Source organism: Exiguobacterium sp. MH3 (genome assembly GCF_000496635.1).
GTDB classification, from domain to species: Bacteria; Bacillota; Bacilli; order Exiguobacteriales; family Exiguobacteriaceae; genus Exiguobacterium_A; species Exiguobacterium_A indicum.
In genome coordinates, this window is record NC_022794.1 from 1 (window position 1) to 230,686 (window position 230,686).

At 48.6% G+C, this 230,686-nt stretch carries 228 protein-coding genes, 16 tRNA genes, 12 rRNA genes, 1 pseudogene, 2 riboswitches and 2 other annotated features (1 of these 261 cut by a window edge); of the genes and pseudogenes, 217 read left to right on the plus strand and 40 right to left on the minus strand.

The window, feature by feature from the left end; all coding sequences use genetic code 11:
* Positions 1–60: 60 nt before the first annotated feature.
* The 13 genes from U719_RS00005 to rsmI all read left to right on the plus strand — a co-directional run bounded on the left by U719_RS00005 (position 61) and on the right by rsmI (position 11,604).
* A tRNA-Pro gene (locus U719_RS00005) sits at positions 61–137 on the plus strand.
* Positions 138–273: 136 nt separating this feature from the next.
* Positions 274–1,835: ribosomal RNA gene (locus U719_RS00010) — 16S ribosomal RNA — on the plus strand.
* A gap of 166 nt (positions 1,836–2,001) precedes the next feature.
* Positions 2,002–4,915, plus strand: a 23S ribosomal RNA gene (locus U719_RS00015).
* 46 nt (positions 4,916–4,961) lie between these two features.
* Positions 4,962–5,077 (plus strand): 5S ribosomal RNA (gene rrf / locus U719_RS00020).
* The 16S, 23S and 5S rRNA genes sit together here with 1 tRNA gene alongside, the layout of an rRNA operon.
* A gap of 69 nt (positions 5,078–5,146) precedes the next feature.
* Entirely contained in the window at positions 5,147–6,565 is a 1,419-nt protein-coding gene (locus U719_RS00025; RefSeq protein ID WP_023466516.1) for an aminotransferase class I/II-fold pyridoxal phosphate-dependent enzyme, read from the plus strand.
* A complete protein-coding gene (tmk, locus tag U719_RS00030; RefSeq protein WP_023466518.1) occupies positions 6,562–7,200 on the plus strand; it encodes a dTMP kinase in 639 nt (212 codons plus the stop codon). Before U719_RS00025 ends, tmk begins: the two co-directional genes overlap by 4 nt.
* The gene (locus U719_RS00035) at positions 7,197–7,526 is read left to right on the plus strand and encodes a cyclic-di-AMP receptor (protein ID WP_023466519.1); all 330 of its coding nucleotides are present in this window, start codon (positions 7,197–7,199) and stop codon (positions 7,524–7,526) included. Before tmk ends, U719_RS00035 begins: the two co-directional genes overlap by 4 nt.
* Positions 7,526–8,518: a DNA-directed DNA polymerase gene (locus U719_RS00040; protein ID WP_023466521.1), complete on the plus strand. Its 993-nt coding sequence runs from the start codon at positions 7,526–7,528 to the stop codon at positions 8,516–8,518. The genes U719_RS00035 and U719_RS00040 overlap by 1 nt, the downstream gene beginning before the upstream one ends.
* A 6-nt stretch (positions 8,519–8,524) precedes the next feature.
* Positions 8,525–9,355, plus strand: a complete 831-nt coding sequence (locus U719_RS00045; protein ID WP_023466523.1) for a stage 0 sporulation family protein — start codon at positions 8,525–8,527, stop codon at positions 9,353–9,355.
* Positions 9,356–9,363: 8 nt separating this feature from the next.
* Positions 9,364–9,714, plus strand: coding sequence for a DNA replication initiation control protein YabA (gene yabA, locus U719_RS00050; RefSeq protein ID WP_119182633.1), 351 nt, complete (start codon positions 9,364–9,366; stop codon positions 9,712–9,714).
* Between the two features lie 51 nt (positions 9,715–9,765).
* Complete coding sequence (locus tag U719_RS00055) at positions 9,766–10,503, plus strand: tRNA1(Val) (adenine(37)-N6)-methyltransferase (RefSeq protein ID WP_023466526.1); 738 nt, start codon at positions 9,766–9,768, stop codon at positions 10,501–10,503.
* Entirely contained in the window at positions 10,496–10,750 is a 255-nt protein-coding gene (locus tag U719_RS00060; RefSeq protein WP_023466528.1) for a GIY-YIG nuclease family protein, read from the plus strand. Before U719_RS00055 ends, U719_RS00060 begins: the two co-directional genes overlap by 8 nt.
* Positions 10,747–11,604, plus strand: coding sequence for a 16S rRNA (cytidine(1402)-2'-O)-methyltransferase (gene rsmI, locus U719_RS00065; RefSeq protein WP_023466530.1), 858 nt, complete (start codon positions 10,747–10,749; stop codon positions 11,602–11,604). The genes U719_RS00060 and rsmI overlap by 4 nt, the downstream gene beginning before the upstream one ends.
* Before the next feature lie 35 nt (positions 11,605–11,639).
* On the opposite strand, the gene U719_RS00070 is transcribed toward rsmI, so the two are convergent.
* The gene (locus U719_RS00070; protein WP_023466531.1) at positions 11,640–11,936 is read right to left on the minus strand and encodes an AbrB/MazE/SpoVT family DNA-binding domain-containing protein; all 297 of its coding nucleotides are present in this window, start codon (positions 11,934–11,936) and stop codon (positions 11,640–11,642) included.
* A gap of 324 nt (positions 11,937–12,260) precedes the next feature.
* On the opposite strand from U719_RS00070, the gene metG reads away from it, so the two are divergent.
* The 117 genes and pseudogenes from metG to rpsI all read left to right on the plus strand — a co-directional run bounded on the left by metG (position 12,261) and on the right by rpsI (position 110,760).
* Positions 12,261–14,240 (plus strand): methionine--tRNA ligase, encoded by a 1,980-nt coding sequence (metG, locus tag U719_RS00075; RefSeq protein WP_255343760.1) that lies wholly within the window; start codon positions 12,261–12,263, stop codon positions 14,238–14,240.
* A 59-nt stretch (positions 14,241–14,299) separates the two neighbouring features.
* Positions 14,300–15,067, plus strand: a complete 768-nt coding sequence (locus U719_RS00080) for a TatD family hydrolase (protein WP_023466535.1) — start codon at positions 14,300–14,302, stop codon at positions 15,065–15,067.
* Positions 15,064–16,335: a 3D domain-containing protein gene (locus tag U719_RS17095; protein WP_023466537.1), complete on the plus strand. Its 1,272-nt coding sequence runs from the start codon at positions 15,064–15,066 to the stop codon at positions 16,333–16,335. The genes U719_RS00080 and U719_RS17095 overlap by 4 nt, the downstream gene beginning before the upstream one ends.
* Positions 16,336–16,401: 66 nt before the next feature.
* Positions 16,402–16,959: a ribonuclease M5 gene (rnmV, locus tag U719_RS00090; protein ID WP_023466539.1), complete on the plus strand. Its 558-nt coding sequence runs from the start codon at positions 16,402–16,404 to the stop codon at positions 16,957–16,959.
* Positions 16,956–17,834, plus strand: a complete 879-nt coding sequence (rsmA, locus tag U719_RS00095; RefSeq protein WP_023466540.1) for a 16S rRNA (adenine(1518)-N(6)/adenine(1519)-N(6))-dimethyltransferase RsmA — start codon at positions 16,956–16,958, stop codon at positions 17,832–17,834. Before rnmV ends, rsmA begins: the two co-directional genes overlap by 4 nt.
* 84 nt (positions 17,835–17,918) lie before the next feature.
* Positions 17,919–18,158 carry a Veg family protein gene (locus tag U719_RS00100; RefSeq protein ID WP_012368950.1) on the plus strand — a complete coding sequence of 80 codons (240 nt, stop codon included), beginning with the start codon at positions 17,919–17,921 and terminating at the stop codon, positions 18,156–18,158.
* 95 nt (positions 18,159–18,253) lie between these two features.
* Entirely contained in the window at positions 18,254–19,114 is an 861-nt protein-coding gene (gene ispE / locus U719_RS00105; protein ID WP_023466542.1) for a 4-(cytidine 5'-diphospho)-2-C-methyl-D-erythritol kinase, read from the plus strand.
* Between the two features lie 69 nt (positions 19,115–19,183).
* Positions 19,184–20,023 (plus strand): pur operon repressor, encoded by an 840-nt coding sequence (gene purR / locus U719_RS00110; RefSeq protein ID WP_023466544.1) that lies wholly within the window; start codon positions 19,184–19,186, stop codon positions 20,021–20,023.
* 158 nt (positions 20,024–20,181) lie between these two features.
* The gene (gene spoVG, locus U719_RS00115; protein ID WP_023466546.1) at positions 20,182–20,493 is read left to right on the plus strand and encodes a septation regulator SpoVG; all 312 of its coding nucleotides are present in this window, start codon (positions 20,182–20,184) and stop codon (positions 20,491–20,493) included.
* A gap of 168 nt (positions 20,494–20,661) precedes the next feature.
* Positions 20,662–22,011 (plus strand): bifunctional UDP-N-acetylglucosamine diphosphorylase/glucosamine-1-phosphate N-acetyltransferase GlmU, encoded by a 1,350-nt coding sequence (gene glmU / locus U719_RS00120; RefSeq protein WP_023466548.1) that lies wholly within the window; start codon positions 20,662–20,664, stop codon positions 22,009–22,011.
* A gap of 55 nt (positions 22,012–22,066) precedes the next feature.
* Positions 22,067–23,023: a ribose-phosphate diphosphokinase gene (locus tag U719_RS00125; RefSeq protein WP_012368955.1), complete on the plus strand. Its 957-nt coding sequence runs from the start codon at positions 22,067–22,069 to the stop codon at positions 23,021–23,023.
* 88 nt (positions 23,024–23,111) lie between these two features.
* The gene (gene pth / locus U719_RS00130; RefSeq protein ID WP_023466549.1) at positions 23,112–23,669 is read left to right on the plus strand and encodes an aminoacyl-tRNA hydrolase; all 558 of its coding nucleotides are present in this window, start codon (positions 23,112–23,114) and stop codon (positions 23,667–23,669) included.
* A gap of 56 nt (positions 23,670–23,725) precedes the next feature.
* A complete protein-coding gene (gene mfd / locus U719_RS00135) occupies positions 23,726–27,241 on the plus strand; it encodes a transcription-repair coupling factor (RefSeq protein ID WP_023466550.1) in 3,516 nt (1,171 codons plus the stop codon).
* On the plus strand, positions 27,238–28,785 hold the full coding sequence (locus U719_RS00140) for a polysaccharide biosynthesis protein (RefSeq protein ID WP_023466552.1): 1,548 nt from the start codon (positions 27,238–27,240) through the stop codon (positions 28,783–28,785). Before mfd ends, U719_RS00140 begins: the two co-directional genes overlap by 4 nt.
* Entirely contained in the window at positions 28,782–30,212 is a 1,431-nt protein-coding gene (gene mazG, locus U719_RS00145) for a nucleoside triphosphate pyrophosphohydrolase (RefSeq protein WP_023466554.1), read from the plus strand. The genes U719_RS00140 and mazG overlap by 4 nt, the downstream gene beginning before the upstream one ends.
* Positions 30,209–30,481 carry an RNA-binding S4 domain-containing protein gene (locus tag U719_RS00150; RefSeq protein ID WP_023466556.1) on the plus strand — a complete coding sequence of 91 codons (273 nt, stop codon included), beginning with the start codon at positions 30,209–30,211 and terminating at the stop codon, positions 30,479–30,481. Before mazG ends, U719_RS00150 begins: the two co-directional genes overlap by 4 nt.
* Before the next feature lie 66 nt (positions 30,482–30,547).
* Positions 30,548–30,925, plus strand: a complete 378-nt coding sequence (locus U719_RS00155) for a septum formation initiator family protein (RefSeq protein WP_023466557.1) — start codon at positions 30,548–30,550, stop codon at positions 30,923–30,925.
* A gap of 83 nt (positions 30,926–31,008) precedes the next feature.
* Complete coding sequence (locus tag U719_RS00160) at positions 31,009–31,524, plus strand: S1 domain-containing RNA-binding protein (protein WP_023466558.1); 516 nt, start codon at positions 31,009–31,011, stop codon at positions 31,522–31,524.
* Between the two features lie 153 nt (positions 31,525–31,677).
* Positions 31,678–31,754: transfer RNA gene (locus U719_RS00165), tRNA-Met, on the plus strand.
* A 9-nt stretch (positions 31,755–31,763) separates the two neighbouring features.
* Positions 31,764–31,835: transfer RNA gene (locus U719_RS00170), tRNA-Glu, on the plus strand.
* Between the two features lie 69 nt (positions 31,836–31,904).
* A complete protein-coding gene (tilS, locus tag U719_RS00175) occupies positions 31,905–33,137 on the plus strand; it encodes a tRNA lysidine(34) synthetase TilS (protein WP_023466559.1) in 1,233 nt (410 codons plus the stop codon).
* A 33-nt stretch (positions 33,138–33,170) separates the two neighbouring features.
* Positions 33,171–33,716, plus strand: a complete 546-nt coding sequence (hpt, locus tag U719_RS00180) for a hypoxanthine phosphoribosyltransferase (RefSeq protein ID WP_023466560.1) — start codon at positions 33,171–33,173, stop codon at positions 33,714–33,716.
* A gap of 120 nt (positions 33,717–33,836) precedes the next feature.
* Positions 33,837–35,840 (plus strand): ATP-dependent zinc metalloprotease FtsH, encoded by a 2,004-nt coding sequence (gene ftsH / locus U719_RS00185; protein WP_023466561.1) that lies wholly within the window; start codon positions 33,837–33,839, stop codon positions 35,838–35,840.
* A 178-nt stretch (positions 35,841–36,018) separates the two neighbouring features.
* Complete coding sequence (locus tag U719_RS00190) at positions 36,019–36,780, plus strand: type III pantothenate kinase (protein WP_029343061.1); 762 nt, start codon at positions 36,019–36,021, stop codon at positions 36,778–36,780.
* A 10-nt stretch (positions 36,781–36,790) separates the two neighbouring features.
* Positions 36,791–37,714, plus strand: a complete 924-nt coding sequence (gene hslO, locus U719_RS00195; RefSeq protein ID WP_023466563.1) for an Hsp33 family molecular chaperone HslO — start codon at positions 36,791–36,793, stop codon at positions 37,712–37,714.
* Between the two features lie 12 nt (positions 37,715–37,726).
* Complete coding sequence (locus tag U719_RS00200) at positions 37,727–38,038, plus strand: hypothetical protein (RefSeq protein WP_023466564.1); 312 nt, start codon at positions 37,727–37,729, stop codon at positions 38,036–38,038.
* 80 nt (positions 38,039–38,118) lie between these two features.
* On the plus strand, positions 38,119–39,063 hold the full coding sequence (cysK, locus tag U719_RS00205) for a cysteine synthase A (RefSeq protein ID WP_023466565.1): 945 nt from the start codon (positions 38,119–38,121) through the stop codon (positions 39,061–39,063).
* A gap of 87 nt (positions 39,064–39,150) precedes the next feature.
* The gene (locus U719_RS00210; protein WP_023466566.1) at positions 39,151–40,536 is read left to right on the plus strand and encodes an anthranilate synthase component I family protein; all 1,386 of its coding nucleotides are present in this window, start codon (positions 39,151–39,153) and stop codon (positions 40,534–40,536) included.
* On the plus strand, positions 40,533–41,114 hold the full coding sequence (locus U719_RS00215) for an aminodeoxychorismate/anthranilate synthase component II (protein WP_023466567.1): 582 nt from the start codon (positions 40,533–40,535) through the stop codon (positions 41,112–41,114). Before U719_RS00210 ends, U719_RS00215 begins: the two co-directional genes overlap by 4 nt.
* On the plus strand, positions 41,098–41,937 hold the full coding sequence (locus U719_RS00220; protein WP_023466569.1) for an aminotransferase class IV: 840 nt from the start codon (positions 41,098–41,100) through the stop codon (positions 41,935–41,937). The genes U719_RS00215 and U719_RS00220 overlap by 17 nt, the downstream gene beginning before the upstream one ends.
* Positions 41,934–42,719, plus strand: a complete 786-nt coding sequence (gene folP, locus U719_RS00225; protein ID WP_023466570.1) for a dihydropteroate synthase — start codon at positions 41,934–41,936, stop codon at positions 42,717–42,719. Before U719_RS00220 ends, folP begins: the two co-directional genes overlap by 4 nt.
* A gap of 2 nt (positions 42,720–42,721) precedes the next feature.
* Complete coding sequence (folB, locus tag U719_RS00230) at positions 42,722–43,093, plus strand: dihydroneopterin aldolase (protein ID WP_023466572.1); 372 nt, start codon at positions 42,722–42,724, stop codon at positions 43,091–43,093.
* Entirely contained in the window at positions 43,090–43,605 is a 516-nt protein-coding gene (gene folK / locus U719_RS00235; protein WP_023466573.1) for a 2-amino-4-hydroxy-6-hydroxymethyldihydropteridine diphosphokinase, read from the plus strand. The genes folB and folK overlap by 4 nt, the downstream gene beginning before the upstream one ends.
* Positions 43,605–44,597: a tRNA dihydrouridine synthase DusB gene (gene dusB / locus U719_RS00240; protein WP_023466575.1), complete on the plus strand. Its 993-nt coding sequence runs from the start codon at positions 43,605–43,607 to the stop codon at positions 44,595–44,597. The genes folK and dusB overlap by 1 nt, the downstream gene beginning before the upstream one ends.
* Positions 44,598–44,758: 161 nt before the next feature.
* Positions 44,759–46,240: a lysine--tRNA ligase gene (gene lysS / locus U719_RS00245; protein ID WP_087682563.1), complete on the plus strand. Its 1,482-nt coding sequence runs from the start codon at positions 44,759–44,761 to the stop codon at positions 46,238–46,240.
* 381 nt (positions 46,241–46,621) lie between these two features.
* Positions 46,622–48,183, plus strand: a 16S ribosomal RNA gene (locus U719_RS00250).
* 165 nt (positions 48,184–48,348) lie between these two features.
* Positions 48,349–51,262: ribosomal RNA gene (locus U719_RS00255) — 23S ribosomal RNA — on the plus strand.
* Between the two features lie 102 nt (positions 51,263–51,364).
* Positions 51,365–51,480: ribosomal RNA gene (gene rrf / locus U719_RS00260) — 5S ribosomal RNA — on the plus strand.
* A 9-nt stretch (positions 51,481–51,489) separates the two neighbouring features.
* A tRNA-Val gene (locus U719_RS00265) sits at positions 51,490–51,565 on the plus strand.
* Positions 51,566–51,580: 15 nt separating this feature from the next.
* Positions 51,581–51,656: transfer RNA gene (locus tag U719_RS00270), tRNA-Thr, on the plus strand.
* Between the two features lie 62 nt (positions 51,657–51,718).
* Positions 51,719–51,805: transfer RNA gene (locus tag U719_RS00275), tRNA-Leu, on the plus strand.
* A gap of 40 nt (positions 51,806–51,845) precedes the next feature.
* Positions 51,846–51,919 (plus strand) — tRNA-Arg (locus tag U719_RS00280).
* Positions 51,920–51,923: 4 nt separating this feature from the next.
* A tRNA-Pro gene (locus tag U719_RS00285) sits at positions 51,924–52,000 on the plus strand.
* Positions 52,001–52,022: 22 nt separating this feature from the next.
* A tRNA-Ala gene (locus U719_RS00290) sits at positions 52,023–52,098 on the plus strand.
* Between the two features lie 124 nt (positions 52,099–52,222).
* A 16S ribosomal RNA gene (locus U719_RS00295) occupies positions 52,223–53,784 on the plus strand.
* A gap of 165 nt (positions 53,785–53,949) precedes the next feature.
* Positions 53,950–56,863 (plus strand): 23S ribosomal RNA (locus U719_RS00300).
* Between the two features lie 46 nt (positions 56,864–56,909).
* Positions 56,910–57,025 (plus strand): 5S ribosomal RNA (rrf, locus tag U719_RS00305).
* Between the two features lie 131 nt (positions 57,026–57,156).
* Positions 57,157–57,612 carry a CtsR family transcriptional regulator gene (locus U719_RS00310; protein ID WP_023466578.1) on the plus strand — a complete coding sequence of 152 codons (456 nt, stop codon included), beginning with the start codon at positions 57,157–57,159 and terminating at the stop codon, positions 57,610–57,612.
* 25 nt (positions 57,613–57,637) lie between these two features.
* Positions 57,638–58,066 carry a hypothetical protein gene (locus U719_RS00315; RefSeq protein WP_023466580.1) on the plus strand — a complete coding sequence of 143 codons (429 nt, stop codon included), beginning with the start codon at positions 57,638–57,640 and terminating at the stop codon, positions 58,064–58,066.
* Positions 58,059–59,087: an ATP--guanido phosphotransferase gene (locus U719_RS00320; RefSeq protein ID WP_023466582.1), complete on the plus strand. Its 1,029-nt coding sequence runs from the start codon at positions 58,059–58,061 to the stop codon at positions 59,085–59,087. Before U719_RS00315 ends, U719_RS00320 begins: the two co-directional genes overlap by 8 nt.
* Positions 59,078–59,656 (plus strand): annotated as a pseudogene (locus U719_RS00325) (aminotransferase class V-fold PLP-dependent enzyme); the annotation flags it as partial. The gene U719_RS00320 and the pseudogene U719_RS00325, both read left to right, overlap by 10 nt.
* Before the next feature lie 106 nt (positions 59,657–59,762).
* Complete coding sequence (locus U719_RS00330; RefSeq protein ID WP_023466578.1) at positions 59,763–60,218, plus strand: CtsR family transcriptional regulator; 456 nt, start codon at positions 59,763–59,765, stop codon at positions 60,216–60,218.
* A 25-nt stretch (positions 60,219–60,243) separates the two neighbouring features.
* Positions 60,244–60,672, plus strand: a complete 429-nt coding sequence (locus U719_RS00335) for a hypothetical protein (RefSeq protein WP_023466580.1) — start codon at positions 60,244–60,246, stop codon at positions 60,670–60,672.
* On the plus strand, positions 60,665–61,738 hold the full coding sequence (locus tag U719_RS00340; RefSeq protein WP_023466586.1) for an ATP--guanido phosphotransferase: 1,074 nt from the start codon (positions 60,665–60,667) through the stop codon (positions 61,736–61,738). The genes U719_RS00335 and U719_RS00340 overlap by 8 nt, the downstream gene beginning before the upstream one ends.
* A complete protein-coding gene (clpC, locus tag U719_RS00345; protein WP_023466588.1) occupies positions 61,738–64,185 on the plus strand; it encodes an ATP-dependent protease ATP-binding subunit ClpC in 2,448 nt (815 codons plus the stop codon). The genes U719_RS00340 and clpC overlap by 1 nt, the downstream gene beginning before the upstream one ends.
* A 76-nt stretch (positions 64,186–64,261) precedes the next feature.
* Complete coding sequence (gene radA / locus U719_RS00350) at positions 64,262–65,638, plus strand: DNA repair protein RadA (protein ID WP_029343076.1); 1,377 nt, start codon at positions 64,262–64,264, stop codon at positions 65,636–65,638.
* A gap of 127 nt (positions 65,639–65,765) precedes the next feature.
* Positions 65,766–66,851, plus strand: coding sequence for a PIN/TRAM domain-containing protein (locus U719_RS00355; RefSeq protein WP_023466590.1), 1,086 nt, complete (start codon positions 65,766–65,768; stop codon positions 66,849–66,851).
* Between the two features lie 132 nt (positions 66,852–66,983).
* Entirely contained in the window at positions 66,984–67,667 is a 684-nt protein-coding gene (gene ispD / locus U719_RS00360) for a 2-C-methyl-D-erythritol 4-phosphate cytidylyltransferase (RefSeq protein ID WP_023466592.1), read from the plus strand.
* A 2-nt stretch (positions 67,668–67,669) separates the two neighbouring features.
* Positions 67,670–68,152, plus strand: a complete 483-nt coding sequence (gene ispF / locus U719_RS00365) for a 2-C-methyl-D-erythritol 2,4-cyclodiphosphate synthase (RefSeq protein ID WP_029343079.1) — start codon at positions 67,670–67,672, stop codon at positions 68,150–68,152.
* 43 nt (positions 68,153–68,195) lie between these two features.
* Entirely contained in the window at positions 68,196–69,644 is a 1,449-nt protein-coding gene (gltX, locus tag U719_RS00370) for a glutamate--tRNA ligase (protein ID WP_023466595.1), read from the plus strand.
* Positions 69,644–69,862 (plus strand) — a binding site (T-box leader). It overlaps the preceding gene by 1 nt.
* Before the next feature lie 9 nt (positions 69,863–69,871).
* Positions 69,872–70,591 (plus strand): serine O-acetyltransferase EpsC, encoded by a 720-nt coding sequence (gene epsC / locus U719_RS00375; protein WP_255343794.1) that lies wholly within the window; start codon positions 69,872–69,874, stop codon positions 70,589–70,591.
* Positions 70,545–71,942, plus strand: a complete 1,398-nt coding sequence (gene cysS / locus U719_RS00380; protein WP_023466599.1) for a cysteine--tRNA ligase — start codon at positions 70,545–70,547, stop codon at positions 71,940–71,942. Before epsC ends, cysS begins: the two co-directional genes overlap by 47 nt.
* Entirely contained in the window at positions 71,939–72,343 is a 405-nt protein-coding gene (locus tag U719_RS00385) for a Mini-ribonuclease 3 (protein WP_023466600.1), read from the plus strand. Before cysS ends, U719_RS00385 begins: the two co-directional genes overlap by 4 nt.
* Before the next feature lie 85 nt (positions 72,344–72,428).
* A complete protein-coding gene (gene rlmB / locus U719_RS00390; RefSeq protein WP_035399377.1) occupies positions 72,429–73,193 on the plus strand; it encodes a 23S rRNA (guanosine(2251)-2'-O)-methyltransferase RlmB in 765 nt (254 codons plus the stop codon).
* Complete coding sequence (locus U719_RS00395; RefSeq protein WP_035399363.1) at positions 73,190–73,720, plus strand: NYN domain-containing protein; 531 nt, start codon at positions 73,190–73,192, stop codon at positions 73,718–73,720. Before rlmB ends, U719_RS00395 begins: the two co-directional genes overlap by 4 nt.
* A 187-nt stretch (positions 73,721–73,907) precedes the next feature.
* Positions 73,908–74,549 (plus strand): RNA polymerase sporulation sigma factor SigH, encoded by a 642-nt coding sequence (gene sigH / locus U719_RS00400; RefSeq protein WP_023469884.1) that lies wholly within the window; start codon positions 73,908–73,910, stop codon positions 74,547–74,549.
* A 156-nt stretch (positions 74,550–74,705) separates the two neighbouring features.
* Positions 74,706–74,852: a 50S ribosomal protein L33 gene (rpmG, locus tag U719_RS00405; RefSeq protein WP_023466603.1), complete on the plus strand. Its 147-nt coding sequence runs from the start codon at positions 74,706–74,708 to the stop codon at positions 74,850–74,852.
* Between the two features lie 44 nt (positions 74,853–74,896).
* Positions 74,897–75,067, plus strand: a complete 171-nt coding sequence (gene secE / locus U719_RS00410) for a preprotein translocase subunit SecE (protein ID WP_023466605.1) — start codon at positions 74,897–74,899, stop codon at positions 75,065–75,067.
* Between the two features lie 19 nt (positions 75,068–75,086).
* Positions 75,087–75,638, plus strand: a complete 552-nt coding sequence (gene nusG, locus U719_RS00415) for a transcription termination/antitermination protein NusG (RefSeq protein WP_023466607.1) — start codon at positions 75,087–75,089, stop codon at positions 75,636–75,638.
* A gap of 149 nt (positions 75,639–75,787) precedes the next feature.
* Complete coding sequence (gene rplK / locus U719_RS00420; RefSeq protein ID WP_023466609.1) at positions 75,788–76,213, plus strand: 50S ribosomal protein L11; 426 nt, start codon at positions 75,788–75,790, stop codon at positions 76,211–76,213.
* Between the two features lie 117 nt (positions 76,214–76,330).
* The gene (gene rplA, locus U719_RS00425) at positions 76,331–77,017 is read left to right on the plus strand and encodes a 50S ribosomal protein L1 (RefSeq protein WP_023466610.1); all 687 of its coding nucleotides are present in this window, start codon (positions 76,331–76,333) and stop codon (positions 77,015–77,017) included.
* Between the two features lie 55 nt (positions 77,018–77,072).
* Positions 77,073–77,224, plus strand: a sequence feature (ribosomal protein L10 leader region).
* Between the two features lie 50 nt (positions 77,225–77,274).
* Positions 77,275–77,781: a 50S ribosomal protein L10 gene (gene rplJ, locus U719_RS00430; protein WP_023466611.1), complete on the plus strand. Its 507-nt coding sequence runs from the start codon at positions 77,275–77,277 to the stop codon at positions 77,779–77,781.
* A 76-nt stretch (positions 77,782–77,857) separates the two neighbouring features.
* Positions 77,858–78,226 carry a 50S ribosomal protein L7/L12 gene (gene rplL / locus U719_RS00435; protein WP_023466613.1) on the plus strand — a complete coding sequence of 123 codons (369 nt, stop codon included), beginning with the start codon at positions 77,858–77,860 and terminating at the stop codon, positions 78,224–78,226.
* Between the two features lie 82 nt (positions 78,227–78,308).
* Entirely contained in the window at positions 78,309–78,905 is a 597-nt protein-coding gene (locus U719_RS00440; RefSeq protein ID WP_023466614.1) for a class I SAM-dependent methyltransferase, read from the plus strand.
* A gap of 231 nt (positions 78,906–79,136) precedes the next feature.
* Positions 79,137–82,694, plus strand: coding sequence for a DNA-directed RNA polymerase subunit beta (rpoB, locus tag U719_RS00445; RefSeq protein ID WP_041255243.1), 3,558 nt, complete (start codon positions 79,137–79,139; stop codon positions 82,692–82,694).
* Positions 82,695–82,714: 20 nt separating this feature from the next.
* Positions 82,715–86,314 (plus strand): DNA-directed RNA polymerase subunit beta', encoded by a 3,600-nt coding sequence (rpoC, locus tag U719_RS00450; RefSeq protein WP_023466618.1) that lies wholly within the window; start codon positions 82,715–82,717, stop codon positions 86,312–86,314.
* An 80-nt stretch (positions 86,315–86,394) separates the two neighbouring features.
* Positions 86,395–86,646 (plus strand): ribosomal L7Ae/L30e/S12e/Gadd45 family protein, encoded by a 252-nt coding sequence (locus U719_RS00455; RefSeq protein ID WP_023466620.1) that lies wholly within the window; start codon positions 86,395–86,397, stop codon positions 86,644–86,646.
* A 125-nt stretch (positions 86,647–86,771) separates the two neighbouring features.
* Positions 86,772–87,191 carry a 30S ribosomal protein S12 gene (gene rpsL / locus U719_RS00460; RefSeq protein ID WP_023466621.1) on the plus strand — a complete coding sequence of 140 codons (420 nt, stop codon included), beginning with the start codon at positions 86,772–86,774 and terminating at the stop codon, positions 87,189–87,191.
* A 49-nt stretch (positions 87,192–87,240) separates the two neighbouring features.
* Positions 87,241–87,711: a 30S ribosomal protein S7 gene (gene rpsG, locus U719_RS00465; protein WP_023466623.1), complete on the plus strand. Its 471-nt coding sequence runs from the start codon at positions 87,241–87,243 to the stop codon at positions 87,709–87,711.
* A gap of 124 nt (positions 87,712–87,835) precedes the next feature.
* Positions 87,836–89,914: an elongation factor G gene (fusA, locus tag U719_RS00470; RefSeq protein ID WP_023466625.1), complete on the plus strand. Its 2,079-nt coding sequence runs from the start codon at positions 87,836–87,838 to the stop codon at positions 89,912–89,914.
* Between the two features lie 117 nt (positions 89,915–90,031).
* Positions 90,032–91,219 (plus strand): elongation factor Tu, encoded by a 1,188-nt coding sequence (tuf, locus tag U719_RS00475; RefSeq protein WP_023466627.1) that lies wholly within the window; start codon positions 90,032–90,034, stop codon positions 91,217–91,219.
* Positions 91,220–91,535: 316 nt separating this feature from the next.
* The gene (rpsJ, locus tag U719_RS00485) at positions 91,536–91,844 is read left to right on the plus strand and encodes a 30S ribosomal protein S10 (RefSeq protein WP_029343090.1); all 309 of its coding nucleotides are present in this window, start codon (positions 91,536–91,538) and stop codon (positions 91,842–91,844) included.
* Positions 91,845–91,912: 68 nt separating this feature from the next.
* Positions 91,913–92,539: a 50S ribosomal protein L3 gene (rplC, locus tag U719_RS00490; protein WP_023466629.1), complete on the plus strand. Its 627-nt coding sequence runs from the start codon at positions 91,913–91,915 to the stop codon at positions 92,537–92,539.
* Between the two features lie 29 nt (positions 92,540–92,568).
* Positions 92,569–93,192 (plus strand): 50S ribosomal protein L4, encoded by a 624-nt coding sequence (gene rplD, locus U719_RS00495; RefSeq protein ID WP_023466630.1) that lies wholly within the window; start codon positions 92,569–92,571, stop codon positions 93,190–93,192.
* Positions 93,192–93,476, plus strand: coding sequence for a 50S ribosomal protein L23 (rplW, locus tag U719_RS00500; protein WP_023466631.1), 285 nt, complete (start codon positions 93,192–93,194; stop codon positions 93,474–93,476). Before rplD ends, rplW begins: the two co-directional genes overlap by 1 nt.
* Positions 93,477–93,508: 32 nt before the next feature.
* Positions 93,509–94,339: a 50S ribosomal protein L2 gene (gene rplB, locus U719_RS00505; protein ID WP_023466632.1), complete on the plus strand. Its 831-nt coding sequence runs from the start codon at positions 93,509–93,511 to the stop codon at positions 94,337–94,339.
* Between the two features lie 63 nt (positions 94,340–94,402).
* On the plus strand, positions 94,403–94,681 hold the full coding sequence (gene rpsS, locus U719_RS00510) for a 30S ribosomal protein S19 (RefSeq protein ID WP_012369013.1): 279 nt from the start codon (positions 94,403–94,405) through the stop codon (positions 94,679–94,681).
* A gap of 20 nt (positions 94,682–94,701) precedes the next feature.
* Positions 94,702–95,034, plus strand: coding sequence for a 50S ribosomal protein L22 (rplV, locus tag U719_RS00515; protein WP_012369014.1), 333 nt, complete (start codon positions 94,702–94,704; stop codon positions 95,032–95,034).
* 12 nt (positions 95,035–95,046) lie between these two features.
* On the plus strand, positions 95,047–95,703 hold the full coding sequence (gene rpsC / locus U719_RS00520; RefSeq protein WP_023466633.1) for a 30S ribosomal protein S3: 657 nt from the start codon (positions 95,047–95,049) through the stop codon (positions 95,701–95,703).
* Positions 95,704–95,736: 33 nt separating this feature from the next.
* Positions 95,737–96,174 (plus strand): 50S ribosomal protein L16, encoded by a 438-nt coding sequence (gene rplP, locus U719_RS00525; protein ID WP_012369016.1) that lies wholly within the window; start codon positions 95,737–95,739, stop codon positions 96,172–96,174.
* The gene (gene rpmC, locus U719_RS00530) at positions 96,161–96,364 is read left to right on the plus strand and encodes a 50S ribosomal protein L29 (protein ID WP_012369017.1); all 204 of its coding nucleotides are present in this window, start codon (positions 96,161–96,163) and stop codon (positions 96,362–96,364) included. The genes rplP and rpmC overlap by 14 nt, the downstream gene beginning before the upstream one ends.
* A 31-nt stretch (positions 96,365–96,395) precedes the next feature.
* The gene (rpsQ, locus tag U719_RS00535) at positions 96,396–96,659 is read left to right on the plus strand and encodes a 30S ribosomal protein S17 (protein ID WP_023466634.1); all 264 of its coding nucleotides are present in this window, start codon (positions 96,396–96,398) and stop codon (positions 96,657–96,659) included.
* Between the two features lie 48 nt (positions 96,660–96,707).
* The gene (rplN, locus tag U719_RS00540) at positions 96,708–97,076 is read left to right on the plus strand and encodes a 50S ribosomal protein L14 (RefSeq protein WP_012369019.1); all 369 of its coding nucleotides are present in this window, start codon (positions 96,708–96,710) and stop codon (positions 97,074–97,076) included.
* A 34-nt stretch (positions 97,077–97,110) separates the two neighbouring features.
* Entirely contained in the window at positions 97,111–97,422 is a 312-nt protein-coding gene (gene rplX / locus U719_RS00545; RefSeq protein WP_012369020.1) for a 50S ribosomal protein L24, read from the plus strand.
* Positions 97,423–97,453: 31 nt separating this feature from the next.
* Positions 97,454–97,993: a 50S ribosomal protein L5 gene (rplE, locus tag U719_RS00550; protein ID WP_023466635.1), complete on the plus strand. Its 540-nt coding sequence runs from the start codon at positions 97,454–97,456 to the stop codon at positions 97,991–97,993.
* Between the two features lie 14 nt (positions 97,994–98,007).
* Positions 98,008–98,277: a 30S ribosomal protein S14 gene (gene rpsN / locus U719_RS00555; protein ID WP_023466636.1), complete on the plus strand. Its 270-nt coding sequence runs from the start codon at positions 98,008–98,010 to the stop codon at positions 98,275–98,277.
* Positions 98,278–98,308: 31 nt separating this feature from the next.
* Positions 98,309–98,707, plus strand: a complete 399-nt coding sequence (rpsH, locus tag U719_RS00560) for a 30S ribosomal protein S8 (RefSeq protein ID WP_012369023.1) — start codon at positions 98,309–98,311, stop codon at positions 98,705–98,707.
* 31 nt (positions 98,708–98,738) lie between these two features.
* Complete coding sequence (gene rplF, locus U719_RS00565; RefSeq protein ID WP_023466637.1) at positions 98,739–99,275, plus strand: 50S ribosomal protein L6; 537 nt, start codon at positions 98,739–98,741, stop codon at positions 99,273–99,275.
* 37 nt (positions 99,276–99,312) lie between these two features.
* Positions 99,313–99,663: a 50S ribosomal protein L18 gene (gene rplR / locus U719_RS00570; RefSeq protein WP_023466638.1), complete on the plus strand. Its 351-nt coding sequence runs from the start codon at positions 99,313–99,315 to the stop codon at positions 99,661–99,663.
* 22 nt (positions 99,664–99,685) lie between these two features.
* Positions 99,686–100,186, plus strand: a complete 501-nt coding sequence (gene rpsE, locus U719_RS00575; protein ID WP_023466639.1) for a 30S ribosomal protein S5 — start codon at positions 99,686–99,688, stop codon at positions 100,184–100,186.
* An 18-nt stretch (positions 100,187–100,204) separates the two neighbouring features.
* Entirely contained in the window at positions 100,205–100,390 is a 186-nt protein-coding gene (gene rpmD / locus U719_RS00580; RefSeq protein WP_023466640.1) for a 50S ribosomal protein L30, read from the plus strand.
* A gap of 35 nt (positions 100,391–100,425) precedes the next feature.
* Positions 100,426–100,884 (plus strand): 50S ribosomal protein L15, encoded by a 459-nt coding sequence (gene rplO / locus U719_RS00585; RefSeq protein WP_023466641.1) that lies wholly within the window; start codon positions 100,426–100,428, stop codon positions 100,882–100,884.
* Positions 100,884–102,173: a preprotein translocase subunit SecY gene (secY, locus tag U719_RS00590; protein WP_023466642.1), complete on the plus strand. Its 1,290-nt coding sequence runs from the start codon at positions 100,884–100,886 to the stop codon at positions 102,171–102,173. Before rplO ends, secY begins: the two co-directional genes overlap by 1 nt.
* Before the next feature lie 71 nt (positions 102,174–102,244).
* Positions 102,245–102,892 carry an adenylate kinase gene (locus tag U719_RS00595; RefSeq protein ID WP_023466643.1) on the plus strand — a complete coding sequence of 216 codons (648 nt, stop codon included), beginning with the start codon at positions 102,245–102,247 and terminating at the stop codon, positions 102,890–102,892.
* Positions 102,892–103,644, plus strand: coding sequence for a type I methionyl aminopeptidase (gene map / locus U719_RS00600; RefSeq protein WP_023466644.1), 753 nt, complete (start codon positions 102,892–102,894; stop codon positions 103,642–103,644). Before U719_RS00595 ends, map begins: the two co-directional genes overlap by 1 nt.
* A 149-nt stretch (positions 103,645–103,793) precedes the next feature.
* A complete protein-coding gene (gene infA, locus U719_RS00605) occupies positions 103,794–104,012 on the plus strand; it encodes a translation initiation factor IF-1 (protein ID WP_012369032.1) in 219 nt (72 codons plus the stop codon).
* A 33-nt stretch (positions 104,013–104,045) separates the two neighbouring features.
* A complete protein-coding gene (rpmJ, locus tag U719_RS00610) occupies positions 104,046–104,159 on the plus strand; it encodes a 50S ribosomal protein L36 (RefSeq protein WP_003156543.1) in 114 nt (37 codons plus the stop codon).
* Positions 104,160–104,179: 20 nt separating this feature from the next.
* A complete protein-coding gene (rpsM, locus tag U719_RS00615) occupies positions 104,180–104,545 on the plus strand; it encodes a 30S ribosomal protein S13 (RefSeq protein WP_023466646.1) in 366 nt (121 codons plus the stop codon).
* A gap of 16 nt (positions 104,546–104,561) precedes the next feature.
* Positions 104,562–104,957, plus strand: a complete 396-nt coding sequence (gene rpsK / locus U719_RS00620; RefSeq protein ID WP_023466647.1) for a 30S ribosomal protein S11 — start codon at positions 104,562–104,564, stop codon at positions 104,955–104,957.
* A 137-nt stretch (positions 104,958–105,094) separates the two neighbouring features.
* On the plus strand, positions 105,095–106,039 hold the full coding sequence (locus U719_RS00625) for a DNA-directed RNA polymerase subunit alpha (protein ID WP_023466648.1): 945 nt from the start codon (positions 105,095–105,097) through the stop codon (positions 106,037–106,039).
* Between the two features lie 33 nt (positions 106,040–106,072).
* Entirely contained in the window at positions 106,073–106,444 is a 372-nt protein-coding gene (rplQ, locus tag U719_RS00630) for a 50S ribosomal protein L17 (protein WP_023466649.1), read from the plus strand.
* 98 nt (positions 106,445–106,542) lie between these two features.
* On the plus strand, positions 106,543–107,373 hold the full coding sequence (locus U719_RS00635; RefSeq protein WP_023466650.1) for an energy-coupling factor ABC transporter ATP-binding protein: 831 nt from the start codon (positions 106,543–106,545) through the stop codon (positions 107,371–107,373).
* Entirely contained in the window at positions 107,361–108,215 is an 855-nt protein-coding gene (locus U719_RS00640; RefSeq protein WP_023466651.1) for an energy-coupling factor transporter ATPase, read from the plus strand. Before U719_RS00635 ends, U719_RS00640 begins: the two co-directional genes overlap by 13 nt.
* Positions 108,212–109,003, plus strand: coding sequence for an energy-coupling factor transporter transmembrane protein EcfT (locus U719_RS00645; protein WP_023466652.1), 792 nt, complete (start codon positions 108,212–108,214; stop codon positions 109,001–109,003). Before U719_RS00640 ends, U719_RS00645 begins: the two co-directional genes overlap by 4 nt.
* Positions 109,003–109,737 carry a tRNA pseudouridine(38-40) synthase TruA gene (gene truA, locus U719_RS00650; protein WP_023466653.1) on the plus strand — a complete coding sequence of 245 codons (735 nt, stop codon included), beginning with the start codon at positions 109,003–109,005 and terminating at the stop codon, positions 109,735–109,737. The genes U719_RS00645 and truA overlap by 1 nt, the downstream gene beginning before the upstream one ends.
* 168 nt (positions 109,738–109,905) lie before the next feature.
* Positions 109,906–110,343: a 50S ribosomal protein L13 gene (gene rplM / locus U719_RS00655; protein ID WP_023466654.1), complete on the plus strand. Its 438-nt coding sequence runs from the start codon at positions 109,906–109,908 to the stop codon at positions 110,341–110,343.
* A 24-nt stretch (positions 110,344–110,367) separates the two neighbouring features.
* Positions 110,368–110,760: a 30S ribosomal protein S9 gene (gene rpsI, locus U719_RS00660; protein ID WP_023466655.1), complete on the plus strand. Its 393-nt coding sequence runs from the start codon at positions 110,368–110,370 to the stop codon at positions 110,758–110,760.
* A gap of 171 nt (positions 110,761–110,931) precedes the next feature.
* Here the strand turns inward: rpsI and U719_RS00665 are convergent, their stop codons facing one another.
* Entirely contained in the window at positions 110,932–111,141 is a 210-nt protein-coding gene (locus tag U719_RS00665; RefSeq protein ID WP_041254961.1) for a hypothetical protein, read from the minus strand.
* Between the two features lie 95 nt (positions 111,142–111,236).
* Between U719_RS00665 and U719_RS00670 the strand changes: the two genes are divergently transcribed.
* From U719_RS00670 to U719_RS00780, 23 genes are all read left to right on the plus strand, one after another.
* Positions 111,237–111,887, plus strand: a complete 651-nt coding sequence (locus U719_RS00670; protein WP_023466656.1) for a M15 family metallopeptidase — start codon at positions 111,237–111,239, stop codon at positions 111,885–111,887.
* Positions 111,888–112,031: 144 nt separating this feature from the next.
* A complete protein-coding gene (locus U719_RS00675) occupies positions 112,032–113,063 on the plus strand; it encodes an Mrp/NBP35 family ATP-binding protein (protein WP_023466657.1) in 1,032 nt (343 codons plus the stop codon).
* Between the two features lie 2 nt (positions 113,064–113,065).
* Positions 113,066–113,668 (plus strand): KinB-signaling pathway activation protein, encoded by a 603-nt coding sequence (locus U719_RS00680; protein ID WP_023466658.1) that lies wholly within the window; start codon positions 113,066–113,068, stop codon positions 113,666–113,668.
* Between the two features lie 344 nt (positions 113,669–114,012).
* Positions 114,013–115,574, plus strand: a 16S ribosomal RNA gene (locus U719_RS00685).
* A 165-nt stretch (positions 115,575–115,739) separates the two neighbouring features.
* Positions 115,740–118,653 (plus strand): 23S ribosomal RNA (locus U719_RS00690).
* Positions 118,654–118,700: 47 nt separating this feature from the next.
* Positions 118,701–118,816: ribosomal RNA gene (gene rrf / locus U719_RS00695) — 5S ribosomal RNA — on the plus strand.
* An 11-nt stretch (positions 118,817–118,827) separates the two neighbouring features.
* Positions 118,828–118,902: transfer RNA gene (locus U719_RS00700), tRNA-Asn, on the plus strand.
* 2 nt (positions 118,903–118,904) lie between these two features.
* Positions 118,905–118,979, plus strand: a tRNA-Glu gene (locus tag U719_RS00705).
* A gap of 13 nt (positions 118,980–118,992) precedes the next feature.
* Positions 118,993–119,065, plus strand: a tRNA-Thr gene (locus U719_RS00710).
* 38 nt (positions 119,066–119,103) lie between these two features.
* Positions 119,104–119,187 (plus strand) — tRNA-Tyr (locus tag U719_RS00715).
* Between the two features lie 4 nt (positions 119,188–119,191).
* Positions 119,192–119,264: transfer RNA gene (locus tag U719_RS00720), tRNA-Lys, on the plus strand.
* 6 nt (positions 119,265–119,270) lie between these two features.
* Positions 119,271–119,342 (plus strand) — tRNA-Gly (locus U719_RS00725).
* A 9-nt stretch (positions 119,343–119,351) separates the two neighbouring features.
* A tRNA-Ala gene (locus U719_RS00730) sits at positions 119,352–119,427 on the plus strand.
* A gap of 211 nt (positions 119,428–119,638) precedes the next feature.
* Positions 119,639–120,547: an arginase gene (gene rocF, locus U719_RS00735; protein WP_023466659.1), complete on the plus strand. Its 909-nt coding sequence runs from the start codon at positions 119,639–119,641 to the stop codon at positions 120,545–120,547.
* Positions 120,548–120,672: 125 nt separating this feature from the next.
* Positions 120,673–121,236, plus strand: a complete 564-nt coding sequence (sigW, locus tag U719_RS00740) for an RNA polymerase sigma factor SigW (RefSeq protein WP_023466660.1) — start codon at positions 120,673–120,675, stop codon at positions 121,234–121,236.
* A gap of 16 nt (positions 121,237–121,252) precedes the next feature.
* Positions 121,253–121,873 carry an anti-sigma factor gene (locus U719_RS00745; RefSeq protein WP_023466661.1) on the plus strand — a complete coding sequence of 207 codons (621 nt, stop codon included), beginning with the start codon at positions 121,253–121,255 and terminating at the stop codon, positions 121,871–121,873.
* Positions 121,874–121,952: 79 nt separating this feature from the next.
* Complete coding sequence (gene cdaA, locus U719_RS00750; protein ID WP_023466663.1) at positions 121,953–122,813, plus strand: diadenylate cyclase CdaA; 861 nt, start codon at positions 121,953–121,955, stop codon at positions 122,811–122,813.
* Complete coding sequence (locus U719_RS00755; protein ID WP_023466665.1) at positions 122,813–124,099, plus strand: YbbR-like domain-containing protein; 1,287 nt, start codon at positions 122,813–122,815, stop codon at positions 124,097–124,099. The genes cdaA and U719_RS00755 overlap by 1 nt, the downstream gene beginning before the upstream one ends.
* A gap of 29 nt (positions 124,100–124,128) precedes the next feature.
* On the plus strand, positions 124,129–125,484 hold the full coding sequence (gene glmM, locus U719_RS00760) for a phosphoglucosamine mutase (protein WP_023466667.1): 1,356 nt from the start codon (positions 124,129–124,131) through the stop codon (positions 125,482–125,484).
* Positions 125,485–125,896: 412 nt separating this feature from the next.
* Positions 125,897–127,693, plus strand: a complete 1,797-nt coding sequence (glmS, locus tag U719_RS00765; protein WP_023466669.1) for a glutamine--fructose-6-phosphate transaminase (isomerizing) — start codon at positions 125,897–125,899, stop codon at positions 127,691–127,693.
* Positions 127,694–127,768: 75 nt separating this feature from the next.
* Positions 127,769–128,335 (plus strand): hypothetical protein, encoded by a 567-nt coding sequence (locus U719_RS00770; protein ID WP_023466671.1) that lies wholly within the window; start codon positions 127,769–127,771, stop codon positions 128,333–128,335.
* A 23-nt stretch (positions 128,336–128,358) separates the two neighbouring features.
* Positions 128,359–129,126 carry a carboxylesterase gene (locus U719_RS00775; RefSeq protein WP_023466673.1) on the plus strand — a complete coding sequence of 256 codons (768 nt, stop codon included), beginning with the start codon at positions 128,359–128,361 and terminating at the stop codon, positions 129,124–129,126.
* Positions 129,127–129,164: 38 nt separating this feature from the next.
* Positions 129,165–129,764: a short chain dehydrogenase gene (locus U719_RS00780; RefSeq protein ID WP_023466675.1), complete on the plus strand. Its 600-nt coding sequence runs from the start codon at positions 129,165–129,167 to the stop codon at positions 129,762–129,764.
* A 37-nt stretch (positions 129,765–129,801) separates the two neighbouring features.
* On the opposite strand, the gene U719_RS16790 is transcribed toward U719_RS00780, so the two are convergent.
* The gene (locus U719_RS16790; protein ID WP_023466676.1) at positions 129,802–129,975 is read right to left on the minus strand and encodes a hypothetical protein; all 174 of its coding nucleotides are present in this window, start codon (positions 129,973–129,975) and stop codon (positions 129,802–129,804) included.
* A 129-nt stretch (positions 129,976–130,104) separates the two neighbouring features.
* Here U719_RS16790 and U719_RS00785 point away from each other — a divergent pair, with 129 nt between their 5' ends.
* From U719_RS00785 to U719_RS00800, 4 genes are all read left to right on the plus strand, one after another.
* Positions 130,105–130,665: an isochorismatase family protein gene (locus U719_RS00785; RefSeq protein ID WP_023466677.1), complete on the plus strand. Its 561-nt coding sequence runs from the start codon at positions 130,105–130,107 to the stop codon at positions 130,663–130,665.
* A 13-nt stretch (positions 130,666–130,678) separates the two neighbouring features.
* Positions 130,679–131,161 (plus strand): GNAT family N-acetyltransferase, encoded by a 483-nt coding sequence (locus U719_RS00790; protein WP_023466678.1) that lies wholly within the window; start codon positions 130,679–130,681, stop codon positions 131,159–131,161.
* Positions 131,158–132,051, plus strand: a complete 894-nt coding sequence (locus tag U719_RS16365; protein WP_023466679.1) for a phosphotransferase family protein — start codon at positions 131,158–131,160, stop codon at positions 132,049–132,051. Before U719_RS00790 ends, U719_RS16365 begins: the two co-directional genes overlap by 4 nt.
* Positions 132,052–132,115: 64 nt before the next feature.
* A complete protein-coding gene (locus U719_RS00800) occupies positions 132,116–133,108 on the plus strand; it encodes an NAD(P)/FAD-dependent oxidoreductase (protein WP_023466680.1) in 993 nt (330 codons plus the stop codon).
* 61 nt (positions 133,109–133,169) lie between these two features.
* On the opposite strand, the gene U719_RS00805 is transcribed toward U719_RS00800, so the two are convergent.
* Positions 133,170–133,502: a helix-turn-helix domain-containing protein gene (locus U719_RS00805; protein ID WP_023466681.1), complete on the minus strand. Its 333-nt coding sequence runs from the start codon at positions 133,500–133,502 to the stop codon at positions 133,170–133,172.
* Positions 133,503–133,624: 122 nt separating this feature from the next.
* Between U719_RS00805 and U719_RS00810 the strand changes: the two genes are divergently transcribed.
* The 11 genes from U719_RS00810 (at position 133,625) to manA (ending at position 141,925) form a co-directional block, all read left to right on the plus strand.
* On the plus strand, positions 133,625–134,479 hold the full coding sequence (locus tag U719_RS00810; RefSeq protein ID WP_023466682.1) for an NAD(P)H-binding protein: 855 nt from the start codon (positions 133,625–133,627) through the stop codon (positions 134,477–134,479).
* Positions 134,480–134,553: 74 nt separating this feature from the next.
* Positions 134,554–135,408, plus strand: a complete 855-nt coding sequence (locus U719_RS00815; RefSeq protein ID WP_023466684.1) for a polyphosphate--nucleotide phosphotransferase — start codon at positions 134,554–134,556, stop codon at positions 135,406–135,408.
* A 190-nt stretch (positions 135,409–135,598) separates the two neighbouring features.
* A complete protein-coding gene (locus U719_RS00820; protein WP_023466686.1) occupies positions 135,599–136,024 on the plus strand; it encodes a DMT family transporter in 426 nt (141 codons plus the stop codon).
* Between the two features lie 12 nt (positions 136,025–136,036).
* Entirely contained in the window at positions 136,037–136,699 is a 663-nt protein-coding gene (locus tag U719_RS00825) for a Crp/Fnr family transcriptional regulator (protein ID WP_023466688.1), read from the plus strand.
* Between the two features lie 12 nt (positions 136,700–136,711).
* Complete coding sequence (locus U719_RS00830; RefSeq protein WP_023466690.1) at positions 136,712–137,182, plus strand: DMT family transporter; 471 nt, start codon at positions 136,712–136,714, stop codon at positions 137,180–137,182.
* A gap of 2 nt (positions 137,183–137,184) precedes the next feature.
* Positions 137,185–137,886, plus strand: a complete 702-nt coding sequence (locus tag U719_RS00835; RefSeq protein ID WP_023466691.1) for a YjjG family noncanonical pyrimidine nucleotidase — start codon at positions 137,185–137,187, stop codon at positions 137,884–137,886.
* Positions 137,887–137,993: 107 nt separating this feature from the next.
* Positions 137,994–138,431 carry a GNAT family N-acetyltransferase gene (locus U719_RS00840; RefSeq protein ID WP_023466692.1) on the plus strand — a complete coding sequence of 146 codons (438 nt, stop codon included), beginning with the start codon at positions 137,994–137,996 and terminating at the stop codon, positions 138,429–138,431.
* Positions 138,432–138,467: 36 nt separating this feature from the next.
* A complete protein-coding gene (locus U719_RS00845) occupies positions 138,468–138,950 on the plus strand; it encodes a GNAT family N-acetyltransferase (RefSeq protein WP_023466693.1) in 483 nt (160 codons plus the stop codon).
* Between the two features lie 98 nt (positions 138,951–139,048).
* Positions 139,049–140,116 carry a YcjF family protein gene (locus U719_RS00850; RefSeq protein ID WP_023466694.1) on the plus strand — a complete coding sequence of 356 codons (1,068 nt, stop codon included), beginning with the start codon at positions 139,049–139,051 and terminating at the stop codon, positions 140,114–140,116.
* A gap of 40 nt (positions 140,117–140,156) precedes the next feature.
* A complete protein-coding gene (locus tag U719_RS00855; RefSeq protein WP_023466695.1) occupies positions 140,157–140,798 on the plus strand; it encodes a peroxiredoxin-like family protein in 642 nt (213 codons plus the stop codon).
* 176 nt (positions 140,799–140,974) lie between these two features.
* Positions 140,975–141,925: a mannose-6-phosphate isomerase, class I gene (manA, locus tag U719_RS00860; RefSeq protein ID WP_023466696.1), complete on the plus strand. Its 951-nt coding sequence runs from the start codon at positions 140,975–140,977 to the stop codon at positions 141,923–141,925.
* Between the two features lie 41 nt (positions 141,926–141,966).
* Here manA and U719_RS00865 read toward each other — a convergent pair whose 3' ends face one another.
* On the minus strand, positions 141,967–143,301 hold the full coding sequence (locus U719_RS00865) for a sugar phosphate nucleotidyltransferase (RefSeq protein ID WP_023466697.1): 1,335 nt from the start codon (positions 143,299–143,301) through the stop codon (positions 141,967–141,969).
* Positions 143,302–143,341: 40 nt separating this feature from the next.
* Between U719_RS00865 and U719_RS16370 the strand changes: the two genes are divergently transcribed.
* Entirely contained in the window at positions 143,342–143,953 is a 612-nt protein-coding gene (locus U719_RS16370; RefSeq protein ID WP_023466698.1) for a response regulator, read from the plus strand.
* On the opposite strand, the gene U719_RS00875 is transcribed toward U719_RS16370, so the two are convergent.
* The 3 genes from U719_RS00875 to U719_RS00885 are packed head-to-tail and all read right to left on the minus strand — an operon-like array spanning position 143,937 to position 147,119.
* Positions 143,937–144,803, minus strand: coding sequence for a glycosyltransferase family 2 protein (locus U719_RS00875; RefSeq protein WP_023466699.1), 867 nt, complete (start codon positions 144,801–144,803; stop codon positions 143,937–143,939). The two genes, U719_RS16370 and U719_RS00875, sit on opposite strands and share 17 nt — an antisense overlap.
* Entirely contained in the window at positions 144,800–145,939 is a 1,140-nt protein-coding gene (locus tag U719_RS00880; protein WP_023466700.1) for a glycosyltransferase family 4 protein, read from the minus strand. The genes U719_RS00875 and U719_RS00880 overlap by 4 nt, the downstream gene beginning before the upstream one ends.
* Before the next feature lies 1 nt (position 145,940).
* A complete protein-coding gene (locus U719_RS00885; protein ID WP_023466702.1) occupies positions 145,941–147,119 on the minus strand; it encodes a hypothetical protein in 1,179 nt (392 codons plus the stop codon).
* Positions 147,120–147,168: 49 nt separating this feature from the next.
* Here U719_RS00885 and U719_RS00890 point away from each other — a divergent pair, with 49 nt between their 5' ends.
* Positions 147,169–148,341: a glycosyltransferase gene (locus tag U719_RS00890; RefSeq protein WP_023466704.1), complete on the plus strand. Its 1,173-nt coding sequence runs from the start codon at positions 147,169–147,171 to the stop codon at positions 148,339–148,341.
* Between the two features lie 48 nt (positions 148,342–148,389).
* On the opposite strand, the gene U719_RS00895 is transcribed toward U719_RS00890, so the two are convergent.
* Positions 148,390–152,835, minus strand: a complete 4,446-nt coding sequence (locus U719_RS00895; protein WP_023466705.1) for an MFS transporter — start codon at positions 152,833–152,835, stop codon at positions 148,390–148,392.
* Between the two features lie 183 nt (positions 152,836–153,018).
* On the opposite strand from U719_RS00895, the gene U719_RS00900 reads away from it, so the two are divergent.
* On the plus strand, positions 153,019–153,861 hold the full coding sequence (locus tag U719_RS00900; RefSeq protein ID WP_023466707.1) for a neutral zinc metallopeptidase: 843 nt from the start codon (positions 153,019–153,021) through the stop codon (positions 153,859–153,861).
* 82 nt (positions 153,862–153,943) lie between these two features.
* Positions 153,944–154,111, plus strand: coding sequence for a hypothetical protein (locus tag U719_RS16795; RefSeq protein WP_023466709.1), 168 nt, complete (start codon positions 153,944–153,946; stop codon positions 154,109–154,111).
* Positions 154,112–154,172: 61 nt separating this feature from the next.
* Here U719_RS16795 and U719_RS00905 read toward each other — a convergent pair whose 3' ends face one another.
* Together U719_RS00905 and U719_RS00910 are read right to left on the minus strand one after the other, a co-directional pair.
* Positions 154,173–154,541, minus strand: coding sequence for a nuclear transport factor 2 family protein (locus U719_RS00905; protein WP_023466710.1), 369 nt, complete (start codon positions 154,539–154,541; stop codon positions 154,173–154,175).
* Between the two features lie 22 nt (positions 154,542–154,563).
* The gene (locus tag U719_RS00910) at positions 154,564–155,046 is read right to left on the minus strand and encodes an Rrf2 family transcriptional regulator (protein ID WP_023466711.1); all 483 of its coding nucleotides are present in this window, start codon (positions 155,044–155,046) and stop codon (positions 154,564–154,566) included.
* A 208-nt stretch (positions 155,047–155,254) separates the two neighbouring features.
* On the opposite strand from U719_RS00910, the gene cydD reads away from it, so the two are divergent.
* From cydD to U719_RS00925, 3 genes are all read left to right on the plus strand, one after another.
* The gene (gene cydD, locus U719_RS00915; protein ID WP_023466712.1) at positions 155,255–156,985 is read left to right on the plus strand and encodes a thiol reductant ABC exporter subunit CydD; all 1,731 of its coding nucleotides are present in this window, start codon (positions 155,255–155,257) and stop codon (positions 156,983–156,985) included.
* Positions 156,982–158,691, plus strand: coding sequence for a thiol reductant ABC exporter subunit CydC (gene cydC, locus U719_RS00920; RefSeq protein WP_023466713.1), 1,710 nt, complete (start codon positions 156,982–156,984; stop codon positions 158,689–158,691). The genes cydD and cydC overlap by 4 nt, the downstream gene beginning before the upstream one ends.
* Before the next feature lie 355 nt (positions 158,692–159,046).
* Positions 159,047–159,688, plus strand: coding sequence for a cyclase (locus U719_RS00925; RefSeq protein ID WP_023466715.1), 642 nt, complete (start codon positions 159,047–159,049; stop codon positions 159,686–159,688).
* Between the two features lie 40 nt (positions 159,689–159,728).
* On the opposite strand, the gene kynB is transcribed toward U719_RS00925, so the two are convergent.
* Genes kynB through kynU form a run of 4 tightly spaced genes read right to left on the minus strand, consistent with a single transcriptional unit; the run spans position 159,729 to position 163,896 of the window.
* On the minus strand, positions 159,729–160,352 hold the full coding sequence (kynB, locus tag U719_RS00930) for an arylformamidase (protein ID WP_023466716.1): 624 nt from the start codon (positions 160,350–160,352) through the stop codon (positions 159,729–159,731).
* 13 nt (positions 160,353–160,365) lie between these two features.
* Positions 160,366–161,205 carry a tryptophan 2,3-dioxygenase gene (gene kynA / locus U719_RS00935; protein ID WP_023466717.1) on the minus strand — a complete coding sequence of 280 codons (840 nt, stop codon included), beginning with the start codon at positions 161,203–161,205 and terminating at the stop codon, positions 160,366–160,368.
* Between the two features lie 23 nt (positions 161,206–161,228).
* Complete coding sequence (locus tag U719_RS00940; protein WP_023466718.1) at positions 161,229–162,608, minus strand: amino acid permease; 1,380 nt, start codon at positions 162,606–162,608, stop codon at positions 161,229–161,231.
* 10 nt (positions 162,609–162,618) lie between these two features.
* The gene (gene kynU / locus U719_RS00945) at positions 162,619–163,896 is read right to left on the minus strand and encodes a kynureninase (RefSeq protein ID WP_023466720.1); all 1,278 of its coding nucleotides are present in this window, start codon (positions 163,894–163,896) and stop codon (positions 162,619–162,621) included.
* 108 nt (positions 163,897–164,004) lie between these two features.
* Here kynU and U719_RS00950 point away from each other — a divergent pair, with 108 nt between their 5' ends.
* From U719_RS00950 to U719_RS00960, 3 genes are read left to right on the plus strand one after another with little or no spacing between them, the layout of a single operon-like run.
* On the plus strand, positions 164,005–164,634 hold the full coding sequence (locus U719_RS00950) for a TetR/AcrR family transcriptional regulator (protein WP_023466722.1): 630 nt from the start codon (positions 164,005–164,007) through the stop codon (positions 164,632–164,634).
* A 49-nt stretch (positions 164,635–164,683) separates the two neighbouring features.
* Positions 164,684–165,136 carry a DUF4385 domain-containing protein gene (locus tag U719_RS00955; protein WP_023466724.1) on the plus strand — a complete coding sequence of 151 codons (453 nt, stop codon included), beginning with the start codon at positions 164,684–164,686 and terminating at the stop codon, positions 165,134–165,136.
* Between the two features lie 44 nt (positions 165,137–165,180).
* Positions 165,181–165,699: a DM13 domain-containing protein gene (locus tag U719_RS00960; protein WP_235147611.1), complete on the plus strand. Its 519-nt coding sequence runs from the start codon at positions 165,181–165,183 to the stop codon at positions 165,697–165,699.
* A gap of 52 nt (positions 165,700–165,751) precedes the next feature.
* On the opposite strand, the gene U719_RS00965 is transcribed toward U719_RS00960, so the two are convergent.
* The 5 genes from U719_RS00965 to U719_RS00985 form a co-directional block, all read right to left on the minus strand.
* On the minus strand, positions 165,752–166,948 hold the full coding sequence (locus U719_RS00965; protein WP_023466726.1) for a tetracycline resistance MFS efflux pump: 1,197 nt from the start codon (positions 166,946–166,948) through the stop codon (positions 165,752–165,754).
* 222 nt (positions 166,949–167,170) lie between these two features.
* Positions 167,171–167,728: a nitroreductase gene (locus tag U719_RS00970; protein WP_023466727.1), complete on the minus strand. Its 558-nt coding sequence runs from the start codon at positions 167,726–167,728 to the stop codon at positions 167,171–167,173.
* Positions 167,729–167,849: 121 nt separating this feature from the next.
* Positions 167,850–168,407, minus strand: coding sequence for a hypothetical protein (locus tag U719_RS00975; RefSeq protein ID WP_023466728.1), 558 nt, complete (start codon positions 168,405–168,407; stop codon positions 167,850–167,852).
* A 130-nt stretch (positions 168,408–168,537) separates the two neighbouring features.
* Complete coding sequence (locus U719_RS00980; RefSeq protein WP_023466729.1) at positions 168,538–170,229, minus strand: DHA2 family efflux MFS transporter permease subunit; 1,692 nt, start codon at positions 170,227–170,229, stop codon at positions 168,538–168,540.
* A gap of 12 nt (positions 170,230–170,241) precedes the next feature.
* The gene (locus U719_RS00985) at positions 170,242–170,898 is read right to left on the minus strand and encodes an HlyD family secretion protein (protein ID WP_023466730.1); all 657 of its coding nucleotides are present in this window, start codon (positions 170,896–170,898) and stop codon (positions 170,242–170,244) included.
* A 192-nt stretch (positions 170,899–171,090) separates the two neighbouring features.
* On the opposite strand from U719_RS00985, the gene U719_RS00990 reads away from it, so the two are divergent.
* Positions 171,091–171,696 (plus strand): TetR/AcrR family transcriptional regulator, encoded by a 606-nt coding sequence (locus U719_RS00990; RefSeq protein ID WP_023466731.1) that lies wholly within the window; start codon positions 171,091–171,093, stop codon positions 171,694–171,696.
* A gap of 45 nt (positions 171,697–171,741) precedes the next feature.
* Here the strand turns inward: U719_RS00990 and U719_RS00995 are convergent, their stop codons facing one another.
* Positions 171,742–172,833: a diguanylate cyclase gene (locus U719_RS00995; protein ID WP_235147612.1), complete on the minus strand. Its 1,092-nt coding sequence runs from the start codon at positions 172,831–172,833 to the stop codon at positions 171,742–171,744.
* A gap of 137 nt (positions 172,834–172,970) precedes the next feature.
* Positions 172,971–173,426 (minus strand): MarR family winged helix-turn-helix transcriptional regulator, encoded by a 456-nt coding sequence (locus U719_RS01000; RefSeq protein ID WP_023466733.1) that lies wholly within the window; start codon positions 173,424–173,426, stop codon positions 172,971–172,973.
* Between the two features lie 165 nt (positions 173,427–173,591).
* Positions 173,592–173,780, plus strand: a riboswitch (Lysine riboswitch).
* Positions 173,781–173,912: 132 nt separating this feature from the next.
* Here U719_RS01000 and U719_RS01005 point away from each other — a divergent pair.
* From U719_RS01005 to U719_RS01025, 5 genes are all read left to right on the plus strand, one after another.
* Positions 173,913–175,394 carry an amino acid permease gene (locus tag U719_RS01005; RefSeq protein ID WP_023466735.1) on the plus strand — a complete coding sequence of 494 codons (1,482 nt, stop codon included), beginning with the start codon at positions 173,913–173,915 and terminating at the stop codon, positions 175,392–175,394.
* Between the two features lie 80 nt (positions 175,395–175,474).
* Positions 175,475–175,657: a hypothetical protein gene (locus tag U719_RS01010; protein ID WP_035399267.1), complete on the plus strand. Its 183-nt coding sequence runs from the start codon at positions 175,475–175,477 to the stop codon at positions 175,655–175,657.
* 69 nt (positions 175,658–175,726) lie between these two features.
* Positions 175,727–176,674 (plus strand): peptide-methionine (S)-S-oxide reductase MsrA, encoded by a 948-nt coding sequence (gene msrA / locus U719_RS01015; RefSeq protein ID WP_023466739.1) that lies wholly within the window; start codon positions 175,727–175,729, stop codon positions 176,672–176,674.
* 68 nt (positions 176,675–176,742) lie between these two features.
* Positions 176,743–178,056 (plus strand): DUF2252 domain-containing protein, encoded by a 1,314-nt coding sequence (locus U719_RS01020; protein WP_023466741.1) that lies wholly within the window; start codon positions 176,743–176,745, stop codon positions 178,054–178,056.
* Between the two features lie 208 nt (positions 178,057–178,264).
* Positions 178,265–179,701 (plus strand): amino acid permease, encoded by a 1,437-nt coding sequence (locus U719_RS01025; RefSeq protein WP_023466742.1) that lies wholly within the window; start codon positions 178,265–178,267, stop codon positions 179,699–179,701.
* Positions 179,702–179,747: 46 nt separating this feature from the next.
* Here the strand turns inward: U719_RS01025 and U719_RS01030 are convergent, their stop codons facing one another.
* Positions 179,748–181,409 carry a glycerol-3-phosphate dehydrogenase/oxidase gene (locus U719_RS01030; protein ID WP_023466743.1) on the minus strand — a complete coding sequence of 554 codons (1,662 nt, stop codon included), beginning with the start codon at positions 181,407–181,409 and terminating at the stop codon, positions 179,748–179,750.
* A 32-nt stretch (positions 181,410–181,441) separates the two neighbouring features.
* Positions 181,442–182,410: a Gfo/Idh/MocA family oxidoreductase gene (locus U719_RS01035; protein WP_023466744.1), complete on the minus strand. Its 969-nt coding sequence runs from the start codon at positions 182,408–182,410 to the stop codon at positions 181,442–181,444.
* A 57-nt stretch (positions 182,411–182,467) separates the two neighbouring features.
* Between U719_RS01035 and U719_RS01040 the strand changes: the two genes are divergently transcribed.
* The 3 genes from U719_RS01040 to U719_RS01050 all read left to right on the plus strand — a co-directional run bounded on the left by U719_RS01040 (position 182,468) and on the right by U719_RS01050 (position 184,231).
* Positions 182,468–182,734, plus strand: a complete 267-nt coding sequence (locus U719_RS01040; protein ID WP_023466745.1) for a DUF5327 family protein — start codon at positions 182,468–182,470, stop codon at positions 182,732–182,734.
* A 60-nt stretch (positions 182,735–182,794) separates the two neighbouring features.
* Positions 182,795–183,445, plus strand: coding sequence for an SDR family oxidoreductase (locus U719_RS01045; RefSeq protein ID WP_023466746.1), 651 nt, complete (start codon positions 182,795–182,797; stop codon positions 183,443–183,445).
* Between the two features lie 90 nt (positions 183,446–183,535).
* The gene (locus U719_RS01050) at positions 183,536–184,231 is read left to right on the plus strand and encodes a thermonuclease family protein (protein ID WP_023466747.1); all 696 of its coding nucleotides are present in this window, start codon (positions 183,536–183,538) and stop codon (positions 184,229–184,231) included.
* Between the two features lie 41 nt (positions 184,232–184,272).
* Here the strand turns inward: U719_RS01050 and U719_RS01055 are convergent, their stop codons facing one another.
* From U719_RS01055 to U719_RS01070, 4 genes are all read right to left on the minus strand, one after another.
* Complete coding sequence (locus tag U719_RS01055) at positions 184,273–185,250, minus strand: cation diffusion facilitator family transporter (RefSeq protein ID WP_023466748.1); 978 nt, start codon at positions 185,248–185,250, stop codon at positions 184,273–184,275.
* A gap of 32 nt (positions 185,251–185,282) precedes the next feature.
* On the minus strand, positions 185,283–186,068 hold the full coding sequence (locus U719_RS01060; RefSeq protein WP_023466749.1) for an SDR family oxidoreductase: 786 nt from the start codon (positions 186,066–186,068) through the stop codon (positions 185,283–185,285).
* 17 nt (positions 186,069–186,085) lie between these two features.
* Positions 186,086–186,937 carry a GRP family sugar transporter gene (locus tag U719_RS01065; RefSeq protein ID WP_200864053.1) on the minus strand — a complete coding sequence of 284 codons (852 nt, stop codon included), beginning with the start codon at positions 186,935–186,937 and terminating at the stop codon, positions 186,086–186,088.
* A gap of 142 nt (positions 186,938–187,079) precedes the next feature.
* Positions 187,080–188,708 (minus strand): AarF/ABC1/UbiB kinase family protein, encoded by a 1,629-nt coding sequence (locus tag U719_RS01070; protein ID WP_023466751.1) that lies wholly within the window; start codon positions 188,706–188,708, stop codon positions 187,080–187,082.
* A gap of 165 nt (positions 188,709–188,873) precedes the next feature.
* Here U719_RS01070 and U719_RS01075 point away from each other — a divergent pair, with 165 nt between their 5' ends.
* On the plus strand, positions 188,874–189,479 hold the full coding sequence (locus U719_RS01075) for a trimeric intracellular cation channel family protein (RefSeq protein WP_023466752.1): 606 nt from the start codon (positions 188,874–188,876) through the stop codon (positions 189,477–189,479).
* A 2-nt stretch (positions 189,480–189,481) separates the two neighbouring features.
* The gene (locus U719_RS01080) at positions 189,482–189,850 is read left to right on the plus strand and encodes a DUF423 domain-containing protein (protein ID WP_023466753.1); all 369 of its coding nucleotides are present in this window, start codon (positions 189,482–189,484) and stop codon (positions 189,848–189,850) included.
* A gap of 97 nt (positions 189,851–189,947) precedes the next feature.
* Here U719_RS01080 and U719_RS16895 read toward each other — a convergent pair whose 3' ends face one another.
* Both U719_RS16895 and hemQ read right to left on the minus strand, forming a co-directional pair.
* Entirely contained in the window at positions 189,948–190,097 is a 150-nt protein-coding gene (locus U719_RS16895) for a hypothetical protein (protein ID WP_023466754.1), read from the minus strand.
* A 103-nt stretch (positions 190,098–190,200) separates the two neighbouring features.
* A complete protein-coding gene (hemQ, locus tag U719_RS01085; RefSeq protein WP_023466755.1) occupies positions 190,201–190,977 on the minus strand; it encodes a hydrogen peroxide-dependent heme synthase in 777 nt (258 codons plus the stop codon).
* 345 nt (positions 190,978–191,322) lie between these two features.
* Between hemQ and pta the strand changes: the two genes are divergently transcribed.
* From pta to U719_RS01145, 12 genes are all read left to right on the plus strand, one after another.
* Positions 191,323–192,309 carry a phosphate acetyltransferase gene (gene pta / locus U719_RS01090; protein ID WP_023466756.1) on the plus strand — a complete coding sequence of 329 codons (987 nt, stop codon included), beginning with the start codon at positions 191,323–191,325 and terminating at the stop codon, positions 192,307–192,309.
* 70 nt (positions 192,310–192,379) lie between these two features.
* Positions 192,380–192,479, plus strand: a riboswitch (purine riboswitch).
* Between the two features lie 75 nt (positions 192,480–192,554).
* Positions 192,555–193,139 carry a xanthine phosphoribosyltransferase gene (locus tag U719_RS01095; RefSeq protein ID WP_023466757.1) on the plus strand — a complete coding sequence of 195 codons (585 nt, stop codon included), beginning with the start codon at positions 192,555–192,557 and terminating at the stop codon, positions 193,137–193,139.
* Positions 193,136–194,437 carry a nucleobase:cation symporter-2 family protein gene (locus U719_RS01100; RefSeq protein WP_023466758.1) on the plus strand — a complete coding sequence of 434 codons (1,302 nt, stop codon included), beginning with the start codon at positions 193,136–193,138 and terminating at the stop codon, positions 194,435–194,437. Before U719_RS01095 ends, U719_RS01100 begins: the two co-directional genes overlap by 4 nt.
* A gap of 220 nt (positions 194,438–194,657) precedes the next feature.
* Entirely contained in the window at positions 194,658–196,034 is a 1,377-nt protein-coding gene (locus tag U719_RS01105) for an amino acid permease (RefSeq protein ID WP_023466759.1), read from the plus strand.
* A gap of 120 nt (positions 196,035–196,154) precedes the next feature.
* Positions 196,155–196,454 carry a rhodanese-like domain-containing protein gene (locus U719_RS01110; protein WP_023466762.1) on the plus strand — a complete coding sequence of 100 codons (300 nt, stop codon included), beginning with the start codon at positions 196,155–196,157 and terminating at the stop codon, positions 196,452–196,454.
* 179 nt (positions 196,455–196,633) lie between these two features.
* Positions 196,634–198,589 (plus strand): methyl-accepting chemotaxis protein, encoded by a 1,956-nt coding sequence (locus tag U719_RS01115; RefSeq protein ID WP_235147613.1) that lies wholly within the window; start codon positions 196,634–196,636, stop codon positions 198,587–198,589.
* 168 nt (positions 198,590–198,757) lie between these two features.
* Positions 198,758–199,945 (plus strand): DUF2157 domain-containing protein, encoded by a 1,188-nt coding sequence (locus U719_RS01120; protein WP_023466765.1) that lies wholly within the window; start codon positions 198,758–198,760, stop codon positions 199,943–199,945.
* Positions 199,942–200,385 (plus strand): GDYXXLXY domain-containing protein, encoded by a 444-nt coding sequence (locus tag U719_RS01125; RefSeq protein WP_023466766.1) that lies wholly within the window; start codon positions 199,942–199,944, stop codon positions 200,383–200,385. Before U719_RS01120 ends, U719_RS01125 begins: the two co-directional genes overlap by 4 nt.
* A gap of 372 nt (positions 200,386–200,757) precedes the next feature.
* The gene (locus U719_RS01130) at positions 200,758–201,615 is read left to right on the plus strand and encodes an S-adenosyl-l-methionine hydroxide adenosyltransferase family protein (RefSeq protein ID WP_023466767.1); all 858 of its coding nucleotides are present in this window, start codon (positions 200,758–200,760) and stop codon (positions 201,613–201,615) included.
* A complete protein-coding gene (locus U719_RS01135) occupies positions 201,612–202,163 on the plus strand; it encodes an ECF-type riboflavin transporter substrate-binding protein (RefSeq protein ID WP_023466768.1) in 552 nt (183 codons plus the stop codon). The genes U719_RS01130 and U719_RS01135 overlap by 4 nt, the downstream gene beginning before the upstream one ends.
* Positions 202,164–202,233: 70 nt before the next feature.
* Positions 202,234–203,937 carry a DUF3744 domain-containing protein gene (locus tag U719_RS01140; RefSeq protein ID WP_023466769.1) on the plus strand — a complete coding sequence of 568 codons (1,704 nt, stop codon included), beginning with the start codon at positions 202,234–202,236 and terminating at the stop codon, positions 203,935–203,937.
* A complete protein-coding gene (locus U719_RS01145) occupies positions 203,928–204,752 on the plus strand; it encodes an energy-coupling factor transporter transmembrane protein EcfT (RefSeq protein ID WP_023466770.1) in 825 nt (274 codons plus the stop codon). The genes U719_RS01140 and U719_RS01145 overlap by 10 nt, the downstream gene beginning before the upstream one ends.
* 61 nt (positions 204,753–204,813) lie before the next feature.
* Here the strand turns inward: U719_RS01145 and U719_RS01150 are convergent, their stop codons facing one another.
* The 4 genes from U719_RS01150 to folE2 form a co-directional block, all read right to left on the minus strand.
* Positions 204,814–206,607 (minus strand): carbon starvation protein A, encoded by a 1,794-nt coding sequence (locus U719_RS01150; RefSeq protein ID WP_023466771.1) that lies wholly within the window; start codon positions 206,605–206,607, stop codon positions 204,814–204,816.
* A gap of 139 nt (positions 206,608–206,746) precedes the next feature.
* Positions 206,747–207,442, minus strand: a complete 696-nt coding sequence (locus U719_RS01155) for a LytTR family DNA-binding domain-containing protein (RefSeq protein ID WP_023466772.1) — start codon at positions 207,440–207,442, stop codon at positions 206,747–206,749.
* Complete coding sequence (locus U719_RS01160) at positions 207,423–209,189, minus strand: LytS/YhcK type 5TM receptor domain-containing protein (RefSeq protein WP_023466773.1); 1,767 nt, start codon at positions 209,187–209,189, stop codon at positions 207,423–207,425. Before U719_RS01160 ends, U719_RS01155 begins: the two co-directional genes overlap by 20 nt.
* 110 nt (positions 209,190–209,299) lie before the next feature.
* Entirely contained in the window at positions 209,300–210,205 is a 906-nt protein-coding gene (gene folE2 / locus U719_RS01165) for a GTP cyclohydrolase FolE2 (RefSeq protein ID WP_023466774.1), read from the minus strand.
* Between the two features lie 331 nt (positions 210,206–210,536).
* Between folE2 and U719_RS01170 the strand changes: the two genes are divergently transcribed.
* The 8 genes from U719_RS01170 (at position 210,537) to U719_RS01205 (ending at position 217,380) form a co-directional block, all read left to right on the plus strand.
* Positions 210,537–211,394, plus strand: coding sequence for a TerC family protein (locus tag U719_RS01170; protein ID WP_041255251.1), 858 nt, complete (start codon positions 210,537–210,539; stop codon positions 211,392–211,394).
* A 165-nt stretch (positions 211,395–211,559) separates the two neighbouring features.
* Complete coding sequence (locus U719_RS01175) at positions 211,560–212,324, plus strand: TerC family protein (protein ID WP_023466776.1); 765 nt, start codon at positions 211,560–211,562, stop codon at positions 212,322–212,324.
* 51 nt (positions 212,325–212,375) lie between these two features.
* Entirely contained in the window at positions 212,376–213,509 is a 1,134-nt protein-coding gene (locus tag U719_RS01180) for a YfbR-like 5'-deoxynucleotidase (protein ID WP_023466777.1), read from the plus strand.
* On the plus strand, positions 213,506–214,708 hold the full coding sequence (locus U719_RS01185; protein ID WP_023466778.1) for a multidrug effflux MFS transporter: 1,203 nt from the start codon (positions 213,506–213,508) through the stop codon (positions 214,706–214,708). The genes U719_RS01180 and U719_RS01185 overlap by 4 nt, the downstream gene beginning before the upstream one ends.
* A gap of 151 nt (positions 214,709–214,859) precedes the next feature.
* On the plus strand, positions 214,860–215,087 hold the full coding sequence (locus U719_RS01190) for a hypothetical protein (protein WP_023466779.1): 228 nt from the start codon (positions 214,860–214,862) through the stop codon (positions 215,085–215,087).
* Entirely contained in the window at positions 215,077–215,598 is a 522-nt protein-coding gene (locus U719_RS01195; RefSeq protein ID WP_023466781.1) for an NfeD family protein, read from the plus strand. The genes U719_RS01190 and U719_RS01195 overlap by 11 nt, the downstream gene beginning before the upstream one ends.
* Positions 215,595–217,115 (plus strand): flotillin family protein, encoded by a 1,521-nt coding sequence (locus tag U719_RS01200; protein WP_023466783.1) that lies wholly within the window; start codon positions 215,595–215,597, stop codon positions 217,113–217,115. Before U719_RS01195 ends, U719_RS01200 begins: the two co-directional genes overlap by 4 nt.
* Before the next feature lie 49 nt (positions 217,116–217,164).
* Positions 217,165–217,380: a hypothetical protein gene (locus U719_RS01205; RefSeq protein WP_023466784.1), complete on the plus strand. Its 216-nt coding sequence runs from the start codon at positions 217,165–217,167 to the stop codon at positions 217,378–217,380.
* A gap of 274 nt (positions 217,381–217,654) precedes the next feature.
* On the opposite strand, the gene U719_RS01210 is transcribed toward U719_RS01205, so the two are convergent.
* Together U719_RS01210 and U719_RS01215 are read right to left on the minus strand one after the other, a co-directional pair.
* On the minus strand, positions 217,655–218,503 hold the full coding sequence (locus U719_RS01210; RefSeq protein WP_023466785.1) for a DegV family protein: 849 nt from the start codon (positions 218,501–218,503) through the stop codon (positions 217,655–217,657).
* 16 nt (positions 218,504–218,519) lie between these two features.
* Positions 218,520–219,341, minus strand: coding sequence for a biotin/lipoate A/B protein ligase family protein (locus U719_RS01215; RefSeq protein WP_023466786.1), 822 nt, complete (start codon positions 219,339–219,341; stop codon positions 218,520–218,522).
* Between the two features lie 145 nt (positions 219,342–219,486).
* Between U719_RS01215 and U719_RS01220 the strand changes: the two genes are divergently transcribed.
* From U719_RS01220 to U719_RS01230, 3 genes are all read left to right on the plus strand, one after another.
* A complete protein-coding gene (locus tag U719_RS01220; protein ID WP_023466787.1) occupies positions 219,487–220,794 on the plus strand; it encodes an HD domain-containing protein in 1,308 nt (435 codons plus the stop codon).
* Positions 220,791–221,648 carry a phosphotransferase family protein gene (locus tag U719_RS01225; protein ID WP_023466788.1) on the plus strand — a complete coding sequence of 286 codons (858 nt, stop codon included), beginning with the start codon at positions 220,791–220,793 and terminating at the stop codon, positions 221,646–221,648. Before U719_RS01220 ends, U719_RS01225 begins: the two co-directional genes overlap by 4 nt.
* A 122-nt stretch (positions 221,649–221,770) precedes the next feature.
* Positions 221,771–222,949 carry a NupC/NupG family nucleoside CNT transporter gene (locus tag U719_RS01230; RefSeq protein ID WP_023466789.1) on the plus strand — a complete coding sequence of 393 codons (1,179 nt, stop codon included), beginning with the start codon at positions 221,771–221,773 and terminating at the stop codon, positions 222,947–222,949.
* Between the two features lie 54 nt (positions 222,950–223,003).
* On the opposite strand, the gene U719_RS01235 is transcribed toward U719_RS01230, so the two are convergent.
* Together U719_RS01235 and U719_RS01240 are read right to left on the minus strand one after the other, a co-directional pair.
* Positions 223,004–223,648, minus strand: a complete 645-nt coding sequence (locus tag U719_RS01235) for an NAD(P)-dependent oxidoreductase (RefSeq protein ID WP_023466790.1) — start codon at positions 223,646–223,648, stop codon at positions 223,004–223,006.
* A 72-nt stretch (positions 223,649–223,720) separates the two neighbouring features.
* Positions 223,721–223,906 (minus strand): 2-hydroxymuconate tautomerase, encoded by a 186-nt coding sequence (locus tag U719_RS01240; RefSeq protein WP_023466792.1) that lies wholly within the window; start codon positions 223,904–223,906, stop codon positions 223,721–223,723.
* A gap of 168 nt (positions 223,907–224,074) precedes the next feature.
* On the opposite strand from U719_RS01240, the gene U719_RS01245 reads away from it, so the two are divergent.
* Together U719_RS01245 and U719_RS01250 are read left to right on the plus strand one after the other, a co-directional pair.
* Positions 224,075–224,599: a hypothetical protein gene (locus U719_RS01245; RefSeq protein WP_023466793.1), complete on the plus strand. Its 525-nt coding sequence runs from the start codon at positions 224,075–224,077 to the stop codon at positions 224,597–224,599.
* Between the two features lie 65 nt (positions 224,600–224,664).
* Positions 224,665–225,159, plus strand: a complete 495-nt coding sequence (locus U719_RS01250; protein ID WP_023466794.1) for a YwhD family protein — start codon at positions 224,665–224,667, stop codon at positions 225,157–225,159.
* 35 nt (positions 225,160–225,194) lie between these two features.
* On the opposite strand, the gene U719_RS01255 is transcribed toward U719_RS01250, so the two are convergent.
* Together U719_RS01255 and U719_RS01260 are read right to left on the minus strand one after the other, a co-directional pair.
* Positions 225,195–226,040, minus strand: coding sequence for a metallophosphoesterase (locus U719_RS01255; RefSeq protein WP_023466795.1), 846 nt, complete (start codon positions 226,038–226,040; stop codon positions 225,195–225,197).
* 90 nt (positions 226,041–226,130) lie between these two features.
* The gene (locus U719_RS01260; protein ID WP_035399263.1) at positions 226,131–227,687 is read right to left on the minus strand and encodes a BCCT family transporter; all 1,557 of its coding nucleotides are present in this window, start codon (positions 227,685–227,687) and stop codon (positions 226,131–226,133) included.
* Between the two features lie 377 nt (positions 227,688–228,064).
* Here U719_RS01260 and U719_RS01265 point away from each other — a divergent pair, with 377 nt between their 5' ends.
* The 3 genes from U719_RS01265 to speB form a co-directional block, all read left to right on the plus strand.
* Positions 228,065–228,736 (plus strand): NAD(P)H-dependent oxidoreductase, encoded by a 672-nt coding sequence (locus tag U719_RS01265; protein WP_023466797.1) that lies wholly within the window; start codon positions 228,065–228,067, stop codon positions 228,734–228,736.
* Between the two features lie 144 nt (positions 228,737–228,880).
* Positions 228,881–229,723: a polyamine aminopropyltransferase gene (speE, locus tag U719_RS01270; RefSeq protein WP_023466799.1), complete on the plus strand. Its 843-nt coding sequence runs from the start codon at positions 228,881–228,883 to the stop codon at positions 229,721–229,723.
* Between the two features lie 114 nt (positions 229,724–229,837).
* On the plus strand, positions 229,838–230,686 hold the 5' portion of the coding sequence (speB, locus tag U719_RS01275; protein WP_023466800.1) for an agmatinase. Its footprint extends 24 nt past the window's final position; only the first 849 of its 873 coding nucleotides appear in the window; its start codon is at positions 229,838–229,840; its stop codon lies beyond the right edge, outside the window.

Below are 230,686 nucleotides of genomic sequence, written 5' to 3' on the forward strand. Positions count from 1 at the left end.
ATAGAGTACTTGACTACGAATCAAGGGGTCGGGAGTTCGAATCTCTCAGGGTGCACTTTTCGGGAAGTAGCTCAGCTTGGTAGAGCACTTGGTTTGGGACCAAGGGGTCGCAGGTTCGAATCCTGTCTTCCCGACCATTATTTTCATACGAAATACATTGGACTTTGAAAACTGAACGATGAGGCAAAAATCGTATTCTACGGAATACAAACATGAATGAAGCGCAAGCTTCGTCAATCGTGACTTCGGTCACACAACGAGCAAGTCAAACACTTCATGGAGAGTTTGATCCTGGCTCAGGACGAACGCTGGCGGCGTGCCTAATACATGCAAGTCGAGCGCAGGAAACTGACGGAACTCTTCGGAGGGAAGGCAGCGGAATGAGCGGCGGACGGGTGAGTAACACGTAAGGAACCTGCCTCAAGGATTGGGATAACTCCGAGAAATCGGAGCTAATACCGGATAGTTCATCGGACCGCATGGTCCGTTGATGAAAGGCGCTTCGGCGTCACCTTGAGATGGCCTTGCGGTGCATTAGCTAGTTGGTGGGGTAACGGCCCACCAAGGCGACGATGCATAGCCGACCTGAGAGGGTGATCGGCCACACTGGGACTGAGACACGGCCCAGACTCCTACGGGAGGCAGCAGTAGGGAATCTTCCACAATGGACGAAAGTCTGATGGAGCAACGCCGCGTGAGTGATGAAGGTTTTCGGATCGTAAAACTCTGTTGTAAGGGAAGAACACGTACGAGAGGAAATGCTCGTACCTTGACGGTACCTTACGAGAAAGCCACGGCTAACTACGTGCCAGCAGCCGCGGTAATACGTAGGTGGCAAGCGTTGTCCGGAATTATTGGGCGTAAAGCGCGCGCAGGCGGCCTTTTAAGTCTGATGTGAAAGCCCCCGGCTCAACCGGGGAGGGCCATTGGAAACTGGAAGGCTTGAGTACAGAAGAGAAGAGTGGAATTCCACGTGTAGCGGTGAAATGCGTAGAGATGTGGAGGAACACCAGTGGCGAAGGCGACTCTTTGGTCTGTAACTGACGCTGAGGCGCGAAAGCGTGGGGAGCAAACAGGATTAGATACCCTGGTAGTCCACGCCGTAAACGATGAGTGCTAGGTGTTGGGGGGTTTCCGCCCCTCAGTGCTGAAGCTAACGCATTAAGCACTCCGCCTGGGGAGTACGGCCGCAAGGCTGAAACTCAAAGGAATTGACGGGGACCCGCACAAGCGGTGGAGCATGTGGTTTAATTCGAAGCAACGCGAAGAACCTTACCAACTCTTGACATCCCATTGACCGCTTGAGAGATCAAGTTTTCCCTTCGGGGACAATGGTGACAGGTGGTGCATGGTTGTCGTCAGCTCGTGTCGTGAGATGTTGGGTTAAGTCCCGCAACGAGCGCAACCCCTATCCTTAGTTGCCAGCATTCAGTTGGGCACTCTAGGGAGACTGCCGGTGACAAACCGGAGGAAGGTGGGGATGACGTCAAATCATCATGCCCCTTATGAGTTGGGCTACACACGTGCTACAATGGACGGTACAAAGGGCAGCGAGACCGCGAGGTGGAGCCAATCCCATAAAGCCGTTCCCAGTTCGGATTGCAGGCTGCAACTCGCCTGCATGAAGTCGGAATCGCTAGTAATCGCAGGTCAGCATACTGCGGTGAATACGTTCCCGGGTCTTGTACACACCGCCCGTCACACCACGAGAGTTTGCAACACCCGAAGCCGGTGAGGTAACCGCAAGGAGCCAGCCGTCGAAGGTGGGGTAGATGATTGGGGTGAAGTCGTAACAAGGTAGCCGTATCGGAAGGTGCGGCTGGATCACCTCCTTTCTAAGGAAAACGTCCCTTACGGGACATGCCCATCGTTCAGTTTTGAGAGCTCGTCTCTCAGTCTCGAAAGAGACACTCGCACCTTGAAAACTGAAGACATCAACAAGACATCAAAACTTTTAATTAACCATGTCATTAGACGTGTGTTCTTAGAATACCAACGCTAGATCAAGGTATGAAGGGCGTACGGTGGATGCCTTGGCACTAGGAGCCGATGAAGGACGCGACGAACAGCGATATGCTTCGGGGAGCAGTAAGTATGCTTTGATCCGAAGATTTCCGAATGGGGGAACCCACCATCCGTAATGGGATGGGACATGTTACATGAATACATAGTGTAGCGTGAGGCAGACCCGGGGAACTGAAACATCTAAGTACCCGGAGGAAGAGAAAGCAAATGCGATTCCCTGAGTAGCGGCGAGCGAAACGGGAACAGCCCAAACCGAAGAGCATGCTCTTCGGGGTTGTAGGACACTCTACACGGAGTCAAAAAGGAAGACAGTAGGTGAAGGACCTGGAAAGGTCGGCCGAAGAAGGTGACAGCCCTGTAGCTGAAACTGTTTTCCCTCCAGAGTGGATCCTGAGTACGGCGGGACACGTGAAACCCCGTCGGAATCCGGGAGGACCATCTCCCAAGGCTAAATACTCCCTAGTGACCGATAGTGAACCAGTACCGTGAGGGAAAGGTGAAAAGCACCCCGGAAGGGGAGTGAAATAGATCCTGAAACCGTATGCCTACAAGTAGTCAGAGCCCGTTAACGGGTGATGGCGTGCCTTTTGTAGAATGAACCGGCGAGTTACGATAACGCGCGAGGTTAAGCCGATGAGGCGGAGCCGTAGCGAAAGCGAGTCTGAACAGGGCGTTCAGTGCGTTGTCGTAGACCCGAAACCAGGTGATCTACCCATGTCCAGGATGAAGGTCAGGTAACACTGACTGGAGGTCCGAACCCACGCACGTTGAAAAGTGCGGGGATGAGGTGTGGGTAGCGGTGAAATGCCAATCGAACCTGGAGATAGCTGGTTCTCCCCGAAATAGCTTTAGGGCTAGCCTCGAGGTTGAGAGTTCTGGAGGTAGAGCACTGATTGGACTAGGGGCCCCCACAGGGTTACCGAATTCAGTTAAACTCCGAATGCCAGCAACTTATACTCGGGAGTCAGACTGCGAGTGATAAGATCCGTAGTCAAGAGGGAAACAGCCCAGACCGCCAGCTAAGGTCCCAAAGTGTATGTTAAGTGGAAAAGGATGTGGCGCTGCCTAGACAGCTAGGATGTTGGCTTAGAAGCAGCCACCATTCAAAGAGTGCGTAATAGCTCACTAGTCGAGTGGCGCCGCGCCGAAAATGTAACGGGGCTAAACATACCACCGAAGCTGCGGATTCCGTAAGGAATGGTAGGGGAGCGTTCCAAACCGCTGTGAAGCTGTACCGGAAGGAGCAGTGGAGCGTTTGGAAGTGAGAATGCCGGTGTGAGTAGCGAAAAGAGGGGTGAGAATCCCCTCCGTCGAAAGCCCAAGGTTTCCTGAGGAAGGCTCGTCCGCTCAGGGTTAGTCTGGACCTAAGCCGAGGCCGAAAGGCGTAGGCGATGGATAACAGGTTGATATTCCTGTACCGCCGATCCACCGTTTGAACAATGGGGGGACGCAGGAGGATAGTGACGCATGCGGATGGAAGTGCATGTGCAAGTTTCAAGACCGTCTGATTGGCAAATCCGTCAGGCATCAAAGTCAAGGAACGATGCGGAGTCCCGTAGGGACGTAGGTCACGATTTCACACTGCCAAGAAAAGCCTCTAGTGAGGGGGAAGGCGCCAGTACCGTAAACCGACACAGGTAGGCGAGATGAGAATTCTAAGACGCGCGGGATAACTCTCGTTAAGGAACTCGGCAAAATGGTCCCGTAACTTCGGGAGAAGGGACGCTCTACATGAGTAGAGCCGCAGTGAATAGGCCCAAACGACTGTTTAGCAAAAACACAGGTCTCTGCTAAATCGCAAGATGACGTATAGGGGCTGACGCCTGCCCGGTGCTGGAAGGTTAAGGGGATGGGTTAGCGCAAGCGAAGCTTTGAACCGAAGCCCCAGTAAACGGCGGCCGTAACTATAACGGTCCTAAGGTAGCGAAATTCCTTGTCGGGTAAGTTCCGACCCGCACGAAAGGCGTAACGATTTGGGCACTGTCTCAACGAGAGACCCGGTGAAATCATAGTACCTGTGAAGATGCAGGTTACCCGCGACAGGACGGAAAGACCCCATGGAGCTTTACTACAGCCTGATATTGAGGCTTTGTGCATGATGTACAGGATAGGCGGGAGACGTCGAGCCCGGAGCGCCAGCTTCGGAGGAGTCACCCTTGGGATACCGCCCTTCATGCATAGAGTCTCTAACTCGCAGCCGTGATCCGGCTGGAGGACCGTGTCAGGCGGGTAGTTTGACTGGGGCGGTCGCCTCCTAAACAGTAACGGAGGCGCCCAAAGGTTCCCTCAGAATGGTTGGAAATCATTCGTAGAGCGCAAAGGCAGAAGGGAGCTTGACTGCGAGACCTACAAGTCGAGCAGGGACGAAAGTCGGGCTTAGTGATCCGGTGGTTCCGCATGGAAGGGCCATCGCTCAACGGATAAAAGCTACCCTGGGGATAACAGGCTGATCTCCCCCAAGAGTCCACATCGACGGGGAGGTTTGGCACCTCGATGTCGGCTCATCGCATCCTGGGGCTGGAGTAGGTCCCAAGGGTTGGGCTGTTCGCCCATTAAAGCGGTACGCGAGCTGGGTTCAGAACGTCGTGAGACAGTTCGGTCCCTATCCGTCGTGGGCGCAGGAAATTTGAGGAGAGCTGTCCTTAGTACGAGAGGACCGGGATGGACGCACCGCTGGTGTACCAGTTGTTCCGCCAGGAGCATCGCTGGGTAGCTACGTGCGGACGGGATAAATGCTGAAAGCATCTAAGCATGAAGCCCCCTCCAAGATGAGATTTCCCTTTGAGTAATCAAGAAAGACCCCTCAGAGACGATGAGGTAGATAGGTCACGGGTGGAAGCATGGCGACATGTGGAGCTGAGTGATACTAATCGGTCGAGGCCTTGTTCTAGCAGATGCTTGTTGATGACTTCAGTTTTGAGGGCGCGAGCCCGTCGTCTGGTGACGATAGCCAAGTGGTCACACCCGTTCCCATGCCGAACACGGAAGTTAAGCACTTGAACGCCGAAAGTAGTTGGGGGCTTCCCCCTGTGAGGATAGGACGTTGCCAGGCACTTGACCGATCTGCAGATTGCAGGTCGGTCTTTTTGTGTAATCATTTTAGAGGAAAAGGAGTTTTTTCATGAAACACGAACTTCCTATTGTACATGCACTTCAACGTCATTTAGATCGATCGCCCATCTCATGGCATGTTCCTGGTCATAAGAATGGGACATTGACGCCTCTTCCTGACTTCTTTAAATGGGACGTCACAGAATTACCTGGTCTAGATGATTTTCATCATCCGGAAGAGGCTATTGCTGACGCGATAGCTTTGTTGCAAAAAGTCTACGGTGCAAAAGCGAGTCATTTCCTTGTGAATGGTTCGACCGTTGGAAACTGGGCGATGCTTGCCGCTACAGCATCAAGAGGAGAGCGTGTTTATGTACAGCGTAATTCGCATAAATCCGTGTTTAATGCACTAGAATGGTTAGGAATCGAACCGATCTTTCTTGAACCAGACATCCATAAGGAAACGGGAATCAGTGGACATGTTTCACGTGAAACATTAAAGGAAGCGTTTACGAAATATCCAGGAGGAGTCGGCGTGTTTATCACTTCACCGACCTATTACGGGGAAGCAGCTGATATCACGTCACTCGTTCAGCTCACAGCGTCGCACGGGCTCCCTTTATTAGTGGATGAAGCACATGGCGCACACTTCGGTGAAGCATTTGGTGTACGCTCTGCATTTGAATTAGGAGCAACCGCTGTTGTTCAGTCTGCTCATAAAACACTTCCAGCACTGACAATGGGAGCATGGATGCATGAGCGATTTTCAGAAAAGATGAGAAGGAAGTTACAGCGAGCGCTTCAAGCGTTTCAGACTTCGAGTCCTTCATATTTACTCCTGGCTTCATTAGATTACGCCCGTTCCTATCGTGAACAATGGACAGTTAAAGGGATGTCAGATGTTCAAGCTAGTCATGATGCATTCATCGAAGCACTTCAACGGTTCGATCATATGACGGTTCTGCGATTCGATGATTGGTCGCGGATGACATTAACGTATGAGGGATATTCAGGAGATGCGTTGTTGCACGCGTTACGAGCTGTTCAACTCGATGCGGAATTTGCTCTAGGAGATCACGTCGTCTGTATTTTGCCACTTCGTCCGCTAACAAAGTCTGAGCAGAATGACTGGGTCCACCGTGTCGAACGAGCCATTCAAATGATGAAATCAGAAGGAATTCCTTTGAAAAGGTATATCGAGCAACCAATTATGGGTAAAATACAGGTATCTGCTTTAGCTTGTTCTTATGAACAGTTAGAACAAGCAACAGGTATGTTCCGTCAGCTGGATGAGTGTATCGGTCATGTTTCACTCGAAACGATTATTCCATACCCGCCAGGCATTCCGTTGATCGTCAGAGGCGAACGCATTACGGCGGAACAGGTACTACGTTTACGATATTATCAAACCGTAGCCGTTCATTTGCAAGGAGGCGAACAATTGCAACGAGGAGCGTTACGCGTCATACAGGAAGGGTTTGAAGAATGAAAGGTACGTTCATTACTGTCGAAGGACCGGATGGTGCCGGTAAAACGACACAACTACAATTGCTTGGCGATGTGTTAAAAGAAAAGGGTTATAACGTCATGACGACCCGCGAGCCAGGTGGCACACGCGTTGGGAACGAAATTCGTTCGTTGATTTTGAATCCTGATTTTGAAGAGATGAAAGAGATGACAGAAATTCTGTTGTATGCAGCGTCTCGTGCCCAGCATGTCGAGGAATTGATTCGACCGTCGTTAGAGGCAGGAATAATCGTCTTATGTGACCGATTCGTTGATGCGTCACTTGCGTATCAAGGGTATGGTCTCGGACATCCGATTGATCTCGTGCGTCAAATCAATGATTCTGCAACAGGTGGGTTAGCGCCAGACCGAACGTATTTATTTGATTTAACGGTAACGGATTCTAAAAAACGAATGATGGACCGGGGAGCACTTGATCGAATCGAGCAGCGAGATGATGCGTTTCGTGCCCGCGTCTATGAAGGTTTCCAACAGATTGCAGCATCGGATCCGGAACGGGTGAAGATCGTACAAGCCAATCGATCGATTGAAGCGATTCATCAGGACTTAGTGGAAGATGTCATTACCTATTTAGAAGAAAAGGAGAGATTTTCATGAAAATGGTCATTACGATCGTTCAAGATAAAGATAGCTTACGTTTGGCGGAAGCACTTGTCGAGCATGATTTCCGAGCAACGAAACTGGCAACGACAGGTGGTTTTCTTAAAGAAGGGAACACGACGTTCATGATTGGTGTACAGAGTGAGCGTCTCGATGATTTGTTGCGATTGATCAAAAAGAACTGTTCAAGCCGCGAACAGATGGTTTCTCCAATCTCACCAATGGGTGGTCATGCCGATTCTTATATCCCTTACCCTGTTGAAGTCCAGGTAGGCGGGGCAACGGTCTTCGTCTTGCCAATCGAAGGGTTTCATCAATTCTGATGCAGACGTTTCATGAACTGGAACAGACACAATCGGTCATTTCGACGATTCTTCAAAATTCGTTACGAAACGATCGAATCAATCACGCTTATATCTTCACTGGAGACTATGAGCCGCTTCTACTTGAAGCGGCTCACTTGTTCGCGAAAAGCCTTTTTTGTGAGGACCCGGTCGATGTAGAACCGTGTGGTGTCTGTCGTAGCTGTCGGCGGATGGAAAGTGGCAACTTGGTCGATTATTATGAAATCGAACCAGATGGCGCGACCATCAAAAAAGAACAGATTCAACAATTGATGCATGATCTCTCACTCCGAGGACTTGAAGGCGATCGTCAGATTTATGTCATTACCCAGTCCCATAAGATGACTCCCCAGGCAGCAAACAGTTTGCTGAAGTTCTTTGAGGAACCAGGAGAAGGAAAAGTGGCTTTATTGTTGACGAATCAACCCCAGCTCCTTTTACCGACGATTCGATCGCGGGGACAGTTATTAAGTTTTCGTCCGGCGGATCGTCAAATGATTGGCGAGGTTTTATCTGAAAAAACGGGACGGGACCACGAGTTGACGCAATTGGCAGCGCGTGTCTATCCAAAAGTCGAGGATGCAGAAGAAGCATTACTCGAAGACTGGTTTGTAAATGCGCGAGCGTCAGTGTTACAATTGATGGAGGAATTAGCGAATCGTCCGGCTGATTTACCACTGTTCGTACAAGAGAAATGGATGGGACAATTCAAAAACCGTCAGGATGTCCGAATCGGTCTTGAACTCGTCACTTGTTTCTTCGAGGATGTCTTACGTCTGAAACTGAATCCGGCGTGGGAAGGTATGACCTATACGAATAGTAAACCCCAACTTGAACAGATGGGGTCCAAGAGCCAGACGACGATCACCCGCTGGTTGCAAGCTGTGCTTGCCGCAGTAAGACGGGTCGAAGCGAATGTTAATCCCCAATTAACAGTTGAGCGTCTCATGTTTGACTTACAGAAAGGGTAGAGCGACATGCTAGAAGTAGTAGGCGTTCGCTTTAAAGAAGCGGGCAAAATTTATTATTTTGCACCTGGACAAAAGTCATTATCACGAGGACAAGCAGTCATCGTTGAGACGGTACGGGGCATTGAATATGGCGAAGTGGTCATCGCCGATAAACAAATGGACGAAGAAGATGTGGTGTTGCCACTGAAATCCATTCTTCGGATTGCTGACGATAAGGATGCAATGATCGTCCGCGAAAATAAAGTCGCAGCGCTTGATGCGCATGCGGTATGTGTCGAAAAAATCCGTGAACATAAACTCGATATGAAATTGGTCGATGTCGAGTACACGTTTGATCGCAATAAGGTCATCTTCTACTTCACGGCAGAAGGACGTGTTGACTTCCGTGAGCTCGTCAAAGATTTAGCGGCGGTCTTCCGGACGCGTATCGAACTCCGTCAAATCGGTGTTCGGGATGAAGCGAAGTTACTGGGAGGCATCGGTCCGTGTGGTCGTGTCTTATGTTGTTCATCTTTCCTCGGTGAGTTCGAACCGGTTTCGATCAAGATGGCAAAAGATCAAAACCTGTCGTTGAATCCGACGAAGATTTCAGGAGTATGTGGTCGTTTGATGTGCTGCCTGAAATACGAGAACGATACGTATGAAGAAATGCGCCGTGATTTGCCGGACTACGGAAAACGTTTGACAGTACCTGAAGGCGAAGGACGCGTCGTTGGTTTGAACATCCTCGATCAAGTCGTTCAAATCGAACTGAAGGATCGTTCCCGCGTCTTGACGTATTCAATGGAAGAACTATTATCCGTTGGTGCCGTAAAACCAAAACGACCAAAAGAATAACGGGGTGCATACGCGTGGAGAGAGTCGATAAAAAAGAAATCATTACGCGTGTCGATGCGATTGAGCAACAGATTCATTTGCTGACTGAGCATCTGAGCGTGTTAAAGGATCAGCTGGCTTACATGATGGAAGAGAACCAACATCTGTACCTGGAGAATCATCATCTTCGAGAAAAAGTCGAACGCGATGAACAACAGCCGGTCACGGAAGCGGAAGAAGCGGAAGCAGGCGTCGGTGCGGGCTACGATAATCTCGGGCGATTGTACCAGGAAGGGTTCCACATCTGTAACTTGCATTATGGACAAGTACGAAAAGACGGCGATTGTCTCTTTTGCTTATCCATGTTAACGAAACATTGAGAGGCTGACTTCTACATGAGTCAGTCTTTTTTTCGGAAAGGAAGGCACGACATGTTTGAACTATTACCAGACGAACGACTTGATTATCTCTTAGGACAGGAAGGGAAAATCATTCAAAGTCCATCCGTCTTCTCGTATTCACTTGACGCGGCACTGCTCGCACGATTTGCGTGGGTCCCGATTCAACAGGGACGGATTGCCGATCTCTGTTCAGGAAACGGTGCAATTCCACTCTTTTTATCCTACCGGACGAAAGGGCAGATCACGGGTCTTGAAATCCAGCCACGACTAGCGGAGATGGCACGACGGAGCGTCACCTTGAATGAACTGAACGACCGGATTGAGATGATTGAAGGGGACGTCAAAGAGGCGGGAGCGCGTCTTGGATACGGCATCTATGATGCTGTCACCTGCAATCCGCCATATTTTTTAGCAAATGAGACATCGAACCAAAACCAAAGTGAACATTATACGATTGCAAGGCACGAAGTCCTCTGTACCCTTGAAGACTGTATTCGAGGTGCATCTGATTTGTTGAAACAAGGCGGAAAAGCAGCGTTCGTTCATCGACCGGAACGACTGCTCGATATCGTCACCTTGATGCGGACGTATCGCTTGGAACCGAAACGGATGCAGCTGATTTATCCGAAAGCAGGGAAGGAAGCAAACATGCTCTTGATCGAGGGGATCAAGGATGCAAAACCTGGACTGAAGGTGCTTCCCCCATTCATCGTCTATGAAGCGGACAACTCGTATGCGGCTCAGATGAAAGAACTGTTCGATGTCTGAGCATGCAGTCTATATCGTTCGGTGCCAAGATGATACGTATTATACGGGTTACGCCGTAGACGTCACACAACGCATTGCGACACATAACGCAGGTAAGGGTGCGAAGTATACACGTGCCCGTCTGCCGGTCGTCCTCGTTCATCAGGAAGTTTTCGCGACGAAGTCAGAGGCAATGAAGCGGGAATATGCGATTAAACAATTAACCCGTTCACAAAAAGAACGGTTGATTCAAGGAGGAACCTCATGAAAGCGACGAGTAGCTATCAACAGCAAGGAGCCGGTCTCTATATCGTCCCGACACCAATCGGCAATTTAGAAGACATGACGTATCGGGCCGTACGGATTTTACAGGAATCCGATATCGTCGCAGCAGAAGATACGCGGCAGACGATGAAACTGTTTCGACACTTTTCGATTGAGTCGAAGCTTGTCAGTTACCATGAACACAATAAACAAACAAGCGGCGAACGACTCCTCGCTGATTTAGAGGCAGGAAAACAAATTGCCCTCGTCTCCGACGCTGGTATGCCTGGCATCTCGGACCCGGGAAGCGATCTGATTCGCCAAGCGATTGCAACAGACATCCCTGTCATCGTTCTTCCGGGTGCGAACGCTGCATTGACCGCTCTTGTCGCGTCCGGATTATCGACGGAACGCTTTTTATATTACGGCTTTTTGCCACGGAAGAAAAAAGAGCGTCGCGAAGCGTTGGAGCAATTGAAATACGAAACCGGAACGCTCGTCTTTTATGAAGCACCGCATCGTTTGAAAGAGATGTTGCAAGGGATCGAGGAAGTACTCGGTGATCGTCAGGTGACGTTAGCCCGGGAACTAACGAAACGGTATGAGGAATACATTCGGGGGAGCGTGAGTGAATTACGCGCTTGGGCAGCAGAAGACGTTCGGGGCGAGTTCGTCGTCCTCGTTGAAGGATCAAACGAAGAACGACCGGAAGCGGTCATCCAAGACAGTGATCCGCTCGAGCAAATCCGTCGGTATATCGAAGAAGGCGAAAAGCCGAATGCAGCGTTGAAGCGTGTCGCCAAGGAACGGGGACTGGATCGTCAGGAGCTGTATCTTGCGTTTCACGAAGCAGATTAAAAAAAGGAAGCCCCGTCAGGAGCTTCCTTTTTTGTTTACTCGTTGCTTGCGTAATGACGATCGAGGAAATCTTTTAATTCAACGAGAACGCGTTGTGCGCCATCTGGTGAAAGAATCAATTTACCATCAGCCAATTTGAAGTTATCTTCTGATACTTCTCCTGTTACTTGGCAAGTCATGTTTGGTTTATATTTTTTAAGGATGATCTGTTCGTTGTCGACATAGATCTCGAGGGCATCCTTTTCTGCAATTTGAAGTGTACGGCGTAATTCGATTGGAATTACGACACGACCGAGCTCGTCTACCTTACGTACAATACCTGTTGATTTCATTTTGTTGTTCCTCCTTTGATGTCATGGATCTCTTTTTCTTTTGAAAAATCGTCAAAATTCGACATCGTTTCTATAGAATGTAGAATACTAGACTTTCCAAAAGTAGTCAACCAATCTGAATAGCTTGAAATCAAAATGTCATTTATTTCTCAAAAACACCATATTTGAAACGATTTATTAATACATTTTCCCTTTTTAAAGGAAATGAAACTATAGAGTGTGTTTTTTTGTAATTTGATGTCTGATGTCAAAAAATGTTTCGATTCGACAAAAAGTGAGTTTCGACATCAGTCCCGTAACAGCGTATAATAGCCTATAATGAAGATGGAAATCAGAGAACGGAGGAATAACATGGCAAAGACATTTTATATCACGACCCCGATTTATTATCCAAGTGCAAAACTACATATCGGTCACGCGTACACGACGGTGGCTGGAGATGCGATGGCACGATACAAACGACTTCAAGGATTTGATGTCCGGTATTTGACAGGTAGCGATGAGCACGGTCAAAAGATCCAGGAAAAAGCAGCAGAAGCAGGGATTTCGGAACAGGCATTCGTCGACGGTGTCGTCGAACAGATTAAAGTCTTATGGGATCGTCTCGACATCTCGTACGATGATTATATCCGGACGACAGAACCACGTCACAAGAAAGTCGTCGAAAAAGTGTTCGAGACACTTCTTGAATCAGGCGATATCTATTTAGGTGAATACGAAGGTTGGTATTCGATTCCGGATGAGACGTACTATACGGAATCACAACTCGTCGACGGGAAGAGCCCTGACAGTGGACACCCGGTCGAGCTCGTTCGCGAAGAATGTTACTTCTTCCGGATCAGTAAGTACGCGGACCGTCTGCTTGAGTACTTTGAAGCGAATCCGTCATTCATCTTGCCAGAATCACGTAAACACGAAATGATCAATAACTTCATTAAACCAGGTCTTCAAGACTTAGCGGTCTCACGGACGACATTCAACTGGGGTGTACAAGTCCCGTCGAATCCAAAACACGTCGTCTACGTCTGGATCGATGCGTTGACGAACTACATCTCGTCACTTGGTTATGGTACGGACGATCACGGTAACTTCGATAAGTACTGGCCAGCAGATGTCCATCTCGTCGGAAAAGAAATCGTTCGTTTCCACACGATCATCTGGCCTGCACTCTTGATGGCGCTTGACCTCCCATTACCGAAGAAAGTCTTCGCACATGGTTGGTTGTTGATGAAAGACGGAAAAATGTCGAAATCAAAAGGAAACGTCGTCGATCCGATTCCGTTGACGGATCGCTACGGTCTCGACGCCCTTCGTTACTACCTCTTACGGGAAGTGCCATTCGGTTCGGACGGTATGTTCACACCTGAAGCATTCGTTGAGCGGATGAACTATGATTTGGCGAACGATCTCGGGAACTTACTCAACCGGACGATCGCGATGGTCACGAAATACTTTGATGGTGAGATCCCAGCCTATACAGGTAACGTGACACCGTTTGATGCGACACTGTCGGATCTTGCAAAAGAAACGGTCACGAAAGTCGAAGCATCGATGGAACACATGGAATTCTCTGTCGTACTGTCGAACATTTGGCAATTGATCAGCCGTGCCAATAAATACATCGATGAGACACAACCGTGGGTGCTTGCAAAAGACGAATCCAAAACGGCGGAACTCGGTTCTGTCATGGTGCATCTCGTTGGCGTCTTGCGTCACGTGGCGATCATGTTGCAACCGTTCATGACGCGTTCACCAAAAGAGATCTTCGCGCAACTGGGTCTCTCTGGACAAGCGATGGACTGGGCAGCGCTCGAGAAATTCGCAGACATCGCACCAGGAACAAAAGTCGGTACAGCGACACCAATCTTCCCACGTCTCGACGTCAAAGAAGAAGTCGAAGCAATCGTCGACATGATGCGCCAAGCTTCTGCAGCACGTGTTGAGGAAGAGGAAGTTGAAGAAGAAGACGAAGATATTCGTCCAGAAACGACAATCGATGTCTTTGACCAAATCGAACTCCGTGTCGGTGAAGTCGTGACGGCTGAAAAGATCAAAAAGGCGAAAAAACTATTGAAGTTACAAGTCGATATGGGCAAAGAAACACGCCAAATCGTCTCTGGTATCGCTCAGTGGTATGAGCCGGAAGATTTAGTCGGACGAAAAGTCATCGTCGTGGCGAACTTAAAACCGGTCACGTTACGTGGCGAACTCTCACAAGGAATGGTCCTTGCTGCTGAAAAAGCAGGAAAACTTGAACTGGCGACGGTTCCGTCAACGATGGCGAACGGCGCAAGCGTAAAATAAAACCGATGCCTGTGGACTCCATGTCACAGGCATTTTTTTAAAGAAGGAGTCGAACAGCTATGTTAATCGATACACACACTCACTTAAATGCAGACCAATTCGCGGACGACGTCCACGAGACGATTGAGCGGGCACGCGCGAACGGTGTCTCACCGATGATCGTCGTCGGATTTGATCATAAGACGATTGATCGTGCGATGGAACTCGTCGAAGCGTACGATGATCTTTATGCGGTCATCGGGTGGCATCCCGTCGACTCGATTGATTTTGATGAGGAAGCGTACCAAAAGGTCGAACGATTGATGGATCACGAAAAAGTCGTTGCGCTTGGAGAAATTGGGCTCGACTATCACTGGGATACGTCACCGAAAGATGTGCAGCAGGAAGCTTTTCGTAAACAAATCCGGCTTGCGAAGCAGAAAAAGAAGCCGATCGTCATCCACAACCGGGAAGCGACAGAAGATACATTACGGATTCTTGAAGAAGAAGATGCGAAAGAAGTCGGTGGGATTCTGCATAGCTACAGCATGAGTGCTGAATTATTACCACGCTGCCTGGCGATGAACTTCTATATTTCACTCGGAGGTCCCGTCACGTTCAAGAATGCGAAGATGCCGAAGCGTGTTGCGCAGGAAGTCCCGCTCGATCGTCTACTCGTCGAGACGGATTGTCCGTATCTGACACCGACGCCACACCGCGGGAAACGCAACGAACCCGCTTATGTCCGGTTCGTCGCTGAAGAGATTGCGCAGCTCCGTGGCATGATGTATGCCGACGTCGAAGCAGCAACGACCGAAAATGCCAAACGGGTCTTCCGCTTGCCATGATGCGTTCGTTGACGTTTACTACGATTGGATTCAGCCTCTTACTTGTTGCTGCACTCATCTATGGAATGATGGATCATCCACAAACCGTGACCGTCTTGATTGATGGACAAGAGCAGCAAATTGAAACGACAGCCGATTCCGTTTATGGCGTACTTAAAGAAGCAGGCATCACGACGCGAACGAATGACATCATCGAACCAGCGCTCAGTGCTGATTTACCAGAAAAACGGTTGATCGTCATTCAGCGTGCGAAAGAGATCACACTGATCATGGGCTATGGTGAATCCCGTCGTGTTCGGACGCAGGCGCGCCAAGTGAAGGATTTGCTGGCAGAACGTGGTATCAAGAAAGCGGAGACGGATGATATCTATCCGTCCTCTGACGCTGTTCTGAAGAGTGGCATGACGGTGCGATACCGAGAAGCTTTTCCTGTTGATCTTGTCGTCGGTGGAAAAGCCCGACAACTCTACACATATGAGACGTCGGTCCGGGAATTGTTAGCGCGAGAAGGGATTCGCTTGCAAAAAGAAGATCGGGTCGCTCCAGATCCCGACACCCGCGTGACGGAAGGGACGTTGATTACGGTCAACACGACACGTCGTGCAACGTTGACGCAGGAACAGCTCGTTCCGTTTGAGATCGAAGAAGTCGAGGACCCAACTTTACCGGAAGGCGAACAACTCGTGACGGCATCTGGTCGTCCAGGTGTCCGAACGAAAAAGTATCAATTGACGCTTGCTAACGGTTTGAGCAAAGAGAAAAAACTGATTGGTGATCAAGTGACGCAGACACCCGTCAAACAAGTCGTCAAAGTCGGAACCAAACCGGTCGAGACACCCGTCGAAGCGCCTGTCTTCAACGAAGAACAGGCGACGAATCCGTTAGCTGAAACACCGAAGGCCGATACGGATCTTGATTTTGCAAGTGCGAAGAGCTTGATGGTCGAAGCGACGGCGTATACGAACGATCCAGCTTCAAACGGCAGTCGTTTGTATAACGGTCGCGCCTTGACCGCGACCGGGTATGACGTGACGGATACGATCACCTATCAAGGGATGCCAATTATCGCGGTTGATCCGAAGGTCATTCCGCTTGGTACGAAGGTCTACGTCGAAGGAGTGGGGCTTGCGATCGCCCTCGATACCGGTGGCGCCATCAAAGGCAATAAGATTGATGTCTTGGTCGACGGAGAACAAAAAGCGAAGACGTTCGGTCGAAAACAACTGCAAGTCTGGGTCATTCCTAGTGCAACGGAAGCGGACACGTGACGCTTCCTTGTTTTTTTCGTGGAAACAGGTACAATTACGAGAGTGTTTGAAGAAGGTGGAGAGATCATGCGGAAACGCTTAAAAGAAGTCATCGTCGTCGAAGGACGGGATGATACGACACGATTACAAGAAGTCTTTGATGTCGATACAATTGAAACGAACGGCTCAGCCGTCAACGAACAAACGATGCAACGCATCGAGAAGGCGCTGGAACGGCGCGGTGTCATCATTTTCACGGATCCTGATTTTCCAGGAGATCGTATCCGTGCTCGAATCAATGAACGCGTACCAGGCTGTAAACATGCTTATCTTCCGCGTGCTCAAGCAAAAGACAAGCGAGGCAAAATCGGTGTGGAGCATGCCTCACCTGCCGCAATCGAAGAAGCGCTCGCTGCTGTCTATGAGACGGAAGAAGCACCGGTTGCTGAAGTGACACGTGAGATGATTCTGGCAGCTGATTTGATTGGTGGACCAGCAGCCTCGATCCGCCGTCGTCGTCTCGGTCAGATTCTTGCGATTGGTGAACCAAATGCCAAACAACTTGTCAAACGCGTCGCATCAATCCGGATCACGCGGGCAGAATGGGAAGCGGCTTTGAAACAATTAGAGGAGGAAGAAGTTTGAAAGACATTGCTACATTGCACCGGACGAAGGAAATTTTAGCGAAACATGGCTTTTCGTTTAAAAAATCGTTAGGACAAAATTTTTTAATCGATTTAAACGTATTAGGAAACATCGTCGGAGCAGCTGGATTAACGCCGGAGAGCGGCGTACTCGAGATCGGACCAGGAATCGGCTCATTGACGGAACAATCGGCGAAACAGGCGAAAAAAGTCGTCGCTCTTGAAATCGATCAGCGTCTATTACCGATTCTTGACGATACACTTTCACCGTATCCTCATACGAAGGTCATTCACGGTGATGCCCTTGAACTGGATCTTTCGACGATCGTCGCAGAAGAGTTCACGCAAGAAGGCATCACTGACATTGCCGTCGTCGCGAACCTCCCGTATTACGTCACGACACCGATCATCATGCGGATTCTCGAAGCGAAAGCACCGTTTCGGACGCTCGTCATGATGATTCAAAAGGAAGTCGCTGAACGAATCGGTGCAAAACCGGGCACGAAAGCATACGGTTCTCTATCGATCGCGATTCAGTATTATGCGGAAGCTGAAGTCTGCTTCACGGTTCCAAAACAAGTCTTCATCCCAGCACCAAACGTTGATTCAGCTGTCATCCGTTTGAACATTCGAAAAGAGCCAGCGGTACAGACGCAAGATGAGGCCCTCTTCTTCGAAATCGTCCGAGCAAGTTTTGCACAACGTCGGAAAACGATTCTGAACAACTTGACGACACACTTTGGGAAGACAGAAAAGGCGGCGGTCGAAGCGGCATTGTTAGAAGCTGGAATCGAACCACGTCGTCGCGGAGAAACGCTCAGCCTGCAGGAATTCGCACAGTTAGCGGATGCACTTTTGCCAATTAAAAAACGTTGACGGATACGATTAGAACAGATATAATATTTCCCCTTTCTAATATTTATTTAATATGCTATAATAAATATTAGTGAGGTGAAGCGTATGCCAAAGACGTTGAACGAAATCAGACATGTTTTCGAAACACATGTTGGTGAAAGACTGACGCTAAAAGCAAGCGGCGGTCGTAAAAAGGTCGTAACCCGAATCGGAACGCTCGTTGAGACGTATCCTTCGGTGTTTGTAGTCAAGCTAGACGCAGAGCGCCACAATGTCGAGCGAGTTTCTTATAGCTACGCCGACGTGCTAACAGACTCCGTACAAATCGAATTTGCGAATTCGTAAACTTACCTTCCGAAGCGGACAAAATGTTCGCTTCTTTTTTTGTGGAAAGGTTGATACAATTCCTACAGGAAACGAACTAGAGGAGGAACGGCACGATGACGATTATTGTAAAGGCTCCGGCCAAGATCAACCTAGTCCTGGATGCGACGGCAAAGCGCCCGGACGGCTATCACGATGTACATATGGTGATGACGACAGTCGATTTGGCAGACCGTCTAGAATTGACGGAGCTGCCGTCAGGAGAAATTCGCATGAATGCCCAGCATGCTTACGTTCCAAACGACGAACGTAATCTTGCGTATAAAGCAGCAGCGATCTTAAAAGAAAAATACGACGTCAAGACGGGGGTCGAAATCTTTTTAGAGAAACACATCCCGGTCGCAGCGGGACTTGCTGGTGGTTCCAGTGACGCGGCAGCGACGTTACGCGGTTTGAATGAGTTATGGCAACTCGGCTTGACGCTTGAAGAGTTGGCGGAAGTTGGCGCAGCGGTTGGATCTGATGTTCCGTTTTGTGTCATGGGTGGAACAGCGATTGCAACAGGTCGCGGAGAGAAGCTAGAAAAACTTGTCTCACCACCACCATGCTGGGTCGTTCTTGCCAAACCGACGATTGGTGTCTCGACGGCTGACGTCTATGGTGCCCTCGACTTGAACACGGCAAAACGTCCGAACGTCGAAGCGATGATCGATGCGGTGAAGGCGCAAGATTTCCAAGGCATTTGCCAGTCACTCGGGAACGTTCTCGAATCGGTCACGTTGCCGATGCACCCGGAAGTCGAGCAGATCAAGGAATTCATGGCGAGTTGTGGCGCAGAAGGCGTCTTGATGAGCGGAAGTGGTCCGACAGTCTTTGCGTTGACGGAACACGAGAATCGGGCACAACGTCTCTATAATGGATTACGTGGCTTTTGTAACGAAGTCTACGTCGTTCGTCTTTTAGGCGAAAACCATTGATAATATCCGTATGAAAATGATATATTCACTATTGAATATTCGGAATTACGGAGAGGTGGAACAAAACAAATGAAAATTCGGAGAAGTGGTCGATTGGTCGACATGACGCGGTACTTGCTTGACCATCCCCATCATCTCGTCTCATTGACGATTTTTGCAGAACGCTACAAATCGGCGAAATCGTCGATCAGTGAAGATTTAGATATCGTCAGCGAGATGTTAGAACATGAGGGAACGGGTCGTCTCGTCACGGTACCAGGTGCTGCGGGTGGCGTCATGTTCATCCCGACGTGGAGCAGTAAGAAGGCGTTACCGTTCATCGATGATCTATGTGAACGTGTCGCACGTCCAGATCGACTGTTACCGGGGGGATATCTCTATTTGACGGACTTACTCGGGGATCCGAAGATGGTCAAACAAATGGGGCAAGTGTTTGCATCTGTCTTTAGCCAAAAGAAAGTTGATGTCGTCATGACGATCGCGACGAAAGGGATTCCGCTTGCTTATGCGGTCGCTGAGCAACTGGGTGTGCCGTTCGTCATCGTGCGTTCAGATAGTCGTGTCACGGAAGGATCTACGGTCAGCATCAACTATGTTTCAGGGTCTTCAAAAGCGATCCGGACGATGGCACTTGCGCGTCGGAGCTTGCCGCGTGGAGCGAACGTCTTATTGATCGATGACTTCATGAAAGCTGGCGGAACGATTCGTGGAATGATGAGTCTCTTGAGCGAGTTCGAAGCAAAGGTTGCAGGTGTTGGGGTCTTGATCGAGGCAGAGGGTGCTGAGAAGAAGATGGTCAACGAATACGTCAGCTTAATGAAATTAGCGGACGTCGACGTCGATCTCGGTCAAATCCAAGTCAAGCGTGGAAACGTCGATCACTATTTCTCGGAAGCCGAGACTACCTGAAATTGACAGCCGCATGGATTGTAACTATACTGTAATTATCAAACTTTTGGAAATTATGCGTAAAAAGATTGGGAAAGACTAAACCTTTATTTGTTTTAAGCCGTAAGTAGAAGTAGACAACGAAGAGTTGTGACAACGGTTAAAGGGGTGCGGACAAAATGAACGTTACGGACGTTAAAATTCGTCGCGTCGTGGCAGAGGGTCGAATGAAAGCACTTGCCTCTATTACGCTCGACCACGAATTCGTGGTACATGATTTGCGTGTCATCGAAGGGAATAGTGGTCTCTTCGTCGCCATGCCAAGCAAACGAACGCAAGAAGGTATCTTCCGGGATGTCGCTCATCCAATCAATGCATTAATGCGAAAAAAGGTCGAAGATTCAGTACTCGAAGCTTATGCGGCACGTGAGGAACAAGAAGAAGGCATCGGTTACGAAGTCGCTTCTGTTCAAACGACAGATCAAGTATAAGGAAAAAGACAGCTTTTCTCTTCTTGGGAAAAGCTGTCTTTTTTCTCGTTTTTTCCTCGATTCCGCTTCGTCCCATCATTGAATAACGGTGCCGTTTTCGTTATAGTTGGAACGAGTGTACTATTTCAGAACGAAATCAACACTAATTTACGTGGAGGAGCGACAAGGATGAATCATTTCGCGGTAATTCTAGCAGCGGGTAAAGGAACTCGGATGAAATCGAAGCTTTACAAAGTACTTCACCCAGTCGCTGGGAAACCTATGGTACAGCACGTCGTCGATCAATTAGCGACGCTCGGCGTCAAGCGACAGGTCGTCATCGTCGGTCACGGTGCGGAATCCGTCAAAGAAGTGCTTGGCACATCGGTGGAATACGCACTTCAAAGTGAGCAGCTTGGCACAGGACATGCTGTTCAAATGGCAGAACCCGTACTTGGGAACGAACAGGGAGCGACACTCGTCGTCTGCGGCGATACACCGCTCTTGACGAGCGAGACATTAGCTTCATTGTTACAACATCATACGGAGACGAACGCAAAAGTGACTGTCTTGACGGCACTCGCTGACGATCCGACTGGTTACGGACGAATCGTACGCGGTGAAGACGGAAACGTCTCGAAAATCGTCGAGCATAAGGATGCGAATGCAGAAGAACTCGCGATTCGTGAAATCAATACTGGTACGTATGTCTTTGATAATGAGATGTTGTTCGCGACGCTGAAGCAGGTCAAGAACGATAACGCGCAAGGTGAGTATTACTTACCAGACGTGATTGAGATTGCAAAGGCAGCAGGCGAAACAATCGCAGCGTATGCGGCACCTACGTTCGAAGAGACAATTGGTGTCAACGATCGCGTCGCACTTGCGCAAGCGGAAACATCGATGCGCAAGCGGACGAACGAGTACTGGATGCGTCAAGGTGTCACGTTCGTTGATCCGTCTTCGACGTATATCGGACCGGATGTCACGATTGGTTCAGATACTGTTCTTTATCCGGGAACGCAATTACTCGGTCAGACGGTCATTGGTTCAGAATGTACGATTGGTCCGAACTCGGATATCCGTAACAGTGAAGTGGCAGATGGTGCCATTGTTCGTCAATCCGTCGTCACGGACAGCAAAATTGGTCCAGCAGCGCAAGTCGGTCCATTCGCGCATTTACGTCAACAAGCAGTTCTCGGGGCGAACACACGCGTCGGAAACTTCGTTGAGATCAAGAAATCAACATTCGGTGAAGGTAGCAAATCAGCCCACCTGAGCTATGTCGGAGATGCGACGATCGGAGAGAACGTCAATCTCGGTTGTGGATCGATCACGGTCAACTACGATGGAAAAAATAAATTCCAAACGATCATTGAGGACGATGCCTTCATCGGCTGTAACGTCAACTTGATCGCACCGGTCACGGTCGGAAAGAACGCCCTTGTTGCTGCCGGATCAACCGTCACGGATGATGTGCCGGAAAACGGTCTCGCGATCGCACGGGAACGTCAAACGACGAAACCCGATTATCGTTAATTCATTACTTGTCGCTCTACTCGTCTAAACCCAAACAAATGGAGGCCACCTACACATGTCTACTGTCTTAGAACATGAAATTCGTATTTTCGCACTCAACTCGAACAAACCACTGGCAGAGGAAATCGCTAAAGTCATCGGAATCCCGGTCAGCGAAAGTTCAGTCAAACACTTCAGTGATGGCGAAATTTCGATGAACATCGAAGAAAGTGTCCGAGGGGATGATATTTACATCATTCAATCGACAAGCCAACCAGTCAACGAAAACCTGATGGAACTTCTCATCATGATCGATGCACTGAAACGGGCGTCTGCACGGACAATCAACGTCGTCATTCCGTATTACGGTTATGCGCGTCAAGACCGCAAAGCACGTTCACGTGAGCCAATCACGGCGAAACTCGTTGCGAACTTGCTTGAAGTAGCAGGGGCGACACGCGTCGTGACGATGGATCTCCATGCAGCACAAATCCAAGGGTTCTTCGATATTCCAGTAGATCAATTGATGGGTGTACCGCTTCTCGCTTCATACTTCGAGAAAAAGAACATCGATCCAAACGAACTCGTCATCGTTTCTCCAGACCATGGCGGTGTCACACGGGCACGTAAATTAGCAGAACAATTAAAAGCACCGATCGCGATCATCGACAAACGCCGTCCGAAACCGAACGTCGCAGAAGTCATGAACATCGTCGGTCAAGTCGATGGCAAGATTGCCATCATCATCGATGACATCATCGATACAGCGGGTACGATCACACTTGCAGCGAACGCTTTGATCGAAAACGGAGCGAAACAAGTCTATGCATGTTGTACACACCCTGTTCTTTCGGGTCCAGCAATGGAACGGATCGAGAACTCAGCGATCGAAGAACTCGTCGTCTTGAACACGATCGACTTGACACAACGCGAATGTGCAAGCAAAATCAAACAAATCTCTGTAGCACGCTTGCTTGCAGAAGCAATCATCCGTGTACACGAACAGAAATCAATCAGCCCGCTCTTCAGCTGATTGCTTGATGCATACGAACGACGTGGTCCGGTTTATTGAAATCGGACCCTTGTTCGTTTACTTTTTTAAATAGAAATGAGGAATCGATATGAAATGTATCGTCGGATTAGGGAATCCTGGAGCGAAGTATGCGAATACGCGCCACAACATCGGTTTTCTTGCGATTGATGCCTTAGCGGAGAAGCACGGGATCAAGCTTTCAGAATCGAAGTTTAAAGCCCTCTTCGGAACGGGAATGATAAACGGAGAACGTGTCGTGCTCGTCAAGCCATTGACGTATATGAACTTATCAGGTGAAGCGGTGCGACCGTTACTTGATTTCTATAAAATTGCGGTCGAAGATGTGCTCGTCATCTATGACGATCTGGACTTGCCGCTTGAGAAACTACGGTTGCGTTCAAAAGGCAGTGCAGGCGGTCATAACGGCGTCAAGTCGTTGATCCAGCACCTCGGTACGCAGGAGATCAAGCGTCTTAAGCTCGGCGTTGGTCGACCACCGGCACCCATCCAAGTCATTGACTGGGTGTTAATGAATTTTTCGAAGGCAGAACAAGGAAGTTTGCAACACGTACTCAATGCGTCTGTCGATGTAGCGACAGACTTCATAGACACACCGTTTCTCGCTTTGATGAATCGGTATAACTGAACGCAACGCTTTGGGGTTCCAAAGCGTTTTTGCTGTCGTGTTTTAGGAGGAAGAAGATGAAACAATTACAAGAACTCTTACTAGCGATTCCTGAAATCAAGACGGTTCGGGAACGCTTCCGGGACGGTGTCAACGCTCAGTTGATCACCGGTCTGATGAACAGTGGGAAAGCATTGTTCGTCGCCGGGATTTATCAGGAGACGAAACGTCGATTCGTACTCGTGACACATAATATGTTCCAAGCACAAAAACTGTACGATGATTTGATTGAACTTGTACCGGAAGAAGACGTCATGCTCTATCCGGTCGATGAGACGTTAGCAGCAGAACTTTCTTATGGCGCAAGTCCAGAACTGCGGGCGACGCGGATCGAGACCCGTCATCGTTTACTGACGACGGACGACGGAATTTTGATCATTCCGCTCGTCGGTTTACGCCGATATGTTCCGGATGCACAGACGTTCCTGTCACACGTCAAACAAGTGAAGCCGGGCGACATCTTATCGATTCCGGACTTCGTCCAAGATTTAGTCGATGCGGGGTACGAACGGACAGCGACCGTGACGACACCTGGTGAGTTTGCTGTTCGCGGAAGTATCATCGATATTTATCCGCTCACGGTCGAACGTCCATACCGGCTCGATCTATTCGACGAGGAAGTCGACTCGATCTATACATTCGATGCGGAGACACAACGCTCACTCGGTGTCGTCGCAGAAGCATGTTTGATGCCAGCGGCGGAACATTTCGCGACGAAGGATCAGTTGAAGGACGCGGGTGAAAAAGTCCGTCGTCTTTATGAGGCGACGAAAGAGCGTGTCCAAAGTACGGAAGTCCTCGCGGCACTTGAAGAGGGAATTGCTTATGACGTCGAGTTGCTAGAAAACGGCGATCGTCCGAAACAGTTCGCGAAGTATGCACCGATCCTCTACACGTCGACGTTACGTCAAGACGTGACGGGAAGCGTCTTGATCGTCGATGAAGTCGCACGGGTCGAAGAAGCGGCGGAAGTCCAGGATGCAGAGGAAGCAGAATGGATGGCGTCTCTCATTGAACGCGGACAAAGCGTCAGTGATTACGTCCTGTCCGTTCCGATGGCACATGTCTTTGAAGGACAACCATTGTTGTATCTCTCGCTCCTACCGACTCGTCGGAGCGGGGTACCGGAAAGTGCGGCAATCCATTTCAGCATCAAACCGATTGCACCGTTCCATGGTCAGATGGAACGCCTGAAGCAAGAAGTCGAGCGATATCGTCGCGCTGACATGTGGATGGTTTTCTTAGCGAGTAACCGAGAACGTGCCGAGCGGATGCGTCAGACGTTATCCGATTATGGGGTCGAAGCCTCGATCGTAACGAAAGAAGGCATCACTCGTGGTCAACCAGCAATCCTGATTGGGGGAATTCATGGTGGATTCGAGATGACGAATGCGCGTCTCGTCGTCATCACGGAAGAAGAAGTCTTCAAGCAACCAGCGCGTCGCCGGAAGCAAACGACGAAGCTGACGAACGCTGAACGGATTAAGAGCTACCAAGAATTGAAGACAGGCGATTACGTCGTTCATATTCATCATGGGATTGGTCGGTACCACGGCATCAAGACGATTGATGTAGCCGGTAATCATCAGGACTATCTCCATCTCGTTTACGCGGGAGAGGACTCTTTGTATGTTCCTGTCGATCAGATCGACTTGATTCAAAAGTATGTCGGGGCTGAAGGGAAAGAGCCGAAGATCTATAAACTCGGCGGGACGGAATGGAAAAAGGTCAAAGCGAAAGTCCAGAAATCGGTCGAGGATATTGCTGATGAGTTGATCAAGCTCTATGCGGCTCGCGAGGCTGCCGTCGGTTTTGCGTTCCCAGAGGACGACGATAACATGCAAGCATTCGAGGCTTCGTTCCCGTATGAGGAAACGGTCGATCAATTACGATCGATTGCCGAGATCAAGAAGGATATGGAACGTCCGCGTCCGATGGATCGTCTATTATGTGGCGACGTTGGATACGGGAAAACGGAAGTTGCGATTCGAGCAGCGTTCAAAGCGGTCATGTCTGGAAAACAAGTCGCGTTACTCGTACCAACAACTGTCCTTGCACAACAACACTACGAAACGATGCTTGAGCGATTCAGTGAATGGCCGATTCGTGTGTCGGTCATGAGCCGGTTCCGTTCGCCAGCAGAATTAAAGGCGACGAAACAAGGTCTAAAAGAGGGAACGATCGATGTCGTCGTCGGGACACACCGTGTGCTGTCGAAAGACGTCCAGTTTGCTGATATCGGATTATTGATCATTGATGAAGAGCAACGATTCGGTGTAAAACACAAAGAACGTCTGAAACAGTTGAAGACGAACGTTGACGTTTTGACGTTGACAGCGACACCGATTCCGCGGACATTGCACATGTCGATGATCGGGATCCGTGATCTCTCGGTCCTTGAGACACCGCCGGAAAACCGGTATCCGGTTCAGACATACGTCATGGAATACGACGGAATCGTCATGCGCGAAGCGCTCGAACGAGAACTTGGACGTGGTGGACAAGCGTTCTTCCTGTATAACCGGGTCGAAGGCATCGAGCGAAAGGCAGAAGAGATTCGCGCGCTCGTACCGGAAGCGAGGATCGTCACGGCGCACGGTCGGATGACGGAAACCGAACTCGAAAGTCAGTTGATCGCGTTCTTCGAAGGGGATGCAGATGTTCTTGTCAGTACGACGATCATCGAGACAGGAATCGATATTCCGAACGTCAATACGTTGATCGTTCACGACGCGGATCAAATGGGACTATCCCAACTGTATCAATTGCGCGGTCGTGTCGGTCGTTCAAGTCGCGTCGCCTATTCGTACTTTACGTACCGTCCGCAAAAACGATTGACGGAAGTCGCAGAAAGTCGACTGCAAGCGATCAAGGAATTCACGGAGCTCGGTAGCGGCTTTAAAATTGCGATGCGTGACTTATCGATTCGTGGCGCCGGGAACTTACTCGGTTCCCAACAATCGGGCTTCATCGACTCTGTTGGTTTCGATCTTTATTCGCAGATGCTGGCAGAAGCGGTTGAAGAACGGAAAGAACGGATGAAGGGCAAAAAACGCGTCCAGAAATTCGTACCTGAGTTCACGTTCAGTCTTGATGCGTATATTCCATCGCACTACATGACGGACTCCGAGCTGAAAATCGAATTTTATAAACGTTTGAAATATGTCGATACCGTCGATAGTCTCGAACAACTTGAAACAGAGATGCTCGAACGATTCGGTGAGTTCCCGGATGAGGTTGCTCGTTTGATCCAACTGACGCGGATGCGGATTTTTGCTGAACGAGCGCGTGTCGAGCGCGTCAAACAAACCGATCCGAAAATCGAGATCGTCTTGTCACTTCAATCAACACAGCAGTTGGATGTGGCGGATTTCGTCAAATGGACCGTTCCGCTTGGACGTGGTCTAGGGATGGGGCAACAAGAACAGAAACTCGTCTTGACGCTCAACCGCAACAAGCAGTCGACGCAACAGATGACGATGCAAGCAGAACAGTTGCTAGCAGAGCTTGATCGTCGGCTCGTCGCACGATGAATAGACGAACGATTGCGCAAGGCGCAGCACTGCTTGCGATCTCTAGTTATATCTCGAAACTGCTCAGCTTCTTTTACCGGATTCCGTATCAGAACCTTGCAGGTGACTTCGGACTGTACGTCTATCAGACGGTCTATCCCTTATTCGCGATAGCGGCAGCGCTAGGTATTTATGCGCTGCCCGTCATCGTGGCGAAGTTGACGCTCCATCATCCAGATGAAAAACGAGAAGTTTTATGGTCGATTTTGTACGTCTTACTTGCGATGACGGTCTTCTTTGGTCTGTTCGGATGGTGGATTGCCCCGACACTTGCGGGTTGGTTTGGAGACGATAAACTCGTTGTTCCGTTGCGAGCCGTCACGTGTACGTTTTATTTACTACCTGTGATTGCCGTTCTTAGAGGCATGTTTCAAGCAGATCTCGAGATGCGACCGACGGCTGTATCCCAAGTCTCTGAAAATGCCGTCCGTGTCGGACTCTTGTTGCTCGTGACCTATATCGGCGTCTCGATGCAGGCGGACCCTTACTGGATTGGTGCCAGTGCCCATCTGACAGCGATCGGTGGCAGCATCGTTTCGTTATTCGTCCTGTTACGTTTTGCGAAAGGGAAGATCGGTCGTCCTGTGTTTTCAGGTATTCACGTACGTCGGGTCGGGAAAGTGCTCGTGACAAGCGGGGTGGCGGTCAGTATCGCCTCACTTGCCTTGTTACTGATGCAATTGATCGATGGATTGACGTTCGTCAATCTACTTGGCAATACGACGGAGACGAAAATTGAAAAAGGGGTGCTCGACCGTGGGTATCCGTTACTGCAATTCGCGATTCTCTTTGCGACATCGATGAGTCTTGCGAGTGTTCCATCCTTATCAACCGCATATCGAAAGCATGATCCGCAGATGATGCGTCAACAACTCGAGACATTACTCCGTTCCGGTCTATTGATTGCCGCTGCAGCGACAATCGGACTAATGGGTGTGATGCGTCCGCTCAATATTGCGTTGTATCAAGATGACCAGGGAACAGCAGGGTTGATTTGGCTCGCGGCGACGGCATTTGCCGCTTCGATTGCGATGATGATCATCTCTTGTCTCCAGTCGGTCGATGCTGAAAAATATGCGCTCGTTGGTGTTCTTGTCGGATTAGGGGCGAAGCTCGTTCTGAATCTCTATTTCATTCCCCGATATGGTATGATCGGGGCGGGTATGGCGACATTTGGCGGTTTTGCCGTCATGGCGACAGCACAATGGATTTTATTGAACCGGAAGTTCGGTCGCGTATCGGCAGGAAACGCGTTCTACCGACGACTGGTCTTACCTGTGCTCGCCATGAGTGTGTTTCTGTACCTGATCGAAACGTTCTTCCGGCTTTTTGAGCTTGAGACACGAATCGGTGCGGCACTCGAAGTCGGCGTCCTTGTCGTCGGTGGTGCCATCATTTATGGCAGTATGGCATTACGCGTTCGTGCATTAACAGCACAAGAGTGGGCGCTATTGCCTTTAGGAGATAAGTTATATCAGATGTACCAACGTAGGAGGAGTATATGACACACCGAATCACGATCGTCGGCCTTGGCGTCGGCGAACTCGAACAATTGCCGTTTGGCATCTATCGATTATTAAAAAACACGACACAGCCTGTCTATTTACGGACAATGGATCATCCAGTCGTTTCAGAACTCGCAGCAGAGGGAATGAACTTTACATCATTTGACTCGGTTTACGAACGACATAGTCGGTTTGAAGACGTATACACAGAAATCGTTGAGGAATTGCTTCGCCTCTCAAAGACGACGGACATCATCTATGCCGTCCCAGGTCATCCACTGGTCGCTGAGAGTACCGTCCAGCAGTTATTAGAGCGGACGGACGCGGTCGACGTTGTAGGCGGACAAAGTTTTCTTGATCCGATGTTCGCGGCGCTTGGCGTAGATCCGATTGAAGGATTCCAGTTGCTTGATGCGACGGCGTTTACCGTCGATGAAGCGCAGATCCGTCAACATTTGCTGATTGGACAAGTCTATGATGCGCTCGTCGCCGGTGATTTAAAGGTTCAGCTGATGGAACGTTATCCGGACGAACATCTCGTCACTCTGGTCACAGCAGCGGGTACAAGCAAACAAACTGTCCAAAGCGTGCCGTTGTATGAACTCGATCATGTGACGACGCTCAGTAACTTGACGACAGTCTACGTGCCACCTGTTACGGATGAGCAGACGCTGAACCGTGACTTCGCGACATTAAAAGAGATTGTCGCACGGTTACGTGGTGAAGGCGGTTGCCCATGGGATCAAGAGCAGACACATGAGTCCTTAAAACGTCATTTAATCGAAGAATCTTATGAATTACTGGAAGCAATCGACCTTCAGGACGATAACTTAATGATAGAAGAGCTAGGAGACGTCCTTTTACAGGTCATGCTCCATGCACAAATTGGTCTAGATGAAGGGTATTTCGACATTCGAGATGTCATCGGAAGCGTCAGTGATAAGATGATTCGTCGCCATCCACATGTGTTCGGAGAAACGATTGTCGATTCTTCGGCAGACGTTGTTTCGAACTGGCAAGACATTAAAGCACAAGAGAAACCGGAGCGGACTTCCTTGCTCGATGGCGTAACAAAAGGGGCACCTGCCTTGATGCGCGCAGAAGATATTCAAAAGAAAGTGGCGAAAGTCGGTTTTGAATGGAGTGACGTCGAGGGTGCACTTGAAAAAGTAATCGAAGAGTTACGTGAATTGAAGGAAGCCGCACCAGAAGAACGACTAGGTGAATTCGGAGACGTTCTGTTTTCGATAACACTCGTTGGGAAATACCTTGGTCTCTCGGCAGAAGAGGGGCTACAACAGACGAACGATAAATTCATCCGTCGCTTTACGCGAATGGAACAGCTAGCGGATCGACCGCTCGTTGAGATGACGCTTGAAGAGCAAGATTCACTCTGGCATCAAGCGAAGCAGGAGGAACAGTCATGAGACTTGATAAATTTTTAAAAGTATCGCGTCTGATCAAACGACGGACGCTTGCGAAAGAAGTAGCCGATCAAGGTCGGATTACAATCAATGGTAATGTGGCGAAAGCAAGTAGCACGGTAGCAGCAGGTGATGAGATGACGATTCGGTTCGGAAACAAGATCGTCACGGTTGCGATTTCGAGCATTAAAGAACATGCCAAAAAAGAAGAAGCATCTGATATGTATGAGATCATCCGTGAAGAAAAGGTGAATTCCGAAGAATCAATGTAATTTACCGGAAAAAGGAAGTATACTAAAGAGTGTCAGGGGTGACCACTCAGAAAGAGGAGGGATGATATGCCAACACCGCTCGAATCAGGGCGTCCTGCGCCAAAGATCAAGCCGCTCAATGACCGTAAAAAGCAGTTGAGTCAGAATGCCATCGAAAACCGTCGACGTCTCAAAAATCGCTTTTTCCTGTGTCTGACCGTCTTTTTACTCATCTTTTCCCTCATGGGGTGGTCATACATGGAGAAACGGCAATTGATCGCTGAACAAAAGCAGTCGTTTCAAGTCGCCGAACAAGAGCAGACGAAAGCAAAAAAAGAGACCGCCCGTCTGAAGGAAGAAATCAATCGTCTCAATGATAAAGAGTATGTAGCGAACTTAGCTCGAAGCGAGTTGCTCTATTCGAAAAAAGGGGAAACGATCTTCTACTTTTCACCGGAAGACTAATTGAAGGTTGCCGATTGATTGAAAAAAGAATGAATCACTCGTATAATAAGAAACGAATCAACTAAAAAGGAGCAATACAATTTATGTCGATTGAAGTAGGCAGCAAAGTGCAAGGGAAAGTAACAGGCATCACGAATTTCGGAGCGTTCGTTGAGTTACCAACAGGGAAAACTGGTCTTGTTCACATCAGTGAAGTGGCAGATTCTTACGTTAAAGACATCAATGATGTGTTGACGGTTGGTCAAGAAATCACCGTCAAAGTCTTAAGTGTTGAAAACGATGGTAAGATCGGTCTTTCCATCAAAAAAGCCGTCGATCGTCCAGAAGGCGAACGTCCTCGTCCTGCACGTCAGTTCGACCGTGGACCACGTCCAGCAGGACAAGATCGTGGACCACGTTCGTTCGATAACAAAGGACCACGTGGAGGCGGTAACCGTGGAGGCTTCAACAAAGGCGGCCGTGGTACACCACCACCGCGCAAAGAACAATCGTTCGATACGCTGATGTCTAGTTTCCTGAAAGATAGTGAAGATCGTCTTGCTACATTGAAACGTCAAACGGATTCAAAACGTGGCGGACGCGGCGCAAAACGTCAATAACTTGCTGACCTGTTCTTTATAAGAATAGAGATGGAATGACGCCGTTCATTCCATCTTTTATTTTTTTGAAATTATTTTTAGAAAAAGCGTTGACTTTCATTTGACCTGCCCGTATTATAGAAAATGTGCTTAAGACGCACGAGTTAAAAATATGGCGGTGTAGCTCAGCTGGCTAGAGCGTACGGTTCATACCCGTGAGGTCGTGGGTTCGACTCCCTCCGCCGCTACCATATTTTTTTGGCCCGTTGGTCAAGCGGTTAAGACACCGCCCTTTCACGGCGGTAACACGGGTTCGAATCCCGTACGGGTCATTCTCAAAAGCTATCTCTATTATATAGAGATAGCTTTTTTTAGGTTTTAACGGAAAGGGGGAAATCGTTATGGAAGGTGTGCCGTTCGAACCACTTTTAGTAGGTGTTTCGGGAGGTTGTGATTCGATGGTACTCGTCGATCGGTTGTACAAAGAGGGCTACGATATCGCGATTGCGCATGTGCATCATGGATTACGAGAGGCGTCCGACGAAGAAGCGTGCTTTATTAAGGAGTGGGCAACGACCCGAAAGATATCTTTTTTCATGACGCGTTTAGAATGGACAGGACGTACGAGCTCTCAAGCAGCTTGTCGCGAAGAGAGATATGCGTTTTTTGAACGAATCATGGAAGAGACCGGGCGTTCGCGTCTGATTCTCGCCCATCATCAAGACGATCAAATTGAGACGCTACTCATTCAGCTCATACGTGGAGAAGCGCAGGTTGATGGTATTCCCGTCGTTCGTCCGTTTGGTAACGGTTGGTTGCATCGACCGTTGCTACATGAATCGAAGCAAACATTACGCGAGTATGCGTTGCAACATGAAGTTCCATGGCGAGAAGATGCGTCAAATGCAGAAACTACTTATTTGCGTAATCAAATCCGGCATACGATTGTTCCATCACTCCGAGACATGCGTCCTGAGTTTGAACAGGCAACGGCAGCGGCAGCACATGCGCGACAGCAAATCATGCGTGAGCAGGCGGCATTCGTCGCGACCTATCTCGAACGGTGTAAGGAAGCGAACGGAATTCCGGTCGCACGTATTTTAGAATTACCGATGGATTTACAGCGGCTTGTTTTGCCGACATTAACGGGAGAAATGTTTTCTTCGGATGTGATTCGTCACTTTGTTACATGGCTTCGGGTGGATAAGGGCTCAGACGAAGTGTATTATGGAAACTGGAGGATGCGACGTGCATATGGCTTTTTGATGCAGGATCGTGTGATACGGTCAATGAATGACGATTTATCGTTTCAAGTAGGGGAGAATTTGGGAACGTATCATTATGGTGAACAAATGGTTCGCTTCTCAATCGGAAATCAAGGTATCCCGCTGGACGCGATTGCGTTCCCATTGACGGTACGTCCGCCTCGTCCAGGAGATCGGATTCAGCTTGCAGTAGGATCGAAAAAAGTCAGTCGAATTCTGATTGATGCTAAGGTTCCGCGTTATCTCCGGGAACAGGTTCCGGTCGTCGTCGATGCAAATGGAGTGATTTTAGCCGTCATTGGACATCGAATTGCAATATTCGGGTCATTTGAACTCCTCGCAAAATCTTATTTAATGATAGAATGGTAATGTAGTGTTTATTATGGAGGAGGAATACCTAGCATGACCTTGATGAACGATATGGAAAAAGTACTGATTTCAGAAGAAGAGATCCAAAATAAAGTGGGCGAACTTGCCGGCGAATTGACAGCGGATTATCACGATCGTTTTCCGTTGCTTGTGTGCGTCTTAAAAGGCGCAATGCCGTTCATGTCTGATCTTGTGAAAAAGATGGATATGCACCTTGAAATGGACTTCATGGACGTTTCAACGTATCACGGTGGGACAACATCAACAGGTGAAGTCAAGATTGAAAAAGATTTGAACACATCGGTAGAAGGACGCGACATCTTGATTGTCGAAGATATTATCGACAGCGGATTGACGCTTGGTTACCTTGTCGATCTCTTCAAGTATCGGAAAGCGAAGTCCGTTAAGATCGTGACGTTGCTCGACAAACCAACAGGACGGAAGAATGACTTGCACGCAGATTACAGCGGCTTCGTCATTCCACACGAATTCGTTGTCGGTTATGGTCTGGATTACGAAGAGAAGTATCGTAACCTTCCATATGTAGGTGTCTTGAAACCTGCAGTCTACGGTGGCTAATTATTTTTAATCTCGTCTGTCCCATGATAAGATGAAACCAATTACAAAGCGCGCCCTGTCGCGCCAGGATTCGTATTCATCCACTAGAAAAACGAGATGGATGCGGAGAGGAGGCATAAGATGAACCGAGCAGTGAAGAATACCCTCGTGTTTGGGGTCATTTTTCTAGCTTTGATCTTGTTTCTGCAATACTTGCAGAGTCCAGTGAACAAAAGCAAAGAAATCAATTACACACAGTTTGTCGAGTCTGTTGAAAAAGGTGAAATCAAGACGGCTACCTTCCAATACGAAGGGCAGACGTATAATGTGACAGGAGATTTGCGTGAAAAAGATTCAACGTATGAGACGGTCGTACCGGCTGTTGATACGGAACTAACGGATCTTTATACGCAATTGAAAAGCCAAGGAGTCAAATTGGACTTTAAGGCAGCAGAAACGAATGGTGGTTGGATCGCGTTACTGACGACGATCGTTCCATTCATCATCATCTTCATCCTCTTCTTCTTCTTGATTAATCAAGCACAAGGTGGCGGTGGTGGCGGTCGCGTCATGAACTTCGGGAAATCGAAGGCACGCCTCTATGACACAGAGAAGAAAAAGATTACGTTTGATGATGTAGCCGGCGCAGACGAAGAGAAACAAGAACTCGTCGAAGTCGTTGAATTCTTGAAAGATCCGCGTAAATTCGCGAAACTCGGTGCCCGTATTCCGAAAGGGGTCCTCCTCGTAGGTCCTCCAGGTACAGGTAAGACGTTGCTCGCGCGTGCCGCAGCTGGTGAAGCTGGCGTACCATTCTTCTCGATTTCAGGTTCTGACTTCGTTGAGATGTTCGTCGGTGTCGGGGCATCACGTGTCCGTGACTTGTTCGAAAACGCGAAGAAAAATGCACCATGTATCATCTTCATCGATGAAATCGATGCTGTCGGTCGTCAACGGGGCGCAGGTCTCGGTGGTGGACACGATGAGCGTGAGCAGACATTGAACCAACTTCTCGTTGAGATGGATGGATTCAGTGAAAACGAAGGCATCATCATGATCGCAGCAACGAACCGTGCTGATATTCTTGACCCAGCCTTACTCCGTCCAGGTCGTTTTGACCGTCAAATCACGGTTGACCGTCCAGATGTCATCGGTCGTGAAGCAGTCTTGAAAGTTCACGCGCGGAATAAACCGCTCGATTCAACGGTTGATTTAAAAGCGATCGCACAACGAACACCTGGATTCTCAGGTGCGGATCTTGAAAACCTTCTAAACGAAGCAGCACTTGTTGCCGCTCGGGCAGACCGTGATAAAGTCTCGATCGTTGACCTCGAAGAAGCGATTGACCGCGTCATCGCTGGACCAGCGAAGAAGAGCCGGATCATCTCGCCGAAAGAGAAAAAGATCGTCGCATGGCACGAAGCTGGACATACAATCATCGGTGTCACGCTCGACGATGCGGATGAAGTACACAAGGTAACGATCGTTCCTCGCGGAAACGCGGGCGGATATGTTGTCATGTTGCCAAAAGAAGATCGTTACTTCATGACGAAGCCGGAACTCGAAGATAAGATTACTGGATTGCTCGGTGGTCGTGTCGCAGAGGATATCGTCTTCGGAGAAGTCTCGACTGGGGCAAGCAATGACTTCCAGCGTGCGACAGGTCTTGCACGGAAAATGGTCATGGAGTTCGGGATGAGTGAAAAACTCGGACCGCTTCAATTCGGATCAGGTCAAAGCGGTAACGTCTTCCTCGGCCGTGATTTCCAAAACGAACAGAACTACTCGGATGCAATCGCACACGAGATCGATACGGAAATCCAAGCGATCATCAACCGCTGTTACCAAAAAGCGAAAGATATCCTGACTGAGAAGCGCGATCAGCTCGACTTGATTGCAACGACATTGCTTGAAGTCGAAACACTCGATCAAAAACAAATTCACCATCTCCTAGAGACGGGCGAATACAAAAAACATGAACCAGAAGCAACGACTCCAAAAGCAGAAGAGAAAGCACCGGAATCGACAGATGCAACTGTTGATCAACCGACGCAGTCTCCAACGCAAATGGGTTCAGTCGTTGACGAAGGGAAAAATGTAGATACGGATACACCAGACACGCCGCGTCGCGACGATCAAGTGTAAACGGATGGAACGGATTCGATCTCGCATCGAATCCGTTCTTTTTTGTGGCAGACCGAGCGAATACACATCGGTAGGTGTGACCATATGAGCATGGTATAATCACAACGTATATTATTCCGATCGTGAAACAACGGAATATAGAAGCATGAAAATCGAGAAGAAGCGGGGAAATAAGCAAATGATTTTAGTCATCGATGTCGGAAATACGAATATCGTCTTAGGTGTCTATCAGGGACAAGAGTTGATTGAGCATTGGCGGATTGCGACAGACCGGACACGGACGACGGACGAATACGGTATGCTCGTCAAAGCGTTGTTCCGTGACGCAGAGCTAAACGTGGAAGAAATCGAGGGAATCGTGTTATCATCTGTCGTACCCCCCGTCGTGTTTCCACTAGAAAATATGTGTGTGCGTTACTTTAAACGCCGTCCGTTCTTGATTGGACCAGGAATCAAGACAGGACTGGATTTAAAAGTCGATAATCCACGGGAAGTGGGAGCCGATCGAATCGTCAACGCAGTAGCGGCGACGGCGAAATACGAGGGACCGATGATCATCGTCGATTTCGGAACAGCGACGACGTATTGTTACATCGATGCACAAAAACGGTATTACGGCGGCATCATCTCACCCGGTGTGATGGTTGCAACCGAGGCACTCTATAATAAGGCAGCAAAATTGCCACGAATCGAAATCGCGAAACCGCAGTCAGCCATCGGACGGAATACGATCCATGCGATGCAGTCGGGGACCTATTTCGGATATGTGGCACAGGTGGACGGACTCGTTCACCGGATGAAAGAAGAAATGGGAGAAGCGAAGGTCATTGCGACCGGCGGCTTAGCCCGATTAATCAGCGAGGAATCCACGATGATTGAGGTCGTCGATCCATTCTTGACGTTAGATGGATTACGGATTATCTACGAACGAAATAAGTGAGGGAATCAAGATGAAACGTGAAGAATTATTAGCACAATTAAAAGATGACTATTTAGTACGGGCGTTAGGCTTCAATGGAGAAGTCCGTGCGTTTGCAATCCGTTCGACGAAGACGGTCTATGAAGCACAACTGCGCCACCAGACGACACCTGTCGTCACAGCAGCGCTCGGTCGGACACTGACGATCGGTGCAATGATGGGTACGATGCAAAAAGGCGATACACGTGTCACATTAAAAGTCGAAGGCGATGGACCGATTGGGAAAATCATCGTCGATGCCGACGCAAAAGGTGTCGTACGTGGATATGTGAGTCGTCCCCGTGTCGAGATGGATACGTATGTCAATGCAGATGGTCTGACGAAACTAAAAGTCGGTGAAGCGGTCGGTCGCGGAAACATCTCTGTCATCAAAGACCTCGGGTTGCGTGACTTCGTCGGTGGTCAATCGCCGATTCAAACAGGTGAGATCAGCGAAGACTTCACGTATTACTTTGCTGTATCGGAACAAAGCCCATCGGTCGTTGGGGCTGGCGTTCTCGTTTATCCAGAAGACGAATCAGTCATCGCAGCAGGTGGCTTGATCGTTCAATTGATGCCAGGTGCGTCGGAAGAAACGATTGCAGCACTCGAAAAACGTGTTGGAGCCCTTAAACCGATCTCGATTCTCGTCGGTGAGGAAAAAACACCAGAAGAAATGTTAGAACTCGTTCTCGGTGACTACGAACATCTTGATACGATTCCAGTATCATTCGAATGTACGTGTGACCGTGACAAATTAGCGACAGCAATCATTGCCCTTGGACCAGATGAGATTCAAGCGATGATTGATGAAGATGGTGGTGCGGAAGCTGTTTGTCACTTCTGTTCAGAGCATTATCACTATGATGTTCCAGAATTAGAGGAACTTCGCGAAAAATCACTCGAAAGAGCATAAGAGGGATCGAATATGGGGAATGTACAACCTAAGTACTTGTGGATGTTGATCTTCATCTTAATGTTGACGAATTTCATGACCGGTGCTTACGCCTTCATGGGTGAGCTCCCAAAGGTCGATTCTCCTAAAATCGTTCAAGACAGCATCGGTGGTCCGCTCGAGGATGTCGTCGCCGAAGTCGGTGATGAGAAAATCACGCGCGCGATGGTCTATCAGACGATGCGAACGGAACAGGAAAAACAGACGATTGATCGTTTGATTCAAGAAGCGGTCGAACGCCAGACGAAGGATGGAAAAAAGCCGGAAGTCAAACGCTTTGATTGACAGATTTCATCCAGTCCGCTGATAATTAGTTTATCGGATTACTTGGAATTCAAGCGGTTCACTAATGAGGAGGAATGGTCATGCGTATTGCGAATTCAGTATTAGATTTAGTCGGTCGCACCCCGATCGTCAAGTTACATCATCTAACGGGTCCTGAGGATGCAGATGTGTATCTGAAATTGGAGTACATGAACCCTGGATCAAGCGTAAAAGACCGGATCGCGTTATCTATGATTGAGGCCGCAGAAGAAGCGGGTCAACTCAAAGAAGGAGACACGATCATCGAGCCGACGAGTGGGAACACAGGAATCGGACTCGCGATGGTCGCTTCGGCGAAAGGGTACCGCGCCATCCTCGTCATGCCGGAAACGATGAGCATGGAGCGCCGGACGTTGCTTCGCGCCTATGGTGCGGAATTGATTCTGACTCCGGGTCCTGAAGGGATGAAGGGTGCGATCGCTCGCGCGACAGCGGAAGCAGAAGAACACGGTTACTTCATGCCGCAACAATTCAATAACGGTGCTAATCCAGTCGTCCATGAAAAAACGACAGGTCCTGAAATCGTCGAAGCGTTCGAAGGCATGCAACTCGATGCGTTCATCGCGGGAATTGGAACGGGCGGAACGATCACCGGTGCTGGTAAAGTGTTACGCGATGCTTTCCAAGGTATTGAAATCATTGCCGTCGAACCAACGGATTCACCGGTCTTATCAGGTGGTAAACCGGGACCACACAAACTGCAAGGAATCGGTGCTGGGTTCGTGCCGTCGATTCTCGATACAGAGATTTATGATGGTGTTGAGCAAATCACGACGGAAGAAGCATTCGATCACGCACGCCGAGCAGCGAAGACGAATGGTGTCTTAGGTGGTATCTCGTCAGGTGCTGCGATTGCAGCGGCGCTCAAGACAGCGAAACGTCTCGGTAAAGGGAAAAACGTTCTTGCGATCATTCCTTCGAATGGGGAGCGGTACTTAAGTACACCGCTGTATCAAATCGAGGAAGAAGCAGACCAATCGAAGTAATCAACTGGACGTACACGGAAGTCATTCGGCTTCCGTGTACTTTTTTGCGTATAATGAGAGCAGAATAGTGTGAAGTGGGGGACGCGTATGCGACAGACGAAATACAAAGCAGTACCATGGACGAAAGAACAATTTTACAATCGATATGTTGAACAGACGAATGGCACAACGGGACACGTCTGGCTCGAAAGCGGTCGAATCGGCCGATATACGATGGCGGCGACTCGTCCTGTCGGATACGTTCGGACAAAGGACGGAACGACGACGATTGAGACAGATGGAAAAGTCGAGACATCGACGGCGAATCCGTTTGATGTACTCGAACAGCTCCGCGTCGACCGTGAATCGATCCGACCGGATGGAATGCCACCGTTCTTTGGTGGGTTTGCCGGATACGTCAGTTATGATGCCGTCCGTTATTTAGAAAAGCTACCTGAACGAGCGATGGATGATTTGCAAACACCCGATCTATCATTTTACTGGTACGATGAAGTCGCCGTGTTTGATGAAGAAACGAAGCAATTGTTCATTGCCGTGACACGAGACACAGCAGAAGAAGCAGAGCGAGTTCTTGAAACGGAAGTCGCGCGTTGGTGCATCGAGACGGATGCACCTCAATTTACACCGACTGGTTTATCAGGTGAGCGAGAACGGGCTTTCGGGCAGGAAGCGTTCATGACAGCTGCACACCGGATTAAATCCTATATTGAGGACGGTGACGTTTTCCAAGTTAATTTGTCCGTCCGTCAACAGGAACCGCTTGGGACGACAGCGGAACATTTGTATGATGTATTACGACAAGTCAATCCTTCTCCATACATGGGTTACTTTGCGGATGAAGATTTAACACTCGTGTCCGCCTCACCCGAGTTGCTCGTCGAAAAAATCGGTGATGCGTTAGCGACACGTCCGATTGCCGGAACACGGCCGCGCGGGAAGGATGAAGCGGAGGATTTACGACTTGCGAAAACCTTACTCGATAATGAAAAAGAACGGGCAGAGCATGTGATGCTTGTTGATTTAGAGCGGAATGATTTAGGACGCGTCAGTCGTTATGGTACGGTTCATGTCGATGAGCTGATGGTGATCGAGAAATACTCGCACGTACAACACATCGTCTCAAACGTCAGAGGGGAAGTAGCTCCGGAACACTCTGGGAGTCAGGTGCTCGCTGCGATGTTCCCAGGTGGTACGATCACTGGCGCACCAAAAATCCGGACGATGGAAATCATTGAAGAACTGGAACCGGTCCGGCGCGGTATCTATACTGGGTCGCTTGGCTTCATCAGTTGGGCGGATGATGTCATTTTCAATATCTTGATCCGGACACTCGTCGCAAAAGACGGGATGGCATATGTTCAAGCAGGTGCTGGAGTCGTCACAGATTCGGACGCAGCACGTGAATACGAAGAGTCACTTAGTAAAGCCAAAGCGTTATGGGTGACAAAAGAAACAGCGGAGGGAACGCAATGATTGTATTGATTGATAACTATGATTCCTTTACGTACAACTTAGTCCAGTATTTCGGCGAACTTGGGCAAGACATCCGGGTATTTCGCAACGACGCGATCACCCTTGCGGAAATCGAAGCGTTGCAACCGGATCATCTGGTCATCTCACCGGGCCCCTGTACACCGAATGAAGCGGGGATCAGTCTAGAAGCGATTGCTTATTTTGCTGGGAAGGTGCCGATACTAGGGGTCTGCTTAGGTCATCAAGCGATTGGACAAGTATTCGGTGGTAAAGTCGTCCGCGCGAAGGAATTGATGCACGGAAAAGTCTCGCCACTGACGCATGACGGACAAGGCATCTTTGAACGAATCCCACAAGCGACGCCGGTGACACGTTATCACTCGCTCGTCGTTGAACGCGAGACATTCCCGGAAGTGCTCGAAGTGACGGCGGAATCCGGTGGGGAGATCATGGCACTCCGTCACCGGACGTTGCCGATTCTCGGTGTCCAGTTCCATCCGGAAGCGATTTTGACGCGAGACGGGAAGCAGATGTTAAAAAATTTCTTGGAGTTGACGCATTATGTATCTCTGGCATGACGGAACCATTAAACGAGAAGAAGAAGTACGCATCTCCCCGCTCGATCACGGATTCGTCTACGGGATGGGTGTATTCGAGACGTTTCGGACCTATAACGGACATCCGTTTTTGTTCGATGATCATATTGAACGCTTACGGATGAGTTGTGTCGCACTCGGAATCCAGCTAGCATATGATCGGGAAGCCTTACGGCAAGCGATCCAAGATTTATATGCGGCATATGGGGCGAACGATTTATACATTCGGTTGAACGTCTCTGCCGGTCCACGTGAGATCGGTTTATCAATCGATCCTTACGACACGCCGACCGTGTTGATCTATGCGAAACCAATCGCTCCGCGAAAACGGGCGGAACGTGCACTCGAGACGATTCGTTTACCGCGCAGTACACCGGAGACGACTTACCGCTTGAAGTCACATCATTACATGAACAATCTAGTGGCGAAACGCCAATTGTTCAATCCGGAAGCAGAAGGGTTGTTTTTGACGAAGGAAGGTCATGTCTGTGAGGGCATTACGTCAAACATCTTTTGGCGTTACGGAAGTACATGGTATACGTCACCGCTTGAAACCGGTGCACTGAACGGGATTACCCGTCAGTTCCTCATGCAATATGTACCGGTCGAAGAACGCTTGGCTTATTTACCGCAGCTCGAAGAAGCAGATGAGATCATCTATACGAATTCCGTTCAGGAAGCGGTCGCTATTTCGTCACTTGACGGACGCCCTTTCCCTGGAATCAACGGAACAGGATATGCACAAATCATGACGCTGTTCGATCAATCCGTCGAACAGGTGACGACAAGGAGAGAACAACGATGACTTACATCATGGGTATCTTGAACGTGACACCGGACTCCTTTTCGGACGGTGGACAATATGTCGATGTCGAGCAAGCGATGCGGCAAGCGCGTCAGCTCGTCGCGGATGGAGCAGATGCAATCGATGTCGGTGGAGAATCGACACGACCGGGTGCAGCATTCGTATCAGTCGAAGAAGAACTCACCCGTGTTTTACCGATCATCAAGCGCATCAAACGAGAGCTGAACGTCCTCGTATCGATCGATACGTACAAACCGGTCGTCGCAGAGGCTGCTATTGAAGCAGGAGCAGATATCATCAACGATGTTTGGGGCTCGAAGTGGGGCGATCGTTCGATGGTCAACGTTGCTGCGCAGTATAAAGTACCCATCATTTTGATGCATAACCGGGAGACGGCGCATGGGACAGATATGCTGGCAGAAGTCCGGGCTGACCTTGAGGAATCGATTCGGTTAGCAAAACAGGCAGGCGTAGCGGAAGAGCATATTTGGCTCGACCCTGGGATTGGATTCATGAAGACGCATGAAGAGAACTTGTACCTGATGCGTCATCTATCGATCGTAACGGACTTCGGGTATCCGGTTTTACTCGGAACGTCCCGTAAATCGATGATCGGACTTGCGCTCGGATTACCGACAGAAGAACGACTCGAAGGAACGATTGCGACGGTGTGTTACGGAATTCAACAAGGATGTGACTGGATGCGTGTGCATGACGTCAAAGAAGTCAAACGGGCAGCGCAGATGATGGACATCATGTTGGCTGCGACGAAGGGGGAATAACGGTGGATCGAATTCATGTAACAGGAATGCGTTTTTATGGGTACCACGGTGTATTCGCAGAAGAGACGAAACTCGGTCAACGCTTCAATGTCGACTTATCGATCGGACTTGCATTGGCAGAAGCCGGTCGGACGGATGATTTGACGAAAAGTGTCAATTACGCCGAATTGTATGAAGCGACGAAACGTGTCGTCGAAGGAGAACCGCTCCAACTCGTCGAAGCCTTGGCGGACCGTATTGCAAAAGCAGTATTTGCGTTAGACGAACGAATTCAAGAAGCGTCGATCAAGGTCATCAAACCGGATCCGCCGATTGCCGGTCATTATGAACATGTGGCGGTCGAGATCAATCGCCTTCGGGAGGACTATGCATGAAGGAAGCTTACATTGCACTCGGCTCGAACATCGGCGATAAAGCGGCTCACTTAAGAGCAGCGATTGCTCGCCTGAGAGCATTACCGTCCGTTCATGACGTAAAGACCTCTTCCATTTATGAGACGGTACCTGTCGGGTATCTCGAGCAGGATTTATTCTATAATATGGTCGTCGCGATTCAAACGACGGATGAGGCATCTGTCTTACTTGGGCGACTGCAGGAAATTGAACAGCTAGAAGGACGCGAGCGTTTGTTCAAAAATGGACCACGAACGCTTGACTTAGATATTTTGCTATATGAGGAAGAACGCATTGACCTCGAAGGATTAACCGTTCCGCATCCGCGGATGCAAGAGCGGGCATTCGTCCTCGCACCATTACGTGAACTCGCAGCAACATGCGTCATACCCGGTCTTGAGCAAAGTGTCGAGCAGTTGTATCAGCAGTTACCAGAGACAGAACGAAACGGTGTACGACGGTTAGGTGGGCTTTTAGAAGCGGAGGAACAATAATGGAATTTAACATTGGTGATGTCAAACTGAAGAATCAAGTCATCTTGGCACCGATGGCAGGCGTCTGTAATCCGGCGTTTCGGTTAATCGCAAAGGAGTTTGGTGCAGGACTCGTCTGTGCGGAGATGGTCAGCGATAAAGGGATCTTGTACGAAAACGAACGGACGCTTCAGATGCTGTACGTGGATGAGCGGGAAAAACCGCTCAGTCTTCAAATCTATGGCGGTTCAAAAGAGACACTCGTTCAAGCGGCACGATATGTCGAAGCGAACACGAATGCCGACATCATTGACATCAACATGGGCTGTCCCGTCCCGAAAGTCACGAAAAGCGATGCTGGAGCGAAATGGTTGCTTGATCCAGATAAGGTATATGAGATGGTTCATGCGGTGACGCAAGCGATCGATAAACCCGTTACTGTTAAGATGCGGACCGGCTGGGACAGCCATCACATCTATTGTGTCGATAATGTCAAAGCAGCAGAAGCGGGTGGGGCGAAAGCTGTAGCCATCCACGGGCGGACACGTTCGCAAAAGTATGAAGGGGTCGCAGACTGGAACATCATTGGCGAAGCGAAAAAAGCGGTCAACATCCCAATCATCGGAAATGGAGATGTTCAGACTCCGCAAGATGCAAAACGGATGATTGATGAGATCGGCGTCGACGGTGTCATGATCGGACGGGCCGCTCTCGGGAATCCATGGATGTTGTATCAGACGATCCAGTACCTCGAATCAGGAACGCTTCCAGCAGAACCGACGGCGCGTGAGAAGATTGATATTTGTCTCTTGCATGCCACACGACTAGTCGCGCTAAAGGGAGAAGAACTCGCCGTACGCGAAATGCGGACACATGTCGCCTGGTATTTGAAAGGAATGAAGGGGAACGGTCGCGTTCGCAATGCGTTATTCAATATCGACACACACGCAGGACTCGTCGAACTGTTACAGCAGTACTTGCAGACACTCGAAGAAGACGTAGCATATGCCTAACAGGTAAAGTATAGTCGGACAGCGTCGTTTTGTGGTACGCTAGTTGCATTGAAGATGAGCGTATCGGTTTTCTAAAGGGCTGTCGGTCATTCCGGCAGCTTTTTATTCGAGAGAATCGTCGTGAACCATTATTAAAAGGAGTGAAGAGAGTGAGTCAGGATATGGAAATGAACGATCAAATGCAGGTGCGTCTCGGTAAGATGAACGCCATGCGTGAACAAGGTCTCGATCCATTCGGCGCACGTTTTGAACGTTCGACGGATACCGCGAGCATTCGTGCATCGTTTGGTGAACATACAAAAGAAGAGTTGGCTGAACTGAAACCGGAAGTTGCCATCGCGGGTCGTGTCATGACGACACGTCGTAAAGGGAAGGTTGGCTTTACGAACGTTCAGGATGTACAAGGTCAAATTCAGTTGTATGTCCGTAAAGATGATGTCGGTGAAGAGGCGTATGAGATCTATAAGACATGTGACTTAGGTGACATCGTTGGGATCCAAGGATACGTGTTCAAAACGAATGTTGGTGAACTCTCTGTTCACGTCACAGCATTTACGTTATTAACAAAAGCATTACGTCCGCTTCCGGATAAATATCACGGATTAAAAGATATCGAGCAACGCTATCGTCAGCGTTACCTCGACCTCATTACGAACCAAGAATCACGTGAGACATTCATCGCGCGGAGTAAAGTCATTCGTGGAATTCGTCAATATCTCGATAACCTCGGATACTTGGAAGTCGAAACACCAATGTTGCATACGATTGCGGGTGGAGCATCGGCTCGTCCGTTCATCACGCATCATAATGCACTCGACATGACGCTTTACATGCGGATTGCGATCGAGCTCCATTTGAAACGTTTGATCGTCGGTGGACTTGAGAAAGTCTACGAAATCGGTCGTGTGTTCCGTAATGAAGGAATCTCAACACGCCATAACCCAGAGTTTACGATGATCGAACTCTATGAAGCGTATGCGGATTATAAAGACATCATGAACTTAACAGAGAACCTGATCGCTCACGTCGCACAAGAAGTACTCGGTACGACACAAGTCACTTACGGAGAAGACGTCATCGACCTATCTGTCGGTTGGAAACGAGCACACATGGTCGATCTTGTTAAAGAAGCGACAGGTGTCGACTTCTTTGAACAGATTTCAAACGAACGTGCTCTCGAACTAGCGCATGAACACGGTGTTGAAGTCCAGTCGCACATGACGACGGGACATATCTTGAATGAGTTCTTCGAACAAAAAGTAGAAGAGACACTCGTTCAACCAACATTCGTCTATGGTCATCCTGTTGAAGTATCGCCACTTGCGAAGAAAAATCCAGAGGATCCACGCTTTACGGATCGCTTTGAATTATTCATCGTCCGTCGTGAACATGCGAATGCCTTCACGGAATTGAACGATCCAATCGATCAACGTGAACGTTTCGAAGCACAACTCGTCGAAAAAGAAGCAGGAAACGACGAAGCACATGAAATGGATACAGACTTCATTGAAGCACTCGAGTACGGTATGCCGCCAACGGGTGGTCTTGGCATCGGGATCGATCGTCTCGTCATGTTGTTGACGAATGCGCCATCGATTCGTGATGTATTACTCTTCCCAACGATGCGTCACCAACAAAATTAATGAGTAGAGCTCCGTTTCTTCTATAGCTTATAGAAGGAACGGAGCGTTCTTTTTGAAGTCAATGTAGGGATAAACGAGTCAAAAAACGGGTAAATAAAAGTTTTTAAATATTTTTCTAATAAAATGCTTGTACGATTCGAAAAGCCATGGTATATTACTTCTTGTGCCGCGAATGGTCGTGACACACAAAAATAAATATCAAAAAAGTTGTTGACAATCGGGTTGATAACTTGTTAAGATATTAAAGTCGCTGAAAACGACACGACGAACTTTGAAAACTGAACGATGAGGCAAAAATCGTATTCTACGGAATACAAAAACGAATGAAGCGCAAGCTTCGTCAATCGTGACTTCGGTCACAACAACGAGCAAGTCAAACACTTCATGGAGAGTTTGATCCTGGCTCAGGACGAACGCTGGCGGCGTGCCTAATACATGCAAGTCGAGCGCAGGAAACTGACGGAACTCTTCGGAGGGAAGGCAGTGGAATGAGCGGCGGACGGGTGAGTAACACGTAAGGAACCTGCCTCAAGGATTGGGATAACTCCGAGAAATCGGAGCTAATACCGGATAGTTCAACGGACCGCATGGTCCGCTGATGAAAGGCGCTCCGGCGTCACCTTGAGATGGCCTTGCGGTGCATTAGCTAGTTGGTGGGGTAATGGCCCACCAAGGCGACGATGCATAGCCGACCTGAGAGGGTGATCGGCCACACTGGGACTGAGACACGGCCCAGACTCCTACGGGAGGCAGCAGTAGGGAATCTTCCACAATGGACGAAAGTCTGATGGAGCAACGCCGCGTGAGTGATGAAGGTTTTCGGATCGTAAAACTCTGTTGTAAGGGAAGAACACGTACGAGAGGAAATGCTCGTACCTTGACGGTACCTTACGAGAAAGCCACGGCTAACTACGTGCCAGCAGCCGCGGTAATACGTAGGTGGCAAGCGTTGTCCGGAATTATTGGGCGTAAAGCGCGCGCAGGCGGCCTTTTAAGTCTGATGTGAAAGCCCCCGGCTCAACCGGGGAGGGCCATTGGAAACTGGAAGGCTTGAGTACAGAAGAGAAGAGTGGAATTCCACGTGTAGCGGTGAAATGCGTAGAGATGTGGAGGAACACCAGTGGCGAAGGCGACTCTTTGGTCTGTAACTGACGCTGAGGCGCGAAAGCGTGGGGAGCAAACAGGATTAGATACCCTGGTAGTCCACGCCGTAAACGATGAGTGCTAGGTGTTGGGGGGTTTCCGCCCCTCAGTGCTGAAGCTAACGCATTAAGCACTCCGCCTGGGGAGTACGGCCGCAAGGCTGAAACTCAAAGGAATTGACGGGGACCCGCACAAGCGGTGGAGCATGTGGTTTAATTCGAAGCAACGCGAAGAACCTTACCAACTCTTGACATCCCATTGACCGCTTGAGAGATCAAGTTTTCCCTTCGGGGACAATGGTGACAGGTGGTGCATGGTTGTCGTCAGCTCGTGTCGTGAGATGTTGGGTTAAGTCCCGCAACGAGCGCAACCCCTATCCTTAGTTGCCAGCATTCAGTTGGGCACTCTAGGGAGACTGCCGGTGACAAACCGGAGGAAGGTGGGGATGACGTCAAATCATCATGCCCCTTATGAGTTGGGCTACACACGTGCTACAATGGACGGTACAAAGGGCAGCGAGACCGCGAGGTGGAGCCAATCCCATAAAGCCGTTCCCAGTTCGGATTGCAGGCTGCAACTCGCCTGCATGAAGTCGGAATCGCTAGTAATCGCAGGTCAGCATACTGCGGTGAATACGTTCCCGGGTCTTGTACACACCGCCCGTCACACCACGAGAGTTTGCAACACCCGAAGCCGGTGAGGTAACCGCAAGGAGCCAGCCGTCGAAGGTGGGGTAGATGATTGGGGTGAAGTCGTAACAAGGTAGCCGTATCGGAAGGTGCGGCTGGATCACCTCCTTTCTAAGGAAAACGTCCCTTACGGGACATGCCCATCGTTCAGTTTTGAGAGCTCGTCTCTCAGTCTCGAAAGAGACACTCGCACCTTGAAAACTGAAGACATCAACAAGACATCAAACTTTTAATTAACCATGTCATTAGACGTGTGTTCTTAGAATACCAACGCTAGATCAAGGTATGAAGGGCGTACGGTGGATGCCTTGGCACTAGGAGCCGATGAAGGACGCGACGAACAGCGATATGCTTCGGGGAGCAGTAAGTATGCTTTGATCCGAAGATTTCCGAATGGGGGAACCCACCATCCGTAATGGGATGGGACATGTTACATGAATACATAGTGTAGCGTGAGGCAGACCCGGGGAACTGAAACATCTAAGTACCCGGAGGAAGAGAAAGCAAATGCGATTCCCTGAGTAGCGGCGAGCGAAACGGGAACAGCCCAAACCGAAGAGCATGCTCTTCGGGGTTGTAGGACACTCTACACGGAGTCAAAAAGGAAGACAGTAGGTGAAGGACCTGGAAAGGTCGGCCGAAGAAGGTGACAGCCCTGTAGCTGAAACTGTTTTCCCTCCAGAGTGGATCCTGAGTACGGCGGGACACGTGAAACCCCGTCGGAATCCGGGAGGACCATCTCCCAAGGCTAAATACTCCCTAGTGACCGATAGTGAACCAGTACCGTGAGGGAAAGGTGAAAAGCACCCCGGAAGGGGAGTGAAATAGATCCTGAAACCGTATGCCTACAAGTAGTCAGAGCCCGTTAACGGGTGATGGCGTGCCTTTTGTAGAATGAACCGGCGAGTTACGATAACGCGCGAGGTTAAGCCGATGAGGCGGAGCCGTAGCGAAAGCGAGTCTGAACAGGGCGTTCAGTGCGTTGTCGTAGACCCGAAACCAGGTGATCTACCCATGTCCAGGATGAAGGTCAGGTAACACTGACTGGAGGTCCGAACCCACGCACGTTGAAAAGTGCGGGGATGAGGTGTGGGTAGCGGTGAAATGCCAATCGAACCTGGAGATAGCTGGTTCTCCCCGAAATAGCTTTAGGGCTAGCCTCGAGGTTGAGAGTTCTGGAGGTAGAGCACTGATTGGACTAGGGGCCCCCACAGGGTTACCGAATTCAGTTAAACTCCGAATGCCAGCAACTTATACTCGGGAGTCAGACTGCGAGTGATAAGATCCGTAGTCAAGAGGGAAACAGCCCAGACCGCCAGCTAAGGTCCCAAAGTGTATGTTAAGTGGAAAAGGATGTGGCGCTGCCTAGACAGCTAGGATGTTGGCTTAGAAGCAGCCACCATTCAAAGAGTGCGTAATAGCTCACTAGTCGAGTGGCGCCGCGCCGAAAATGTAACGGGGCTAAACATACCACCGAAGCTGCGGATTCCGTAAGGAATGGTAGGGGAGCGTTCCAAACCGCTGTGAAGCTGTACCGGAAGGAGCAGTGGAGCGTTTGGAAGTGAGAATGCCGGTGTGAGTAGCGAAAAGAGGGGTGAGAATCCCCTCCGTCGAAAGCCCAAGGTTTCCTGAGGAAGGCTCGTCCGCTCAGGGTTAGTCTGGACCTAAGCCGAGGCCGAAAGGCGTAGGCGATGGATAACAGGTTGATATTCCTGTACCGCCGATCCACCGTTTGAACAATGGGGGGACGCAGGAGGATAGTGACGCATGCGGATGGAAGTGCATGTGCAAGTTTCAAGACCGTCTGATTGGCAAATCCGTCAGGCATCAAAGTCAAGGAACGATGCGGAGTCCCGTAGGGACGTAGGTCACGATTTCACACTGCCAAGAAAAGCCTCTAGTGAGGGGGAAGGCGCCAGTACCGTAAACCGACACAGGTAGGCGAGATGAGAATTCTAAGACGCGCGGGATAACTCTCGTTAAGGAACTCGGCAAAATGGTCCCGTAACTTCGGGAGAAGGGACGCTCTACATGAGTAGAGCCGCAGTGAATAGGCCCAAACGACTGTTTAGCAAAAACACAGGTCTCTGCTAAATCGCAAGATGACGTATAGGGGCTGACGCCTGCCCGGTGCTGGAAGGTTAAGGGGATGGGTTAGCGCAAGCGAAGCTTTGAACCGAAGCCCCAGTAAACGGCGGCCGTAACTATAACGGTCCTAAGGTAGCGAAATTCCTTGTCGGGTAAGTTCCGACCCGCACGAAAGGCGTAACGATTTGGGCACTGTCTCAACGAGAGACCCGGTGAAATCATAGTACCTGTGAAGATGCAGGTTACCCGCGACAGGACGGAAAGACCCCATGGAGCTTTACTACAGCCTGATATTGAGGCTTTGTGCATGATGTACAGGATAGGCGGGAGACGTCGAGCCCGGAGCGCCAGCTTCGGAGGAGTCACCCTTGGGATACCGCCCTTCATGCATAGAGTCTCTAACTCGCAGCCGTGATCCGGCTGGAGGACCGTGTCAGGCGGGTAGTTTGACTGGGGCGGTCGCCTCCTAAACAGTAACGGAGGCGCCCAAAGGTTCCCTCAGAATGGTTGGAAATCATTCGTAGAGCGCAAAGGCAGAAGGGAGCTTGACTGCGAGACCTACAAGTCGAGCAGGGACGAAAGTCGGGCTTAGTGATCCGGTGGTTCCGCATGGAAGGGCCATCGCTCAACGGATAAAAGCTACCCTGGGGATAACAGGCTGATCTCCCCCAAGAGTCCACATCGACGGGGAGGTTTGGCACCTCGATGTCGGCTCATCGCATCCTGGGGCTGGAGTAGGTCCCAAGGGTTGGGCTGTTCGCCCATTAAAGCGGTACGCGAGCTGGGTTCAGAACGTCGTGAGACAGTTCGGTCCCTATCCGTCGTGGGCGCAGGAAATTTGAGGAGAGCTGTCCTTAGTACGAGAGGACCGGGATGGACGCACCGCTGGTGTACCAGTTGTTCCGCCAGGAGCATCGCTGGGTAGCTACGTGCGGACGGGATAAATGCTGAAAGCATCTAAGCATGAAGCCCCCTCCAAGATGAGATTTCCCTTTGAGTAATCAAGAAAGACCCCTCAGAGACGATGAGGTAGATAGGTCACGGGTGGAAGCATGGCGACATGTGGAGCTGAGTGATACTAATCGGTCGAGGCCTTGTTCTAGCAGATGCATTGTTGATGACTTCAGTTTTGAGGGCGCGAGCCTTTCAAAAAAACGAAAAAAAGTCTTGACGTTATGTGAACATAATGTTAAGATAATAAATGTCTGGTGGCGATAGCCAAGTGGTCACACCCGTTCCCATGCCGAACACGGAAGTTAAGCACTTGAACGCCGAAAGTAGTTGGGGGCTTCCCCCTGTGAGGATAGGACGCTGCCAGGCGATACATATGGAGGATTAGCTCAGCTGGGAGAGCACCTGCCTTACAAGCAGGGGGTCGGCGGTTCGATCCCGTCATCCTCCACCATTTTTTATTACACTTGCCGGTGTAGCTCAGCTGGTAGAGCAACTGACTTGTAATCAGTAGGTCGCGGGTTCGACTCCTGTTGCCGGCACCATTTTTATCTTCAATGATCACCAGAATTCAATTATGAATGAAGGTTCTACCTTTTATATCCCTGCCGGGGTGGCGGAACTGGTAGACGCACAGGACTTAAAATCCTGCGGGGGTTTCCCCGTGCCGGTTCGATTCCGGCCCTCGGTACCATTTTTCATTTTGGATGTTTACTGTTTGATCCTTATATTCCGCACCCTTAGCTCAGCTGGATAGAGTACTTGACTACGAATCAAGGGGTCGGGAGTTCGAATCTCTCAGGGTGCATTTTCGGGAAGTAGCTCAGCTTGGTAGAGCACTTGGTTTGGGACCAAGGGGTCGCAGGTTCGAATCCTGTCTTCCCGACCATCTTCAATTTCATCCCTTTAATGGGGCCTTAGCTCAGCTGGGAGAGCGCCTGCCTTGCACGCAGGAGGTCAGCGGTTCGATCCCGCTAGGCTCCACCATTTTTATGACGAACTTTGAAAACTGAACGATGAGGCAAAAATCGTATTCTACGGAATACAAAAACGAATGAAGCGCAAGCTTCGTCAATCGTGACTTTGGTCACACAACGAGCAAGTCAAACACTTCATGGAGAGTTTGATCCTGGCTCAGGACGAACGCTGGCGGCGTGCCTAATACATGCAAGTCGAGCGCAGGAAACTGACGGAACTCTTCGGAGGGAAGGCAGCGGAATGAGCGGCGGACGGGTGAGTAACACGTAAGGAACCTGCCTCAAGGATTGGGATAACTCCGAGAAATCGGAGCTAATACCGGATAGTTCATCGGACCGCATGGTCCGTTGATGAAAGGCGCTCCGGCGTCACCTTGAGATGGCCTTGCGGTGCATTAGCTAGTTGGTGGGGTAACGGCCCACCAAGGCGACGATGCATAGCCGACCTGAGAGGGTGATCGGCCACACTGGGACTGAGACACGGCCCAGACTCCTACGGGAGGCAGCAGTAGGGAATCTTCCACAATGGACGAAAGTCTGATGGAGCAACGCCGCGTGAGTGATGAAGGTTTTCGGATCGTAAAACTCTGTTGTAAGGGAAGAACACGTACGAGAGGAAATGCTCGTACCTTGACGGTACCTTACGAGAAAGCCACGGCTAACTACGTGCCAGCAGCCGCGGTAATACGTAGGTGGCAAGCGTTGTCCGGAATTATTGGGCGTAAAGCGCGCGCAGGCGGCCTTTTAAGTCTGATGTGAAAGCCCCCGGCTCAACCGGGGAGGGCCATTGGAAACTGGAAGGCTTGAGTACAGAAGAGAAGAGTGGAATTCCACGTGTAGCGGTGAAATGCGTAGAGATGTGGAGGAACACCAGTGGCGAAGGCGACTCTTTGGTCTGTAACTGACGCTGAGGCGCGAAAGCGTGGGGAGCAAACAGGATTAGATACCCTGGTAGTCCACGCCGTAAACGATGAGTGCTAGGTGTTGGGGGGTTTCCGCCCCTCAGTGCTGAAGCTAACGCATTAAGCACTCCGCCTGGGGAGTACGGCCGCAAGGCTGAAACTCAAAGGAATTGACGGGGACCCGCACAAGCGGTGGAGCATGTGGTTTAATTCGAAGCAACGCGAAGAACCTTACCAACTCTTGACATCCCATTGACCGCTTGAGAGATCAAGTTTTCCCTTCGGGGACAATGGTGACAGGTGGTGCATGGTTGTCGTCAGCTCGTGTCGTGAGATGTTGGGTTAAGTCCCGCAACGAGCGCAACCCCTATCCTTAGTTGCCAGCATTCAGTTGGGCACTCTAGGGAGACTGCCGGTGACAAACCGGAGGAAGGTGGGGATGACGTCAAATCATCATGCCCCTTATGAGTTGGGCTACACACGTGCTACAATGGACGGTACAAAGGGCAGCGAGACCGCGAGGTGGAGCCAATCCCATAAAGCCGTTCCCAGTTCGGATTGCAGGCTGCAACTCGCCTGCATGAAGTCGGAATCGCTAGTAATCGCAGGTCAGCATACTGCGGTGAATACGTTCCCGGGTCTTGTACACACCGCCCGTCACACCACGAGAGTTTGCAACACCCGAAGCCGGTGAGGTAACCGCAAGGAGCCAGCCGTCGAAGGTGGGGTAGATGATTGGGGTGAAGTCGTAACAAGGTAGCCGTATCGGAAGGTGCGGCTGGATCACCTCCTTTCTAAGGAAAACGTCCCTTACGGGACATGCCCATCGTTCAGTTTTGAGAGCTCGTCTCTCAGTCTCGAAAGAGACACTCGCACCTTGAAAACTGAAGACATCAACAAGACATCAAACTTTTAATTAACCATGTCATTAGACGTGTGTTCTTAGAATACCAACGCTAGATCAAGGTATGAAGGGCGTACGGTGGATGCCTTGGCACTAGGAGCCGATGAAGGACGCGACGAACAGCGATATGCTTCGGGGAGCAGTAAGTATGCTTTGATCCGAAGATTTCCGAATGGGGGAACCCACCATCTGTAATGGGATGGGACATGTTACATGAATACATAGTGTAGCGTGAGGCAGACCCGGGGAACTGAAACATCTAAGTACCCGGAGGAAGAGAAAGCAAATGCGATTCCCTGAGTAGCGGCGAGCGAAACGGGAACAGCCCAAACCGAAGAGCATGCTCTTCGGGGTTGTAGGACACTCTACACGGAGTCAAAAAGGAAGACAGTAGGTGAAGGACCTGGAAAGGTCGGCCGAAGAAGGTGACAGCCCTGTAGCTGAAACTGTTTTCCCTCCAGAGTGGATCCTGAGTACGGCGGGACACGTGAAACCCCGTCGGAATCCGGGAGGACCATCTCCCAAGGCTAAATACTCCCTAGTGACCGATAGTGAACCAGTACCGTGAGGGAAAGGTGAAAAGCACCCCGGAAGGGGAGTGAAATAGATCCTGAAACCGTATGCCTACAAGTAGTCAGAGCCCGTTAACGGGTGATGGCGTGCCTTTTGTAGAATGAACCGGCGAGTTACGATAACGCGCGAGGTTAAGCCGATGAGGCGGAGCCGTAGCGAAAGCGAGTCTGAACAGGGCGTTCAGTGCGTTGTCGTAGACCCGAAACCAGGTGATCTACCCATGTCCAGGATGAAGGTCAGGTAACACTGACTGGAGGTCCGAACCCACGCACGTTGAAAAGTGCGGGGATGAGGTGTGGGTAGCGGTGAAATGCCAATCGAACCTGGAGATAGCTGGTTCTCCCCGAAATAGCTTTAGGGCTAGCCTCGAGGTTGAGAGTTCTGGAGGTAGAGCACTGATTGGACTAGGGGCCCCCACAGGGTTACCGAATTCAGTTAAACTCCGAATGCCAGCAACTTATACTCGGGAGTCAGACTGCGAGTGATAAGATCCGTAGTCAAGAGGGAAACAGCCCAGACCGCCAGCTAAGGTCCCAAAGTGTATGTTAAGTGGAAAAGGATGTGGCGCTGCCTAGACAGCTAGGATGTTGGCTTAGAAGCAGCCACCATTCAAAGAGTGCGTAATAGCTCACTAGTCGAGTGGCGCCGCGCCGAAAATGTAACGGGGCTAAACATACCACCGAAGCTGCGGATTCCGTAAGGAATGGTAGGGGAGCGTTCCAAACCGCTGTGAAGCTGTACCGGAAGGAGCAGTGGAGCGTTTGGAAGTGAGAATGCCGGTGTGAGTAGCGAAAAGAGGGGTGAGAATCCCCTCCGTCGAAAGCCCAAGGTTTCCTGAGGAAGGCTCGTCCGCTCAGGGTTAGTCTGGACCTAAGCCGAGGCCGAAAGGCGTAGGCGATGGATAACAGGTTGATATTCCTGTACCGCCGATCCACCGTTTGAACAATGGGGGGACGCAGGAGGATAGTGACGCATGCGGATGGAAGTGCATGTGCAAGTTTCAAGACCGTCTGATTGGCAAATCCGTCAGGCATCAAAGTCAAGGAACGATGCGGAGTCCCGTAGGGACGTAGGTCACGATTTCACACTGCCAAGAAAAGCCTCTAGTGAGGGGGAAGGCGCCAGTACCGTAAACCGACACAGGTAGGCGAGATGAGAATTCTAAGACGCGCGGGATAACTCTCGTTAAGGAACTCGGCAAAATGGTCCCGTAACTTCGGGAGAAGGGACGCTCTACATGAGTAGAGCCGCAGTGAATAGGCCCAAACGACTGTTTAGCAAAAACACAGGTCTCTGCTAAATCGCAAGATGACGTATAGGGGCTGACGCCTGCCCGGTGCTGGAAGGTTAAGGGGATGGGTTAGCGCAAGCGAAGCTTTGAACCGAAGCCCCAGTAAACGGCGGCCGTAACTATAACGGTCCTAAGGTAGCGAAATTCCTTGTCGGGTAAGTTCCGACCCGCACGAAAGGCGTAACGATTTGGGCACTGTCTCAACGAGAGACCCGGTGAAATCATAGTACCTGTGAAGATGCAGGTTACCCGCGACAGGACGGAAAGACCCCATGGAGCTTTACTACAGCCTGATATTGAGGCTTTGTGCATGATGTACAGGATAGGCGGGAGACGTCGAGCCCGGAGCGCCAGCTTCGGAGGAGTCACCCTTGGGATACCGCCCTTCATGCATAGAGTCTCTAACTCGCAGCCGTCATCCGGCTGGAGGACCGTGTCAGGCGGGTAGTTTGACTGGGGCGGTCGCCTCCTAAACAGTAACGGAGGCGCCCAAAGGTTCCCTCAGAATGGTTGGAAATCATTCGTAGAGCGCAAAGGCAGAAGGGAGCTTGACTGCGAGACCTACAAGTCGAGCAGGGACGAAAGTCGGGCTTAGTGATCCGGTGGTTCCGCATGGAAGGGCCATCGCTCAACGGATAAAAGCTACCCTGGGGATAACAGGCTGATCTCCCCCAAGAGTCCACATCGACGGGGAGGTTTGGCACCTCGATGTCGGCTCATCGCATCCTGGGGCTGGAGTAGGTCCCAAGGGTTGGGCTGTTCGCCCATTAAAGCGGTACGCGAGCTGGGTTCAGAACGTCGTGAGACAGTTCGGTCCCTATCCGTCGTGGGCGCAGGAAATTTGAGGAGAGCTGTCCTTAGTACGAGAGGACCGGGATGGACGCACCGCTGGTGTACCAGTTGTTCCGCCAGGAGCATCGCTGGGTAGCTACGTGCGGACGGGATAAATGCTGAAAGCATCTAAGCATGAAGCCCCCTCCAAGATGAGATTTCCCTTTGAGTAATCAAGAAAGACCCCTCAGAGACGATGAGGTAGATAGGTCACGGGTGGAAGCATGGTGACATGTGGAGCTGAGTGATACTAATCGGTCGAGGCCTTGTTCTAGCAGATGCTTGTTGATGACTTCAGTTTTGAGGGCGCGAGCCCTTCGTCTGGTGACGATAGCCAAGTGGTCACACCCGTTCCCATGCCGAACACGGAAGTTAAGCACTTGAACGCCGAAAGTAGTTGGGGGCTTCCCCCTGTGAGGATAGGACGTTGCCAGGCACTTGACCGATCTGCAGATTGCAGGTCGGTCTTTTTGTGTTTTCTAAAAAGTCTTATCAGTTGCATTTCTTTTTTTAGATGATTACTATTAAATCAAACAATAGTCAAAGATGGTCAGAGAGGTGGTGCCAATGCAAAACATCACAGATATCATCGAAGCCTATTTAAAGCAAATTTTACACGACGAAAAGACGATTGAAATCAAACGTCAAGAAATTGCACAACGTTTTGACTGTGTTCCATCACAAATCAACTACGTCATTAATACTCGTTTTACGGTCGAAAAGGGTTATTTCGTTGAAAGTAAACGGGGTGGCGGCGGATACATTCGGATTCAAAAAATCGTTGTGCTCGATAGTCACGATCTATTAGACGAAGTCAGTTCATGGATCGGTGATCATTTGACGGAACAAGCTGCAGAAGATTATTTGATTCGTTTGATGAACGAACAATTACTGACGCGGCGGGAAGCTATTTTGATTCAATCGCTGTTGCAAAAAGAGAGTTTGCCAATGGCGGTCGAAGATCAACACCGGATGCGTGCCCACTTGATGCGGACGCTTCTTCAAACCATGAAGCGACTCTAGTCGTCGGACATTGGAGGAATGCACGATGCGTTGTCAACGATGTGGCGAACGAGAAGCAATCGTCCGTGTCAAACTTCCACAAGAATCGGAAACCGATGAAAAATTCTTATGCTCGGTTTGTGTGCGGGAGTTAGCACGTGAATATCAAGGGACGGCGTGTCCGTCTTGCGGTATGACCCGTCAACAATTGCTTCATCTTCGTAAAGTCGGTTGCCCGACTTGTTATTCATTTTTTAAAGACGAAGTCGACGGTATGGTTCGTCAGTTCCAACACGGTCATACGCAACATTATGGCTCACGACCTGATGAGGAATCCGTTGAAAAACGATTGAACCAGCAGCTCAGTCGACTCAAAGAACAGCTCAACCGCAAAATCTTAGCAGAAGATTATGAAGAAGCAGAAGTCATAAAACAACAGATTGAGAGTGTCGAGGAGGATTTGCGTCATGTTTGAAGAGTTGCTCCAACACCCTTTAAGCGAATCGATGAATCAATCTTCTCCTTTTGACGACATCGTCGTTTCGACACGGATCCGATTGGCGCGTAATACGACACGTTACCCGTTCTCAACGATGTTGTCAGAAGCACAAGCCAATGCACTCATTGAAGAGACAGAACGCCAACTAAACGGGATGAAAGGGTTCCGGTTTGGTCGCGTCGATCAAGCAGATGTCCTGACGCGAACCGCTTTAGTAGAAAAGCATCTAATCAGTCCAGCGTTAGCGAGTCATCCGCGGACAGGACTCTTCATTAGTGAGGATGAGCAGATCAGTGTCATGGTAAACGAAGAGGATCATTTCCGAATCCAGACGTTATTACCGGGACTTCAACTTGAAGAAGCGTTTCGGATCGCAAAACAAGTCGATCGCTTGATCAGTGAACGATTTAAAATTGCTTTTGATGACACGCTCGGTTATTTAACGACGTGTCCGAGTAACGTCGGAACAGGTCTTCGTGCTTCCGTGATGTTGCACTTACCGGGACTGGTCCTGACGAATCAGATTCAAGGCTATATCAAACACTTACGACAGCTCGGATTCGCGATTCGTGGGCGTTACGGCGAGGGAAGCGATGCCTCTGGTCGCATGTTCCAACTTTCGAACCAACGGACGCTTGGGGCAAGTGAGGATATGCTGATCACGGACTATCAATTTGCCGTCGAAGCATTAATTGAAGCAGAACAGGCAGCACGAAAAGGATTATTGGAGATGTATCAAGAAGAACTAGAGGACAGACTATATCGTTCCTACGGTATCCTGACATCAGCTCGACTGATTACAGCGCGGGAAGCAACGGAACGACTATCGGATGTTCGCTTAGCAGACAGTCTGGGACTAGAGGTCAATCTTCCTCCAAATCTTTTTCATCAACTGCTCGTTTCATTACAAACAGGTTTTCTACAAAAGCATTTCGGGAAACAATTAACATCTAGAGAACGGGACATCGAACGGGCGAAACGACTTGTGGAAGTTTGACACGGACGAGCATCGAACGATTGATTGCGGATCTCGAGGGCGGCGCACGTGGTTTTGCGTTCGGTTCTGGGATGGCAGCGATCCATGCCGTCTTCCACTTGCTTGAGTCTGGCGACCACATCGTCATGACGGATGACGTCTACGGTGGTACGTTCCGCTTGATGCAACGCGTCTTACCGAAGTTCAACATCCAAGTGACATTCGTCGATACGACGGATCTTGCGGCAACGGAAGCAGCGATCCAAGACAACACGAAGATAGTCTACGTCGAAACACCGACGAACCCGTTGTTGAAAGTTACGGACATTGAAGCAATCGCAACAATCGCCAAACGTCACGATCTTAAACTCGTCGTCGACAACACGTTCGCGACACCATACCATCAACAACCACTCGCACTTGGTGCAGACATCGTCTTGCACAGTGCGACGAAATACATTGGCGGACATTCGGACGTCGTCGCTGGACTTGTCGTCGTCAAAGATGATGCGCTCGGCGAAGAGCTGCACTTCATTCAAAACTCGACAGGCGGCGTGCTTGGACCGCAAGACAGCTTCTTGCTCGTCCGTGTCAAACTTCCACAAGTTCTAAAAAGTCTTATCAGTTGCATTTCTTTTTTTAGATGATTACTATTAAATCAAACAATAGTCAAAGATGGTCAGAGAGGTGGTGCCAATGCAAAACATCACAGATATCATCGAAGCCTATTTAAAGCAAATTTTACACGACGAAAAGACGATTGAAATCAAACGTCAAGAAATTGCACAACGTTTTGACTGTGTTCCATCACAAATCAACTACGTCATTAATACTCGTTTTACGGTCGAAAAGGGTTATTTCGTTGAAAGTAAACGGGGTGGCGGCGGATACATTCGGATTCAAAAAATCGTTGTGCTCGATAGTCACGATCTATTAGACGAAGTCAGTTCATGGATCGGTGATCATTTGACGGAACAAGCTGCAGAAGATTATTTGATTCGTTTGATGAACGAACAATTACTGACGCGGCGGGAAGCTATTTTGATTCAATCGCTGTTGCAAAAAGAGAGTTTGCCAATGGCGGTCGAAGATCAACACCGGATGCGTGCCCACTTGATGCGGACGCTTCTTCAAACCATGAAGCGACTCTAGTCGTCGGACATTGGAGGAATGCACGATGCGTTGTCAACGATGTGGCGAACGAGAAGCAATCGTCCGTGTCAAACTTCCACAAGAATCGGAAACCGATGAAAAATTCTTATGCTCGGTTTGTGTGCGGGAGTTAGCACGTGAATATCAAGGGACGGCGTGTCCGTCTTGCGGTATGACCCGTCAACAATTGCTTCATCTTCGTAAAGTCGGTTGCCCGACTTGTTATTCATTTTTTAAAGACGAAGTCGACGGTATGGTTCGTCAGTTCCAACACGGTCATACGCAACATTATGGCTCACGACCTGATGAGGAATCCGTTGAAAAACGATTGAACCAGCAGCTCAGTCGACTCAAAGAACAGCTCAACCGCAAAATCTTAGCAGAAGATTATGAAGAAGCAGAAGTCATAAAACAACAGATTGAGAGTGTCGAGGAGGATTTGCGTCATGTTTGAAGAGTTGCTCCAACACCCTTTAAGCGAATCGATGAATCAATCTTCTCCTTTTGACGACATCGTCGTTTCGACACGGATCCGATTGGCGCGTAATACGACACGTTACCCGTTCTCAACGATGTTGTCAGAAGCACAAGCCAATGCACTCATTGAAGAGACAGAACGCCAACTAAACGGGATGAAAGGGTTCCGGTTTGGTCGCGTCGATCAAGCAGATGTCCTGACGCGAACCGCTTTAGTAGAAAAGCATCTAATCAGTCCAGCGTTAGCGAGTCATCCGCGGACAGGACTCTTCATTAGTGAGGATGAGCAGATCAGTGTCATGGTAAACGAAGAGGATCATTTCCGAATCCAGACGTTATTACCGGGACTTCAACTTGAAGAAGCGTTTCGGATCGCAAAACAAGTCGATCGCTTGATCAGTGAACGATTTAAAATTGCTTTTGATGACACGCTCGGTTATTTAACGACGTGTCCGAGTAACGTCGGAACAGGTCTTCGTGCTTCCGTGATGTTGCACTTACCGGGACTGGTCCTGACGAATCAGATTCAAGGCTATATCAAACACTTACGACAGCTCGGATTCGCGATTCGTGGGCGTTACGGCGAGGGAAGCGATGCCTCTGGTCGCATGTTCCAACTTTCGAACCAACGGACGCTTGGGGCAAGTGAGGATATGCTGATCACGGACTATCAATTTGCCGTCGAAGCATTAATTGAAGCAGAACAGGCAGCACGAAAAGGATTATTGGAGATGTATCAAGAAGAACTAGAGGACAGACTATATCGTTCCTACGGTATCCTGACATCAGCTCGACTGATTACAGCGCGGGAAGCAACGGAACGACTATCGGATGTTCGCTTAGCAGACAGTCTGGGACTAGAGGTCAATCTTCCTCCAAATCTTTTTCATCAACTGCTCGTTTCATTACAAACAGGTTTTCTACAAAAGCATTTCGGGAAACAATTAACATCTAGAGAACGGGACATCGAACGGGCGAAACGAATCCGGACGATGTTAACCGAACAGACAAACAGGGATCACACACAAGGAGGTTTTGCATAATGATGTTTGGACGATTCACAGAACGTGCACAACGTGTATTGGCACTTGCTCAAGAAGAGGCAGTACGGTTGGGGCACCACAATATCGGAACAGAACACATTTTACTCGGACTTGTACGTGAAGGAGACGGAATCGCTGCGAAAGCCTTAACAGCACTCGGTCTCAGTTCAGATAAAATTCAGATGGAAGTCGAAGCATTAATCGGTCGCGGACAAGATGGTGCAACGACGATTCACTATACACCACGTGCGAAAAAAGTCATCGAGTTATCAATGGATGAGGCACGTAAACTAGGTCACTCTTACGTTGGAACAGAACACCTCTTGCTCGGATTGATTAGAGAAGGAGAGGGCGTTGCTGCTCGTGTCTTGAATAACTTGGGTATCAGTCTTTCAAAAGCCCGTCAGCAAGTACTCCAGTTGCTCGGGAACAGCGAAACGACAGCAAACGCGTCGCAAGCAGGTTCAGGTGTCGCAACACCAACACTTGATGGTCTTGCTCGTGATTTGACACAACAAGCGCGCGAAACACGTCTTGATCCAGTTATCGGTCGTGCGAAAGAAATTCAACGTGTCATCGAAGTCTTGAGCCGCCGGACGAAAAATAACCCGGTCTTGATCGGGGAACCAGGGGTCGGTAAAACGGCTGTCGTCGAAGGTCTCGCTCAACAAATCATCAACAATGAAGTACCGGAGACGTTACGCAATAAACGTGTTATGGTACTCGACATGGGGACACTTGTCGCTGGTACGAAATACCGTGGTGAATTCGAAGATCGTTTGAAAAAGGTCATGGATGAGATTCGTCAAGCGGGGAACATCATTCTCTTCATTGATGAGTTGCATACATTGATCGGAGCGGGTGGAGCAGAAGGTGCGATCGATGCATCGAACATCCTTAAACCATCGCTCGCACGAGGCGAACTCCAGTGTATCGGAGCAACGACTCTTGATGAGTACCGGAAATACATCGAAAAAGATGCGGCACTCGAACGTCGTTTCCAACCGATCCAAGTCGCAGAGCCAACAACGGATGAAGCAACACAAATCCTATTTGGTCTTCGCGATCGTTATGAAGCACACCACCGTGTGACGATCACAGACGAAGCGATTCAAGAAGCCGTCACCTTGTCGGATCGATACATTTCGGATCGTTTCCTTCCGGATAAAGCGATCGATTTGATTGATGAAGCAGCATCGAAAGTTCGGTTGCGTTCATACACAGCACCACCGAACTTAAAAGAAGTCGAAGCAAAACTCGAAGGCATCCGCAAGGACAAGGACGAAGCGGTCCAAAGCCAAGAGTTCGAAAAAGCAGCAAGCCTCCGCGATACGGAACAAAAATTACGCGATGAGCTTGAGCGTTTGAAAGAGGAATGGCAGAATAAACAAGGCAACGAAAAACTTGAAGTCACAAAAGATGACATCGCACAAGTCGTTGCCAACTGGACAGGTGTACCGGTCACGAAGATCGCGGAAGAAGAGACGGATCGTCTCCTTCGCCTCGAAGAAATCCTTCACGATCGTGTCATCGGACAAAATGAAGCCGTTAAATCAATTTCAAAAGCCATCCGTCGGGCACGTGCTGGACTGAAAGATCCAAAACGTCCGATTGGTTCGTTCATCTTCCTCGGTCCTACTGGGGTTGGTAAAACAGAACTCGCCCGTGCGGTTGCCGAAGCGATGTTCGGAGATGAGGATGCGATCATCCGGATCGACATGTCAGAGTACATGGAGAAACATGCAACGAGCCGTCTCGTCGGTTCACCTCCAGGATATGTCGGTTACGAAGAAGGCGGTCAATTAACGGAAAAAGTTCGCCGGAAACCATACTCAGTCATCTTACTTGATGAAATCGAGAAGGCGCACCCGGAAGTCTTCAACATTCTCTTGCAAGTACTTGATGATGGACGCTTAACAGACTCGAAAGGTCGGACGGTTGATTTCCGTAACACGATCATCGTCATGACATCGAACGTCGGTGCAAGTGCCCTTAAACGTAATAAATATGTCGGATTCGCTGTTTCTGAAGATACGGATCGCGAATACAAAGACATGAAAGATAAAGTCATGGAAGAACTCAAACGGGCGTTCCGTCCAGAGTTCTTGAACCGAATTGATGAAACGATCGTCTTCCACTCACTCGAGAAACAACACATCGAAGAGATTGTGAAGTTGATGGCGAAAACCCTTGAAAAACGTTTGGCTGAACAGGAAATTCATTTCGAATTGACACCAGCTGCCCTCTCGAAGATTGCCGATATCGGATACGATCCAGAGTACGGTGCACGTCCAATCCGTCGTGCCCTTCAACGGGAAGCGGAAGACCGGTTGTCAGAAGCATTGCTCGCAGGCGATATCCAAAAAGGAGAACGTGTTGCGCTTGATGTCGAAGAGAACGAATTCATCGTTCGCCGGAATCACGTGAGTTCTGCCGCAACGGAATAAGCACTGAGCACAGGGCCAGCTTTCGCACTTTCTGAGCGAAGCTGGTTCTTTTTTTGAAACAGAAAGGATGAATCGATTGGCTAAGTTAAAAACAAAATTCGTTTGTCAAAGCTGTGGGACCGAATCACCGAAATGGATGGGACGTTGTTCTGGATGCGGAGAATGGAACACGATGGTCGAAGAAGTCGTCGAAGAGAAAAAAGGGCGGCGCGGTGCCGCTTTCGTTCATACGACAACAAAACAATTGAAGCCAGAGCGCCTCGCGAACATCGTCTCGCAAGAAGAGAGTCGCGTCTTTACCGGAAGTGGTGAATTCGACCGTGTCCTCGGAGGCGGTATCGTTCCAGGTTCGATGGTGCTTGTTGGAGGAGATCCGGGGATCGGGAAGTCGACGATCTTACTGCAGACGAGCGCACGTCTTGCACAACGTGGCGAAAAAGTGCTCTACATCTCAGGAGAAGAATCGCTCAAACAAACGAAATTACGCGCGGAACGGCTTGGCTTACCGACACAGGATTTGTTCGTCCTGAGTGAGACGGATATGAACATGATTGAACGTGTCGTCGATGAAGAACAGCCACGTTTTTTAATCATCGACTCGATTCAAACCGTCTACATCGATGAAATCCAGTCTGCACCCGGGAGCGTGACACAGGTACGTGAATGTACGGCGATGCTGATGAAAATTGCGAAGAGTCGCGGTATTGCGATCTTCATCGTCGGTCACGTCACGAAACAGGGTTCGATTGCTGGACCACGTTTACTGGAGCACATGGTGGATGCTGTCTTGTATTTCGAAGGCGAACGTCACCATACGTTCCGGATTCTGCGTGCCGTCAAAAACCGATTTGGTTCAACGAATGAGATCGGAATTTTTGAGATGCGGGAGTCTGGTCTTGAAGAGGTCTTGAATCCGTCAGAAATTTTCCTCGAAGAGCGGACATCCGGTGTATCCGGTTCGACGATTGTCGCTTCCATGGAAGGGACACGGACCGTCCTTGTCGAACTGCAAGCACTGATTTCACCGACATCATTCGGGAATCCAAGACGGATGGCGACCGGAATCGATCAAAATAAGGTGGCCTTATTGATGGCTGTTCTTGAGAAACGGTCGGGTCTTCTCCTTCAGACACAAGATGCGTACCTCAAGGCAGCCGGGGGTGTGAAGCTGGATGAACCAGCGATTGACTTGGCGGTTTGTGTGGCAATTGCTTCTAGTTTCCGTGACAAACCGACGCGTCCGACGGATGTCGTGATTGGTGAGGTCGGATTGACAGGTGAGGTTCGCCGTGTATCGCGGATTGAACAACGCGTAGCAGAAGCAGCTAAACTCGGTTTCACGCGGGCGATCATTCCGAAAAACAACTTAGGTGGTTGGACGTATCCAGACGGAATTACGGTCGTCGGTGTCGAGAGTGTGGACGAAGCATTACGTGAAACGATTCCGTTTTAAGCTGGAATGACGCAAAAAATGGGGGAACTGTAATGGATATGTAAACAGTTTCCCCTCCTTCCGGCGTAGGTAGTTCAAATCAGTACATGTTACAATGAACTTAAAATAAGCAAAGGAGGTGAGAAGATTGAAAATCGTCATTCGGGTATTTTTTGCATTACTCGGACTTGCCCTCGGGATTTTGTTGCTTCCTCAGTTCTTCCAATTAATTGAAACGGCAACGAATACGACATTCCCTGCATGGTTGATGAGCGAATACGTAACTGGAACGATTGGTGCACTCATATTCTTATTAATTGGATTATTCATTACGGATTCGGTAATTCGACTTCTCCGATTTTTAGAAGAACGACTCGTCAAAGCCCCAGTAGCAGATCTCTTTTTTGGAACATTTGGTTTGTTGATTGGGTTGGTACTTGCCTTCCTCGTCAGTACATTGATTGATTTGGTAGGTATTCCTGTCCTCAGTAACGTCTTAACGATCTTCGTGACCGCGTTATTCGGATATCTTGGCTTTACGGTCGGGTATCGTAAACGTCATGAATTGACGAAAATCTTCTTACGTAGTAACCAAAGTGAGAAAAAGGCGACGCCAGAAGTCGTCGTCCCAGTTAAATCAAACAGCAAGGTACTCGATACGAGCGTCATCATCGACGGACGAATTACGGATATCACGAAGACCGGTTTCGTCGAAGGAAAACTGATTGTCCCGCAATTCGTCATCGGTGAGTTGCAGTACATCGCCGATTCTTCCGATACGTTGAAACGAAACCGTGGACGTCGTGGACTCGATGTCTTAAAAGAGTTACAAGAGATTCCTGGAGTCGAAGTCGAAATTTATGATGGCGATTTCGAGGATGTACCGGAAGTCGATATTAAACTGATCAAACTCGCGGAACTCGTCAAAGGGATCGTCGTCACGAACGACTATAACTTGAATAAAGTCTGTGAAGTCCGACATGTTCCTGTTCTTAACATCAATGACCTGGCGAATGCCGTCAAACAAGTCGTCATTCCAGGAGAAGAGATGACCGTTCTTGTCATCAAGGAAGGAAAAGAACAAAAACAGGGCATTGCCTATCTCGAAGATGGGACGATGGTCGTCGTCGAAGGCGGAAAACATCTGATTTCGAAAACGATTGGCGTTGTCGTCACAAGTGTCTTGCAGACATCAGCTGGACGAATGATTTTTGCGAAACCACAAGAAAAATGAGACACTATGCCTAGAGAGACATCGAGAGGCATTCGGATAGACCCCGTAACGGATTCGATTTCATGATCGAGTCCGTTTTCGGTGTGATGGAATGGATCACGATGATCAGTGAGAGAGAAAAGAGGGAATGGGATGTCTACAGCCACATATCGCGTCGTCATCCCCGCTGCCGGTGCCGGTAAGCGGATGGGCGCAGATCGTAATAAATTGATGCTTGAACTAAGAGACCGTCCAATCATCGCTTGGACACTGGATGTCTTCGAGGCAGATCCGGCATGTACGGAAATTGTCCTTGCGATCAATCCACTAGAACAAGAATGGTTTACAAGTATTATCGCGTCTTATAAGACATCGATTAGACTTGTCGCGGGTGGTGCCGAACGTCAGGAAAGTGTTCTCCGTGGTCTTGAGGCGTTAGAAGGCGAAGGGATCGTTCTGATCCATGATGGTGCCCGACCGTTCATTTCACAAGCAGCGATTCATGCGGTCGTCCAAGCGGCAGTCCTAGACAAAGCGGCGATTCTTGCCGTGCCGATTAAAGACACGGTCAAACGGATTGAAGCGAACCACATCAGCGAGACCGTCCCGCGGGAACACCTGATGGCAGCCCAGACACCACAAGCGTTTGATCTTGCGACGATTCGTACGGTTCACGAAAAAGCGGCAACGAAATACCTAGGAACCGATGATGCAAGTTTGATAGAATGGGACGGAGGAAAAGTAACGATCGTCCACGGTCACTACGAAAATATCAAGATGACGACACCGGACGATCTGTGGTTCGGTGAAGCGATTCTAATGAAACGAGGGAAATGACGATGATTCGAATTGGACAAGGTTTTGATGTACATGCCTTTGCAGAGGATCGGAAATTGATTTTAGGCGGCATCGAGATTCCGCACACGAAAGGATTGCTCGGTCACTCGGATGCAGACGTCTTGTTACATACGATTGCCGACGCGGCACTTGGTGCAATCGCAGCAGGAGATATCGGAAAACATTTTCCGGATACGGATCCGGAATTCAAGGATGCCGATTCAGCAAAATTGCTGCAGCATGTCTACGCGCTCGTTAAACAACAAGGTTATGAGCTTGGCAACCTAGATGCGACAGTCATCGCACAGGCACCAAAGCTCCGTCCGTACATCGACACGATGCGTGCGCGGATCGCGGAATTGCTCGAAGCGGACATTGAACAGATCAATGTCAAGGCAACGACGACGGAATGGTTAGGTTTTACGGGACGAGAAGAGGGAATCGCTTGTCAAGCAGTGATTCTACTGAAACGAATCGAAGAATAAGGTATACTAGATAAGCGAATTTTAGTCGAAGGAGTGATTGGCAATGGCAGAAGTACGAGTACGTTATGCCCCAAGTCCAACAGGACACTTGCATATCGGGAATGCCCGGACTGCATTATTTAACTATCTGTTTGCGCGCCACTTAGGCGGTAAGATGGTATTACGAATCGAGGATACGGACCAAAAGCGGAACATCGCAGGCGGTGTCGAGAGTCAAATGAAGAACCTCGAGTGGCTCGGTGTCGATTGGGACGAAGGTCCAGGTCGCGGTGGTGAGTACGGTCCTTATTCACAAATGGAGCGTCTCGATATCTACCAAAAGTACACGGACGAGTTACTTGAAAAAGGACTTGCTTACCGTTGCTACATGACATCGGAAGAGCTCGAAGCAGAACGCGAAGCACAAATCGCACGCGGAGAAGCACCACGTTATTCAGGAGCGCACCGTAACCTGACAGCAGAACAAGAAGAAGCGTTCCGCGCAGAAGGTCGCACGCCGTCGATTCGGATTCGTGTACCGGAAGATGTCACGTATACATGGAATGATATCGTTAAAGACGACGTCTCATTCGAATCAAAAGACTTCGGTGACTGGGTCATCGTCAAAAAAGATGGCATTCCGACGTACAACTTTGCCGTCGTCATCGACGATCATTTAATGGCGATCAGCCATGTTCTTCGTGGGGATGATCATATTTCGAACACACCGAAACAGATGATGATCTATGATGCGTTCGGTTGGGAATACCCGACGTTCGGTCACATGACATTGATCGTCAACGAATCACACAAGAAACTTTCGAAGCGTGATCACTCGATCATTCAGTATATCGAGCAGTATAAAGAGCTCGGTTATCTCCCGGAAGCATTGCTCAACTTCATCACGCTTCTCGGTTGGTCACCAGTCGGTGAACAAGAAATCTTCACGAAAGAAGAGTTCATCGAAATCTTTGACGCGGATCGTCTGTCGAAGAGTCCAGCTGTCTTTGATCAAAACAAATTAGCTTGGATCAACAGCCAGTACATGAAACATCAATCGTTCGAAGAAGTATTCGAAGCCAGTCTTCCGTTCTTACAAGAAGCAGGTCGCGTCGAAGCGTCACCTTCAGAAGAAGAGCTCGCTTGGGCACGTGATCTCGTTGCGTTATACCGCGAACAGATGACGCATGGCGCGGAAATCGTCAAGCTTTCAGAGATGTTCTTTGAGGACGAAGTGGTGTATGATGAAGAGGCAAACACTGTCTTGAGTGGCGAGACGGTTCCGACTGTACTTGCAGAATTCGCGAACCAGTTACGCGCTCTCGAAGAGTGGACACCAGAAGCAATTAAAGCATCGATCAAAGCGACGCAAAAAGCGACTGGTCAAAAAGGAAAGAATTTATTCATGCCAATTCGTGTCGCGACGACAGGACAGACGCATGGTCCAGAACTCCCGAACACGATTCAATTACTAGGAAAAGACCGTGTGCTTGCACGGCTTGAAGCAGAATAACGAAAGCGTAGACGAGGAAAGTAACGATGCGTCTTCTTCTCCAGAGACAAGCTCGAATGGTGCGAGGGCTTGAAGAAGCGAATCATGAAATGCCCCTCTGAGTGCTGCCCGAAATCCGTGAGAGTAGGCGCAGACGTATCTCCGGCGTTAACGGACGTCGAGAGGGACGAGTCAATCGTCCAAACAGAGTGGGACCGCGCTTCGTTAGCGTCTCTGTGCAGCAATGCATAGAGGCGCTTTTTCTTATGGAGAGGAGAACGTATATGACACGGATACGAGAAGATATCCGCAATGTGTTTGAGCAAGATCCAGCTGCCCGCAGCACGTTAGAAGTCATTTTGACATACCCGGGCTTACATGCGATTTGGATGCATCGCCTGGCCCATCGACTCTGGAACGCAAAGTTTCGCTTACTCGGTCGATTAATTTCGCAGTTCAGTCGCTTTTTGACAGGCATCGAGATTCATCCAGGAGCGACGATTGGACGCCGATTCTTTATTGACCACGGGATGGGTGTCGTCATTGGTGAGACGACGATCATTGGGGATGACGTCACGTTGTTTCAAGGCGTGACACTCGGCGGAACGGGGAAAGAAACAGGAAAGCGTCATCCGACGATTGAAGACGGCGTACTTGTCTCTGCCGGTGCCCGTGTCCTTGGTGATATCACGATTGGGGCATACTCAAAAATCGGTGCTAGTTCCGTCGTCTTAAAACACGTTCCTCCCAATGCGACTGTCGTCGGCATTCCGGGACGTGTCGTCATTCAAGACGGCATGAAGGTCGAAGCACCACTTGATCATCGTTTCCCGGATCCGGTCAGCGAATGCCAAGAGCGGATTGAAATGGAACTAGAAGTATTAAAACAAGAAATTGAACGGATTAAAGGAGGGCGACGTCATGATTCAACTGTACAACAGCATGACCGGAAAAAAGGAACCATTTAAACCATTAGAAGAAGGAAAGGTCAAGATGTATGTCTGTGGCCCGACGGTTTACAACTACATTCATATCGGGAACGCGCGTCCAGCCATCGTTTTCGATACGGTCCGTCGCTACTTCACATACCGCGGATACGAAGTTAAATATGTCTCGAACTTCACGGACGTCGATGATAAGATCATCCGGACAGCGAACGAACTCGGAGAAGACTATCATGCGTTGACGAAACGTTTCATCGAGGCATATCACGCGGATACGGGCGCCTTGAATGTCCAAAAAGCGGATATCCATCCACTCGTCACGGAAACGATGGACGATATCATCGCCTTCATCGAAGTCCTCGTCGAAAAAGGCAATGCCTACGCATCAAGCGGGGATGTCTACTTCCGGACGCGTAGTTTCAAGGATTATGGTCAATTGAGCCAACAGTCGATCGATGAATTGCGCGCAGGCGCACGAATCGAAGTCGGAGAGAAAAAAGAAGATCCGCTTGATTTCGTGCTCTGGAAAGCAGCAAAACCAGGAGAGCCGGCATGGACAAGTCCATGGGGCGAAGGGCGACCAGGCTGGCACATCGAGTGCTCGGCGATGGCGAAGAAATATCTCGGGGAGACGATCGACATTCATGCTGGTGGACAAGACTTGAAATTCCCGCATCATGAGAATGAGATCGCCCAGTCTGAAGCATGCAACTCACAGAAATTCGCGAACTACTGGATGCATAACGGGTTCTTGAACATCGAAAACGAGAAGATGTCGAAGTCGCTCGGTAACTTCTTGACGGTCCATGAAGCGATCCAAGCGGTTGATCCGATGGTGTTACGTTTCTTCATGTTATCGGTTCAGTATCGTCACCCGATCAACTACAGTCGTGAACTGATCGATCAAGCAGCGAATGGTCTCGCACGGATTCGGGAATCGGTCGCAAACATCGAACACCGCCTTGACATGACGGCTGATCTCGGAACAGGTGACGAGAAGTGGTTGAATCGTCTAGCGGCGATCAAGGAACATTTCATCACATCGATGGATGATGATTTTAATACAGCGAACGCTGTGACGGATTTATTCGATCTCTCGAAAGAAGCCAACTTGTACCTCGGAGAAGCACATGTGTCGAAACAGGTGCTCGAACAGTTCCTCGCACTCTTCTCGGAATTATCAGGCGTCCTCGGTGTCACGTTGACAGTCGACAAAGGCTTACTTGATGAAGAAGTCGAACAGTTGATCGAAGAGCGGAACGCAGCCCGTCAAAATCGTGACTTCGCACGAGCGGACGCAATCCGCGATCAGCTGCGTAATCAAGGCATCTTGCTGGAAGACACAGCGCAAGGGATGCGGTGGAAGCGCGGATGAAGAACTATAAACAACTGAATGCACTCGCGTTAGCGTACATGGGCGATGTCGTCTATGAGATTCGTGTGCGGGAGCGATTGCTCGAACAAGGTTATGTGAAGCCGGGCGAGTTGCATAAAGCAGCTGTCCGGTATGTTCGGGCACAAGCACAAGCGACGGTCGTGACGCACTGGTTGAACACGGATGCGCTGACGGAAGAAGAAGCAGCGGTCGTTCGGCGCGGAAAGAACGCGAAATCCGGTTCTGTCCCGAAGAGCACGGACGTCCATACGTATCGCTACGCGACAGCATTTGAAGCATTGCTCGGTTATATTTATCTTTCAGAAGGAGGGGATCGCCTTGAAGAACTCATCGGACAAGCGTTCGAACTACTCGAAGCCGAAAAAACAGACGAATCCTAAGGCTACCGGTGCGAAGCCGAAAACGAAGGCACAGCGCCCAGCACAAGAGAAACGAAAAGCCGCTCCAGTCAAGGAACAGCCCGTCGTGATCGAACCACTCGAAGAAGGACAAGATTTCTTGTCAGGTCGTAATCCGGTCCTAGAGGCATTGCGGAGTGGACGAGAGATGAACAAGCTGTTCTTGCAGGAAGGACAACAAAAAGGACCGCTTGCCGTCATCCATGCGATGGCGCAGGAAGCGGGCATTCAAATCCAGCTCGTCCCGCGTTCGCGGTTAACCGGTTTAGCTGGAACGGAAAATCACCAAGGTGTCGTCGCAGCGGTTGCTGCGTATGAGTACGCCGAGATGGAAGACATCTTCGAGCTTGCACGTCAAAAGGATGAAACACCACTCTTGATCATGCTTGATGAGCTCGAAGATCCACATAACCTCGGATCAATCTTGCGGACAGCAGATGCTGTCGGAGCACACGGAATCATCATTCCGAAGCGTCGCTCAGTCGGGTTGACGCAAGTCGTTGCGAAAGCATCAACAGGCGCGATTGAACATATCCCGGTCGTTCGCGTGACGAACCTCGCTCGGACGATGGAGGATTTAAAGAAACAAGGCATCTGGTTCGTCGGAACGGATGCACGTGAAAGTGACGACTACCGGACACTCGATGGGACGATGCCGCTCGGAATCGTCATTGGCAGTGAAGGAAAAGGAATGAGCCGGCTCGTCCGTGAGAAATGTGACTTCCTCGTCCACCTCCCGATGGCAGGACATGTCACGTCGCTCAACGCATCGGTGGCGGCTTCGCTATTATTATATGAAGTCTACCGGACTAGAAAGCCGTATGCGCGATGAAATATGATCGTCTCATCGTAGATGGCTACAATATCATTGGCGCATGGCCAGAATTTAGGACGTTGCGGGAGCAAGACTTTGAATTAGCACGGGAACGATTGATTCATGCGATGGCGGAGTACCAAGCCGTCACAGGGATCAGCGTTACGATCGTCTTTGATGCCTATCTGCAACCGGGCCGTGAGTCTCGGATGCAAAAAAGTGGAATCGAGATCGTCTATACACGGGAGAACGAAACGGCAGATGAATGGATTGAAAAGACAGCTGCTGATTGGTTACAGGATATTCGGGTCAAGCTAACAGTAGCGACGAATGATTACACGGAGCAGTGGGTCATCTTCACGCTTGGCGCACTCCGTATATCAGCGCAGGAACTCCGGCGTGAATGGAAAGCGGCAGTTGCCGTCATCAAACAACAGACGACGTCCGCGAAGACAGCGGCTCAACCGCGCTCGAAGATTGATTTACCGGAAGACGTCCTCGCACGTCTCGAAGCGATTCGTCGCCGAAAGAATTCAGATACATGATATGAACCATTCGCATGAGCGATCCACCGTTCTCCTTTATTCGGAAGAACGGTGGTTTTTTATAGAAAAGATACATTTTGGATACAACAAAAGAGGTCATGCCAATTTTCATTGTCGTGCGACAGGTAATTATTGTATAATTAAAAACAATTGAACTATTCGTCAATGATGCTTGGAGGGATACAGGATGAGTTTGGTTTCGTTCGACCAGTTTGAGTGCATGACCGATGAAGCGCTTGTAGAACAAGCGAAAGAGTTCGATAACAGCGATGCGCTCGAATTTTTGATCGAGCGGTATCGAAATTTCGTACGCGCCAAAGCCCGTTCTTATTTTTTGATTGGGGCAGACCGAGAAGATATCATTCAAGAAGGAATGATTGGTCTCTATAAAGCGGTACGAGATTACCGAACGGATAAGCTCGCCTCGTTTAAAGGATTTGCCGAATTATGCATCACGCGACAGATGATCACTGCGATTAAGACAGCAACACGTCAGAAACATATCCCATTAAACTCGTACATCTCGCTCGATAAACCGATCTATGACGATGAATCAGAGCGGACGTTACTGGATATCATCACGTCGACAGCACCTTCTGATCCACAAATCTTGATCGTCAACCGGGAAGAATACGCAGACATCGAATCAAAGATGGAGGAGATTCTGAGTGATCTCGAACGAAAAGTCCTCGCGCTCTATCTTGACGGACGGACGTATCAGGAAATCTCCGACGACCTTGATCGTCATGTCAAATCGATCGATAATGCCTTGCAACGCGTCAAGCGGAAGCTTGAACGTTACCTCGAAGCACGAAAGATGACGGTCTAACAGAGAGGTAGATTGACCGTAATCCCTTCCTATGCTACTGTATAACTAGCGCCTTACTAGCGAGACGCCGCTCATAGGCGTTTTTTTTTACGCTCTTTTTTGGGAAGGAAAGTAACACAACAGAAGAGAAGAGTGGCAAAGAAGGAGGGCTTTGAGATGGCGAAGAAAGTAGGCCTTGCTTGTGATAATTGCGGTGCCCGCGACTATACGACGATGAAAAAAGAGGACGTCACTGTCCGCTTGGAATTGAAGAAATTCTGCCGTCGTTGTAACGCGCATACGATTCATAAAGAAGCGAAATAAGGCTTCATCTGTCCCGATTTATTACATCCTGGAGGGAAAGTACGATGAAATTTTTGCGTGACGTATGGAATGAATTGAAAAAGACGAGCTGGCCAAAACGGAAAGAGCTGACGAAATACACATTGACGGTCATCGGTATGGTGATCTTCATGGGTGTCTTCATCTTCGGCGTCGATTCAGGGCTTAGCGCATTGATGAGCTGGTTGATTAAGTAAAAAGAAGAGGTGGCCTACCATGGAGAAACAATGGTTTGTCGTCCAAACGTATTCCGGATTCGAAAACAACGTCAAGGCGAACCTTGAACGTCGGATTGAATCCATGAACATGGACGAAAAAATCTTCCGTGTACTCGTTCCGATTGAAACAGTACAAGAAGAAGTAACGAACAAAAAGGGAGAAACGAAAATCAAGGAACGTGAAGTCAAGATCTTCCCGGGGTATGTCCTCGTCGAGATGGTCATGACGGATGATTCTTGGTATGTCGTCCGGAATACTCCGAACGTCACGGGCTTCCTCGGATCAGTCGGCGGCGGTTCAAAACCGACACCACTCCTTCCGGAAGAAGCGGAAAACATCCTTGGATCAATGGGTCTCGTCGATCTGAAGAGCCGTTACGACTTCTCACTCGGACAAATCGTCCGAATCAAAGAAGGAGCTTTTGAAAATCTCGAAGGTACGATCGAGGAGCTTGATACAGATGCTGAGAAAATGAAAGTCTCTGTTGATATGTTCGGTCGCGAAACGAAGGTCGAGCTTGATTTCGCACAGGTCGATAAAATCGATTAAGTTTCCTATTGCGAATGTTTTGTTTTAATGATACAATTTTTCGTGTTTGATGTTGTGCTTATTTCGATAAATAACTCGTCGAATAGAATGAGTGGGAGGACGCGCAACGTCCAATTAAACCACATTAAAGAATTAAGGAGGTGTGTCTCGTGGCGAAGAAGGTTATGAAACTCGTAAAACTTCAAATTCCTGCGGGCAAAGCAAACCCAGCTCCACCAGTTGGACCGGCACTCGGTCAAGCAGGTGTGAACATCATGGGCTTCTGTAAAGAGTTCAACGCTCGTACACAAGACCAAGCCGGCTTGATTATCCCTGTAGTCATCACGGTTTTTGAAGATCGTTCATTCACATTCATCACTAAAACTCCTCCAGCAGCAGTTCTCTTGAAGAAAGCAGCTGGAATCGAGAGTGGTTCAGGTGAACCGAACCGTAAGAAAGTAGCGACTGTCAAACGTGACAAAGTTCGTGAAATCGCTGAAACAAAAATGCCAGACCTTAACGCATCATCTGTTGAAACAGCAATGTTGATGGTTGAAGGTACTGCACGTTCTATGGGTATCGTAATCGAAGACTAATGTCTTTTTGATTACCATGAACAACGATGAGGGTCGCAGGCGGATAGTTTCTTGAAGCCTGCTACCCTTTCATTATGTGGGAGGATTTTCCGCACAACCACAAAGGAGGAACCTAAAATGGGTAAGAAGTACAAAGAAGCTGCTAAGCTTATCGATCGTACGGTTTCATACGAACTCGCAGAAGCTGTAGATTTGACTAAAAAATCTGCAACTGCGAAATTCGATGAGACTATCGAATTGGCTGTTCGTCTCGGAGTAGATCCGAAGAAAGCAGACCAACAAATCCGTGGAGCAGTCGTATTGCCACACGGTACTGGTAAAACACAAAAAGTTCTCGTCTTCGCGAAAGGTGAGAAATTAAAAGAAGCGGAAGCTGCTGGAGCAGATTACGCTGGTGATGCTGAGTACATCAACAAAATCCAACAAGGATGGTTCGACTTCGACGTTATCGTCGCGACACCAGACATGATGGGTGAAGTTGGTAAACTTGGTCGCGTTCTCGGACCAAAAGGCCTCATGCCAAACCCGAAAACAGGTACAGTTACATTTGACGTCACAAAAGCAATCAATGATATCAAAGCTGGTAAAGTTGAGTACCGTGTCGACAAATCAGGTAACATCCACGTTCCTGTCGGTAAAAAATCATTCGATAACGAGAAACTCGTTGAGAACATCAACACAGTTATCGAAACTCTCGTAAAAGTTAAGCCTGCTACTGCTAAAGGTGTATACCTTAAGAACATCGCGATCGCTTCTACAATGGGTCCTGGTGTAAAAGTATCTTCAGCTGACTTCGCGAAATAATTTCGTCTAAAACGAACTTGACAACGTTCTAAGAACGCTGTTACAGTATAAAACGTTGATATATTTCGACATACCGTAGACAGAAGGTGCTCACATGGGCATAAATCCTTCCGAGGTGTTCTTGCTCAGAGAGCCTGTTTGTTCAGGTATCCTTTTTGACGATTACGCCTCCTCTGCTCTGCAGACGGAGGCTTTTTATTTGAAATCGAGCAGCCCCTCGCACCGGTACATTTCATCTACCAGGAGGTGCAACAGAAATGGCAAACGAAAAAGTTATCGCTGTCAAAGCGGATCTCGTATCTGAGATCGCTGAGAAACTCCAAGCGAGCGCAGGAACAGTTGTCGTCGACTACCGTGGTCTCACAGTAGAAGAAGTCACTGAACTTCGTAAACAACTCCGCGAAGCGGGCGTTGAATTCAAAGTTTACAAAAACGGTCTCCTCCGCCGCGCGGCAGTTCAAAGCAACCTCGAAGGTCTTGATGAAGTCTTCACAGGTCCTAGTGCGATCGCCTTCAGCAATGAAGACGTTATCGCGCCAGCTAAGATCTTGAACGACTTCGCTAAAACGCACAAGGCTCTCGAACTTAAAGGTGGTATCATCGAAGGCAAAGTCACTTCAGTAGAAGATGTCAAAGCCCTTGCGGAACTTCCATCACGCGAAGGTCTCCTTTCGATGCTCCTCAGCGTGCTTCAAGCGCCAATCCGTGGACTCGCGGTGGCAACGAACGCAATCGCAGAGCAAAAAGAAGAACAATCTGCTTAATTTCTGCTTAGCGGGATAGGCAACCAACACAATTTTCACACCCCAACGTGGGCTAAATCAAAGGAGGAAAACCATAATGGCTTTCAACAAAGAGCAATTTATCGAAGACCTCAAGGGCATGACTGTTCTTGAACTTAACGAACTCGTAAAAACAATCGAAGAAGAATTCGGCGTATCAGCAGCAGCTCCAGTAGCAGTTGCAGGTGCTGGCGCAGGCGCAGCAGCTGAAGAGCAAACTGAATTCGACGTTATCCTTACTAACGCTGGATCTGGTAAAATCAACGTCATCAAAGCAGTTCGCGAATTGACTGGTCTCGGTCTTAAAGAAGCGAAAGCTCTCGTAGACGGAACTCCAGCACCAGTTAAAGAAGGCGTTTCGAAAGAAGACGCTGAAGCAATGAAAGCTAAGCTTGAAGAAGCTGGCGCTACTGTAGAAGTTAAGTAATTTTCTTCTTCCGTAGAAACAAAAGAAGCTCGCATTGCGAGCTTCTTTTGTTTTCATCTTTTACATGAGAGGGGAAGGAAACATGGCGGATCATTATTATACGAATGACCCTTCATCGAAACGAGATCCGAAGACGTGGGAATATGTTCTGCGTGGTCAGACGCTCCGCTTTACATCGGACCATGGTGTCTTTTCGAAGAACGGAATCGATTTTGGTTCCCGTCTGTTGATCGAGGCATTCACGGAACCGGCTGTAGCGGGAGACATCTTGGATGTCGGTTGCGGATACGGACCGATGGGCATCGCACTTTCGAAGTCGACGGGTCGTCCGGCACACTTGATCGATGTCAATGAACGGGCGCTCGAACTAGCGGCAGACAATGCGCGCGCGAACGGTGTTTCCGTGACGACCGGTGTGAGTGACGGGTATGATGGGGTAGGCGAATCGACATTCGCAGCGATCGTGACGAATCCACCGATTCGGGCAGGAAAAACGGTCGTTCATCGTATTCTCCGGGAAGCATATGATCACCTTGTCGTCGGCGGCGAGCTTTGGGTCGTCATTCAAAAGAAACAAGGTGGACCATCAGCGAAGAAATTGATGGAAGACGTATTCGGTATGTGTGAGACAGTTACCCGCGATAAAGGGTACTCAATATTTAAATCAATTCGGTCTTGACAAATCGAAGGATTTGTCGTTGACCGCATGTTGTGTCTATGATAGTATTATAAAATGCCATTGGAGTGATTTTTGGATAAGATGTTTGAAAGCAGCTGGCGTTCTCGACTACAGATGATTGAGTAGACAAGACGTCGCTTTTTTGCGCTTATCAATCAAAAAATGGCTTCAATGTTCGATATTACACCCGTCCTTCTCTATAAGAAGAAGTGGGTCTGAGAGGTGAATCAGTTGACTGGTCAACTTGTTCAGTACGGTCGTCACCGTCAGAGAAGAAGCTATGCACGTATCAGCGAAGTATTGGAACTTCCAAACTTAATCGAGATTCAAACGAATTCGTATGAGTGGTTCCTGCGGGAAGGTCTTCGTGAGATGTTTCATGACATTTCGCCGATTTCCGATTTCACAGGGAATCTCGTATTAGAATTCATCGACTACTCGCTCGGAGAGCCGAAGTATTCGATCGATGAATCGAAAGAGCGCGACGTGACCTATTCGGCACCACTACGCGTTAAAGTCCGTCTTCAAAATAAAGAGACGGGTGAATTGAAAGAACAAGAAGTCTTCATGGGTGACTTCCCGCTTATGACGGAGTCGGGAACATTCATCATCAATGGAGCGGAGCGCGTAATCGTTTCGCAGCTTGTTCGTTCGCCAAGTGTTTATTACAACAATAAGTTAGATAAGAACGGTAAGCGTGGATTCTCCGCGACAGTCATCCCAAACCGTGGTGCATGGCTCGAGCTCGAGACAGACGCGAAAGACATCGTTTATGTTCGCATTGATCGCACGCGTAAGATTCCAGTAACGGTTCTTTTACGTGCTCTTGGTTTCGGTACGGATCAGGAAATCATCGATCTTCTCGGTGATGATGAGTACCTCCGGAATTCACTTGAAAAAGATAATACGGAATCAACGGAAAAAGCCCTCATCGAGATTTATGAGCGTCTACGTCCGGGAGAGCCGCCGACAGTCGAAAACGCAAAAGCGTTGCTCGTGTCGCGCTTCTTTGACCCGAAACGTTATGATTTGGCAAACGTTGGTCGTTATAAAATCAATAAAAAGCTTCATCTTAAGAACCGTCTCTTCGGTCAAAAACTTGCGGAAACGCTTGTTGATCCTGAGACAGGTGAAGTCATCGCGGAAGCAGGAACGGTCCTTGATCGTCGTATGCTCGATAAAGTCCTTCCATTCCTTGAAGGATCCGTTGGTTACATCGAAGCGACGCCTACAGGCGGCGTGACGCAGGGTGAGGCTTTCAACTTACAGTCAATCAAGGTGTTCGCACCGGACGATGCTGAAGGTGAACGCATCATCAATATCATCGGTAACGGTAACATCGATCGTGACATCAAGCACATCACGCCTGCTGACATGATTGCTGCCATCAACTACTTCTTCAACTTGTTGCATGAAGTCGGTACGACAGACGATATCGACCACCTTGGTAACCGTCGTCTTCGTTCAGTCGGTGAGCTGCTCCAGAACCAATTCCGGATCGGTCTCTCACGGATGGAACGTGTCGTTAAGGAACGGATGTCGATTCAGGATCAGAATGCGATCACGCCACAGGCATTGATCAACATTCGTCCAGTTATCGCATCGATTAAAGAGTTCTTCGGTAGCTCGCAGTTGTCTCAGTTCATGGATCAAACGAACCCGCTTGCGGAATTGACGCACAAACGTCGTCTTTCAGCACTCGGACCTGGTGGTTTGACACGTGAGCGCGCTGGTTTCGAAGTTCGTGACGTACACTACTCGCACTATTCCCGTATGTGTCCGATCGAAACGCCAGAGGGACCAAACATCGGTTTGATCAACTCGTTGTCTTCGTACGCGAAGGTCAATGAGTACGGCTTCATCGAAGCGCCATATCGTCGTGTCGATCCAGAAACGGGCGTCGTCACGGATGAAATCCACTACATGACTGCTGACGAAGAGGATCTCTACGTCGTCGCACAGGCAAACATGTTGTTGACGGAAGAGAAGACGTTCCAAGATTCACACGTCCTTTCACGTTTCCGTGGACAAAACTTGTCTGTCGAACCAGCACGTGTCGATTACATGGACGTTTCGCCGAAGCAGGTTGTATCTGCCGCAACGGCTTGTATCCCGTTCCTTGAGAACGATGACTCGAACCGTGCCCTCATGGGAGCGAACATGCAACGTCAGGCCGTCCCACTTCTGAACCCGGAATCTCCGATTGTCGGTACAGGAATGGAGTACGTGTCTGCGAAAGACTCAGGAGCCGCTGTCGTTGCGAAGCACGCAGGGATCGCTGAGCGTGTCACGGCGCGTGAAATCCTTGTCCGTCGTACGACGGAAGTCGATGGCAACATCGTTGAAGGTGAACTCGACCGTTACAAGATTCAAAAATTCATCCGTTCTAACCAAGGAACGTGTTATAACCAAAAACCAATCATCAAAGCAGGCGACCCAGTCGATAAAGGCGAGATCCTTGCAGATGGTCCATCGATGGACGGTGGGGAACTTGCGCTTGGTCGCAACGTACTCGTCGGTTTCATGACATGGGATGGTTACAACTATGAGGATGCTGTCATCATGAGTGAGCGTCTTGTCAAAGATGACGTCTACACATCGATCCACATCGAAGAATACGAATGTGAGTCGCGTGATACGAAACTCGGACCGGAAGAAATCACACGTGATATTCCGAACGTCGGTGATGATGCCTTGAAAAACCTCGACGATCGCGGAATCATCCGCGTCGGTGCGGAAGTCAAGGACGGCGATATCCTCGTCGGTAAAGTTACGCCGAAGGGTGTAACGGAATTGACAGCGGAAGAACGTCTTCTTCATGCAATCTTCGGTGAAAAAGCACGTGAAGTCCGTGATACATCTCTCCGTGTACCACACGGTGGTGATGGAATCATCCTCGACGTCAAAATCTTCGATCGCGATAATGGGGACGAGCTCTCACCTGGTGTCAACCAGTTGATCCGTGCTTATATCGTTCAGAAGCGTAAGATTCACGAGGGTGACAAAATGGCGGGTCGTCACGGTAACAAAGGTGTTATCTCGCGTATCCTTCCAGAAGAAGACATGCCGTACATGCCAGACGGTACGCCAATTGACATCATGTTGAACCCACTTGGGGTTCCATCACGGATGAACATCGGGCAGTTGCTCGAGCTTCACCTCGGGATGGCAGCACGTCAACTCGGCATCAAAGTCGCATCACCGGTATTCGATGGTGCGCGTGAGGAAGATGTTTGGGCAACGATTGAAGAAGCAGGTATGGATCGCGACGCGAAGACTGTCCTTTATGATGGTCGTTCGGGTGAAGCGTTCGACAACCGCATCTCTGTCGGTGTCATGTATATGATTAAACTTGCTCACATGGTCGATGATAAACTTCACGCACGTTCGACAGGACCATACTCACTCGTCACACAACAACCGCTCGGTGGTAAAGCCCAGTTCGGTGGTCAGCGTTTCGGTGAGATGGAAGTATGGGCACTTGAAGCATACGGCGCAGCCTACACGCTCCAAGAGATCCTTACAATCAAGTCGGATGACACGATCGGTCGTGTTAAAGCGTACGAAGCAATCGTTAAAGGTGAGAATGTACCACAACCGGGCGTACCGGAATCGTTCCGAGTCCTCATTAAAGAGCTTCAATCCCTTGGTATGGACGTCAAGATGATGTCTGCTGATGATGAAGAAATCGAAAGGCGCGACGAAGACGAGGACAATATCCCGAACGCGACTCCAGCACTCGAAGAAGTTCAAGCGCCTGTCGCACCAGTTGTTACTGAAGAGGAATAAGCGAAAGGGAGGTCCACCCCTTGGTAGATGTTAATAGATTTGAATATATGCAAATCGGCCTCGCTTCCCCCGAAAAGATCCGTTCATGGTCTTTCGGGGAAGTGAAAAAGCCGGAGACGATCAACTATCGTACACTCAAACCGGAGAAAGACGGTTTGTTCTGTGAACGTATCTTTGGTCCAACAAAAGACTGGGAATGTTACTGTGGTAAATACAAACGGATCCGCTATAAAGGAATCATTTGTGACCGCTGTGGCGTTGAAGTCACGAAGTCGAAAGTCCGTCGTGAGCGCATGGGTCACATCGAGCTCGCAGCACCGGTTTCGCACATCTGGTACTTCAAAGGAATTCCTAGCCGTATGGGACTCGTCCTCGACATGTCACCGCGTGCGTTAGAAGAGATCATCTACTTCGCGTCGTACGTCGTCACAGATCCAGGCGAATCGACACTTGAGAAGAAACAACTCCTTTCAGAGAAAGAATACCGTGCATATCGTGAGAAGTTCGGTCGTTCGTTCACTGCTGAAATGGGTGCGGAAGCAGTTCGTAAATTGCTCCGTGACGTGGAACTCGATAAAGAAGTCGCTGCATTACGTGAAGAGCTTCGTATGATTCAAGGACAACGTCGTACGCGTGCGATCAAACGCCTTGAAGTCCTCGATGCGTTCCGTAACTCAGGCAACAATCCAGAATGGATGGTGCTTGAAGTACTTCCAGTCATCCCACCGGAACTTCGTCCGATGGTTCAACTCGATGGCGGACGTTTCGCAACGTCTGACTTGAACGACTTGTACCGCCGCGTCATCAACCGTAACAACCGTCTCAAGCGTCTTCTTGACCTTGGCGCTCCGAACATCATCGTTCAGAATGAAAAACGGATGCTTCAAGAAGCAGTTGATGCTTTGATCGATAACGGTCGTCGTGGTCGTCCAGTCACTGGACCAGGTAACCGTCCACTTAAATCACTTTCACACATGTTGAAAGGGAAACAAGGACGTTTCCGTCAAAACTTGCTCGGTAAACGTGTCGACTACTCTGGTCGTTCGGTTATCGTCGTTGGTCCAAACCTGAAGATGTATCAATGTGGTCTTCCAAAAGAAATGGCCCTTGAACTCTTCAAACCGTTCGTCATGAAAGAACTCGTCTCTCGTGGCATCGCACCGAACATCAAGAGTGCGAAACGGAAAATCGAGCGCGTTCAACCTGAAATCTGGGATGTCCTCGAAGAAGTCATCCGTGAGCATCCGGTTCTCTTGAACCGTGCACCGACACTTCACCGTCTCGGTATCCAGGCGTTCGAACCAACGCTCGTCGAAGGACGCGCGATTCGCCTTCACCCACTCGTATGTACGGCATACAACGCCGATTTCGATGGTGACCAAATGGCGGTTCACGTACCACTTTCGGCAGAAGCACAAGCAGAAGCACGTCTTCTCATGCTCGCTGCACAAAACATCTTGAACCCGAAAGACGGTAAACCTGTTGTTACACCATCGCAGGATATGGTCCTCGGTAACTACTACCTCACGCTCGAACGCGAAAACGCGATCGGCGAAGGTAAAATCTTCTCGACAGTGAACGAAGCGCTCATCGCTTACCAAAACGGTTATGCGCACTTCCATACACGTGTTGCGATTCCAGCCGGCGTTTTGAAGAACCCGACATTCACGGAAGAGCAAAACGAGAAATTATTGATTACAACAGTCGGTAAGTTGATCTTCAACGAGATCCTCCCAACGACGTTCCCTTACTTGAACGAACCAACGATGACGAACCTTCAAGAAGCGACGCCAGACAAGTACTTCCTTGAAAAAGGAACAGATGTCGCGGCAGAACTGAAGAACCGTCCGATCATCGACCCGTTCAAAAAAGGATTCCTTGGAAATGTCATCGCGGAAGTCTTCAAACGGTTTGAGACGACAGAAACAAGCCGCATGCTCGACCGCATGAAAAACCTTGGATTCAAACACTCGACTCGTGCCGGTATCACGGTAGGGATCGCGGACATCATCGTTCTTCCGGACAAACAAGAGATTCTTGTTGAAGCGCAGGACAATGTCGACCGCGTCATGAAATCGTACCGTCGTGGTCTCATCACAGAAGACGAGCGCTATGAGCGCGTCGTTAAATCGTGGAATGATGCGAAGGATGAAATTCAGTCTCGTCTGATGAAATCCCTCAACCGTCTCAACCCGATCTTCATGATGAGTGACTCCGGTGCCCGTGGTAACGCGTCGAACTTCACGCAGCTCGCTGGTATGCGTGGACTCATGGCCGCTCCAAGTGGACGGATCATCGAGCTCCCGATCAAATCATCGTTCCGTGAGGGTCTAACGGTACAGGAATACTTCATCTCGACACACGGTGCACGTAAAGGTCTTGCCGATACAGCCTTGAAAACGGCTGACTCAGGTTACCTGACTCGTCGTCTCGTTGACGTTGCTCAAGACGTCATCATCCGTGAAGATGATTGTGGAACGGATCGTGGTATCCGCGTCACAGCACTCCGTGAAGGAACGGAAGAGATTGAAAGCCTCTACGACCGCCTCGTCGGCCGTACTGCATTCGAAAACGTCGTTCACCCTGAAACAGGAGAAGTCCTCGTTTCAACGAACGAACTCATCGATGAAGACCTCGCGCGTGCCATCACGGACGCTGGTGTCGACAACGTTGAGATCCGTACTGCCTTCACATGTAACACAAGCCATGGTGTCTGTAAGAAATGTTACGGACGCAACTTGGCAACAGGCAACGACGTCGAAGTCGGCGAAGCTGTCGGTATCATCGCGGCACAATCAATCGGTGAGCCAGGAACGCAGCTTACGATGCGTACCTTCCACACAGGTGGGGTTGCCGGGGACGATATCACACAAGGTCTTCCGCGTATCCAAGAGTTGTTCGAAGCGCGTAACCCGAAAGGTCAAGCGGTCATCTCGGAAATCGATGGTCAAGTCATCGACTTCACGGAATCGCGTGACAAACGTGAATTGACGGTCCAAGGACTCAGCGAAACACGCACATACACGATCCCATTCGGTTCGCGTCTACGTGTTCAGCTCGGGGACGAGGTCAAAGCCGGTCAAGTCTTCACGGAAGGTTCGATCGATCCGAAAGAACTCTTGAACGTTAAAGGTGTATCCGGCGTTCAGAACTACTTGCTCCAAGAAGTTCAAAAAGTATACCGGATGCAAGGGGTTGAGATCGGTGACAAACACGTCGAGGTCATGGTTCGCCAAATGATCCGTCGCGTACGTGTCATCGAGTCTGGTGAGACTTCACTCTTACCAGGTTCGCTCGTCGATATCAGCACGTTCAAGGAAGCTTGTAAAGAAGCGCTCCGTAACGGGAAAGCTCTCGCTTCGGCGAAACCAGTTCTTCTCGGTATCACGAAAGCGTCACTTGAAACAGATTCATTCCTATCGGCTGCGTCGTTCCAAGAAACGACTCGTGTCCTTACGGATGCAGCGATTAAAGGGAAGAGCGACTACCTTCGCGGCTTGAAAGAGAACGTCATCATCGGTAAGTTGGTTCCAGCTGGTACTGGGATGTCACGTTACCGTCAGATCGATCTCGAAGTAGCTGGCGAAGCACCTGTAGAAGCCGATTCTCCGGTAGAATAAAACGCCTTGACACGCCGGTATGGCGGTGCTACTATGATATAGTGTTGCCAACCGGCTGTGTTATTTTGGAGGATATCTTCATGTCTTACAAAAAAGTAGTCGGCGCAGATTTGAAGTTTGTCGGTCAAAAGCAAACGCTCAAAGCATTGCGATCTGGCAAGGCGTCGGAAGTGATCATTGCGGATGACGCAGATGAACACGTAAAACAAGCATTGCTCGATGCGGCGAAACAAGCTAACGTTCCAGTCGTGAATGTTCCTTCTAAGCAAGAGCTTGGAAAAGCTTGTGGAATCGATGTCGCAGCAACCGCTGTTGCCATTAAGAAAGTTTGATAATGCGTTTTGTGTGGCGATGGAATGCCTGAGCCACGCAAAACGTTTCATTATGACTTTCGATGAACCACCCGGCTCGGTGGTTTTGAAATTTGTCATGAATTCAGGAAGGGAGGATCTCAAAGATGCCTACTATCAACCAATTAGTCCGTAAAGGACGTCAATCAAAAGTTGTGAAATCAGATTCGCCAGCGCTGAACAAAGGGTACAACAGCTTCATTAAAGCTCGTACTGACATCAGCTCACCACAAAAACGTGGTGTTTGTACTCGTGTAGGTACAATGACTCCGAAGAAACCGAACTCGGCTCTTCGTAAATACGCACGTGTACGTTTGACGAACACAATGGAAGTAACAGCTTACATCCCAGGTATCGGCCACAACCTTCAAGAGCACAGTGTTGTTCTTATCCGCGGCGGCCGTGTAAAAGACTTACCAGGGGTACGTTACCACATCGTTCGTGGTGCGCTTGATACAGCTGGTGTTGACGGCCGTATGCAAGGTCGTTCGAAATACGGTACTAAACGTCCTAAAGTTAAAAAATAATCTAGATATCTTAAGATATCACCTCACTATATGAAAGGAGGGACTCGGAATGCCACGTAAAGGTCAAGCAGAACGTCGTGATGTAATGGCTGATCCGATCTACAACTCTAAACTCGTTACCCGCCTTATCAACCGTCTTATGTTAGATGGTAAAAAAGGTACTGCTCAACAAATCTTATACAAAGCTTTCGAAACTATCGCTGAACGTTCAGGTCGCGATGCAATGGAAGTCTTTGAAGAAGCGATGAACAACATCATGCCAGTTCTTGAAGTTAAAGCACGCCGTGTAGGTGGAGCTAACTATCAAGTTCCTGTCGAAGTTCGCCCAGAGCGTCGTACGACACTCGCACTTCGTTACCTCGTGAACTACTCACGTCTCCGTAACGAAAAAACTATGGATGCGCGCCTTGCTAACGAAATCATGGACGCTGCAAACAACACTGGTGCTTCTGTTAAGAAGCGCGAAGATATGCACAAAATGGCGGAAGCGAACAAAGCGTTTGCTCACTACCGCTGGTAATTCCGAAAATCACCACCTCATGCATGCCATTTTTTATGGAATTATGAGGTGGCTTTCGGGTATAGTCATGACGTGTGGCAACACACGACCACTAAACTAAAATGCGAAAGGAGAATGTTTAAAGATGGCAAGAGAATTCTCCCTTAAGAACACTCGTAACATCGGGATCATGGCTCACATCGATGCTGGTAAAACAACAACGACTGAGCGTATCCTGTATTACACGGGTCGTATCCACAAGATTGGTGAAACGCACGAAGGTGCTTCACAAATGGACTGGATGGAGCAAGAGCAAGAGCGTGGAATCACGATTACATCGGCAGCAACAACTGCTCAATGGAAAGGTAACCGCGTAAACATCATCGATACACCTGGACACGTAGACTTCACAGTTGAGGTTGAACGTTCACTTCGCGTACTTGATGGTGCGGTAGCAGTACTTGACGCTCAGTCTGGTGTTGAGCCACAAACTGAGACAGTATGGCGCCAAGCTACAACTTACGGCGTACCACGTATCGTTTTCGTTAACAAAATGGATAAAATCGGTGCAGACTTCTTGTACTCGGTTGGAACGCTTCGCGAACGCCTCCAAGCGAACGCACACGCGATCCAACTTCCAATCGGTGCGGAAGATGAATTCAAAGGAATCATCGACCTCGTCGAACAGAAAACATACATGTACGGCAACGATCTCGGAACTGACATCGAAGTGACTGACGGTTTCCCAGCTGATCTCGCTGATCAAGCTGAAGAACTCCGTGGATCATTGATCGAAGCAGTTGCGGATTACGAAGAAGAATTGATGATGAAATACCTCGAGGGTGAAGAAATCACAATCGACGAGTTGAAAGCGGCTATCCGTAAAGCAACTCTGACAGTTGACTTCTATCCTGTACTCGTAGGTTCGGCATTCAAGAACAAAGGTGTTCAGCTTATGCTTGACGCAGTTCTCGATTACCTCCCATCACCAATCGACGTTAAAGCGATCTCAGGTATCGACATGGATACGGATGAAGAAATCGTGCGTGAGTCTTCGGACGAAGCACCATTCTCTGCACTCGCGTTCAAAGTCATGACTGACCCTTACGTCGGTAAATTGACATTCTTCCGTGTGTACTCTGGTACAGCTTCGGCAGGATCGTACGTTAAAAACTCAACAAAAGGCAAACGTGAGCGTCTTGGACGTATCCTTCAAATGCACGCAAACAGCCGTGAAGAGATCCCGATGGTATACGCGGGTGACATCGCTGCAGCTGTAGGTTTGAAAGATACGACTACTGGAGATACGCTTTGTGCAGAGAAAGACAACGTCGTTCTCGAATCAATGACATTCCCAGAACCAGTTATCTCGGTCGCTATCGAACCAAAAACGAAAGCTGACCAAGATAAAATGGGTCAAGCCCTCGCTAAGCTTGCTGAAGAGGATCCAACGTTCCGCACTGAAACAAACCCAGAGACTGGTCAAACGATCATTTCAGGTATGGGTGAGCTTCACCTCGACATCATCGTTGACCGTATGCGTCGCGAGTTCAAAGTCGAAGCAAACGTTGGTGCTCCACAAGTAGCTTACCGTGAAACGATCCGCCAAGCGGCGAAGATCGATTCGAAGTTCGCTCGTCAATCTGGTGGTCGTGGTCAGTATGGTCACGTCGTCGTAGAATTCGAGCCGAACGAAGAAGGCGCTGGCTTCGAGTTCAACAACAAAATCGTCGGTGGTGTTGTTCCACGTGAATACATCCCAGCGGTTGAGAACGGAATCGAAGAAGCACTTCAAAACGGTATCCTTGCTGGTTACCCGGTCGTTGACGTAAAAGCTTCACTCGTCTTCGGATCGTACCACGATGTCGACTCAAACGAGATGGCATTTAAAGTTGCGGCTTCAATGGCAGTCAAACAACTCAAAGATAAGAGCGGCGCTGTTATCCTTGAGCCAATGATGAAAGTTGAAATCGTCATCCCAGACGAATACATGGGAGACATCATGGGTGATGTTACATCACGCCGTGGTCGCGTAGAAGGTATGGAAGCACGCGGTAACGCTCAAGTTGTCCGTTCAATGATTCCACTTTCTGAAATGTTCGGATACGCTACTGGTCTTCGTTCACGCACACAAGGTCGCGGAACGTACTCGATGCACTTCGATCACTACGAAGAAGTACCGAAATCAGTTGCGGAAGAAATCATCAAAAAAGCGAACGGCTAATCCTTCACAGGTTGTCACGCTTTTATGATTAGTGTAAGCTAAGGAAGGTGTACGTTATCTTACGACTCACCTTCCTAGTTATAAAAAATTATTAGACACATAGAGGAGGAATTCAGAATGGGTAAGGAAAAATTCGACCGTTCTAAACCGCACGTTAACGTTGGTACAATCGGCCACGTCGACCACGGTAAAACAACTTTAACAGCAGCTATCTCAGCTGTACTTGCAAAAGCACAAGGTAAAGCTGCAACTAAGTTTGACCAAATCGATGGTGCTCCAGAAGAGCGCGAGCGCGGTATCACAATCGCAACAGCTCACATCGAGTACGAAACAGAAAAACGCCACTATGCACACGTTGACTGCCCAGGTCACGCTGACTATGTTAAAAACATGATCACTGGTGCTGCACAAATGGACGGCGCGATCCTCGTTGTTTCTGCAACAGATGGTCCAATGCCACAAACACGTGAGCACATCTTGCTTTCACGTCAAGTAGGTGTTCCTTTCATCGTAGTATTCATGAACAAAGTTGACATGGTTGACGACGAAGAGCTTCTTGAGCTCGTCGAAATGGAAATCCGTGAGCTTCTTTCTGAGTACGACTTCCCAGGTGATGACCTCCCAGTTATCCAAGGTTCTGCTCTTGGCGCGCTTAACGGCGAAGCTAAATGGGAAGAAAAAATCATGGAACTCATGGCAGCTGTCGATGAGTACATCCCAGAACCAACTCGTGACACTGAAAAAGACTTCATGATGCCAGTTGAGGATGTCTTCTCAATCACTGGTCGTGGTACAGTTGCTACTGGCCGCGTTGAGCGTGGAGTTCTTAAAGTCAACGACGAGATCGAAATCGTTGGTCTTCACGAAGAAACTAAAAAATCAGTATGTACTGGTGTAGAGATGTTCCGTAAGCTTCTTGACTATGCTGAAGCTGGCGACAACATCGGTGCTCTTCTCCGTGGTGTATCACGTGACGACATCGAGCGTGGACAAGTTCTCGCGAAACCAAACACAATCACACCACACAAAAAGTTCAAAGCGCAAGTTTACGTTCTTTCTAAAGAAGAGGGTGGCCGTCACACGCCATTCTTCGCGAACTACCGCCCGCAGTTCTACTTCCGTACAACTGACGTAACTGGTATGGTTCAACTTCCAGAAGGTACTGAAATGGTTATGCCTGGGGACAACATCGAAATGACTGTTGAACTCATCGCACCAATCGCTCTTGAAAAAGAAACTCGTTTCTCAATCCGTGAAGGTGGCCGTACAGTAGGCGCTGGATCAGTTACAGAAATCGTTGAGTAATTTTTAAGACAAAGGTCTTCCGTCTCCCGTGGCGGAAGACCTTTTTTCATTTCTTTGAAAACAGTCTTGCAACATGGTCTGACATCTTATATACTGAGGAAAGTGTTTGTGCGAGTGGTGAGAGACTTGAATACATATTCTATTTTATTAGTGCTTGCATTCTTGCTGGTGATTCAGTATGATAGAATATGTTGGTCACAAACACAACGCGATGAAGCGGGAGGTTATGACACACCAGGCGGCATTGCCATGGCTAGTGTGGAAATTTCCGCGGAGAATGTCTATTTACAAAATAGGCGAAAAGGAGGGAAATAACATGGCAAATGAAAAAATTCGGATCCGTTTGAAAGCATACGATCACCGCGTGCTTGATCAATCGGCTGAGAAAATTGTCGACACAGCAAAACGTTCAGGTGCTACTGTATCTGGTCCGATCCCACTCCCAACGGAGAAAGCGGTCTACACAGTACTTCGTGCCGTTCACAAGTACAAAGATGCTCGTGAGCAGTTCGAAATGCGTACACACAAACGTTTGATCGACATCGTTAACCCAACACCGAAAACTGTTGATGCGCTTATGCGTCTCGAACTTCCATCGGGCGTTGACATCGAAATCAAACTTTAATTTTTCTTCTATAGATAGTTGATACTAGCCAGAAGATCAAAATCATTCAATATTAGGAGGTGTATCTCATGGCTAAAGGAATCTTAGGAACTAAACTCGGTATGACACAAATCTTCAACGAGTCAGGCGAAGTCGTCCCTGTTACTGTCGTTTCAGTCGAAGGTAACGTTGTTCTTCAATTGAAAACAACGGAAGTTGACGGTTACGAAGCAGTTCAACTCGGCTTTGGTGATATCAAAGAAGGTCGTCAAAACAAACCGCAAAAAGGTCACGCTGCGAAAGCAAACGCGACACCTAAGCGCTTCATTAAAGAAATCCGTACATCAGTAGCAGATTTCGAAATCGGTCAAGAGATTAAAGCAGATACTTTCGCTGCAGGCGAAATGGTTGATGTAACAGGTACGTCGAAAGGTAAAGGTTTCGCTGGTGCAATCAAGCGTCACAACCAATCACGTGGTCCAATGGCTCACGGTTCGCGTTACCACCGTCGCCCAGGTTCAATGGGTCCTGTTGCTCCTAACCGTGTATTCAAAGGGAAATTGCTCCCTGGACGCATGGGTGGAGAGCAAATCACTGTTCAAAACCTTGAAATCGTAAAAGTTGATGCAGAACGCGGCTTACTCCTCGTCAAGGGTGCTATCCCAGGCGCACGTAAGAGCCAAGTTGTCATCAAAACTGCGGTTAAAGGCAACTAATCCGTTTGCAAGGAAAGGAGGAATAACGAATGCCTAAAGTAGCTTTGCTTAACCAAACAGGTACACAAGTTGGAGACATCGAGCTCGCAGATGCCGTTTTCGGAATCGAGCCAAATGAAGCAGTCGTATACGATGCAATCGTCATGCAACAAGCTTCACGTCGCCAAGGTACACATGATACAAAAGGTCGCTCGGAAGTTCGCGGTGGCGGCCGTAAACCATGGAAACAAAAAGGTACTGGTCGTGCACGCCAAGGTTCGATCCGTTCGCCACAATGGGTTGGCGGTGGAACAGTCTTCGGTCCAACACCACGTTCGTACGCTTACAAACTTCCTAAAAAGGTTCGTCGTCTCGCACTTCGTTCAGCACTTTCTTCGAAAGTCGCTAACAACGAGTTCATCGTTCTTGAAGGATTGACAATCGATGCTCCTAAAACTAAGGACATGATCGCAGTATTCGCTGCTCTTTCAATCGAACGTAAAGTTCTCGTCGTTACTGCTGATTACAACGAGTCAGTCGTTCTTTCAACACGCAACATCCCAGGTGTCACAGTCGTTGACGCTGCAGGTGTAAACGTCCTTGATCTTGTCGCTCATGACAAAGTCATCATTACGAAGGACGCTGTTGCGAGAGTAGAGGAGGTGCTTGCATAATGGCACACACACACGACATTATCAAACGTCCTGTCATTACTGAACGTTCAGTAAACCAAATGGCTGAGAAAAAGTACACATTCGAAGTAGACGTGAAGGCATCTAAGACTCAAATCAAAGATGCAGTTGAAGCGATCTTCGGAGTGAAAGTTGACAAAGTCAACACATTGATCTCAAAACCAAAAGCAAAACGCGTAGGTCGTCACGCTGGTTACACAGCACGCCGCAAAAAAGCGGTCGTCACGCTTACTGCAGATAGCAAAGAACTCGATTACCTCGGTTAATCGGAACTCTGTAGAAAAGGAGGGAACTCTCGATGGGAATTAAAAAGTTTAAACCGACCACTAACGGTCGTCGTAATATGACTGCACTTGACTTTGCTGAGATTACGGCTTCACGTCCTGAAAAATCGTTAACTGAAAAGCTTTCGAAAAAGGGCGGACGTAACAACCAAGGTCGCTTGACAGTACGTCACCAAGGTGGCGGACACAAACGTAAATATCGTATCATCGACTTCAAACGGAACAAGGATGGCATCGCTGGTCGTGTCGCTACAATTGAGTACGATCCAAACCGCTCTGCTAACATCGCATTGATCCACTACATCGATGGTGAAAAACGCTACATCCTCGCACCGAAAGGCTTGAAAGTAGACATGCAAGTCATGGCTGGACCAGAAGCTGACATTAAAGTCGGTAATGCTCTTCCACTTTCAAACATCCCAGTCGGTACGTTGATCCACAACATCGAACTTAAGCCAGGTAAAGGTGGTCAGCTCGTTCGCGCAGCTGGTACTTCTGCTCAGCTTCTCGGTAAAGATGGTAAATACGCGATCGTTCGTCTTCAATCAGGCGAAACTCGTATGATCCTTGCTACTTGCCGTGCAACAGTCGGCGCTGTCGGTAATGAAGAGCACGAGCTCGTCAATATCGGTAAAGCTGGTCGTTCACGCTGGCTCGGAAAACGTCCTACAGTTCGTGGTTCTGTCATGAACCCAGTCGATCACCCACACGGTGGTGGTGAAGGACGTGCTCCAATCGGTCGTTCGGGCCCACTTACTCCTTGGGGTAAACCGGCACTCGGATACAAAACTCGTAAGAAAAACAAAGCGAGCGATAAATATATCGTCCGTCGTTCTAAAAAATAATTACATGATTTCTGGACGGTTCGTAGGAACCGTTCCTAAATCATGCCAAAGGGAGGTACAACTATGGGTCGCAGCTTGAAAAAAGGTCCATTCGCAGATCACCATCTGCTCGCTAAGGTTGATAAAGCCAACGAAGCTGGTGACAAACATGTCATCAAAACTTGGTCACGCCGCTCGACAATCTTCCCAGAGTTCATCGGTCACACGATCGCTGTCTACGATGGTCGTAAACACGTACCGGTTTACGTGACAGAAGATATGGTCGGTCACAAACTTGGTGAATTCGCTCCAACACGTTCTTACAAAGGACATGCTGGAAACGATAAGAAAACGAAACGTTAATCTGAGGGGAGGTACTCATTATGCAATCAAAAGCATCGGCTAATATGGTTCGCATTGCTCCTCGTAAGGCACGTCTCGTAGTAGACTTAATCCGCGGGAAGCAAATCGGCGAAGCACTTTCGATTCTTGCTTACACGAACAAGGCAGCAACGCCAATCGTTGAGAAAGTATTGAAATCGGCAATCGCGAACGCTGAGCACAACTTCGACATGAACATCGAAAACCTCGTAGTCACTGAGGCTTACGTAAACGAAGGTCCAACGCTCAAACGTTTCCGCCCACGTGCAATGGGTCGCGCAAGCCGCATCAACAAACGTACGAGCCACGTTCACATCGTGGTATCTGAAAAATAAGGAGGGATTACCGTGGGTCAGAAGATTAACCCAACTGGTCTTCGCGTAGGTATCATCAAAGACTGGGAATCACGTTGGTTCGCAGATAAAGACTATGCTGATCTCCTTCATGAAGACTACGTAGTTCGTGAATATATCGAAAAACGTCTTAAAGACGCTAGTGTCTCTAAAGTAGAAATCGAGCGCGCAGCTAACCGCTTGAACATCTCACTTCACACTGCTAAGCCTGGTATGGTTATCGGTAAAGGCGGTTCTGAAATCGAAACACTTCGTAAAGACATCACTAACCTTGCAAAAGGCAAACGCGTTCACGTTAACGTCGTTGAAGTGAAAAACCCGGATGCAGTTGCTAAGCTCGTCGCTGAGAACATCGCTCGCCAACTTGAAGGTCGCGTATCGTTCCGTCGTGCTATGAAGCAATCAATCCAACGCTCAATGCGTTCTGGTATCAAAGGAATCAAGACTGAAGTTTCTGGTCGTCTTGGTGGCGCTGATATCGCTCGTTCTGAGAAGTATTCGGAAGGAACAGTTCCACTTCATACACTCCGTGCAGACATCGATTACGGTACTGCAGAAGCTGATACAACTTACGGCAAAATTGGCGTAAAAGTATGGCTCCACCACGGTGAAGTGCTTCCTACGAAAAAAGCAGCAGCAAACGAAGAATAATCCACATCCGTCTAGGGAAGGAGGCAACACAACATGTTGTTACCAAAACGTGTAAAATATCGTCGTGTTCACCGCGGCAACATGCGTGGTAAAGCGAAACGTGGTACTACAGTACACTTCGGCGAGTTCGGTATCCAAGCTCAAGAAGCTAGCTGGATCACTAGCCGTCAAATCGAATCAGCGCGTATCGCGATGACTCGTTATATGAAACGTGGTGGTAAAGTGTGGATCAAGATCTTCCCACACAAGCCATACACTAAAAAACCTCTTGAAGTCCGAATGGGTTCAGGTAAAGGTGCTCCGGAGGGCTGGGTAGCAGTCGTCAAACCGGGTAAAGTAATGTTCGAAATCGCAGGAGTATCGGAAGAGATCGCACGCGAAGCTCTCCGTCTTGCATCACACAAACTTCCAGTAAAATGTAAGTTCGTAAAACGTGAAGAAAATGGTGGTGATACGAATGAAAGCAACTGATCTCCGTCAGCAAACAACTGAAGAGCTTAACGGTAAAGTCGGTTCGTGGAAAGAAGAGTTGTTCAACCTTCGTTTCCAACTCGCGACTGGTCAGCTTGAGAACCCTGCTCGTATCCGTGAAGTGCGCAAGTCGATTGCACGCGCGAAAACCGTTCTTCGTGAACGCGAACTCGGCATCAACAACGCATAATTCACTCGGATTCTGAGAGGAGGAACACTCAATGGAACGCACTAACAACCGCAAAGTGTTAACTGGACGCGTCGTTTCTGACAAAATGGACAAAACGATCGTAGTTACAGTTGAAACAAAAGTAAAGCACAAGCTTTACGGCAAACGCGTAAACTACTCTAAAAAGTACAAAGCGCATGATGAAAACAACACAGCTAAAATCGGTGATGTTGTACGCATTCAAGAAACACGTCCATTATCTAAGGACAAACGTTTCCGTCTCGTAGAAGTCATTGAAGAAGCAGTAATCATCTAAACTCTAATTAGTTCGGGTGAATAAACATCCGGAGGGAGGTACAATCGTATGATTCAACAAGAATCTCGCTTAAAAGTAGCAGACAACTCAGGAGCTCGTGAAGTCTTGACGATCAAAGTCCTCGGTGGTTCTGGTCGTAAAACTGCTAACATCGGTGACGTTATTGTTTGTACAGTAAAACAAGCAACACCAGGTGGCGTTGTCAAAAAAGGTGAAGTTGTACGCGCAGTAGTCGTTCGTACTAAACGTGGCGTTCGTCGTAAAGACGGTTCGTACATCCGTTTTGACGAAAACGCAGCAGTCATCATCAAAGATGACAAAAGCCCACGTGGCACACGTATCTTCGGACCAGTCGCACGCGAACTTCGTGAAAAAGACTTCATGAAGATCGTCTCGTTGGCACCGGAAGTACTTTAATTCCAAAGAATTCCTACAAGGAGGTGCTCTAACGATGCATGTCAAAAAAGGTGATAAAGTTCAGGTTATGACTGGTAAAGACAAAGGCAAACAAGGCGTTGTCCTTACAGCTATGCCTAAAAAAGATCGCGTAATCGTCGAAGGCGTTAACATGATCAAAAAACACTCAAAACCTTCTCAACTCAACCCGCAAGGCGGAATTGTCGAGAAAGAAGCACCGATTCACGTATCGAACGTTATGCTCATCGACCCTAAGACAGGTAACCCAACACGCGTTGGTTTCACTGTGGTTGACGGCAAGAAAGTACGTATCGCTAAAAAATCGGGCGAAGCTTTAGATAAATAAGAAGATTTAAAGAAAGGAGGTCCACTTTCTGATGAACCGTTTAAAAGCTAAATACCAAGACGAAATCGTCAAAGTAATGATGGAGAAATTCAATTACAGTTCTGTAATGCAAGCGCCGAAAGTCGATAAAATCGTAATCAACATGGGTGTTGGTGACGCTGTTACGAACTCTAAGGCACTTGACATGGCAGTCGAAGAGCTTCAGCTCCTCACTGGTCAGAAACCACTCATCACGAAAGCTAAGAAATCAATCGCTGGTTTCAAACTTCGTGAAGGTATGCCAATCGGTGCGAAGGTTACACTTCGTGGCGAGCGCATGTACGAATTCCTCGACAAGTTGATCAACGTGTCACTTCCACGTGTACGTGACTTCCGTGGCGTATCGAAAAAATCTTTCGATGGCCGTGGTAACTACACGCTAGGCGTGAAGGAACAATTGATCTTCCCAGAGATCGACTACGATCGCGTATCGAAAGTCCGTGGTATGGACATCGTTATCGTAACTACTGCTAACACGGATGAAGAGTCACGTGAGCTTCTCACTGCACTCGGCATGCCATTCCAAAAATAAGGGAGGTCGACAACATGGCTAAGAAATCAATGATCGCACGTGAAGTAAAACGTCAAGCACTCGTTGAGCGCTACGCTGAAAAACGCGCAGAATTGAAAGCACAAGGCGACTACATCGGCTTGAGCAAACTCCCACGTAACTCTTCAGCGGTTCGTTTACACAACCGTTGTAGTATCACTGGCCGTCCACACGGTTACATTGGTAAATTCGGTATCAGCCGTATTAAGTTCCGTGATCTTGCTCATAAAGGTCAAATCCCTGGTGTTAAAAAAGCAAGCTGGTAATTCATTAAAGTTGTGAAAGGAGGTACATCGCATGGTTATGACAGATCCGATTGCAGATATGCTTACACGCATTCGTAATGCAAACATGGTTCGCCATGAGAAGTTGGAAATGCCAGCTTCTACAATCAAACGTGAAGTCGCTGAAATCCTCAAACGTGAAGGTTTCATCCGCGATGTTGAATATCTCGAGGACAGCAAACAAGGTACGCTCCGCGTATTCCTTAAATACGGCGCAAGCAACGAGCGCGTTATCACTGGACTCAAACGTATCTCGAAACCAGGTCTTCGCGTTTACGCGAAAGCTGATGAAATCCCGAAAGTACTCGGTGGTCTCGGAATCGCTATCGTTTCAACATCTAAAGGTGTAATGACTGACAAAGAAGCTCGCCAACAAAAAGTCGGCGGCGAAGTGATCGCATACATCTGGTAATACACGCATAAAAAGAACGGAGGTGTCTTAAATGTCACGTATTGGTAAAAAGCCAGTCGTCATCCCAGCAGGCGTTACAGTAACAGTTGAAAACAACACGGTTACGGTAAAAGGTCCTAAAGGGGAACTCTCACGCGAGTTCAGCCCAGCTATGGCGATCAACGTAGAAGGTAATGAATTGACTGTCACTCGTCCGAACGACGAGAAAGCAAGCCGTACGATCCACGGAACGACTCGTGCGCTTATCGCGAACATGGTCGAAGGTGTTAGCAACGGTTTCGCTAAGACACTTGATATCCAAGGTGTTGGTTACCGTGCACAAAAGCAAGGTAACAAAATCGTACTCAACCTCGGTTACTCACACCCAATCGAGTACACTCCGGAACAAGGCATCGAAGTCGAAGTTCCTACGAATACGCAACTCATCGTTCGCGGAATCAGCAAAGAACGTGTTGGTCACGTCGCTGCATTGATCCGTTCGTACCGTCAACCTGAGCCGTACAAAGGTAAAGGTATTCGTTACAGTGATGAAGTCGTTCGTCGTAAAGAAGGTAAAACAGGTAAGTAATTCGCGAATGCGAATTGACCGGAAAGGAGTGGCATAAATGATCTCAAAGGCAGATAAAAACGCTACGCGTAAAAAACGTCATGGTCGTGTCCGTCGTACAATCATCGGGACTGCAACACGTCCACGTATGAACGTATTCCGTTCGAACAAGAACATTTACGTACAAGTCATTGACGATGCAACACATGCAACACTCGCATCTGCATCATCACTCGACCTTGAAAAAGGCAACACGACTGACGCTGCGGCAGCAGTTGGTAAGCTCGCAGCTGAGCGCGCTCTTGAAAAAGGTATCGAAACAGTCGTTTTCGACCGTGGAGGATATCTCTATCATGGACGTATCAAAGCTGTAGCTGAAGCAGCTCGTGAAGCTGGTCTCAAATTCTAATAGAAAAGGAGGGAACCTCTACATGCGCCAGTTAGAAATTAACATGGATCAACTCGAAGAACGCGTTGTTACCGTAAACCGCGTCGCGAAAGTAGTAAAAGGTGGCCGTCGCTTCCGTTTTGCTGCCCTCGTCGTCGTTGGTGACAAGAATGGTCACGTAGGTTTCGGTACGGGTAAAGCTCAGGAAGTGCCTGAAGCGATCCGTAAAGCAATCGAAGATGCTAAGAAAAACATGGTTAACGTTCCAATCGTTAACACAACAATTCCACACGAAGTCAACGGTGTATTCGGTGCAGGTCACGTCTTCTTGAAGCCTGCTTCTGAAGGTACTGGAGTCATCGCTGGTGGTCCAGTTCGTGCGGTTCTCGAATTAGCGGGAATCAACGACATTCTTTCAAAATCACTTGGATCAAGCACTCCAATCAACATGGTTCGTGCGACTGTCGAAGGTCTCACATCACTCAAACGTGCTGAAGAAGTTGCGAAACTCCGCGGTAAAACCGTCGAAGAACTTCGCGGTTAAGAAAGGGAGGGAAAACAGATGGCGAAACTCGCAGTTACCCTCACACGCAGCATGATCGGTCGTCCGGAGAACCAACGCGTTACTACTCGTACGCTTGGTCTCCGTAAGATGCACCAGACTGTTGTCGTACCTGACAACGCTGCTATGCGTGGGATGATTAACCACGTGTCACACTTAGTGACAGTAAAAGAAATTCAAGAGTAATAGTTCGATATAATTTTATGAGGAGGTGCCCCACTATGAAACTCCATGAATTGAAACCAGCTGCTGGTTCACGTTCAGAACGCAACCGTGTAGGTCGCGGTATGTCTTCTGGTAACGGTAAGACTTCTGGTAACGGTAAGACTTCTGGCCGTGGTCACAAAGGTCAAAAAGCTCGTTCAGGCGGTGGTGTTCGTCCAGGTTTCGAAGGTGGACAAAACCCACTTTACCGTCGTTTACCAAAACGCGGCTTCAACAACCCAACTCGTAAAGAGTTCGCGGTCATTAACCTTGACACACTCAACCGTTTTGAAGAAGGAACTGAAGTTACTCCAGAACTTCTTGTCGAGACTCGTGCAGTCAAAGGCATGAAAGACGGCGTGAAAATTCTTTCTAACGGTAAGATCGAAAAGAAACTAACAGTCAAAGCTCATAAGTTCTCCGACGCTGCGAAGCAAGCAATCGAAGCTGCCGGCGGTACGGTTGAGGTGATCTAATGTTTCAAGCGATCTCCAATATGTGGCGCGTAGCTGACATTCGTCGGCGCATTCTCTTTACCTTGGCATTGGTTATCGTGTTCCGGATTGGAGCACATATCCCGGTGCCGATGGTAAACACGGAAGTGTTCAAGATTGACCAGAATGGTATTCTTGGTTTCTTGAACTCGTTCGGCGGGAATGCTTTGCAGAATTTCTCACTCTTTGCGATGGGAATCATGCCGTATATCACGGCCTCGATCGTTGTCCAACTCTTACAGATGGACGTTGTTCCAAAGTTTGCCGAATGGGCAAAACAAGGAGAGGCGGGCCGTAAGAAGTTAGCAACGGTAACGCGCTATGGAACGATCGTACTCGGCTTAGTCCAAGCGTTTGGAATCGCGCTTGGATTTAACCGTATCTACCCAGGTCTTGTCGACGAACAGTTCGGCACCTGGACATACGTTATGATTGCACTCGTATTGACAGCGGGAACAGCATTCTTGATGTTCATCGGTGAACTCATCACGGAGAAGGGCATTGGTAACGGGATATCAATGATCATCTTCGCCGGGATCGTCGCGGGCTTCCCGAATGCATTCCGCCAGATTTACGAAACGAAGCTCCAAAATGCAGGGGATGCTTTGTTTGTAAACGTGCTTTATATCGTACTCTTGCTTTTAATCATCATCGCGGTCATCGTCGGAGTCATCTATGTTCAGCAAGCTGCACGTAAGATTCCGATTCAGTACGCTAAGCGTACGGTGAACCGGACACCAGTTGGCGGTCAATCGGCACACTTACCGATCAAATTGAACGCTGCCGGTGTTATTCCAGTCATCTTCGCGGTGTCGTTCATGGTGACGCCACCAACGATTGCGAGTTTCTTTGCAAGTCCGGAAACGGCAACGAAGATCCGTGACATTTTCGACTACACGAGTCCAATCGGTATGTCGATCTATGTGGCACTGATCATCGCGTTCTCGTACTTCTACACATTCGTTCAGGTTAACCCGGAACAAATGGCAGAGAACCTTCAAAAACAAGGCGGATACATTCCTGGTATTCGTCCTGGTAAGCAAACGGAGCAGTACATCACGAAGATTCTATATCGTCTGACATTCTTCGGTTCACTCTTCCTAGCTGTCATCGCGGTGACGCCGACATTCTTTATTAAGTTTGCTGGCTTACCGAACTCGGTGCAGATTGGTGGAACGAGCTTGTTGATCGTCATCGGTGTAGGACTAGAGACGATGAAACAGATTGAAAGTCAATTGGTTAAACGACACTACAAAGGCTTTATCCGATAAGGCGGGAGGAAGGGGACCATCCCTTTCCTTTCTGTTGTGTCTATAGAGCTATAGAAGTGGAGGCTACCGACATGAATCTAGTATTGATGGGTTTGCCGGGTGCTGGTAAAGGAACGCAGGCTGCGAAAATCATCGAAGACTATGCGATCCCCCACATCTCGACAGGCGACATGTTCCGCGCGGCGATCAAAGATTCAACGCCACTCGGACAAGAAGCGAAATCATACATGGATAAAGGGGAACTCGTTCCGGACGAAGTCACAATCGGCATCGTACGTGAGCGTCTCGCCAAAGAAGACTGTGCAAATGGTTTTCTCCTTGACGGTTTCCCACGCACAGTGAAACAAGCAGATGCTCTTGAAGCATTACTTGAAGATCTGGGCAAACAAATTGATCACGTCATCCACATCGGTGTAGACCCGGAGAAACTTGTCCCTCGTTTGACAGGTCGCCGGATTTGCCCAACTTGCGGAGCAACGTATCATGTTCTCTACAACCCACCAAAAGTGGAGGGGATCTGTGATATCGACGGATCAGCACTTGTACAACGTGAAGATGACCAAGAGGAGACAGTACGTCGTCGCTTGGAAGTCAACGTCGCTCAAGCGCAACCTTTGATTGACTTTTACGCAGAAAAAGGGTATCTTCGTAATTTGGACGGTGATCGTCCAATCAACGATGTATATTCCGATGTTCAGGCACTCCTTGGTGATCAGTAATGATCATCACGAAAGCGCCGCGTGAAATCGACATCATGCGTAAAGCAGGACAAATCGTCGCCCGGACGCATAAGGAGCTTCAAGCTCACATTCGCCCAGGTATCACGACGGGGCAACTCGACGCGATCGCTGAACGCTATATTCGAAGTCAAGGGGCAACACCATCGTTTAAAGGGTATAATGGTTTCACGGGTAGCATCTGTGCTTCCGTGAACGAAGAGCTTGTCCATGGTATTCCGGGAGATCGTGTACTTCAGGACGGTGACATCATCTCGATTGACATCGGAGCAGAGTACAATGGGTATCACGGAGATTCAGCCTGGACATATCCGGTAGGTACAATCTCTGAAGAGACGAAGCGGTTACTTGACGTAACTGAAGAATCTCTGTATAAAGGATTGGAGCGCGCCAAAGCTGGCGTGCACCTGACAGATATTTCGCATGCGATTCAGTCACATGTTGAAGCTGCGAATTTTTCTGTAGTCCGCGAATATGTGGGCCACGGCGTGGGACAAAATTTGCATGAAGATCCGCAAATTCCACATTATGGACCACCGGGGAAAGGGCCGCGCCTGAAAACCGGCATGACACTGGCAATTGAGCCAATGGTCAATGTCGGGAAACGCTATGTTCGCACACTATCCGACAATTGGACGGTAGTGACGGTGGACGGTAGCATGTGCGCCCACTTTGAGCACACCATCGCCATCACAGACGACGGCTACGAGATCTTAACGGTCGATGCAGAGTGAGCTGTGCGCGTTATTGGTGTCACCTTTCTATAAGCCAGTATCCACTCGTGTTTGTGACCGATGATCTCTCAATGGCTCTTGTAGAAAGCCCCTAGCGCTACAAATCGTCTGGGCTCCCAATCAACTTTATAGAGAAAGGGGTATAATTGATGGCGAAACAAGATGTAATCGAAGTGGAAGGTACGGTTATCGAGCCGCTTCCAAACGCGATGTTTAAGGTGGAGTTAGAAAACGGCCACACGGTCCTCGCGCACGTCTCAGGAAAAATTCGGATGCACTTCATTCGGATCTTGCCAGGAGATAAAGTAACGGTTGAGTTGTCACCATACGACTTGACTCGCGGACGGATCACATACCGTTTCAAATAAAAACTCCGATTTTTTCAGGAGGAGGTATTCACAATGAAAGTAAGACCTTCGGTTAAACCGATCTGTGAAAAATGTAAAGTTATCCGCCGTAAAGGCAAAGTAATGGTTATTTGCGAAAACCCTAAGCATAAACAAAAACAAGGGTAATTAAACAAGGAGGTGCACACATGGCACGTATTGCTGGTGTAGATATTCCACGTGAGAAACGCATCGTCATCTCACTCACTTACATCTATGGTGTTGGTAAAACGACTGCTCAAAAAGTCTTGAAAGAAACTGGTATCTCTGAAGATACTCGTACTCGCGACTTGACTGAGGAACAATTGAACCAACTTCGTGATGGTTTAGACAAAATCAAAGTTGAGGGTGACCTTCGTCGTGAAATCTCACTCAACATCAAACGTTTGATCGAAATCGGTTGCTACCGTGGTGTTCGTCACCGTCGTGGTCTTCCAGTTCGTGGTCAAAACACTAAAAACAACTCGCGTACTCGTAAAGGCCCACGCCGTACAGTAGCGAACAAGAAGAAGTAAGGGAGGGTAAACTAAGATGGCAAAACGCAAACAGAACGTTCGTAGTAAACGTAAAGTCAAAAAGAATATTGAATCTGGTATCGTGCATATCCGTTCAACATTCAACAACACGATCGTTACGATCACTGATATGCAAGGGAATGCAATCTCTTGGGCAACTGCAGGTAACATGGGCTTCAAAGGCTCACGTAAATCGACTCCTTTCGCTGCACAAATGGCATCTGAAACAGCTGCTAAAACAGCAATGGATAACGGTATGCGTACTGTAGAAGTTAACGTTAAAGGTCCTGGTGCAGGTCGTGAAGCAGCTATCCGTGCTCTTCAAGCAATCGGTCTCGAAGTCACTGCAATCCGTGACGTTACTCCAGTACCACACAACGGTTGCCGCCCTCCAAAACGTCGTCGCGTGTAACCCGTCTTGTACTGCAGAGCGGGGATTCGAGTAGACTTTTGTTGATCGTTTGACCAAGCAAGGCAGTAGAAACGTACACAAGACGGTTGGCGATTGAACGCGATGGCCAACATGACGATATTCAAGGAGGGGTTCAGATGATCGAAATCGAAAAACCGAAGATTGAAACGATCGAGTTAAGCGAGAACGCTACGTTTGGTAAATTCGTAGTTGAGCCGCTTGAGCGTGGATTCGGTACAACGCTTGGTAACTCATTGCGTCGTATCCTATTGTCTTCACTTCCGGGTGCTGCAGTCACTGCAGTCCAAATCGATGGCGTTCTTCATGAGTTCTCGACGATTGATGGCGTTGTAGAAGACGTTACCCAAATCATCTTGAACCTTAAGAAACTCGCCCTCAAAGTGTACTCGGAAGAAGAGAAAACGCTTGAGATCGATATTCAAGGCGCTGGTGTTGTCACTGCTGCGAACATTACGCATGACAGCGACGTCGAAATCCTCAACCCAGAACTTCACATCGCAACGCTTGCAGAAGGTGCATCACTTCATATGCGTCTGACAGCACGCCGTGGTCGTGGGTATGTTCAGGCTGAAGATAACAAACGGGACGATATGCCAATCGGTGTAATCCCAATCGACTCGATTTACACGCCAATTCAACGTGTAAATTATCAAGTTGAAAAAACACGTGTCGGTCAAGATGCGAGCTTCGATAAGTTGACGCTTGATGTTTGGACGGACGGTTCAATCCGCCCTGAAGAAGCAGTGTCACTCGGTGCGAAAATCATGACAGAACACTTAAACATCTTTGTTGGTCTTACGGACGAAGCGCTCCATGCTGAAATCATGGTCGAAAAGGAAGAAGATCAAAAAGAAAAAGTACTCGAAATGACGATCGAAGAACTCGATCTCTCAGTTCGTTCGTACAACTGTTTGAAACGCGCTGGTATCAACACGGTTCAAGAACTCGCGAACAAGAGCGAAGACGAGATGATGAAAGTCCGTAACCTCGGACGTAAATCACTCGAGGAAGTTCAAGCGAAACTCGACGAACTCGGACTAGGCTTGCGCAAAGAAGACTAATACTATTAATTGCACGAAGGAGGGAATCCATCCATGGCATACTCGAAATTAGGCCGTACAAGCTCACAACGTAAGGCACTTTTGCGTGACCTTGCGACTGATCTCATCATCAATGAGCGTATCCAAACTACAGAACAAAAAGCGAAGGAACTTCGTCCAGTCGTAGAGAAACTCATCACTTTAGGTAAACGCGGTGATCTCCACGCTCGTCGTCAAGTTGCATCGTTCGTTCGCCGTGAAGCTGCTGGTCAAAACGCAGAGGGCAAAGCACAAGACGCGATCCAAAAATTATTCGCTGATGTGGCTCCACGTTTTGCTGAGCGTCAAGGTGGTTACACACGCATCATGAAAATGGGACCACGTCGTGGTGACGGCGCAGAAATGGTCATCATCGAACTCGTTTAATCCTCATTAAATGATTCGCCATAAAAGGGCAGTGCGTATCCCGCTTCTGCCCTTTTGCTACAAAATGAAAGTATTGATTTGATGAAGGAGGAGAGATCATGGACAAGCTGATTGAACTGGAACAGGTCACCTATCGGTATCCGGAACAGGAGCAAGCAGCCCTACAAGAAGTCTCTCTGACGATTCGTTCAGGTGAATGGGTCGCCATCGTTGGTCACAACGGCTCTGGAAAATCAACGCTGACGAAATTGTTTAATGGACTGTTGTTACCGGAGACAGGGACCGTTACGGTTGCTGAGCGCTTTTCAAGTGCGAATCCGGAACAACTGTGGGAGATGCGTCGAGCAATCGGCATCGTCTTCCAAAATCCAGACAATCAATTCGTTGGCACGACCGTGCGCGACGACGTGGCATTTGCTCTAGAAAACTGGGGTGTGCCACGCGAGGAAATGGTTCGTCGTATCGACGACAGTCTAGCGCGCGTTGGCCTTACGGATTTTGTTGATCGGGAACCCCATCAACTATCCGGCGGACAGAAGCAGCGTGTCGCAATCGCTTCGGCGCTTGCGATGCGCCCTGATGTTCTCGTGCTCGATGAAGCTACATCGATGCTTGATCCATTAGCACGACAAGAGGTCATGTCGACCGTTCAGGAACTCCATGCGACCCACCCAATGGCGGTCATCGCGATTACACACGAATTAGACGAAGTATTACGGGCTAGTCGTGTCATCGTCATGGATGCCGGGAAAATCGTATTAGAAGGATCCCCTCAGGAAGTCTTTCGTCATGCATCGTTCTTAGAAGACATCGGACTCGATGTTCCATTCGTTGTTCGGGTACAAGAACGTTTACGGGCGCAAGGTCTCTCACTCGAGGAGACGATACTAGATGAAAGAGAATTGGTGAACCGTTTATGCCAATCTTAATCCAGGAATTAAATTATACGTATCAACTCAATAGTCCGTTCGAACGAGTCGCGCTGCGTGATGTGAATCTTGAGATTCCGTCAGGGGCGCTTGTTGCGTTTGTAGGGCACACCGGATCCGGGAAATCGACGCTCGTGCAGCACATCAATGGGTTGCTCAAGCCGACAGCGGGGAAGGTACAAGTCGATGACATCATCGTCGAACCGAAGAAAAAACAGGACCTCAAGCCATTAAGACGTCGCGTCGGGCTTGTTTTTCAATATCCGGAATATCAATTGTTCGAAGAGACGGTCTTAAAGGATGTCATGTTCGGTCCGATGAACTTCGGTCATGATGCCGCGAAGGCTGAGCAATTAGCGAAAGAGGCATTACGGACTGTCGGACTCGATGAAGTCTTTTGGAGTCGTTCGCCGTTTGACCTGTCTGGTGGGCAAATGAGGCGTGTTGCAATTGCCGGCGTACTCGCTAGTCAACCAGACGTGTTGATCGTCGATGAGCCGACGGCAGGACTCGATCCGCAAGGACGCAAGCATATGCTGAGTCTATTTGCCCGGCTCCATGCAGAGACCGGTATGACGTTGCTCCTGATCACGCACGACATGGATCAGGTGCTTGAGTATGCCGAGCGCGTCATCGTCATGGAAAACGCTCAGGTGGCGTTTGACGGGCTACCGCTTGACCTGTTTAAAGAAGAGACATTGCTCGAGCAATTCCACCTCGATCTTCCGCACGTCTTATCGCTTGCTTGGCAAGTTGCTGATCGGCGTGGATTGCAACGACCGGACATCCGGACGGAGACCGAGTTGATCGAGTGGTTGATGACGAAAGGGGTGAGCGAATGATCGTCGGACAACATATTCCCGGTCAGTCGTACTTGCACCGGTCGTCGGCACTCGCGAAGATCATCTTTGCTTTCTGCTTCATTCCGCTCGTCTTTCTCGCGAACAACGCAGCAACGAATATTTTTTTACTTGTCTTTACGTTCTTAGCACTCATGAGTAGTCGCTTACCGCTTCGTTATGTTCTAAAAGGACTGCGACCGATTTTATTCCTGATCGTCTTTACGTTCGTCATCCAGCTATTCTTCACGCGCGAAGGGGCTGTACTCTTTGAGTTCGGCTGGCTTCGGATCTATGAAGAAGGACTGCGACTCGCGATCATCGTCTCATTGCGTTTCTTCTATCTTGTCTCGATCACGACACTCGTCACGCTGACGACCTCACCGATCGAATTGACAGATGCGATTGAGTTGTTGTTAAAGCCGTTCAAGGTCGTCCGTGTTCCAACGCATGAGATCGCGCTCATGTTATCGATCTCGCTTCGGTTCTTACCAACCTTAGCGGAGGAGACGGAGAAAATCATGAAGGCACAGCAAGCACGTGGTGTTGATTTATCGGCAGGACCAATCAAGGAACGTTTACGGGCGATCATTCCGTTATTGATTCCGTTGTTCATCTCCGCCTTTAAGCGGGCAGAGGATCTTGCGATAGCAATGGAAGCGCGGGGATACCGTGGAGGAGAGGGGCGGACACGCCTACGGGAATCCAAGTGGACGATGCGGGATACAGGTCTGATGATCCTACTCGTCCTCCTAACGATCAGTTTAGTAGGATTGCGAGGGATCGGTTAATGCGTCGTTTAAAATGTACGATTCAATATGACGGAACCGGCTACGCCGGGTATCAGGTGCAACCAAACGGATTGACGATTCAAGAAGTGATTGAAACGACGCTTGCGCGGATGCACAAACATCCCGTCAAGATCATCGGGTCGGGACGGACGGATGCGAGGGTGCATGCCTACGGGCAAGTCATTCATTTTGATACGGAACTAGCGATTCCCCCGGAGAACGTCGTCAAGGCACTGAATACGCTCTTACCAGCGGATATTCGTGTCCGGAGCTGCGAAGAGGTCGAACCGACCTTTGAAGCGCGTTACGACGTCGTAGGGAAGGAATACCGTTATTTCGTCCGCCGCGAAGAAAATGCGTTTCGTCGGAATCTATCGGTTCATATCCCGTATCCGCTTGATCTCGAGCGCATCCGTCAAGGGATGGCCCATCTCGTCGGGACGCACGACTTCAGTTCGTTCTGTGTCGCGAAGACGGAAACGGATAACCGGGTCCGGACGATTTACGAGGCAGAGTTGATGACGATCGGTGACGAACTCGTCTTTCGGTTCCAGGGCAGTGGGTTTCTCTATAATCAAATCCGGATCATGGTCGGGACATTACTTGACGTCGGACGCGGTCGTTTTGCACCAGAGGACATTAAAAAAATGTTGCTGGCAAAGGACCGGAACGTCGCAGGCGTGACGGCGCCTCCTCATGGACTCTATCTATGGGAAGTTTTCTATCCGGAGTGAAAAAAGGCAATTGACATTGGCTATTAAAAAACATACAATGTTTATTGGCATTTCATTTATTATGAAACCACAATCTTAGCCCCGTACACCTAAGATTATGATAGATTCACCTAGTGAATAAATGAAAAATCAAAAACAGAACTTTTAATTCCTTAGGAGGTATTTTACATGCGCACAACTTTCATGGCGAAAGCTACTGATGTAGAACGCAAATGGCTCCTTATCGACGCTGAAGGTAAAACACTCGGTCGCCTTGCGAGCGAAGTTTCATCACTTCTCCGTGGTAAGCACAAGCCTACGTTCACACCACACGTTGACTGTGGGGATAACGTTATCCTCATCAACGTTGAGAAAATCGTTTTAACTGGTAACAAACTCGACAAAAAAGTCTACTACCGTCACTCTGGTCATCCAGGCGGCTTAAAGCAGACTGTTGCACGCGATATGCTTGCTAACAAACCTGAGCGCATGCTTGAACTCGCGATCAAAGGGATGCTTCCAAAAGGTAGCCTCGGTCGTCAAATGTTCAACAAACTCCACGTCTACGCTGGAGCTGCACACAAGCACGAAGCACAACAACCAGAAGTTTACGAACTTCGCGGTTAATACGAATTTAGGAGGAACTACACGATGGCAGATGTACGTTACTACGGCACTGGTCGCCGGAAACACGCGGCAGCGCGCGTTTTCCTCGTTGCTGGAGACGGTAAAGTCACAGTTAACGGTCGCGATATCAGCGAATACTTCGGTTATGAGACATTGATCATGACTGCAAAAGAACCACTCGTAATCACAGAAACAGAAGGCAAGTACGATGTAATCGTAACGGTCAAAGGCGGCGGCTTCACTGGTCAAGCAGGCGCTATCCGTCACGGTATCTCACGTGCTCTTCTTCAAGCGGATCCAGAATTCCGCGGCGCACTCAAAGCGAAAGGCTTCTTGACTCGTGATGCTCGTATGAAAGAGCGTAAAAAATACGGTCTTAAAGCAGCTCGTCGTGCACCACAATTCTCGAAACGTTAATTCTTTTCGAATCCCTCTCACCCTTGTGGTGGGAGGTTTTTTTGTGCATTGAAAAATCGCTCTCCTGACGAAGTGTCAGAACAGCGATTCAAGTCAAGACGACGGAGTGGAGCGTAATCGGTGCAATATCGTCAGAAGAAGATAGAGGATGACGATCGTCAACGGGATGCTTCAAATAAAGAGAGATTGTATGAATTGGGTAGGTGTATGTGTCGTCGCTTGACCGACATGTCCCGTAAAAGAGGTTTCTTCACTCAAGACGGTTGCATTGTCCGGTAACTCCGTCTTGGTAGCTACGGTCGGTTGCAGCGTCAGATACAGGATGAAGCCAAGGTGTAAGAGACAGGTGACGCCAAGCGTCCAAATAAAGCGTTTTTTCATAGGATGCTCCTTTTGATATAAGTTAAAATCATTCTGCATTCCATAAGTATAGCGGATTTTGTTTTCGGGAACAGGAGACAAAGGGGTGAGTATAGATGGCATTATCGATCAGCTGGTTACTCGAGCGAGCGAATCGGAAGTTGAATGCTTCGGGACTGTCACGAGAAGTCGCCAAACGGACGCAAGAAGTCATCCGGGAGATGCATGCGCAAGGGATTTATGTCGGTGTCGCACAAGGGTACCGATCGATCGTAGAACAGAATCGGTTGTACGCACAGGGAAGGACACTACCAGGACCAATCGTAACGAATGCACGCGGCGGACAATCGAGTCATAACCGCGGCATTGCCGTCGACCTCTTTCAATATTCCAAAGACGGTACACAAGCGCTGTTTCGAAACGATCAAAGCTTTCAAAAGATTGTTGCTGCGATGAAACGACGTGGCTTTTCTTGGGGTGGGGACTGGACGAGTTTTAAGGACTATCCACACTTTGAATTACTAGGAGTGTCTGAAGAAACGCCGAATCGCTCTCGTGATATCGTTCCGTATCCAGGTCGTCCGTTGTATCAAGGTGCAGCCAATATGAATCCGCGGGATATTGAACGAATTCAGCGTGCAGTCAAAGCAACCGTGACTCGGCGCTTTGATGCAGAGACGGCTCAGAAGGTGCGTGCCTATCAAACACGTCAAGGACTTGATGTCGATGGTGTCGTGGGTCCTCGTACATGGAACCGAATGTTCTAAAACGAGTGAATGATCGAGAGAAATGATGAAAACCGACACTGGACATGGAAAAGTCATCCTTTCCGGTGTCGAAATGTGCAAGCGCTCTCTTATTTTTGTTATACTAATAAGGATTAAATCGAACGTTTTCAGGGGGAAGGCACTATGTTGAATGAACAAGAAATTCGCGAGGTAGTCGGAACGCTCGTCGATCCGACGATTGACCGCCCGCTTGCAGATACGAACGGCATTCGTGACGTCCGGATTAAAGGTGATTATGTCAGTCTGAAAATTGCTTTAGCACAATCCGGTTCTGGGGAGCAACTTGTGCTCCAACAGCAAATCGTCAAGGAACTAAAAGAAAAAGGATTCAAGACGGTGGGACTCCGTTTTGAGGCACTCGGTGATCACGGGATTCAAGCAGCGACGACACCGTCGATCCTCAAACCAGAATCCGGTACGACGTTCATCGCGATCGCTTCTGGTAAAGGCGGCGTCGGAAAATCAACGGTTTCTGTTAACCTAGCAGTCGCCCTCGCACGAGCAGGGAAGAAAGTCGGGTTGATTGATGCCGATATCTACGGCTTTAGTGTTCCAGACATGATGGGAATTGAAACACGTCCGACTGTCGTCAACGACCGAATCGTTCCACCAGAACGCTTTGGCGTCAAGGTCATCTCAATGGGCTTCTTCGTCGAAGATAATGCACCAGTCATCTGGCGGGGACCAATGCTCGGGAAGATGCTCAATAACTTCTTCGCAGACGTCGAATGGGGCGATCTCGATTACTTGTTGCTTGATCTTCCACCGGGGACAGGGGATGTCGCGCTCGACATTCATTCGATGCTCCCGAGCTGTCAGGAAGTCATCGTCACGACACCTCACGCAACAGCTGCTTTCGTTGCAGCACGAGCAGGAGCAATGGCGATCAAGACGAACCATCGTCTCCTCGGAATCGTCGAGAACATGGCGTACTTTGAAAGCAAAGTGACAGGCGAAAAAGAATATGTCTTCGGTAGTGGTGGCGGAGAGAGGTTGTCAGAAGCGTTAAAAACCGATATTCTAGCTAAGATTCCACTTGGACAACCATATGCGAATGATGCGGACTTCGCCCCATCGATCTATCGCGATGAACATCCATTTGAGACGTACTATAATGAACTCGCCACGCGTGTCATCGAAAAAGTAGAGGGATAAGAATGAAGATTAAAGGATTTTTGAAGCTGTTTTGGATGACGCTCCTAATCGGAACGCTCGCCGGCTTCGTGTTTAACTTGGTAGCGGAACCTGGATATATCCGAAATCAATCGATTAGCGGATATGTGACGGCTCTCTCCTACAGTAGTACGTGGACAGCCATCAGTTTGATGGGATTCTTCTCGTACTTGATCTTACATCGCGTCGGACTCGATTTATTCCGCGGCGCAAAGCTTTGGAATCGTGTCCAAATCGTCTTGATTGCATTTGCACTATTTGACGGCGTCTACCTGCGCGGATTAGCATACGGCTTTGATAAGACGAGCCTTTATATTGGTGAGATGGTCGTCTTGCTGTTAATAGCGTTCTTAGTCGCGCGGACGAAAGCACGGGAAACGAACTTTACAGCGTTCATTCCAACATTGTTCCTCATGACAGTCATCACGTTGATCGAATGGGTACCTGCTTTGCAGGCAACACAAGATAAGCGGATGTTATGGGCGGCGCTTGCGACACTTTTAATCTGTAATGCGTATCAGATTCTAATGCTGCATCGCTTGCAAGAAAAGCCCGCTTCTCAAGGACAATCGCAAAAACAGGCGTAACGAAAAAGACCCGCGAACGGGTAGTGTTTTACCGGTTCAAGCGGGTCTATCTTTTTTCTAAAGTTTTTTTAGAAAAACAGTTGACGAAAAAAACAAGAGTTGATATATTAATACATGTCGCTGAGGCACACGCCAAACGCGAGCGTCACAGACGAAAAAAACTTCAAAAAAGTAATTGACATCACATATTACTTTACTGTAAGATTTAAAAGTCGTCAAATGACATATTGGACTTTGAAAACTGAACGATGAGGCAAAAATCGTATTCTACGGAATACAAAAACGAATGAAGCGCAAGCTTCGTCAATCGTGACTTCGGTCACAACAACGAGCAAGTCAAACACTTCATGGAGAGTTTGATCCTGGCTCAGGACGAACGCTGGCGGCGTGCCTAATACATGCAAGTCGAGCGCAGGAAACTGACGGAACTCTTCGGAGGGAAGGCAGCGGAATGAGCGGCGGACGGGTGAGTAACACGTAAGGAACCTGCCTCAAGGATTGGGATAACTCCGAGAAATCGGAGCTAATACCGGATAGTTCATCGGACCGCATGGTCCGTTGATGAAAGGCGCTTCGGCGTCACCTTGAGATGGCCTTGCGGTGCATTAGCTAGTTGGTGGGGTAACGGCCCACCAAGGCGACGATGCATAGCCGACCTGAGAGGGTGATCGGCCACACTGGGACTGAGACACGGCCCAGACTCCTACGGGAGGCAGCAGTAGGGAATCTTCCACAATGGACGAAAGTCTGATGGAGCAACGCCGCGTGAGTGATGAAGGTTTTCGGATCGTAAAACTCTGTTGTAAGGGAAGAACACGTACGAGAGGAAATGCTCGTACCTTGACGGTACCTTACGAGAAAGCCACGGCTAACTACGTGCCAGCAGCCGCGGTAATACGTAGGTGGCAAGCGTTGTCCGGAATTATTGGGCGTAAAGCGCGCGCAGGCGGCCTTTTAAGTCTGATGTGAAAGCCCCCGGCTCAACCGGGGAGGGCCATTGGAAACTGGAAGGCTTGAGTACAGAAGAGAAGAGTGGAATTCCACGTGTAGCGGTGAAATGCGTAGAGATGTGGAGGAACACCAGTGGCGAAGGCGACTCTTTGGTCTGTAACTGACGCTGAGGCGCGAAAGCGTGGGGAGCAAACAGGATTAGATACCCTGGTAGTCCACGCCGTAAACGATGAGTGCTAGGTGTTGGGGGGTTTCCGCCCCTCAGTGCTGAAGCTAACGCATTAAGCACTCCGCCTGGGGAGTACGGCCGCAAGGCTGAAACTCAAAGGAATTGACGGGGACCCGCACAAGCGGTGGAGCATGTGGTTTAATTCGAAGCAACGCGAAGAACCTTACCAACTCTTGACATCCCATTGACCGCTTGAGAGATCAAGTTTTCCCTTCGGGGACAATGGTGACAGGTGGTGCATGGTTGTCGTCAGCTCGTGTCGTGAGATGTTGGGTTAAGTCCCGCAACGAGCGCAACCCCTATCCTTAGTTGCCAGCATTCAGTTGGGCACTCTAGGGAGACTGCCGGTGACAAACCGGAGGAAGGTGGGGATGACGTCAAATCATCATGCCCCTTATGAGTTGGGCTACACACGTGCTACAATGGACGGTACAAAGGGCAGCGAGACCGCGAGGTGGAGCCAATCCCATAAAGCCGTTCCCAGTTCGGATTGCAGGCTGCAACTCGCCTGCATGAAGTCGGAATCGCTAGTAATCGCAGGTCAGCATACTGCGGTGAATACGTTCCCGGGTCTTGTACACACCGCCCGTCACACCACGAGAGTTTGCAACACCCGAAGCCGGTGAGGTAACCGCAAGGAGCCAGCCGTCGAAGGTGGGGTAGATGATTGGGGTGAAGTCGTAACAAGGTAGCCGTATCGGAAGGTGCGGCTGGATCACCTCCTTTCTAAGGAAAACGTCCCTTACGGGACATGCCCATCGTTCAGTTTTGAGAGCTCGTCTCTCAGTCTCGAAAGAGACACTCGCACCTTGAAAACTGAAGACATCAACAAGACATCAAACTTTTAATTAACCATGTCATTAGACGTGTGTTCTTAGAATACCAACGCTAGATCAAGGTATGAAGGGCGTACGGTGGATGCCTTGGCACTAGGAGCCGATGAAGGACGCGACGAACAGCGATATGCTTCGGGGAGCAGTAAGTATGCTTTGATCCGAAGATTTCCGAATGGGGGAACCCACCATCCGTAATGGGATGGGACATGTTACATGAATACATAGTGTAGCGTGAGGCAGACCCGGGGAACTGAAACATCTAAGTACCCGGAGGAAGAGAAAGCAAATGCGATTCCCTGAGTAGCGGCGAGCGAAACGGGAACAGCCCAAACCGAAGAGCATGCTCTTCGGGGTTGTAGGACACTCTACACGGAGTCAAAAAGGAAGACAGTAGGTGAAGGACCTGGAAAGGTCGGCCGAAGAAGGTGACAGCCCTGTAGCTGAAACTGTTTTCCCTCCAGAGTGGATCCTGAGTACGGCGGGACACGTGAAACCCCGTCGGAATCCGGGAGGACCATCTCCCAAGGCTAAATACTCCCTAGTGACCGATAGTGAACCAGTACCGTGAGGGAAAGGTGAAAAGCACCCCGGAAGGGGAGTGAAATAGATCCTGAAACCGTATGCCTACAAGTAGTCAGAGCCCGTTAACGGGTGATGGCGTGCCTTTTGTAGAATGAACCGGCGAGTTACGATAACGCGCGAGGTTAAGCCGATGAGGCGGAGCCGTAGCGAAAGCGAGTCTGAACAGGGCGTTCAGTGCGTTGTCGTAGACCCGAAACCAGGTGATCTACCCATGTCCAGGATGAAGGTCAGGTAACACTGACTGGAGGTCCGAACCCACGCACGTTGAAAAGTGCGGGGATGAGGTGTGGGTAGCGGTGAAATGCCAATCGAACCTGGAGATAGCTGGTTCTCCCCGAAATAGCTTTAGGGCTAGCCTCGAGGTTGAGAGTTCTGGAGGTAGAGCACTGATTGGACTAGGGGCCCCCACAGGGTTACCGAATTCAGTTAAACTCCGAATGCCAGCAACTTATACTCGGGAGTCAGACTGCGAGTGATAAGATCCGTAGTCAAGAGGGAAACAGCCCAGACCGCCAGCTAAGGTCCCAAAGTGTATGTTAAGTGGAAAAGGATGTGGCGCTGCCTAGACAGCTAGGATGTTGGCTTAGAAGCAGCCACCATTCAAAGAGTGCGTAATAGCTCACTAGTCGAGTGGCGCCGCGCCGAAAATGTAACGGGGCTAAACATACCACCGAAGCTGCGGATTCCGTAAGGAATGGTAGGGGAGCGTTCCAAACCGCTGTGAAGCTGTACCGGAAGGAGCAGTGGAGCGTTTGGAAGTGAGAATGCCGGTGTGAGTAGCGAAAAGAGGGGTGAGAATCCCCTCCGTCGAAAGCCCAAGGTTTCCTGAGGAAGGCTCGTCCGCTCAGGGTTAGTCTGGACCTAAGCCGAGGCCGAAAGGCGTAGGCGATGGATAACAGGTTGATATTCCTGTACCGCCGATCCACCGTTTGAACAATGGGGGGACGCAGGAGGATAGTGACGCATGCGGATGGAAGTGCATGTGCAAGTTTCAAGACCGTCTGATTGGCAAATCCGTCAGGCATCAAAGTCAAGGAACGATGCGGAGTCCCGTAGGGACGTAGGTCACGATTTCACACTGCCAAGAAAAGCCTCTAGTGAGGGGGAAGGCGCCAGTACCGTAAACCGACACAGGTAGGCGAGATGAGAATTCTAAGACGCGCGGGATAACTCTCGTTAAGGAACTCGGCAAAATGGTCCCGTAACTTCGGGAGAAGGGACGCTCTACATGAGTAGAGCCGCAGTGAATAGGCCCAAACGACTGTTTAGCAAAAACACAGGTCTCTGCTAAATCGCAAGATGACGTATAGGGGCTGACGCCTGCCCGGTGCTGGAAGGTTAAGGGGATGGGTTAGCGCAAGCGAAGCTTTGAACCGAAGCCCCAGTAAACGGCGGCCGTAACTATAACGGTCCTAAGGTAGCGAAATTCCTTGTCGGGTAAGTTCCGACCCGCACGAAAGGCGTAACGATTTGGGCACTGTCTCAACGAGAGACCCGGTGAAATCATAGTACCTGTGAAGATGCAGGTTACCCGCGACAGGACGGAAAGACCCCATGGAGCTTTACTACAGCCTGATATTGAGGCTTTGTGCATGATGTACAGGATAGGCGGGAGACGTCGAGCCCGGAGCGCCAGCTTCGGAGGAGTCACCCTTGGGATACCGCCCTTCATGCATAGAGTCTCTAACTCGCAGCCGTGATCCGGCTGGAGGACCGTGTCAGGCGGGTAGTTTGACTGGGGCGGTCGCCTCCTAAACAGTAACGGAGGCGCCCAAAGGTTCCCTCAGAATGGTTGGAAATCATTCGTAGAGCGCAAAGGCAGAAGGGAGCTTGACTGCGAGACCTACAAGTCGAGCAGGGACGAAAGTCGGGCTTAGTGATCCGGTGGTTCCGCATGGAAGGGCCATCGCTCAACGGATAAAAGCTACCCTGGGGATAACAGGCTGATCTCCCCCAAGAGTCCACATCGACGGGGAGGTTTGGCACCTCGATGTCGGCTCATCGCATCCTGGGGCTGGAGTAGGTCCCAAGGGTTGGGCTGTTCGCCCATTAAAGCGGTACGCGAGCTGGGTTCAGAACGTCGTGAGACAGTTCGGTCCCTATCCGTCGTGGGCGCAGGAAATTTGAGGAGAGCTGTCCTTAGTACGAGAGGACCGGGATGGACGCACCGCTGGTGTACCAGTTGTTCCGCCAGGAGCATCGCTGGGTAGCTACGTGCGGACGGGATAAATGCTGAAAGCATCTAAGCATGAAGCCCCCTCCAAGATGAGATTTCCCTTTGAGTAATCAAGAAAGACCCCTCAGAGACGATGAGGTAGATAGGTCACGGGTGGAAGCATGGCGACATGTGGAGCTGAGTGATACTAATCGGTCGAGGCCTTGTTCTAGCAGATGCTTGTTGATGACTTCAGTTTTGAGGGCGCGAGCCCGATCGTCTGGTGACGATAGCCAAGTGGTCACACCCGTTCCCATGCCGAACACGGAAGTTAAGCACTTGAACGCCGAAAGTAGTTGGGGGCTTCCCCCTGTGAGGATAGGACGTTGCCAGGCATTTAATTTATTCCGCAATAGCTCAGTGGTAGAGCAACCGGCTGTTAACCGGTAGGTCGTAGGTTCAAATCCTACTTGCGGAGCCAATGGCCCGTTGGTCAAGCGGTTAAGACACCGCCCTTTCACGGCGGTAACACGGGTTCGAATCCCGTACGGGTCACCATTATACTTTTTGTGCCGGTGTAGCTCAGCTGGTAGAGCAACTGACTTGTAATCAGTAGGTCGCGGGTTCGACTCCTGTTGCCGGCACTGTTTTTTCTCAATCGTATAAGTTTCCTAGACAAACTGGGGGGGTAGCGAAGTGGCTAAACGCGGCGGACTGTAAATCCGCTCCCTCGGGTTCGGCGGTTCGAATCCGCCCCCCCCCACCATGTCGAGCCATTAGCTCAGTTGGTAGAGCATCTGACTTTTAATCAGAGGGTCGCAGGTTCGAATCCTGCATGGCTCATTTCTTGCGGAAGTAGTTCAGTGGTAGAATACGACCTTGCCAAGGTCGGGGTCGCGGGTTCGAATCCCGTCTTCCGCTTTTTCTTTCGGGGCCTTAGCTCAGCTGGGAGAGCGCCTGCCTTGCACGCAGGAGGTCAGCGGTTCGATCCCGCTAGGCTCCACCAATTTTATTTAAAGATCTTAAGCGAGTTTCGTTCGTCTTAAGTTTTTTTTATATGAAATGCCAAGCATAACCAGAGTACGTACGCAAGAACACCGTGATTCCCTTCACGGTGTTTTTTTGTATATTCATGCGTTTTTTTGTTGAGTTGAACCACTTGTTTGTTACCGCTTACAATACATGTAGAAGTGACTATGACATAGGGGGAATAACGAATGAACATCGCGTATATCAGCGTACCGTACCGTTATGGACAAGGAAAGCCAGGCACTGAACACGGACCTGCTGCTGTCGAAAAAGCCGGTCTACTCGCGACACTTGAAGCACGGGGACAAGAAGCAGTACGCTACGGGGAAGCGGCTGTCTTATCCGAGGATGCAGTCCGGGAAGAAGATCCGAAGCTAAAACGTCTTGAAGGCGTCGTCCATACGACGAATGACTTGCACCTGATCGTACGTGACGCGTTATCGGAGCAACGTTTTCCGTTATTAGTCGGTGGCGATCACAGCATGGCGATCGGAACGATTGCAGGGTTACGTCAGACTGTACCCCGTCTTGGTGTCATCTGGTTCGATGCACACGGTGATTTGAATACACCGGAAACATCACCGTCTGGCAATATTCACGGCATGCCGCTCGCTGTCGCCCTTGGGGAAGGACATCAGCGTTTAACGGAAGTCGGAGGAACCGATGTCAAACTGCAACCGGAACATCTCGTCTTCATCGGATTACGTGACGTTGATCCAGGCGAACAAGAGCTGATTGATCGTCTTGGTATTCGTGTCTATGATATGGAAGCGATCCGAACTCGGGGAATGGACGCGATCATGGAAGAAGCGATTGCCTATTTGAAGGAAACGACGGATGCGTTCTATCTTAGCTTTGATATGGATGGTCTCGATCCATCACTCGTCGTCGGTACCGGAACACGTGTCGCCGACGGTATTTTCTTAGACGATGCGAAAACGGTGCTCCAGCATTGCGCAACGGCAGAAGACTTCATTGCAGCTGAATTCGTTGAAGTGAATCCGTTGCTTGAAGAAGGAAACGGAACAGCAGAACTTGCGAATGAACTAATCGGAGATCTACTTTTGGCAATGGAAACACATCGCTTAGTAAAATAATGGATAGAACTTGAACTCTTTTCATCGGGGTTCAAGTTTTTTTTGTTACAATTTAAAAGGAGATGAAACATTTATCGGTCGACTTCGTATAAGAGATTGACCGCATAGAGCGGGGGGTATTCAAAGTGGAAGAAACGACACTACGCTTAATTGAGCGAGTGAAACAGGGAGACCGTGATGCATTCGCGGCACTTGTTGATCTATATAAGGAAGGTGCCTTTCTTGTGGCTTTCCGTGTCTTGCGCGATCGAATGGAAGCGGAGGATGCGACACAGGAAGCCTTCATCCGTGTATTTACGAAAATTGATTCGTATAATGCACAATGGAAGTTCCGGACTTGGTTGTACCGAATCGTCACGAACGTATCGATTGACCGATTACGGAAAAAGAAACCTGATTATTCTCTTGATGCTGAGATGTCAGGTACTGAAGGACTGACATTGTATTCACAACTCGAGAGCAAGGACACCTTGCCGGAGGACCAAGTGGTCGATAACGAGCAACGAAACGAAGTCGGGGACGCGATTGCGGCTTTACCAGAAAAATACCGTGTCCCACTCGTCCTGAAATATGTAGAAGATCTTTCGCTAAAGGAAATCAGTGAAATGATCGAATTACCTGTCGCTACTGTCAAAACTAGAATTCATCGTGGACGAGAAGCGCTGAAGAAGCATTTTGCCAAACGATGAGAAGGAGGAACTCACCATGTCACGAGAGCATGTACATGAACGGATCCAGGATTATTTAGACCAAAACCAACCACCTGAGGAATTCGAGCGATTAGAAGCAGAGTTACGAGAAGTAGACGCGATGGACGAGTTCGAAGAGTATCGGCTCCTTGATGCTCGACTGCGTCAACTTCCAGCGCCTAAATTATCGGCAGATTTTACATCCCGCGTGCTGGCACAATTGCCTGAACAGGTGGAGACGCCAAGCGCTGCTTTGCTGCACCAACCGCAACCGTCTCGTTTTGGAGGGAAGATGAAGCAATATCCATTGCTCGCGGCAGCGGCTGTTTTCTTACTTTTGTCGGTCGGTAGCCTTGGTGGTTATATGGCACAGGAAGAACATGACTTATCTTATACGAATGCACCAGGCATCGTCGCTCAAAATGGTGAGGTCGTTGTCCCGAAAGGTGTCACAGTCGATCAAGATCTCTATGTCGAAGGCGGGAACGTCCGCATCGAAGGGAAAGTCAATGGCGACGTCATGACCGTTGACGGGAAAGCGTACACGGCGAGTGCTGGTAGCGTGACCGGAGAAATCAAGGAAATCGATCAATTATTCGAACGCGTATGGTACGGAATCAAGCGTCTATTTCAATAATCAGCTGGGACGAGTCGAACTCGTCCCTTTGTGCTATAATGGAAACTGTTTAAATCAGATGAGTTAGGGGGCACGGTTGGTGAATTACTTCAGCTGGCAACCACTTCAATTTCAATTGTTGAAACTGGGAGAAAACGTACATTGGTACGATTATATTAATGACGTGATTGATATTGCGGTCGTGACGTTCGTCATTTACCGTCTCATGATCATCGTCAAAGGAACAAAAGCGGTCCAGCTCATTAAAGGGATCTCGGTCATTTTGATCAGTTGGTTCCTGAGTGGCTTTTTTGGACTCAAAACACTGCAATTCTTACTGAATCAAATCATCACCTATGGGTTACTGGGGATTATCATCATCTTCCAGCCCGAACTCCGGCGTGGACTGGAACATTTAGGACGAACGAGTAAATTCTTCTCGCGTAGTGCGGTCAGTGATGAAGATGAACAAATTCGAATCGTCGATGCGCTCGTATCGTCTGCTCAGTACATGTCAAAACGGCGTATTGGGGCACTCGTGACGATTGAACGGGAGACTGGACTGAGTGAATACGTGGAGACGGGTATTCCGCTCGGCTCACAAATCACGAGTCAGTTGCTGATCAACTTGTTCATTCCGAATACACCCTTACATGATGGTGCCGTCATCGTCCAGCAAGGCAAGTTAGCAGCAGCCGCTTGTTACTTACCGCTGTCTGAGAGTGCACATATCTCAAAAGAGCTTGGAACACGTCACCGCGCAGCAATTGGTGTCAGTGAGGTGACGGATAGTGTCACGCTCGTCGTCTCGGAAGAAACGGGTGGTGTCTCACTCGCCATCAATGGACGTCTATACCGGGAACTCGACGAAGAATCCTTGCGGACGAAGTTACTTGAGACGATCGTCAAGGCCGAACCGACGAATACTTCCTTCTTGAACTGGATGGGGGCGAAAAAATAATGTTCGAAAAGTGGTTCAATGAGCGCTGGTTTTTACGCATCGTTGCCGTTGCCTTAGCCGTCATGTTGTATTTGATGGTCGCAGGTTCGAATACGACGGGAAAAAGCGATGCCGCTAGTCTGTTACCGATCGCAGGACAAGGCTCGACGAAGTTTGACGTACCGGTCACGGTCCAGTATGATGAATCGCAATGGGTCGCCTATAATATTCCAAATACGATGGAGGTCACCGTAAAAGGTCCTTCGAGTAGCTTGACGATGCTCCGGCTTGTTCAGGATTTTGGATTATCGATTGATTTGAAAGGTCTCGACCCGGGCTATCATCGTGTCCGTGTCACACCGACTGGCTTTGGAAAAGATGTCGAAGTGACGCCGAAACAACAGACGATCGAAGTCTTCCTCGATAAGAAGATTACGAAAGAAGTACCGGTACAAGTCGCCTTACTCAATAAAAACAAAATCGCTGAAGGATATGTCGCTGGGGAAGCGCAACCGAACCAACAAACTGTTGAAGTCACGGGAGGCGCGGAGAAGTTACAGGCGATTTCAGCAATCCAAGTACCGATTGATGTGACCGGTCGGGCAGAGACGTTCAAAGAGACGTTCAATGCTAAAGCGACGGATGCGAACGGGAATACGATTAATGCATCTTATCAACCGGAGCAATTAGAAATCACAGTACCGATCTATAAGGAAAGTAAGACGGTACCAATCAATGTGAAGACAAAAGACAACGTCAAAAAAGGGTATACCGTTGTCAAGATCGTTCCCGTCACGACGGAAGCTCGTCTATATGGAACAAAAGAAGAGTTGGAACGGATTGGTTCCGTTGATACAGAAGCGGTCTCGCTTAAGGGATTGACGAAGACGACGGAAAAAACCGTCAAACTCGTGGAACCGGAAAACGCGACGGCGATGGATCCGACACAGGTTACCGTCAATATCGTCGTTGAAAAAGAAAATGCGAAATCGACGACAGAAACCGTCGAGGATCGAGCAGAGAAAACGATCCCGGGTGTGACGGTCACGTTGAACGGGTTTGATGAGTCGAAGTATACGATTGATTATAACCAAACGATGGATGTCGTTGTCCGTGGGAAAGAATCGGATCTAGCATCGATTGATGCGACGGACATTAAAGCGGTCATCGACGTGACAGGACTAAAAGAAGGAACACATGGATTGCCGATTTCATACCAGACGTCGAAAGCCTTCGATGTCTTGCGTCCGGATAACATGGATGTCACGTTAAAAGCCGTGCCTCGGACATCCGTTCCGACCAATTAAAACAAATTAGTGAAATGAGGAAATAACATATGGGTAAGTATTTTGGAACTGACGGCGTACGCGGCGTCGCAAACGTAGAATTGACACCGGAACTGGCGTATCGCCTCGGTCGAACAGGTGGTTACGTGTTAACAAAACACGAAAGCACACGACCTAAAGTCTTAATTGGACGCGATACACGTGTTTCTGGTCAAATGCTTGAGAACGCACTTATCGCGGGTCTTTTATCGATCGGTGCAGAAGTCATGCGTCTAGGTGTCATCTCGACACCAGGTGTCGCGTATTTGACAAAAACAATGGATGCGACAGCAGGAGTCATGATTTCCGCGTCGCACAATCCAGTAGAAGATAACGGGATCAAGTTCTTCGGATCAGACGGCTTTAAGCTTGATGACGCAACAGAACTTGAAATTGAAGCATTACTCGATGAAGCAGAAGATACATTGCCACGCCCAGCCGGAAAAGAACTCGGCTTCGTTCATGATTATTTTGAGGGCGCACAAAAGTATCTGCATATGCTTCGTCAGACATCGGATGAAGATTTCTCAGGCATCCATGTCGCGATTGACGGTGCACACGGAGCGACGTCAAGCCTCGCACCACGTCTATTTGGTGACTTGGAAGCAGAAGTATCGACGATCGGAACGAATCCGAACGGACTCAACATCAATGATGGTGTCGGTTCGACACACCCTGAACACCTTGCTGCCTTCGTCAAAGAAAAGAGCGCAGATGTCGGTTTGTCATTTGATGGCGACGGCGATCGCTTGATTGCAGTCGATGAGAACGGCGATATCGTCGATGGTGATAAAATTATGTTCATCTGCGGGAAATACTTGAACGAACTTGGTCGTCTGAAAGACAACACGATCGTTGCGACGGTCATGAGTAACCTTGGTTTTCATAAAACCGTCAAAGAAAACGGGATGACGGCACTTCAGACAGCAGTCGGTGACCGTTATGTCGTCGAAGAGATGCGTAAGAACGACTATACGCTCGGTGGCGAACAGTCGGGGCACATCATCTTCATGGATTACTCAACGACAGGAGACGGCATGTTGTCAGGCGTCCAGTTGTTGCAAATCATGAAAGCGACAGGGAAGAAGTTATCAGAACTCGCAGCTGAGATGCCGATCTTCCCACAACGTCTCGTCAATATCCGTGTTTCAGATAAAAATGGCGCAATGAGCGGTCCTGCTGTACAAGCAATCATTGCGGAAGTTGAAGCGGAAATGGCGGGGAACGGACGGATCCTCGTTCGTGCGTCAGGAACAGAACCACTCGTTCGTGTCATGGCGGAAGCTCCGACACAAGAAGCGTGTGATGCGTACGTCGAGCGGATCGCGAATGTCGTTCGTGAGAACTATGCGTTACAAGAAAACTAAGAAACCCGAAGCAGAGCGATTGCTCTGCTTCTTTTTTTACAATTATTTTAGAAAAACAGCTTGAGATTTTTACAAAAAATAGGGATTATACGTATTGATTAGTGAAATATCGGGAATAGTTACAACTACGTTACCTTTCTTGCTTTTTCAAAGTAAAGTTCGTATGATGGTGAAGTCGGACAGAAACGGGGTCAGACGGAACTAAAAAGCGCCAGGGCTTTCTTCGTAGGTTGAAAGCTGACGAGGTGGAGGTTTATCGAATCATTCGGCGGATGCCTCCCGGTAACAGGTCCATACCGTAAATCGTTCTGAAATCGTCCAAGTGATTGGGCGGACAAACAGACCGATCGGGATCCTCTCAACAAGAGCCGTTTCCTCTTCAGGGAAATACTTGTAAATGGAGAGATGTAACATGTGCGGAATCGTAGGTATGATCGGACAGGTCAACACGAAAGAAATTTTATTAAAAGGTCTCGAGAAGCTCGAGTACCGCGGCTATGACTCGGCAGGTCTTGCGTTCGTCAACGACGGCGTCCAAGTCCATAAAGAAGTAGGCCGGATTGCTGCGCTACGCGAAGTCGTTCCTGCAGAGGCAGACGGCACAGTCGGAATCGGACACACACGTTGGGCGACACACGGTGTCCCAAGCGTACCAAACGCGCACCCACACCAAAGTGCGTCAGCACGTTTCACACTCGTGCACAACGGTGTCATCGAGAACGATGAGCAGTTGAAAGCAGAATTGAACGTCGATCTCCTGAGCGACACGGATACAGAAGTCATCGTTCAGATGATCGAAAAGAACTTCAACGAGACAGGCGACGTCGCGGAAGCATTCCGTCAAACACTCCGCGTCTTGCATGGTTCGTATGCGCTCGCATTGATCGATGCAGAAAACCCGGACGTCTTATACGTCGCGAAAAACAAATCACCACTTCTCGTTGGTCTCGGTGACGGTACGTTCAACGTCGTCGCTTCAGACGCAATGGCAATGTTGCAAGTAACGGATCAATTCGTTGAGTTGCATGATGGTGAGATGATCATCTTGACGCGTGATAGCGTGACGATCCAAGATCTCGACGGGAACGTCCAAGAGCGTGAAGCGTACACGGCTGAAATCGATGCATCAGATATCGAAAAAGGAACGTACGCGCACTATATGCTCAAAGAGATGGATGAGCAACCAGCAGTCATCCGGAACATCGTTCAAAAATATCAAAACGAAGCAGGCGACATCACACTCGATCAATCAGTCCGTGATCTCGTACTCGGTCGTGACCGTGTCTATATCATCGGTTGCGGAACAAGCTACCATGCTGGTTTGATCGGAAAACAGTTGATCGAACAAATCGCAGGCATCCCGACAGAAGTGCACATCTCTTCTGAGTTCGGATACAACATGCCATTATTGACAGAGAAACCGCTCTTCCTCTTCCTTTCACAATCAGGTGAAACAGCGGATAGTCGTGCCGTTCTCGTCGAAGCGAAGAAACTTGGTCACCCGGCACTGACGATCACTAACGTTCCAGGATCAACATTGTCACGTGAAGCAAACGCAACATTGTTGCTCCACGCGGGTCCAGAAATCGCCGTTGCTTCAACAAAAGCGTATACAGCTCAAATCGCTGTTCTCGCTGTCCTTGCGTTTGACCTTGCTCAAGCAAAAGGGGTTGCCGTCAACTTCGATCTCATGAAAGAACTCGGTAAAATCTCAAGTGCGATGGAGTCGGTCATGTCTCAAAAAGATCGCTTCCAAGAAATCGCGACAGAATACTTGTCTGAGTCACGCAATGCGTTCTTCATCGGTCGTGGACAAGATGCATACGTCGGGATGGAAGGTGCATTGAAACTCAAAGAGATCTCGTATATCCAAGCAGAAGGATACGCGGGTGGAGAGCTCAAGCACGGTCCGATCGCTTTGATTGAAGACAACACACCGGTCATCGCGCTCGTGACACAACCACACGTTCATCTCAACAACCGTGGGAATATCAAGGAAGTCGTCGCACGTGGGGCAAATGCGTGTGTCATCGCAGCAGAAGGTCTTGAATTGCCAACAGATGCATTCGTCATTCCAGCAGTCGAGCCACTCTTGTCACCACTCTTGTCGGTCTTACCACTTCAATTAATCTCATACTACGCGGCACTCGGTCGCGACTGTGACGTCGATAAGCCACGTAACTTGGCGAAGTCGGTAACGGTTGAATAAGGAAACAAATCGACTCCAAATGACAGGCGTGTAAGCGTCTGTCGTTTGGAGTTTTTATATTAGGAGGAGAACGAGATGAACCGCTGGATCACCGCATTTCCTAAGAGATATGAACAGGACGTTCGGGTCGTTAAAGCATGTCTACCGTTTGGATGGACACGATTATCACCAGGGGCGATCGAAGTAAATATAGAACAGGAACACATACAGATTCCGATGCGTTTGTATTTATCAGAAATCGACTCGGAGCGGATCAAGCAACTGACGTCGACTCAGCAGACGATTTTATATTGCCTTTACACCCGTCACCATGATGGTCATGTTCGTGAGCAGTATCTTCAGCAGTTACTTAAAAACCATCCACACGACGGATGGGTTCTTGCCTATATCATCGAACTTGCTAGTGAATACGTCCGTGACATCGTCGACATCATCGTACCCGCAATCGAGCAATGGGATCCGGAAGTGAAGCGGCGATTCGTCGAGGATGATCCGGCATACATGAAGCGAATCGAAGACCGGATGATCAGTTACTGGAATGCTTATTATCGGTCAAGTGGCGAACGACGATCCGAAGCGAACTACCCAGGCTTTCGGATTATAGAGTCGTTACGGGAGGATGCTTCGGTGGAGGAAGTGTGAAGAGATGAAAAGGAGGGGCGCACTTGATTACGAAATCAAAGGATCTGTACTTAGAAGGACCCGGACCTGCTGTTTTGTTGTTACATAGTTTTACGGGAAGTGCGAATGAGATGCGGGGACTCGCTCGTTTTTTACATGCAGCCGGCTATACCTGTTACGCGCCCAATTACGCCGGGCACGGGGAATCGCCGGAGCGCTTGTTTGAGACGACGATCGAAGACGTCTGGCAGTCCGCGCAAGTCGGACTCGCGTTTTTACAAGATCGAGGACACAAAGACATCTTTTTGATCGGACAATCACTCGGTGGAGTAATGGCACTTCGACTAGCAGAACAGTCAGGATGCGCTGGACTCATCTTACTCTCGACGCCGATTCTTGAGCGGACGATTGCGGGACTCGAGCACCGCGTCCGTCGGTATACGGAACGGTATTTTCAGTTTGACGATCGTTCACCGGAGTGGATCGTAGACTTTGTCGACCGTCATTTTCCACGCCCAGAAAAAGACTTATGGGCACTACAACAGTTCATTCTCGACACAGGAGTCGTCTTGCCGAAGATCACGCAGCCCATCGCTCTATTCCTTGGCGCCTTAGATGATGCCGTCTATCATGCGAGTCTCGAGCGAATCGAAACGACGGTGCCGAGCCGAGATCAGAAAAAGGTTCTTCTTCCGAACAGTAAACATCTACTGACACTCGATCGGGATAAACAACTTTTGTTCGAAGAAATTCTCATCTTCTTGAAGACGCATCCGGTAGATTCCTTGAAACCACCATCTGCTGTGCAGTAGGCTAGATAGGTAAGTTAGACGAGAAAGGGGAAAGGATCATGCGAATTTTAGTAGTAGGAGCAAGCGGAACGATTGGGCAGGCAGTCGTCGAACGGCTGAGTGAGCGGCATGACATCATTCGTGCCGGACGAAGCGGAGCGGATGTACAAGTCGACATCACATCAGAGGAAAGTATTCGGGCGATGTATGAAACAGTCGGTTCTGTTGATGCCGTCATCAGTGCCACAGGTGGTGCTCATTTCGGTCCATTGACGGACTTAACACCGGAGCTTAATCAAATCGGAATCGACAGTAAACTAAAAGGTCAGGTCAATCTCGTCTTGCTTGGTTTAGAGTCAGTACGAGACGGGGGAAGCTTTACGCTGACGACCGGCATCATGATGGACGATCCGATTCGCCAAGGCGCATCCGCTGCGCTTGCGAACGGTGGGGTCAAAGCGTTCGTTCACGCAGTAGCGATCGAGATGCCACGAGGTATTCGGATCAACAGTGTCAGTCCGAACGTACTGATCGAGTCGCTTGAAAAGTACGGACCCTTCTTCCGTGGTTTTGAAGCCGTTCCGGCGTCACGTGTCGCGACGGCGTTCGAAAAGAGTGTCGAAGGGGCACAGACAGGGCAAAATTACGAAGTCTATTAACTAAAAAAGCAGATAGCGAAAATCGCTATCTGCTTTTTCATAGACCGGATAGGACATAACGTTCAATTCCGAAAAGTAATAGAGTGATTCCAAGGCAAATGAGTAAGTTACGTACGAACCAACGACCTGTCATCGTCCGGTTCATGATCAGCTTCTCCAGTGTCAGATTGACGAGAAGCACACATAAGAAGATGACGCCAAACCAAATCATCCAGACACATCCTTTCCTTCTTCTTAACGAATCCAACAGCTAAAAAGTTTCGTGTCTGTCAGGAGCAGGAAATCATTCAGATGAACGGGAAGGAAACAAACAGTCGATTTTACAAGGAGGAACATGACGATGAAACAAGCAGTCCTAGTGATTGATTTTCAACAGGAACTCGTCGACGGGAACACGGAAGAACGTCCGGTATACTTAAAAGAGCAAGTCGCGCATGTCATCGAAGCGGTCGTACTTGAAGCAGACGAACGAAACGTTCCGGTCGTTTTCATTCGGGATTTGGACGTCGCTGGCGGAACAGGACCTGGGTTTGCAGTCCATGACTCGATTCCCGTTCCAGCGTCCAGTGTCACGTTCGATAAAGCGGCGACGAATGCGTTCCATGATACACCCTTGCTCGATCATCTACGCCAAGCATCGATTGAACATCTGATCGTTTTAGGCTGTAAGACGGAACACTGCATCGATACCGCGGTGCGCAGTGCGACGGTGCACGGCTTTGATGTCACACTCGTCGCCGACGGGCATACGACGAACGGCTCCGATGTCCTGACGCCGGAGCAAATGATCGCCCACCACAATCAAGTCTTGCACGGTCATTATAACGTCGAGCACTTTGCGATTGTTCGTCCGTCAACGGAAGATGTCTTCACCCCAACCCACAATGACTACCGGACATGAAGAGGAGAATAAGATGATTGAATTACGAAAAATAACAGCGTCCGATTACGATCGCTACGCGACGCTCGTCCAAAACGAACGTGTCATGCGTTACATCACGGAACAGGCATTAACAGATACGGAAACGAAACAACGCTTTGACCGAATCCTTGAACAACAGCAGCACGACCGACTCGGATCGTATCTGATTTATACCGAAGAGACATGGATTGGAATCGGGCACATGACCCGGAGTCAAACGCAACCGTTCGAAGCAGAGCTCGGTTACATGCTGCTACCCGATCAGTGGGGACGCGGATACGGCACAGCGATTGCAGAGCGTCTCTTACAGTTAGCGACAGAAGAAGAGTTACAGGTCGTCACGGCAACGATTGATCCAGCACATGAAGCGTCGCGCCGTATTTTGATCGGATTAGGTTTTGAATCGACCTATGTTGGACCGATTGACGGTCTACCAGGTGAAACGCTACAGAAAATAGTGGGGACGACAGAATGACACGAGACGAATGGATTGAACATTTTCAACTCGATGTCGCAGCATGCGCGACTGTCGACGAATCGTATAGTTCTGAAGTCGATCGTCTCGTTTTAGCGGATGGTCAGGTCGTTTTCTTAAAGCGCCCCTATACGGCTGAAAAGTGGTACCGGGAGCGAGGCTGGATTCATGCACTAGAACGATTTGTACCCGTGCCGCACATCTTAGCTGAAGCAGCTCCCGGACAGACGACCGGGGCGTTCGTGCTTGCTGCCTTACCGGGACAGGCACCGGTCACGATGACTAAAAAATTGGCGTACGAAATTGGTCGAACGCTCGCAATGCTGCATACGTGTACAGGAGAAGCTTACGGCGAGTATACGGAAGATGGATTTTATGCCTATCCGGTTCAGAACTGGCGACGCTTCCGGAATGAAAAACTCGATGGATTCATGCCGTTCATCACATCCGAACTCGATCCCGTTTTTTTAGAGAACATCCAAACAGAGTTAGTCAGACGAGAACAGTCGTTACCGGAGCCTTCATGTCCCGTTGCCACACATTGTGACTTCCGCCTAGCAAATTTACTGACGGTAGGTGATCAAGTCATAGGGGTGATCGATTTCGAGACGACCCGTTATGGGGCGATCGAGATGGACTTCACGAAGATCGTCCGTAATCTCAATACGTTCGGTTCCATTTACGTCACGGCATTTCAAGAAGGATACGCGACGTTACACTCAGACGTGCCAATTGAGATGTATCTAGCACACTATCGTTTGTGGGAAGCACTCACAGCTGTTGGCTGGTGCATCAAACGTGGACTAGAAGAGCACCGGGCGTTCTTTGAGGAGAACATCATGCTCATCGAGCAGGAATTACAGATGACGAGCATATCGGAAGGGTATTGATTCACCCATGTCTTGGAAGAAACCTCTATACTTAGGGAAATGAGGAATATGAGGGGGAAGCGAGATGACAGGGAAACGAATCGGAATCATCGGTGGTGGACTCGCCGGAATCTTTGCGGCACGTCAATTGCAGGCAGCAGGACATGCTGTTGAAATCATCGAAAAAAGCCAGAGCGTCGGGGGGCGAATGGCAACTCGTCGGATTGATGAAGGAACAGCGGATCATGGTGCCGTCTTCTTCACGGTTCGGACGGAAGAGTTGGAACGCGAAGTCGACGAATGGCTTGAGAAGGGATGGGTTCGTAAGTGGTTCGGAACGGATTTTCCACGCTATGTCGCAACGAACGGCATGAATCAACTCGTACAAGCGATTGGTCGAGGGATTCCCGTTCAGTTGAATGAGCAGGTCACGCATATTACGGCAACAGAGGATGAACTCGTCACACAAGCGACGGATCATCAAGGTACGTATGATGCGTTACTCGTGACGGCGCCTGTGCCGCAAGCATATGAACTGTTGCAGTCTTCTGATCTGGCGCTTGGAGATGACGATCATGAGCAGTTACGCCAAGTGACGTTCGAGCCGACATTCGTGGGTCTGTTTGAAATCAAAGAGCGACTGACGATCGGAGAAGTTGGTCTACAAGACGAACAACTTGTCGATGGGATGTTAAAACTCGTCAATAATGCCGAAAAGCAGATTTCGAAGACGACACTCCTAAGCGTCTATATGACAGCCCGCTTCAGTGAAGACTGGTACGAGCGTCCGGAAGAAGAGACACTCGCTGAAGTCGAGCGGCTGTTACAACAGCAACTTGGACCGGTGACGATTGTTTCGCGTCAGCTCAAACGTTGGCGTTACGCTCAGGCACGCGCGGTTTACCGGACACCGCATTTGAAACTAGCGGCACATCCGCTCTGGCTTGCTGGTGATGCGTTCCTTGAAGCCGATGATGCGTCAGGGCGGACGCGCGTCGAGAGTGCTGTCATCTCCGGATTACGCGTCGCTGAAGCCATCGACACCCACTTACGTCAGACGGTGACAGCGACGGAATGAACGACAACATGCACTTCTTTTCTGAATCGAGAAGAAGCGCATGTTTTTTTGTTACTCACGATCATTCCCCTTGAAAGTGTTGCTCACTCCAAGCTGCCATTTGGTCAAGAATCGGTAAAAAACTATGTCCGGCATCCGTCAGTGAATATTCAACGCGAGGAGGAACTTCGCCAAAGACGTGTCGTTGAATCAAACCATCCGCCTCGAGCTCGCGAAGCTGACGCGTTAATGTTCCTTTAGAGATACCTGTTAATTGTTGCAGTTCATGAAAACGATGCGTCCCGTGTGTCAGGTGCCACAGCAAGATGATCTTCCATTTGCCAGCGACCATCTGTTGGACCCGAGTGACTGGACAAGCCGTCCGTTGATTGGTCGTTGAATCGAATACAGCCACGTTCATCCTCTCCCATTGGTTCGTTTTGAGGGACCTAGTTTCAGATAAGTGCCTACTTTTTTTAGTGTATCACCTGGCGTATCATGAAGAACAACATCAAACTTTAAAGGAGTGGTTTCATCATGAAATGGTTAATTACAGGCGCAACCGGAAAATTAGGTGCGCGCATCGTGCAACATCTCAGTGAACAAGTCGGCAACGAACATGTAGCGGTTAGTGTCCGTGACGTTGAAAAAGCAGCGTCGCTTGCAGCGCAAGGAATCGACGTCCGGCATGGTGATTTCGATCAGCCGGAAACACTCGGACACGCGTTTCAAGGCATCGATCGTCTGCTGATCATCTCGACGGACGGTGAAGAAGCAACACGGATCCGGCAACATCAAGCCGCTGTCACGGCAGCACAAGCGGTAGGCGTCAAGCTGATCGGTTATACGAGTATCGCCAATGCGGCACAGAGCACGAACGGACTTGCGCGAACACATCGGGTCACAGAAGAAGCGATTCAAGCGACAGGTATCCCGTATGTCTTTTTCCGCAACAACTGGTATCTCGAAAATGAACTCGGAACGATGGATGCCGTCGCACAAGGTGCAGACTGGTTAACAGCAGCAGGTGAAGGCAAAGTCGGATGGGCGTTACAAGAGGAGTATGCGCTAGCGATTGCGACGGGACTGACGCTCGAGCATCCAAAACCAATCTATGAACTATCAGGTCCGTTGCATACACAAGCAGAACTCGCGAATGCAGTCGGAACAGTACTTAACCGATCGGTCGCTGTAGATGAAGTAGATAGCGCGACCTATGGCGAGCGGATGCAAGCAGCTGGCTTACCTGACTTCTTGATTCCAATGTTGACGGGTATTCAGGCAGATATCGCAGCCGGAACCCTTGCGGTGGAAAGTACTGATTTTAAAGAATTACTCGGTCGTCCTGTGACGACGCTAGAAGAGGGAGTCCGTCTCCTTTTGAAAAGATAAGTTCATCTGAACGTTTTCAGGATGAACGAGTAGGGTAAATCCCCTTTAGAAGCAATTAAAGGAGGAGCCCTACCATGAAACTGTCATCCTATCGTGTCAAGGAAGGCGAGCAAGTCTCGTTTTCGAATTACCCGACATCAGAAAAACATGAGATTTCGGAAGCGGAATTGCGAGAGAAGCGGATTCCGAAAAGTGTCGAGACGTTACAAGAGTTACACTGGCGTTTACATGCCGAAGAGAAGAACGGCGTCCTCGTCATCCTGCAAGCGATTGATGCAGCGGGGAAGGATGAGGCAATCAGCTACATCTTTTCTAACTTGAACGCACAAGGACTCCGGACGATTTCCGTCAAAAAACCGTCGGATACGGAGCAAAAACATGACTATCTATGGCGGATCCACGAAGGACTACCGGAAAAAGGGGAAGTCGGTATCTTGAACCGCTCCTATTATGAGGAAGTCATTGCGCCACGAATCCATGATTTGCTCGAGGAGGAAGAAAAGCCGGATGACGGAGATGTCTGGCAGATGCGCTATCGCCAAATCAATGACTTTGAACGCTATCTCGTCGAGAACGGCTTCCGGGTCGTCAAGTTTTTGTTCCACGTCTCAAAAGAGGAGCAACGGCAACGATTGTTGACTCGTCTGAAGGATCCAACGAAAAACTTCGAATTCTCGTTCAGTGATATTGAAGAACGCAAGCACTGGGACGAATACCATGAGATTTTTGCTGAGCTTGTCTCGGCGACGTCGACATCGTATGCACCGTGGTACATCTTGCCGGCAGATGACGAATGGTATTCGCGTTATATCGTTACTGAAGTCATGAATGAGGTCCTGAAAGAAATTGATCCGCAATATCCGAAGTTGTCGGAAGAGGATCAGGAACAACTAGATGAAGCGATTAAACGATTGGAAGAAGAAGCATAAATCATTTACACCAAAAGCGATTGTTCTCTTGCTGAGAAGAATCGCTTTTTTGATACACTTGGCTTTATATGAAATCCTTTTTAGTCAACATAAAGTCTGAACTTCTAAATATCTCAGGACAAATGTCCTGTTCAAATCAGATGGACTCTCGTTAAATGAAAGTATCATGGAACAGGAGAGGAGTATGCACATGCGTGGTGTCTTATTTGCGATTGCGGGTGGCTTTTTCTTAACGCTTCAAAGTGTCGCTAATGCCCGGATTAGTCAAACGATCGGGACGTGGCAAGCGGCGACGATCACCCAGATGACCGGGTTCATCGTTGCGATCCTCTTAGCAATCGTCTTACGGGATCGCAGTTTTTCAGCGATGCGACGTGTCAAACCGCTCTATCTGGCAGGGGGAGCCTTTGCGGCAATCATATTATTCAGCAACATGACGGCTGTCCACCGGATGGGCGTGACTTTGACGATTTCGCTCTTTTTATTGGCGCAATTAGCGCTGGCACTCTGGATTGACGGAAGAGGCTGGTTCGGCGTCATGAAACGTCGACTGCGGGGTCCGCAGATCATCGGCATCTTGATGATGGTAGCAGGCATCTTCATCTTAAAGAGCTAAGGAGGAGAAGAAGTGACGGACATTGTGACCTATTTGGAACGGTATCAGTTAATGCATGTCTTTGATGCATCACTACGCAAGGCGATGCACATCCAGACGTTCGCACCGGGTGAGGCTTTATGCCGACAAGGCGATGTTGCGCATGAACTCTACCTGCTCGTCGAAGGGAAATTGAAGATCACGCATATGTCGGCAACGGGGAAACGTCTCGTGTTGTCCTTCAAGCATCCGTTTGATCTCGTCGGTGATATTGAGTTCGTCCGAAAGATTGATTTGATGAACACGGTCGAGGCAGTGACACCAGTGACCGTCTTACGCATTGCCTATCCGGATTTGGAAGAAGCACGTGTCCATCATTCTGCCTTTTTATTATTTTTACTCGAGACGATCACGAAAAAGTTTGAATTAAAATCGCATACGCTCAGCTTCAATCTGTTGTACCCGGTCGAAGTTCGGCTCGCCAGTTATTTGCTGTCGATGACACCTAATACGGATGCTTTTGCGAGTAAGGAACTCGTCGATGCGGCAGATTTGATCGGGACGAGTTATCGTCACGTCAATCGTGTCTTACGCCAGTTCGTCGACGACGGATTGATTCACCGGACGCAGCATACGATTGAAATCATTGATCGAGACGGATTGATGGAGCGCGTTGGAGAAAGCATTTACGAATGAAAGAGGTGTGACATGGTTACGGGAATCATCCTTGCCCTTTGTGGGGGCATGCTCGTCTGTATTCAAAATACGTTTAACGCAAAAGTCAAAGAACACGTCGGCGCTTGGGCGACGACAACGTTAGTCCTTGGACTCGGGTTTCTCGCTTCACTGACGATTGGTTTGATCGTCGAAGGATCACAACTGTTTGCACTAAAAGAGGCACAAACCTGGTTTTGGTTCAGCGGGATCATTGGTGTCGGTGTCGTCCTCTGTGTGACGCAAGGCGTTCAACAACTCGGACCGAGTCGAGCGATTTCGATCGTCATGGTATCACAAATCCTGTTTGCCTTACTGTGGGATACGCTCGGCTGGTTCGGTTTACAGACTGTTCCGTTTACGTGGACGAAAGCGCTCGGTGTCCTATTGATTGGTGGCGGCGTGCTATTATTTCAACTGGGCGGGAAAACAACGACTGTACAACACGTACGAAAAGGAGCTTGACTATGTTTTACACGACGGTATTATTCGATATTGACCATACATTACTCGATTTTGAAGCGACGGAACGGATTGCCTTTCGCCGCCTGCTCGAGCAACAAGAGTTGCAGTGGACGCCGGAGCGAGAAGCGCGCTATAAAACACTCAATCAGGCACTTTGGAAAGCGCTCGAACGAGGCGAGGTGACACGCGAGGAAGTCATTCACTCACGGTTCATGACATTCTTCGCGGAAGAAGGACGGACGGTCGACGGACGAGAAGTTGACGAAACGTATCGTAGCTATCTCGCACAAGGAATAGAATTGATTCCGGGTGCGACGGCGCTGCTTGAGCAGCTAACCGGAAACGTCACGATGTACGTCGTCACGAACGGTATTTCGAAGACGCAACGCGCACGGCTCGATGGCGCTGGATTAACGGATTTCTTTGAAGCGATTTTCGTTTCAGAGGAGACGGGCTTTCAAAAACCGATGGCAGGATTTTTCAATCATGTGTTTGCGCGAATTGCGCAATTCGACTCGGCGCGAACGATCATCGTCGGGGATTCCTTGTCAGCTGATATCGCAGGTGGCAATCAAGCCGGTATCGCAACATGTTGGTTTAATCCAGACGGAAAATCAGCGACGGATATCAAGCCGACGTTTACGATTACGTCGTTAGCCGAACTACCTGCGGTGCTTGAAAACGCAGCAGTTCTTCAACAATGAATTAAACCAACCGATAGGAGAGAGAAGGAAAGGGGGCGATCACTGTGCAACGATGTGATCAACAGACGCTGGAGGGAACTCCCGTCTAACTAAAAGGGGAAATGAACATGATTCAACTTGTACCGGTAACAGCAGAGAACTGGGAAGCGTGTTGTGAGCTGACACTGACATCACAACAGCAAGACTTCATGGAAGCGAACGTCTATTCAATCGCGCAAGCGAAGTTCGAACCGAGCCTTGTCCTTCGGGCGATCATTGCAGGTGAAGCCGTCGTTGGTTTTGTGATGTATAACACGGAGCTAGAAGAACTCGACGGCTACTGGATTTACCGCATCATGGTCGATCAGACGCAGCAAGGGAACGGCATTGGACGATTGGCGATGCAAGCCGTGATTGACGAGATGCGCGTGTTACCTGCAGCGAAAAGAATCGTCGTCGGCTATCGACCGGATAATCAGGCGGCACACCGTCTGTATGCGAGTCTCGGCTTCATCGACCACGGGGATCGATTCGGTCGGGAAATGGCAGTGCGATTAGAAGTATAGAACTTGATAAGATGATGAACGAATAGAGGAGACACCATGTATATTCGACTAATGAAAGAATCGGATTATCCAGAAGTCGTTCGGATCTATGAACAAGGGATAAAGACGGAGAACGCGACGTTTCGCACGGAAGCATTACCTTACGAAGAATGGACGAAGCATCACCACGCACACAGCCGCCTCGTTGCGATGGAAGACGAGCAACTGCTCGGCTGGGTCGCGTTAAGTCCATTCTCTTCGATTCCGGCATACGCCGGTGTCGCTGAAATCAGCCTCTATATCGCGGAAGAAGCACGCGGCAAAGGTGTCGGCACACGCTTGATGGAAGACGTCATTCAAGCAAGTGAAGCAGCCGGAATCTGGACGTTGCAATCGCAAGTCTTTCCGGAAAATCAAGCGAGTCTACGCCTTCATGAACGATTTGATTTTCGCGAAGTCGGTCGCCGGGAGCGAATTGGTCAGCTCGGAGGCAGATGGCGCGATACGGTATTGCTTGAGCGACGCAGCACATATCTCTAAAATTCGGCAAGTGGACACAATGTTCCCTTGCCTTCTTTGTGTTGAAAGCAAGGGATAACGGGAAAAGACAGACAGCAGAAGAAGGGGGAGGGATCACGATGGATGATTTTTTTGGTGAAGGACTTGAGACCAATCAACAAAAGCGAAAACGCAAGCTGGAGGAAATCTTTGATCAGTCGTTTGAATCGGAGCGACGAGATTTCAATCAATCGCTGGAGCAGGACGTGACGGTTGCTCTGATCGGAGATGTCAATGCGGGAAAATCTTCGACCTTAAACGCGATTCTTGGTCGTGAAGTCGCAACGGTCGGGGCGCGCCCGGGTGAAACGGTCCGGATCGATCAAGTCAGACAGCACCCGGAAGATAAAGTCATCTTCGTCGATACACCAGGATTAAATGATGCCAATACACAGAACTCGGAAGCGACGTGGACGTACTATCAAAGTGCCGATGTCATCCTTTATTTTTTAAATGCGGCAGGTACCGTCTTATCTGAGACGGAGACGAAAAACTTCCGTAAGATCTATCAACATAACCAAAATGTCTTGATCGTCGTCACGAAGATGGATGCGACGGATGATGTCGACACGATCGTTCAGCATATTGCAGAAAAACTACCAGGACCCAAAATCATTCCCGTATCAGCACGAGAAGGAACGAACATTGATCGGCTCCGTCGGGAGGTCCTCGATATCTTAAAAAAGTTCGACAAGGATAATGTGTTCGTTCGTCAGATGGATCCGACCGTTCGTGGCAAGATCGCCAACAACTGGATTGTGGGTGCCGGAACAGCCGCAGGTGCGATTGGTGCCGTCCCGTTCCCGGGAGCTGATATCATTCCATTGACTTCAATTCAAATCGGCTTGATGCTCAAGTTATCGAATCTGTACGAACGACAGTTATCCAAGGAGAGTGCGAAGGAGTTGCTTGTCGTGACGATCGTCGGAAACTCCGGAAAAACCGCCTTTCGGCAAATGGCGAAGCTCGTTCCGGGGTATGGTGCCGTCATTGCCGCGGGCGTTGCTTCGACCGCCACCCTTGCACTCGGATATGGAACAAAATATGTCTATGAGAATAAGCTCGAATTAACACCCGAACAACTAATGAGGTTTGTGAAACGATTCCGAAAGAAGGCGGAGGAGTCGTCAGAAGAGACAAACGAGTAATCTCCCTGTTATTCTATACAGCAATAAAGGGGGAGAACATATGACACGATTACTCGAAGAAATCAAACAGTATCAATCGGAATTCCGACAAAAGGCACCTGCTGAGAAACAACGGTTGATGGCGGAAGCGACAGCTGAACTCGCTGCTTCTGGTATTGCTAAAGGTTTAGATGTCGGTGATACGATTCCACACTTTACGTTACCCGATGTATCCGGCAAGCCTGTGGCGATCGAGACATTACTCGAGCAAGGTCCTGTCATCTTAACATTCTACCGGGGTGGCTGGTGTCCATACTGCAATCTCGAGCTTCGCGCGTATGAACGGGAAATTGATCGTATTCGTGCGCTGGGAGCGACTGTCGTTGCAATCAGTCCAGAGACACCTGATTTTGCTGAACAGACGGTAAACAAGAATGCGTTAAGTTTCCCTGTCTTAAGTGACATTGATCTATATGTATCCCGTCAATTTGATTTGGTGTTCGACCTGCCAGATTATCTGATTGAGATTTACAAAGCATCGGGACTTGATGTAGCGAAGCACAACGGAAATGAGGATTGGCAGTTACCGAAACCGGCGACGTTCATCATTGATACCGATGGTGTGATTCGTTTCGCTGAAGTATCATCAGATTATACGAAACGCGTGGATCCGCAGACGATCATCGATTATCTCGAACAATAAAAGAGCTAGCAAACTGTACGAAAACCAACTCCTAGTGATGCACTAAGAGTTGGTTTTTTTATGATTCAATCTGTTTTATTTGGATAATATAGACATAAAAATGGGTATAAAGAGGTAACCAAACGTATAGATGGAGGTGAAGCGTCGCTCCTACTCTATCGGGAGTCCGCGTCGATATGTATGCCATTCAACCAATTTTCAAAGAACGAATTTGGGGCGGTCGACGTTTAGAGGCGTTGTTTCAGTTTGAGTTACCAGAAGGACAAATTGGAGAATGTTGGACAGCATCTGCTCACGCGAGTGGGCGGACGTACTTCTTAGATGGACCTGATCAGGGGAAGACGCTAGACGAATTATGGCAAACGAAACGGACAGAATTATTCGGTGATTATCTGCTGGATGCCTTTCCGCTTCATGTAAAATTTCTGGACTCGTCCGCCTACTTATCCGTTCAAGTCCATCCGAACGATGAGGAGGCACGACGGCTAGAAGGAGAACCATACGGCAAGAATGAGTGCTGGTATATCTTAGAGGCTGCACCAGAGGCAGAAATCATTCTTGGTCACAATCTACAATCACGAGATGCCCTGTTTCGGTGCGCTCAAGAAAAGGACTGGGAGACGTCACTTCGGCATCAAAAAGTTAAACCTGGCGAATTCTATTACATTCCGAGTGGTACGATCCACGCTCTAGGACCAGGCATCGTTCTTCTTGAGATTCAACAGATGAGCGATCGAACGTATCGACTATATGATTACGACAGATTAGGAGATGACGGGAAACCGAGAGAATTGCACGTTGAGAAGGCAATCGCTGTCACGACGATTCCAGATGAGCCGTGGACGAACCAACCAGAGACGATCATCAAGGAAGGGGGTGTCATGACGAAGTTGCTTCAAGTACCTTCCTTTACGGTGATCCGTCATGAAGTGATCGGTCGATATACATTACATGATCATCCAGTCTTTCGTTTGTTGACTGTCATCGAAGGTAAAGGAGAAGCGCGGCAAGGGAATCGCGTGATTCCCTTACAGAAAGGAAAACAATTCTTTGTACCGCGTCGAGCGGGAGATTACGAAATAGCGGGATCCGTCACATTCGTGACGAGTGAAGTGTTTTTAGATTAGAGCAGACGAAAGGGCACCGATAGGAGGTGCCCTTTCTAACATCATGGTTTGGAACGAATCGAGGTCGGGAGCGGATAGTTATCTTGCTCCGTCCAATCGATGGAATATTTAATTTCAATCATGATCAGATCCTCTAGTGTGGTCAGCGTATGCGGAATACCTTGTGGGATATGCACGACAGAAGTGGGTCCAAGTTGCTGTGACTGACCATCGATCAGTGCCTCAGCGCGACCTTGTAAGATATTCCATGTCGAATCGGTATGCGCATGATAATGATGACTGATTTGCTGATGTGCCTTGATATGCAGCCGTCGGGTCACGGCATAACGCCCGTCCTCTAGTTGCTGTTGATGTAAAATCGTCGCATAGCCCCAGCGTTTCCATTCAAATTGTGGTGGCAAAGTGTCATCCGTCAAATATTCTTTTAAGGCAGGTGTCTCGTCTTTGGACGCAACGAGGACACCATCTGGACTCACCGACACGATTAAGTTATCAAGTCCGATTCCAAGGACCGGAACCTGTAATTCATTGACGATATGCGTATTTTTCGAATGGAGCATCCGGGCGTTTCCATGAAGCGGATGCGGCATCTCCTCCGTTAATGTATTCCATGTTCCGAGATCTTTCCAGTAACCATCATACCGATGAACGAATAAAGAATCGGTCTTTTCAACAACCGCATAATCAAATGACGTCTTTTCTAATGCATCATAGTTCGAGTGGAGCGCCTCGAATGTCGTCGGCACAGCTTGTTCTTCTAGACACTGCATCAAGAAGTCAAGGCGACAGGCAAAGACACCACAGTTCCATAGTGCACCTTGTTCGATTAAGTCACTCGCGACTTCAACAGTCGGCTTCTCTTGGAAGCGATCGACGATGGACACATTTTCGGAAGTCTGCGGAATGATATAGCCATATTTTGATGTCGGATGTAACGGCTCGACCCCCATTAAATGAAGTGCATCCGGATGTTCTTGGACGGCTTGGTCCAGTTGCTCGAAGCGTTCAAAGAACGATAGTTCAACGTAAGGATCGACCGGCATGATGATGATCGTCTCTTCTAAATCAATTCGTTCTGCGAGATAACTTGTCGCAAGCATGATCGCAGGGAACGTATCGCGACGTGACGGTTCTTGAATGATGGAAGTACGGAAGCCTAGCTGATTTTCGATTGCATCGACTTGTGAACTCGTCGTCGTAATGACAGTCCGGTCGTCCAGACCGACTTCCTGAAGCTGCTGAAAGACGCGTTCCATCATCGATTGTTTATTGCCATCGCGATCTTCCAGGATTTTTAAGAACTGTTTCGAGTTCAAATCGTTCGAGAGCGGCCAAAGCCGTTTTCCGGATCCACCTGATAGTAAAAGAATATACATTGACGACCATCCTTTCTTTTTAAAACGGAGGCGATAGCATATGGCACTTTATCTATTAGTTGACTCACATGAACCGACACGACGGATTTTACGTCGTAAACTACTGGCAGCGGGACAAGACGTACAAGAAGCAGGATCAGGAGAAGAGGCATTGGAACAACTCAGCAATTCCGACGTTGATGTCTTACTGACGGAACTTCGACTTCCAGAAATGGATGGTGTCGAGCTGTTGCGTGCTGCTAAACAACAGGCGCCGTTAACGAAACAAATCGTCTTGACGGACTATATGCAAGTCCATACGTTGCTGGCAGCTGTGAACGCAGGAAACGTCAGTCGGATGATGACGAAACCGTTGAAAATTGACGATCGAGTTCTTAGTATCATGACGCGCATCGGAGATGAGGTCGTGGAAACGAAACAACGTAAACGGAATCTGGGGCAACATTTTACCGATGTGTTAATCAATTCAAATCGTCCGTATTGTCTCTTTTACGAAGATGGATCAATCGTTAGTCAACGTGCCCTAACGATTGATCATCATGAACAGATTCTAGAAGACCAAAATGGTATTCATCGCTTCGAATTTCCAACGCAGTTCGGAACGTACATCCTCTATCAATCGCTGACCGGTAGTCTTACGAAACCCGTTTGAAGAAGAGGGATTCTACACCAATAAAGCTAAGACGCAAGTACATGTAGATGACGCCAACGGTTAACAGCGGATGACGGCTGTATTTTCTTAAATTAGCCTGATGATAGAGAACAGGACGGAAAAAATACCAACGTCGTAAGGCTTTCATGAAGCCACCCTGTTCTGCGTCAAGCGTCGCGGGCATGACATCAAAGTAATAGCGTTTCTTTCGAAGCAGGTCGTTTAATTCGACCTGCTTTTCATTGTGGTGCACATAGGTGAACGTCGCACGGCGAATGATCCCGCCTTGTTCCAAATAACGAATCGTCGGTTGCGTCTCTTCGAAACTGATTTGCGTTGGATCAATCTCGCCCGAGGCGACGTACGCTTCGAGCCGCCAGAAGCGCGCGGCTTCCATCGTATGCGTGTCGAGTTGATCCGTCGGAACATTGAACAGGTTACGCTCAAAGACCTTCACTTGACTGAAGTAATTATCATAATCGCTATATGCACGTTCAGGAATCACAAGAGCTCCGACATCTAAGTGCGCTTCAAGATACAAGAGGCAGCTTTTTAATAGCTGTTCTTCGAGTACCATATCGGAATCAATGATGTAGAGATAATCGACATTGTGTTGCTTCAAGCGATCAATCGCAGTCTTGCGGGCGATACCTCGTTCACCGTGCGGAAGCGAGAGCACTTCAAATCGCGTATCATTTGCGGTTAACCGACGCATCGTCGCGACGGTAGAATCGGTCGAACCATCATCCGCGATGACACAAAGGAAAGAAGCATGTTGTGCCTGAAGTGAGCGGATCGTTTCCGTGATGATTGCTTCATTTTCGTATGTGGACATAGCGATTCCAATCATGAAAAATCCTCCTTCAGTGCGACGGGTATCAATTCGCGTTGCAACCAGTTGCGAAACGCTTGACCTGTATGATCCCAGTGCAAGGTCTGAGCGAAACGATGACCGGCTGCTTGAATCATTTCGTATTCTTCGGGGTCACGTAAGCAAGCCCGCATCTCGGCAGCAAGAGCACCCGGGGTCTGACTTTTGGCCATGTAACCAGTCATACCATACTGGACGGCGTCACGCAGTCCAGGTGCGTCATAGACGATCGTTGGTGTACCGACAGCCGCCGCTTCACTGACCGTCAGACCCCAACCTTCTCGTTTAGAAGGAAACAGGAGCGCCGTCGCGCGACTCATCCGTTCGAGCTTTTCTTCCTCACTGACGAATCCAAAATAGGTGATGGCGTCACGCATCTCTTCCGGGACGATTGGATGAAGGTGCTCGATGATATACGCCTCGTCTTTTTTTCCGATAACCCAGAAACGAGCGTCAGGGTACTCCCGTTTAACGATGACGAAAGCTTGGAGTGCATCATTGATTCCTTTATAGGCCGACATCCGTCCAGCGTATAAAAAAGTCGGATGTGCTTCTTTCGGCTTCCAGTCTTCTTCGTTCCATGGGGTAAAGGAGAGACCTTCCGGTAGAATCGTCACGTCGTCCTTGGAGAAGCCGACAGCAAGTAGATCGTCTGCCGTGGACTGACTGACCGTCAACGCGCGACCGGTCCGGTACAGCTGCAGACGCGGTGTCTCCGTCCATTCGCCGACGTATGAAAACGGAGGACGAACATTGATTTGCCAGATTTCACGTGTCAGTTGATGAATGAAGAGGGCACGTTTCGCTAATGGAACATACAAGGGTGTGAAAAAGTGATGTGTGTTCATCTGATCGACGACTAAATCAATCGTCGCAGCATGCGACTGATAATAAGAAAAGGCGAGCGGAACGACGGAAAGCGCAGTACCTCTCCGGATATAAGTGATTCCGTCCAAATACTCGACATCGTGTCCGCCTTCGAATGCGGGAGAAAAATGAGTGATTTCATACTCATCACTGACACGTCGGAGCATCTCGTGTGTGAATACTTCTGCGCCACCGGCTTTCGGATGTTTGATATCGCGCCAAGATAAAAAAAGTAGATGGGGTTTCATGTTATGCCTCCTTCACGGGATCGGGGTGTCGAGGTAAAGTGAAACGTAAAATCAGGGCGCCAAGTAAAAAGACACCTGCTTGTGCAAGCAACCAAATCTCGACGGTCGAGTGAAATGTCGTCAAGACAAGGACGAACAGAATCAGAATCAGCCAATAGCCTTTCAAGTAACCAGTTCGATGTAGGGAAAACTGGACGAGTGCTTCGTATTGAATCAATGTGATGCCGACATAAACGAAAACCATATATTTGATGTAATGAGTTGCCATGTCATAGCCGCTCCCAAATAGAAGCGGAATCAAGTAAGGAACGATCGTCCAGTACACCAAAACAGCAAGAGCCATTCCACCTAATAAGATGCGGTAAAAGCGACGCTCCCAAAGAAGAAAGGCTTCGTCCTGACTTTTTTGGCTTAAGCGTGGCAACAACAATTGGGCGAGTGATAACGCAACGAACAACAGGAGTTGACCAAACCGTAAGGCAACGGAATAATCTCCAGCTAATTGCGGGAAGTAACGGGTGACGAGAAGACTATCGAGAGTGAAAAATAGTGTCATGACGACCTGTGTATGGATCATATGGACGAGTCCGTTCGCATGAATACGCCCGCTACTAACCGGGAACGTGACTTGTATCAGACTTAATAGATAGGACGCGATCATGCCAGCCAAGATGAACAACAGTGCATAACTGACGTTCGTTTGTTGAATCAAAAGCCATGTGGCTAGGACTTTGACGACGGATTCGATGTAATACGAGAGGTTCAGGGCATAGAAGCGTTCGGTCGCTTGTAAGACACCACGACGAAAAGAGAGAAGGATATGAAACACGATGATGAAATAAACAATTAGTAGGTTTATTTTGGTAAAGGGCAGGAAATAAGGTAATGCATAAAGTAAAATAAGTAAGAAGCACCCTGTAACCACCAGTATACGAAAACGGAGCTTTTGGTAATCATTTGTCTTCTGTTGACTGTAGTCACGCGTCACGGTCCATTGTAAAGCGCCACCGATGATGAGTAGAAGACCTAAGAAAGCTAGATAAGCATTCAGTAATCCGTAGACAGCACTAGAAAGCTCACGGGCTAATAGTAAATGATAGGCATAGTTCACGAGATTCAACGCTACATCGAGAATCGGAAAAATCAACAGGACGGCATGTCGCTGAATGAAACTTGTCATGGAGCCACCTCCCATCAGTCAGAGCTGTTTTACGGAAAGGATGAAACTTATGAGTCAAGGACATATTGCTGTTTTTACCGATCACTCTCGGCATATTCCATACGAATCATTGATTTCCTATTATCCAGTTTTGTTTTATACACAACCTGGTAGATGTCCTGCCTCGTTCGAACAAATCGCCAGCACTGAAATTCAAGAAGCGGAAGAACACGAGATTCTGTTGTACGTCGTCGACTATAAAACGCGTGAAGAGGAGATTGCGATCGCCAATCAGATTCGAGCTGTACGTCCACGATCTAAAATCCTGTTGATTAAAGAAGCGATTCGTTTAAAGGGAGATTTCCCGTATCATACGGTTCAAGGAGACGGGATGCTTCGTCTGTTTTCTTATCGCCCAGCCTATCCGAATGAATTGTTTGCTGAAATCCAGCATATCATCCATCCTGAATATCCCATTTTAAAGGATACTATAGCCTTTATATTGCCAATATTTAACGAAGAGAAACGTTTTAATTATGTAAAAGATTTTTTAGAGTCGCTTGCGACCTTCATCAGCGAAGACTATATTCACGCTTCGATCAATTTCTTTGATGATGCCTCATCGGATCGATCGAAAGCACTCTTACAGGAGTACCGGTCGATCGTCATGGAAGCGACCGATACGTTGTTCACGGTTGGATATCTCGAAGTACATCAGGTCGAACAAAATACACGGAAGGCCGGTCTGTTCATCGAGGGAATGAAAAACGTCTCGAGTGATTATTATGTCTTCGTCGATGCGGATAACTCGTTTCGGATCGAAGACATCGCACGGCTGTTAACGATCGCCCAGGAAGGATATTATGACATCGTCGTCGGGACGAAGGATTTGACGATTGAAGACCGTGGAGCCGTCCGGCGTTTCATGAGCTTTGGAAAACGAAATTTGACACGGTTCTTCTTACCAAAAGGGGTGACTGATTCGCAGACCGGTCTAAAGATCATCAACCGACGGGTCGTCCATCGTCTGTTGCCTTATCTACACGTCGAGAGTGGTCTCGCAATCGATTTAGAGCTGATGTATGCAGCGAAAAAAGAACGATTACGGGTCTACCAACAACCCGTGACCTGCATCGAGCGCGAAGGATCGCACGTCAATCTCGTCAAGGATTCCGTCGCGTTCTTGAAGACGATGGTCAGCCTGTATCAGCGCCACCGAAAAGAGGAAGTACCGGTCAAATGAAAAGGACAATGGGGATCCGTGGGATCTCCATTGTCCTTTTTCGATACACTATTTCTGGTTTCGTTTCAGACGAGGAAGACGTTGCTTGAACACGGACAATAGGCGTTGTCGGATAGCCAGACCACGATTGCTTGTCATGAAATAAATCAACAAGATACTAAGTGGGAGCGCTAAGACGAGGATGGTCAGTCCGGCGTAATAAATCGGACGCAACACGACGGTCACATGTGCCGTCTTTTCGTTCGAACGATACAACTGACTGACGCCATTTAATGCCGTGTCACCACGCATCACTTCCTGATCTGTCTGGAGTTTAAATAACGGTGTCGGAGAATCATTGACCGTAAAGCGACCGAGTGGTGCATCACTGTTTATATCCCGTCCCATCTGTGAGGTATCGACGTCAAGCGCACGGGCAGGTTCTGTTGCGAACAGCGTACCGCTTTGCTCGGAGAGAACGAGTTGATCGACTAGAATCAGTTGATCGTACGGTAACACTTCTAAATTCTTCAGACGCAATTGCCCAGCCTTTTTCTCATTTCCGCGCGTCCAGATATGCAGTTGCATCCGGGCGGTCTTCTTCGGTGGAATGACGATTTGTTCGTAATGGTTCCACTGCTTCTTTTTCTTTTCTTCGACTTCATTGATGAAATCCGTACCGATGACACGATCATCTTTATCTAGGTAATACACTTTGAGGTGTCGTTGACGGACGTTCTTGCTGACAGCGTCGAACTGAATCAAATATTCGTGATCCGGTTTTACCTTCATTTTTTGTGAGGCATATATATACCAATCGCACGAGCAGGTCGGCTCGTAATCAATCGTGTAGCCATCTTCAGTCTCACTCGCGTCGAACATATCATCCGTAATCGAGACACACGTCGCACAATTCGCTGCCGCTTCCGGTGCGGCGAGAGCTTTGTCGGTGACGATCTCGTTTGGATCGAACTTGTGTAGATCCTTCCAATCGACGAGTGACGGCACCTTGCTCGCATAGGATAGTTCTAGCTGATAGCGTCCATTCTCGAGTGGGATATCGGATAACTTCACATCGTATAACGCTTGGTAGACGTCACTCAACTCCGTCATCCGGTACGGGAACGCTAAGTGTAGCGGATCGTACGTCACCGTCTGATTACCGATCTGCTGTTGATGTTTTTGACCATTTAGAATATCAGAACGAGACAAGGCGCGTTCGAAGACGACCTGTTTTCCGTCTCGAATTTTGACAGTGATCCGACCATCGTTTCCTGGTGGCGGAGTTAACATCAATTGGAGTTGATAGTCAGTCGCTTCGCGAATATCGATTGAACGCTGTAAACGTCCCCGTTGCGCAGCGATTCCTTTCCCAAAGCTTAGTCCAGGATAGTTTCGTTCCGACTGCAAGTGACCGGTGTAATCGAATCCGGTCTCTGCCTCGAGTACCATCAAGGTCTTCGTGAAGGCAAGTGTATCGTCGACGCGTTTTCGTAAAGAAGTCAGCTTTTCTTCCGGAATCAGAACGATATTTTGGATCGCATTAAAGCCTTCCGTGTTCGTCACACTGAGCGTCGCAGGACCGCTCGGCGTCGTAAACGAACCGAGCGGAACCCAAGCGAGTTTAGCACCAGATCGTTGTCGAGTTGGAATCGTGACGCCTCGTTTATTGAAGGTTAGATCCAGTTGTCCACCTTTTTGGTTCAGCAGCACACGGGCAAACCCAGCGTAACGACCGGCTGGCAAGTCTTTCGTCATCGTAAACGTGTTCGGAATCATATAATCCTCATAGCTGAATATTTTAATATCATGGACCCACCAATACGTTTTCCGTTCAGGACGCTGGAAGCTGAGTAGATCAATCCGCATCGTTTTTGCGTTTCGTGGTGTGACATATTCACCTTGCAAGTGAATCGCGTCGACATCACCGGAATCACGCGGAGCGACGACGTACGTTTGATTCAGCTCGCGATCCTTCGCATCAAAGAACCGGACCTTGACGTGGAGCCGGTCGACCCCGCGACCGCTCGCTGTAATATCAAAGCGGTAGGCGTTATTCGGTCGTGCAGGTAGCTTACCGGATTTCGCGACTTGCCAGATGTATTTTGGGTCGCCTTCTGCGACTTCCGCATGAAGGACAGGCAGGTTATTATCTTTTGACATCGGATTCGGAGATAAGTCGACGATGTCTGGGTTATCGGCTTTGAAGAACGTCTCATCCTCAAGCATCGAATTAAAGGAGGCGACCTGTTTCGCCTTTAATCCGTCTAATTTGTAGACCGGCGCGTCAATCCGGGCGGAAGCAAACGAGAGACCGATCCCATCTCCAAAATCGAGGTCAAACGACGGGTTCGTCATACCTTGCGTCCGCAAATACCAGCGCCAGTCATTATTTCGGAGGAACGTCTTACCCCAGTTTAGGAAAGCATTCGCTGAATCAATCGCTTCGAATGGTTTCCAGTAGTATTCTTCCGGTACCTGACTGAGAACAAGATCATTTTCCTCGACCATCTCAACGATATCACCCTTTTTCATCCAAGAGAGACTATCCTGATGTGCTTGTGTCGCATACAAAATCGATTGACGACCGAGGTTGTAGCCATCCAGTGTCGGATAACTGATTGACCGTTCGAGTCCATAAGGGGTCAAAATCAATTGTGGAACGGTTCGGGTGTCGAGCGGTGCAATCAAGTCGAACAAGGTGAACAAGCCGACTTGTTTCGTTTGTACGAGATCACGTTGTTCCTGTAGAACCTTTAGATTGAAGTCTTGTCGGTCCTTCATCCCCGTGTACTCATCCCGGTAAGCGAATTGTTTCAGTCCGAATGCTTTCGCGATCTGTCCGGCTTGTTCCGACCGACCGGTGTCGAGTAGATATTGCATGAACGTCATCATGTAACCAATCGTCGGCGACGCTCCTTCATGATGAAAGACGGTATCGTGTGCCGACGTATAGACTTGCACGTCACCTGTTGCTTTGATTTCGCCACCTTTTCGTGGATTTTGATTCCAGCGTGGAGTCGCGATGCCGGTACTCGGTTGCGTCATCTCGTCTGCAATCGGGAATTGCAACCATTTCCCATCGACTTCTTCTTGGATAGCCGTGTACTCATTAGGCATTTTGACTGGATGATAAAAACCTTCCATATAGACAGTCCGGTAAGGGAGGAAAAAGCAGGCGACGACGATCAGCGTACCGATGATCGAGATGACCCGGTATAACTTCGGTGGAATCGTCCGGGACGCACGGATAAAGACGGCATTTAATCCGACGGCGAGCAACAAGCTGTAACTGACCATCAAGAGACCAACTAGCTTATTCGGATCGCGGAACATCGCACCAATCAACGGTGTCTTCGTCACGAACAGGACAAACGCATCGGCAACTTGTTCATGGGTACCGGTCGCAAAGACGATCAGCGGAATCGCAAGCAGACTAAAGAACAGATGGATCGGTTGCCGATACGCGACGACGGCTCCTAGCAAGATGAGTAAAAGTGTAATCGCGCCAGCAATCCAAAACGTCAGCGGTAACGTCGTCAAATCAAACATCGGCCACCAGTAGCTCGTTAAAAATAAAACGTTCGTCCAGCTCGAGTGTCGGCTGAACAACATCAACGTATCAGAGACATTGATATTGTGTTGTGAAGCTTGTGATCCAGTCAGAATCGAGCCGACGTACATCAAGAACCAATATCCATTGAATAGTAGAAAAACGAGACCAAACGCACAAGTCGCCCGAACATAAAACCACAGTAACGACGACCAAATCCGTTCTTTGCGACGCGTCCAACTTGTCTTTAAGAAAATGAGTCCGACCATGATTCCCATATAGATCAGCGAGAAAAAGAAATAATGGATCCCCGCCGCCATGAAGGCAAAGACGATCGATAGTCCGGTGATATCAATCCATGTCCGTCGACTCAATCGATCAGACAAACGGAAACCAGGATCGAGCTGTTCCCGAAACTTCGGGTCGAAGATGTTGAAGAACAACATCAAAGCGTAAGGGAAGACGGAATAGCCACATAATAAATAGATATGTTGAATCCGCGTAATCACCCACGGGTTCAAGGCATAAAACAACGCGGCAATCGCAAAGGCAATCAGTGAGAGATAAGAAAAGTGCTTCGAGACATAAACCGAGTGGAGCCGTTTCGTAAAAGCGAACATCGATAAAGCAGAGATCGTCAACAGTCCGATGATGAATGACTTGATCAAGACGGGACCGGATGAGCCAAACAATAGACTGAGTACATAAAACGGTAGGATGTAGAGCAATCGTGCGACATTCAGAAGCGTCGTCGTGCTCCAGCGGTTGTTCCAAGCCCCATAAATTTCTTCTAAGTAGCGATGGGAGGACAGTCCGAAGGATAGATCGCTAAACGTCACCATACCGGAACGAAACAACGGGAAGCTATAAATTAGGATGAATACAAACATACCAGATAGGACAAGGATGTCCTTACGGTACGTATGCATGAAGTTCTTGAGGTGTTGACGGAACGAGTGCATCGGACAACTCCTTTCTGCGAAAATCCGTGCTGAACTTCTTCTCTACAGGAGGGCGATATTCCTAGAAATGGATGTACTTATTTTAGCAATGAATACGAAAAGGAACGTCCATCCTAAGACGGAGCGTTACGGACGAATGCTTTCGGGTAAAGACCTACAACGAAACGAGTAGGAGGAAAGCGCATGAAATGGAAGGGAAGAGAACGGAGTTCAAACGTTGAGGATCGGCGAGGAATGGGTGGGAAAGGAATCGCCGGCATCGGTGGTGGTGTCGGAATCATCCTGCTGATCGTCATCACCTTGATGGGCGGTAATCCAGCTGAGTTACTCGGAGACTTAACCGGTGAGGATCAGCAAAATACGACGTACGAAGAAACAGCACAGGAAAAAGAAGCAGCGGACTTCGTCTCCGTCGTTTTAGCGGATACGGAACGGGTCTGGACGAAGGAATTCAAAGAAGATGGTAAGACCTATAAAGAACCGAAGCTCGTCTTATATACGGATCAAGTCAGTTCGGCTTGCGGACAAGCAGGGAAGTCCGTCGGTCCCTTTTATTGTCCCGGTGATCAGAAATTATACATCGATTTAAGCTTTTATGACGAACTACAGACGAAGTACGGGGCACCGGGCGATTTTGCGATGGCTTATGTCATTGCGCACGAGGTCGGACACCACGTCCAGACGTTACTCGGAAAGTCGGATGAGATCATGCCCCTTCGAGAGCAAATGAGTGAGGAGAAGTTCAACAAGTACCTCGTTCGATTCGAACTACAGGCCGATTATTATGCCGGCGTCTGGGCGCATCATGCGCAAGGCGAAAACTTGCTCGAAGAAGGCGATCTTGAAGAAGCGTTGACGGCAGCGAATGCTGTCGGGGATGATACGTTACAAGAGAAGGGACAAGGATATGTCGTACCGGAGAGTTTCACCCACGGCACATCGGCGCAACGAGAACGTTGGTTCCAAAAAGGCTTTGATAACGGCACGATCGAAGGCGGAGATACATTCAAAGCGAAGAATCTATAAAACGAAGCAACGACAGTCCTTTGAAACATCTTCCAGTCATTTCCGTAAAGAAGAGGGAAGGATTCAAAGGGGAGTGTCGAAGTTGAAGCACATCAGTCTATTTCTATTGCTCTATACGGCTGTCGTCGGATTGACGTACATCGTGTCACGATTTGCGCCAGACTTGTTGGTCTACATGGTCTATTTCGCCATTGCATCATTACTTGTCATCACAGGCTATTTGTTGAAACGACTCGTAATGAAACGCTAAATACCAAAAAACCTGTGTTCTGCTTGCGCGGAACACAGGTTTTCGTTATTTAAAAGCCATCTTATGAACGGAACATCGTCGGATCATCTGGAACGTTCTCCAGGTAAGCGATCCGTCCGTTTTCATCGAGACGTGCAATATCTTTTCCGTCTTGCGTGAAGACACTACCGTCTGCCCGTTTTCCGCAAACTGCCCAGCGTGTTTCATACGTTCCGGGTGTTGTTTCTTCCCAGCCTGCATACATATGCTTAATATCCTGATTCGCCGTGAACACATGACGGACGAACTGTTTCCAGGCGTCGATGCCGTGCTTTGGTTGTCCGTTCAGGACGAACGTGATGTCTGTCGTGAATAAGGAAACGAGATCCTCAAAAGCTTGTTCATCTGTGCGTGACGCGTCGAATAAGTCGAAATAACGATTCAATACCATAGTAAAAACCTCTTTCTGTTCATTAAAGTGTCATCATCCGGTCTGTGATTAACGCATGCAACCGTTCTAAATGCTCCGGTGGACAGGAGGCGTCGATTGCTTGACGGATCGAGCCAATCGATTCGCGCTTCAACGTCGATTGCCACGCCTCTTCCGCCTCTGTCATCAGATTCGAGAGTAGACCGATTTCCTGTTCCTGAATTCCCATCAAATCCTCAAAGACACCGCTTGACGCATACAACGTCTGCTTGCCCTCGATCGCTTGATAAATGTCAAAGATTTGAATTTCCTCTGCCGGACGTCGTAAGCGAAAGCCACCTTTGACACCGGGTACGGAATACAATAGATCCGCCTGGACGAGTTTTCGTAAGAGCTTTTGAAAATAAGTTGGCGAGGCACCGAGTTGCTGGCTGATGAATTCACCGGGCAACACAGCGCGATCCGGAAGGAAGGTCAAAAGCAACATCGCATAGACGGATTGCTCGACCCCGGTTTTCATTTGCATGAGAAGTCCCCTTTCGTTAAACGTGGATAATGTATATCCATAATAGTTTCATTCGAAAGAATTGTCGAGTTTTATGCTCTCACAAAACCGTCACACCTTTTCGACAGCATCTGCATGGCATCCCCGTTCCGGATTCGGTATACTAAATGTACGATATGTGAAAATATTCACTAAAAGTCGTTCACACTTTGTGAAAGGACGTTTGTATATGAATCCATTAAAAGGAATCGTCCAGATTCCACGCAGTATTCTCATTCAATTCATTATTGCAGCTTTCCTAATGGGGGTTGCGGTCATCGGTCAATCGTATGGTATCGTGTTGACGGTCGATCGGATTTTCCTAAAGGAACAACCGTTTGAAGCCGTCATTCCGTTACTACTCGTCGTCCTCGGGATGCTGTTGCTCCGGGTCGCCGTGACGTATTGGAACGGTCGTCTCGGTACGACGTTATCGGCACACATGAAGCAGGCGCTTCGGGAAGCACTCGTCGCGAAATACACAGGTCGTTCGGTCGAGATGATGCTACAAGGGCAAGCGGGACAGAAGGTCAGTGTTTTGCTCGACGCTGTAGACGAGATGGACAGCTATTATAGTCAATACTTGCCGAAAGTCGTCCAGACGACGATTGTTCCCTTGATGGTCTTGATCGCGGCATTCAGCTATGACTGGATCACCGGTCTCGTCATGATGATCACAGCACCGTTCATTCCGTTGTTCTATATCATCATCGGCATCATGACGCAAAAGCGGGCGGATGCTCAACTCGAGAAGATGACGGCATTCTCGGGAACGTTCCTTGATACGTTGCAAGGACTGACGACCTTGAAGTTATTTGGTCGTGCGAAACGACAACGTGACGTCATCGAAAAAAGCAGTCTTGATTTCCGGGATGCGACGTTAACGGTCTTGAAGCTCGCCTTCTTGTCGTCGTTGATGCTTGAGTTCATCTCGATGCTCAGCATGGGAATGATCGCACTTGAAGTCAGTCTACGCTTGATTCTGTTCCAAAGCATCACCTTCATCCCGGCATTCCTGATGCTCGTATTAGCACCAGAGTACTATCTTGCCTTAAAAGAGATGGGTGCTGCCTTCCATACAGGACGCGGTAGTGTCGCGGCAGCGAAACAGATTGCAACCGAACTAACGGCAGACGATCGTCCTGTTGCCTTTGGTCAATCAGAACTTGCGATGAACCGTCCACCACGAATCGTTTTGGATGAAGTTGATTTTACGTATCAAGAAGGACGTTTTGCCTTACAAGACGTGACACTTTCGATTGAACCGTATCAAAAGGTGGCGTTGATTGGTCGCAGTGGTGCCGGTAAGTCGACTGTCTTACAGTTGATTGCCGGACTCGCGGATCCAAAAGAAGGACGGATTCTGCTCGACGGGATTAATCGCAGTCAGGTGGAGGAAGCGAGCTGGTTCCGTCAGTTGAGCTACATCTCACAGCATCCGTATCTGTATGCCGGAACGCTGGCAGAAAACATCGCGATCGGTGAACTCCGTCAAGCGACGCCGGAAGAGATTTTTGAGGCGGCGCAGGCAGCAGGGCTCGAGGAGCTGATTGCGACGTTACCTAAAGGGATCGACACGGTGATCGGAGAAGGTGGACGTGGTCTATCAGGTGGCGAGAAACAGCGCGTTGCGTTGGCACGAGCGTTCTTGAAACGACCGAACGTCATCGTCTTTGATGAACCGACGACAGGACTCGACGTCAAAACGGAGCGATTGCTTCAACAAGCGATCGAACAGCTTGGACAAGCAGCGACAGTCATTACTGTCGCACACCGCCTGCATACGATCGAGCGCTCAGATCAAATCGTCGCCCTCGATGGCGGACGAATCGTCGATCGTGGCACTCACGATGAACTGCTTGGACGTGATTCGGAATATGCTCGGATGCGCAGCGTCCAGAGAGGGGAGGAAACACGATGAAGGAACTACTAGGAGTCTTTCGGTTGATGGTGCATCAAAAACGCGATATCGCCTGGTCGATCTTCTTCGGTGTCCTCGCCGGAGTGACAGCGGTCGGTTTATTCGCAGCAAGTGGATACCTGATTTCAAAGGCAGCCTTGTTGCCACCGATCCAGACGCTTGCCGTCTTGATTGCGCTGCAAAAAATCTCGAGTCTGACGCGCGCCGTCAGTCGGTATGCGGAACGCTATTATTCGCACCGGGCGACGTTTACGATCCTTAGTGATATCCGGACGTCGTTCTACCGGAGACTCGAGCCGCTCGCGCCAGGAATTTTCGGCAAATACCGGAGTGGGGACTTACTTGCTCGGATCGTCGGGGACGTCGAAAGTCTGCAAAATACGTTCTTACGTGTTCTCTATCCACCGATCGTCTTGTTGCTTGTCTTCTTCTGTACGATCTTTTTCGTCAGTTTCTTCTCGTGGACGATTGCTGGGATTCTATTACTTGGTTTGATTCTGACAGGTTTCTTGATTCCGGGTTGGTTCGCGTACCGCGAACAACGTTTCGCACGCTCAGTTCGTGTCCGCCGTGGTGACTTGTCGACAGAAGTGACAGAGTTGTTCCAAGGCTATCGTGACTTAAAGATTTACCAGCAACTGGATCAAAAAGAACAGGACTTGAATGCCGTAGCAAAACGGTATGTCGAAGAAGAAAAGCGTAATGGGTTACATGCCGTCTCGAACCTTGCTTTGAATACGATGGTGACGCTAATCATCTCTTGGCTCGTTCTTGGTGTCGGTGCCTATCTCGTCGCGAGTGGACAACTCGAAGGTGTCTTCCTCGCTTTACTCGTCATGACATCGCTGACGGTCTTTGAGAATGCCGCACCGATGGCGATTTTACCAGGCTTCTTTGAAGATAGCCGCCATGCTGCGAAACGACTCGATGAAGTCGTGACCGAGCAAGAGGAGCCAATCTATGACACGTTCGTTCTCGATCAGGCACCATCCTTTGAAACGAATGCATTGACGTTCACGTTCCCTGATGCACCTCGCCCGGTCTTACGTGACGTTACCGTCTCGATTCCTGCCGGCAAGAAGACGGCAATCGTCGGGGCGAGTGGTTCTGGGAAATCAACGTTACTTCAATTGATGTTACGGATGTATCCGACTGACGGATTAACGATTGCTGGTCAAGATAGTCGGACGGTTGATCCGGAAGGACTTTGGCAACACGCAAATGTTGTCTTGCAACAGAATCATTACTTTTATGGAACGCTTCGCGATAATCTATTGCTCGCAAACGAAGCAGCGACGGATGAGGCGATGCGTCAAGCGCTTGATGATGTCGGATTAACGACGTTCGAATTAAACGATCGTGTATTTGAAAAAGGCGAGAACTTGTCTGGAGGAGAAAAACAACGCTTAGCAATTGCGCGTGTGCTTTTGCGGGAAGCGTCGCTTTACTTGCTTGACGAACCAACGTCTTCCGTCGATGCTTTGACGGAACAGATGATTCTCAATCGACTGTTCGCACGGGCAGCAGACGCGACACTTGTCCTTGTTAGCCACCGGTTAGCAGGTCTTGAAGCGATGGATCAAATCATCGTCATGGATCAAGGTCACGTTATCGAAGTCGGAACATATACCGAATTGATGGCGCGACAAGGAGCGTTCTATGAATTAAAACAAGTCGAACAGTCTGTGTTTGCTCCGATTGGCTAATAAGTAGTAAAAGATAGAGGGTAATCAACAAATGTTTGACGAACAGAAGGTCGTTTTCCGAATGAAAAATCGGAAAGCGACCTTTTTTGTTAAATGGGAGAAGAAGCAGATTCATCCTCGACTCCTACAGGAAAAGAAAGCAACAAAGTAGCTTTCGTCAGGGATAGATAAGACCCGGCAGATCGCAAGAAATGCGAGTTGTCGCGGCTTATCTCCCGCCTGTGGAAAGCGAGGATGATATAAGCGGATAGTTTCTTACATCACACTACTTTTTCATGAAATAAGGGAGAACCGAAAAAGGCATGACAGTCCATCTCTGAAATGGTAAAGTCTAGAAAAAACGTGGAGGGATTTCATGCATATCGAACAATCATCCATCGTCGTCGATCAGACAACCGTTTCGTATGATCATTTTCAAATGGGATCCAAACAGGTCTGCTTCTTGATCTCGGGAGCATCTTATTTGTACGACCATCCTTACTTCTACTACAGCCGGATGGCACTACTAGCTCGAGACATCGATGTCATCTGTATTCACTATGTGACGGAAGAGCTCTTTTCGATGACAGACGCAGAATCGAATGTCTGCATGACGCGCCGGGTCGACGCTGTCGTCTCAGAAGTGCTTGCGACACATACATACGAAAACGTTCAGTTCATCGCAAAGTCGTTAGGAACGATTCCGCTAGCGGCATTGCTTGCTAAGCCGAATCTACAGAGAGCACGCTTCGTCTTCTTAACACCCGTTCTTGAAGCCGAAGTAGTCGAACAAATCGCCACATCGTCGCAAGCTGGACTCCTTGTCATCGGAACAGCCGATAAGTTTTATGATGAAGCGGCACTTGAAACGTGTCGCACCTCACAACTGACGATTGATGTTATTGAAGGAGCGAATCATTCTCTGGATCAAGGATTCGAGGTCGATCCATCGCTTGCAGTCCTTGGGCATATCGTTCGTCAAATCGAAGCCAGTTTGTTCGAACCACTACCCAAGTAACAAAAAATCCGTCCAGCAGAGAGCCTGCTGGACGGATTTTTTAGTATGGACGAAGTAAGGCACGGACGGGACTACCGTCGCCATCGACGAGCGGGAGTGGGACGGCGTTGAGGTGGTAATCACCAGGCGTGATCGCATCAAGGACGAGTCCTTCAAGGATATGGACTCCATGCTGCGCCAGTGCGTGATGGGCTGCCATTTCCTTGCTATCGATCGCATCGACGCTTGGTAAGTCGAGACCAATCAGCGAAATTCCGAGTTCCCCGAGACGCTCAGCAAGACTTGGCGTCAAGACGGGAATCGTTTCCGGGAACGTTGATTTGTCGATCCAACCATCCGTTTTGATGATCAAGCGCTGGACATCATTTAGCTCAAAGCCATCTAAATCAGAAGCTGTGATGTCTGTACGACCTGGTAGGTAAATGACGCGCGCATGTCCGATGTAGAGATCCGGATCAAGATCGATGATTTTTTGTCCGGCATCGTCAAAATGAAACGGCGCGTCGACATGAGTGCCAGTATGCAGACTCATCGTTACCTTTCCGACGTTGACGGAACCGGTGTCTGCCTTATTCCATGTCAATGTTGCTTCAAACGGTGTATCCCCCGGCCACGTCGTGACGTGGCGATCAAGTGGTTGTGAAACATCAATCCATCGTGTCATCGCTTCATCCTCCTCATAATGTCGTGCGGACTGACCACAGTTCCGGGAAGAAGCGGTGGTCGAGCACACGTCGTAGATAACTGACGCCAGAAGAACCACCCGTTCCTGGCTTTTGTCCGATGATCCGTTCGACGGTACTCATATGGTTAAAGCGCCACATCTGCTGCTGGCTCCCGATATCAAGTAGTTTTTCGCCGAGTTCATACAGATCCCAGTATTGTTCGACATCCCGATAGACGGTCGCCCAAGCCGCTTCGACACTTGCATTCGGCGTCCAGTCTTGCGTAACATCACGCTCAAGGACGGATTCGTCGATCGGTAGCCCATGGCGCGCCATCGCCCGGATCGTTTCGTCGTAGATACTTGGTGTCTTCAAGTCTTCGAGCATCATCGGATAGAGTGTTTCGTCATGCGCATACACTTTTAGCATCTGCTCATTCTTGAAGCCGAGCGCGAATTCGATTTGACGGTTTTGATACGACTGAAAACCGGATGAGTGACCAAGCGCATCACGGAATTCTAGATATTCAGCAGGGGTCAAGGTCGACAAAACATTCCACGATTGAATCAACTGGTGCTGAATCTTTGAAATGCGTGCGAGCATCTTAAACGACGATTCGAGATCATCGTTTGCGACCGCTTGCGTCGCTGCTCGCATCTCATGCAGGATCAGCTTCATCCAGAGTTCGCTCGTTTGATGAATGATGATGAACAGCATCTCGTCATGATGCCCCGATAAGCGATGTTGACTCGTAAGCAATGGATCTAGTTGCAAATAATCCCCGTAGGACATATCTTTTTTAAAATCCGTTTGAATCGATGCTTCAATAGACGTAGGATCTGTCTTTGTCATTCCTATTCATCCCCTTTATCAAGTTAATTCAGTTTTCGTTTTTCAGCGGTCTGTGGTTGTTCCGGATGCGCCCGTTTCCAGAAGAAATAGGCGATCGATAAGAACACTAACCACGGTACACCAAACTTCAAGACGATTTGGAAATCCGTGAACCATGTCGTTAGGACGAGTGCGAATAACAACAATGCACCGAGGGAAGTCAGATACGGATAGCCCATCATCCGAACCGGTAACGTCCGTCCACCTTCACGTTCCCAGGCTTTACGGAAGTACAGATGGGAGATGAAAATCATGAACCATGTGAAAATCGCCCCGAACATCGAAATCCCCATCATGAATGGATAAGAGACGCTCGATTGACTGCTGATGATCGCTGCGAGAAAAATACCGAGTGTCGATAAGGCGAGTGCGAAGAGCGGTACACCTTTTCGATTCAAGCGCCCAAATACTTTTGGCGCATACGTTGCCTTCGATAACGAATACATCATCCGTGTCGAAGCATAGAGTTGACTATTCATCGCGGATAGCGCCGCTGTCAGGATGATGAAGTTCATGATACCGCCTGCATATGGAATCGATAGCATCTCCATTACTTTAACGAACGGACTTTGATCGACACCGCCTGCTTGTTGCCACGGAACGATCATCAACATCAAAGCAATCGTGATGACATAAAACGTCGAGAGACGGAATACTGTCGCTTTTAATGCTTTCGGTACGGCGACATCTGGATCCTTCGCTTCACCAGCGGTTACGGCAATCAATTCCGTTCCGAGGAAGCTGAACAGAGAGATGAAGATCGCAATCCAGAGACCCGAGAAACCGAATGGCATGAAACCACCATCATTCGTGAAGTTTTGCGGACCAATCTCAGGACTTGGACTACCGATGACCAAGTAGGCACCGAGCAGGATGAATAGCAAGATGGCACTGATTTTAATGACGGAGAACCAGTATTCGAAGGTCGCGAACGTATTGACTGTCGTGGCATTGATATAGATCAGCGCGGCAGCGAATACGAGAATCCAGACGACCCCGGGAACGTCAGGGAACCAGTATTTCATATAGATAGCGATCGCACTGACTTCAACGCCAATCGCAAGAACGTTTGCGATCCAGTATGAATAGCGGACGAGAAAACCGGCATATGGACTAATGTATCGTTCGGCAATCGTACCGAACGAGCCAGATGTCGGATGGGCGACCGTCATTTCAGCGAGGCAGCCCATTAAAAGTAAGACGATGAAGGCGCCGACTGCGTAACTGATTAAAACGCTCGGTCCGGCAAGCCCGATTGCAAGTCCACTTCCGAGGAAAAGACCGGTACCGATCGCACAGCCCATTGCAATCATCGTGAGTTGGCGTGTCTTGAGTTCACGCCGTAGTTCAGTAGGTTGTTCCATGGTGTACTCCTTAAGCAACGACTTCGCGTTCATTCGCGAAACGTTCGTATTCTTTATCTTTCATGATTCGTTTGAGTGTCGCGACGACGTCATAGACATCAGTAAACGTATTGTAGAGCGCGACGGGTGCTAGACGGACGATGTTTGGTGCCCGGAAATCGGGAATGATCCGATTTTCCTTGAGTGCTTTACAGACCCGTGCTGCTTCCGGGTGCTCGAGGCTGAGATGCGCCCCACGGCGTTTATCATCGATCGGATTTCCGATGACGAAACCGTACGGTGTGAGTTCCTGCTCGACAAGGTCCATCATGTACTGTGTCAGCGCGAGTGATTTTGTCCGAACGGCTTCGATACCGACTTCGTCAAACATCTCTAATGCACCGATTTGTGGAGCGAGACTTAAGACGTGTGGTGTCCCGATTTGGAAAGCCCCGGCATGCGCCGCCGGTGTCATCGTGTGATCCATGTCGAACTGCTTATCCTTGCGTGAACCAAACCAACCCGTCAGACCAGGCAACGTTCCGAAATGACGTTCGTGGACGAATAATCCACCGACCGTTCCAGGACCACCGTTCAAGTGTTTGTAATTACACCAGTAGGCAAAGTCGACGCCCCAGTCATGGAACGCGTGGGGAACGGCTCCGACGGAATGACAACCATCAAAACCAATCAGGATGCCACGGTCGTGTGCCGCCTTCGTCAAACGCTCCATATCGAGAATTTGTCCACTTCGGTAAAGTACTGCCGGCAAGACGATCAACGCGATATCATCTGTCATCGCGGCGATGATATCGTCTTCTTCTAAAAAGCGACCGTCCCGACTCGGTACTTGGATGAGATGTGTCTCCGGATCCAGACCACGTAAGCGAAGTTGGCTTTGGAGGGCATAGATATCCGACGGGAACGTCAGCGCATCCGCTAAAATCTTATCTCGTCCTTCTGTTGGTTGGAAGAATGTCGCGACGAGTTGATGGAGATTGACGGTCGTCGAACCAGTGACCATGACTTCTTCAGCTTGTGCGCCGACGAGCGGAGCGTTGAGAGCAGCGAGACGTTCCGATAATTCAAACCAAGGATGACGTCCTTTCATCCAGCCATCGATTCCGAGTTCTTTCCAGTCTGATAGCGACTCGAGCAACGTCTTCTCGGCACGCTTCGATAATAAGCCGAGCGAGTTTCCGTCCATATAGATACTACCCGGTTGCAAATAAAACTCATCACGATAGGCGGCGAGTGTATCTTGCTCATCCCGAGCAACAGCATCGGTCCGTTTTGCTTGCAGTGTCATACGTCATCCTCCTCAAATGAATGCTCAATCAATTTTGACAAAAGCGTAGCAAACAAATTGACATTGTGTCAATATTATCGAATAGAGAAAACAAAAGGAGTGAAGGACATGTCATCTTCTCAACCAGAAAAAATCGATAAACGTCATCTGCGCACGGTGCGGACACGCGAGAAACTGTTGAGTGCGGCACGTGACGTCTTCTTAGTACAAGGGTTTCAAACGGCAACGATTTCACAAATCATTAAACAAGCTGGCGTCGGCTACGGAACAGCCTATGTCCATTTTGAAGGGAAAGATGAGTTGCTCGTCGTCCTGATGGAAGATGTCATGAGCCGCTTCCACGCGATCGCGGAACGAACATTCGAACCGACGACGCCGCTAGAGGCAAAGGAACGCATCGTGACGCAAGCGACGGATTTCTTACGTCTCGCGGAAGAAGAACGAGCGATACTACGGGTTGTCGAGCAAGCAATCGGCGTGTCTTACATCGTCCGTGCGAAATGGAAAGCGATTCGGGAACGGTTCATTGATCGGATCAGTCAGGATATCCAGTATGCGCAGGAGACAGGACTTGCGCGGCAGGATGTCGACTCGAAACTCGTCGCCCGTGGTTGGTTCTTTGCGAATGAGATGTATTTATTCGAAGTCGTCCGCGAAGAGGCGACAGCGACGATCGAAGAGATTGCGCACGTCTTAGCGACGATTTATACGCAAGGGCTCTACCGGATCGAGGATTGATGAACGGACGGGAAGGGAACGTTTCGAAGTAGAAGGGAGCGTGACCGGGATGCCGTTTGATTACGATCTCGATTTCAAGACGACGGATTTTCGTAAGGAGCCGGAAAAGTACCGGGTTGGACGCGGGGAGCAAGGGGTCTTACTCGTCGAACCTTACAAAAGTGAGATTTTGCCGCATTGGCGTTTTAAGACGCCGGACATCGCGAAGGAATCGTCTGAGAAAATTTATGAGATGTATTTAGCTTATAAAGAAGACGGAGACTTCGTCGGCATGGATATGGCGCGGAAGTTCATTCAGATGGGACATACGCGCGCACGACGTTACGCGAACTACAAGGGTGGGCGTAAATATAAAGATAAAGAGACCAAAGAATTACACACGCGCGAGATTGACGAAGAAAAAGCAAAATCTGCGGCCATCTTCCAAGAAAAATGGGATTTGATCCGGGCGGATGAAGAGTATTTGGCATTAAAACGGGAACATCAAAAACAATACGGTTAAACGGAAGTCATGCTTTCTCTCAATGGAGGAATGGAGTGGAGACGGTGCGAACAGGATCGAAAATTATCGTCGGAATCGTCATTGTTTGCGTACTGGCTTTAGTTTGGTGGCTCGCATCACCTCTTTTTTTGAATGAATCAGTCGATGAAGGACTGCCGCCAGGTTCTTCAACAGTGGAACAAAAGGAGGAGGAAAACAACTCCGAAACGTCACAACCTTCTCCTGAAGAAACGGAAGCTGAATTATCAGGCCAATTCATGGACGGTGAAAAAAATTACAAAACATCAGGGAACATCAAGACGCTAACTGTAGACGATACGTTGTATATACGTTTTGAAGATTTTCAAACGACGAATGGTCCGGATTTGTTTGTGTACTTGATCGAGCCCGGTGAAGATACAGCAGACGGCATTCGTCTCGGCACCTTAAAAGGAAATCAAGGAAATCAGAACTATATGATTCCAAAAGACGTCGATTTGACGAAACATAGCCGTGTCGTCATTTGGTGTCGTGCTTTTGATGCTGACTTTGGAACAGGTGATTTAAAAGTAATGAATGAATGAAAAAGCAATGCGCTTCCGAATAAAAAATCGGGAACGCATTGCTTTTTTGACGTTAAGAAGTTTGTTCGACTTTTTTAATTAAACGCGATTGACGTTTCTGCCAGATGAACGATCCGATGAACGTCACGACGAGGAAAATCAGACCGAGTGCAAACGGATAGAGAATGTTGACGTCATACAGGACACCTGCAAGCGTCGGTCCGAGTACGTTCCCGATGCTCATGTAGGCGTTGTTCATTCCCATAGCAAAGCCTTGCTCATTACCAGCGAGTTTTGAAATCATCGTATTCAAGACGGGACGTAAAATCGATGTCGCAAGGAAGATGACAAGGGTAATCGCAAAGAATCCACCGTAACTTGATGTCAATAATGACAATAGGAAGCCGAGCGCTGCGATGAACAGGAATAGGTTCAAGACCTTTCCTTCTCCGAGACTACGTGACAGCTTATCGACGATGAAGATTTGAGCAATGACGCTGATGATCCCGGTCGACGTTACCATGATCGCGATGTCTTTCGGTGAAGCACCGAATTGGTCATCGACGAATAGACCAAGGACTGATTCGTATGCCATGAGACCGAAGCTCATGACGAGTGTAATGACGAGCGGTACGAAGTACGGTTTCTTAAACGACGTGCCGAGTTTTCGAAGCATCGACCCTTCGTCTGGTGCCATCGCTGTCGCATCGTGTTTTTCGCTTTCTTGAAGTAACAGGACGCTGAACAAGACGGCTGCCCCTGAGACGATCGCTGAGACGAGTAGTGGCAATTTTAAGTCGTATTCGGCAAGGAATCCACCAATTCCAGGACCGATGACGATTCCGAGTGACATCGCAGCTGAGACGTAACTGTTTCCTTTTGCGCGCTGATCCATCGTCGTGATGTCCGCGACGTAAGCAAAAATTGCGGGAATCAGGAGTGCAGCACCGGCACCACCGATTGCGCGCGAGATGTAGAGGACCGTGACGGAATTGGAGAAGTAGAAGACGAACATCGAGAGCGTCAAGCCGATCAATCCATAGATGATCATCTTGCGACGACCGTATTGGTCCGCCCATTTTCCGGCAATCGGTGACATGACGAGTTGTGCTCCGGCAAAGATGGCGATCATTAATCCAGCCGCCGTTCCACCCTGTCCAATCGATGCTAAGTAAGCGGGTAGAATCGGAATGATGATCCCGAAGCTCCCGACCGCAATGAACATGTTGATCATGAGGACCGTTAATTTTTTTCGTTGATCCGCGTGCAAGGGGACCCCTTCTTTCGACCCGCTTTCTGTAAGCGGTTATTTGTTTCACCTTCATAATCTTAGATTCAAGCTAAATCACCTGTCAATCATGAAGGGTTTCTCTAACAGAAAAACGTTCCGATTGCGTCTCCGTTTGGGGAGAGAGACGTCATCGGAACGTTTTTATTTTTGAATTGGGGCTTGATTGGCGCGAGCAGGGGTAGCTCGCAGAATGCGCACCTCTTAAAAGTGCGTCAACTTGTCCTTTGCGGACGTTCTCGGTTTGACAGGTGGAACGATGGCAGGCCAGCCGATTTGAATGACGCCGAGAACGCGTTCGTTTTCAGAAGCGTCAACGAGTGAGGCATACTCTGGTGTGAACCAGTGTTTTCCGCTCTTCCAGCAACACCCAAGACCTCGTTCTGTTGCTACCAACTGCAGATTTTGAATCATCGCAGCCGTTGCGAGAGTATCCTCTAGCTGTTGATCCGGTGTCCCTTGTACCTGACAAAGTACCGTTAAATAAACTGGGACTTCCCGTAATTTTTGTTCAGCCTGTTGACGTTGTTCAGACGTTTTCGTCTCGAATTGACCACGCGCCGTTAGTAACTCCATTAAGGCATCGACATACCGTGTTTGTCCGTCTTCGATTGCGAGAACAAAGCGCCAAGGCTCTCGTAATTTATGATTCGGAGCATAAATCGCTGTATCGAGTAATGCTTCTACCAATTCGACCGGAACCGGTTGTTCCGTGTAGGATCGGATCGAGCGGCGTGTTTCAATCACTTGTTGGGCATGCATCCGTTTCATCTCCTCACTGAGTACTTTTTCACTATAAATGATAACGATTATCATTGTCAACGTTATTTATCAGAAAACAAAAAGACGATTCCCAAGAGGAAATCATCTTTCGTTTTCGTATTTAAGAGGCTTTTCGTTCCTCGTCTTGATCTTGAGCAACGGTCGTTAGCTTCTTTTTCATGAGGCGAATCCGATATAGGGCAAATAGATAATGAGCGAAATAAATCGTAAAACCAAGGAAAATCGTTAACGCTACATGAATTTGAACGCCAGGAACAGCATGAAGCTGAATGAAGAGTAAGACAGCCATTGCCATCGTATAAAGCACCATTTCCACCGATTGTGGCATGACGCGTTGACGTTTTAAGAAAAAGGAACGCATGAGTGGCAGGACGACGAGACTGACGAGACGATCAACCAGTCCGATGACGAGCACGCTGATCACCATCGCTAAACCATTTTCAAAAGCGATTAACCGTGGGAAGACAAGATAAGTGACGAGTAATAGTGGTCCAACTAATAAAAAGATTGAAATCGAGGCACGTGCGAATACGAAGAGCCCGTTGACACTTGTTAAAAAGGCACGAACGATCTTTTGTGACCAAGGGGATGGTCGACCAACTTGCCAAGCAAAACAACAAGCAAAGATGAACGCATAAAATTGCAGAAAGGCAACCATAAAGCATCTCCTTTAGATATGAAACTCATTGTCCCTAGTGTATCGATTTTAAGGCTGAAGTGCAAAGAAGAACTTTTCGTAAAGTATAAGAAAAGACCAGCTGATAGGACATCAACTGGTCTGTCGTCAATCAATCCAGATTCGGTTCTTTTTTTCCGTGCAAGAAGAAGGACAGAATCAGTGCAAGCGCAGATAAGACGGTCGCAATCCAGAACGCATCGGTGATCCCTTGGATCGTCGCTTGTTTCGTCAGCATCGTAAACCAACTCGTCGAAGCAGCTTGGGAGCTACCCAGCTGTTGACCAAGATCGTTTAAATGTTGCGAAAGCGTCGGGTCGAGCGTCGTGAACTGATTCGCATCGTCTGCCAAGTGAGCCGTCGTTTGACGGGTCATGACGGTGACGAGAATTGCCGTTCCGATGGAGCCGGCGACTTGACGAAGTGTGTTTTGGGTCGCGTTTCCGTGTGGGATCATCTTCATCGGTAAAGCGTTCATACCAGCAGTCATGATCGGCATCATGATAAATGCCATACCGAATGACCGAAGCATGTAGATACCCATGATGGAATAATACGACGTATCCATGTTTAATTGCGTCAATTCCCATGTTCCGTACGTCATCAACGTCAAACCGAAGATAGCAAGCGGACGAATACCGAAGCGGTCAAATAAACGACCGGCAATCGGTCCGGTGATACCCATGATCAGTGATCCGGGTAAAAGGAGCAGACCTGAATCGACCGGTGAAAAACCGCGAATGCTTTGAAGGTAAATCGGTAAAAGTAACATCCCGCCGAACAAGGCCATCGTGACGATGACATTGATGAAGAGGGTGAACGAAAATTCCGGTACCTTTAACACACGAATATTCAACATCGGATCTTCCATCGACAGCTCACGCATCGCAAAAGCAGCAATCCCGATTAAACCGATGACGATCGTGCTGATGACGATCGGGCTATCCCAGCCGTCATTCCCGGCTTCACTGAATCCGTAAAGGAGACTCCCGAATCCGATCGTACTAAATAAGACGCCCAGTGCGTCGAAAGAAGGTTTCGAGAGTGGCTGCGTCAGGCGGAACCAGGCTGTACCGAGTAACAATGTCACTAATCCAAAGAACGACATCGCATAAAACATGACGTGCCAGTCATAGTTTTGGATGACATATCCCGTGATCGTAGGTCCGACAGCAGGAGCGAGAATCATCGCGATTCCGAGCATTCCCATGGCAGCACCGCGCTTATGCGGTGGGAATAATGTCATGAAGACGTTTGATCCGAGTGGCATCAAGATACCAGCCCCCGCTGCCTGAACGACACGACCAATCATCATGACCGGGAAGTTCATTGCCATCGAACAGATGACCGATCCGAAGAAAAACAGTGTCATTGAAGCGAGAAACAGCTGGCGGAACGTATAGCTTCGCATCAAAAAGGCACTGATCGGAATCAAAATCCCGTTAACGAGCATGAAGCCTGTCGTCAACCACTGGGCAGTGGACGTCGACACGTTGAAGTCATTGATCAGAACTGGTAACGCGACATTAATCAACGTTTGGTTCAAAATAGCAATGAACATACCGATGAGTAAGACCGTCAGTACTTTCGGAATACTGACGTTTTCAGTCGATACCTGTTTAGAAGGTGTTGCGACTGGTGGTGTCACGGTCATCGTCGGTTCCGTCTCGAGGGATTCCTCAAGAGTCGGTCCGTCCGTCGCAAGTGCTACGTCGGATGGGCGACTTCGACGGGCAATCCAGTTGACGCCGATGATGATCAGAATCGTGAACGCACTGTATCCGAACAAGAAGGTAGTAGACATGAACGTCCCTCCTTAATCCTTATGAATGCGGACGGTCACATTCATACCAGGTCGAATGTCGAGTGATTTTTCTTGCGAGAGTGAGACTTTAACAGGAATGACTTGTGCGACTTTCGTGTAGTTCGCGTTTCCGTTTGAAGAAGGCATCATTGAGAACGTGGAAGCCGTCGTCATACCGATTTGCTCGACTTCACCAGAAAGTGTCGTGTCCGGGTAGCTGTCGACATAGACATCCACTGTTTGTCCGACTTTGATTTCATCGATTTCTGTTTCTTCGATGTTCGCTGTGACCCAAAGGTCGTTTAAGTCAAAACCATAGGCGAGAGGTGTACCTGCTGCGACGAAGCCGTTCTTTGTCGCCATCGACTGAACGATCGTTGCTTTTGAGGGCATTGAAACCGAGAAGTCCGTCGGTTTTTGTCCGGCTTGTGCCGTCATGACGTGTCCGACTGTTGCCCCACTGGCAAGTGATTCGCCTGTTTTCGCAGACCAGTCCGTTAATTTACCAGCGCTTGGGCTCGCAACTGTTATCATCTTACCGTCGATTTTCGCATTGTCTGTTTTGACATAGCTCGTTGCTTGATCGTAATAGTAGTATCCGACAACACCACCACCGATTAAAACGATGAGTGTCACGATATTGATGATCAATAATTTTTTCATACTCATGGGTGTGTTAGCATCCTTTCTTGTGTACAATCGATTCAAAAAAAGTACTCCTCTGGGGGGAGGAGTAATTAATATAGTTAATTATATGGATCGTTAGCTAACAAACAACCGACAATTTCCGACAAAATGTTGGAAAAATAGATGATAACGGATTCATTAATGAAAAGATGATGAAAAAGGAGTGAAATATGGATGAATGAGAGCCGTGATCCCCGACCAAAACGGTCACGTGACCGTATTACAATGGAATTATTTCGTTTACTGAAGACGCACAGCTTTTCAAGTATTACTGTCAAAATGCTGACGGATGGAGCCGGTGTGAATCGTTCAACCTTCTACGCACACTATACGGATAAGTATGATTTGCTCGACCAAATCGTTGAGGAGCAAATGAAGGCACTTGAACAAGCGATTCGGATCACGGGTACAGGAACTGTCTTTCCGACAGTCGAGCAGGTGAGTCGCTATTTTGCTCGTTTGTTCATTCATATCGAAGAAAATGAATTATTCTATCAGACGATGCTCGTTCAAGGACCGATCAAAACGTTCATCTCTCGTTTTCTCGATACATTGAAAGAGAATTATCGAATTGTGTTTCGACCGCAAATCACAGAAGAAGCTACGTTCGTCGATCGGGACTTATTATTAAACTATGTCATTGGTGGACAGTTGGGATTGTTGATTTCGTGGTTACGAAACGGTCGACCGTATTCATCAGAATACATGGCAGAACAATTAAGTCGGATGATTGTCTTTGGAACGGTTGAAAGCATCGGTTTTCCTAAAGAGACGGAATGAAGACGTAAAAGAAAAGACACTCCCCTACGGAAGTGTCCCATTAGTTTAAGCTTGTCGGAATGCAAGTTCTTTCGTATAGATCGTACTCCGGTTCCGTCCGCTTTCTTTTGAGTAATACAACGCTTTATCTGCCTGTTGTAATGCTTCAAGTGACGTATGCGAACCACTGGAATGGGAAATCCCAAGTGAGATCGTGATTTGCAGATCAGGTACATCTGCTGTCGGGAACAGGTTACGTGCGACCGTCAGCCGAGCTAGTTCTGCTATTTTTTGCGCTTCTTTCGCTGAAGTACTTGGTAAGATGATTAAAAATTCTTCACCACCGTACCGTCCGACGAGGTCGTCTGGACGCGTTAAGGAAGCGAGAGTCATGCCGAGTTGGCGTAACACATCATCGCCCGCATCATGACCATATGTATCATTGACATGCTTGAAGAAATCGATATCGATGAGTACAAGCGAATAGCCTTGGTCGGTCGAACCGACAAGCGAAAGCGAGTCATCCAGACGACGACGATTGGCGAGCCCTGTCAAAGCATCCGTCATGGCGAGTTTCTGCTGATACTGGATGTTTTCGAAGTGACGGCGTAATTCCGTCAGTAATCGATAAGCGACAAAGCCAGCTAATAAATTAAAGAAGACGTACGCAATCGAGATTTTAAAGAATGTCGACCAGCTGTTCGTCAGGATGTAGATGGCGGGTAACGAATAGAGAATACCGACCAACACCATAAGCTGAAAATGACGCATCGAGACATGGATGAATCGACGAATGATCCCAATCGTCGTGATGAACAAGACGATGATCAGCGTCGATAAATAAAATCCTTCCATTTGATCAACTGGTGTTAAAAAGTAACGTGTCCCGATGATCATTGCACCAGCAACGATGGCGCTTGGGAAACCACCGATCAGCATGGCGATTGCGACAGGAACGATACGTAAATCAACACGGGCGACGTCGATTTGAATCCCGTTAAACATCAATAAAACCGCAATCAGACCAGAGACTGCTCCGAGTATAAGTCGAATGCTCCATTTGGAGTTCAATGAAATACGCGGTTGATTCCGAAACGGTAAGAACAAGAGAGTAATCGTTGTGAACAGTAGACAAAAGTTAATGATGAATTGATTCATGATGGCCAACAAATCCTCCCAACTCCCCCAGCTAACAGATTTCCATATATATACTTCCAGTATACTCAAGTAGATAACGGTTAGACATAGAGAAATCTTTAGACAAAATAGAAAAAACGGTAGAAAATCTACCGTTTTTAAGAAGATGAAGTAAGAGTATCCTCATCCATCGTCTGTAAAATTTTATCAAAGACACGAATCATCGTTTCGAGCTCTTCTTCCGTCAATGTACCGAAGCGATCTTGTAAATAGTTTTTCCGAACGATTTCGAGATCTCGAAATGCACGTTCCCCGTCCTCCGTCAAAGCGAGGACGATCGAACGACGATCTTCCGTCGAACGTGTCCGTGTGACGTATCCTTGTTTATACAGCTTATCCGTTAAAGCAGTGACTTGACTCGTCGCGAGCTCAAATTGTTCCGCGAGAAGCGTCGGGCGCTGAGGCCCATTTTCAGAAAGGCTTCGTAAGATGAAAAATTCACTCCGGGTCGCCGTTCCTTCAAATAGCCGGTTAAGTTCACGTCGCAGGGTACGAAGAATGACACGCATTTGTTCTTCGAGTCGATAAGTTAGCAAATCACGTTCCTGTGGCATGCAAGCAGCATCCTTTCTCTCAGTGGACTTCTACCATTTAGTGTACTAAACATATCGGATTTTTACCATCTACTACCCCAGATTCGAAAAAGGCAATTGACAATTTCGTGGCGTTTTGTGTAATATGGCGTAGTAATAACTAACTTAATTCAGTTCTCACTCAACCAGTGGGATGGAGGTTGCAGTTCTTAAGAGTACGGTTACGGATGTCGTCAAGCGACAGATGAAGTGACCTGAAAGGAAGAATTGCCGAAATCAATCATCGCTTTGAAGATGATCGATTGGGATTAGATCGAATAGGTCTAATACTGTCACAAGTCGGGTATCACTTACTTGTGGAGAGCTATCTTTCACGACGGTAGAATGAGGCGCATCCATTTTATTATGTTGCGTTCTCATCTTCCATCTGGAAGATGAGGACGCTTTTTGTTTTTTTCATTCAAAAAGTGTCCTCTCAAAAAATCTAAACAGAGAGAAGCGAACGAAATGAACAATCTAGATGTAAAACAAACAACAGATTCGACAGCAGAAGGATTAAAACGTGGATTACAAGCCCGTCATATGTCGATGATCGCCATCGGTGGGGCAATCGGAACAGGACTCTTCATTGCGTCCGGTGCTTCCGTCGCAGCAGCAGGACCAGGTGGGGCGCTCCTATCGTATGCAATCGTTGGTCTGATGGTCTACTTCCTCATGACAAGTCTTGGTGAAATGGCGGCGTACATGCCTGTCGCCGGATCCTTCTCGACATATGGAACGAAATTCGTCGATCCATCATTCGGCTTTGCACTTGGCTGGAACTACTGGTACAACTGGGCAGTCACGATCGCAGTCGAGCTCGTCGCAGCACAAATCGTCATGACGTATTGGTTCCCGGACGTTCCTGGATTTTATTTCAGTGCTTTGTTCCTCTTACTCATGATTGGCTTGAACTACTTCTCCGTTAAAGGATTCGGAGAAGCGGAGTATTGGTTCGCGATGATTAAAGTCGTTACCGTCATCGTCTTCTTAGTCGTCGGTGTTGCGATGATTTTCGGTGTCTTTACATCGGAGCCACCGGTTGGCTTTAAAAACTTTGCTCTTGGCGATGCGCCGTTCGTCGGTGGGATTCCTGCCGTCATCGGTATCATTCTCGTTGCCGGATTCAGTTTCCAAGGTACAGAACTGGTCGGGATTGCAGCGGGTGAATCGGAAGATCCGAAAAAGAATGTTCCAAAAGCAGTCAAACAAGTCTTCTGGCGCATCTTGCTTTTCTACGTCTTCGCGATTTTCGTCATCGGAATGCTCATTCCGTATACAAGTCCGAACTTGGTTTCGAATGACATTACGGACGTAGCGGTGAGTCCGTTTACGCTCGTCTTTGAAAAAGCAGGTCTTGCGTTCTCAGCAGCACTCATGAACGCCGTCATCTTGACGTCTGTTTTATCTGCCGGAAACTCAGGTATGTATGCTTCGACACGGATGCTGTACACACTGGCGCGTCAAGGGGATGCACCGAAGTTGTTCGCGAAAGTATCGAAAAACGGTGTACCGCGTAACGCTTTGCTTGCAACAGGTGCGGTCGGTGCCCTCTGTTTCTTGACGTCGATGTTTGGTGGACAAGTCTACTTGTGGTTACTCAATGCTTCCGGTATGACAGGCTTCATCGCATGGCTCGGGATTGCGATCAGTCACTATCGTTTCCGTAAAGGATTCCTTGCACAAGGTCACTCGTTGAAAGACTTACCATATGTTGCACCAGCGTTCCCATTCGGTCCGCTGTTCGCCTTCGGTCTTTGTTTCCTCGTCATCGTCGGTCAAAACTATGCCGCATTCCTCGCTGATCAAATTGATTGGGTCGGGATTGCTGCGACGTACGTCGGTATTCCATTGTTCCTTGCCTTCTGGTTAGGACATAAATTCAAAAACCGGACGTCAATCGTTCGTTATGACGAGATGGACTTCCCGGAACATCCACGTCAATCATAATCAGTGAGCCACCTTCAAATGAAGGTGGCTTTTTAGATGTCGCTTCAAGTAAGATGAAAGAAAAACAGGAGGCGATCTTCGTGAATTACTGGTACCACTTTAAGCGTGCCTTCTTACCGATCGCATTATTGCTTGTGACGCTTGCCTTGTACCAAATGATCTATCGTTTGAATAACATCTGGTATTCGCTTGGAGGACTTCTTCTTGTCTTTGCAGCGATTTATTTCGTCATGCGTCGTCTAAAAGCGAACCCAGAGGATTGAATGAGCAGGAAAGTCGAGTCCATTCTCCGAACGCGGTAAAATAGACACATACAGAGGAGGGGAAGATAGATGGCAAAAGCAATATTTGCAGGTGGTTGTTTCTGGTGCATGGTCAAGCCATTCCATAAATATGATGGTGTAGAGCAGGTCATTTCAGGATATACCGGTGGTCATACAGAGAACCCGACTTATAAAGAGGTTTGTTCGGAAACGACAGGTCACTTGGAGGCGGTTGAAGTCACGTACGATCCGTCCGTCATTACGTACGAAGAATTACTCGAGATCTTCTGGCGTCAAATCGACCCGACAGATGGTGGAGGTCAATTCAATGACCGTGGTGAATCGTACCAACCGGCTATCTTTTATGTCGATGAAGCACAGCGTGAAGCAGCTGAACGTTCGAAAGCAGCGCTTGACGCATCAGGACGCTTCTCGCGTCCGGTCGCGGTAGAGATTCGTCCAGAAAAGCCGTTTTGGCCAGCCGAAGAATATCACCAAGATTATTATAAAAAGAATCCGTTCCGTTATCAGATGTATAGTGTCGGCTCAGGTCGCGCGAAATTCATCAAAGAAGCGTGGAAGGACCACGGTAAGGAAAAAGAATTGAAAGAGCGTCTGACACCAATTCAGTATAAAGTCACACAAGAGAACGGGACAGAACCCGCTTTCCGTAACGAATACTGGGATGAAGAACGTCCAGGACTGTACGTCGATATCGTCGATGGTACACCACTCTTCACATCAAAAGATAAGTTCCAGTCAAACTGTGGTTGGCCGAGCTTCGCTAAACCCATCTCAGAAGACAAGATGGAAGTCGAACTCGATACGAGTCATGGGATGACACGGACAGAAGTTCGCTCTGCGAGTGCAGATAGTCACCTCGGTCATATCTTTGATGATGGTCCAACGGAACTCGGTGGACTTCGATACTGTATCAACTCAGCGGCGTTACGATTTATTCCGCTCGAGGAGCTTGATTCGGCAGGATATGGGGAATATAAAAAACATTTCGAGTAACACACAAGGAGTAGTCAAACGATTTCGTTTTGACTGCTCTTTTTTACAATTCGAGAGGAGTGGATAGAATGTTTCAGCCCGTGTATGAAGAAATCCGACAGATGACGATTGCGAAGGTCCTTGATTTTTATGATCATGAAATTCGTCAACTTAACGAGGCGGCACGACAAGAAAAGTACGACAAAATGAGTTTGAGTCCGTTTCGCTTTTTCCGAGGAAGTTCGCATCTTTTTTATTATGATGTCACTCGCATTCCACTCGGTTTTGATACACCGCAGGATAAACCGACCTGGATTCAAGGTGATCTTCACTTTGAAAACTTCGGTGTTCATGGAAATGCGAAGGGGGAAATCATCTACGACGTCAATGACTTTGATGAAGGGTACTTAGGTTCTTATCTATATGATTTAATTCGAATGGCAGTGTCTGTTCGATTGTTTGCAGAAGAGGCGGGCTACGACCCAGCACCTGCCATCCAAAATTACGTCTTTAAATACTTACATGATTTAAAAAAATATGCGTCCGGAAAAGATCCAAGTGATGTTTGCTTTACAAGAGACAATACAAAAGGACCGATTAAAAAGTTGATCAAAAAAGCAGAAAAAAAACGTGAGGAATTAATGGGAGAGCGAACAGAAATCATCAATGGAACAAGACGATTTCGTGCGTTACCCGACATGGAAATAGTGGATGACGCAACAGTAAAAGCCATCCAAGGTGCTTGGTATTCTTATATCGAGACGATTGATACGGAGGATCGGCGAACAGAATCCTTTTATACAATCAAGGATATTGTACGTAAACTAGATAGTGGAACGGCATCGATTGGTCTTGAACGCTACTATCTCCTTATTGAGGGAGAAGGCGGCGAAGAAGATTTGATTCTTGAAATGAAACAGGCACAAACTTCTGTCCCTTCGTTATTTTTACCCGTCTATCGTCCAGAAGCTGAAGCGATTCATCAAGGGAGACGAATCATCACTTCACAAAAAGCGATGCAAGCACATGAAGATCCGTATCTCGGTTATTTAACGATAGATGGTAAAGAATATTATGTACGTGAACGTTCGCCATATAAGAAAAAATTAAAGGCGAAGCACATAAAAAGTCAGGAAGACCTTGAAAACGTTCTTTGTATTCAAGGTCAAATTACCGCAAAAATCCATGCACGGGCGGATCAGGATGCTGGTATTAAAGAAAAAGTTTTAACGCATCATGCGGACGTCGAAATCATCCAGGCCATCGGTGTTTCAGATACTGCTTTCTTAGAACAAATCGAGCGTTGGTCAAGTGCGTATGTTGAGCGAACAAAGCTGGATTATCAAGTGTTTTTAGAGTGGATCAAGGCACGTAAAGAAGCTACCAAAACAATCGAATCCTGAATCATTCAAGGGGTGTGTAACAGCAGTTACACATCCCTTATTTTTGAAGAGAATTTTATTCTTTAGCAGATGAAAGCGTCAGTCAAAAAACAAATAGGTATAATGACCTATATCAATTTATCAGAAAACTTCGTAAATTTTTGATTAAGTTCTTACGGACGACTCGCTCCGTAGGACAAATCAAAAGAGACATAGGGGGAAGTACATCATGAGCTTGACGCGGAAAAAAGATGTTTCCGCTATGATTGCTGCAAGTAAACGAAACAGTGGACTTGCTCGAAATCTTGGCGCGATGGATTTAACGTTTTTAGGAATTGGCGCCATCATCGGAACCGGAATCTTCGTTTTGACCGGAACAGGAGCATTGACTGCAGGACCAGGACTTATCGTATCATTCATTCTATCTGCCATCGCCTGTGGTCTAGCTGCTCTTGCTTACGCTGAATTCGCATCAACGATTCCGGTCAGTGGATCCGTCTATACGTACACGTATGCGACGATGGGTGAGATCTTCGCTTGGATCATCGGTTGGAACTTGATCCTCGAATATGGACTCGCCTCGAGTGCCGTTGCAGCCGGATGGTCTGGATACTTCCAGTCCTTACTTGCAGGATTCAACATCCATGTGCCAACAGCCTTATCAGCAGCTCCTGGAGCAGTCGAAGGAGCCAAGACATACTTCAACCTTCCAGCATTCTTAATCCTCTTTGCCATTACGGCATTGTTGTCGATGGGAATCAAGGAAACGAAACGTGTCAACAACATCATGGTCGTCATCAAGGTCGCAGTCGTCATTCTCTTCATCGTTGTTGGTGTCGGCTACGTTGAGCCATCGAACTGGACACCGTTCACACCATTTGGTTGGGGAGGCGTCTTCTCGGGTGCCGCAATCGTCTTCTTCGCGTACATCGGCTTTGATGCCGTCACATCAGCAGCTGAAGAAGTCCGCGATCCGCAAAAAAACTTGCCACGCGGGATCATCGGTTCACTCGCTGTTTGTACAGTCCTTTACGTCATCGTCGCAGCCATCATGACGGGTATCGTACCGTACCAACAATTTGCTGGTGTCGATCATCCAGTCTCACTTGCGATTCAAATGGCCGGTCAAAGCTGGGTAGCTGGATTCATCGATCTCGGTGCGATCCTCGGGATCACAACAGTCATTCTCGTCATGACTTACGGAATGGTGCGTCTTGCATTCGCCATCTCGCGTGACGGAATGTTCCCGAAAGTGTTCTCTGAAGTGCATCCGAAGTACCAAACACCATTCAAGGCGACTTGGATGATCGGACTGGGTAGCTCACTCGTTGCTGGATTCGTTCCGCTCGATGTCATCGCAAACCTCGTCAACATGGGTACACTCGCAGCATTCGTCTTGATCTCTGTCGCTGTCTTGATTCTTCGTAAGACACAGCCTGATCTCCCACGTGCGTTCAAATGTCCAGGTATGCCATATGTGCCAATCGCAGCAATCGCTGCATGTCTTTTCTTGATGTTCAACTTGAAACTCGAGACATGGATTGCTTTTGGAATCTGGCTTGCTATCGGTTTAGTTCTTTACTTCACATTTGCACGTAAGAGTTCGAATTTACAACCAGGCAACATGCCGGCAGCGGAACTCGCTGCTTCGAAAGAAGAAAAGTAACACACAAGAAGACCCGGTCGCCTGAAGGCGATCGGGTCTTTTGATGTTATGAAAGTGGAACAGGTCCTTTGACGCGAACCGCATCAAATTCACGACGAATACTTTCATTGGCTTTGGCTTCATCTTCTGCTGACCAGCCGAGTTCGCTACGCATCAAGGCGAGAACACCATCTGCGTACTGTTCAGCGTGAGGGAAATCAAAGAAGACGGCCGAGGCACGACGGTTCAAAAAGTCGCCGGGTTGCATGACGAGTTCAGCTTCTAATCCATATAGAAGGGCGCCGAACCAGTGTAGCGGTAATTGATAACGAGCTGCCTCGTCGCCACGTGTCCGAATCAACTCGTAGACACGTTCGACATTCGTACCGTAACGTTGGATGAGCCATGTCGCCTCATTCGGTGACAATCCGAGGGCTTCTCCTTTTGGTTGTTGTTCCTTCAAGTAGCGGGCAAATCCTTTACTTCCTTGTGGATGACCACCACCAAGCAAGATATCGTGCGTACGGGAAGCGAGGTAAATCCGATTTTCTTCTTTCTTGAATTGGTCTGCGACCATATCGATGATTCGTTCTGCCATCTTCCGGTACCCGGTCAACTTCCCACCAGCGATTGACATCAGCCCGGATTTCGAGACGAAGATTTCATCTTTTCGGGACAGTTCACTCGGATCCTTTCCATCTTCATGAATGAGTGGACGTAGTCCGGACCATGTCGATTCGACGTGTTCAGGTCGTAACTCGACATTGAACATTTGATTCGTCGCCTCTAGGATATAATCCTGATCCTCCACGGTGACACCCGGCTCAAGAATATCTCCTTTATAGTTCGTGTCGGTCGTTCCGACGTAGGTTTTCCCTTCGCGTGGAATCGCAAAGATCATCCGCCCATCTGGAACGTCGAAATAAACGGCCTGTTGGAGTGGGAAATGTGCTTGATCGATGACGAGATGAATGCCTTTCGTCAGGTGGAGTGATTTCCCAGCTTTCGAACCATCTTTTTCTCGTAGTTCGTCGACCCACGGACCAGTTGCATTGATGATTTTCTTTGCCCGAATCGTATACGTTTTGTCACTTAAGACGTCACGGACTTCGACACCAACAACTTTTCCGTTGTGGTAGACGAGCGATTCAGCCTTCGTATAGTTGACGGCACGTCCACCGTAACCAACGGCTGCCTTTAAGACTTCGACTGTCAATCGGGCATCATCCGTTTTATATTCGACATAACGACCACCACCGACTAAGTGTTCCGAACGTAATAGTGGCTCGTAACGTAATGTTTCTTCTTTGCTGAGCATCGTCCGGCGTTCATTGCGTTTGACGCCTGCGAGCTGGTCATAGACGCGTAAGCCAATCGATGTCGAGAAGCTGCCGAACGTCCCGCCTTCGACGAGTGGAAGCATCATCCACTCCGGCGTCGTCACGTGTGGGGCGTTCTCATACACGATGGCACGTTCTTTTCCGACTTCGGCAACAAGTTTGATTTCGAACTGCTTCAGATAACGCAATCCACCATGGACGAGTTTCGTCGATCGGCTCGATGTCCCTTCGGCGAAGTCCTGCATCTCAATCAATCCTGTCCGCATGCCTCGACTTTGTGCGTCAAGCAAAATACCGGCTCCCGTGATACCGCCCCCGATGACGAGCACGTCTAAAAGTTCTTGTCCCATCTCTTCTAACCAAGCTGTCCGTTCCGTACTTGAAAACATCTTGTCTTCCCCCTGTTCGTCTGAATGGATAGTTAGTCTACTTCTATCCATGTACCCGATTTTGCACTCTTTTGAGCACGATCAATGATTTTCATGACGAGTTCAGCCTGTTTCGGAGAAACAGGTGGTGTTGTTCGCTGTCGAATGGCTGGGGCGAGATCTGTATAATAATCCCCAAATTGCCCGGAGACAAAAGGAAAGTCTTCAAGGGGACCGTTTGCTTCAGCCAATTGATACGTCGCTCGTTTCGTATCGACTTCATCGACGAAATAGCTAGCCTTTGTCCCGTGTACCATTAGCGAAGGACCAACAGCCGGAACGATGGAACCGATGTGCAAAATAGCGCGTCGCGTGCCGAATGCTAAAATCAAATGTGTATAGTCATCAACGATCCCACCTTGCCGTTGGATCGTTTGATCACAAAAGACGCGATCTGGTACTGCATTGAAGGCGACGAGTGCTTGATCGATCAAGTGTGATCCAAGATCGTACAAGAGACCAGCACCGGGTACGTCCTGTTCGCGCCAACGATCCTCAACGTCTGGACGATAGCGATCATAATGCGCTTCGAACGTTTGGAGCGTGCCGAGACGTCCGGATTCGAGTAAGGTCATCAGCGTTCGAAAGTCCTTCGTATACCGACGATTATGATAAACTGTCAGTAACCGATCGTGTACACGTGCTAGTTCCGTCAACGTTTCGGCTTCTTCAAACGTGACAGTGAACGGTTTCTCGACGAGTACATCACAGCCCGATAGCAAAGCGAGGCGCGCAAGTGGATAATGTCGTTCATTTGCTGTCGCGATGACGACTAAATCGATTTGTTCTTTAGCGAGCAGGGCTTCAAGTGTCGAATAAACAGGTAGCGTCGCGTCATAAGCAGCGACTGCTTCCGGACGACTCGACTGAACAGCGACTAACTGATAATCAGGTGCGTGTAAATAAGGAGCATGTAAATGTTCACCGGCAATACCAAAACCAACTAAAGCGGTACGAATCATGGAAAACACATCCTTTTCAAGTTCATACCCTCAATCTACCATAAGGAGGAATACAAGATGATTACGGAACAACACATCATCGAAAAGATGCGTCAAGCGATGCAACGCATTGAGCAAACGACAGGAGCCGCGCAGAAAGAGCAGATTGCATCAATGAAAACGTACTGTGAACTATTACTTGAATCTGAGGCGACATCAAGTTCAACGATATCGCTACCTACGTCAACACCTCAGGCAACACCAACAGTCGATCCGATGTTAGCGCGTTTCATGGGTGTTTCGCAGGAGAAAGAAGAAAAAGGCACTTCATTGCTCGATTTTTGAATGAAATGACGCGATTCAGGGAATAACCATCACAGTTGAAATGAGAAGGGGAGATACGTCATGAAAACAGTAATCGTCATCGGAGCAGGGCCAGGAAACGGATATGAAATCAGTAAACGATTCGGAAAAGAAGGCTTTCAAGTCGTTTGTGCGGCGCGGACGCAAGAAACACTCGCAGCCGTCATCACGGAACTAAAAGAAGCGGGCGTGGAAGCGGTCGGAGTGGAATGTGATGCTTCACGAAAAGCTGATATCGCATCCCTCATCGAATGGACAGAGGAGCAATACGGACAAGTCGATGTCTTAGTCTACAATGCTTCGATTTTACATCAAGCGTCTGTCCTCGAAGTTTCGGCAGAACAGATTACGAAAGAGTTCGAAATCGACGTACTCGGTGCACTGCATGCCGCACAACTCGTTGCTCCGTCGATGCAGGAACGGAAAGACGGCGTTATCCTGATTACTGGAGGCGGCGCTGCGATGCAAGCGATCAAATCGTTACCAGGGCTTTCAATCGGGAAGGCAGGCGTTCGCCAAGTGACGCATATGTTACATGATACGTTGAAGGAAGACGGTGTCTACGTCGGAACTGTCACGATTGCCGGGGAAGTGAAGCGTGGAACGGCACTTGATCCGAAAAATGTAGCGGAAGCGTTCTATCAACTTTATACGAACCGAAATGAAGTTGAAACGGTTCTTTCAGCAGACTAACGAATAAACAAGATAGCGTATGCGGGTTCGGGCTTTGACCGAATCCGTATTTTCATGGAAAGGAGCGAAACAGAAGTGAGACGATATGCAATGATGAGTCTACTTTTTTTATTCGTTCTCATCGGTTGTGCACCAGAAGAAACCGATTTGCTTGGCATCAAGCAACCGGACGACGAAAAAATCACGAAGGCGACGGTCGAACGCGTCATCGATGGGGATACGTTAAAAGTGAAGTTGGCGGATGGGAAAACGGAGGACGTTCGTCTACTCCTTGTCGATACACCAGAAACCGTCAAACCGGATACACCGGTTCAACCGTATGGAACGGAAGCTTCAGCGTTTACGAAAGAGACCTTACCGAGCGGGACAGCAATTCGGTTGGAGCGTGATCATTCCCGGACCGATCGATACGGAAGATTACTCGCATACGTCTGGTACGGCGATAAGATGTTGAATCAGGAGTTACTCCGAAAAGGACTCGCACGTGTAGCATTCGTCTATGAGCCGGACACACGTTATGTCGATATGTTCGAACAGATCGAACAGGGAGCCAAGCAGGCGAAGAAAAAGATTTGGGAGCACGATGGCTACGTCACGAATCGTGGCTTCGACGCTCAAGCGATTACAGAAACGAAATCCTGCGAAATCAAAGGCAACATCAATCGGTCGGGTAAAAAAATCTACCATGTACCGGGAGGTCAGTCCTACGATGAAGTGAAGCCAGAGCAACAGTTTTGTACGGAAAAAGAAGCAGAAGAAGCCGGATTTGTCCGCGCTGCACGCTAATGAATGCACACAAAAAGCCATCGGAATCGATGGCTTTTTGTTTACTCTACAGGTGGTGAGGGGGATTGATACTGCTGTACTTTATCATCTTCATCAAAGGAAATCGTGACATCGGTGATTCCTTTAAGAATTCGGATTTGAAGTTCAAGCCGGTCCTTGATGTCGTCCGCTTGGGCAATCGTTAAGTTAGGATCCACTTCAATCTCTGTCTCGACATGGAAGTGATCCCCTTCCTTAATGACTTCAAGCTTTTCAATATCACGAACCGCTTCATCACGTAATAGGATTTCACCGATTTTAGCAGTCAGTACTTCATCAATCTCACCGAGCGCACCGGCAGCATTTTGAATAAAGACATTATAGACGACATAGAACATCATCAGACCAATCAAAATCGATGCAATGCCCTCTGCTTGATAAAACGATGTGTAATGCGAAATCAGAACGGCAATGATCGCGATGATACCACCGAGAGTCGCAACAAGATCTTCCATGAAGACAAGACGTGTAGCTGGTTTTGCCTGCCCAAGATGGGTGAAGCTTTGACCAACTAGTGTCAGCCCTCTAGACTTAAGCCCGGTTTCATGAGCAATCTCGATCATCGCTTTATAAAAGACGCCGACTTCGAGGACAACACCAATTCCAAGTGCCGTCAAAATGATCCAAAGCCCAGTCGTCTCTTCGCCAGGACCATGTGTGATATGCAAGATTCCTTCACGAATCGTCTCATACGCAAGCAACGCAACGACGATGATTGCAGCAAGTAACACGAGGTTAACAAGGCGACCGAATCCGTTCGGGAATCGCTTCGTTGGTGCTTTTTTACTTAGAGCAGAACCGATATAGACGAAAAATTGATTCGCCGCGTCACCGATCGTATGCATCATTTCAGCAAACATTGCAACGTTCCCAGTCAAGATATAAGCGACGAACTTGATGATAGCAATGATCGTGTTGACGATTGCAGCAGCAAGTGCTGACTTATTGCCGCGACGGATCAATGAGAAAAAAGTGGCCATGAGCGGTTCTCTCCTTGTCTATTCAAAATAGGTTAACCGCGTCCTGCTTGGAACGATGGATAAAGTGTCATTCCGCCGTCCGCAAAGAGTGTGATACCAGTGACATAACTCGCTTCGTCCGACGCAAGCCATGCGGCAACGGCTGAAATTTCCTCAGGTTTTCCGATATTGCCCATTGGAATCATACTCTCGACTTCTTTTCGTTGTTCCGGATCTTCGAATTTTTCAGCATTGATCGGTGTATTAATCGCACCAGGTCCAATCGCATTGACCCGAATGCCTTTTGGTGCATATTCCATCGCAAGGGTTTGTGTCATCAATTTGACGCCACCTTTACTTGCAGCGTAGTGGACGAACGTTGGCCATGGAATGATTTCATGAACACTCGACATGTTGATGATGCTACCTTTGACATCGTGTTCGACGAAGTACTTCAGAGCTTCACGCGCACCGAGGAATGCACCTGTTAAGTTGACGTCGATGACTTTTTGCCAGTCTTCGAGTGACATCTCATGGGAGGCTGAAGGCATTTCAATCCCTGCGTTGTTGACGAAAACATCCAACTGACCAAAGTGAGCGACAGTCTCTTTGACAAGGTTGATCATATCGTCTTCTTTCGAGACATCTCCTTGAATCGTAATAGCTTCGCCGCCTTTATCTTGAATCGATTCAGCGATTTTCTTCGCTTCTTCCGGATGACTGCGATAGTTGATGACGACACGCATACCTTCCTCTGCATAACGGCGAACGATGGCTTCACCGATTCCCATTGATCCACCTGTTACGATGGCTACTTTTCCCTTTAAACTTTCATACATGATGCTTCACTCCTTCATTATTGTTTCGTAAATCCAATCATGATCCCGCCAGCAACGACTAAAATACAACCGATGATGACGAAGGTCATTTCTTTCTTTGTCTTCGTTTCTTTTAGTAAGAGGACACCGCCAATCGTTGAGATGACGACTCCTGTTTGAGATAAGGAGAAGCTCGTTGCGACTCCGACTTTTGCTGTGGCAAACAGTAAAGCGACGTTCCCGACAGCCCACATGAGTCCACCGACTGTATTGCCGGCTGTTTTTTTCGTGAAGAGATCTCCTTCTCGTAAAGAAAGAAGAATCGCACTCACGACCATCCCGACAGCTTGTGGTAAGACAGCTTCCCAACCGTTGATATCGAACCAACGGGCAATGACGACGTAGCCAACATATCCGACAGTAGAGATGAGGAGGAGCGTCAGTCCTTTTCCGATATTCTCATCTTGTTTACTCTTATCTTCCTTGTAAGACGTGAAAGCTGCTCCGGCAATGATCAATACAAGGGCACTGATTCCGAGAATCAACGCAGTTGTCGTTGACCACTCTCCAAAAGCGAGAACACCAAACAACGATGTTCCGACGAGTTGCATCCCTGTTGAGATTGGCATCGTCTTTGATACACCCATTTGACGGAATGCGGCAAATTGATTTTTTTGACCGAGCGCCCAGAAAGCACCAGAAAAGAATCCGGCGACCCAAGCAGTCGTCGACATCTCTGGGCTGACAAAAAAGAAGGTGACGATCGCGAAAAGCAACGCACCCAGAGTCGTACCGATAATTTGTTGCGCCGTTGAACCTCCGATTTTCGAGACGACGAGCGGCAACGATCCCCACATTAATGCAGGAACGATGGCAATTAAAATATCAATCAAGTGTTTCACCTCTCCTTATTGTTATCTCTCTACTTGAAGCTGTACCCCGCGAGACGCGAGGAAAAACCTCGAAGCCCAAAGAGGAATTATTCTGAAATAAAAAAAAGTCCACCGAAGTGGACGCATATTGTCGTTCTATTTAACGGAACGGTTCATCGGCGATCCGGACGATTTGTCGTCCGATCCGTCTACCATTCCATAAAGCGATGACGGCGATCGTCAAGGAAATGCCCATGACGTCGTACTGCGTAAAATAATAGCCGAGATAACTAAAAGGCAGACTGATGATCCCGACGAGTGAACTCGTCCACTGCCGGATTTTGAGTGACTCGATGTTCGCGACACGAGAGAACTTTTGTTGCTCCATGATGCGCCAACGTGTCGGTTCGCTTAAGGCATCGTTAACAAGACGCGGGAATGCGAGCAATCGCGCACCGTAAGAGCCGGCAATCTGGAGATAACGATTTTGGTTTTTTCCTTCGTCATCGAGCCAACGTCGAACCATGGGTTTGGCTAATTCGAGCAGGTTGATTTGCGGTGAAAGAATCTGAAGAATCCCAAGAATCGTCGAGGCAGCACGACCGAAGAAAGCAAACTCGGCAGGTAGCTGAATCGGTTCGTTTCGGACGAGTAATTCGATATCGGATAAGACCTTCTCAATCAGTTTCGTATCGACGTTTTCCATATCACTCTCGAGATAGAACGTGACCGCTTTTTCAATCGCTTGTCGGATATTTTGCTTATTCGCATTCGGCAACAGGAATCGTAAATCTTCGAGACCATCGACGATCGCATCATAATCTAATGTGACGAAGGATTGGAGGATTCGTTGAATCGCTCGCATGTCATCAGGCGTCGTCGCTCCAATCATCCCAAAATCAAGCAAGACGATTTTGCCGTCGGACTGGACGAGGACGTTGCCCGGGTGTGGGTCGGCGTGAAATTTCCCGCCGAACAGTAATTGCTCACCAGCGTTCAAGAAGAGATTACGCGCTAGTTCGTCACGATCAATCTGATGTTCCGCTAAATAATCGAGATCGGTGATACGTGTCCCGTCAATCCATTCCATGACGAGCACACGATTCGTACAATGTTCTTCATAATAACTCGGAATATAGATGACAGGATTCGTCTCATACATTTTTTTAAAGTAGAGACCGTTTTTTAATTCAGTTCGGTAATTCAATTCATCACCGATGACGAAGACCATTTGGCGGTATAGACTTTGTAAATCAGTCGATTTGTTTAACGAAGTCCGGCGTAACATGGCGATGACGATGCGCATGGCACGGAAATCGGTTTTGATGATTTGTTCGATGTTCGGTCGCTGAACTTTGATTGCGACTTTTTTACCGTTTGATTTTAAGGTTCCGCTGTACACCTCACCAATCGAGGCAGAAGCGACAGGACGGGGACTGATGTCCGAGATGATCTCTTCGATCGGCATACCCCAATCCTCTTCGATGATCTTACGTGACTCTCCAAGTTTACTTGAAGGAACTTTATCGACCAGTTCGGTCAGTTCCATCAAAACGGATGGCGGAAACAGATCGGCTCGAATCGATAAGAACTGACCGAGCTTGATCAATAATCCTTCTAACCGTAATGCTTTTTTCTTATAGTCACGCGCAATCCGGATCATGATGCGCTCAAACTCTTCGTTGTTCGTACCTGGCCGGTTTTTCCGGGTGAATCGATAGATCGTAAAGATGTAACGTGCGAACATCGTCACGATGACGACGATGCGATAAAGCGCCCAACGTTTCATACGGTCACCTAGCTTCCTGTACAGTTTGTTTCAGTATAGGTTACTTTACCTAAAAACGTCACTCGCAAACGGTCGAAACGGTGACAGAAAATTAATGCTTTACGGAAACTAAAAAGAGAGTATAGTAAGTATTGGAATTTCTTTGTAGAAAGGTGAAATGTGCGCATGTCCTGGGACTTATTGAATATCATCGGCACGGTCGCTTTTGCGATGAGTGGAGCAATCGTCGCGATGGAAGAAAAATATGATTTATTCGGTGTCTGGTTACTTGCTTTGATCACAGCATTCGGCGGTGGTGCCATTCGTAATTTACTGATTGGTGTACCGGTATCGGCTCTCTGGTCACAAGGTGGTCTCTTTTTAGTCGCGATTCTCGTTGCGTTGTTGATCTTCATGTTACCCCAGTTGTTCTTGCCGCACTGGACACGTTGGGGCGTCCTTGCGGATGCGCTCGGGTTGTCTGCGTTTGCGATTCAAGGTGCCTTGATGGCGACAGCAAAAGGACTGCCGTTGTCAGCGACGATTTCAGCTGCTGTACTGACTGGTGTTGGTGGTGGAGTGATTCGCGATTTACTCGCTGGTCGGAAACCACTCGTCTTGCATAAAGAGATCTATGCGATGTGGGCCGTCATGGCAGCACTTGTGATTGATCGTTTCCAATTGACGAATCCTCTACATTTGTTCACATTGCTCGGACTCATCACCGTTTTACGTATGCTATCGTATTATTATGAATGGAATTTACCAGCACGACGGTTAGGGGGAGAATAAGCATGAAAGTTTTCATTATGATTGGCGCGATCTCGATGATGTTATCGGTCGCACTAGGTGCATTCGGTGCACACGCCTTAAAAGATATGTTGACGGAACGGATGCTCGCGAACTGGCAGACAGGCGTACTTTACCAGATGGTACACTCGCTCGGTATCCTAGCACTCGGGGGACTCTTATTAAAAGCATCGATCCCGCAATGGTCGTTGGCTGCATGGCTGATGCTTGCTGGAATCGTCTTCTTCTCCGGTAGTCTGTACGTCATGGCATTGACGAACGTAACAAAACTGGGTGCTATCACACCGATCGGTGGCGTCTTGTTCATCGCAGCATGGATCTTTGTCGCAATTGGTGCCTACAAAGGATTATGAGGATTGACCGTTTTTCTTCCGTCATGAAGAAGAACGGTCTTTTTTTGTATGAAAAACGCCTACTCGCGATGGAGTAGGCGTAGGTATCAAAACGAATTCATCGTTTTGTCGTTTGAGTTTTGTTTAGCTTCGATAATGCTTGCTCATAGCGATCCAGTACGCGATCTGCAACCGGTTTCAGCTCTTTTGAAAGCACAGCGAATTGCAATTCACGCGATCGTGTCGATCGGTTCATAGCATTCCCCATGGTAATTCCTCCTTACGTAATCAACCTACTATTTTATAGCCTGTTTTGTAGCCGCAAGGAGTATATTCCCATGAGATATTTCAATCAAACGTCATTCAACACATTAAAGTGCAAAATGAGTATTTAATTGTTCACTTTCGAGACGGTTCCCGATGAAGAACTCACCAAACTCACCGTACTTCGCGCTGACTTCGTCAAAACGCATTTCATAGACGATTTTCTTGAACTGGAGAATGTCGTCTGAGAAGAGTGTAACGCCCCATTCCCAATCGTCAAATCCAGTTGATCCACCGATGATTTGCTGAATTTTCCCAGCATAACTTCGACCGATCATACCGTGACGATACATGAGTTCTTTTCGTTTCTCCATTGAGAGCGTGTACCAGTTGTCGCCATCGCGACGTGACTTGCTCATCGGGTAGAAGCAGATGTGCTTCGCTTGCGGCAAGATTGGATAGAGACGATCACGCACGTAAGGGTTCTCGTATGGGTTTCCTTCGCCTGAACCACGGTACGTACCGAGTTCGACGACAGAGACGTAAGAATACGTCGGGATCAAGTAATCATAGAGATCAAGTTTTTGCATTTTGACTTCGACGTCTTGGATTTGTTCCATCGTTGGACGAAGAACCATCAAGACGAGATCGGCTTTTTGACCGATGATCGTGTAAAGTGCGTGGCTTCCGTCTTTTGCCGCTTCGACACCAGAAAGCTCTGAGAGGAAAGCTTGGAATTCTTCAATCATGCGCGCGCGGTCTGTCGCGTCGACTTGTTTCAAGCGTGACCAATCGATCCGGCGGAAATCATGTAATGTATACCAGCCGTCGAGTGTTTCAGCGGCTTGTTGCGTAGCAGTCGGTTCAGATGTTTGGTGTTGCATGGGATGACCTCCTGAGTCTGAAATAAATTGTCTTTTTCCATATCCTATCTTATCACATTCTACTGAAACGCTTCGCCCGAAAAGGTCTTTGTCCATGAGATCGTAACACATGAAAAAAGCAGAGAGTGGGTAAAAGGGGAAGTGGAGATTACGTTGCTTGGAAATAGTCTCTGTACCATTCTTGAAAATGACTGTAATAGTCAGTGAATATGGCTTCAGTGCTTTTGTTAGATAACTTTTTTGCAAATTGTTTTAACAACGATTGAGAACTGTGTATAATAAACGATGGAAAAGAAAATGGATCAAATCGACGACGTCGTGTTTACCTAAAAAGGAGAGAAACTCATGCAACTATTCGATATGTTAGAACAAAAGATTAAAGCGCACCAACCGAAAATCGTCTTCCCAGAAGGAATTGACGCACGTGTTCTTGGCGCAGCTGTCCGTTTGAAGAAAGACGGTCTCGTCACACCGGTCGTCATCGGACCACGTGTACAAATCGAAGAAACAGCAGCAGCGAACGGAATCGATGTCACGGGACTTGATACGATTGATCCTGCTTCTTACGTTGGAATCGATGAGCTCGTCGCATCGTTCGTTGAGCGTCGTAAAGGGAAAGCAACAGAAGAGCAAGCACGTGCTGTCATCTTAAAAGACGTGAACACGTTCGGTACGATGCTCGTTCATACAGGGCAAGCAGAAGGTCTTGTATCGGGGGCCATGCACGCAACAGGCGATACAGTTCGTCCAGCACTTCAAATCATCAAGATGCAAGAAGGCTATAAAAAAACATCAGGCGTCTTCATTATGGTACGTGACGATGAGCAATACGTCTTCGCAGACTGCGCAATCAACATCGCACCAGATGCGAACGATCTAGCAGAGAACGCAATTGCATCTGCGAAAACAGCGAAAACATTCGGTATCGATCCGAAAGTAGCATTGCTCAGCTTCTCAACAAAAGGTTCAGCAAAATCACCAGAGACAGAGCGTGTCGTTGAAGCAACTCGCATTGCTAAAGAACGTGCACCAGAACTTGCGATCGATGGCGAACTCCAATTCGATGCAGCATTCGTTCCAAGCGTCGCGAAATCAAAAGCACCAGAATCAGATGTCGCCGGTCAAGCGAACGTCTTCATCTTCCCAAGTCTTGAATCTGGAAACATTGGCTACAAAATCGCACAACGTCTTGGTGGATTCGAAGCAATCGGTCCGATCCTTCAAGGGTTGAACAAACCGGTCAACGATCTTTCACGCGGTTGTAACGAAGAGGATGTTTACAAACTCGCGATCATCACGGCAGCACAAGCGGTCGAAGAACGCCAAGCCTAAGTACGGTGTGAAAAAGTCTTTACTTTTTCGCTAAACCCCGTACAATGGTACACATCACGAAAATCACGAAACGTAAACGTATAGCAACGCTCGTATAATAGTGGGAATTGGCCCACGAGTCTCTACCGGATCGCCGTAACGGTCCGACTACGGGTGGTGAGTTACTGCTCTCTTTTTTGGCGTACAGTGGCTGCCCCCGGGTAGCGGCTGTACGTTTTTTCGTTTTTAAAGAGGAGAATGCATGTATGAAACGTCTACACGACATGATTAATCAAGAGGGAATCGTATTATCGGATCAAGTATTGAAAGTGGATGCCTTTTTAAACCACCAGGTCGACCCGACCTTGATGTGGGAAATCGCCTATGAGTTCATGGATCGCTTCCAAGATGCCGGTATCACGCGGATTTTGACGATCGAAGCAGGTGGTATTGCCCCGGCAATGATGACGGCGCTCCGTTTAGGGGTACCAATGGTCTATGCTCGTAAGACGAAATCCGTCACCTTGAATGAAGGAACGATTTCAGCTGAAGTCTTCTCGTTTACGAAACAACAGACGAGTACGATTACGGTTGCAGAAAAATACCTACAACCGGGGGAACGTGTCTTGATCATCGACGATTTCCTCGCGAACGGAGAAGCGGCATTTGGTCTTGCTCGCCTTGTTGAGCAAGCAGGTGCGGAAGTTGCCGGTTTTGGAATCGTCATTGAAAAGTCGTTCCAACCAGGACGTCAAAAGTTAATCGAAGCCGGGTTCCGCGTCGAGTCACTCGCTCGTGTGGAGTCGTTGAAGGACGGAAAAGCGACGTTCGTCGACTCGGTGACCGTATGAGACTATCGAACTTCAAAGCCGCTAGTCTTGGACTTCAGCATGTGCTTGCGATGTACACAGGAGCAGCTGTCGTTCCGCTAATCGTCGGGAGTGCGATCGGATTGTCGGGAGAAGAACTCGCTTATTTAGTGGCGATTGATCTCTTCATGTGTGGCGTAGCGACCTTACTACAAGTGCTCGTCACGAAATATACAGGCGTTGGTCTTCCTGTCGTCCTCGGTTGCACTTTCACGGCAGTCGGTCCGATGATCGCAATCGGTAGTCTTCAAGGGATTACGGCGATTTATGGTGCGTTAATTGCGAGTGGTTTGATCATTCTCGTCATCTCAGGCTGGTTTAGTAAGATCGCCGTCTTGTTCCCGCCAGTCGTCCTCGGTTCCGTCGTGACGATCATCGGCATTTCCTTGATTCCGGCTGCAATCAACGATATCGGGGGCGGACAAGGGGTGAAGGACTTTGGTGACGCACGTTATCTTGGACTCGCCGGACTAACGATCGTCTTGATTTTAATCTTGAATCGCTACGGCACGGTCTTTTCAAAAGCAGCAGCCGTCTTGATTGCTGTGATGATCAGTACACTCGTTGCGTTTGGCATGGGGATGATCGACTTCAGTCCGGTGGCGGAAGCGTCATGGTTCCAAATGGTGACGCCGTTCTACTTCGGTGTTCCGACATTCAATGCGACGGCGATCTTGACGATGACGCTGGTTGGTCTCGTCTCGATGGTCGAATCGACAGGTGTGTTCTTGACACTTGGTGAGATCACGGATCGCCGTTTGACGGATAAAGATCTAGCACGTGGCTACCGGGCAGAAGGTGTCGCGACGATCGTTGGCGGTATCTTCAACAGTTTCCCGTATACGACCTATAGCCAAAACGTCGGTCTCGTTCAGTTGACTGGCGTGAAGACACGTAAAGTCATTTTATTTGCGGGTGGATTTTTAATCTTGCTCGGCTTCTTACCAAAAGTGGCGACATTCACGACGTTGATTCCAAAACCTGTCCTAGGTGGGGCAATGTTGATCATGTTCGGAACGGTCGCAGCGAGCGGGATTCGTATTCTGTCGCGGGTCGATTTTTCGAAGAACGAACACGTCATCACGGTAGCACTTGCCCTCGGAATTGGTTTAGGAATCAGTACGAATCCGGAGATCGTAGCTGGTCTCCCGTCACAAATCCGTGTCTTGACGGACAGCCCGATCGTCGCGGGATCGCTAACAGCATTATTGCTAAATGGAATCTTCCGATTGACGAGTAAGTCGGAGTCAGTAGACGCGCCACTTGCTAAAGTTGAATAACAATTGTAACTTTCCGAAAGGAGCCATCCTGTATACTACATAGTAGCGGGTGGTTCCTTTTTTATACTGCTAACGTAATCAGAATATTCCGAGTATGTGGATTTGGTAAGAAATATACATTGAAAACGTTTACAAAATCGACACATCTTCTTTATACTGACAACGTAGCGGTACGGGGAACTGCTAAGAAACAAACAGAGACGGGAAGGACGTCGTAAAAATGAAACAACAGACAGAGTTGAATCGGGGACTGGAAGAACGTCATATTACACTGATGTCGCTGGGGGCGGCAATCGGTGTCGGACTCTTCCTAGGGTCAGCAAAAGCGATCCAATTAGCAGGACCAGGGATTTTACTTGGTTATCTGATTGGTGGTGTCATCATTTTCATTATCATGCGAGCACTTGGGGAGCTTGCAGTGCGGGAGCCGGTGGCTGGTAGTTTTGCGGAGTATGCCCGGAAGTATGTCAGTCCATTAGCTGGCTTTTTAACAGGTTGGAATTATTGGTTACTCTGGATTTTTACGTGTATGGCGGAAATCACAGCAGTCGGTATTTACATGAAAGTATGGTTCCCGGATTCTCAGGGGTGGGTATGGGCACTAGCAGCACTTGTCTTGATGACGAGCATCAACTTCATTGCTGTTAAATTTTATGGTGAATTCGAATTTTGGTTTGCGTTGATTAAAATCGTCGCGATCGTCGCCATGATCATCTTAGGGACCTTGACGATTGTCATTGGTCTTGGAAACGGCGGCACACCGGTTGGGATTTCGAACCTGTGGTCACATGGTGGATTCTTACCGAACGGATTCGGTGGAGTACTCCTTGCCATGCAGATGGTCATGTTTGCGTTCTTAGGAATTGAAGTGATTGGGGTCACAGCAGGGGAAGCGAAGAATCCGAAGAAAACGATTCGAAAAGCCGTCAATAACGTCTTCCTTCGGATCTTAGTATTCTATATCGGAGCGCTCTTCGTCATTTTATCGATTTATCCGTGGGATCAAGTCGGTGCGAACAATAGTAGTCCGTTTGTATTACTATTTCAATCGCTCGGTATTGAGTCAGCAGCCGGCATCATCAACTTCGTTGTCTTAACGGCAGCACTTTCGTCATGTAACTCGGGTATCTTCTCAACAGCCCGGATGATGATGAACTTATCCGAGAACAGTGAAGCACCACGTCGTTTCTCGAAAATCTCGAAAAACGGTGTTCCAGCACTGGCGACGATTCTTTCAGGTGTCGCCTTGCTCGTCGGTGTCGCTTTGAACTACTTCTTACCGGAAGATGTTTTTGCAATCGTTACGAGTATCGCAACGTTCGGTGCCGTCTGGACGTGGGCAATGATTCTGATCGCTCAGATGCGGGCGCGGAAGGTACATGGTTCAGCAGAATTTGCTGTTCCGTTCTTCCCGGTCGCGAACTATATTGCCCTTGCGGCACTTGCTGGTGTCATCGTCTTGATGGCATTTGACGCAAGTACACGCATCGCTTTGGTCGTTGGACCACTGTGGTACGCAATTCTGATTGCCGTCTATTATGCACGGGGAATGCATAAGGAGACACGTCAGTCGACGCGTCAGGCATCAGGAGAATAATGAGATGGGCGGATCCGCAAACGGGTCCGCTTTTTCATCACTTCGTATCAAACGGTTTCGTTTTGTTTTGATGATGAATTTGCTACACTTACGGCAGAACCATACAGGAGGTCATACAAAATGAAAACGATTCATGTAGACGAGTTACAAGAACGATTAGAGGCAGGCGAGGCGTTACACGTCGTTGACGTCCGGGAGCAGGATGAATACGATGCAGGACATATTCCGAACGTCCGCTTCCTTCCGATGTCTGAAATCGGTGAACGCTATACGGAGCTGCAAGAAGGTGAAACCTACTACTTAATCTGTAAAGCGGGCGCGCGAAGCGAAAACGTCGGTCGTTTCCTCGAGCAATATGGATACGACATCGTCAACGTCGAAGGCGGCATGATGAACTGGAAGGGCGATCAAGAAGCATAAGAGGAAGCGTTACCAAGGAAGACGACTCCATGAGAGTCGTCTTTTTTTCATGTGAATCAATGAACGATTATCGATTTCTCTATGAACATTTTTCGTTATTCTTCCGATAAAGAAGGTAGAATAGCGAGTCCTTGCACTCGAGAATGGAGTGACACATGGAACAAAAGATCAAACGAACGATGAGTATCAAACAAAAATTAATTCTGACATCGATTCTCCTATTAGTAATCCCAGCGCTCGTGATCGGATTTGTTGCCTACAATCAGGCGAAACAAACAATGACGGAGCAAATTCTACAATCGGCACATGGTGGAGTCGATCGAATGAACGATGAGATTCAGAATATCATTGATCCGATGCGACGCGATGTCGCCTTTTTTGCGGACCGAATTGACGGGACGCTCTATCAAAAAGGAAAACAAAATGCAGCGTTGAAGGAAAAAATGACGGAATATCTCGACATGCATCCGCAAGCGGCGAACATCTATTTCGCGACGACAGAAGGGGATATGAACATTTTCCCGGAACAAGTCATGCCCGAGGATTATGACCCACGTGAGCGCTCGTGGTACCAATCGGCTGAAGCAGCCGGTGGAAAAGTCGTCATCACCGATCCATACGTCGATGCTGCCTCGAACAAGATGATGGTGACATTGTCACAAACGACCGGAAACGGAAGAGGTGTCGTGGCGATTGATGTCGATGTCGACCGCATCGCGGAAATCGCGAAAAAGATTAAAATTGGTAAAGAGGGTTATGTGACGATTCTCGATTCGAATAAGAAGTTCGTTACGCACCCGACGCTAAAACCAGGTGAAAAGGCAACAGGGAACTGGGTTGCGCCACTCTACGATGACCCAGCCGGACAATTTTCGTATGAATTCGAAAATGAAGGTAAACAGATGGACTTCATGACGAACGATTTAACGAAGTGGAAGGTTGCCGGAACCCTGTACGATCATGAAATCACCGATGCGACGTCGAGTATTCTGTGGACAACGCTCGCAGTCATCGGCGGAATGTTACTCGTCGCAGCCGTCTTCATCTACTTCATCCTTCGCTCGATTCTTCGCCCACTCGGTCATTTGACACGTGGAGCAGAACGGATTCAATCTGGTGATTTGACGGAACCTGTCATCGTTGAATCAAACGATGAAGTTGGACAGGTCGCACAAAGCTTTAACGTCATGGTCGACTCACTCCGTTCAATCATCATCAATCTCGATCAGTCAATCACACAAGTGGCCGGTTCGTCACAGGAATTAATGGCGAACTCTGCTCAGACGACGTCCGCATCGGAACAAATCGCGGGATCGATTCAACAGGTCGCAGCAGGAGCGGATCAATCGAAGCGTCAACTCGATGCGAACGCCGTCTCGCTCCAGTCGATTACAGCTGGCATCATGCGAATTGCTGAGAGCTCAACGGACGTCTCAGAGCTATCACGTTCAACGGCTACAGAAGCTGAGAACGGAACAGTTGCTGTACTGCAGAACGTCCAGCAGATGAAAGAAATCGATGCCTCTGTTCAAAACTTTGGTGGTGTCATCAGTTCACTCGCACATCGTTCAAATGAAATCGGGAAAATCGTCGATGTCATCAACGGCATTGCCGAACAAACGAATTTATTGGCACTGAACGCGGCGATTGAAGCAGCACGGGCAGGCGAAAACGGAAAAGGGTTCGCCGTCGTCGCAAGTGAAGTGCGTAAACTAGCAGAGCAGTCACAGGATTCAACGAAGCAGATTGCGCAGCTCATTCAAAACATCAAGCAGGAGACGGATCAATCGGTTACGATGATGAAGGAAGTCTCGGGACAGACGAAAGCTGGCTTGTCGACGACAGAAGCATCGGCAGAGCGATTCCAGAAGATTCTCGAACGGACGCAAGAGATGACACCACGAATCGAAGACGTGACGGCAACTGTCGAGGAAATCGCAGCGAACGTTCAAGAAGTGTCAGCATCGGCGACAGAAATCGCTCATATCGCGCAAGAGAATTCGTCGGCGTCGAAACAAGTCGCAGCGACGACGGAAGAACAGTTGAGTGCGATGGAAGAAATTTCGCAATCCGCTAAAGCATTATCCGATATGGCGGAAGAGCTACAGGTACTCGTTGCCCGTTTCCGTGTTTAAGCCATCGATTAAAAAAAGCAAGGAAGCTAGTCTTCCTTGCTTTTTTTGTCTGTCACCATTCTGTGACGAACTGAACAAATAGCTTGGAATCCTTGTGAATCCGGGCTTGAGATGGTACTAAATCGGGAATTTAATAAATATCTAAACACTTCGAAGGAGGTGGGTGCGATGAAGCAGTTACGCAAGATGAGAGAGTGGAGTGAAGCGGGGCTTTTGGACGAAGCAACCGTCAAACGAATCATCGATTATGAGAACAATCGTAAGGAAAAGCAACGTCTACCGCTCTTGTTGATTGTAGGGGGTACGTTCGTCGTATTGGCTGTGTTCAGCTTTTTAGCCGCTAACTGGCAAGTCATGCCGGTCGGATGGAAAATCGGACTTGTCGTAGCACTCATGTGGAGTTGTTACGTCATGGCGGATCTTTCGGAACGTCGGAGTATGTTGCATCCGATTGTCTTCCGAATCGGTGGAATCCTAGCGTTTGGCGCCTCGATTCTCGTCGTTGTTCAAAGTTTCCACTTGCCGATGGAAGGATCATTACTCGGATGGTGTGTGTTTGTCGCCGCGTTAGCGCACTATGTGCTTTGGCGTCATGAAGCATACGGTGTCGTCGCCTTCCTTTCCGGATGGACGATCTTTACGAGTCTCGGTGGTTTTGGTCAGGAGCAGGCGAGTTATCTCGACTGGACATCGTTCGGTCTGATGGTCGTGCTGTCGTTCAGTTGGTTTTACTTCAGCCAACGTCTGCCATCGCTTTTGTTTAGCTGGCTGTTTCTCTTCTTCAGTGGTCTCTCCTTGTTTCTCCTTGTATCATATGACGGATTCCTGTGGCCGGTCTGGACGCTATTTTTACTCGTTCCCGTTCTCTGGCTTGTTCGTGAGGAGTCCAATCGTCGGATCGTCGAAATGATCTATCTGATCGTTGCTGCCATCAGTTCGATCGTCTATCTGTCTGTACGTGCGGAATCAAATGCCGCATTACCATCTATGACAGAAGCGATTCTGCTAGCTATCGTATCCATTGGGTTAGGAATTTTCCTCTATCAAAAACGTCGCTCCTTATTGTTTATCGTTCCGCTTGGATTCGTTGGAGTCCTGTGGCTTGATGAACAGGCCATTCTACTCGCCATCCTCGTTGAACTATCGGCGCTAGTCTATTTGTTGTATCAAGAACGTCGTCATGCGATCATCTGGCCAGCCTTCCTCTATTTCATTCTCGTTCAAATCGCGATATACGTCATCTATGCGTGGGATCGGTTGAACATGTCTTTGTTTTTCCTCATCGGTGCGCTCCTCATCTTCCTATTGTCGGGTATCTTATGGTGGTTACGCCGTAGAGGAGGTGTGACGTCATGAAACGCTATTTAATGCCTGTATTGCAGACGTGCGTCGTCGGTCTGTTGATCGTCAGCTTTTTTGCGACCTCCTGGTTCGGAACATCGTACCGTTTTCGGGCAGAGCCGTTTGATCCGTTTGATCCCGTTTACGGTGAATACGTGATGCTGCAGTATCCGGATTTAAAACCAGGTCCGACGATTCAAAATGGGCGTGTTTATGTCAGCTTCAAGACAGATGCTTCTGGTTATGCTCAAATCGACCGGATTTCGAATGAACGATTCTTCGGAAGTGTTGCTGGCGATTATTACGATCAATACGTGTCGATTCCACAGTTGACGCAGTATTATGTCGAACAGGGAAGCGGAAAACAATATGAAAAAGCAAAAGCACTGGAAGTCCGTGCAGATGTGTCACCATGGGGAACGATCCGGACGACGAATTTAAAAATTTCTGAGTAAAAAACCTTGCGTCAGGAATGAAACGGTTGTACTATTAATTTAAATTTTCAGACAACTAAATCTGCATGCGTAGACGGGAAGAGTAAAGTGATCAGAAATCGATAGAGAGTCTCTGTTGCTGGAAATGAGACGATTTCGTCATTTGAAGATGGTCCCGGAGCAGTCGGAAGAACGTGAACCGTGTTCATCAGTAGAACCGACCGGTAGGACGGATACCGTTAGCATTCCAGGGAGTCTCGTACTCCTAGAGGTGGCTGAACGTGAGTTGAGCCATGAACGAAGGTGGTACCACGTGATCAGACATCACGTCCTGAGAGATAAGGGCGTGGTGTCTTTTTTGTGGAGACGTTCCCGCAGGAGGAGGATGACGAGATGGCAGAAGCATTGGTATTGCAATCAGACTTTGGCGTGAGTGACGGGGCAGTGAGTGCGATGTATGGGGTTGCGCATAGCATCAATCCAGAGATTCGGATTTTTGATTTGACGCACGACATTCCGCCCTTCCACATTTGGGAAGCGTCCTATCGGTTACTGCAGACGGTACCGTACTGGACGGAGCAAACGGTGTTCGTTTCTGTCGTTGATCCAGGTGTCGGATCGAGTCGAAAGAGTGTCGTCGCGCGGACGCATGCGAATCAATACATCATCACACCAGATAACGGAACGTTGACGCATCTTTGGCAAGCCGGATACATTGCTGAAGTGAGGCAACTCGATGATCGACGGCATCGCTTACCTCGAATGGGTGAATCGTATACGTTTCACGGACGAGATATCTTTGCCTTCACGGGTGCTCGGTTATCGAGCCATGTCATCACCTTCGAGGAAGTAGGACCCGTTTTACCTGCTTCGGACATCGTCTTGCTCGACCGGACAGTTGCCTCGTCGTCGGATACCGGTGTTACCGGTATCGTCGAGATTCTCGATGTTCGCTTCGGAAATGTCTGGACGAATATTCCGGTCGCTCTCGTCCGTCAGGCGGGTCTCGACATCGGTAGCCACGTCAAGGTAACGATTTCGTACCGAGAACGGATTGTTTACGAACAAACACTGCTCTTTGGTCATTCGTTCGCCGATGTGCCGGTTGGTTCAGGCGTCGTCTACATCAACTCGCTGGATCAGATTGCTCTTGCCTTGAATCAAGGTTCGTTTGCGCATGCATTTGAGGTTGGAATCGGAAATGATTGGAGTGTTAACGTACAACATATTAAAGGAGGAGATCGAACATGAAAGGATTTACGACAAAACAGATCGTCGCAACCGGGATCGGAGCAGCAGTATTCATCATTTTAAGTCGATTCGCTGTGATTCCGACAGGCGTACCGAACACGTCAATTGAGACATCCTATGCATTTCTCGCATTCATGGCAGTTTTGTTCGGACCAGTCACAGCCGGTTTGATCGGTCTGATCGGTCATGGATTAAAAGATGCGATTTTATATGGGTCCCCGTGGTGGAGCTGGGTCATCGTATCCGGGTTCGTCGGTTTTGGCATCGGATTGATCGCTAACCGGATTCGTCTAGAAGAAGGCGGATTGACGACACGTAAAATCGTCTTATTCAATGTCACACAAGCCATCGTGCAAGCGATCGGTTGGATCATCATTGCCCCGGTACTCGATATCTTAATTTACACGGAGCCAGCGAACAAAGTCTTCGTCCAAGGGGCTGTCGCTGCGACATCGAACATCTTGACAGTCGGTGTCATTGGAACGTTGTTGCTCGTCACCTATGCGAAAACAAGAAGTAAAGCAGGCAGCTTGAAACGCGAAGCTTGACCGAATGAGCTATGATCCTGTGCGAAGAGACGGCAGGATCATAGCTCATTTAGCTTGGGGGGAGAAGGATATGACAAACGTAATCGAATTTCAGGATTTTTCATTTACATATCGGAGTCAGTCGGAACCGACACTCCGGCAGATTCAATTAACGATTCAAGCAGGCGAACGCATCTTAATCGTTGGACCGTCGGGTTCAGGAAAAAGTACGCTCGCCCAGTGCATCAATGGGTTGATTCCGTTCTCATACCCTGGAACGTGGGAAGGACAGGTCCTGATCAAAGGGCAGGATGCCCGGGAGTTATCGTTATTTGATCGTTCGCTGCATATTGGAACGGTGTTACAGGATCCAGATGCGCAGTTCGTTGGTTTATCGGTTGGCGAAGACATCGCCTTTGCGCTCGAAAATAAACAGACTGGGCGACCGGAAATGCAGGAGATCGTCGAACGTGTCGCACGGATGACGGATGTCGAGACGCTCTTGCAAGCACGATTAAATGATCTATCAGGAGGACAACGACAACGGGCGGTATTAGCCGGAGTCCTCGTCGAAGATACGGACATCTTACTGTTTGATGAGCCGCTCGCGAATCTCGATCCAGTAGCGGGACAAGAGGCGATGACGCTTATGGATCGACTGCAACGTGATACGAATCGCACATTGATTGTCGTCGAACATCGGATCGAGGATGTACTCGTCATTCCGTTTGACCGCATCATCGTCATGGTCGATGGCGAAATCATCGCTGATGATCATCCGGATGTCATCTTGAGTAACGGAAAACTGCAAGAAGCGATCTTGCGTGAACCTCTCTATGTCAGTGCCGCACGCTGGGCTGGGCTTGCCGTTCAACCTTCAGATCAGCCGAGCCGCATCGATCCCTTTTTAAAGCGATTCAACCAGACGAACGTGTTAGAGCGTTTAGAGAAAGCACCCCAAAAAGAGGTTGCAACCTCTACTTCATTGCTTGAACTCAATCAGTTGGCGTTTCATTATCGTCAAGGAACGCCGGTGCTTGAGAATGTGACGGCGACTTTTCAAAAAGGAACACTGACGACGATCGTTGGTCAGAATGGTGCCGGAAAATCCACGCTTGCGAAAGTGTTGAGTGGTTACCAACGGACGACAGCTGGTCGGATCCTGCTTGACGGAATCGACATCACGAACCAATCGATCGCAGAGCGAGCAGGAACGATCGGATTCGTTCTGCAAAATCCGAATCATATGATTTCAAAACACCTCGTGCAGGAGGAAATCCGCTACGGGATGCAGGCGCTCGGACTGAGTGAGGCGGAAGAAAACGAGCGTCTCGAGCAGACATTACGTCGTTGCGGATTATATCCGTTTCGTAATTGGCCGATCCAAGCACTGAGTTTTGGTCAGAAGAAACGAGTGACGATTGCTTCGATTCTCGTTCGACGACCGGATATCTTGATTCTCGATGAACCAACAGCCGGTCAAGATTATCGGCATTATTCGGATATGATGGACTTTTTAGAAGGATTGAAGCAGGACGGAATGACGTTACTCATCATCACGCATGACATGCATCTCGTCTTAGAATACAGCGATCAAGTCTGCCTCGTGCAAGCTGGGCGTATCCGTTATGCTGGAACATCATTTGGACTGCTGAATCAAGAACAATTGCTGCATCATGCCCATTTAAAACAAACATCGCTCTTTACGCTAGCGCAACACCTCGAAGTCGATCCGGAACGATTCGTCGAGTCCGTGATTACGGCGGAGCGAAAGGAGCGGGAACAATGGCTGTAGAAATGCTTGGCTATATTGAAAAAACGTCACCGATTCATCGATTGACGGGAACGACGAAACTGATCGGATTCTTATTATTTACGACAGCAACGATGTTCACCTATGATACACGTGTCTTACTTGTAATGGGGTTAGTCAGTATCGTGTTATTCCGATTGTCGCGTATCCAGTTTCGGGAAGTCCGCTTCGTCTTGATCTTTACAGCGATTTTCGTCCTGATTAATGCGCTCGCTGTTTATCTGTTCGAACCAGAGCAGGGCGTGGCAATCTACGGATCGCGTCACGTCTTACTTGAAGGAATCGGACGATTTACGATGACCGCAGAACAATTATTTTATCTGTTCAATTTAATCTTAAAATACAGTGTGATCGTTCCGATTGCTGTGTTGTTTCTCGTCACGACCCATCCGACGGAGTTCGCTTCTTCTTTGAATCGGATTGGTGTTCCGTATAAGATCGCATTTGCGGTCTCCTTAGCGCTCCGTTATATTCCGGACGTTCAATCTGATTTCCGGACGATCGCGAACGCTCAAGAAGCACGAGGGATTGCTGTCTCACACGGCTCCCTTTGGCAGCGGGCACGCAATAGCATCCAGATTTTACTTCCGTTGCTATTTACGAGTTTGGAGCGGATTGAGACCGTCAGCAATGCGATGGATCTCCGTGGATTCGGTGCCGGACGAAAGCGAACGTGGTACAACCAACAGACGATGACACGAATCGATTATGTCGCGATCGGCTGTGTGCTACTTTTGACGGTTTTGTCATTCGTCGTCACTTTCTATGATGGTAATCGCTTTTATAATCCGTTTTAAAAATGAGATACGAAAAAGGCAGTGGATGCGTCCACTGCCTTTTGTCATATGACCAATCCGCTTACGCAGATCGTTTTTGATTTTCCCAACGTGGTGAATTCAACAGTTCAATCCATTTCTTGACGGCTGAGATCGTGATGACGATCGCGAGCAGTCCCATCGTTACGGACAAGACCGTATTCAAGATGCTGAAACCTGGAGAATCGGGATTCGCATAGACGTTTGCGACCATCCAGATATCCGCGAACGTTACTGTGATCAGAAGATAGACGAGCGGGATGAACGTCGTCAGCGCATAGACTTTTTTATCGGCGATTTTCAAGATGATCGTCGTTCCGATGATCAAGCCGATTGAAGCCATCAGCTGATTCGATACCCCGAATAATGCCCAAATCGAACCGATGTCACCCGAAAACAGGAGATAGCCCCAGAAGAACGTCCCGAGTGCCGAAGCGAAGATCGCACCTGGAATCCAGTCGACACGTTTGAGTGGTTTGTAGAACTCCCCGAAGAAATCTTGAATCAAGTAACGGGCGACGCGTGTTCCTGCATCGATTGCGGTTAAGATGAAGACCGCTTCGAATAGAATGACGAATTGGAAGAAGAATCCGGCAATCTCTTTGAACCACGGGATGGCGCGGAAGATGAATGTCATACCGACGGCGAGTGAGACGGCACCACCTGTTCGACCTGCCAGATCGAGACCGATTTCACGGGATAAATCATCAAGATAGACCGTGCTCATACCAAGCGTCGCGAATACTTCTGGTGTTGAGTTGATGGCGAAGTAATCACCGACTTCAAGCGATGTCGCAGCGATCAACGCCATGACGGCAACAAGACATTCGACAAGCATGGCACCGAAGGCGACCGGTTTGATGTCACTCCACCGATTGATCATCTTCGGTGTCGTACCAGAACCAACGAAAGCGTGGAAACCAGAAATCGCACCACAGGCAATCGTGATCGAGATGAATGGCCAGACTGGACCAGCGATGATTGGACCACCGCCATCAACGAACTTCGTAAATGCCGGGAATCGAATGTCTGGGTTGATGATGAAGACACCAACGATCAAAGCAAGGAAGACACCGATTTTCATGAAACTCGATAGATAGTCGCGAGGTGCGAGTAAGAGCCACACTGGCAGTGCAGCAGCGAAGAATGCATAAATCGGTAAAGCAATCGCGAGTTGACGTGACGACAGATCGAACCAATCGCCGATGAATGTTTCCGTTAACTGAGGACCAAAACCAATCGCAGCTAGAATCAGTAAGAAACCAACTGTTGAAGCAAGTGCTAAGTTACCACCTTTACGTAAGTAAATCCCAACGAACATCGCAATCGGAATCGTCGAGAAGACAGCGAATGTACCCCATGGGTTATGTTCAAGGGCGTGTAAGACGACCATCGATAGACCAGCCATCGTGATTGTAATGATGAAAAGCATCGCAAGACCGGCACAAAAACCAGCGACGGGACCTAATTCTTTTTTAGCGACTTCAGAGAGCGATTGACCATCTTGGCGCATCGAAGCAAAAAGGACGACCATATCATGGACCGCTCCACCGATGACGGCACCGATTAAGAGCCACAGTAAGCCGGGGAGATATCCGAACTGAGCAGCAAGGACAGGTCCGACGAGTGGACCGGCAGCAGCGATTGCCGCAAAATGGTGTCCGAACGAGACCCATTTGTTCGTTGGGACGTAATCTTTTCCATCCGCTAATTTATGAGCGGGCGTTTCGCGATCATCTTTGATTTTTAAGACTTTCGCAGCCATGAACGTGCCGTAGAGACGATACGCGATTAATAAGATACAGATGACAGCAATAACGATTGGAGTAGCGCTCATCTAAAATTCCTCCTCTTGAATGAACTATGATGGATTTAGTATACAAGTTATGGAAGCGCTTTCTTTGATTTTTAGATGAGTTGTCGGTTTCGTTCGATGAAAGGTTGAAAATGGACCTTGAATCACAAAAAAGAAGCGCTCAAATACCGAGCGCTTCTTTCAGTAGTTTGACATACGTCCGACTGACTGGCACATCAATCTGATGAATTTTTAAATTATAGGCTCCGTTGAACCAAGGTTCGATGGCATCGATTGCTGATAAGTTGACGAGGTATGAGCGGTGAACCCGTAAAAAGCGATGATCTTGAAGCTTTCGTTCAAGTTCGAGTAAGGTCTCGTTCGATGGATACGCATGGTGCTCTGTGACGATCTTCGTCTTTCCGTTCTCAGCGACGATATAATTGATATCTTGAGGAGACAATAATTTCAGTTGTTCGCCCGTCTCGACGGCTAAACGTTCAAGGCGAGGGGCTTTTTTCGGCAGCGGTCGCGCGACTTTTTCAATCGCACGGACAATCCGTGCCGGATCATATGGTTTCAAGATGTAGTCATAGGCATTGAGCTCAAACGCTTCAAGCGCATGAGCATCATACGCCGTCACAAACAAAAGAGCCGGAGGACGTGGCATCGACTTTAAGCGTTTAGCGACTTCAAGACCACTTCCGTCCGTCAGCTCGATATCGAGAAAGACTAAGTCGGGTTGAAGGGAGCGAACGAGTCGTTCGGCTTCCTCGACACTACCGGTTTCCCCGACGACTTCAAGACCGGCTGCGGTCACGTGATAACGGAGCTCGTCACGTGCGAGCGGTTCATCTTCAATCAACAAGGTGCGCATGCTGAATCTCCTTTCTGACTTCAATCGGGAGACGAATCGCGATCGTCGTGCCGTTTTGACCGTCACTCGTGATCGTAAACTGTCCCTTTTCACCATATAAACTTCGAATCCGTTCTGCCGTATTGAATAATGCGGTACCGGTGCCTGAGGACGGAACGACTTCTCGACCGAGACGGGCAAGGCGCGAGGCGTCAATCCCGCGTCCGTTGTCGACGACTTCGAGACACAGCTGGTCTGCCTCACACCATGCCGTCACCCCGACATATCCTGTCTGTTCAGAAGAAAACGCATGAAGGAACGCATTTTCGATCAATGGTTGTAAGATGAACGGTGGAACGAGTAAAGCCGTCGTCTCGTCTGCTAAATCGATATCGAGAAACGGGCGATTCGGAAAACGAGCGGCTTCAAGAGATGTGTATGCTTCGATGTGCTCGAGTTCCTTTTGGAGCGGAATTTTCGTCGATCGTGCGCCTTGGAGGTTACTGCGGAAGAACGTCGACAATTCGAGCAACAACGTGCGTGCTTGTTCGACATCCGTCCGGCACAGTGCATAAATCGTATTGATCGCATTAAACAGGAAGTGGGGATGAATTTGTGCTTCGAGTGCCCGGATCTCGGCATCCTTCAGTAAACCGGCTTGCCGCTCTGCGTTCCCGAGTGCTAGTTGTGTCGAGAACAGTTTCGCTAATCCTTCAATGAGTTCGACTTCGACGGCGTCGAGCAATTCGGCATGAGGATAATAGACTTTCAACGTCCCGATCGTCGTTTCCCCGACGATGAGCGGAGCGATGATGCCGGCTTGAAGCGGACAATCCGTTACGGGACAGCCGATATCGAGTCGTTCCGTCACAAGACGAACTTGTCCGTCTTGCAAGACATGCTCAGTCGGTTTCGTCGTCCAGTGACTCCCAGCTTGATGGTGGTCGCTCCCGATACCGATATGGGCCAGGATGATGGAACGATCCGTCAGTGAGACGGCTTCGGCTCGCGTTTGCTGCAACAGAATTTCCGCGACAGCTTCTGCCGTATGGATATGTAGACCACGCGTCAGATGCGGAAGCGTCAAATCGGCGATATGCAACGACCGTTCGGCTTCTCGTGCCCGAACCGTTTCCTCTTCTCGCGCAGCAAGGCGGATGATCGATAAGAACAACCAGACACCGAGGACGTTGATCAGTGTCATCGGTAAGAAGATGAACTGGACGAGTTCGACTGCCGCATCAAAGGGGCGGGCGAATAGTAAAATCAACGACATTTCAAACAGCATTAAAAAAGCAGTCAGACACACGGGCAATAATGCTTGGCTACTGAGACGGTCGCGCCAATAGGAGCGTAAGAGACCGCTGACACCACCGGCGATGACGGTCGAAAGCGCGCAAGCGAACGCTGTGAATCCGCCGAGGGAATACCGGTGAACCCCGACGATGAGTCCGGTCATCAATCCACCGAGCGGACCAGCGAGCAGTCCGCTGATGACGACGATCATCGTTCGTGTGTTTGCAATCGCTGATGTTCCGTCGACTTCTTCGAGCCAAGCATGGGGTAAGAATTCAGCTAAATCGACTTTGACCCCTGTATAGTTACTTAAAATGCCGTACGTCGCAAAAAACAGGACGAGAACACGGAATTGCCAGCCTGCTTCCGGTTGACGCAGTAGCCGTCGTGTCGGTCCCCACTGGGCGAGGATGAACGCTAAGATGATCATGATACCAAGTCGTTCGAGTAAAAAAGGAATCAATTCTAACATGTGCATTCCTCCATTCGAGTTAAGTGTAAACGCTCGCAAAACGGAGGGCAATGCCGGTATACAAAAAAAGCCGTACTCCCTCGGATTAAGAGGGAGTACGGCAGACTTACTTATTGTGCGTCTTTATCGAACGTGATCCGTGCGATCGCGTCGTGTTGGTGAATCGTTTCTTCGTTACGGCATTCGACGTAGAACGAAGCGATTGGATCCATTTCGTACAAATCAGCAGCAATCAAGCGAACCATATCTTCTACGAAACGTGGATTTTCGTATGCCATCTCTGTCACGCGCTTTTCATCCGGACGTTTGAGTACTGGGTGAAGTGGCGCTGAGGCATTGGATTCTGCAGCATCAAGCAATGATTGTTTCCAGTCAAAGTCTTCTGCTTCATCACGTAACGATGCTTCCATCGTGACGTAACCACGTTGGTTGTGAGCACTGTATTCGCTAATTTCTTTTGAACATGGGCAAAGTGTCGTGACGTTGATCGTCAAGCCGACAGACAATGTCGCTTCGTCTGTTTCCGTGTTGACGCTGACCGTTTGCCATACTTCGGCATTCATCAAGCCGCTAAGACCTGTTGCAGGTGCTTTACGTGTGAAGAACCATGGATAACGGATCGTCAATTGACCTTCCGTTTGTTCCATGCGGTCTGCTAAATCACGCGCGAATTGAATGAGTGACTCGTTCGTGACCGTCCATCCTTCGTTATGGTATTGATCGAGTTGTTCCGTTAAACGGCTCATGTTGATCCCTTTACGGTCTTGTACAAGTGATGTCGACAATTCGAAGGTCGCGACTGTCGCTTGTGTTTTGTCTCCGTCTTGGATGACGACAGGATGTTTGACGTTTGAGATTCCAACAGCATCTAGTGCAAACAGGAAGTTCTTCGGTGTATTTTGCAAGTCGACCATCTTATCTTTTTCAGTCGGTTTTGTTCCTTTGATCGGTGGTACCGAACCGAACAGCTTATGGCGCTCTTCTTTTGTTGGTAACGTAATCGGGTAGGTAGACATATTCATTGGCCCCTTTGTCCTTTTGTAGTGTTTCAATAGTAATAACATGACAGGAATGCTAGAGACGAGCAAGTCTGATGATTCCGCAAATGTGTTTCATCTTTTCATCGCTAGAAGTATTGTCTTGAATTTTATCACGAACGTTCGATAAACGAAACTCGCACGACTCAAAATCGACACATTCTATATCTGTAGGAATAACTTACTTGCAATCGGGTATACTATCCTATAGTATATGTTCAGGTGAACGTGTAATCATTGTTTTTTTTCGTCATGGTCAATAATTGAAGTTTTTTTATTTTACAGGTAGTAAGAGAAAGGGATGACAGAGATGGATTGGCAGTTATTATTACAGTATGCCTGGGTCGTACTCGTCTTGATCGCGCTTGAAGGATTACTTTCAGCGGATAATGCACTCGTACTCGCGGTCATGGTCAAGCACTTACCAGGAGAACAACAAAAGAAAGCACTTTTTTATGGACTAGCTGGAGCGTTCGTCTTACGATTCGCGGCATTGTTCGCGATTTCGTTCCTCGTCGATATTTGGCAAATCCAAGCACTTGGAGCGGCGTACTTGCTCATCATGGGACTACGGCATATTTATAAGACCGTTAAAGCCAGAAAGCTCGGTGAGAACCATGGGGCTGAAAATGAGCTAGATGAAGAACCGAAGTCGGAAGAGCCAGTTTCAAAAGGTGAATTCTGGCGGACAGTTGCGAAGATTGAATTTGCAGATTTAGCGTTCGCAGTCGATTCGATTCTTGCAGCAGTAGCACTTGCCGTTGCCCTTCCAAACTGGGGATCAGGCGAAATCGGTGGTTTGAACACAGGTCACTTCATCGTCATCTTAACAGGTGGTTTGATGGGTGTCGTCTTGATGCGGTTCGCAGCACGTGTCTTTGTTAAATTACTCGCAGATCGCCCAGGTCTTGAGACAGCAGCGTTTGCGATTGTTGCCTGGGTTGGTGTGAAGCTAGCCGTTCTTGCGCTCGAACACCCGAAATACCACGCATCAATCGAAGGAACAATCTTTGAAGCCTTAAAACTTCCTGAAGGATTTGCCCACAGTACACCGTGGCAGGCTTTCTTCTGGACAGTCATGGTCGGTCTTGCTCTTTGGGGTTGGTTCTCTTCACCAAAAACGAAACCAAATCCAGATGCTGAAAAGAAAGTTGATCAAAACTTATAAGAAATGGAAACGATCCGTCGATGACGGGTCGTTTTTTTGTGTTAGGTTTTCTTAAACAATGGGAATAAAACACAAGGTTAAGTACTTGAGTCGAGCTTTCATCTTTTTCTTTCCGATCGACCGGCATATAATAAATAGACTGAACAATAAAGGGGATTCGTTAGTATGGATATTGGATTAATTACACAGTATGCGACCGTCGGGCTCGTACTGATCATTTTGCAAGGATTACTATCCGCCGACAATGCGATGGTCATGGCGGTCCTCGTCCGACCGTTACCAGACGATCAACGTAAAAAGGCGCTTTTCTATGGTCTCGTCGGAGCACTCGTCTTACGTTTCGTGGCAATCTTCTTTGCTTCGTACTTAGCGACGATTTGGGAACTTCAAGCACTCGGGGCGATTTATCTCTTTTATGTCGCGTTTAAAGGAATCGTCGAGGCACGATCGAATAAACACCAAGTACCGGATGCAATTGCCTCACAAAAAGCCTCACCGAATTTTTGGTGGACGGTCGTCAAAGTCGAGTTCTCTGATTTAGCGTTTGCGGTCGATTCAACGCTTGCTGCTGTCGCCATGGCAACGACATTACCGATGATTGGTGGAACGATCGGTGGTCTGAATACAGGACAATTCTGGGTCGTCTTCTTCAGTGGGATCATTGGTCTCGTCATCATGCGTTACTTCGCGAGCTGGTTCGTCGTCTTGCTCCAAAAGCGACCAGGCATCGAAGAAGCTGCCTTTTGGCTCGTCGCATGGGTTGGTGTAAAACTGGTCGTCATGACACTCGCGCATCCGTCAATCGACGTCTTGCCGCATGAGTTTCCAGAGAGTACACTATGGCAAACGATCTTCTGGGTCGTACTTGCTCTGATTTTAATCATTGGTTGGTTCCGTAGCGGAAGCAGTTCAACCAAATCAGCAAAATAATACAATGGCGGGCAGGGTACTCTCTGTCCGTCTTTCGTTAGGAGAGATTTCATGCAAAACGGTAATTTCATTCGAATGCTGACACGGATGCAAAACGTTCCACGGTGGGATGAATATGCACCACGTTTTCCGGACAACGCAGCCAGTCACAGCTTTCGTGTTGCCTTATTCAGTTTGATGGCAAGCTATTTAGAAGAAGCAGACGGGCAAACACCAGTCGATCGCCTGACATTGCTCGGAAAAGCCTTATTCCATGACATGAACGAAGTCATCACCGGACCAATCAAACACCGGACAAAAAAAGAGCCAACGTTACATGCACACATTCAGGCAATGGAACAACAAGCAAGTGAACAGCTCGTTGCCTTACTCTCAAAGTCGCTTCAACCAGCGTTCACGACATACCTCGTGCATGCAGAGGATGAATCGCCGGAAGGGCGGATCGTCGAAGCCATCGATACGTTCGATGCGATGTTGTACGCACGCCGAGAAGCACGGATGACGGAGTCCGTCTTTTTCGAACAAAAAGCAGCGGAATTACAGGCTGTTCTAGAACGACACCCACTCGTTTCAATCCGTCGCTTGACACAGTCGGTCATGGAAGAGGATGAGATGTCTCATTTCATTGAAAACGTCTTGATGATGGATACGATTCGGCGCTGGAAAGGACGTTTCAATACGATTGATGATAACGACGCGACACATGCGTTTCGAGCAGCCTCGCTTGGTATCTTCAATGGTCTGATTGAATCAGAGAAGTACGGCGTCACGATCGACATCGAAGAAGTCGTCTCGCGTCTCTTGTGTCATGATCTCGTTGAAGGAACGACGGGAGATGTTCTTGGACCTGTCAAACATGCGACACCGGTCACAGCAGCAGCCTTCGAAGCTTACGAACGGGCAGAAGGAGAGACGTTGATCAATAATTTACCGAAAGAAATCCGAGCACCATTTCGTCGGTTCGTCGTGGAAGCAAAAGACGAGACATACGAAGGACAGATGGTCGATGTGATCGATAAACTCGATGCATTGATTAAAATGAACATGGAACGGAAGTTGAACGGGGTCGAGTATGAGACCGGTTACCGCGCACAACTCAAAAAGGTTCAGATGACATATGAAAATCCATCGGTCGTCTTTTTCCTCGCTTATGTCTTGCATGATTTGGATTACGTGACGTCATGACGAAAGAAACCATGACCCCACGCCGCTTAACGTTGATCTTGATCCTCGGTTCGCTTGCTGCACTCGGACCGCTCTCGATCGACATGTATCTACCTGCTTTTCCAGATATGTCACGCTCGTTTGATGCGAGTGCATCACTGATCCAATTAAGTTTGACGGCTTGTATGCTTGGGATGGCACTCGGACAGTTGATTGTTGGTCCGCTGAGTGACGTTCGCGGTCGTAAACGACCGCTGATGGTTGCTCTGCTCGCATATCTGCTCGCGTCTCTCGCCTGTGCGATGGCACCGACGATTGAAGTGTTGATCGCGCTTCGATTCATCCAAGGGGCAGCTGGAGCGTCAGGAATCGTCATTTCCCGGGCAATCGTTCGTGACTTGTTTGACGGACCTGAATTGACGCGGTTTTTTGCTGCCTTGTCACTCGTCAACGGAACAGCACCAATTCTCGCACCCGTCATCGGTGGACAAATTCTTCGGTTCGGTGACTGGCATTTCGTCTTCTACTTGCTTGCGATTTTAAGCACGATGATGTTACTTGCTGTCGCACTCCGTTTACCGGAAACGCTTCCGCTTGATAGACGTGTTGAAGGAAACCTGACGACGACGTTGAAGACGTTCGGACGTTTGTTGACGGATCGCGTCTTCATTGGCTATGCGTTCGCGCAAGCATTCGTCATGGGCGCGATGTTCGCCTACATCTCCGGTTCCCCGTTCGTCTTACAAAATATTTATGGCGCTTCACCGCAACAGTTCAGTTTTTTGTTCGGTTTAAACGGAATCGGAATCATCTTAGCAGCACAGATCGCCGGTCGCCTTGCGGGTCGTGTCGATTCAGAGCGGCTGATGAGAATCAGTTTGACGATCGTTGCGAGTGCGAGTATCTTATTGTTCCTCGCCTTGACGTTAACGGATCAGCTGATCTTCGTCATGATTCCACTATTCTTCGTCGTTTCAAGCGTCGGTTTGATCTCGACACTCGGTTTTACTTTAGCGATGCAAAATTACGGAGCAACGGCAGGCAGTGCCTCGGCTCTTTTAGGGCTCTTGCCGATGCTCGTCGGCTCGCTCGTGTCACCACTCGTCGGGATCATGGGAGAACAATCGGCTGTTCCGATGGGACTGATCATCATGACCTTAGATTGCCTGGCGCTCATTCTCTATTATGGTCTGATTGTTCGTCGACCGAATCGTTCATAAACGCTAATTATTCAAAAACGTTTGTCCTCTGTAGGGGATGAACGTTTTTTCTTTTAGTGAAAGGAAAATAAATGGAATTCATTTTGAAACATTTTCTAAAAAATAAGCGTAGAAGAGAAAGAAAGCCAGTACTTCAGAAAGGAGTGGAGCGATGAAACAGGAGTTGCAGCGTGAACGAGAACCGTCGATTGAGGCAAGATTAGCACGTCATTTTGCCGCACAGAAAAAATACTTACGCCGTCAAGAAGAGGCAATCGATCAACGAGACAAAGAATTGGCTCGTTTATTGTTTGAGGAAAACCGGACTGCTTATCAAAGGGCTTACCACAAACTGTATGGCTCACATCCTTACATCGAGGTGAACGAAGATGGACGTTAGTACACTTTATTTATATGCGTTAGCGGCCGCTGCTTGTGGTGTGTTTGTGTCCATCCTATTCTCAGACGTCATTCCAGGCGTCGACCAAATCTTTCATCCCACGTTGATCTTATCTTTTGTCATCATCACGTCAGCGATCGGATTCGGACTCGAACAGCTCAGTCCGCTGCGTTCGATGTTGATTTTAATCATCAGCAGTGTGATTGCGTTATTAGTGACGACGCTGATGCATATCTTTTTATTCGTTCCGATGGCACAAGCCGAACAGTCGCTTGGATTTTCGGAACAGATGCTAGAAGGACGCAGCGCAACCGTCATCGTGCCGATTCCGACTGAAGGATATGGTGAAATCTTACTTGATGACGTCTCAGGGCGCGTATCGAAATCAGCCGTTCTATTTGAAGGACCTGCCTTACCACAAGGAACGAAGGTGCTCATCATCGAGATCAAACAAGGCGTCGCGTCTGTCGTGACGTACCCCCAACAATGGAAAAAGGAGATGTTTACATGAATCCAGTGTTAATCGTATCAATCGTCGCGGTCGCGTTGATTGTTGCCTTAATCGTCTTATTCATTACGAAGTACCGAACAGTTGGTCCGGAAGAAGCGTTGATCGTATCGGGTAGTTATCTCGGAGGACGCAACGTCAATACCGATGAGTCCGGCAACCGAGTGAAGATTATTCGCGGCGGCGGAACATTCGTGTTACCTGTCTTCCAACAAGCGACACCACTGAGCTTGTTATCGAGTAAACTCGAAGTCACGACACCCGAAGTCTATACGGAGCAAGGTGTACCGGTCATGGCAGACGGTACAGCGATCATCAAGATCGGTAGCTCGATTTCTGAGATTGCAACGGCAGCGGAGCAGTTCCTCGGGAAATCAAAGGAAGAGCGGGAAGGGGAAGCGCGTGAAGTTCTTGAAGGACACTTGCGTTCGATTCTCGGGTCGATGACCGTCGAAGAAATTTATAAGAACCGTGATAAGTTCTCACAAGAAGTCCAGCGGGTCGCGTCTCAAGACCTGGCGAAGATGGGACTCGTCATCGTTTCGTTTACGATCAAAGACGTCCGTGATAAGAACGGATACTTAGAGTCACTCGGGAAACCGCGGATTGCACAGGTGCGCCGGGATGCGGACATCGCAACAGCGGACGCGGAAAAAGAGACACGCATCAAACGGGCGGAAGCTTCAAAAGATGCGAAAAAAGCAGAACTCGAACGTGCGACAGAAATCGCTGAAGCGGAAAAAGAAAATCAATTGAAGATGGCAGATTACCGCCGTGAACAAGATATCGCGAAGGCGAAAGCCGACCAAGCGTATGATCTTGAGAATGCACGCGCGCAACAAGAAGTCACCGAGCAACAGATGCAAATCAAAATCATCGAGCGTCAAAAACAAATCGAGCTCGAAGAACGCGAAATCCTCCGTCGTGAGAAACAATATGATGCGGAAGTCAAAAAACGCGCCGATGCCGATCGTTACTCGATTGAGCAAGCTGCCCAAGCGGACCGTGCGAAGCAATATGCGGAAGCAGATGCAACGAAATACCGGATCGAGGCATCGGCAAAAGCAGATGCAGAACGAATTCGTCTGGATGGTCTTGCAAAAGCGGATGCGGAGCGGGCACAAGGGGAAACGGAAGCGGAGATCATTCGTCTGAAAGGTCTTGCGGAAGCAGAAGCAAAAGAAAAAATCGCGCAGGCGTTCGAACAATTCGGGCAAGCGGCGATTCTCGATATGGTCATTCGGATGATGCCAGAGTATGCGAAAGAGATTGCAGCACCACTCGGCAACATCGATAAAATCACAGTCGTTGATACAGGTAGTGGTGAAGGTGGCGGTGCGAACCGTGTCACCGGTTACGCAACGGATTTGATGGCGTCGCTGCAAGAAACATTAAAGGCGTCGTCAGGATTAGATGTCAAAGAGTTGATCGAGAACTTCTCCGGTAAAGGAACAGCAAAACCGTTGACGGTCAACTTGAATTCCCATGATGCGGTGGCAGCGTCGAAAACAGAAGACTGATATAATAACTAGGCACTCGTAGAAGTAGTTTCTGAAAGGATATCTCATCATGGATAGTTTAGCTCTACTGCAAGAGCGCTGGATGCTGTTGCTTCCGTTCCTCGTCGTCTTCTTGATCAACGTCGGGTTATTGACTGCCCTTCTGAAGAAGCGACGTGATTTACCGAAACTGTTAGTCTTCGGAATGGGTGGGATGGCGATCGTGTTCATCGTCTCCTCGCTTGGATTAAGCATGGCACTGCTGTTCTTCGGATACAATTCATAAAAAACGGAGCTGACTCAAAAGTCAGTCTCTACAAAGATAGGGGTGGCAGAATGATGATCTGCCACCCCTATCTCGTAATAAAAAGAATGACTCGTCACACGCAACTCCTACAGGAAAAAGCGCATTTATGCGCTGTCAGAGACAAACAAGACCCGCTTTCCTGCTTGAATGAAGCAGGAAAACTGGCTTGTGTCTCGCCTGAGGAAAGGGCGTGAACAGACGAGTCATTCTTTTTTTGAGTCAGCCTCGTTTAATGAAGTAAGAATAAATGCCGTTAACGTGGAAGGTCATACCCAATGACGACGAGTCCCGGTCCTGTATGTGAACCGATCGCTGCGCCGGCGATCGTCAAGATGACTTCGCTTGGTGAAAACTGTGCTTCAATCAATTGTTTTAATTGTTCTGCGCGTTCGATCGAATCCCCATGACCAATCATGATTCGATGTCCGTCAATCGCAGGGCGTGCTTCTTCCATCCACTCGACGATCCGGTTCATGACTTTTTTCTGACCACGGATCTTCTCTTTTGGGATCAACTTCCCGTCTTCGACTGTCAATAGTGGCAAGATCGATAAGAGACCACCAATGAAGGCGCTAGCTCGCGAAACACGTCCACCGCGCATCAAATATTCGAGTGATTCGACTGTAAACAGATGACGAATCGTATTTACCTTGGCTTCAGCATAAGCCACTGTTTCTTCAAACGAATGCGTTTGTGCGTATTCTGCGACGTCGAGAACGAACAATCCTTGTCCTGTCGAAGCGGTTTTCGTATCGAGTACGAGATAAGGAACGTTCGGATATTTTTCAGCGAGTTCCTCTGCTAGCATCTTCGCGGTTTGAAATGTTCCCGATAATTCGCTCGAGAAGGCGAGGTAGAGGAAGGGATCCCCTTGTTCGAAGTGACGCGTGAACACCTCGACCATCCGGCTGACTTCTGCTTGGAATGTCTTTGGTGCTGCACCGTCACGCATCTTATCATACAGTTGTTTTGGAGATATCGATTCTCCGTCGAAGAACGTGTCTTCGTCGATCAATACGCCGAATGGCATGACCGTAAAATCATAAGCATCTAACATGTCTTTTGGTGCATCAGCACCACTATCTGTGATCAATCGGATCATCACGTTCTCTCCTTTCTTAACCTAGGGCTTTTTCGTTTCGATCAAGCATCCGACTCAAGTTGACGCCGAAACGCTGATTCTCGAGTTCCGTCAAAGTTGCGGGCGTCAAATCAGCGCCGAGCGCAAGTAACGCTTCATATGCACGACGTAAGCACTCCTCGACCGTCAAGGAAGTACCGAGCAGTTCCTCAAGTGACGCCATCGTTTCCGGAACGACAGTCGGATAGACGAATTTCGTCGTCTCACCTTGAAGCGCTGCCGCGTAAAAGTCACGGACTAAAGCGGCGCGTTGACTTCCGCTTCCATTGACACAAAGATAGATTTGAACGGCAACTCCTCCACGAACACGACGCTGGGAGATACCAGCGAATTTTTTACCGGCAATCGATAAGTCATAAGAACCGGGACAATACGATCCGACGACTTCACCAGCGACGATCGCGTCCGTTTCTTGTGCGAACATGCGGCGAACGAGCGCAAGCATCGCTTCATAACCGCTGTCGATATCAATCCCACCGCGTTCCGGTAAGACGAGTGAAATATTCAAGACACCGGCGTCGAGGACGACGGCAAGACCACCTGAGTTACGAACGACGGGCGAGAAACCATGTTCATGCAGAACGGCTACACCGTCAGCAAGATGAGGAAGACGGGCATCCTGGATGCCGAGGACGACGGTTTCGTGGTGAATCCAAGAGCGGAGTGCGGCTCCTTCTGTTGCAACGGAGGCACATAATGTGTCGTCCATCGCAAACGATTGTGTCGCATGGAAAGCAGTTCCGAGTGACGTTTGATCAAAAATACGATAATGTTCTTGTTTTAAGAGTTCGATTCCCATAGGCTCGTTCCTTTATTGTAGATTTGCGACATCATTATAGCACAGGGTGTGTAAAGTTTCTGTGCGAAGCGCCGCGCGAGACAGGAATCCTTGGAAACAAAACCGAACAACAACGACATAGACTCGATTTAAAGGAGAGAAACATATGTATCAATCATTAGGACAATTAAAGGAAACGAAGGTCTTCAAAGATCCTGTTCATCGCTATATCTATGTCAGTGATCAGTTAATTTGGCAACTGATCGGTACACGTGAATTTCAGCGACTACGCCGGATCAAGCAACTGGGAACATCATTTTTGACGTTTCATGGAGCAGAGCACACACGGTTCCATCATTCGCTCGGTGTCTATGAAATCACGCGCCAACTGATCGATGTATTCAACGGTCGTGCCGATTGGGACGATCAGTACCGGGAGTTGACGCTGGCTGCGGCACTCTTACACGATGTCGGACACGGTCCGTTTTCGCACGCATTCGAGAACGTCTTCGGTGTTAACCACGAGACGTGGACAGAGCGGATCATCCTCGGGGATACGGAAATCAAGAAAGTCCTCGACCAAGTCGGAGACGGATTTGCGGAAGAAGTAGCGTCTATCATCAACAAGACGCATCCGAATCAACTGCTCGTCACGATGATCAGCTCACAACTTGACGTCGACCGGATGGATTACTTATTACGCGATGCGCACTTTGCCGGTGTCAGCTACGGAAAATTCGATCTCGAGCGGATGCTTCGGGTATTGCGTCCTGCCCATAATCAGATGGTTGTCAAACAATCAGGGATGCATTCGATCGAAGACTACATCATGCGAAGGTATCAGATGTATTGGCAAGTCTACCTGCATCCGGTAACACGGTCGAGTGATTACCTATTAAAGGCTATTCTTGAGCGGGCGCAGGAGTTGTACCTGTCCGCATATCCGTTTGCGATTGCACCGATTCATTTGATGCCGCTATTTGATCAGAAGATGGAGTTGCGTGATTTCCTTGGGCTCGATGAGACGATCGTCTACTTTTACTTTCAGCAGTGGGCGAACGAGCAGGATCCAATCCTTGCTGATCTCTCGAGGCGATTTGTTGACCGAAAGTTGTTCAAGTATGTCGATTATCCGGCTGAAAAACGTGAACTCGTCCACGATAAGTTGTGTGAGTTGTTTGAAGCAATCGGCTTGAATCCGACGTATTATCTGCTTGAAGATAAACTCAGTCGTCTTCCTTACGATTTATATGGAGATAACGGTGAAATTAGTAAGCAACCGATCATGTTACAGATGAAGGATGGACAGATGAAAGAGATTTCGCAAGTTTCACCACTCGTTCAAGCCATCGCGACGTCACGCCAGACGGATGAGAAGCTGTTCTTCCCGCAAGAAATTTTGCACGACTTGCGCGAACATGCGAATGAGAAGATGCAGATCGACCAGTTATTGATTGGTAGTGTGACATCATGATATCGTCCGCTGTCCTTACGAAAATCTTGCAACAGCTTGGACAGGAGGGAGGAGAGGTCGAAGTCTTAAAAGGCGCGACATCCTCCCTTGTTTTTCGGGTCGGTGAGGGAATTCTTCGTGTCCATACGAATCAAGACTGGCTACATGAGGAGCCGGATCTTGTCTTACACGAGGTGTTTGCGTTACAAGCAGCAGGTGACTTATCACCAGATGTACTGGACTATCAAACAGGCGTTAAGGACGAAGTACCACCATGGTTATATATGACGCGTTCACCGGGAGAGATCCGGCTTGATCAGGTAGACGAGCAATATGTCGAACGATTGGCACAGATGCTTGCGGCAATCCATGCGCTACCGGTACCAGAATCTCGTTATGTCTATCAGCCGTATGCGACGGAGCGTCACGTTCCGACGTGGACGCAGCATCCGGAGAGATGGCGTCAGCTACTGGCGATCGAACCGGACGAAAGTCAAACGATCCGATTCATTCATCGGGATTTTCATCCGGTCAATGTGTTATACGAAATGAATGGAACGTGCCATACGATTGATTGGATTAATGCGTGTGTAGGTCCCATTGAAGTCGACCTTGCGCATTGTCGTTTGAATCTTGCCTTGCTTGAATCCATTGAGATGGCGGATCATTTTTTAAAAAGTTACCTTAAACAGACGAAACGTTCTTACGATCACGCGTGGGATATTCGGGCTGTTTTTGATTTTGGACCTGAAACGATCGACGTCTATCCGGGGTGGAAAGCATATGGAAGGCAAAACCTTAGTCAGGACAATGTTCGGGAACGCTTGGAAAAGTTTGTCTTGAAAGTCTATGAAAATAACGAAAGCGGTTACTAAATGAACTTTTCCTCTTGTAGTTCTTCGAAATATTGATTATTCTATTACTTGGAAAGAGATTAAACGTCAGACATCGTACGAATGTACAACTGATAAACAACTAATAGATAGAGGGGTACTTCATGAAATATCTTATCGCACTACTCGGACTGGCTATCGTTTTCGGCTTGGCACTCCTTGTCAGCAGTAACCGTAAAGGCATCAAATTGAAACCGCTTGCGGTCATGCTAGTTCTTCAGCTCGTACTTGGGTTCATTTTACTCAATACATCGTTCGGATATATCGTCATTCGTGGCGTCGCGAAAGTCTTTGAAAAACTGCTTAGTTATGCGGCAATCGGAATTGATTTCGTCTTCGGTGGTTTAGCGAACGAAGGCGCACAACCATTCTTCATCAATGTTTTGCTCCCGATCGTCTTCATCTCTGCTTTGATCGGGATTCTACAATTCACGAAGATTTTACCACTCTTAATGCGCGGTATCGGTTTCGTCCTATCAAAAGTCAACGGTATGGGACGTCTTGAGTCTTACAACGCGGTTGCTTCAGCTGCGATCGGACAATCAGAAGTATTCATCACAGTTAAAAAACAAATCGGTCAATTACCAGCAAATCGTCTCTACACATTGTGTGCGTCAGCGATGTCGACGGTTTCGATGTCGATCGTCGGTGCATACATGACGATGGTAGAACCGAAATATGTCGTTACAGCAATCGTATTGAACTTGTTCGGTGGTTTCATGATCGTCTCGATCATCAACCCATACACGGTTGATCCGGAAGAAGATATTCTTGAAATCGTCGAAGAAAAACAAACGTTCTTCGAAATGCTCGGCGAATACATCATGGATGGATTCAAAGTCGCAATCATCGTCGGTGCAATGTTGATTGGTTATAACGCCTTGATCGGTATGGTCAACGATATCTTCTTGATGGTTCTAAACATCTCGTTCCAAGAAATCCTCGGATACATCTTTGCACCGTTCGCTTTCATCATGGGTATTCCATGGGCAGAAGCTGTCAGTGCCGGTAGTGTCATGGCAACGAAATTGATCACGAACGAATTCGTTGCGATGTTGAGCCTTCCAGAATACTCAAAAGAATTCTCGGAACGCACACTCGGAATCGTTTCTGTCTTCTTGATCTCGTTTGCGAACTTCTCGTCAATCGGAATCATCGCTGGTGCGGTTAAAGGATTGAACGACCGCCAAGGAAGCGTTGCGGCTAGTTTTGGTCTGAAGTTACTCTACGGCGCAACACTCGTCAGTGTCTTGACGGCAATCGTCGTCAGCGTCTTGCTTTAAGAGATACACTTATAAAAGAGCAATGGATCATTGATCCATTGCTCTTTTTGTCTGTCATTTAGTCGTACCGTGCGACGCAATCCCGACACGGACGCGATGATGGGTTCCGTCACGGTAGACTTCAACGGCGAACTGCGCGACGTTTTCCCGGGGAATCGGTCCTGTCGGTGCAGTGAAGCGTGTCGCCTCGATCAACAGGTCGTCAGCAGCAAGTGCTTTGTCTTCCGTCAGTTGTGTTGGGCAGATGACGGTGAAGTCGACGTCTGCATCCTTTAAGGTCAAATAAGCTTTCAAGTGATCCTTTGCTGCAATCGTCGAGCGTCGACGGGACTCACTCGATTGGAAACGATACTTTCCTGGTTCTTCTGATGCATCGAGAATGCCTGCTGTACCGATGAAGACGATCCGTTCGATACCTACGTCCTTCATCTTCGTGACGAGATGTGGAATCGCTGTCGAGAGTACCTGCTGTTGATCGGTACCGAGACAACTGAAGACAGCGGTACTTCCTGCGAGTGCTTGTTCGAGATCATCTGGATTTGTCGCATCTCCCGTCAGGATATGAAGGCGATCATGGACGGGTAAGCCCGGTGACGTGGAACGTACGAGTGCACGAACGTCGTAGCCATCTTCTAATAATCGATCAATCAAAGGTCGACCCGTTCGACCGGTCGCACCAAGTACAGTAACAGTAGTCATAAGAATTCCTCCTTAGAGATCAAGTAGATGGGAAAAAGAGACGCACGGTAACGACCGGACGTCTCTTGTTGTTTATTTATCCGCGAACATGACGCCAGCTTGACCGTAATCTGTTTTTTCCATCTCTTCGATGAAGACCGTGATGTTTTCTTTAGGAGCATTCGTCGTTTCCGACACCGCTTCCGTGACTTTTTCAATCAAAGCGCGTTTTTGTTCGACTGTACGACCCGATAACATTTTAACCGTAACATATGGCATGACTTCATTTCCCCCTCTAGCATGATGACGATACGCCATCAGTATAGCGCATTCGATAGGGGATTCGTCAATTCGAACATCGTTTTCGAAAAAGAAGGGTATAAGGTAGGAGCTATTCTTGTCGGAAGCGAAGGTAGTCATACACATACGACAGAAAAGGAGAGACATATGGACGCAATCATACGGAAGAAGATTCATACGTTACTGATTTTTGATCGGGCGTTACCGGAAGATACGAATTATCCGTTGTCTGGTGCTAAAGGACTCGAAGTCGCAGATATCGTCTTTGAACAGAACATTCCATTCGGACGACTCGTAACGGATAAAGAACTCGCTCAACTGCTGAATCAAAAAGAAGCAAAGCGATACGGGATGTTGACGTTGCTTGAAGACGATGTACGTTTCAAACCGTTGTTTCAAAATCGAAAACCGACAGCTGACATGGAAGAAGAGGTCGAGGCGAAGGTACGAGAACTCGCACATCAGTTACGTGCGATTCGGTCGCGGTGTTCCTCGCTGGAACGTCTCTTCTTGTTCGGTCGTGCGGCGCAAACCCTGTTTGACCGCGCTTTGCTTCATCTTGAAGAGGTCAATCCTCCGGCACATGAGGAAATTGCGTCCATGACGTGTTATCGTCTCCCGACGATTCGCCGAGCATCAGAGGAACAATTACAGTTACTTCGTTATGAGTGACTGGTTGCAGACACCTCGGAATACGGTATGATAGAAGCAACAGGATTAAAAGGGGACAAAACACGATGGAAAAAAAGATTAACTTTAATATCATTTCAGATAACTCTACAGACGGTCACGGAGGATTTGGTGTCGGGACACTTAGCTTAAATAGTATGTCACCCGTCATCATTTCTCCTGAAGACGGTGAAGCTTACATCGACATGGGTGCGATGCACGCGAAAGCAGCAATCGAGAAACGCGTCAAGTTCACGACGGATAAAGCCGATACGCCGAATGGCAAACTGTACTGGATCGTCTGGGTGACGGTCGGTCGTAAGCCAGAAGGATTCTATTACGGTGGTGTGGCTGCGTGCGATCTGCTAGTCGATGCGGAAGCGCGTCGCGGATTCAAGATTCTTGCTGATCACGTCAATAAGATGGATAAATCTCTTAAAGGACGGATTGTCGTCGATCATATGGATGAGCGTTCAAAAGAATTGTTACGTGATTTCTTGCAGACACACAAACCTGAGATGTGGGAAAATGCTGACGCTGCTTTACATGAAGCGTTGGTCTAAACAAAAGAACGTGTGCCGCGGCACACGTTCTTTTTTCATGGTCGTTTCAGCGTCAAGACGACGAGTTCTGGATGATTGAACAGACGAAACGGAAACAGGCTGTTTCCGAGACCACGACTGACGATCAGTTCGGTCTGCTGTTCCTGATAGCGACCTGCCGTCACGGTTGGAAAGAATCCTTGACCAGGCGCATACAGACCTTCCGTAAACGGCAGGCGGATCTGTCCGCCGTGGGCGTGACCGGATAAGACGAGATCAACGGAACGCTCGGCATACAAGGATTTATATTCCGGACGATGCGCAAGCAAAAGTCGAAACGCATCAGGTGATACGTCTTGCAATGCTTGATCGAGACTTTGACGAATGCCATCCGGTTCTGATAGCCCTTCGCGCCACCGTGTCGTCGTCGGGTCATCGATACCGATCAGCGAAATTGATTGACCTTGGTATTCGATGACACGTGATTGATTTCGGAGAACGGTGACACCCAGTTGCTCAAGCTTTGGCAAAATCGTTAGATTGAGCCGAACCTCATGATTCCCGGTGACGAAGTAGACCGGGTATCGATCAACGAGCGCTTTCATGAGTGTAAGGGCAGCTTCTTCACCGTTTCGCCTCGAGTCAATCAAATCGCCAGTCATGACGACGAGATCCGGCTTTTCGCGATCAATTTTCTTCAGTAGTCGTTCTTGTTCATTCCCGAACGCCTTGCCATGTAAATCTGCTACTTGGACGACACGATAACCATCAAATGCTTCCGGTAAGCGATTTGACGTAACCGTCACCTGTGAGACATCAATGATGTTATTTTCACGATATAAAAACCAGCTTCCTAATGCGAGGACGCTGAGGGATACTAACCAGCGTGTACGTTTTCGCATGAGCCACCTCATTTCTTTCTACTTTGCATAATTCAGGATAACAAAAAAGACCTCCTTCCGTATGCGACGGAAGGAGGAATTCAAAACGATTTAGGCATCTTGTTTTAAGTCTGTGACTTCTTTTTGCGCATCGGGTTCTTCCGATAAATCTTTGAACAGGGCGATGACCATCATTCCGACGACGAAGATGAACGGGAAGGCGGCTAGAACAGCTGCTGCCTGTAGGGCACTCAATCCTCCGGCATAAAGTAAGACGGCGGCGATTGAAGACTGGATGATACCCCAAGCAAGCTTGATGCGTAAGCTTGGCATGAGACTACCACCAGACGATAGCATACCGAGAACATATGTCGCGGAGTCAGCCGAAGTAATGAAGAACGTCGTAATCAAGAAGACAGCGACGATGCTAAGGAACGTGCCTAAGCCACCGAATGTTTCAAATAGAGCAAACATACCGGTTTCGACTCCTTTATCGTTGACCGTCGAGATCAGATCGACATTTTGGAACAATTCGTTCCAAATCGCTGATCCACCGAAGACAGAGAACCAAAGGAGACCAAAGATCGTTGGGACGAGCATAATCCCGATGACGAACTCACGAATCGTCCGTCCTTTCGAGACACGGGCGATGAACGTACCGACGAATGGTGACCAGGAAATCCACCATGCCCAGTAGAAGATCGTCCAATCGTTGATCCAGCCTCGTTCGTCTGGATTAAAGGCAGATGCCCGGAAACTCATGACCGGTAAGTTTTGCAAATAAGCACCTGTTGTTTGCACGAAGAGGTCCATGATGAAACTGAACGGTCCGAGGAACAGGACGCCGATCATCAACAGAACGGCGAGGACGATGTTGGCGTTACTGAGACGAACGATTCCTTTATCGAGTCCGGATGCCGCACTCATCATGTAAAGGACAGACACAACGACAATGATGATCATTTGTGTCAGGAAGGAGTTAGGAATACTACTCGTTAGGAAGTTCAATCCACCTGAGATTTGTTGTGCACCGAGACCGAGCGACGTCGCGACACCAAATGCTGTTGCGACGATGGCGAGTACTTCGACGGTACCTTTACCGGCAGAAGCATACCGAGGCTTCATCAATGAAGCGACAGTGTCACCAATCGTAGCTGGACGTCCTTTTCGGAATGTCGAGTAAGCGATAGCAAGCGCGACGATCGCGTATAATGCCCAAGGATGTAATCCCCAGTGGAAGAATGAATAGCGCATCGCGAGGCGTGCTGCTTCCGTTGGATCATCTGTTGCGACTGGCGGTGTATGAAAGTGCGTCAATGGCTCTGAGACACCCCAGAAGACAAGCCCGATTCCCATACCAGCACTGAAGAGCATAGCAAACCAAGAAATGAGACCATATTCAGGACGGTCCGAATCCTTACCGAGTCGAATCGAACCGAAGCGGGAAAAGATTAAAAAGATAGCAATGATTAAAAAAGCACTCATGCCGAGAAGATATAGCCAGCCAAATCCGTTAGAAACAAAGGATTGTGCTTTAGCTGTGACATTTCCGAGACTAGCTGCACCGATTAGGGATTCCGGTAAGATTCCCCATATGGTAAAGAGCACACAGAAAATGACGGATACCATAAAGACTTTTGTGATCTTACTTTTTCGATTATTTTCCATCGTGTTCAACACCTTCTTTCGAATTTTACATAGTTGTTCTGTATCAAATGATGGCAACGACATTATCATTACCCCGTCGATCCGATAACAAAACCTAATCACGCAGGGTACTACCGTAACAAACATTTGTGTGGAAAAGCAAATCGACCGGGAAATGAGAATAAAGAGATCAATGTTTTTCATGGAAGGATAAGCAAAAAAGATTGCAATCAAGCGTTTTTAAAATAATGTGGAAATAAAAAAAGGAAAACGTTAATACTATTATTTCCCGTTTCGTCTTAAAACTAACGTAAAGCTTGATGTGAGCAAATCAGAGGCGGTCTGAAATCAGATTTGATATAACAAAAGCAGTCATCATTTTGAAGGAGGCATTTCCAATGGAAAAACAACAACAAAAACAAGCGATTCTCGAAGCATTTCAATCTCGTCATGCGACCAAGACATTTAATGGTCAAATGATCCCAGAAGACGATTTTCGGTTCATTTTAGAAACGGCGCGTCTGTCACCGAGCTCGTTCGGATATGAGCCATGGAATATGCTCGTCATTCAAAATCCAGAAATCCGAGACGCATTAAAAGAAATCTCTTGGGGCGCACAAGGACAATTGCCGACAGCGAGTCACTTCGTCTTGTTCCTCGCCCGGACAGGAGAACAAATGCAGGCAAATGGTCCACATGTCACGCAGATGATGGATTTCCTTGGTCTATCCGAAGAAGCAAAGGCCGGACGGACGAAGCGTTATGGTCTGTTTTTAGAGAAGGATTTCGCGATTGGTGATAACCCAAAAGCGATGGAAGACTGGGCAGCAAAACAAGCCTATATCGCACTCGGAAACATGATGTCGACGGCAGCACAAATCGGTATCGATTCATGTCCAATCGAAGGATTCGACCAGCAAGCCGTCGAGCAATTACTCGTCGATCGTGGACTGCTCGATCGTTCTGTTTTCACGGTGCCGGTCATGGTCGCATTCGGTTACCGGGCAGACGAACCAAAACGTGATAAGCAACGTCGTCCACTTGATGAAATCGTGACGTTCGTCGAGTAAAGACAGAAGACAAAAATTTTCGAATTATATAGAAGTTTCTTTCGAAATTCGGTATACTCGCATTTGTATGATTAAGAAGCGCCGTAAACGCCACTCGCATACGAACAACTTTTGTCTTGATGAAAGAAAGGGGTTCTATCGCAAATGGAACAAAAATTAAAGTTATGGTTCACGGAACACCAAACGGAAGATTACGGTATCACATTCCGTGTCAACCACGTTTATGAGAGCGAACAAACGGAGTTTCAACGCCTAGAGATGGTTGAAACGGACGAGTTCGGTACGATGTTGTTACTTGACGGAATGGTCATGACGACAGATAAGGACGAGTTCGTTTACCACGAGATGGTCGCGCACGTCCCGTTGTTCACACACCCGAATCCAAAATCGGTTCTGGTCGTTGGTGGAGGAGACGGCGGAGTCATCCGTGAAGTCTTGAAACACCCGTCCGTCGAAAAAGCTGTTTTAGTTGAAATCGACGGAAAAGTCATCGAGTATTCGAAAAAATACCTCCCGAACATTGCAGGTGGATTGGACGATGCACGCGTCGAAGTCATCGTTGGGGATGGATTCATGCATATCGCAGAAGCAGAAAACGAGTATGATGTCATCATGGTCGACTCGACTGAACCAGTTGGTCCAGCGGTCAACTTGTTCACGAAAGGCTTCTACTCTGGTATTTCAAAAGCATTGAAAGAAGACGGTATTTTCGTCGCACAATCGGATAACCCATGGTTCACACCAGACTTGATCCGTGATGTCCAACGTGATGTTAAAGAAATCTTCCCAATCACGAAGCTCTACATCGCTAACGTTCCGACGTACCCAAGTGGTCTTTGGACGTTCACGATCGGATCAAAGAAACACGATCCGCTTGCTGTTGCACCAGAGCGTTTCCACGAGATCGACACGAAGTATTACACGCCTGAGCTTCACACGGCAGCTTTCGCACTTCCGAAATTCGTTAAAGATTTGACGAACGGCTGAGCTCAGTCACTATAGCACACATGAACAGAGCGGTTTCGATCTTCGAAATCGCTCTGTTGTCAGGTAAACAGACGTTTGTATCAGCAAACGGCAAATGAACAGGGGGAATGGATCATGCGTTTTGATGAAGCATATTCAGGAAAAGTCTTTATCGCGAGTCAACCGACTCACGAAGATGCAAAAGGAATTTTATACGGCATGCCGATGGACTGGACGGTCAGTTTCCGTCCGGGTTCACGATTTGGTCCGGCACGTATCCGTGAAGTATCTCTTGGTTTAGAAGAATATAGCCCGTACTTAGATGGTGACATCGCCGACGCGAAGTTGTTTGACGCGGGAGATATCCCGTTACCATTCGGGAATGCTCAAAAATCACTTGATATGATTGAAGAATACGTCGATTCGTTACTGACAGCAGGCAAGTTCCCGCTCGGTATGGGTGGCGAACATTTAGTCACGTGGCCAGTCGTCAAAGCGTTCGATAAACACTACGATGATTTCGTCGTGCTTCACTTTGATGCGCATACGGACTTACGCGATGAGTATGAAGGAGAGCCATTGTCGCACTCGACGCCACTTAAGAAAATCGCAAACTTGATCGGACCAGAGAACTGCTATTCATTCGGAATTCGTTCAGGTATGAAAGAAGAGTTCGAATGGGCGAAAACGTCAGGCTACAACCTCTTCAAATACGAGATCGTCGAGCCGCTTCGTCAAGTTCTTCCGACACTTGCCGGTAAAAAGGTCTATGTCACGATCGATATCGATGTTCTCGATCCGTCAGCAGCACCAGGGACAGGTACACAAGAAATCGGTGGAGTGACAACGAAGGAACTACTTGAAGTCGTTCATATGATTGCACGAGCAGACGTCGACGTCATCGGCGCGGATTTGGTAGAAGTATGCCCAGCGTACGATCAATCCGACATGACAGCGATCGCGGCAGCGAAAGTATTACGCGAA

What these genes read in the sequence shown, in the direction of transcription:
- cysK (WP_023466565.1), top strand. Translation starts at nt 38,119, where the DNA reads ATGCGTATTGCGAATTCAGTATTAGATTTAGTCGGTCGCACCCCGATC.
- U719_RS01125 (WP_023466766.1), top strand. Translation starts at nt 199,942, where the DNA reads ATGAAACGCTATTTAATGCCTGTATTGCAGACGTGCGTCGTCGGTCTG.
- U719_RS01185 (WP_023466778.1), top strand. Translation starts at nt 213,506, where the DNA reads ATGACGAAAGAAACCATGACCCCACGCCGCTTAACGTTGATCTTGATC.
- U719_RS01195 (WP_023466781.1), top strand. Translation starts at nt 215,077, where the DNA reads ATGGACGTTAGTACACTTTATTTATATGCGTTAGCGGCCGCTGCTTGT.
- U719_RS00970 (WP_023466727.1), bottom strand. Translation starts at nt 167,728, where the DNA reads ATGCATGCCCAACAAGTGATTGAAACACGCCGCTCGATCCGATCCTAC.
- U719_RS00950 (WP_023466722.1), top strand. Translation starts at nt 164,005, where the DNA reads ATGTCATCTTCTCAACCAGAAAAAATCGATAAACGTCATCTGCGCACG.
- U719_RS00940 (WP_023466718.1), bottom strand. Translation starts at nt 162,608, where the DNA reads ATGGAACAACCTACTGAACTACGGCGTGAACTCAAGACACGCCAACTC.
- rpsS (WP_012369013.1), top strand. Translation starts at nt 94,403, where the DNA reads ATGGGTCGCAGCTTGAAAAAAGGTCCATTCGCAGATCACCATCTGCTC.
- folP (WP_023466570.1), top strand. Translation starts at nt 41,934, where the DNA reads ATGACTTACATCATGGGTATCTTGAACGTGACACCGGACTCCTTTTCG.
- kynU (WP_023466720.1), bottom strand. Translation starts at nt 163,896, where the DNA reads ATGACACTGCAAGCAAAACGGACCGATGCTGTTGCTCGGGATGAGCAA.
- U719_RS00635 (WP_023466650.1), top strand. Translation starts at nt 106,543, where the DNA reads ATGGACAAGCTGATTGAACTGGAACAGGTCACCTATCGGTATCCGGAA.
- U719_RS00840 (WP_023466692.1), top strand. Translation starts at nt 137,994, where the DNA reads ATGATTCAACTTGTACCGGTAACAGCAGAGAACTGGGAAGCGTGTTGT.
- U719_RS01230 (WP_023466789.1), top strand. Translation starts at nt 221,771, where the DNA reads ATGAAATATCTTATCGCACTACTCGGACTGGCTATCGTTTTCGGCTTG.
- U719_RS01095 (WP_023466757.1), top strand. Translation starts at nt 192,555, where the DNA reads ATGAAACGTCTACACGACATGATTAATCAAGAGGGAATCGTATTATCG.
- U719_RS01040 (WP_023466745.1), top strand. Translation starts at nt 182,468, where the DNA reads ATGATTACGGAACAACACATCATCGAAAAGATGCGTCAAGCGATGCAA.
- U719_RS00810 (WP_023466682.1), top strand. Translation starts at nt 133,625, where the DNA reads ATGAAATGGTTAATTACAGGCGCAACCGGAAAATTAGGTGCGCGCATC.
- U719_RS16365 (WP_023466679.1), top strand. Translation starts at nt 131,158, where the DNA reads ATGACACGAGACGAATGGATTGAACATTTTCAACTCGATGTCGCAGCA.
- rplV (WP_012369014.1), top strand. Translation starts at nt 94,702, where the DNA reads ATGCAATCAAAAGCATCGGCTAATATGGTTCGCATTGCTCCTCGTAAG.
- U719_RS00315 (WP_023466580.1), top strand. Translation starts at nt 57,638, where the DNA reads ATGCGTTGTCAACGATGTGGCGAACGAGAAGCAATCGTCCGTGTCAAA.
- pth (WP_023466549.1), top strand. Translation starts at nt 23,112, where the DNA reads ATGAAATGTATCGTCGGATTAGGGAATCCTGGAGCGAAGTATGCGAAT.
- U719_RS01075 (WP_023466752.1), top strand. Translation starts at nt 188,874, where the DNA reads ATGTCCTGGGACTTATTGAATATCATCGGCACGGTCGCTTTTGCGATG.
- U719_RS01110 (WP_023466762.1), top strand. Translation starts at nt 196,155, where the DNA reads ATGAAAACGATTCATGTAGACGAGTTACAAGAACGATTAGAGGCAGGC.
- rplO (WP_023466641.1), top strand. Translation starts at nt 100,426, where the DNA reads ATGAAACTCCATGAATTGAAACCAGCTGCTGGTTCACGTTCAGAACGC.
- U719_RS00910 (WP_023466711.1), bottom strand. Translation starts at nt 155,046, where the DNA reads ATGCAAATGAAAACCGGGGTCGAGCAATCCGTCTATGCGATGTTGCTT.
- U719_RS00155 (WP_023466557.1), top strand. Translation starts at nt 30,548, where the DNA reads ATGCCAACACCGCTCGAATCAGGGCGTCCTGCGCCAAAGATCAAGCCG.
- rplE (WP_023466635.1), top strand. Translation starts at nt 97,454, where the DNA reads ATGAACCGTTTAAAAGCTAAATACCAAGACGAAATCGTCAAAGTAATG.
- rpsN (WP_023466636.1), top strand. Translation starts at nt 98,008, where the DNA reads ATGGCTAAGAAATCAATGATCGCACGTGAAGTAAAACGTCAAGCACTC.
- rplF (WP_023466637.1), top strand. Translation starts at nt 98,739, where the DNA reads ATGTCACGTATTGGTAAAAAGCCAGTCGTCATCCCAGCAGGCGTTACA.
- U719_RS00820 (WP_023466686.1), top strand. Translation starts at nt 135,599, where the DNA reads ATGCGTGGTGTCTTATTTGCGATTGCGGGTGGCTTTTTCTTAACGCTT.
- secY (WP_023466642.1), top strand. Translation starts at nt 100,884, where the DNA reads ATGTTTCAAGCGATCTCCAATATGTGGCGCGTAGCTGACATTCGTCGG.
- U719_RS00385 (WP_023466600.1), top strand. Translation starts at nt 71,939, where the DNA reads ATGAAGAACTATAAACAACTGAATGCACTCGCGTTAGCGTACATGGGC.
- U719_RS00835 (WP_023466691.1), top strand. Translation starts at nt 137,185, where the DNA reads ATGTTTTACACGACGGTATTATTCGATATTGACCATACATTACTCGAT.
- U719_RS01000 (WP_023466733.1), bottom strand. Translation starts at nt 173,426, where the DNA reads ATGCCACAGGAACGTGATTTGCTAACTTATCGACTCGAAGAACAAATG.
- U719_RS00855 (WP_023466695.1), top strand. Translation starts at nt 140,157, where the DNA reads ATGACACGATTACTCGAAGAAATCAAACAGTATCAATCGGAATTCCGA.
- U719_RS00780 (WP_023466675.1), top strand. Translation starts at nt 129,165, where the DNA reads ATGCGAATTTTAGTAGTAGGAGCAAGCGGAACGATTGGGCAGGCAGTC.
- rplD (WP_023466630.1), top strand. Translation starts at nt 92,569, where the DNA reads ATGCCTAAAGTAGCTTTGCTTAACCAAACAGGTACACAAGTTGGAGAC.
- U719_RS00035 (WP_023466519.1), top strand. Translation starts at nt 7,197, where the DNA reads ATGAAAATGGTCATTACGATCGTTCAAGATAAAGATAGCTTACGTTTG.
- rplA (WP_023466610.1), top strand. Translation starts at nt 76,331, where the DNA reads ATGGGTAAGAAGTACAAAGAAGCTGCTAAGCTTATCGATCGTACGGTT.
- U719_RS00060 (WP_023466528.1), top strand. Translation starts at nt 10,496, where the DNA reads ATGTCTGAGCATGCAGTCTATATCGTTCGGTGCCAAGATGATACGTAT.
- U719_RS00815 (WP_023466684.1), top strand. Translation starts at nt 134,554, where the DNA reads ATGAAACTGTCATCCTATCGTGTCAAGGAAGGCGAGCAAGTCTCGTTT.
- U719_RS01045 (WP_023466746.1), top strand. Translation starts at nt 182,795, where the DNA reads ATGAAAACAGTAATCGTCATCGGAGCAGGGCCAGGAAACGGATATGAA.
- U719_RS00055 (WP_023466526.1), top strand. Translation starts at nt 9,766, where the DNA reads ATGTTTGAACTATTACCAGACGAACGACTTGATTATCTCTTAGGACAG.
- speE (WP_023466799.1), top strand. Translation starts at nt 228,881, where the DNA reads ATGGAACAAAAATTAAAGTTATGGTTCACGGAACACCAAACGGAAGAT.
- U719_RS00190 (WP_029343061.1), top strand. Translation starts at nt 36,019, where the DNA reads ATGATTTTAGTCATCGATGTCGGAAATACGAATATCGTCTTAGGTGTC.
- U719_RS00850 (WP_023466694.1), top strand. Translation starts at nt 139,049, where the DNA reads ATGGATGATTTTTTTGGTGAAGGACTTGAGACCAATCAACAAAAGCGA.
- U719_RS00995 (WP_235147612.1), bottom strand. Translation starts at nt 172,833, where the DNA reads ATGAATCAATTCATCATTAACTTTTGTCTACTGTTCACAACGATTACT.
- U719_RS01255 (WP_023466795.1), bottom strand. Translation starts at nt 226,040, where the DNA reads ATGCGAAAACGTACACGCTGGTTAGTATCCCTCAGCGTCCTCGCATTA.
- U719_RS00215 (WP_023466567.1), top strand. Translation starts at nt 40,533, where the DNA reads ATGATTGTATTGATTGATAACTATGATTCCTTTACGTACAACTTAGTC.
- U719_RS01005 (WP_023466735.1), top strand. Translation starts at nt 173,913, where the DNA reads ATGAACAATCTAGATGTAAAACAAACAACAGATTCGACAGCAGAAGGA.
- U719_RS01175 (WP_023466776.1), top strand. Translation starts at nt 211,560, where the DNA reads ATGGATATTGGATTAATTACACAGTATGCGACCGTCGGGCTCGTACTG.
- rplW (WP_023466631.1), top strand. Translation starts at nt 93,192, where the DNA reads ATGGCACACACACACGACATTATCAAACGTCCTGTCATTACTGAACGT.
- hslO (WP_023466563.1), top strand. Translation starts at nt 36,791, where the DNA reads ATGAAACGTGAAGAATTATTAGCACAATTAAAAGATGACTATTTAGTA.
- U719_RS00040 (WP_023466521.1), top strand. Translation starts at nt 7,526, where the DNA reads ATGCAGACGTTTCATGAACTGGAACAGACACAATCGGTCATTTCGACG.
- rplL (WP_023466613.1), top strand. Translation starts at nt 77,858, where the DNA reads ATGGCTTTCAACAAAGAGCAATTTATCGAAGACCTCAAGGGCATGACT.
- U719_RS00340 (WP_023466586.1), top strand. Translation starts at nt 60,665, where the DNA reads ATGTTTGAAGAGTTGCTCCAACACCCTTTAAGCGAATCGATGAATCAA.
- U719_RS01130 (WP_023466767.1), top strand. Translation starts at nt 200,758, where the DNA reads ATGGCAGAAGCATTGGTATTGCAATCAGACTTTGGCGTGAGTGACGGG.
- U719_RS00830 (WP_023466690.1), top strand. Translation starts at nt 136,712, where the DNA reads ATGGTTACGGGAATCATCCTTGCCCTTTGTGGGGGCATGCTCGTCTGT.
- U719_RS01215 (WP_023466786.1), bottom strand. Translation starts at nt 219,341, where the DNA reads ATGGGAATCGAACTCTTAAAACAAGAACATTATCGTATTTTTGATCAA.
- U719_RS00875 (WP_023466699.1), bottom strand. Translation starts at nt 144,803, where the DNA reads ATGATTGGAATCGCTATGTCCACATACGAAAATGAAGCAATCATCACG.
- U719_RS00990 (WP_023466731.1), top strand. Translation starts at nt 171,091, where the DNA reads ATGAATGAGAGCCGTGATCCCCGACCAAAACGGTCACGTGACCGTATT.
- rplC (WP_023466629.1), top strand. Translation starts at nt 91,913, where the DNA reads ATGGCTAAAGGAATCTTAGGAACTAAACTCGGTATGACACAAATCTTC.
- rplP (WP_012369016.1), top strand. Translation starts at nt 95,737, where the DNA reads ATGTTGTTACCAAAACGTGTAAAATATCGTCGTGTTCACCGCGGCAAC.
- rpsJ (WP_029343090.1), top strand. Translation starts at nt 91,536, where the DNA reads ATGGCAAATGAAAAAATTCGGATCCGTTTGAAAGCATACGATCACCGC.
- U719_RS00745 (WP_023466661.1), top strand. Translation starts at nt 121,253, where the DNA reads ATGTCACGAGAGCATGTACATGAACGGATCCAGGATTATTTAGACCAA.
- U719_RS00100 (WP_012368950.1), top strand. Translation starts at nt 17,919, where the DNA reads ATGCCAAAGACGTTGAACGAAATCAGACATGTTTTCGAAACACATGTT.
- rpsI (WP_023466655.1), top strand. Translation starts at nt 110,368, where the DNA reads ATGGCAGATGTACGTTACTACGGCACTGGTCGCCGGAAACACGCGGCA.
- U719_RS00160 (WP_023466558.1), top strand. Translation starts at nt 31,009, where the DNA reads ATGTCGATTGAAGTAGGCAGCAAAGTGCAAGGGAAAGTAACAGGCATC.
- U719_RS00985 (WP_023466730.1), bottom strand. Translation starts at nt 170,898, where the DNA reads ATGAGTATGAAAAAATTATTGATCATCAATATCGTGACACTCATCGTT.
- rpmC (WP_012369017.1), top strand. Translation starts at nt 96,161, where the DNA reads ATGAAAGCAACTGATCTCCGTCAGCAAACAACTGAAGAGCTTAACGGT.
- U719_RS16895 (WP_023466754.1), bottom strand. Translation starts at nt 190,097, where the DNA reads ATGGGGAATGCTATGAACCGATCGACACGATCGCGTGAATTGCAATTC.
- tuf (WP_023466627.1), top strand. Translation starts at nt 90,032, where the DNA reads ATGGGTAAGGAAAAATTCGACCGTTCTAAACCGCACGTTAACGTTGGT.
- U719_RS00140 (WP_023466552.1), top strand. Translation starts at nt 27,238, where the DNA reads ATGAATAGACGAACGATTGCGCAAGGCGCAGCACTGCTTGCGATCTCT.
- rpmJ (WP_003156543.1), top strand. Translation starts at nt 104,046, where the DNA reads ATGAAAGTAAGACCTTCGGTTAAACCGATCTGTGAAAAATGTAAAGTT.
- rplN (WP_012369019.1), top strand. Translation starts at nt 96,708, where the DNA reads ATGATTCAACAAGAATCTCGCTTAAAAGTAGCAGACAACTCAGGAGCT.
- U719_RS00070 (WP_023466531.1), bottom strand. Translation starts at nt 11,936, where the DNA reads ATGAAATCAACAGGTATTGTACGTAAGGTAGACGAGCTCGGTCGTGTC.
- U719_RS00080 (WP_023466535.1), top strand. Translation starts at nt 14,300, where the DNA reads ATGTTAATCGATACACACACTCACTTAAATGCAGACCAATTCGCGGAC.
- rplB (WP_023466632.1), top strand. Translation starts at nt 93,509, where the DNA reads ATGGGAATTAAAAAGTTTAAACCGACCACTAACGGTCGTCGTAATATG.
- rplX (WP_012369020.1), top strand. Translation starts at nt 97,111, where the DNA reads ATGCATGTCAAAAAAGGTGATAAAGTTCAGGTTATGACTGGTAAAGAC.
- U719_RS00800 (WP_023466680.1), top strand. Translation starts at nt 132,116, where the DNA reads ATGACAGGGAAACGAATCGGAATCATCGGTGGTGGACTCGCCGGAATC.
- U719_RS00025 (WP_023466516.1), top strand. Translation starts at nt 5,147, where the DNA reads ATGAAACACGAACTTCCTATTGTACATGCACTTCAACGTCATTTAGAT.
- rpsG (WP_023466623.1), top strand. Translation starts at nt 87,241, where the DNA reads ATGCCACGTAAAGGTCAAGCAGAACGTCGTGATGTAATGGCTGATCCG.
- fusA (WP_023466625.1), top strand. Translation starts at nt 87,836, where the DNA reads ATGGCAAGAGAATTCTCCCTTAAGAACACTCGTAACATCGGGATCATG.
- kynB (WP_023466716.1), bottom strand. Translation starts at nt 160,352, where the DNA reads ATGACACGATGGATTGATGTTTCACAACCACTTGATCGCCACGTCACG.
- ispD (WP_023466592.1), top strand. Translation starts at nt 66,984, where the DNA reads ATGTCTACAGCCACATATCGCGTCGTCATCCCCGCTGCCGGTGCCGGT.
- rpsM (WP_023466646.1), top strand. Translation starts at nt 104,180, where the DNA reads ATGGCACGTATTGCTGGTGTAGATATTCCACGTGAGAAACGCATCGTC.
- clpC (WP_023466588.1), top strand. Translation starts at nt 61,738, where the DNA reads ATGATGTTTGGACGATTCACAGAACGTGCACAACGTGTATTGGCACTT.
- U719_RS01030 (WP_023466743.1), bottom strand. Translation starts at nt 181,409, where the DNA reads ATGTTTTCAAGTACGGAACGGACAGCTTGGTTAGAAGAGATGGGACAA.
- kynA (WP_023466717.1), bottom strand. Translation starts at nt 161,205, where the DNA reads ATGACAAAGACAGATCCTACGTCTATTGAAGCATCGATTCAAACGGAT.
- rsmI (WP_023466530.1), top strand. Translation starts at nt 10,747, where the DNA reads ATGAAAGCGACGAGTAGCTATCAACAGCAAGGAGCCGGTCTCTATATC.
- U719_RS00895 (WP_023466705.1), bottom strand. Translation starts at nt 152,835, where the DNA reads ATGCACTCGTTCCGTCAACACCTCAAGAACTTCATGCATACGTACCGT.
- U719_RS00955 (WP_023466724.1), top strand. Translation starts at nt 164,684, where the DNA reads ATGCCGTTTGATTACGATCTCGATTTCAAGACGACGGATTTTCGTAAG.
- infA (WP_012369032.1), top strand. Translation starts at nt 103,794, where the DNA reads ATGGCGAAACAAGATGTAATCGAAGTGGAAGGTACGGTTATCGAGCCG.
- U719_RS01265 (WP_023466797.1), top strand. Translation starts at nt 228,065, where the DNA reads ATGGAAAAACAACAACAAAAACAAGCGATTCTCGAAGCATTTCAATCT.
- U719_RS00335 (WP_023466580.1), top strand. Translation starts at nt 60,244, where the DNA reads ATGCGTTGTCAACGATGTGGCGAACGAGAAGCAATCGTCCGTGTCAAA.
- U719_RS01135 (WP_023466768.1), top strand. Translation starts at nt 201,612, where the DNA reads ATGAAAGGATTTACGACAAAACAGATCGTCGCAACCGGGATCGGAGCA.
- U719_RS01235 (WP_023466790.1), bottom strand. Translation starts at nt 223,648, where the DNA reads ATGACTACTGTTACTGTACTTGGTGCGACCGGTCGAACGGGTCGACCT.
- U719_RS00925 (WP_023466715.1), top strand. Translation starts at nt 159,047, where the DNA reads ATGCATATCGAACAATCATCCATCGTCGTCGATCAGACAACCGTTTCG.
- rpsQ (WP_023466634.1), top strand. Translation starts at nt 96,396, where the DNA reads ATGGAACGCACTAACAACCGCAAAGTGTTAACTGGACGCGTCGTTTCT.
- U719_RS00845 (WP_023466693.1), top strand. Translation starts at nt 138,468, where the DNA reads ATGTATATTCGACTAATGAAAGAATCGGATTATCCAGAAGTCGTTCGG.
- rpsL (WP_023466621.1), top strand. Translation starts at nt 86,772, where the DNA reads ATGCCTACTATCAACCAATTAGTCCGTAAAGGACGTCAATCAAAAGTT.
- U719_RS00900 (WP_023466707.1), top strand. Translation starts at nt 153,019, where the DNA reads ATGAAATGGAAGGGAAGAGAACGGAGTTCAAACGTTGAGGATCGGCGA.
- spoVG (WP_023466546.1), top strand. Translation starts at nt 20,182, where the DNA reads ATGAACGTTACGGACGTTAAAATTCGTCGCGTCGTGGCAGAGGGTCGA.
- U719_RS01050 (WP_023466747.1), top strand. Translation starts at nt 183,536, where the DNA reads ATGATGAGTCTACTTTTTTTATTCGTTCTCATCGGTTGTGCACCAGAA.
- U719_RS01155 (WP_023466772.1), bottom strand. Translation starts at nt 207,442, where the DNA reads ATGCGCACCTTGTTGATTGAAGATGAACCGCTCGCACGTGACGAGCTC.
- dusB (WP_023466575.1), top strand. Translation starts at nt 43,605, where the DNA reads ATGGAATTTAACATTGGTGATGTCAAACTGAAGAATCAAGTCATCTTG.
- U719_RS00770 (WP_023466671.1), top strand. Translation starts at nt 127,769, where the DNA reads ATGAACCGCTGGATCACCGCATTTCCTAAGAGATATGAACAGGACGTT.
- rpsE (WP_023466639.1), top strand. Translation starts at nt 99,686, where the DNA reads ATGCGCCAGTTAGAAATTAACATGGATCAACTCGAAGAACGCGTTGTT.
- U719_RS01245 (WP_023466793.1), top strand. Translation starts at nt 224,075, where the DNA reads ATGGACGCAATCATACGGAAGAAGATTCATACGTTACTGATTTTTGAT.
- U719_RS00045 (WP_023466523.1), top strand. Translation starts at nt 8,525, where the DNA reads ATGCTAGAAGTAGTAGGCGTTCGCTTTAAAGAAGCGGGCAAAATTTAT.
- U719_RS01210 (WP_023466785.1), bottom strand. Translation starts at nt 218,503, where the DNA reads ATGATCCGATTGATCACAGATAGTGGTGCTGATGCACCAAAAGACATG.
- rplM (WP_023466654.1), top strand. Translation starts at nt 109,906, where the DNA reads ATGCGCACAACTTTCATGGCGAAAGCTACTGATGTAGAACGCAAATGG.
- U719_RS01240 (WP_023466792.1), bottom strand. Translation starts at nt 223,906, where the DNA reads ATGCCATATGTTACGGTTAAAATGTTATCGGGTCGTACAGTCGAACAA.
- cydC (WP_023466713.1), top strand. Translation starts at nt 156,982, where the DNA reads ATGAAGGAACTACTAGGAGTCTTTCGGTTGATGGTGCATCAAAAACGC.
- U719_RS01120 (WP_023466765.1), top strand. Translation starts at nt 198,758, where the DNA reads ATGAAGCAGTTACGCAAGATGAGAGAGTGGAGTGAAGCGGGGCTTTTG.
- U719_RS01170 (WP_041255251.1), top strand. Translation starts at nt 210,537, where the DNA reads ATGGATTGGCAGTTATTATTACAGTATGCCTGGGTCGTACTCGTCTTG.
- U719_RS00330 (WP_023466578.1), top strand. Translation starts at nt 59,763, where the DNA reads ATGCAAAACATCACAGATATCATCGAAGCCTATTTAAAGCAAATTTTA.
- U719_RS00220 (WP_023466569.1), top strand. Translation starts at nt 41,098, where the DNA reads ATGTATCTCTGGCATGACGGAACCATTAAACGAGAAGAAGAAGTACGC.
- U719_RS01140 (WP_023466769.1), top strand. Translation starts at nt 202,234, where the DNA reads ATGACAAACGTAATCGAATTTCAGGATTTTTCATTTACATATCGGAGT.
- U719_RS01035 (WP_023466744.1), bottom strand. Translation starts at nt 182,410, where the DNA reads ATGATTCGTACCGCTTTAGTTGGTTTTGGTATTGCCGGTGAACATTTA.
- rpmD (WP_023466640.1), top strand. Translation starts at nt 100,205, where the DNA reads ATGGCGAAACTCGCAGTTACCCTCACACGCAGCATGATCGGTCGTCCG.
- U719_RS00125 (WP_012368955.1), top strand. Translation starts at nt 22,067, where the DNA reads ATGTCTACTGTCTTAGAACATGAAATTCGTATTTTCGCACTCAACTCG.
- U719_RS01080 (WP_023466753.1), top strand. Translation starts at nt 189,482, where the DNA reads ATGAAAGTTTTCATTATGATTGGCGCGATCTCGATGATGTTATCGGTC.
- sigH (WP_023469884.1), top strand. Translation starts at nt 73,908, where the DNA reads ATGAGTTTGGTTTCGTTCGACCAGTTTGAGTGCATGACCGATGAAGCG.
- U719_RS00640 (WP_023466651.1), top strand. Translation starts at nt 107,361, where the DNA reads ATGCCAATCTTAATCCAGGAATTAAATTATACGTATCAACTCAATAGT.
- U719_RS16370 (WP_023466698.1), top strand. Translation starts at nt 143,342, where the DNA reads ATGGCACTTTATCTATTAGTTGACTCACATGAACCGACACGACGGATT.
- U719_RS00890 (WP_023466704.1), top strand. Translation starts at nt 147,169, where the DNA reads ATGAGTCAAGGACATATTGCTGTTTTTACCGATCACTCTCGGCATATT.
- U719_RS00395 (WP_035399363.1), top strand. Translation starts at nt 73,190, where the DNA reads ATGAAATATGATCGTCTCATCGTAGATGGCTACAATATCATTGGCGCA.
- U719_RS00680 (WP_023466658.1), top strand. Translation starts at nt 113,066, where the DNA reads ATGAAGATTAAAGGATTTTTGAAGCTGTTTTGGATGACGCTCCTAATC.
- U719_RS17095 (WP_023466537.1), top strand. Translation starts at nt 15,064, where the DNA reads ATGATGCGTTCGTTGACGTTTACTACGATTGGATTCAGCCTCTTACTT.
- ftsH (WP_023466561.1), top strand. Translation starts at nt 33,837, where the DNA reads ATGAACCGAGCAGTGAAGAATACCCTCGTGTTTGGGGTCATTTTTCTA.
- tmk (WP_023466518.1), top strand. Translation starts at nt 6,562, where the DNA reads ATGAAAGGTACGTTCATTACTGTCGAAGGACCGGATGGTGCCGGTAAA.
- U719_RS01105 (WP_023466759.1), top strand. Translation starts at nt 194,658, where the DNA reads ATGAAACAACAGACAGAGTTGAATCGGGGACTGGAAGAACGTCATATT.
- glmS (WP_023466669.1), top strand. Translation starts at nt 125,897, where the DNA reads ATGTGCGGAATCGTAGGTATGATCGGACAGGTCAACACGAAAGAAATT.
- U719_RS00885 (WP_023466702.1), bottom strand. Translation starts at nt 147,119, where the DNA reads ATGACAAGTTTCATTCAGCGACATGCCGTCCTGTTGATTTTTCCGATT.
- mazG (WP_023466554.1), top strand. Translation starts at nt 28,782, where the DNA reads ATGACACACCGAATCACGATCGTCGGCCTTGGCGTCGGCGAACTCGAA.
- rplR (WP_023466638.1), top strand. Translation starts at nt 99,313, where the DNA reads ATGATCTCAAAGGCAGATAAAAACGCTACGCGTAAAAAACGTCATGGT.
- U719_RS00785 (WP_023466677.1), top strand. Translation starts at nt 130,105, where the DNA reads ATGAAACAAGCAGTCCTAGTGATTGATTTTCAACAGGAACTCGTCGAC.
- rnmV (WP_023466539.1), top strand. Translation starts at nt 16,402, where the DNA reads ATGCGGAAACGCTTAAAAGAAGTCATCGTCGTCGAAGGACGGGATGAT.
- purR (WP_023466544.1), top strand. Translation starts at nt 19,184, where the DNA reads ATGAAAATTCGGAGAAGTGGTCGATTGGTCGACATGACGCGGTACTTG.
- U719_RS00440 (WP_023466614.1), top strand. Translation starts at nt 78,309, where the DNA reads ATGGCGGATCATTATTATACGAATGACCCTTCATCGAAACGAGATCCG.
- U719_RS00675 (WP_023466657.1), top strand. Translation starts at nt 112,032, where the DNA reads ATGTTGAATGAACAAGAAATTCGCGAGGTAGTCGGAACGCTCGTCGAT.
- U719_RS00980 (WP_023466729.1), bottom strand. Translation starts at nt 170,229, where the DNA reads ATGTCTACTACCTTCTTGTTCGGATACAGTGCGTTCACGATTCTGATC.
- folK (WP_023466573.1), top strand. Translation starts at nt 43,090, where the DNA reads ATGAAGGAAGCTTACATTGCACTCGGCTCGAACATCGGCGATAAAGCG.
- msrA (WP_023466739.1), top strand. Translation starts at nt 175,727, where the DNA reads ATGGCAAAAGCAATATTTGCAGGTGGTTGTTTCTGGTGCATGGTCAAG.
- U719_RS16790 (WP_023466676.1), bottom strand. Translation starts at nt 129,975, where the DNA reads ATGATTTGGTTTGGCGTCATCTTCTTATGTGTGCTTCTCGTCAATCTG.
- U719_RS01225 (WP_023466788.1), top strand. Translation starts at nt 220,791, where the DNA reads ATGATATCGTCCGCTGTCCTTACGAAAATCTTGCAACAGCTTGGACAG.
- folE2 (WP_023466774.1), bottom strand. Translation starts at nt 210,205, where the DNA reads ATGTCTACCTACCCGATTACGTTACCAACAAAAGAAGAGCGCCATAAG.
- rplQ (WP_023466649.1), top strand. Translation starts at nt 106,073, where the DNA reads ATGGCATACTCGAAATTAGGCCGTACAAGCTCACAACGTAAGGCACTT.
- hemQ (WP_023466755.1), bottom strand. Translation starts at nt 190,977, where the DNA reads ATGCAACACCAAACATCTGAACCGACTGCTACGCAACAAGCCGCTGAA.
- U719_RS01180 (WP_023466777.1), top strand. Translation starts at nt 212,376, where the DNA reads ATGCAAAACGGTAATTTCATTCGAATGCTGACACGGATGCAAAACGTT.
- rpmG (WP_023466603.1), top strand. Translation starts at nt 74,706, where the DNA reads ATGGCGAAGAAAGTAGGCCTTGCTTGTGATAATTGCGGTGCCCGCGAC.
- U719_RS01160 (WP_023466773.1), bottom strand. Translation starts at nt 209,189, where the DNA reads ATGTTAGAATTGATTCCTTTTTTACTCGAACGACTTGGTATCATGATC.
- cysS (WP_023466599.1), top strand. Translation starts at nt 70,545, where the DNA reads ATGATTCAACTGTACAACAGCATGACCGGAAAAAAGGAACCATTTAAA.
- glmM (WP_023466667.1), top strand. Translation starts at nt 124,129, where the DNA reads ATGGGTAAGTATTTTGGAACTGACGGCGTACGCGGCGTCGCAAACGTA.
- U719_RS01205 (WP_023466784.1), top strand. Translation starts at nt 217,165, where the DNA reads ATGGATAGTTTAGCTCTACTGCAAGAGCGCTGGATGCTGTTGCTTCCG.
- ispF (WP_029343079.1), top strand. Translation starts at nt 67,670, where the DNA reads ATGATTCGAATTGGACAAGGTTTTGATGTACATGCCTTTGCAGAGGAT.
- U719_RS01100 (WP_023466758.1), top strand. Translation starts at nt 193,136, where the DNA reads ATGAGACTATCGAACTTCAAAGCCGCTAGTCTTGGACTTCAGCATGTG.
- U719_RS00865 (WP_023466697.1), bottom strand. Translation starts at nt 143,301, where the DNA reads ATGTATATTCTTTTACTATCAGGTGGATCCGGAAAACGGCTTTGGCCG.
- gltX (WP_023466595.1), top strand. Translation starts at nt 68,196, where the DNA reads ATGGCAGAAGTACGAGTACGTTATGCCCCAAGTCCAACAGGACACTTG.
- U719_RS00210 (WP_023466566.1), top strand. Translation starts at nt 39,151, where the DNA reads ATGCGACAGACGAAATACAAAGCAGTACCATGGACGAAAGAACAATTT.
- pta (WP_023466756.1), top strand. Translation starts at nt 191,323, where the DNA reads ATGCAACTATTCGATATGTTAGAACAAAAGATTAAAGCGCACCAACCG.
- U719_RS01145 (WP_023466770.1), top strand. Translation starts at nt 203,928, where the DNA reads ATGGCTGTAGAAATGCTTGGCTATATTGAAAAAACGTCACCGATTCAT.
- lysS (WP_087682563.1), top strand. Translation starts at nt 44,759, where the DNA reads ATGGAAATGAACGATCAAATGCAGGTGCGTCTCGGTAAGATGAACGCC.
- U719_RS01250 (WP_023466794.1), top strand. Translation starts at nt 224,665, where the DNA reads ATGGAAAAAAAGATTAACTTTAATATCATTTCAGATAACTCTACAGAC.
- U719_RS01070 (WP_023466751.1), bottom strand. Translation starts at nt 188,708, where the DNA reads ATGAAACGTTGGGCGCTTTATCGCATCGTCGTCATCGTGACGATGTTC.
- U719_RS00880 (WP_023466700.1), bottom strand. Translation starts at nt 145,939, where the DNA reads ATGAAACCCCATCTACTTTTTTTATCTTGGCGCGATATCAAACATCCG.
- U719_RS00905 (WP_023466710.1), bottom strand. Translation starts at nt 154,541, where the DNA reads ATGGTATTGAATCGTTATTTCGACTTATTCGACGCGTCACGCACAGAT.
- glmU (WP_023466548.1), top strand. Translation starts at nt 20,662, where the DNA reads ATGAATCATTTCGCGGTAATTCTAGCAGCGGGTAAAGGAACTCGGATG.
- U719_RS01220 (WP_023466787.1), top strand. Translation starts at nt 219,487, where the DNA reads ATGTATCAATCATTAGGACAATTAAAGGAAACGAAGGTCTTCAAAGAT.
- U719_RS01115 (WP_235147613.1), top strand. Translation starts at nt 196,634, where the DNA reads ATGAGTATCAAACAAAAATTAATTCTGACATCGATTCTCCTATTAGTA.
- U719_RS00665 (WP_041254961.1), bottom strand. Translation starts at nt 111,141, where the DNA reads ATGAAAAAACGCTTTATTTGGACGCTTGGCGTCACCTGTCTCTTACAC.
- truA (WP_023466653.1), top strand. Translation starts at nt 109,003, where the DNA reads ATGCGTCGTTTAAAATGTACGATTCAATATGACGGAACCGGCTACGCC.
- U719_RS00150 (WP_023466556.1), top strand. Translation starts at nt 30,209, where the DNA reads ATGAGACTTGATAAATTTTTAAAAGTATCGCGTCTGATCAAACGACGG.
- rpsK (WP_023466647.1), top strand. Translation starts at nt 104,562, where the DNA reads ATGGCAAAACGCAAACAGAACGTTCGTAGTAAACGTAAAGTCAAAAAG.
- U719_RS00625 (WP_023466648.1), top strand. Translation starts at nt 105,095, where the DNA reads ATGATCGAAATCGAAAAACCGAAGATTGAAACGATCGAGTTAAGCGAG.
- U719_RS00320 (WP_023466582.1), top strand. Translation starts at nt 58,059, where the DNA reads ATGTTTGAAGAGTTGCTCCAACACCCTTTAAGCGAATCGATGAATCAA.
- manA (WP_023466696.1), top strand. Translation starts at nt 140,975, where the DNA reads ATGTATGCCATTCAACCAATTTTCAAAGAACGAATTTGGGGCGGTCGA.
- U719_RS00595 (WP_023466643.1), top strand. Translation starts at nt 102,245, where the DNA reads ATGAATCTAGTATTGATGGGTTTGCCGGGTGCTGGTAAAGGAACGCAG.
- U719_RS01025 (WP_023466742.1), top strand. Translation starts at nt 178,265, where the DNA reads ATGAGCTTGACGCGGAAAAAAGATGTTTCCGCTATGATTGCTGCAAGT.
- U719_RS00200 (WP_023466564.1), top strand. Translation starts at nt 37,727, where the DNA reads ATGGGGAATGTACAACCTAAGTACTTGTGGATGTTGATCTTCATCTTA.
- tilS (WP_023466559.1), top strand. Translation starts at nt 31,905, where the DNA reads ATGGAAGGTGTGCCGTTCGAACCACTTTTAGTAGGTGTTTCGGGAGGT.
- rplJ (WP_023466611.1), top strand. Translation starts at nt 77,275, where the DNA reads ATGGCAAACGAAAAAGTTATCGCTGTCAAAGCGGATCTCGTATCTGAG.
- nusG (WP_023466607.1), top strand. Translation starts at nt 75,087, where the DNA reads ATGGAGAAACAATGGTTTGTCGTCCAAACGTATTCCGGATTCGAAAAC.
- secE (WP_023466605.1), top strand. Translation starts at nt 74,897, where the DNA reads ATGAAATTTTTGCGTGACGTATGGAATGAATTGAAAAAGACGAGCTGG.
- U719_RS00455 (WP_023466620.1), top strand. Translation starts at nt 86,395, where the DNA reads ATGTCTTACAAAAAAGTAGTCGGCGCAGATTTGAAGTTTGTCGGTCAA.
- metG (WP_255343760.1), top strand. Translation starts at nt 12,261, where the DNA reads ATGGAAATCAGAGAACGGAGGAATAACATGGCAAAGACATTTTATATC.
- U719_RS00645 (WP_023466652.1), top strand. Translation starts at nt 108,212, where the DNA reads ATGATCGTCGGACAACATATTCCCGGTCAGTCGTACTTGCACCGGTCG.
- U719_RS01150 (WP_023466771.1), bottom strand. Translation starts at nt 206,607, where the DNA reads ATGAGCGCTACTCCAATCGTTATTGCTGTCATCTGTATCTTATTAATC.
- hpt (WP_023466560.1), top strand. Translation starts at nt 33,171, where the DNA reads ATGACCTTGATGAACGATATGGAAAAAGTACTGATTTCAGAAGAAGAG.
- U719_RS01200 (WP_023466783.1), top strand. Translation starts at nt 215,595, where the DNA reads ATGAATCCAGTGTTAATCGTATCAATCGTCGCGGTCGCGTTGATTGTT.
- U719_RS00310 (WP_023466578.1), top strand. Translation starts at nt 57,157, where the DNA reads ATGCAAAACATCACAGATATCATCGAAGCCTATTTAAAGCAAATTTTA.
- U719_RS01190 (WP_023466779.1), top strand. Translation starts at nt 214,860, where the DNA reads ATGAAACAGGAGTTGCAGCGTGAACGAGAACCGTCGATTGAGGCAAGA.
- U719_RS01020 (WP_023466741.1), top strand. Translation starts at nt 176,743, where the DNA reads ATGTTTCAGCCCGTGTATGAAGAAATCCGACAGATGACGATTGCGAAG.
- mfd (WP_023466550.1), top strand. Translation starts at nt 23,726, where the DNA reads ATGAAACAATTACAAGAACTCTTACTAGCGATTCCTGAAATCAAGACG.
- U719_RS00790 (WP_023466678.1), top strand. Translation starts at nt 130,679, where the DNA reads ATGATTGAATTACGAAAAATAACAGCGTCCGATTACGATCGCTACGCG.
- U719_RS01260 (WP_035399263.1), bottom strand. Translation starts at nt 227,687, where the DNA reads ATGGAAAATAATCGAAAAAGTAAGATCACAAAAGTCTTTATGGTATCC.
- U719_RS00975 (WP_023466728.1), bottom strand. Translation starts at nt 168,407, where the DNA reads ATGGTTGCCTTTCTGCAATTTTATGCGTTCATCTTTGCTTGTTGTTTT.
- rocF (WP_023466659.1), top strand. Translation starts at nt 119,639, where the DNA reads ATGAACATCGCGTATATCAGCGTACCGTACCGTTATGGACAAGGAAAG.
- map (WP_023466644.1), top strand. Translation starts at nt 102,892, where the DNA reads ATGATCATCACGAAAGCGCCGCGTGAAATCGACATCATGCGTAAAGCA.
- cydD (WP_023466712.1), top strand. Translation starts at nt 155,255, where the DNA reads ATGAATCCATTAAAAGGAATCGTCCAGATTCCACGCAGTATTCTCATT.
- ispE (WP_023466542.1), top strand. Translation starts at nt 18,254, where the DNA reads ATGACGATTATTGTAAAGGCTCCGGCCAAGATCAACCTAGTCCTGGAT.
- U719_RS00755 (WP_023466665.1), top strand. Translation starts at nt 122,813, where the DNA reads ATGTTCGAAAAGTGGTTCAATGAGCGCTGGTTTTTACGCATCGTTGCC.
- rpsH (WP_012369023.1), top strand. Translation starts at nt 98,309, where the DNA reads ATGGTTATGACAGATCCGATTGCAGATATGCTTACACGCATTCGTAAT.
- U719_RS01060 (WP_023466749.1), bottom strand. Translation starts at nt 186,068, where the DNA reads ATGTATGAAAGTTTAAAGGGAAAAGTAGCCATCGTAACAGGTGGATCA.
- U719_RS00670 (WP_023466656.1), top strand. Translation starts at nt 111,237, where the DNA reads ATGGCATTATCGATCAGCTGGTTACTCGAGCGAGCGAATCGGAAGTTG.
- U719_RS01055 (WP_023466748.1), bottom strand. Translation starts at nt 185,250, where the DNA reads ATGGCCACTTTTTTCTCATTGATCCGTCGCGGCAATAAGTCAGCACTT.